Annotated in this window: 206 protein-coding genes, 9 tRNA genes, 1 other RNA gene, 1 pseudogene and 1 riboswitch (2 of these 218 only partly in view); of the genes and pseudogenes, 88 read left to right on the top strand and 129 right to left on the bottom strand. The window is 70.7% G+C overall.

Annotated features, from left to right (window positions below; translation table 11 throughout):
* On the bottom strand, window positions 1-1,045 hold the start of the coding sequence (pdxA, locus tag AC4D2C_RS07095; protein ID WP_490913705.1) for a 4-hydroxythreonine-4-phosphate dehydrogenase PdxA. It extends 1,346 nt beyond the left edge of the window; only the first 1,045 of its 2,391 coding nucleotides appear in the window; its start codon is at window positions 1,043-1,045; its stop codon lies beyond the left edge, outside the window.
* A gap of 181 nt (window positions 1,046-1,226) precedes the next feature.
* Between pdxA and AC4D2C_RS07100 the strand changes: the two genes are divergently transcribed.
* Genes AC4D2C_RS07100 through AC4D2C_RS07140 form a run of 9 tightly spaced genes read left to right on the top strand, consistent with a single transcriptional unit; the run spans window position 1,227 to window position 10,247 of the window.
* Window positions 1,227-2,801 carry an ABC transporter substrate-binding protein gene (locus AC4D2C_RS07100; RefSeq protein WP_490913707.1) on the top strand — a complete coding sequence of 525 codons (1,575 nt, stop codon included), beginning with the start codon at window positions 1,227-1,229 and terminating at the stop codon, window positions 2,799-2,801.
* Between the two features lie 3 nt (window positions 2,802-2,804).
* On the top strand, window positions 2,805-3,740 hold the full coding sequence (locus AC4D2C_RS07105; protein WP_490913708.1) for an ABC transporter permease: 936 nt from the start codon (window positions 2,805-2,807) through the stop codon (window positions 3,738-3,740).
* Window positions 3,737-4,666, top strand: coding sequence for an ABC transporter permease (locus AC4D2C_RS07110; RefSeq protein WP_490913710.1), 930 nt, complete (start codon window positions 3,737-3,739; stop codon window positions 4,664-4,666). The genes AC4D2C_RS07105 and AC4D2C_RS07110 overlap by 4 nt, the downstream gene beginning before the upstream one ends.
* Before the next feature lies 1 nt (window position 4,667).
* Window positions 4,668-5,600, top strand: a complete 933-nt coding sequence (locus AC4D2C_RS07115; protein WP_490913712.1) for an ABC transporter ATP-binding protein — start codon at window positions 4,668-4,670, stop codon at window positions 5,598-5,600.
* Window positions 5,593-6,417, top strand: coding sequence for an ATP-binding cassette domain-containing protein (locus tag AC4D2C_RS07120; protein ID WP_490913714.1), 825 nt, complete (start codon window positions 5,593-5,595; stop codon window positions 6,415-6,417). The genes AC4D2C_RS07115 and AC4D2C_RS07120 overlap by 8 nt, the downstream gene beginning before the upstream one ends.
* Before the next feature lie 52 nt (window positions 6,418-6,469).
* The gene (locus AC4D2C_RS07125; protein WP_490913716.1) at window positions 6,470-7,459 is read left to right on the top strand and encodes an aldo/keto reductase; all 990 of its coding nucleotides are present in this window, start codon (window positions 6,470-6,472) and stop codon (window positions 7,457-7,459) included.
* Between the two features lie 59 nt (window positions 7,460-7,518).
* Complete coding sequence (locus AC4D2C_RS07130; RefSeq protein ID WP_490913718.1) at window positions 7,519-8,307, top strand: HpcH/HpaI aldolase family protein; 789 nt, start codon at window positions 7,519-7,521, stop codon at window positions 8,305-8,307.
* A 13-nt stretch (window positions 8,308-8,320) separates the two neighbouring features.
* A complete protein-coding gene (locus AC4D2C_RS07135) occupies window positions 8,321-9,577 on the top strand; it encodes a sialidase family protein (RefSeq protein WP_490913719.1) in 1,257 nt (418 codons plus the stop codon).
* Entirely contained in the window at window positions 9,567-10,247 is a 681-nt protein-coding gene (locus AC4D2C_RS07140; RefSeq protein WP_490913721.1) for an SDR family NAD(P)-dependent oxidoreductase, read from the top strand. Before AC4D2C_RS07135 ends, AC4D2C_RS07140 begins: the two co-directional genes overlap by 11 nt.
* Window positions 10,248-10,418: 171 nt before the next feature.
* Here the strand turns inward: AC4D2C_RS07140 and mptB (AC4D2C_RS07145) are convergent, their stop codons facing one another.
* Window positions 10,419-10,718, bottom strand: coding sequence for a polyprenol phosphomannose-dependent alpha 1,6 mannosyltransferase MptB (gene mptB / locus AC4D2C_RS07145; protein ID WP_490913722.1), 300 nt, complete (start codon window positions 10,716-10,718; stop codon window positions 10,419-10,421).
* Window positions 10,719-11,003: 285 nt separating this feature from the next.
* Between mptB (AC4D2C_RS07145) and AC4D2C_RS07150 the strand changes: the two genes are divergently transcribed.
* The 4 genes from AC4D2C_RS07150 to AC4D2C_RS07165 all read left to right on the top strand — a co-directional run bounded on the left by AC4D2C_RS07150 (window position 11,004) and on the right by AC4D2C_RS07165 (window position 14,752).
* Complete coding sequence (locus AC4D2C_RS07150) at window positions 11,004-11,669, top strand: MBL fold metallo-hydrolase (RefSeq protein WP_490913724.1); 666 nt, start codon at window positions 11,004-11,006, stop codon at window positions 11,667-11,669.
* Window positions 11,670-12,125: 456 nt separating this feature from the next.
* Complete coding sequence (locus AC4D2C_RS07155; RefSeq protein WP_490913726.1) at window positions 12,126-13,370, top strand: saccharopine dehydrogenase family protein; 1,245 nt, start codon at window positions 12,126-12,128, stop codon at window positions 13,368-13,370.
* Between the two features lie 215 nt (window positions 13,371-13,585).
* On the top strand, window positions 13,586-13,831 hold the full coding sequence (locus AC4D2C_RS07160; protein ID WP_490913728.1) for a hypothetical protein: 246 nt from the start codon (window positions 13,586-13,588) through the stop codon (window positions 13,829-13,831).
* Between the two features lie 681 nt (window positions 13,832-14,512).
* Window positions 14,513-14,752 carry a YegP family protein gene (locus tag AC4D2C_RS07165; protein ID WP_490913730.1) on the top strand — a complete coding sequence of 80 codons (240 nt, stop codon included), beginning with the start codon at window positions 14,513-14,515 and terminating at the stop codon, window positions 14,750-14,752.
* Between the two features lie 298 nt (window positions 14,753-15,050).
* On the opposite strand, the gene AC4D2C_RS07170 is transcribed toward AC4D2C_RS07165, so the two are convergent.
* From AC4D2C_RS07170 to ileS, 5 genes are all read right to left on the bottom strand, one after another.
* A complete protein-coding gene (locus tag AC4D2C_RS07170; RefSeq protein ID WP_490913732.1) occupies window positions 15,051-16,016 on the bottom strand; it encodes an aldo/keto reductase in 966 nt (321 codons plus the stop codon).
* A 68-nt stretch (window positions 16,017-16,084) separates the two neighbouring features.
* Entirely contained in the window at window positions 16,085-16,501 is a 417-nt protein-coding gene (ndk, locus tag AC4D2C_RS07175) for a nucleoside-diphosphate kinase (RefSeq protein ID WP_490913734.1), read from the bottom strand.
* A gap of 75 nt (window positions 16,502-16,576) precedes the next feature.
* Window positions 16,577-17,011 (bottom strand): DUF4233 domain-containing protein, encoded by a 435-nt coding sequence (locus AC4D2C_RS07180; protein ID WP_490913736.1) that lies wholly within the window; start codon window positions 17,009-17,011, stop codon window positions 16,577-16,579.
* A gap of 7 nt (window positions 17,012-17,018) precedes the next feature.
* A complete protein-coding gene (locus AC4D2C_RS07185) occupies window positions 17,019-18,398 on the bottom strand; it encodes a bifunctional folylpolyglutamate synthase/dihydrofolate synthase (RefSeq protein WP_490913737.1) in 1,380 nt (459 codons plus the stop codon).
* Window positions 18,391-21,699 carry an isoleucine--tRNA ligase gene (ileS, locus tag AC4D2C_RS07190; protein WP_490913739.1) on the bottom strand — a complete coding sequence of 1,103 codons (3,309 nt, stop codon included), beginning with the start codon at window positions 21,697-21,699 and terminating at the stop codon, window positions 18,391-18,393. The genes AC4D2C_RS07185 and ileS overlap by 8 nt, the downstream gene beginning before the upstream one ends.
* A 418-nt stretch (window positions 21,700-22,117) precedes the next feature.
* On the opposite strand from ileS, the gene AC4D2C_RS07195 reads away from it, so the two are divergent.
* Entirely contained in the window at window positions 22,118-23,479 is a 1,362-nt protein-coding gene (locus AC4D2C_RS07195; protein WP_490913741.1) for a cytochrome P450, read from the top strand.
* A gap of 33 nt (window positions 23,480-23,512) precedes the next feature.
* Here the strand turns inward: AC4D2C_RS07195 and AC4D2C_RS07200 are convergent, their stop codons facing one another.
* A complete protein-coding gene (locus tag AC4D2C_RS07200; protein ID WP_490913743.1) occupies window positions 23,513-24,313 on the bottom strand; it encodes an SDR family oxidoreductase in 801 nt (266 codons plus the stop codon).
* A 150-nt stretch (window positions 24,314-24,463) separates the two neighbouring features.
* Here AC4D2C_RS07200 and valS point away from each other — a divergent pair, with 150 nt between their 5' ends.
* Complete coding sequence (gene valS / locus AC4D2C_RS07205; protein WP_490913744.1) at window positions 24,464-27,088, top strand: valine--tRNA ligase; 2,625 nt, start codon at window positions 24,464-24,466, stop codon at window positions 27,086-27,088.
* Window positions 27,089-27,159: 71 nt separating this feature from the next.
* Here the strand turns inward: valS and AC4D2C_RS07210 are convergent, their stop codons facing one another.
* Window positions 27,160-27,777: a mycothiol-dependent nitroreductase Rv2466c family protein gene (locus AC4D2C_RS07210; RefSeq protein WP_490913747.1), complete on the bottom strand. Its 618-nt coding sequence runs from the start codon at window positions 27,775-27,777 to the stop codon at window positions 27,160-27,162.
* Between the two features lie 249 nt (window positions 27,778-28,026).
* On the opposite strand from AC4D2C_RS07210, the gene AC4D2C_RS07215 reads away from it, so the two are divergent.
* The gene (locus AC4D2C_RS07215; protein WP_490914035.1) at window positions 28,027-29,520 is read left to right on the top strand and encodes a glyceraldehyde-3-phosphate dehydrogenase; all 1,494 of its coding nucleotides are present in this window, start codon (window positions 28,027-28,029) and stop codon (window positions 29,518-29,520) included.
* A gap of 70 nt (window positions 29,521-29,590) precedes the next feature.
* Here AC4D2C_RS07215 and clpX read toward each other — a convergent pair whose 3' ends face one another.
* From clpX to AC4D2C_RS07240, 5 genes are all read right to left on the bottom strand, one after another.
* Window positions 29,591-30,883, bottom strand: coding sequence for an ATP-dependent Clp protease ATP-binding subunit ClpX (gene clpX / locus AC4D2C_RS07220; RefSeq protein WP_334210191.1), 1,293 nt, complete (start codon window positions 30,881-30,883; stop codon window positions 29,591-29,593).
* A gap of 164 nt (window positions 30,884-31,047) precedes the next feature.
* A complete protein-coding gene (locus AC4D2C_RS07225; protein WP_490913748.1) occupies window positions 31,048-31,722 on the bottom strand; it encodes an ATP-dependent Clp protease proteolytic subunit in 675 nt (224 codons plus the stop codon).
* Between the two features lie 46 nt (window positions 31,723-31,768).
* Complete coding sequence (locus AC4D2C_RS07230) at window positions 31,769-32,404, bottom strand: ATP-dependent Clp protease proteolytic subunit (protein ID WP_490913750.1); 636 nt, start codon at window positions 32,402-32,404, stop codon at window positions 31,769-31,771.
* A gap of 247 nt (window positions 32,405-32,651) precedes the next feature.
* A complete protein-coding gene (gene tig, locus AC4D2C_RS07235) occupies window positions 32,652-34,190 on the bottom strand; it encodes a trigger factor (RefSeq protein ID WP_490913751.1) in 1,539 nt (512 codons plus the stop codon).
* A gap of 69 nt (window positions 34,191-34,259) precedes the next feature.
* Window positions 34,260-34,333 (bottom strand) — tRNA-Pro (locus tag AC4D2C_RS07240).
* A 113-nt stretch (window positions 34,334-34,446) separates the two neighbouring features.
* Here AC4D2C_RS07240 and AC4D2C_RS07245 point away from each other — a divergent pair.
* Window positions 34,447-34,517, top strand: a tRNA-Gly gene (locus tag AC4D2C_RS07245).
* A 102-nt stretch (window positions 34,518-34,619) separates the two neighbouring features.
* On the opposite strand, the gene AC4D2C_RS07250 is transcribed toward AC4D2C_RS07245, so the two are convergent.
* Together AC4D2C_RS07250 and AC4D2C_RS07255 are read right to left on the bottom strand one after the other, a co-directional pair.
* Window positions 34,620-35,510, bottom strand: a complete 891-nt coding sequence (locus AC4D2C_RS07250) for an Fpg/Nei family DNA glycosylase (protein WP_490913753.1) — start codon at window positions 35,508-35,510, stop codon at window positions 34,620-34,622.
* Window positions 35,503-35,973, bottom strand: a complete 471-nt coding sequence (locus AC4D2C_RS07255; RefSeq protein WP_490914037.1) for a ribose-5-phosphate isomerase — start codon at window positions 35,971-35,973, stop codon at window positions 35,503-35,505. Before AC4D2C_RS07255 ends, AC4D2C_RS07250 begins: the two co-directional genes overlap by 8 nt.
* A 226-nt stretch (window positions 35,974-36,199) precedes the next feature.
* On the opposite strand from AC4D2C_RS07255, the gene pepN reads away from it, so the two are divergent.
* From pepN to AC4D2C_RS07275, 4 genes are all read left to right on the top strand, one after another.
* Complete coding sequence (gene pepN / locus AC4D2C_RS07260; RefSeq protein ID WP_490914039.1) at window positions 36,200-38,755, top strand: aminopeptidase N; 2,556 nt, start codon at window positions 36,200-36,202, stop codon at window positions 38,753-38,755.
* 71 nt (window positions 38,756-38,826) lie between these two features.
* On the top strand, window positions 38,827-39,306 hold the full coding sequence (locus AC4D2C_RS07265) for an OsmC family protein (protein WP_490913756.1): 480 nt from the start codon (window positions 38,827-38,829) through the stop codon (window positions 39,304-39,306).
* 73 nt (window positions 39,307-39,379) lie between these two features.
* Window positions 39,380-40,006, top strand: coding sequence for a mechanosensitive ion channel family protein (locus tag AC4D2C_RS07270; RefSeq protein ID WP_490913757.1), 627 nt, complete (start codon window positions 39,380-39,382; stop codon window positions 40,004-40,006).
* 101 nt (window positions 40,007-40,107) lie between these two features.
* The gene (locus AC4D2C_RS07275) at window positions 40,108-40,536 is read left to right on the top strand and encodes a globin (RefSeq protein ID WP_490914041.1); all 429 of its coding nucleotides are present in this window, start codon (window positions 40,108-40,110) and stop codon (window positions 40,534-40,536) included.
* Between the two features lie 48 nt (window positions 40,537-40,584).
* Here AC4D2C_RS07275 and AC4D2C_RS07280 read toward each other — a convergent pair whose 3' ends face one another.
* Together AC4D2C_RS07280 and AC4D2C_RS07285 are read right to left on the bottom strand one after the other, a co-directional pair.
* Entirely contained in the window at window positions 40,585-41,241 is a 657-nt protein-coding gene (locus AC4D2C_RS07280; protein ID WP_490913759.1) for a DUF8185 domain-containing protein, read from the bottom strand.
* An 8-nt stretch (window positions 41,242-41,249) separates the two neighbouring features.
* Complete coding sequence (locus AC4D2C_RS07285; RefSeq protein ID WP_490913761.1) at window positions 41,250-41,714, bottom strand: acyl-CoA thioesterase; 465 nt, start codon at window positions 41,712-41,714, stop codon at window positions 41,250-41,252.
* Between the two features lie 220 nt (window positions 41,715-41,934).
* On the opposite strand from AC4D2C_RS07285, the gene AC4D2C_RS07290 reads away from it, so the two are divergent.
* Window positions 41,935-42,846, top strand: coding sequence for an acyl-CoA thioesterase (locus tag AC4D2C_RS07290; RefSeq protein ID WP_490913763.1), 912 nt, complete (start codon window positions 41,935-41,937; stop codon window positions 42,844-42,846).
* A gap of 103 nt (window positions 42,847-42,949) precedes the next feature.
* Here AC4D2C_RS07290 and ettA read toward each other — a convergent pair whose 3' ends face one another.
* The 3 genes from ettA to ssb all read right to left on the bottom strand — a co-directional run bounded on the left by ettA (window position 42,950) and on the right by ssb (window position 45,922).
* The gene (ettA, locus tag AC4D2C_RS07295; protein ID WP_490907915.1) at window positions 42,950-44,632 is read right to left on the bottom strand and encodes an energy-dependent translational throttle protein EttA; all 1,683 of its coding nucleotides are present in this window, start codon (window positions 44,630-44,632) and stop codon (window positions 42,950-42,952) included.
* Window positions 44,633-44,671: 39 nt separating this feature from the next.
* The gene (locus AC4D2C_RS07300; RefSeq protein WP_490913765.1) at window positions 44,672-45,211 is read right to left on the bottom strand and encodes a DUF6993 domain-containing protein; all 540 of its coding nucleotides are present in this window, start codon (window positions 45,209-45,211) and stop codon (window positions 44,672-44,674) included.
* A gap of 126 nt (window positions 45,212-45,337) precedes the next feature.
* On the bottom strand, window positions 45,338-45,922 hold the full coding sequence (gene ssb, locus AC4D2C_RS07305; protein ID WP_490913766.1) for a single-stranded DNA-binding protein: 585 nt from the start codon (window positions 45,920-45,922) through the stop codon (window positions 45,338-45,340).
* Between the two features lie 212 nt (window positions 45,923-46,134).
* Here ssb and AC4D2C_RS07310 point away from each other — a divergent pair, with 212 nt between their 5' ends.
* Window positions 46,135-46,665, top strand: coding sequence for a DUF6098 family protein (locus tag AC4D2C_RS07310; protein WP_490913768.1), 531 nt, complete (start codon window positions 46,135-46,137; stop codon window positions 46,663-46,665).
* A gap of 119 nt (window positions 46,666-46,784) precedes the next feature.
* Here AC4D2C_RS07310 and AC4D2C_RS07315 read toward each other — a convergent pair.
* From AC4D2C_RS07315 to mptB (AC4D2C_RS07325), 3 genes are all read right to left on the bottom strand, one after another.
* Window positions 46,785-46,857, bottom strand: a tRNA-Arg gene (locus tag AC4D2C_RS07315).
* Window positions 46,858-46,909: 52 nt separating this feature from the next.
* Window positions 46,910-47,326, bottom strand: coding sequence for a DUF3224 domain-containing protein (locus AC4D2C_RS07320; RefSeq protein ID WP_490907911.1), 417 nt, complete (start codon window positions 47,324-47,326; stop codon window positions 46,910-46,912).
* Window positions 47,327-47,408: 82 nt separating this feature from the next.
* Entirely contained in the window at window positions 47,409-48,929 is a 1,521-nt protein-coding gene (gene mptB, locus AC4D2C_RS07325; protein ID WP_490913770.1) for a polyprenol phosphomannose-dependent alpha 1,6 mannosyltransferase MptB, read from the bottom strand.
* A gap of 268 nt (window positions 48,930-49,197) precedes the next feature.
* Between mptB (AC4D2C_RS07325) and orn the strand changes: the two genes are divergently transcribed.
* The 4 genes from orn to def all read left to right on the top strand — a co-directional run bounded on the left by orn (window position 49,198) and on the right by def (window position 51,894).
* The gene (gene orn / locus AC4D2C_RS07330) at window positions 49,198-49,800 is read left to right on the top strand and encodes an oligoribonuclease (RefSeq protein WP_490913771.1); all 603 of its coding nucleotides are present in this window, start codon (window positions 49,198-49,200) and stop codon (window positions 49,798-49,800) included.
* A gap of 124 nt (window positions 49,801-49,924) precedes the next feature.
* Window positions 49,925-49,997: transfer RNA gene (locus tag AC4D2C_RS07335), tRNA-His, on the top strand.
* A gap of 146 nt (window positions 49,998-50,143) precedes the next feature.
* A complete protein-coding gene (locus AC4D2C_RS07340) occupies window positions 50,144-51,316 on the top strand; it encodes an acyl-CoA dehydrogenase family protein (RefSeq protein ID WP_490913773.1) in 1,173 nt (390 codons plus the stop codon).
* A gap of 5 nt (window positions 51,317-51,321) precedes the next feature.
* Window positions 51,322-51,894 (top strand): peptide deformylase, encoded by a 573-nt coding sequence (gene def, locus AC4D2C_RS07345; protein ID WP_490913774.1) that lies wholly within the window; start codon window positions 51,322-51,324, stop codon window positions 51,892-51,894.
* A 46-nt stretch (window positions 51,895-51,940) separates the two neighbouring features.
* Here the strand turns inward: def and AC4D2C_RS07350 are convergent, their stop codons facing one another.
* The 3 genes from AC4D2C_RS07350 to rnpB form a co-directional block, all read right to left on the bottom strand.
* Complete coding sequence (locus AC4D2C_RS07350) at window positions 51,941-53,233, bottom strand: MFS transporter (protein ID WP_490913776.1); 1,293 nt, start codon at window positions 53,231-53,233, stop codon at window positions 51,941-51,943.
* A gap of 664 nt (window positions 53,234-53,897) precedes the next feature.
* A complete protein-coding gene (locus AC4D2C_RS07355) occupies window positions 53,898-54,113 on the bottom strand; it encodes a hypothetical protein (RefSeq protein WP_490913778.1) in 216 nt (71 codons plus the stop codon).
* A gap of 30 nt (window positions 54,114-54,143) precedes the next feature.
* Window positions 54,144-54,543: RNase P RNA component class A (rnpB, locus tag AC4D2C_RS07360), an RNA gene on the bottom strand.
* Window positions 54,544-54,623: 80 nt separating this feature from the next.
* Between rnpB and AC4D2C_RS07365 the strand changes: the two genes are divergently transcribed.
* Window positions 54,624-55,385: a YaaA family protein gene (locus tag AC4D2C_RS07365; RefSeq protein WP_490913780.1), complete on the top strand. Its 762-nt coding sequence runs from the start codon at window positions 54,624-54,626 to the stop codon at window positions 55,383-55,385.
* 6 nt (window positions 55,386-55,391) lie between these two features.
* Here the strand turns inward: AC4D2C_RS07365 and AC4D2C_RS07370 are convergent, their stop codons facing one another.
* The 3 genes from AC4D2C_RS07370 to AC4D2C_RS07380 form a co-directional block, all read right to left on the bottom strand.
* Window positions 55,392-56,348 (bottom strand): reverse transcriptase-like protein, encoded by a 957-nt coding sequence (locus AC4D2C_RS07370; RefSeq protein ID WP_490913782.1) that lies wholly within the window; start codon window positions 56,346-56,348, stop codon window positions 55,392-55,394.
* Window positions 56,345-57,094, bottom strand: coding sequence for a zinc ribbon domain-containing protein (locus AC4D2C_RS07375; RefSeq protein WP_490913784.1), 750 nt, complete (start codon window positions 57,092-57,094; stop codon window positions 56,345-56,347). Before AC4D2C_RS07375 ends, AC4D2C_RS07370 begins: the two co-directional genes overlap by 4 nt.
* A gap of 142 nt (window positions 57,095-57,236) precedes the next feature.
* The gene (locus tag AC4D2C_RS07380; protein WP_490913786.1) at window positions 57,237-58,187 is read right to left on the bottom strand and encodes a Nif3-like dinuclear metal center hexameric protein; all 951 of its coding nucleotides are present in this window, start codon (window positions 58,185-58,187) and stop codon (window positions 57,237-57,239) included.
* A gap of 106 nt (window positions 58,188-58,293) precedes the next feature.
* Between AC4D2C_RS07380 and msrA the strand changes: the two genes are divergently transcribed.
* The 3 genes from msrA to epsC all read left to right on the top strand — a co-directional run bounded on the left by msrA (window position 58,294) and on the right by epsC (window position 60,501).
* Window positions 58,294-58,818, top strand: a complete 525-nt coding sequence (msrA, locus tag AC4D2C_RS07385; RefSeq protein ID WP_490907900.1) for a peptide-methionine (S)-S-oxide reductase MsrA — start codon at window positions 58,294-58,296, stop codon at window positions 58,816-58,818.
* Between the two features lie 107 nt (window positions 58,819-58,925).
* Complete coding sequence (cysK, locus tag AC4D2C_RS07390) at window positions 58,926-59,861, top strand: cysteine synthase A (protein WP_490907899.1); 936 nt, start codon at window positions 58,926-58,928, stop codon at window positions 59,859-59,861.
* Between the two features lie 52 nt (window positions 59,862-59,913).
* Window positions 59,914-60,501: a serine O-acetyltransferase EpsC gene (epsC, locus tag AC4D2C_RS07395; RefSeq protein ID WP_490913788.1), complete on the top strand. Its 588-nt coding sequence runs from the start codon at window positions 59,914-59,916 to the stop codon at window positions 60,499-60,501.
* An 82-nt stretch (window positions 60,502-60,583) separates the two neighbouring features.
* On the opposite strand, the gene gnd is transcribed toward epsC, so the two are convergent.
* A complete protein-coding gene (gene gnd / locus AC4D2C_RS07400) occupies window positions 60,584-62,020 on the bottom strand; it encodes an NADP-dependent phosphogluconate dehydrogenase (RefSeq protein WP_490913789.1) in 1,437 nt (478 codons plus the stop codon).
* Window positions 62,021-62,263: 243 nt separating this feature from the next.
* Here gnd and rlmN point away from each other — a divergent pair, with 243 nt between their 5' ends.
* Window positions 62,264-63,490, top strand: a complete 1,227-nt coding sequence (gene rlmN, locus AC4D2C_RS07405; protein ID WP_490913791.1) for a dual-specificity RNA methyltransferase RlmN — start codon at window positions 62,264-62,266, stop codon at window positions 63,488-63,490.
* A 98-nt stretch (window positions 63,491-63,588) separates the two neighbouring features.
* A tRNA-Val gene (locus AC4D2C_RS07410) sits at window positions 63,589-63,664 on the top strand.
* A gap of 82 nt (window positions 63,665-63,746) precedes the next feature.
* Here the strand turns inward: AC4D2C_RS07410 and AC4D2C_RS07415 are convergent.
* The 5 genes from AC4D2C_RS07415 to AC4D2C_RS07435 all read right to left on the bottom strand — a co-directional run bounded on the left by AC4D2C_RS07415 (window position 63,747) and on the right by AC4D2C_RS07435 (window position 67,484).
* Window positions 63,747-64,766 carry an acyltransferase family protein gene (locus tag AC4D2C_RS07415; protein WP_490913793.1) on the bottom strand — a complete coding sequence of 340 codons (1,020 nt, stop codon included), beginning with the start codon at window positions 64,764-64,766 and terminating at the stop codon, window positions 63,747-63,749.
* A gap of 153 nt (window positions 64,767-64,919) precedes the next feature.
* Window positions 64,920-65,528, bottom strand: a complete 609-nt coding sequence (locus AC4D2C_RS07420) for a hypothetical protein (RefSeq protein WP_490913795.1) — start codon at window positions 65,526-65,528, stop codon at window positions 64,920-64,922.
* Window positions 65,529-65,649: 121 nt separating this feature from the next.
* Window positions 65,650-66,522, bottom strand: a complete 873-nt coding sequence (locus AC4D2C_RS07425; protein ID WP_490913796.1) for an NAD-dependent protein deacetylase — start codon at window positions 66,520-66,522, stop codon at window positions 65,650-65,652.
* A gap of 74 nt (window positions 66,523-66,596) precedes the next feature.
* Entirely contained in the window at window positions 66,597-67,061 is a 465-nt protein-coding gene (locus tag AC4D2C_RS07430) for a redoxin domain-containing protein (protein ID WP_490907892.1), read from the bottom strand.
* A 3-nt stretch (window positions 67,062-67,064) separates the two neighbouring features.
* On the bottom strand, window positions 67,065-67,484 hold the full coding sequence (locus AC4D2C_RS07435) for a DUF3052 domain-containing protein (protein WP_334210221.1): 420 nt from the start codon (window positions 67,482-67,484) through the stop codon (window positions 67,065-67,067).
* Window positions 67,485-67,825: 341 nt separating this feature from the next.
* Between AC4D2C_RS07435 and aceE the strand changes: the two genes are divergently transcribed.
* From aceE to fabF, 6 genes are all read left to right on the top strand, one after another.
* Window positions 67,826-70,579: a pyruvate dehydrogenase (acetyl-transferring), homodimeric type gene (gene aceE, locus AC4D2C_RS07440; protein WP_490913798.1), complete on the top strand. Its 2,754-nt coding sequence runs from the start codon at window positions 67,826-67,828 to the stop codon at window positions 70,577-70,579.
* Window positions 70,580-70,748: 169 nt separating this feature from the next.
* Window positions 70,749-71,921 carry a PucR family transcriptional regulator gene (locus AC4D2C_RS07445; protein ID WP_490914043.1) on the top strand — a complete coding sequence of 391 codons (1,173 nt, stop codon included), beginning with the start codon at window positions 70,749-70,751 and terminating at the stop codon, window positions 71,919-71,921.
* A gap of 85 nt (window positions 71,922-72,006) precedes the next feature.
* Window positions 72,007-72,972, top strand: a complete 966-nt coding sequence (locus tag AC4D2C_RS07450) for an ACP S-malonyltransferase (protein WP_490913799.1) — start codon at window positions 72,007-72,009, stop codon at window positions 72,970-72,972.
* A gap of 2 nt (window positions 72,973-72,974) precedes the next feature.
* Entirely contained in the window at window positions 72,975-74,027 is a 1,053-nt protein-coding gene (locus AC4D2C_RS07455; protein ID WP_490914045.1) for a beta-ketoacyl-ACP synthase III, read from the top strand.
* Between the two features lie 76 nt (window positions 74,028-74,103).
* Entirely contained in the window at window positions 74,104-74,349 is a 246-nt protein-coding gene (locus AC4D2C_RS07460) for an acyl carrier protein (protein ID WP_026552001.1), read from the top strand.
* 112 nt (window positions 74,350-74,461) lie between these two features.
* Window positions 74,462-75,697 (top strand): beta-ketoacyl-ACP synthase II, encoded by a 1,236-nt coding sequence (gene fabF / locus AC4D2C_RS07465; protein ID WP_490907889.1) that lies wholly within the window; start codon window positions 74,462-74,464, stop codon window positions 75,695-75,697.
* Window positions 75,698-75,783: 86 nt separating this feature from the next.
* Here the strand turns inward: fabF and AC4D2C_RS07470 are convergent, their stop codons facing one another.
* From AC4D2C_RS07470 to AC4D2C_RS07495, 6 genes are all read right to left on the bottom strand, one after another.
* On the bottom strand, window positions 75,784-76,287 hold the full coding sequence (locus AC4D2C_RS07470; protein ID WP_490907888.1) for a DUF3145 domain-containing protein: 504 nt from the start codon (window positions 76,285-76,287) through the stop codon (window positions 75,784-75,786).
* A gap of 217 nt (window positions 76,288-76,504) precedes the next feature.
* Entirely contained in the window at window positions 76,505-77,437 is a 933-nt protein-coding gene (locus tag AC4D2C_RS07475) for a tyrosine recombinase XerC (protein WP_490913800.1), read from the bottom strand.
* Between the two features lie 76 nt (window positions 77,438-77,513).
* Window positions 77,514-78,197 (bottom strand): methylated-DNA--[protein]-cysteine S-methyltransferase, encoded by a 684-nt coding sequence (locus AC4D2C_RS07480; RefSeq protein WP_490913802.1) that lies wholly within the window; start codon window positions 78,195-78,197, stop codon window positions 77,514-77,516.
* 96 nt (window positions 78,198-78,293) lie between these two features.
* A complete protein-coding gene (gene dprA / locus AC4D2C_RS07485; protein ID WP_490913803.1) occupies window positions 78,294-79,490 on the bottom strand; it encodes a DNA-processing protein DprA in 1,197 nt (398 codons plus the stop codon).
* Complete coding sequence (locus AC4D2C_RS07490) at window positions 79,487-81,022, bottom strand: YifB family Mg chelatase-like AAA ATPase (RefSeq protein WP_490913804.1); 1,536 nt, start codon at window positions 81,020-81,022, stop codon at window positions 79,487-79,489. Before AC4D2C_RS07490 ends, dprA begins: the two co-directional genes overlap by 4 nt.
* Window positions 81,022-81,378 carry a YraN family protein gene (locus AC4D2C_RS07495; protein WP_490913806.1) on the bottom strand — a complete coding sequence of 119 codons (357 nt, stop codon included), beginning with the start codon at window positions 81,376-81,378 and terminating at the stop codon, window positions 81,022-81,024. The genes AC4D2C_RS07490 and AC4D2C_RS07495 overlap by 1 nt, the downstream gene beginning before the upstream one ends.
* A 197-nt stretch (window positions 81,379-81,575) precedes the next feature.
* Here AC4D2C_RS07495 and AC4D2C_RS07500 point away from each other — a divergent pair, with 197 nt between their 5' ends.
* Window positions 81,576-81,923 carry a hypothetical protein gene (locus AC4D2C_RS07500; protein ID WP_490913808.1) on the top strand — a complete coding sequence of 116 codons (348 nt, stop codon included), beginning with the start codon at window positions 81,576-81,578 and terminating at the stop codon, window positions 81,921-81,923.
* 22 nt (window positions 81,924-81,945) lie between these two features.
* Here AC4D2C_RS07500 and AC4D2C_RS07505 read toward each other — a convergent pair whose 3' ends face one another.
* The 9 genes from AC4D2C_RS07505 to rpsP form a co-directional block, all read right to left on the bottom strand.
* On the bottom strand, window positions 81,946-82,272 hold the full coding sequence (locus AC4D2C_RS07505) for a DUF2469 domain-containing protein (protein WP_490907881.1): 327 nt from the start codon (window positions 82,270-82,272) through the stop codon (window positions 81,946-81,948).
* A 7-nt stretch (window positions 82,273-82,279) separates the two neighbouring features.
* The gene (gene rnhB, locus AC4D2C_RS07510; protein WP_490913809.1) at window positions 82,280-83,023 is read right to left on the bottom strand and encodes a ribonuclease HII; all 744 of its coding nucleotides are present in this window, start codon (window positions 83,021-83,023) and stop codon (window positions 82,280-82,282) included.
* Window positions 83,020-83,826, bottom strand: a complete 807-nt coding sequence (gene lepB, locus AC4D2C_RS07515; protein WP_490913810.1) for a signal peptidase I — start codon at window positions 83,824-83,826, stop codon at window positions 83,020-83,022. The genes rnhB and lepB (AC4D2C_RS07515) overlap by 4 nt, the downstream gene beginning before the upstream one ends.
* A 78-nt stretch (window positions 83,827-83,904) precedes the next feature.
* Complete coding sequence (gene lepB, locus AC4D2C_RS07520; RefSeq protein ID WP_490913812.1) at window positions 83,905-84,594, bottom strand: signal peptidase I; 690 nt, start codon at window positions 84,592-84,594, stop codon at window positions 83,905-83,907.
* Window positions 84,595-84,601: 7 nt separating this feature from the next.
* On the bottom strand, window positions 84,602-84,961 hold the full coding sequence (gene rplS, locus AC4D2C_RS07525; protein WP_104166690.1) for a 50S ribosomal protein L19: 360 nt from the start codon (window positions 84,959-84,961) through the stop codon (window positions 84,602-84,604).
* Window positions 84,962-85,176: 215 nt separating this feature from the next.
* Window positions 85,177-85,968 carry a tRNA (guanosine(37)-N1)-methyltransferase TrmD gene (gene trmD / locus AC4D2C_RS07530; RefSeq protein ID WP_490913813.1) on the bottom strand — a complete coding sequence of 264 codons (792 nt, stop codon included), beginning with the start codon at window positions 85,966-85,968 and terminating at the stop codon, window positions 85,177-85,179.
* The gene (gene rimM, locus AC4D2C_RS07535; protein WP_490913814.1) at window positions 85,968-86,534 is read right to left on the bottom strand and encodes a ribosome maturation factor RimM; all 567 of its coding nucleotides are present in this window, start codon (window positions 86,532-86,534) and stop codon (window positions 85,968-85,970) included. The genes trmD and rimM overlap by 1 nt, the downstream gene beginning before the upstream one ends.
* A gap of 124 nt (window positions 86,535-86,658) precedes the next feature.
* Window positions 86,659-86,904 carry an RNA-binding protein gene (locus AC4D2C_RS07540; protein ID WP_104050540.1) on the bottom strand — a complete coding sequence of 82 codons (246 nt, stop codon included), beginning with the start codon at window positions 86,902-86,904 and terminating at the stop codon, window positions 86,659-86,661.
* A gap of 1 nt (window position 86,905) precedes the next feature.
* The gene (gene rpsP, locus AC4D2C_RS07545; protein WP_334210237.1) at window positions 86,906-87,310 is read right to left on the bottom strand and encodes a 30S ribosomal protein S16; all 405 of its coding nucleotides are present in this window, start codon (window positions 87,308-87,310) and stop codon (window positions 86,906-86,908) included.
* Window positions 87,311-87,578: 268 nt separating this feature from the next.
* Here rpsP and AC4D2C_RS07550 point away from each other — a divergent pair, with 268 nt between their 5' ends.
* Window positions 87,579-88,445: a phytanoyl-CoA dioxygenase family protein gene (locus AC4D2C_RS07550; protein WP_490913815.1), complete on the top strand. Its 867-nt coding sequence runs from the start codon at window positions 87,579-87,581 to the stop codon at window positions 88,443-88,445.
* A 4-nt stretch (window positions 88,446-88,449) separates the two neighbouring features.
* On the opposite strand, the gene AC4D2C_RS07555 is transcribed toward AC4D2C_RS07550, so the two are convergent.
* The 3 genes from AC4D2C_RS07555 to ffh all read right to left on the bottom strand — a co-directional run bounded on the left by AC4D2C_RS07555 (window position 88,450) and on the right by ffh (window position 91,786).
* Window positions 88,450-89,337, bottom strand: a complete 888-nt coding sequence (locus AC4D2C_RS07555; RefSeq protein WP_490913816.1) for a VOC family protein — start codon at window positions 89,335-89,337, stop codon at window positions 88,450-88,452.
* Window positions 89,338-89,450: 113 nt separating this feature from the next.
* On the bottom strand, window positions 89,451-90,158 hold the full coding sequence (locus AC4D2C_RS07560) for an alpha/beta fold hydrolase (protein WP_490913817.1): 708 nt from the start codon (window positions 90,156-90,158) through the stop codon (window positions 89,451-89,453).
* 47 nt (window positions 90,159-90,205) lie between these two features.
* Entirely contained in the window at window positions 90,206-91,786 is a 1,581-nt protein-coding gene (gene ffh / locus AC4D2C_RS07565; protein WP_490907870.1) for a signal recognition particle protein, read from the bottom strand.
* Window positions 91,787-91,955: 169 nt separating this feature from the next.
* On the opposite strand from ffh, the gene AC4D2C_RS07570 reads away from it, so the two are divergent.
* Window positions 91,956-93,395 (top strand): glucose-6-phosphate dehydrogenase, encoded by a 1,440-nt coding sequence (locus AC4D2C_RS07570; protein ID WP_490913818.1) that lies wholly within the window; start codon window positions 91,956-91,958, stop codon window positions 93,393-93,395.
* Window positions 93,396-93,487: 92 nt separating this feature from the next.
* Here AC4D2C_RS07570 and AC4D2C_RS07575 read toward each other — a convergent pair whose 3' ends face one another.
* The 3 genes from AC4D2C_RS07575 to ftsY all read right to left on the bottom strand — a co-directional run bounded on the left by AC4D2C_RS07575 (window position 93,488) and on the right by ftsY (window position 96,547).
* Window positions 93,488-93,826, bottom strand: coding sequence for a P-II family nitrogen regulator (locus tag AC4D2C_RS07575; RefSeq protein ID WP_043445797.1), 339 nt, complete (start codon window positions 93,824-93,826; stop codon window positions 93,488-93,490).
* Window positions 93,823-95,151, bottom strand: a complete 1,329-nt coding sequence (locus tag AC4D2C_RS07580) for an ammonium transporter (protein ID WP_490913819.1) — start codon at window positions 95,149-95,151, stop codon at window positions 93,823-93,825. Before AC4D2C_RS07580 ends, AC4D2C_RS07575 begins: the two co-directional genes overlap by 4 nt.
* Before the next feature lie 202 nt (window positions 95,152-95,353).
* A complete protein-coding gene (ftsY, locus tag AC4D2C_RS07585) occupies window positions 95,354-96,547 on the bottom strand; it encodes a signal recognition particle-docking protein FtsY (protein WP_490913820.1) in 1,194 nt (397 codons plus the stop codon).
* Between the two features lie 64 nt (window positions 96,548-96,611).
* Between ftsY and AC4D2C_RS07590 the strand changes: the two genes are divergently transcribed.
* Entirely contained in the window at window positions 96,612-97,880 is a 1,269-nt protein-coding gene (locus AC4D2C_RS07590) for an MFS transporter (protein WP_490913821.1), read from the top strand.
* On the opposite strand, the gene smc is transcribed toward AC4D2C_RS07590, so the two are convergent.
* Entirely contained in the window at window positions 97,873-101,496 is a 3,624-nt protein-coding gene (gene smc / locus AC4D2C_RS07595; RefSeq protein WP_490913823.1) for a chromosome segregation protein SMC, read from the bottom strand. The genes AC4D2C_RS07590 and smc overlap by 8 nt on opposite strands.
* A 274-nt stretch (window positions 101,497-101,770) precedes the next feature.
* Here smc and AC4D2C_RS07600 point away from each other — a divergent pair, with 274 nt between their 5' ends.
* Genes AC4D2C_RS07600 through AC4D2C_RS07610 form a run of 3 tightly spaced genes read left to right on the top strand, consistent with a single transcriptional unit; the run spans window position 101,771 to window position 106,424 of the window.
* On the top strand, window positions 101,771-102,796 hold the full coding sequence (locus AC4D2C_RS07600; protein WP_490913825.1) for a 3-oxoacyl-ACP synthase III: 1,026 nt from the start codon (window positions 101,771-101,773) through the stop codon (window positions 102,794-102,796).
* Entirely contained in the window at window positions 102,790-105,459 is a 2,670-nt protein-coding gene (locus AC4D2C_RS07605; RefSeq protein WP_490913826.1) for an alpha/beta fold hydrolase, read from the top strand. Before AC4D2C_RS07600 ends, AC4D2C_RS07605 begins: the two co-directional genes overlap by 7 nt.
* Entirely contained in the window at window positions 105,456-106,424 is a 969-nt protein-coding gene (locus AC4D2C_RS07610) for an NAD-dependent epimerase/dehydratase family protein (protein WP_490913828.1), read from the top strand. Before AC4D2C_RS07605 ends, AC4D2C_RS07610 begins: the two co-directional genes overlap by 4 nt.
* 19 nt (window positions 106,425-106,443) lie before the next feature.
* On the opposite strand, the gene AC4D2C_RS07615 is transcribed toward AC4D2C_RS07610, so the two are convergent.
* The 7 genes from AC4D2C_RS07615 to coaD all read right to left on the bottom strand — a co-directional run bounded on the left by AC4D2C_RS07615 (window position 106,444) and on the right by coaD (window position 111,274).
* The gene (locus AC4D2C_RS07615; RefSeq protein ID WP_490907862.1) at window positions 106,444-106,863 is read right to left on the bottom strand and encodes a VOC family protein; all 420 of its coding nucleotides are present in this window, start codon (window positions 106,861-106,863) and stop codon (window positions 106,444-106,446) included.
* Window positions 106,864-106,999: 136 nt separating this feature from the next.
* Complete coding sequence (locus AC4D2C_RS07620) at window positions 107,000-107,839, bottom strand: C40 family peptidase (RefSeq protein WP_490913830.1); 840 nt, start codon at window positions 107,837-107,839, stop codon at window positions 107,000-107,002.
* Between the two features lie 2 nt (window positions 107,840-107,841).
* Window positions 107,842-108,018, bottom strand: a riboswitch (cyclic di-AMP (ydaO/yuaA leader).
* Window positions 108,019-108,156: 138 nt separating this feature from the next.
* Window positions 108,157-109,119, bottom strand: a complete 963-nt coding sequence (gene mutM / locus AC4D2C_RS07625; protein ID WP_490913832.1) for a bifunctional DNA-formamidopyrimidine glycosylase/DNA-(apurinic or apyrimidinic site) lyase — start codon at window positions 109,117-109,119, stop codon at window positions 108,157-108,159.
* Complete coding sequence (rnc, locus tag AC4D2C_RS07630) at window positions 109,120-109,851, bottom strand: ribonuclease III (RefSeq protein ID WP_490913833.1); 732 nt, start codon at window positions 109,849-109,851, stop codon at window positions 109,120-109,122.
* Between the two features lie 68 nt (window positions 109,852-109,919).
* Window positions 109,920-110,123: a 50S ribosomal protein L32 gene (gene rpmF, locus AC4D2C_RS07635; RefSeq protein WP_043445822.1), complete on the bottom strand. Its 204-nt coding sequence runs from the start codon at window positions 110,121-110,123 to the stop codon at window positions 109,920-109,922.
* 2 nt (window positions 110,124-110,125) lie between these two features.
* Window positions 110,126-110,692, bottom strand: a complete 567-nt coding sequence (locus tag AC4D2C_RS07640) for a YceD family protein (RefSeq protein WP_490914047.1) — start codon at window positions 110,690-110,692, stop codon at window positions 110,126-110,128.
* 60 nt (window positions 110,693-110,752) lie between these two features.
* Complete coding sequence (coaD, locus tag AC4D2C_RS07645; protein ID WP_490913835.1) at window positions 110,753-111,274, bottom strand: pantetheine-phosphate adenylyltransferase; 522 nt, start codon at window positions 111,272-111,274, stop codon at window positions 110,753-110,755.
* Window positions 111,275-111,315: 41 nt separating this feature from the next.
* On the opposite strand from coaD, the gene AC4D2C_RS07650 reads away from it, so the two are divergent.
* The 6 genes and pseudogenes from AC4D2C_RS07650 to AC4D2C_RS07675 all read left to right on the top strand — a co-directional run bounded on the left by AC4D2C_RS07650 (window position 111,316) and on the right by AC4D2C_RS07675 (window position 116,845).
* On the top strand, window positions 111,316-112,545 hold the full coding sequence (locus tag AC4D2C_RS07650; protein ID WP_490913837.1) for an aminotransferase class I/II-fold pyridoxal phosphate-dependent enzyme: 1,230 nt from the start codon (window positions 111,316-111,318) through the stop codon (window positions 112,543-112,545).
* Window positions 112,542-113,390, top strand: a complete 849-nt coding sequence (locus AC4D2C_RS07655) for a spermidine synthase (RefSeq protein WP_490913838.1) — start codon at window positions 112,542-112,544, stop codon at window positions 113,388-113,390. The genes AC4D2C_RS07650 and AC4D2C_RS07655 overlap by 4 nt, the downstream gene beginning before the upstream one ends.
* Window positions 113,391-113,544: 154 nt before the next feature.
* Entirely contained in the window at window positions 113,545-113,967 is a 423-nt protein-coding gene (locus AC4D2C_RS07660; RefSeq protein ID WP_490913840.1) for a hypothetical protein, read from the top strand.
* Between the two features lie 163 nt (window positions 113,968-114,130).
* Window positions 114,131-115,198, top strand: a pseudogene (locus AC4D2C_RS07665) (cytochrome c oxidase subunit I); the annotation flags it as partial.
* 189 nt (window positions 115,199-115,387) lie between these two features.
* Window positions 115,388-115,984: a hypothetical protein gene (locus AC4D2C_RS07670; RefSeq protein ID WP_490913842.1), complete on the top strand. Its 597-nt coding sequence runs from the start codon at window positions 115,388-115,390 to the stop codon at window positions 115,982-115,984.
* A 111-nt stretch (window positions 115,985-116,095) separates the two neighbouring features.
* On the top strand, window positions 116,096-116,845 hold the full coding sequence (locus tag AC4D2C_RS07675) for a YcnI family copper-binding membrane protein (RefSeq protein WP_490913843.1): 750 nt from the start codon (window positions 116,096-116,098) through the stop codon (window positions 116,843-116,845).
* A 95-nt stretch (window positions 116,846-116,940) separates the two neighbouring features.
* Here AC4D2C_RS07675 and rsmD read toward each other — a convergent pair whose 3' ends face one another.
* From rsmD to AC4D2C_RS07720, 9 genes are all read right to left on the bottom strand, one after another.
* Window positions 116,941-117,513, bottom strand: a complete 573-nt coding sequence (gene rsmD, locus AC4D2C_RS07680) for a 16S rRNA (guanine(966)-N(2))-methyltransferase RsmD (protein ID WP_490913844.1) — start codon at window positions 117,511-117,513, stop codon at window positions 116,941-116,943.
* Window positions 117,514-117,557: 44 nt separating this feature from the next.
* On the bottom strand, window positions 117,558-118,601 hold the full coding sequence (locus AC4D2C_RS07685; protein ID WP_490913846.1) for a sulfate/molybdate ABC transporter ATP-binding protein: 1,044 nt from the start codon (window positions 118,599-118,601) through the stop codon (window positions 117,558-117,560).
* The gene (locus tag AC4D2C_RS07690; RefSeq protein WP_490913847.1) at window positions 118,601-119,446 is read right to left on the bottom strand and encodes an ABC transporter permease; all 846 of its coding nucleotides are present in this window, start codon (window positions 119,444-119,446) and stop codon (window positions 118,601-118,603) included. Before AC4D2C_RS07690 ends, AC4D2C_RS07685 begins: the two co-directional genes overlap by 1 nt.
* Complete coding sequence (modA, locus tag AC4D2C_RS07695; protein WP_490913848.1) at window positions 119,436-120,227, bottom strand: molybdate ABC transporter substrate-binding protein; 792 nt, start codon at window positions 120,225-120,227, stop codon at window positions 119,436-119,438. The genes AC4D2C_RS07690 and modA overlap by 11 nt, the downstream gene beginning before the upstream one ends.
* Window positions 120,228-120,229: 2 nt before the next feature.
* Window positions 120,230-120,634, bottom strand: coding sequence for a TOBE domain-containing protein (locus tag AC4D2C_RS07700; protein ID WP_490908714.1), 405 nt, complete (start codon window positions 120,632-120,634; stop codon window positions 120,230-120,232).
* Between the two features lie 37 nt (window positions 120,635-120,671).
* The gene (locus AC4D2C_RS07705; protein ID WP_490914048.1) at window positions 120,672-122,882 is read right to left on the bottom strand and encodes an ATP-dependent DNA helicase RecG; all 2,211 of its coding nucleotides are present in this window, start codon (window positions 122,880-122,882) and stop codon (window positions 120,672-120,674) included.
* A gap of 20 nt (window positions 122,883-122,902) precedes the next feature.
* Window positions 122,903-123,841 carry a DAK2 domain-containing protein gene (locus AC4D2C_RS07710; protein WP_490908710.1) on the bottom strand — a complete coding sequence of 313 codons (939 nt, stop codon included), beginning with the start codon at window positions 123,839-123,841 and terminating at the stop codon, window positions 122,903-122,905.
* 22 nt (window positions 123,842-123,863) lie between these two features.
* Window positions 123,864-124,886 carry a thiamine-phosphate kinase gene (gene thiL, locus AC4D2C_RS07715; protein WP_490913850.1) on the bottom strand — a complete coding sequence of 341 codons (1,023 nt, stop codon included), beginning with the start codon at window positions 124,884-124,886 and terminating at the stop codon, window positions 123,864-123,866.
* Between the two features lie 215 nt (window positions 124,887-125,101).
* Window positions 125,102-125,908, bottom strand: a complete 807-nt coding sequence (locus AC4D2C_RS07720) for a hypothetical protein (RefSeq protein ID WP_490913852.1) — start codon at window positions 125,906-125,908, stop codon at window positions 125,102-125,104.
* A 193-nt stretch (window positions 125,909-126,101) separates the two neighbouring features.
* Between AC4D2C_RS07720 and AC4D2C_RS07725 the strand changes: the two genes are divergently transcribed.
* Both AC4D2C_RS07725 and AC4D2C_RS07730 read left to right on the top strand, forming a co-directional pair.
* Window positions 126,102-126,587 (top strand): DUF3515 family protein, encoded by a 486-nt coding sequence (locus AC4D2C_RS07725; protein WP_490913854.1) that lies wholly within the window; start codon window positions 126,102-126,104, stop codon window positions 126,585-126,587.
* 69 nt (window positions 126,588-126,656) lie between these two features.
* Window positions 126,657-127,514 carry an SMP-30/gluconolactonase/LRE family protein gene (locus tag AC4D2C_RS07730; protein ID WP_490913856.1) on the top strand — a complete coding sequence of 286 codons (858 nt, stop codon included), beginning with the start codon at window positions 126,657-126,659 and terminating at the stop codon, window positions 127,512-127,514.
* Between the two features lie 121 nt (window positions 127,515-127,635).
* Here the strand turns inward: AC4D2C_RS07730 and AC4D2C_RS07735 are convergent, their stop codons facing one another.
* Complete coding sequence (locus AC4D2C_RS07735; RefSeq protein ID WP_490913858.1) at window positions 127,636-128,475, bottom strand: SDR family oxidoreductase; 840 nt, start codon at window positions 128,473-128,475, stop codon at window positions 127,636-127,638.
* A gap of 130 nt (window positions 128,476-128,605) precedes the next feature.
* On the opposite strand from AC4D2C_RS07735, the gene AC4D2C_RS07740 reads away from it, so the two are divergent.
* A complete protein-coding gene (locus AC4D2C_RS07740; RefSeq protein ID WP_490913859.1) occupies window positions 128,606-128,842 on the top strand; it encodes a hypothetical protein in 237 nt (78 codons plus the stop codon).
* Window positions 128,827-129,864 (top strand): DUF3072 domain-containing protein, encoded by a 1,038-nt coding sequence (locus AC4D2C_RS07745; protein ID WP_490913861.1) that lies wholly within the window; start codon window positions 128,827-128,829, stop codon window positions 129,862-129,864. The genes AC4D2C_RS07740 and AC4D2C_RS07745 overlap by 16 nt, the downstream gene beginning before the upstream one ends.
* Window positions 129,865-129,973: 109 nt before the next feature.
* On the opposite strand, the gene ribA is transcribed toward AC4D2C_RS07745, so the two are convergent.
* Window positions 129,974-131,356: a GTP cyclohydrolase II gene (gene ribA / locus AC4D2C_RS07750; RefSeq protein ID WP_490913862.1), complete on the bottom strand. Its 1,383-nt coding sequence runs from the start codon at window positions 131,354-131,356 to the stop codon at window positions 129,974-129,976.
* Window positions 131,357-131,470: 114 nt separating this feature from the next.
* Window positions 131,471-132,382 carry a LysR substrate-binding domain-containing protein gene (locus AC4D2C_RS07755; protein ID WP_490913864.1) on the bottom strand — a complete coding sequence of 304 codons (912 nt, stop codon included), beginning with the start codon at window positions 132,380-132,382 and terminating at the stop codon, window positions 131,471-131,473.
* A 141-nt stretch (window positions 132,383-132,523) separates the two neighbouring features.
* On the opposite strand from AC4D2C_RS07755, the gene AC4D2C_RS07760 reads away from it, so the two are divergent.
* Together AC4D2C_RS07760 and AC4D2C_RS07765 are read left to right on the top strand one after the other, a co-directional pair.
* Window positions 132,524-136,054: a proline dehydrogenase family protein gene (locus AC4D2C_RS07760; RefSeq protein WP_490913866.1), complete on the top strand. Its 3,531-nt coding sequence runs from the start codon at window positions 132,524-132,526 to the stop codon at window positions 136,052-136,054.
* Between the two features lie 192 nt (window positions 136,055-136,246).
* A complete protein-coding gene (locus tag AC4D2C_RS07765; RefSeq protein WP_490913867.1) occupies window positions 136,247-137,332 on the top strand; it encodes a YeiH family protein in 1,086 nt (361 codons plus the stop codon).
* Window positions 137,333-137,340: 8 nt separating this feature from the next.
* On the opposite strand, the gene AC4D2C_RS07770 is transcribed toward AC4D2C_RS07765, so the two are convergent.
* The 6 genes from AC4D2C_RS07770 to leuC all read right to left on the bottom strand — a co-directional run bounded on the left by AC4D2C_RS07770 (window position 137,341) and on the right by leuC (window position 143,965).
* A complete protein-coding gene (locus tag AC4D2C_RS07770) occupies window positions 137,341-138,483 on the bottom strand; it encodes a D-alanine--D-alanine ligase family protein (protein ID WP_490913868.1) in 1,143 nt (380 codons plus the stop codon).
* A complete protein-coding gene (locus tag AC4D2C_RS07775; RefSeq protein ID WP_490913870.1) occupies window positions 138,480-139,523 on the bottom strand; it encodes an NAD(P)H-dependent glycerol-3-phosphate dehydrogenase in 1,044 nt (347 codons plus the stop codon). The genes AC4D2C_RS07770 and AC4D2C_RS07775 overlap by 4 nt, the downstream gene beginning before the upstream one ends.
* Entirely contained in the window at window positions 139,520-140,302 is a 783-nt protein-coding gene (locus AC4D2C_RS07780) for a lysophospholipid acyltransferase family protein (protein WP_490913872.1), read from the bottom strand. Before AC4D2C_RS07780 ends, AC4D2C_RS07775 begins: the two co-directional genes overlap by 4 nt.
* Before the next feature lie 13 nt (window positions 140,303-140,315).
* Window positions 140,316-141,665, bottom strand: coding sequence for a UDP-N-acetylglucosamine 1-carboxyvinyltransferase (murA, locus tag AC4D2C_RS07785; protein WP_490908678.1), 1,350 nt, complete (start codon window positions 141,663-141,665; stop codon window positions 140,316-140,318).
* A gap of 221 nt (window positions 141,666-141,886) precedes the next feature.
* Window positions 141,887-142,486, bottom strand: coding sequence for a 3-isopropylmalate dehydratase small subunit (gene leuD / locus AC4D2C_RS07790; RefSeq protein ID WP_490913873.1), 600 nt, complete (start codon window positions 142,484-142,486; stop codon window positions 141,887-141,889).
* A gap of 9 nt (window positions 142,487-142,495) precedes the next feature.
* Entirely contained in the window at window positions 142,496-143,965 is a 1,470-nt protein-coding gene (gene leuC / locus AC4D2C_RS07795; protein ID WP_490913875.1) for a 3-isopropylmalate dehydratase large subunit, read from the bottom strand.
* A 139-nt stretch (window positions 143,966-144,104) separates the two neighbouring features.
* Here leuC and AC4D2C_RS07800 point away from each other — a divergent pair, with 139 nt between their 5' ends.
* From AC4D2C_RS07800 to AC4D2C_RS07810, 3 genes are all read left to right on the top strand, one after another.
* The gene (locus AC4D2C_RS07800; RefSeq protein WP_334210286.1) at window positions 144,105-144,824 is read left to right on the top strand and encodes an IclR family transcriptional regulator; all 720 of its coding nucleotides are present in this window, start codon (window positions 144,105-144,107) and stop codon (window positions 144,822-144,824) included.
* 1 nt (window position 144,825) lies between these two features.
* Window positions 144,826-145,386, top strand: coding sequence for a DUF1697 domain-containing protein (locus tag AC4D2C_RS07805; RefSeq protein ID WP_490913877.1), 561 nt, complete (start codon window positions 144,826-144,828; stop codon window positions 145,384-145,386).
* 80 nt (window positions 145,387-145,466) lie between these two features.
* On the top strand, window positions 145,467-146,114 hold the full coding sequence (locus tag AC4D2C_RS07810) for an MBL fold metallo-hydrolase (protein WP_490913879.1): 648 nt from the start codon (window positions 145,467-145,469) through the stop codon (window positions 146,112-146,114).
* An 87-nt stretch (window positions 146,115-146,201) separates the two neighbouring features.
* Here the strand turns inward: AC4D2C_RS07810 and AC4D2C_RS07815 are convergent, their stop codons facing one another.
* From AC4D2C_RS07815 to AC4D2C_RS07855, 9 genes are all read right to left on the bottom strand, one after another.
* Entirely contained in the window at window positions 146,202-148,079 is a 1,878-nt protein-coding gene (locus tag AC4D2C_RS07815; RefSeq protein WP_490913881.1) for a GTPase, read from the bottom strand.
* Window positions 148,076-149,881: a dynamin family protein gene (locus AC4D2C_RS07820; RefSeq protein ID WP_490913885.1), complete on the bottom strand. Its 1,806-nt coding sequence runs from the start codon at window positions 149,879-149,881 to the stop codon at window positions 148,076-148,078. Before AC4D2C_RS07820 ends, AC4D2C_RS07815 begins: the two co-directional genes overlap by 4 nt.
* Window positions 149,882-149,999: 118 nt before the next feature.
* A tRNA-Glu gene (locus tag AC4D2C_RS07825) sits at window positions 150,000-150,072 on the bottom strand.
* Between the two features lie 67 nt (window positions 150,073-150,139).
* Window positions 150,140-150,211 (bottom strand) — tRNA-Gln (locus AC4D2C_RS07830).
* Window positions 150,212-150,281: 70 nt separating this feature from the next.
* Window positions 150,282-151,121 carry an HAD family hydrolase gene (locus AC4D2C_RS07835; protein WP_490913887.1) on the bottom strand — a complete coding sequence of 280 codons (840 nt, stop codon included), beginning with the start codon at window positions 151,119-151,121 and terminating at the stop codon, window positions 150,282-150,284.
* 3 nt (window positions 151,122-151,124) lie between these two features.
* On the bottom strand, window positions 151,125-152,633 hold the full coding sequence (gene gltX / locus AC4D2C_RS07840) for a glutamate--tRNA ligase (RefSeq protein ID WP_490913890.1): 1,509 nt from the start codon (window positions 152,631-152,633) through the stop codon (window positions 151,125-151,127).
* Between the two features lie 80 nt (window positions 152,634-152,713).
* On the bottom strand, window positions 152,714-153,487 hold the full coding sequence (locus AC4D2C_RS07845; RefSeq protein ID WP_490913892.1) for a fumarylacetoacetate hydrolase family protein: 774 nt from the start codon (window positions 153,485-153,487) through the stop codon (window positions 152,714-152,716).
* A gap of 176 nt (window positions 153,488-153,663) precedes the next feature.
* A complete protein-coding gene (locus tag AC4D2C_RS07850) occupies window positions 153,664-153,804 on the bottom strand; it encodes a hypothetical protein (RefSeq protein WP_490908665.1) in 141 nt (46 codons plus the stop codon).
* Between the two features lie 209 nt (window positions 153,805-154,013).
* Window positions 154,014-154,163 (bottom strand): hypothetical protein, encoded by a 150-nt coding sequence (locus tag AC4D2C_RS07855; RefSeq protein WP_490913893.1) that lies wholly within the window; start codon window positions 154,161-154,163, stop codon window positions 154,014-154,016.
* Between the two features lie 42 nt (window positions 154,164-154,205).
* Here AC4D2C_RS07855 and AC4D2C_RS07860 point away from each other — a divergent pair, with 42 nt between their 5' ends.
* Entirely contained in the window at window positions 154,206-155,051 is an 846-nt protein-coding gene (locus tag AC4D2C_RS07860) for a hypothetical protein (RefSeq protein WP_490913895.1), read from the top strand.
* A gap of 456 nt (window positions 155,052-155,507) precedes the next feature.
* Window positions 155,508-157,082, top strand: coding sequence for a putative bifunctional diguanylate cyclase/phosphodiesterase (locus AC4D2C_RS07865; RefSeq protein WP_490908663.1), 1,575 nt, complete (start codon window positions 155,508-155,510; stop codon window positions 157,080-157,082).
* 67 nt (window positions 157,083-157,149) lie between these two features.
* Here the strand turns inward: AC4D2C_RS07865 and AC4D2C_RS07870 are convergent, their stop codons facing one another.
* Window positions 157,150-158,256 (bottom strand): branched-chain amino acid aminotransferase, encoded by a 1,107-nt coding sequence (locus AC4D2C_RS07870; RefSeq protein ID WP_490913896.1) that lies wholly within the window; start codon window positions 158,254-158,256, stop codon window positions 157,150-157,152.
* A gap of 97 nt (window positions 158,257-158,353) precedes the next feature.
* A complete protein-coding gene (locus AC4D2C_RS07875; RefSeq protein WP_490913898.1) occupies window positions 158,354-159,418 on the bottom strand; it encodes a 3-isopropylmalate dehydrogenase in 1,065 nt (354 codons plus the stop codon).
* Window positions 159,419-159,529: 111 nt separating this feature from the next.
* Between AC4D2C_RS07875 and AC4D2C_RS07880 the strand changes: the two genes are divergently transcribed.
* The 5 genes from AC4D2C_RS07880 (at window position 159,530) to AC4D2C_RS07900 (ending at window position 165,912) form a co-directional block, all read left to right on the top strand.
* Window positions 159,530-160,735: a sensor histidine kinase gene (locus AC4D2C_RS07880; RefSeq protein WP_490913899.1), complete on the top strand. Its 1,206-nt coding sequence runs from the start codon at window positions 159,530-159,532 to the stop codon at window positions 160,733-160,735.
* A gap of 251 nt (window positions 160,736-160,986) precedes the next feature.
* Window positions 160,987-161,616, top strand: a complete 630-nt coding sequence (locus tag AC4D2C_RS07885) for a LuxR C-terminal-related transcriptional regulator (RefSeq protein ID WP_490914050.1) — start codon at window positions 160,987-160,989, stop codon at window positions 161,614-161,616.
* 139 nt (window positions 161,617-161,755) lie between these two features.
* A complete protein-coding gene (locus AC4D2C_RS07890; protein ID WP_490913901.1) occupies window positions 161,756-162,544 on the top strand; it encodes an ABC transporter ATP-binding protein in 789 nt (262 codons plus the stop codon).
* A 1-nt stretch (window position 162,545) separates the two neighbouring features.
* On the top strand, window positions 162,546-165,107 hold the full coding sequence (locus AC4D2C_RS07895; RefSeq protein WP_490913903.1) for an ABC transporter permease: 2,562 nt from the start codon (window positions 162,546-162,548) through the stop codon (window positions 165,105-165,107).
* A gap of 265 nt (window positions 165,108-165,372) precedes the next feature.
* The gene (locus AC4D2C_RS07900) at window positions 165,373-165,912 is read left to right on the top strand and encodes a hypothetical protein (RefSeq protein ID WP_490913905.1); all 540 of its coding nucleotides are present in this window, start codon (window positions 165,373-165,375) and stop codon (window positions 165,910-165,912) included.
* A 22-nt stretch (window positions 165,913-165,934) separates the two neighbouring features.
* Here the strand turns inward: AC4D2C_RS07900 and metG are convergent, their stop codons facing one another.
* From metG to ilvD, 7 genes are all read right to left on the bottom strand, one after another.
* Window positions 165,935-167,506 carry a methionine--tRNA ligase gene (gene metG, locus AC4D2C_RS07905; protein WP_490913907.1) on the bottom strand — a complete coding sequence of 524 codons (1,572 nt, stop codon included), beginning with the start codon at window positions 167,504-167,506 and terminating at the stop codon, window positions 165,935-165,937.
* Between the two features lie 57 nt (window positions 167,507-167,563).
* A complete protein-coding gene (locus tag AC4D2C_RS07910) occupies window positions 167,564-168,493 on the bottom strand; it encodes an acetamidase/formamidase family protein (protein ID WP_490913908.1) in 930 nt (309 codons plus the stop codon).
* A gap of 26 nt (window positions 168,494-168,519) precedes the next feature.
* On the bottom strand, window positions 168,520-170,112 hold the full coding sequence (gene serA / locus AC4D2C_RS07915; RefSeq protein ID WP_490913910.1) for a phosphoglycerate dehydrogenase: 1,593 nt from the start codon (window positions 170,110-170,112) through the stop codon (window positions 168,520-168,522).
* Between the two features lie 126 nt (window positions 170,113-170,238).
* Complete coding sequence (gene ilvC / locus AC4D2C_RS07920) at window positions 170,239-171,264, bottom strand: ketol-acid reductoisomerase (protein WP_490908653.1); 1,026 nt, start codon at window positions 171,262-171,264, stop codon at window positions 170,239-170,241.
* A 48-nt stretch (window positions 171,265-171,312) separates the two neighbouring features.
* Window positions 171,313-171,831 carry an acetolactate synthase small subunit gene (gene ilvN, locus AC4D2C_RS07925; RefSeq protein WP_490908652.1) on the bottom strand — a complete coding sequence of 173 codons (519 nt, stop codon included), beginning with the start codon at window positions 171,829-171,831 and terminating at the stop codon, window positions 171,313-171,315.
* A gap of 2 nt (window positions 171,832-171,833) precedes the next feature.
* Window positions 171,834-173,720, bottom strand: coding sequence for an acetolactate synthase large subunit (locus AC4D2C_RS07930; RefSeq protein WP_490913912.1), 1,887 nt, complete (start codon window positions 173,718-173,720; stop codon window positions 171,834-171,836).
* A 356-nt stretch (window positions 173,721-174,076) separates the two neighbouring features.
* A complete protein-coding gene (ilvD, locus tag AC4D2C_RS07935; protein WP_490913914.1) occupies window positions 174,077-175,804 on the bottom strand; it encodes a dihydroxy-acid dehydratase in 1,728 nt (575 codons plus the stop codon).
* Window positions 175,805-176,062: 258 nt separating this feature from the next.
* Here ilvD and AC4D2C_RS07940 point away from each other — a divergent pair, with 258 nt between their 5' ends.
* Window positions 176,063-176,542: a hypothetical protein gene (locus AC4D2C_RS07940; RefSeq protein WP_490908649.1), complete on the top strand. Its 480-nt coding sequence runs from the start codon at window positions 176,063-176,065 to the stop codon at window positions 176,540-176,542.
* A gap of 29 nt (window positions 176,543-176,571) precedes the next feature.
* Here AC4D2C_RS07940 and AC4D2C_RS07945 read toward each other — a convergent pair whose 3' ends face one another.
* Window positions 176,572-177,534, bottom strand: a complete 963-nt coding sequence (locus AC4D2C_RS07945) for a 2-hydroxyacid dehydrogenase (protein WP_490913916.1) — start codon at window positions 177,532-177,534, stop codon at window positions 176,572-176,574.
* Between the two features lie 105 nt (window positions 177,535-177,639).
* On the opposite strand from AC4D2C_RS07945, the gene AC4D2C_RS07950 reads away from it, so the two are divergent.
* From AC4D2C_RS07950 to AC4D2C_RS07965, 4 genes are all read left to right on the top strand, one after another.
* Window positions 177,640-178,791, top strand: coding sequence for a PQQ-dependent sugar dehydrogenase (locus AC4D2C_RS07950; RefSeq protein ID WP_490913918.1), 1,152 nt, complete (start codon window positions 177,640-177,642; stop codon window positions 178,789-178,791).
* 160 nt (window positions 178,792-178,951) lie between these two features.
* A tRNA-Lys gene (locus AC4D2C_RS07955) sits at window positions 178,952-179,024 on the top strand.
* A 75-nt stretch (window positions 179,025-179,099) separates the two neighbouring features.
* Window positions 179,100-179,792 carry a hypothetical protein gene (locus AC4D2C_RS07960; protein ID WP_490913920.1) on the top strand — a complete coding sequence of 231 codons (693 nt, stop codon included), beginning with the start codon at window positions 179,100-179,102 and terminating at the stop codon, window positions 179,790-179,792.
* An 84-nt stretch (window positions 179,793-179,876) separates the two neighbouring features.
* Entirely contained in the window at window positions 179,877-180,332 is a 456-nt protein-coding gene (locus AC4D2C_RS07965; RefSeq protein WP_490914052.1) for a VOC family protein, read from the top strand.
* Window positions 180,333-180,334: 2 nt separating this feature from the next.
* Here the strand turns inward: AC4D2C_RS07965 and AC4D2C_RS07970 are convergent, their stop codons facing one another.
* The 5 genes from AC4D2C_RS07970 to AC4D2C_RS07990 all read right to left on the bottom strand — a co-directional run bounded on the left by AC4D2C_RS07970 (window position 180,335) and on the right by AC4D2C_RS07990 (window position 185,535).
* Window positions 180,335-181,345 (bottom strand): cation diffusion facilitator family transporter, encoded by a 1,011-nt coding sequence (locus AC4D2C_RS07970; RefSeq protein WP_490913922.1) that lies wholly within the window; start codon window positions 181,343-181,345, stop codon window positions 180,335-180,337.
* 103 nt (window positions 181,346-181,448) lie between these two features.
* Complete coding sequence (locus AC4D2C_RS07975; RefSeq protein WP_490913924.1) at window positions 181,449-181,637, bottom strand: DUF2795 domain-containing protein; 189 nt, start codon at window positions 181,635-181,637, stop codon at window positions 181,449-181,451.
* Window positions 181,638-181,694: 57 nt separating this feature from the next.
* A complete protein-coding gene (locus AC4D2C_RS07980; RefSeq protein WP_490913926.1) occupies window positions 181,695-182,558 on the bottom strand; it encodes a glycosyltransferase in 864 nt (287 codons plus the stop codon).
* A complete protein-coding gene (locus AC4D2C_RS07985) occupies window positions 182,555-184,123 on the bottom strand; it encodes a PfkB family carbohydrate kinase (protein WP_490913928.1) in 1,569 nt (522 codons plus the stop codon). Before AC4D2C_RS07985 ends, AC4D2C_RS07980 begins: the two co-directional genes overlap by 4 nt.
* On the bottom strand, window positions 184,123-185,535 hold the full coding sequence (locus tag AC4D2C_RS07990) for an aldehyde dehydrogenase family protein (RefSeq protein ID WP_490913930.1): 1,413 nt from the start codon (window positions 185,533-185,535) through the stop codon (window positions 184,123-184,125). The genes AC4D2C_RS07985 and AC4D2C_RS07990 overlap by 1 nt, the downstream gene beginning before the upstream one ends.
* 279 nt (window positions 185,536-185,814) lie before the next feature.
* On the opposite strand from AC4D2C_RS07990, the gene AC4D2C_RS07995 reads away from it, so the two are divergent.
* Window positions 185,815-186,972, top strand: coding sequence for a glycosyltransferase family 9 protein (locus AC4D2C_RS07995; RefSeq protein WP_490913932.1), 1,158 nt, complete (start codon window positions 185,815-185,817; stop codon window positions 186,970-186,972).
* Here AC4D2C_RS07995 and AC4D2C_RS08000 read toward each other — a convergent pair.
* From AC4D2C_RS08000 to AC4D2C_RS08030, 7 genes are all read right to left on the bottom strand, one after another.
* The gene (locus tag AC4D2C_RS08000; protein WP_490908860.1) at window positions 186,938-187,663 is read right to left on the bottom strand and encodes an SDR family oxidoreductase; all 726 of its coding nucleotides are present in this window, start codon (window positions 187,661-187,663) and stop codon (window positions 186,938-186,940) included. The genes AC4D2C_RS07995 and AC4D2C_RS08000 overlap by 35 nt on opposite strands.
* A 64-nt stretch (window positions 187,664-187,727) precedes the next feature.
* Complete coding sequence (locus tag AC4D2C_RS08005; protein ID WP_490913934.1) at window positions 187,728-189,092, bottom strand: PfkB family carbohydrate kinase; 1,365 nt, start codon at window positions 189,090-189,092, stop codon at window positions 187,728-187,730.
* Window positions 189,089-189,664: a D-sedoheptulose-7-phosphate isomerase gene (locus AC4D2C_RS08010; RefSeq protein ID WP_490914054.1), complete on the bottom strand. Its 576-nt coding sequence runs from the start codon at window positions 189,662-189,664 to the stop codon at window positions 189,089-189,091. Before AC4D2C_RS08010 ends, AC4D2C_RS08005 begins: the two co-directional genes overlap by 4 nt.
* A gap of 140 nt (window positions 189,665-189,804) precedes the next feature.
* Window positions 189,805-191,097, bottom strand: a complete 1,293-nt coding sequence (locus AC4D2C_RS08015; protein ID WP_490913936.1) for a glycosyltransferase — start codon at window positions 191,095-191,097, stop codon at window positions 189,805-189,807.
* Window positions 191,094-192,095: a glycosyltransferase gene (locus AC4D2C_RS08020; protein WP_490913938.1), complete on the bottom strand. Its 1,002-nt coding sequence runs from the start codon at window positions 192,093-192,095 to the stop codon at window positions 191,094-191,096. Before AC4D2C_RS08020 ends, AC4D2C_RS08015 begins: the two co-directional genes overlap by 4 nt.
* Window positions 192,092-193,195 carry a glycosyltransferase family 9 protein gene (locus AC4D2C_RS08025; RefSeq protein WP_490908855.1) on the bottom strand — a complete coding sequence of 368 codons (1,104 nt, stop codon included), beginning with the start codon at window positions 193,193-193,195 and terminating at the stop codon, window positions 192,092-192,094. The genes AC4D2C_RS08020 and AC4D2C_RS08025 overlap by 4 nt, the downstream gene beginning before the upstream one ends.
* A complete protein-coding gene (locus tag AC4D2C_RS08030; protein ID WP_490908854.1) occupies window positions 193,192-193,740 on the bottom strand; it encodes a D-glycero-alpha-D-manno-heptose-1,7-bisphosphate 7-phosphatase in 549 nt (182 codons plus the stop codon). The genes AC4D2C_RS08025 and AC4D2C_RS08030 overlap by 4 nt, the downstream gene beginning before the upstream one ends.
* 117 nt (window positions 193,741-193,857) lie before the next feature.
* On the opposite strand from AC4D2C_RS08030, the gene AC4D2C_RS08035 reads away from it, so the two are divergent.
* Complete coding sequence (locus AC4D2C_RS08035) at window positions 193,858-194,862, top strand: glycosyltransferase family 9 protein (protein ID WP_490913940.1); 1,005 nt, start codon at window positions 193,858-193,860, stop codon at window positions 194,860-194,862.
* Window positions 194,863-194,954: 92 nt separating this feature from the next.
* Here the strand turns inward: AC4D2C_RS08035 and AC4D2C_RS08040 are convergent, their stop codons facing one another.
* The gene (locus tag AC4D2C_RS08040) at window positions 194,955-195,746 is read right to left on the bottom strand and encodes a sigma-70 family RNA polymerase sigma factor (protein ID WP_490913942.1); all 792 of its coding nucleotides are present in this window, start codon (window positions 195,744-195,746) and stop codon (window positions 194,955-194,957) included.
* Window positions 195,747-195,964: 218 nt separating this feature from the next.
* Entirely contained in the window at window positions 195,965-196,474 is a 510-nt protein-coding gene (locus AC4D2C_RS08045) for a MarR family winged helix-turn-helix transcriptional regulator (RefSeq protein ID WP_490913943.1), read from the bottom strand.
* A gap of 180 nt (window positions 196,475-196,654) precedes the next feature.
* Here AC4D2C_RS08045 and bcp point away from each other — a divergent pair, with 180 nt between their 5' ends.
* From bcp to AC4D2C_RS08080, 7 genes are all read left to right on the top strand, one after another.
* Entirely contained in the window at window positions 196,655-197,128 is a 474-nt protein-coding gene (gene bcp, locus AC4D2C_RS08050; RefSeq protein WP_490913945.1) for a thioredoxin-dependent thiol peroxidase, read from the top strand.
* Window positions 197,129-197,214: 86 nt separating this feature from the next.
* Window positions 197,215-197,299 (top strand) — tRNA-Leu (locus AC4D2C_RS08055).
* 207 nt (window positions 197,300-197,506) lie between these two features.
* Entirely contained in the window at window positions 197,507-198,232 is a 726-nt protein-coding gene (locus AC4D2C_RS08060) for a fasciclin domain-containing protein (protein WP_490913947.1), read from the top strand.
* 199 nt (window positions 198,233-198,431) lie between these two features.
* Complete coding sequence (locus AC4D2C_RS08065) at window positions 198,432-200,156, top strand: ABC transporter substrate-binding protein (RefSeq protein WP_490913949.1); 1,725 nt, start codon at window positions 198,432-198,434, stop codon at window positions 200,154-200,156.
* A gap of 142 nt (window positions 200,157-200,298) precedes the next feature.
* Window positions 200,299-201,792, top strand: coding sequence for a malate:quinone oxidoreductase (locus tag AC4D2C_RS08070; protein WP_490913951.1), 1,494 nt, complete (start codon window positions 200,299-200,301; stop codon window positions 201,790-201,792).
* Between the two features lie 51 nt (window positions 201,793-201,843).
* A complete protein-coding gene (locus tag AC4D2C_RS08075; RefSeq protein WP_490913953.1) occupies window positions 201,844-205,053 on the top strand; it encodes an efflux RND transporter permease subunit in 3,210 nt (1,069 codons plus the stop codon).
* A 120-nt stretch (window positions 205,054-205,173) separates the two neighbouring features.
* On the top strand, window positions 205,174-205,680 hold the full coding sequence (locus AC4D2C_RS08080) for a MarR family winged helix-turn-helix transcriptional regulator (protein WP_490913954.1): 507 nt from the start codon (window positions 205,174-205,176) through the stop codon (window positions 205,678-205,680).
* A gap of 71 nt (window positions 205,681-205,751) precedes the next feature.
* Here AC4D2C_RS08080 and AC4D2C_RS08085 read toward each other — a convergent pair whose 3' ends face one another.
* The gene (locus AC4D2C_RS08085) at window positions 205,752-206,555 is read right to left on the bottom strand and encodes a transglutaminase-like domain-containing protein (RefSeq protein ID WP_490913956.1); all 804 of its coding nucleotides are present in this window, start codon (window positions 206,553-206,555) and stop codon (window positions 205,752-205,754) included.
* A gap of 123 nt (window positions 206,556-206,678) precedes the next feature.
* On the opposite strand from AC4D2C_RS08085, the gene AC4D2C_RS08090 reads away from it, so the two are divergent.
* Window positions 206,679-207,596, top strand: a complete 918-nt coding sequence (locus AC4D2C_RS08090; RefSeq protein WP_490913957.1) for an oxidoreductase — start codon at window positions 206,679-206,681, stop codon at window positions 207,594-207,596.
* Between the two features lie 13 nt (window positions 207,597-207,609).
* Here AC4D2C_RS08090 and AC4D2C_RS08095 read toward each other — a convergent pair whose 3' ends face one another.
* From AC4D2C_RS08095 to AC4D2C_RS08120, 6 genes are all read right to left on the bottom strand, one after another.
* On the bottom strand, window positions 207,610-208,398 hold the full coding sequence (locus AC4D2C_RS08095) for a hypothetical protein (protein WP_490913959.1): 789 nt from the start codon (window positions 208,396-208,398) through the stop codon (window positions 207,610-207,612).
* A 160-nt stretch (window positions 208,399-208,558) separates the two neighbouring features.
* Window positions 208,559-209,731, bottom strand: coding sequence for a cysteine desulfurase family protein (locus AC4D2C_RS08100; RefSeq protein ID WP_490913961.1), 1,173 nt, complete (start codon window positions 209,729-209,731; stop codon window positions 208,559-208,561).
* A complete protein-coding gene (nadC, locus tag AC4D2C_RS08105; RefSeq protein ID WP_490913963.1) occupies window positions 209,718-210,689 on the bottom strand; it encodes a carboxylating nicotinate-nucleotide diphosphorylase in 972 nt (323 codons plus the stop codon). The genes AC4D2C_RS08100 and nadC overlap by 14 nt, the downstream gene beginning before the upstream one ends.
* Window positions 210,686-212,458, bottom strand: coding sequence for an L-aspartate oxidase (locus tag AC4D2C_RS08110; protein ID WP_490913965.1), 1,773 nt, complete (start codon window positions 212,456-212,458; stop codon window positions 210,686-210,688). Before AC4D2C_RS08110 ends, nadC begins: the two co-directional genes overlap by 4 nt.
* Window positions 212,455-213,738, bottom strand: coding sequence for a quinolinate synthase NadA (gene nadA, locus AC4D2C_RS08115; RefSeq protein WP_490913967.1), 1,284 nt, complete (start codon window positions 213,736-213,738; stop codon window positions 212,455-212,457). Before nadA ends, AC4D2C_RS08110 begins: the two co-directional genes overlap by 4 nt.
* 68 nt (window positions 213,739-213,806) lie before the next feature.
* Window positions 213,807-214,529 carry an NUDIX hydrolase gene (locus AC4D2C_RS08120; protein WP_490913968.1) on the bottom strand — a complete coding sequence of 241 codons (723 nt, stop codon included), beginning with the start codon at window positions 214,527-214,529 and terminating at the stop codon, window positions 213,807-213,809.
* Window positions 214,530-214,755: 226 nt separating this feature from the next.
* Between AC4D2C_RS08120 and AC4D2C_RS08125 the strand changes: the two genes are divergently transcribed.
* Both AC4D2C_RS08125 and AC4D2C_RS08130 read left to right on the top strand, forming a co-directional pair.
* Window positions 214,756-215,562 carry an alpha/beta fold hydrolase gene (locus AC4D2C_RS08125; RefSeq protein WP_490913970.1) on the top strand — a complete coding sequence of 269 codons (807 nt, stop codon included), beginning with the start codon at window positions 214,756-214,758 and terminating at the stop codon, window positions 215,560-215,562.
* Window positions 215,563-215,687: 125 nt separating this feature from the next.
* The gene (locus AC4D2C_RS08130) at window positions 215,688-216,686 is read left to right on the top strand and encodes a serine/threonine-protein kinase (RefSeq protein WP_490913971.1); all 999 of its coding nucleotides are present in this window, start codon (window positions 215,688-215,690) and stop codon (window positions 216,684-216,686) included.
* Between the two features lie 136 nt (window positions 216,687-216,822).
* On the opposite strand, the gene AC4D2C_RS08135 is transcribed toward AC4D2C_RS08130, so the two are convergent.
* The 5 genes from AC4D2C_RS08135 to AC4D2C_RS08155 all read right to left on the bottom strand — a co-directional run bounded on the left by AC4D2C_RS08135 (window position 216,823) and on the right by AC4D2C_RS08155 (window position 223,796).
* Entirely contained in the window at window positions 216,823-216,993 is a 171-nt protein-coding gene (locus AC4D2C_RS08135; RefSeq protein WP_490908832.1) for a hypothetical protein, read from the bottom strand.
* A gap of 99 nt (window positions 216,994-217,092) precedes the next feature.
* A complete protein-coding gene (locus AC4D2C_RS08140) occupies window positions 217,093-218,433 on the bottom strand; it encodes an MFS transporter (protein ID WP_490913973.1) in 1,341 nt (446 codons plus the stop codon).
* Between the two features lie 71 nt (window positions 218,434-218,504).
* A complete protein-coding gene (locus AC4D2C_RS08145) occupies window positions 218,505-221,552 on the bottom strand; it encodes an AAA family ATPase (RefSeq protein WP_490913975.1) in 3,048 nt (1,015 codons plus the stop codon).
* Between the two features lie 9 nt (window positions 221,553-221,561).
* Complete coding sequence (locus AC4D2C_RS08150) at window positions 221,562-222,725, bottom strand: exonuclease SbcCD subunit D (RefSeq protein ID WP_490913977.1); 1,164 nt, start codon at window positions 222,723-222,725, stop codon at window positions 221,562-221,564.
* Between the two features lie 66 nt (window positions 222,726-222,791).
* Window positions 222,792-223,796 (bottom strand): aquaporin, encoded by a 1,005-nt coding sequence (locus tag AC4D2C_RS08155; RefSeq protein ID WP_490913979.1) that lies wholly within the window; start codon window positions 223,794-223,796, stop codon window positions 222,792-222,794.
* A gap of 160 nt (window positions 223,797-223,956) precedes the next feature.
* Between AC4D2C_RS08155 and AC4D2C_RS08160 the strand changes: the two genes are divergently transcribed.
* On the top strand, window positions 223,957-225,012 hold the full coding sequence (locus AC4D2C_RS08160) for an ADP-ribosylglycohydrolase family protein (RefSeq protein ID WP_490913981.1): 1,056 nt from the start codon (window positions 223,957-223,959) through the stop codon (window positions 225,010-225,012).
* A gap of 4 nt (window positions 225,013-225,016) precedes the next feature.
* A complete protein-coding gene (locus AC4D2C_RS08165; RefSeq protein WP_490913982.1) occupies window positions 225,017-225,976 on the top strand; it encodes an SDR family NAD(P)-dependent oxidoreductase in 960 nt (319 codons plus the stop codon).
* A 24-nt stretch (window positions 225,977-226,000) separates the two neighbouring features.
* Here the strand turns inward: AC4D2C_RS08165 and AC4D2C_RS08170 are convergent, their stop codons facing one another.
* Window positions 226,001-226,993: an exonuclease domain-containing protein gene (locus tag AC4D2C_RS08170; protein WP_490913983.1), complete on the bottom strand. Its 993-nt coding sequence runs from the start codon at window positions 226,991-226,993 to the stop codon at window positions 226,001-226,003.
* A gap of 92 nt (window positions 226,994-227,085) precedes the next feature.
* Between AC4D2C_RS08170 and AC4D2C_RS08175 the strand changes: the two genes are divergently transcribed.
* A protein-coding gene (locus AC4D2C_RS08175) for an HAD-IA family hydrolase (protein ID WP_490913985.1) crosses the window boundary here: on the top strand, window positions 227,086-227,569 show its 5' portion. Its footprint extends 194 nt past the window's final position; only the first 484 of its 678 coding nucleotides appear in the window; the start codon lies at window positions 227,086-227,088; the stop codon falls past the right edge of the window.

Below are 227,569 nucleotides of genomic sequence, written 5' to 3' on the forward strand. Positions count from 1 at the left end.
AATGTGCCAAGGTTCCAACGATGTGCCGGGCGCGGGTGGGATCGATCCGTGTTTCTGCCGTCGTGACGGCCACGTCCCGGCCCGCGGCGAGGGCAGCGCGGCATGCCGCTAACTCCACGGAAGCGGCGTCGAGATCTATTGGTTCCTGTGTGCGGATCCGCATCAGCAGGAAGCCACGGTCCTCGAGCCGGTGCAGCTGCTGGCGTGCCGGCCCGGAGGCGCTGCCTACGACGGCGAGGACCGGGCCGGCATTGCGGCCCTCATCGCGTTGCTGAGCGAGTTCCTCCCCGCGCTGCCTGGCGTCGTATGCGGAAGGAGGTGCGCAACTCTGTGCGAGGGCGGCGGCGGTTGCTCCTGTGCCGGCAAGTACGACCTGTCGCCCATGGGCGGTGAAGCCGAGGTCCACGAGCATCGTCACGATCAGGTGCAGGTCTTCTTCCGTTTCACTGTCGACGACGACGACGGCTGGGCCAGGCCCACTAAGAAGCTGAGAAAGCAGTGCGGGGCCCGAGCCTTCCCGCAGGACTGACAACCCGAGCTGATGCACCTGTCGAGGATCGTCGGGGTCGAGCAATGACCGCACGTCGGTCGGTGGCTGCGCAATCTCGGCCTGCCAGTGATCTGTTGAAGCAAGCGGCTGACCGTCGACGAGCGGCTGACTGTTGACCACGCTCCGGCCCAGGTGCGGCAGTGCACCAGCGACGACAGCATGATGGCCCGCGTGCGTGATGGCAGCGACCTCGGCCCGGATGTTTCCGCGCCATAGGGAGTCGAACTTTTTGAACGCCAGGACTCCACCACCGACGGGCATATTGCGGAAGACAGCTGCAACGCGTTCCCGGGCCTCCTCCCCCGAGAGGCCCCGCGAGTGGGAGTCGTGAACGACGACGTCGACATCGAACGCTGCAAGTCCAAGGTCTTCGGTGGTGGCGGTAGATCCGGCGCCGTCCAGGACGAGTCGTACCCGGTGGCCCTGCTGGACGAAGCCGAAGGCGGTCTCGGCGGCACCGGACAGATCATCGGCCTGCACCACGATGTGGGCCACGCCAGTCTCCCCTCAACTCTGATAGGTGCGCTCTGCTTACAAGCGATGTGGGCATCATCATGGCATGGTTGCGCGTTCTGCGCTAGGACACTTGCGCGAAACGCGCAGCAGTGGGAAAGTGATGGAGGTTACACGGCGCCTCGACCGCACGGCGCTTCTCCGCTCTAACGAGAGGTCAATGATGACCGGTCTTCCTGCCGACAGGGAATTATCCCGTCGCCATCTGCTGCAGTTCGGCGCCATCGCCGGGCTGCTGGCTGGTTCGGGGAGCCTTAGTGCCTGCGCCGGACCCACCGGCCTGCCGGGACGTGAAACGCTGACGCTTGCACTGAACAGATCCCTGGTGAGTCTGGACAACAAGCTCAACCAGTTCGATGCTGCTGTCACAGTGCAGCGCGCGGTACGGCAAGGGCTTACTGCGATCGGACCTGATACGAAGCCCGTGCTGGTCCTTGCGGAATCATTCGACCAGACCGGTCCGACGCAGTGGACGGTTCGGCTGCGCGAGGGTGTCCGCTACTCGGATGGCAGCCCCGTCACGGTGGAAGATGTCTCGACAGCACTGAGCATGTACCAGCGGGTGCAGGGATCCTTCGTCGCCGGGTTCTTCCCCGAGTTCCCGACGGTCGTCCCGGTTGATGAACGGACTTTCCGCATGGAGTCCGAGCAGCCCATCCCCATCCTTGATTCCCTGATGAGCATGATCCTGATTACCCCTGCCGCGCAGAACAAGCCCGAGGAGCTGCAGGAGGGGTTGGGGTCCGGCCCGTTCGTCGTGACCAAGTTCAATCGAGGCGCCGGCACCTACAGTCTGCAGCGGAACGAGAACTACTGGGGTCCGAAGTCCGAGGTCGAGAACGTCGAGGTCCGCTTCCTCCCGGAGGAGTCGAGCCGCGTTATCGCTCTGCGAAGTGGAGAGGTCGACGTCATCGATTCCATCACCCCGGATTCGCGTGAGCAGCTGGCGGGGCTTCCGGGCATACAGCTGCAGGAGGCCTCGAGCCTGCGCCTGAACCAGATGTTCTACAACTTCCGTAAGCCGGCGAATCACCCCCTGGCGGACGCCCGAGTACGCCAGGCATTGAGCATGGCGATCGATGGGGAATCTCTGGTTCGCGACGTACTGGTGAACGCTGTGACTCAGGCCGAGGGCGTCACACCGTCGAGCCTGACGGGCTATTTCAAGACCGGCGACTACATGTACGACCCGGAGAAGGCCAGGGCAACGTTGCAGAGCCTTGGAGCGACCGACCTGTCCCTGAAGATCATCTGGGAGACCGGCGAGTTCGCCGGCGACACCTCGGTCATGGAAGCACTGGTGGAGATGTTCGGCGCCATTGGTGTCCGGACCGAGCTCCAGCAGTTTGAGCCGGGAGGCAACATCCTCGCGTGGCGCCAAGGCAAAGAGGGCGACTGGGACCTGCTCGGCAACGGATATCCGAGCCCGACCGGTCTGGCCATCACCATGCTGCAGGGCATGTATGCGGGCACATCTGAAAAGGAACAGACCCGCGACACCTACCAGGGGTACGTCATCCCCGAGGTAACAGCTGCCATCCAGGCCGCATCGACAGAAGCAGACCCGCTCCGCCGGCAGGACCTGCTCGACGCCGCCCAGCAGGCGGTGTGGGATACCTGGCCCTGCGCGTGGGCTTTCGTTCCGAAATCCGTCCTCGCACATCGGAACCGTGTCTCCGGCATCGATCTCGCCTCCACGAACTCCTATCCCCTCGCCGCTGCCCGGCTGGAGGCCTGAGCCATGAAGACCTACATCCTGAAACGCCTCGGCCAGGGCCTCCTGACCGTCTTCCTGACAATTTCCACCGTCTTCATCCTCATTCGTCTGGCACCCGGCGACCCAGCGGTGTCCTACGCCGGCCCTCTCGCGACGACGGAGCAGCTCACCGCAGTCCGGGAACAGTTCGGCCTGGACCGGCCCGTCCTCGAGCAGTACTGGATCTTCTTGCAGCAACTGTTCACCGGCAACCTCGGCCAGTCGTACTCATTCCAGGCGCCCGCGCTGCAGGTGGTCGCCGAACGCATGCCCTACACACTCACACTGGCAACAGCCGCGATCCTGCTCACCGCGATCATCGCAATTCCACTGGGCGTGTGGATGTCACGCCGACCCGACACCGGGCGCGAGCTTGGTGTCAACGTCCTGACCATCGCCGGGCAGTCCATGCCGGACTTCTGGACAGGGATCATGCTCCTCACGGGCTTCGCCGTCCTCATCCCCCTCTTCCCTGCCTCGGGGTTTGCCACCTGGGGTGGCCTGGTCCTTCCCACCATCACCATCGCCATCTTGCAGATCGCGCTCATCTCGCGCATGGTGCGCAGGGAAATGACCGCGAACTTCGCCGCCCCGTACCTGACGGTCGCCCGCTCCCGAGGAGTCCGCAACTCCGCACTGACGTGGCGCTACGCCATGAGCAACTCGGCCATCCCCGTCTTCACGGCATTGGGCACCCGCTTCGCAGCGATGCTCAACGGCGTCGTCGTCGTCGAGGTCGTGTTCGCCTGGCCCGGAGTCGGTTCCCTGATCGTGCGCGCACTGGAAACCCGTGACTACCCACTCATCCAGGCGACGGTGCTCCTCACCGCCCTGCTGGCCGTGGCCGTCCAACTGGTCATCGACCTCGCCTACCCGCTCCTCGATCCCCGCGTTCGTCTTGGAAAGGCGGCAGCAGCATGAGCCTCAGCGACACCACAACCCACCCCGGAGGAGGCGTGCCGGACCGGGAGCCGAGCCCCAGTGCCGTCACCCAGGAATTGATCGCACGGGCCGGTGCCACCAGACGCAGAAATGCCGCGAAGTGGAAGGTCGTAGTCGGTGTGATCTGCACGCTGCTCGTGATGGTGCCAATCCTCCTGGCCCAGGTGCTTCCCCTGCCCGACGCGAACTTCCAGGACCTCTCCGCCAGGCGCCTACCGCCGCTGACAGACGGGCACCTCTTCGGGACCGACCAGCTGGGCCGCGACCTGCTGTCCCGCGTCCTGCACGGCGGGCAAGTCTCCCTCACCATCGGTATCCTCGCGGTCCTCGTCTCCGGCGCCATCGGTATTATCCTCGGATCAGCGGCCGGCTACTTCGGCGGATGGATCGACACCATCGTCTCCCGACTCCTCGAGGCGCAGATGTCCCTCCCCCTGCTCATGATGCTGCTCCTCGTGGTGGCACTATTCGGGCCATCCATCCCCGTCATCACCTTCGTCATCGCCATCGCGCAATGGCCGGAAGTTGCACGCCTTACCCGATCCATGGTGTTGGTGGAACGCGAAAAGCCCTACGTCTCCGCCGCCCGGATCCTCGGCCTGCACCGCATCCAGATCCTGATCCAGCACATCATCCCCAACGTCATCAAGCAGGCCACCCTGGTCGTCCTGCTGCTGCTCGCTCAGGCCGTGCTCCTGGAAAGCGCACTCAGCTTTCTCGGCGCCGGCCCCCAACGCCCCTTCGCAACGTGGGGACGCATCATCTCGGACGGACAGGATTACATCACCACCTCATGGTGGATGGTGACCATGCCCGGTCTGGTCATCGTGCTCATGGTGGTGGGCGTGAACCTCCTCGGTGACGGTCTGCGTGACCGCCCGCGACGCAAGAAGAAGGGGATCTGACATGGCGGTCGAAACCAGTGTGAGCAGCCGCAGCACCCACCAGGAAGAAGCACTCCTCGACGTCCGGGACTTCCAGGTCGAGCTGATCACCGACGCCGGCATCGTCCGGGCCGTCGATTCCGTAAGCTTCAGCATCCACCGCGGCGAAACGGTGACCATCATCGGCGAGTCGGGTTCCGGCAAGTCGACGACGGCGATGGGTGTCCTCGGGCTCCTGCCGAAGGATCTCGCGGTCCTCTCCGGCACGGTCCTGATTGATGGGGTGGACATCACAGCGAGCCCAAAGGCCATCGAGAAAGTTCGCGGGCGGACCGTGGCGCTGATCCCTCAGGACCCGATGACGGCGCTGAGCCCTGTGCACTCCATCGGCTCCCAGCTCATCGAGGCCATCCGCATCGCGGGCGCGGCATCCGCGCGAGACAGGGACGCCCTCAAGGCCCGGGCCGTACGCCTGCTGGAACAGGTGCACATCCCCACGCCCGAGAAGCAATTGAAGAAGTACCCCCATCAGCTCTCCGGCGGCATGCTGCAGCGCGTACTCATTGCCATCGCCCTTGCCAGCGAGCCTCAACTCCTGATCGCCGATGAACCCACCTCCGCCCTCGACGTCACCGTGCAGGCGGGGATCCTCGACCTTCTCCTGGAACTGCAGGAGCAACGCGGAATCGGCATCCTGATGATCACCCACGACCTCGGCGTGGCACGCCTCATCTCCGATCGAATCCATGTCATGAAAAACGGGGCCTTCGTGGAGTCCGGTGAAGTGCAGCAGATCGTCGACCATCCCGCGACCGACTACACGCGGTCCTTGCTCGCCGCCATCCCGACCCTCGGCCCGTGGGACGAGACAGTCTCACTGTCAGCGGGCCCGCAGTCGCCGCGACCAAGCGGTAGCACCATCCATCCCGACAAAACCGGAGCCCCCCATGGATAAGCCCTTCCTCTCGGTCGAGAACCTCGTCGTGGATTACCAGGTTCCCGGCGGGTCGTTCCGAGCGGTCGACGATGTCTCGTTTTCCGTCGACAAGGGCAGGACCATCGCCGTTGTCGGGGAATCAGGGTGCGGAAAATCCACCATAGCGAAGGCGCTCATGCGACTGATCACGCCGACCAGCGGAACCATCGACCTCGATGGCACCGACATCGCCTCCCTTCCCGAATCGAAGCTCAGAGGAATCAGGTCCAAATTCCAGATGGTCTTCCAGGACCCCTACGGTTCCCTCGACCCGCACATGACCGCCCAGGAAATCGTGGCCGAACCACTGAAACTGCAGAGAATGAAATCGAAGGCGGAACGTCACGCCGCCGCCGCGAAGCTCATCGACCAGGTCGGCTTGCCCATTGCGTCCCTGGACAAGCACCCCTCCGAGTTCTCCGGCGGGCAACGACAGCGCATCGGCATCGCCAGGGCATTGGCATCAAAGCCTGAGCTGCTGGTGTGTGACGAAGCAACGAGCGCACTTGATGTGTCCGTTCAGGCACAAGTGCTCCGCCTGCTGAAATCCATCCAGGAAGAAACGGGCATCACCTATGTCTTCATCACCCACAACCTCGGAGTCGTGCAGGAAATCAGCGACACCATCATGGTCATGCAGCGAGGCAAGGTCGTCGAAACCGGCAACACGTCAACCGTGCTCACGACACCAGCTGAGGACTACACCCGCAAGCTCCGCCGTGCAGCGCTCGATCCAGCCACCATGCAGGGACTGAAACCCCGGCACCTCGTTCGGACCCTCTCACTCGCAGGTTAAGAACACCGGAACGCCCCTCCCCCTCCCGTCGACACCCATCAGGAGCTGCACCATGAGCCCGACGCCGGCCACCGCCGACAACACACCACAGACCCCTCCGATCTCCAGACTCGTTCTGGGAACGATGACCTTTGGCGACACCGCCGATGAAGCCACGGCAGCGACCATGATCGACGAAGCACTCGACGCGGGCATCACGACCATCGACACCGCAAACGCCTACGCAGGAGGGGCGACCGAGGAGATACTCTCCCGTCTTCTGAAGGGACGGCGCGATCAGGTCATCCTCGCCACGAAGGCGGGCATGCCGCATCCCGACCATGCGGACAACAGCCCCCTGTCTCCCCGAGGGCTGCGCAACAGTGTTGACGGTAGCCTTCGTCGGCTTGGAATCGACCGAATAGACCTGTTCTACTTGCACCAGCCCGACCGGACCACCCCCCTGCAGGAGACACTGCAGACCGTCGCAGACCTCGTTGCGGAGGGCAAGATCGGGGCGCTTGGAGTCTCGAACTTCGCGGCCTGGCAGATCGCGGACACCATTTACGCCGCACGGGAAGTCGGAGCTCCCACGCCTGTCGTCGCCCAGCAGCTCTACAACCTGGTTGCGCGACGAGTCGAGGAGGAATACCTCGAGTTCGCAGCCACCCATTCGCTCCACACCATGGTCTACAACCCGCTCGGCGGAGGGCTCCTCACCGGCAAACACGCCTTCGACGCGAAGCCCACGGAAGGCCGCTACGGTGACTCGAAGCTCGCAGCTATGTACACGCAGCGTTACTGGGACCGCCAACTCTTCGACGCAATCGGGGAACTCGCGGCCATCGCCGAGGACGCCGGTATGCCACTGGCCGAACTGTCCCTGCGCTGGCTGTCCAACCGCGACGGAGTCGGATCGATGCTCCTCGGAGGCTCCAAAGTGGAACAGCTCCGAATGAACATCAAGGCGATCGCCAAAGGTCCCCTGCCCGAGGACGTGGTGAGCGCATGTGACGCGGTGGGCGCCCAACTCCGCGGGCCCATGCCTGCATACAACCGCTAACCCCCTCTCTACAGCCCCAGCCCCGCTGGGCCTAGTACCAATCGAAAGAAGAAAACCCTATGACTTCCGACCTCGCCATCGAGTTCGCCCGCAAGATCCGCGCACGCGAACAAGCCGTGGGGTACTGGGCGGTCCTTGACGCGCCCGTCGCCACCGAGCGCATCAGCCGCCTCGGCTACGACTACGTCGCGCTGGACGCACAGCACGGGCTGCTCGGCTACTCCGGAGTACTCAACGGCCTCATGGCCATCGACGCCGGACACAGCGCAGTCGGCATGGTTCGGGTGGAAGAGAACTCGCCCGTGGCCATCGGCAAGGCCCTCGATGCCGGCGCTATCGGCGTCATCGTCCCCCTCGTCAACACGGCGCAGGACGCTGCAGCGGCCGTCGCTTCCGCAAAGTATCCGCCCCTGGGCAATCGCTCCTACGGCCCTATGCGGGCAGCCCTGCGCGTCGGTCCCGTCCCCGCCGAAGCCAACGCCGCGACGCTCGTCTTCGCGATGATCGAGACCCCGGACGGCCTGGCGAACGTCGACGCCATTTGTGCCACCCCAGGGCTCGACGGGATCTACGTCGGCCCGTCCGATTTGACCATTGCCGTCGGCGGGAAATACCCGGGCGACCCGGACGTCGAGAAGGCGTTCACTAACGCGCTCGATACCGTTGCCGCCGCCGCAGCAGCGGCAGGAGTAGCCGCCGGGATCCACACAGCGGCCGGTGACGTCGCCGCCCAACGGCTGGGCCAGGGATACACCTTCGCTACCGTGGCTTCCGATCTCACCCACCTCGAACAGATCGCCAAAAGCCACCTCACAGCCGCAACCGCGACCGCGACCGCAGGGAAGTAGAGACGTGCCCACTATGAACGATGCCTACAGCACCATCACCCCCGACGGGACCATCAGGCAGGCCGACGGAGCCACTTACGCCTACCTGCCCGCCCCGACCGTGCAAAGCCACGCGGCCAACCTGCTGACCCTCCCTGATGGGCGGCTCGGTTGCGTATGGTTCGGTGGAACCCAGGAAGGAGTCCCAGACATCTCCATCTGGTTCTCCACCCTCGCCGAGGGCAGCGACAAATGGTCCGCACCACGGCAACTCTCCGACGACCCCGCCCGCTCCGAACAGAACCCGATCCTCTTCAACGCCCCGGACGGGACCCTTTGGCTGCTCTACACAGCCCAGAAAGCAGGCAACCAGGACACCGCCGAGGTACGACGCCGAATCTCGACCGACAGCGGCGAAACCTGGGGCGCCGTCGAGACTCTCTTCCCCGCTAATGAAACTGGCGGAGTCTTCGTCCGACAATTGCCCATCGTGCTGCCGTCCGGCCGACTGATCATCCCAGTCTTCCGCTGCATCACCACTCCAGGTGAGAAGTGGGTGGGCAACAACGACGACAGCGCCGTCATGATCTCCGACGACGACGGCGCGACATGGACCGAACAGGTCCTCGAGGGAAGTCGTGGGTGCGTGCACATGAACATCCAATCCCTCGCCGATGGGACATTGCTGTCACTTTTCCGCAGCCGCTGGGCAGATTGGATCTACGAATCACGCTCCACCGACAACGGCAGCACGTGGAGCGAATCGGTACCGACCGAGCTTCCGAACAACAACTCGTCCATCCAGTTCACAGCCCTCGATGACGGCCGTCTGGCTCTCGTCTACAACCACAGCCAAGCCCAGGAAGGCACCGAGCGCAGGCTCTCCCTGTACGACGAGATCGACGATGAAGGGCTTGCCGAGGAACAGGGACAGCTTCCTGCATTCGAGCCCGGCACTGCCACAACCGAGGACGGAGACTTCCGTCGCGCCTTTTGGGGCACCCCTCGCTCGCCCATGACTCTCGCCATCTCCGAGGATTCAGGACGCACTTGGCCTATCCGTCGCGACCTCGATGTCGGCGATGGATACTGTCTCTCCAACAATTCCCGCGATGGACTCAACCGCGAGTACTCCTACCCCTCCATCCACCAGGGGCCCAGCGGCTCGCTCGACATCGCGTACACGTACTTCCGCCAGGCAATCAAATGGGTGCGAGTCCAACCAGACTGGGCCTACGCAGGAACTGGAACTCCCGGCCAAGCCGACGGCGCAGCGGCCAATGCCAGCTGACCAGCACGCCGTCATCACGGGCTGCAGCTCCGGCATCGGCCACGCCATCACCGAGAAATTGCTGTTCGACGGTTGGTCGGTCACCGGGATCAGCCGGAGCCCGACAACCTTCCAGGGCGACTTCGAATGGCGACAAGCGGATCTCTCGAACACCGAGAACCTCCAAGAGATCGCAGGAAGCCTCGGCCCCGCCGACGCCCTCGTCCACGCTGCGGGCCACCAACGATCAGGCCCCCTAGGTGAGCTCGACCCGCACGACCTTGCAGGAATGTTCACCGTCCACGTCGCGGCAGCAAGCGTGCTCGCGAACGCGCTGACACCCGCCATGAAGGACGGGGGCCGGATCCTCCTCCTCGGAAGCCGCACCTCCACCGGCGTCGCAGGGAAAAGCCACTACGCCTCCACGAAAGCCGCACTCCTCGGGCTAGGGCGATCGTGGGCGCAGGAACTCGCACCACGTCGCATCACAGTGAACGTCCTCTCCCCCGGCCCAACCGATACTCCCATGCTCAACGACCCCGGCCGGGCCAGCACACCGGTCAGAGTCCCAGCCCTCGGATCACTCATCGACCCGCAGGACGTCGCAGCCCTGGCAGCGTTTCTCCTCGGCCCACACGGGAAATCGATCACCGGGCAGAACTACGTGATCTGCGGAGGAGCATCCCTGTAAGGAACCGACGAGGGCGAAACACTGACGATCAGTTGGTCAACCGCTCAGACTGGGCGTGATTGACAGAAGAAGGGTATCGGCGGTTGGTCAGGAGTCATTAGGGGGAGTTTGAGTAGGTGTCTACCTGTCCGTTCCTAGATACAGATCCCCGCAGTTCTTCGGTCGCTGCAGCTACCGGGTCATCCACCTGTGGGCGGCAAGTCCGATCATCAGGGCGTCGTGGTGAGTTGCGGCGACGAAGTTGATCAGGAGTAACGGCTTTGCCGCTGTCAGCCACAGAGCCTTTGCGGGATCAACGCCGGGCAGGGCGGCGAGCTTCGGCACAGCGCACACGCACAGGGCGACACCGGTGAGAGCGACAACCCGGAACAGAATGACCGAGGTGTCCGGGGGGCCGCCGGTGAACCGGACGACCGCCTCCTCAATCCATAGAAAAACCGGCCCGTAAGGTGTCGGATTCTGTGACCACAAGTCATCGGCGCCAATCAGGGGTAACCGCGAATCACACGGAGGCCAATACCAGCTCGCAACCACGGCCCGCCTGTCTGACCAGCGGCAGGTTGACGGTGATTACCGCGAGGAAGGTCACTTCGTGACCACGCCATCCTGCTTCGCCCACAACCACACCGGATCAGCGGTTCCCTCGCGGTCCTTGACTCCACGGAACACGCGCGCCTTGACCTCAACCCGGGTTCAGGTTCTAGCGTCGCCTACATCAGCGTGTTCGAGATCGTTACTCACCAGTGGGAGAAACACATGACGTCCGCACCGCACAGCACACTGGAAACACCTATTGAGGGATTGCATGCCACCCCGACATCACGGCTTCCCTACCAGCACGACGTACTGCTCCGCTCTTACGTACTCGAACGCCCCCACGGCAGCCTGATCATCTACAACTCCCCCGGCATCAACGACGCGGCACCCGACATACGAGCACTCGGCAGACCAACCCGCCTCCTGATCAATCACAGCCACGAATCGATGTACGGGCAGCCCGAGCTCGACGTACCCATCTGGGTCCACGAGAAGGACCATTCCGAGGTCAGCGACTCCCTGGACATCACGGGCACCTTCGACGAGCGGACCCTTATCGATGACGACCTCGAGATCATCCCCACCCCCGGCCACACCCCAGGAACGACCTCCTACCTCTGGGACAGCGGGAAGCACCGTTTCCTCTTCACCGGTGACTTCATCTGGATCGAGAACGGCGAGTGGAAGGCCGTGCTCCTCAGCCCCGAATCGCGCCGCGACTACCTCGACAGCCTCGCCCTCGTCCGAGACCTCGACTTCGACGTGCTCGTTCCCTGGGGCGCCACCGATGACGGCCCCGCCATCGGACTCGTGGAAGACCAATCGGAAAAACGCGACCGCATCGACGCAATCATCACCCGGATCGAAGCCGGCAGAAACCGCTAGGTACCGACCTCGCCGTGGCTGACCTTCGACTGTCCTGCAAGGGGTCACCTTCAGAAGGCAGACCACGGAAGTGAACCGGTCATGGGAAGAGTAAGCACCCCGAGGACCCGTACCGCTCGAGCGCAATTATCGGGACAGACGTAATCCTCCCAGGATTGGAGTGGCCTGAATTTGGTGATGGGCGTACGCGGTGAGGAGGATCAGACGGTCGCACTGTCTCCCCCGTTGTTCCTGCCTGCTGGCGGGCTCGCTCGCTGGTCCCCGACGGAGCAGTGCTCAACACTGTAGGTGCGAGGGCACGCCGAATCCTGGGAGGATCTAAGGGACGAAGGAGCGCCCGGGCCGTCATGGGGCCGAAGCGAAGCGAGGACCGCTCAGGGGTTGAGAACGCGCAGCGCCCTTCGGCCACGAGTCTCTTCGATGACGGTCCGGCCGATGTCGTGGAAGACTGCCGGCATGGAGACTCGAGCGCGCGACCACGACCTCGTTCTGCTAGGTGCCACCGGCTTCGTCGGTGAACTGATCGCCGGGTACCTCGCGGACCACGCACCGCCGGAGCTCCGCGTGGGACTCGCGGGCAGGTCGAGGAAGAAGCTCGAAGCGGTGCGGTCCAGGCTCCCCGTCGCCGCACGCGACTGGTCCCTCCTTGAAGCCGACACGGAGCTCCCCGACTCGCTCGCCGCGCTGGCCGCGGGCACGAGGGCGCTTTTCACCACGGTGGGCCCCTACGCGAAGTACGGATTGCCGGTCGTGGAGGCGTGCGCACGGGCCGGCACACACTACGGGGACCTGACGGGAGAGGTGTCCTTCGTACGCGACGCCATCGACCGCTACGACGCCCTGGCGAGGACCACCGGCGCACGGATCGTCCATGCGTGCGGCTACGACTCCATCCCCTCGGACCTCGGGGTGCTGCTGCTGCACCGGGCCGCGCAGGCCGACGGTGCCGGCGGGCTGACCGAGGTCGAGCTGGTGGCGACCGCCAAGGGCGGCTTCAGCGGGGGCACGATCGACTCGATGCGGGGGCAGCTCGACGGCGTGCGCACGGACCCGGTGCTGCGAAGGCTCGCGGCCGATCCCTACTCCCTCAGCCCCGATCGGGCGGAGGAACCTCCGACCCGGCAGCCCGCGGATCTGGGCTGGGTCGGCCGTTCGGAGGGCGGCCTGTGGACGGCTCCCTTCGTCATGGCGTCGGCGAACACGCGGATCGTCCGTCGCAGCAACGCGCTGCAGGGGTGGGCCTACGGCAGGTCCCTGCAGTACGGCGAGGTGATGGGCATGGGACGCGGGCCCGCAGGGGCTGTCGTCGCCGGCGCGACGGCGATCGGTCTGCGCGCCTTCGGAGCCGCGATGGTGTTCCCCCCGACGCGGAAGCTGCTGGACCGGGCCCTTCCGGCCCCGGGTACCGGCCCGAGTGAGGCCACGCAGCGTGCCGGCTGGTTCCGTTCCCAGGTGACGGCCTCGACGGAGGACGGCCGACGGTACCGGGCCGTCGCAGCCGGACCGGGCGATCCCGGGTACGCTGCGACCGCTGTGATGGCCGGGGAGACAGCGCTCTGTCTGGCCCTCGACGGCGATCACCTGCCGCCCGCCGCCGGTTCCCTCACCCCTGCGACCGCCCTCGGCGATGTCCTGGTGGAGCGGCTGCGCGCCGCAGGCCACACCTACGAGGTCACACACGGACCAGAACGTGTCCGGTAGAACTTCCGAGGAGAACAGCGCTCGGCGAGGTCGAAGGCAGACGCGGTGAGCGCGGTGCAATCGGGACTGGTGTCTCAGCTCTTCTTCGTCGCGCAGCCTGCTGATCCCTCGCCGTACTCATCGGCGGAGCTCCAGCACATGGGTCGGCGTACCGCTCACCGATGGTCGTCAGCATGCCTTGATGACATATGAGTGTCTCCAAGAAGACCAGATACATGGCGTTGGGGCTGCTGTCGACCATTTCTGGAGCAGTCGGTGGCGTCGTCTTCTTTCTTCAACCGTGGCGCAGTTGCCCCGAAATCGATGACAGTTCCGCAGGTTGCCCCGCCACATCGACCGATCAGGCTCTACTCGTCCTCGCTCTTTTCATTTTTGTGGTGGGAGTGATTCTTCTCGTGAACTCGATGAAACCAGAACGTTTGTCTTCCGACGCAGCAGGGCACTTCGGGAAGCTCAACTAGTCTGCTCAGGTCTTTGGAGGAGGAATTGGGATCAACGCCGGAGAAACGCGGTACGGGCGCCTCTAATCGGTCATCGCACGGCGTCATCACCTCTCTGCAGCGAGCCGATCAAATGCTGAGCGCGGGGTAGGCCGGGAGAGCTCAGGAGCTTTTCGACCGTGCAGCGCACCCAATAGGAGACACCTGGTCTTTCACCTCGGAGTTGGGTATTCATATGCTCGAATACGGACGGGTGCCGACGGAGAGATCATTTGAGCCGTAACGGCTCGAGCTCCTGTCGGCGACGACAGCCCGGTCGAACCGCAGCAGGGAGGATGGCTACGTGACGGTTCTCCGATGCATGAGAGCGACACCGTGGTCCTCAGGTATTGCTCGTGCGTCAGCAAAGGAGCGGTAAACAGGAACTCAAGGAAACGAAAGACCAAGCTGCTTAGCAAAAAGGGGAACAAAAAAATCTAGGCTGCTTAGTGACAAGCGCGTTGAAATCACTTGTGCGGAGGCGTCCCACAGGCGATTACTCGCCAGTACGAGAAAAGACCTTTACCCTAGGTGCATTGGGTGTGGCTGGGGTCACATAGGGCAAGCCCTATCCCATTTCCGGGCCATCCGGAACGCAGCGCTGGGTTCCGGATTCGATGACGAACCGGGCAGTTCCCCTGCCTCGGTGATGAGGGGCTAGTTGTGAGCGGAACGTTCGAGCTTTTCCATGACGAAGGAGCTTCCTTCAGGTTCAGGTTGAAAGCGGCCGGCGGGACGGTCGTCGCCGTATCCGGGCAGTTCCCGGACAAGGCATCAGCGGTCGAGGGCATTCGCGCGGTCCGTGAGTGCGCTGGGACGGGGCTGATTACGGACCTCTGCCCACCGATGTCGTGTGAAGCAGCAAAGGAGCAGAACCCCTTCCCGGCCGCTGGGGCCGGATAACACACCCCTCAGTCCAAGGAAGGCCGCCCGCGAGGCGCGGTACCCGATAGGCACCAGGTCGCCTGATACTCGAAGCGCTAACAGCGCCCGGCCAAGATACGCCGGAGCTGCGGAACGACAACCCGCTTCAAGAGCAGGCTTCCTGTCTCCTCACGGGTAGGGCACATCGCGGTTACCCATGACCTGTCCCGACAAGCGCACCAGCAAGCGGTGCAGTCGTGCAGGGCACGGGGGTTGCGACCGGCATTGGACGTGAGCCGCGCCGGCAAGCGACAGGCACGGAGAATGGCCGCTGGAGTCAGGCAGCGGGGCGAGGGAAGATCCGGTCCAGTTCCTTGAGGTCCTCGTCCGACGGCGACCATGCGGCAGCCGCCGCGTTCTGGCGCACCTGCTCGGGCGAGGTGGCGCCGGCGATCACGGATCCGACCGATGCCTGGGCCGCGAGCCAGGAGAAGGCGACCTGCACCTCGGTGAGGTCCCGCTCGGCTGTGAACGCCGAGAATGCCTCGAGCTGGTCCCAGTCCGCAGTCTCCAGCACGTTCCTGCGGGAGTGCGTGAGCCTGCTGCCGGCCGGGACCTCGTTGCGGCGGTACTTGCCGGTCAGGAGCCCGTTGGCGAGGGGAAAGTACGGCAGGATGCCGAGACCGTAGGCCTCCGCTGCCGGCACTACCTCGCGTTCCAGCCGCCGGTCCAGCAGGCTGTAGGGATTCTGCGCCGAGATGAAGGGCGTGTAGCCGCCGCTGCGCGCGGTGAACTCCGCCTCGGCGATCTGCCAGCCCGCGAAGTTGGAGTGCCCCAGATAGCGGACCTTGCCGCTGGTCACGAGGTCGTCGAGGGCCGCGAGGGTTTCCTCGACGGGTGTGAGGGCGTCCGGTGCGTGGTACTGGTACAGGTCGATCCAGTCGGTCCCGAGGCGCCGTAGGGACGCTTCGGCGGCCCGGACGATGTAGCGGCGCGAGCCGCGCGCACCCCAGTCGGGTCCGTTCGCACCAGCCATGTCCAGGCCGAACTTCGTGGCGAGCACGACGTCGTCGCGCCTGCTGCCCAGCGCCTTGCCCAGCTGGATCTCACTGACGCCGGGCGCCTTGCCGTACATGTCGGCGACATCGAAGAGCGTGATGCCGGCCTCGATCGCGGCGTGCACCACGGCGTCGGTGCCCTCCTGCGACTCGGAGGTCGTGCCGGTCCTGCCCAGGTTGTTGCAGCCGAGCCCGACGGTGGAAACGCTGAGCCCGGAGGTACCCAGTCTTTGGTAGGTCATCATGGCCCTAACCTACCAAGACGGTTGCCCCGGGCACATGACCCGGGGCAACCGTTCATCCGCTGGAATTCTCAGGCGAACCAGATACCGATCTCGCGTTCGGCGGACTCCGCGGAGTCGGACCCGTGCACGAGGTTCTGCTGCACCTTCACGCCCCAGTCACGGCCGAAGTCACCCCGGATGGTGCCGGGCGCCGCCGTCGTCGGCTCCGTGGCACCGGCGAGGGAGCGGAAACCCTCGATGACGCGCTGGCCCTCGAAGATCGCGGCGACGACGGGCCCGCTGAGCATGAACTCGACGAGCGGGTCGAAGAACGGCTTGCCGACGTGCTCGGCGTAGTGCTCCTCGAGCAGCTCGCGGGTGGCATGGACCTGCTTGAGTTCGGCGATGGTGTAGCCCTTCGCCTCGATGCGGGACAGGATGGTGCCGGTCAGGCCGCGGGCCACGCCGTCGGGCTTGACGAGGACAAGGGTTCGCTCAACGCTCATGGGATCTCCTTCAGGGGGCGCCGTTCTCGACGGCGCAGCGGATCAGTATCGGGTCCGACTCTACTAAAGGCGCCGCTACTCGGGGTTCGCCTTCTCCCACTCGGCCTGCAGGCGGTCCCGCTCCACGTTCTCGCGGTCCACCCGCCGACCCTGGCGGAGGCCGTAGAGCCAGGTGAGGGCGAACGCGAGCCCGACGACGAACATGGTCGGCTCCAGGAAGCCGCCCGCGATGATCACGAGCTGCAGTACCCAGCCCACCGCGATCCCCCACCGTTTCGTGAGGACGGCGCAGGTCAGGACCAGCACAACGCTGAGGGTCAGCCCTGAGGTCAGGATGAGCGCGGGCGAGATCTCGTCACGGCGCAGACCGAAGACCGTAAGCGTCGCGAAGAACACCACGAACGCCTCGAGCAGCAGCACGGTCGAGGCGAACATGATCTTCGTGGACCTGCGCTTCTTCGGCGTCCCGGGGCGCCACGCCCGCTGCGCCCTCGTCATGCGTCGAGCCATGCTCTGCCTACTTCCCTAGGAGCGTGCGGGCTTCCCCGACCACCGTGATGGAACCGGTCACGAGGACACCGCCCGCGAGGTCGTTGTCCTCCTCGGCCTTCATTACGGCCCACTCGAGGGCGTCGTCGAGGCCCGGCGCGATGTTGATGTTCTCCTCGGCGAAGCCCGCCGACAGGGCGGCCTGGAGGAGGTCCGCGGCGGGCACCGAGCGGGGCGAGGTGGACTGCGTCAGGCAGACGTCCTCCAGGATCCCGCCGAGCTCCTCGTGGAGTTCGGCGAGGATGCCCGCGGCATCCTTGTCCTCGAGGACCCCGATGACCAGCACGAGCCGGGAGAAGTCGAACGCCTCGTTGACACCCTTCGCCGCCGCTCGCGCACCGGCGGGGTTGTGGGCGGCGTCCACGATGATGCTCGGTGCGGTGCGCACCACCTCGAGGCGGCCCGGGGAGGTCACGGCGCGCAGGCCGTTCCGCACCAGGTCCGTCTGCAGCTCCCGCTCGCCGGCGCCGAGGAACGCCTCGACGGCGGCGACGGCCACGGCCGCGTTCTCGGCCTGGTGCTCGCCGTGCAGGGGGACGAGCAGCTCGCCGTAACGGCCGGCCAGCCCGGTGAGGGAGACCACCTGCCCGCCCACGGCGACCGTGCGGGACTCGACACCGAACTCGACACCCTCGAAGCGGAACTCGGCGCCCACCTCGCGGGCCCGGTCGAGGAGCACCTGGGCCGCGCCGCGGGGCTGGATGGCGCTCACGAGAAAGGAGCCGGGCTTGATGATGCCGGCCTTCTCGAGGGCGATGTCCTCCTCGGTGTCACCGAGGAGTTCGGTGTGGTCCAGGGAAATGGGCGTGATGACCGCTACCTGCCCGTCGCCGACGTTCGTGGCGTCGGTGACCCCTCCGAGTCCCACCTCGATCACGCCGACATCGATCGGCTCGTCGGCGAAGATCGCGAACGCGAGGATCGTGATGCACTCGAAGTACGTGAGCCGGGGCTCCCCGGCGACGAGGAGCTCGCCGTCGACGATGTCCAGGTAGGGCTTGATCTCGTCCCACACCCGCACGAAGGTCTCGTCCGCGACGGGCTCGCCGTCGATGCTGATGCGCTCCGTGACCCGTGACAGGTGCGGGCTCGTGAACCGGCCGGTCCGGAGGTCGTGCGCCAGCAGGATGCTCTCGATCATGCGCGCCGTCGATGTCTTGCCGTTGGTGCCGGTGATGTGGATGATCGGGAACGCCCTGTTGGGCTCCCCGAGGATCTCCATGGCCCGGTACAGCGGAGCCATGCGCGGCTCCATCCTGTCCTCCGGGGCGCGGCCCAGGAGTTCGGCGTACACGCTCTCGACCGAGAAGGCGTCGAGCCCCGCGCCGGTACCGTTCGTCTCATCCATGCTGCTGCTCCTGCTTCGCGACGGTGATGGTGAAGTCGTTCCCCGAGCCCTCGACGGCCTCCACGCGGAGGTCCACCGTGAGCGTCTCGGTCCGGATCAGGCCGGCATTGGCCTCGAGGGCGGCGACCTGCTCGGCGGCGACCCCGATGGTGGTGCTGACGCGGTCGCTGATGTCGAGATCGGCGTCGCGGCGAGCCTGCTGAATGGCCCGGATGGCATCCCGTGCCGTGCCCTCGGCCGCGAGTTCCGCGGTGACCTCGGTGTCGAGGACGAGGAATCCGCCGCCCGGCAGCACGGTGACGGCCTTCGACGCGGCGTCGTTGCCCTCGACTACGGTGTCGAGCGTGTACTCGTGCGGCTCGAGCGCGAGGCCGCCGGCGGTGACACCGCCGGCGTCGTCCACGGACCAGTCCCCGGACTTCGAGGCCTTGATGACGGTCTGCACGTTCTTTCCGAGGCGGGGCCCGGCGGCCCGGGCGTTCACCACGAGGCGCTGCGCGATGCCGAACTCGGCCGGCTCGGCGTCCGCGGAATCCACCAGGCGGACGCCCTTGAGGTTCAGTTCGTCGGCGATGATCGAGGCGTACTGCCCGGAGAGGCCCTCGGCGCCGGGCGCGACGACCGTCAGCTCCCGGAGCGGCAGGCGCACCCGGAGGTTGGCCGCCTTGCGGAGGCTCGATCCGACGGAGCAGACCTGGCGGGTCCGGTCCATCTGCTCCACGAGGTCGGGAGCGGCCGGGAACGACGCCGCCTCGGGCCAGTCGGTGAGGTGCACGGACCGGCCTCCGGTGAGGCCGCGCCAGATCTCCTCCGTGACGAGCGGCAGCAGCGGGGCCGCCACGCGGCAGACCGCCTCGAGGCAGGTGTAGAGCACGTCGAAGGCGTCGGTGTCCTCCTCGAAGAACCGCTGGCGGCTCCGGCGGACGTACCAGTTGGTCAGCGTGTCCAGGTAGCGGCGCAGCGACTCGCAGGCGTCGCTGATGGTGAACGCGTCGAGCGCCTCCGTGAGGTCCCGCACGAGGTTCCCCGTGTTCGCGAGGATGTACCGGTCGATCGGCTCCGCCAGCCGGGCGGCCGCCTCCGGGGTGACGGTCCTCGCCTCGTAGCCCTCGCCACCGTTCGCGGCATTGGTGTACAGGCTGAAGAAATGCCAGACGTTCCACAGCGGCAGGATCACCTGGCGGACGCCGTCGCGGATACCCTGCTCGGTGACCACGAGGTTGCCGCCCCGGAGGATCGGGGAGGCCATGAGGAACCAGCGCATGGCGTCGGAGCCGTCGCGGTCGAACACCTCGGAGACGTCGGGATAGTTCCGCAGGCTCTTGGACATCTTCTGCCCGTCGGAGCCGAGCACGATCCCGTGGCTGATGACGTTGCGGAACGCTGGTCGATCGAACAGCGCCGTGGACAGGATGTGCAGCATGTAGAACCAGCCGCGGGTCTGCCCGATGTACTCGACGATGAAGTCCGCCGGGTTGTGCGTGTCGAACCACTGCTCGTTCTCGAACGGGTAGTGCACCTGCCCGTAGGGCATGGAGCCGGAGTCGAACCAGACGTCGAGGACGTCCTCGACGCGCCGCATGGTGGAGCTGCCGGTCGGGTCGTCCGGGTTCGGGCGCGTGAGCTCGTCGATGAAGGGGCGGTGGAGGTCCACCTCGCCCTGCTTGTTCACCGGCAGGCGGCCGAAGTCGGCCTGCAGCTCGGCGAGCGAGCCGTACACGTCGGTGCGCGGGTACTCGGGATTGTCCGACTGCCACACGGGGATGGGGCTGCCCCAGAAGCGGTTGCGGCTGATGGACCAGTCGCGCGCGTTGGAGAGCCACTTGCCGAACTGGCCATCCTTGACGTTGCCGGGGATCCAGGTGATGTCCTGGTTCAGCTCGACCATCCGGTCGCGGATCTTGGTGACCTCCACGTACCAGGAGGACACTGCCCGGTAGATGAGCGGATTGCGGCACCGCCAGCAGTGCGGGTAGCTGTGGACGTAGCTGGACTGGCGCACGAGCCGTCCCTCGGACTTCAGCACGCGCGTGATGTGGCGGTTGGCCTCGAAGACCTGCAGGCCCACGATCTCCGCGAGCGGTCCCTTGCCGAACAGGGGGAGGAACTTGGCGCCCTCGTCGACGGAGAGGATCACCTGGATGCCGGCGTCCTCGCAGACCTTCTGGTCCTCCTCGCCGTAGGCGGGTGCCTGGTGGACGAGCCCGGTACCGTCCGTCGTCGTGACGTAGTCCGCCACGAGGATGCGGAACGCATTGCGGTATCCACCCTCCTCCGGGTCGGCGAGGTAGTCCCAGAGCGGCTCGTAGGTGAGGCCCTCCAGTTCGGTGCCGCGGTGGCGGGAGGTGACGGCGTCGCGTGCGGCGGCGGCGTCGGCGAATCCGAGGTCCTTGGCGTAGTTGCCGAGCAGGTCCTCCGCGAGGAGGTAGCGGCCCGCCTGGCCGTCGCGCTCGCCGTCGACGACGACGTAGGTGATGTCCGGTCCGACGGCGAGCGCCGCGTTGGTGGGCAGGGTCCAGGGCGTGGTGGTCCAGGCGAGGGCCTGGACGCCGGCGAGGTCCCGCGAGAGCTCGGTGGTGCCGGCGAGGATCGGGAAGGTCACGGTGACGGTCTGGTCCTGGCGGTCCTGGTAGACGTCCTCGTCCATGCGGAGCTCGTGGTTGGACAGCGGCGTCTCGTCGTTCCAGCAGTACGGGAGCACGCGGTACCCGTTGTAGGTCAGACCCTTCTCGTGCAGCGTCTTGAACGCCCAGAGGACGGACTCCATGTACTCGGGGTTGAGGGTCTTGTAGTCGTTGTCGAAGTCCACCCAGCGGGCCTGGCGCGTCACGTAGTCGCGCCACTCCCCCGCGTACTTCATGACGGAGGCGCGGGAGGCCTCGTTGAACTTGTCGATGCCCATGGCGAGGATCTGCTGCTTGTCGGTCATGCCGAGCTGCTTCATGGCCTCGAGCTCGGCCGGCAGGCCGTGGGTGTCCCAGCCGAAGCGCCGCTCCACGCGGTGCCCGCGCTGCGTCTGGTAGCGGCCCACGAGGTCCTTGGCATAGCCGGTGAGGAGATGTCCGTAGTGCGGCAGGCCGTTGGCGAACGGCGGGCCGTCGTAGAAGACGAACTCGTTGGAGCCGTCCGTCCCGGCGTCGCGGTTGTCGATGGAGGCCTGGAACGTGCCGTCCTTCTCCCAGTAGCTGAGCACGCGCTGCTCGAGCTCGGGGAAGCGCGGGGACGCGCTGGTCCCGGAGGTGGGCGTACCCGCGTCGTCGGGCGACACTGCTTTGGGGTAGATCTGCGGCATGGTTCTCATCCTGTGTACGGCGGCGTGGGGTGGGCAGTCCTGCCGTGAGGACGGGAGCCTGTTCGGTCCGCCGCCGGTTGCCTGACCGGCCGCAGGGAACTGGACCCGCGGTACCACCTCACTTGCCGCCGTCGTCCGCCGTGCCGCTCGTCGCGGGCACTGCGGGCGGGGCCGCCGCTCGTTGCCAGGCTGTGACGGGCCGCCCCGTCCGGTTCTACGGGCCGCCGCGCGGGCTGGCCTTTCTTCCGGAAGCTCACCGGTGATCGCCGGGTCGATGCTGATGCAGCAAGTCTAGCGCCGGGGCGAATTCCTTGTCGAAAGGGGCGCCCGCACAGCGGCGGGTGCGTGGGCGCCGGGAAATACGTTGTGGCGGCGGTGCATGCTTGGGAGGCTGGGAGGGTACCCGAAGCAACAGGATGGATGCCATATGCCGACCACCGCCCCCACCGCGACCACCGCCCCCACCGCGACCGGTCTTCCGACCGCGACCGCACTGGACACCGCACGGCTGCTGCTGGGGGTGTTCCTGCCCACCGTCGTCAAGGGACCCATCATCCGCAGGCCGTGGGCGGTCGGGCTGACCGCCCGCCTGGGCCTGGATACGAGGGCCGTGGGGATCGTCCGGAAGGTCCATGCGAGATACCCGTCGGGCCCGCTGATGCTGAGGCTGCCGGTCCGGAAGCAGGCGATGGTCCTGGACCCGGGCGACGTGAACACGGTCCTGGCGCACTCCCCGGAGCCGTTCTCCCCCGCGAGCAGCGAGAAGAAAGCAGCGCTCTCGCACTTCCAGCCCGCCAACGCACTGATCTCCCGCGGGTCCCTCCGCACCGTGCGCCGCGCGCTGCACGAGCAGGTCCTGGACACGGACCATCCGGTGCACCACCTCGCGGACACGTTCGTACCCGTGGTGGAGCAGGAGATGCAGGGCCTGCTCGCGGAAGCGCTGAGGACCGGATCGCTGCCCTGGGCCGACTTCCTCGACGCCTGGTACCGCGTGGTGCGGCGGGTTGTCTTCGGCGACCACGCACGGGACGACAAGGAGCTCACCGCGATGATCATCCGGCTGCGGAAGGACGGCAACTGGGCGTTCCTCAAGCCGGTGCGGAAGGACACCCGTCGCCGCTTCCTGCAGCGGATCAGCGACGAGCTGGCGAACGCCGAACCCGGCAGCCTGGCCGCCGTGATGGCGGCCGCCCCGAAGGCAGAGGGCGCCGAGCCCGCGCAGCAGGTTCCCCAGTGGCTGTTCGCCTTCGACCCGGCGGGCATGGCGGTCTTCCGCACCCTGACCGTGCTCGCCACCCACCCGGAGGCGATGGCGACGGCGCGCCGCGAGATCGACGGCGACACCTCGGGGCGCCGCGTGCTCCCCTACCTGCGGGCGAGCGTCCTCGAGACCCTGCGCCTCTGGCCCACCACCCCGATGATCCTCCGCCAGACCACAGGACCCGTGGAGTGGCCGGAGGGGACCATGCCGGCGGACTGCGGCGTGCTCGTCTACGCGCCGTACTTCCACCGTGACGAGCGCTCGCTGCGCAGCGCCCACAACTTCTCGCCCGAGCGCTGGTTGACCGACGAGGACGACGGCTGGCCGCTCGTGCCGTTCAGCGACGGTCCGGTGGTGTGTCCCGGGAAACAGCTGGTGCTGCTCCTGACGAGCGCGGCCCTCGCCTCGCTGGTGAGCGGGCACGACGTCCGCGTGGAGGAGGGCCAGGACCTCGACCCGGAGCGGCCCCTGCCCGGGACCATGGACAACTACTCGGTGCGTCTCGTCGTCTCGCCGCGGGCCTGACCCGTCGAGCTCACCGGTCGGCGCGAGGTTCTGCTACCACTCGGATCGCAGCACCTTGTGGTTGGCGGCCTGGGCGAGCGGGCGCAGGACGAGGTGGTCGATGTTCATGTGGTGCGGCGCGTTGAGGGTGAAGGCCACCGCCGAGGCGACGTCGTCGGCCGTCAGCGGGAAACTCACGCCCTCGTAGACCCTGTCCGCCGCGCCCCGGTCGCCGCCGAGACGGTTGAGGGAGAACTCCTCGGTGTGCACCATGCCGGGCGACACCTCGATCACGCGGATGTTGTGCTCGGCCTCCTCGAGCCGGAGCGAACGCGCCATCGACTCCTGGGCCGCCTTGACGCCGCAGTACCCGGCCCCGCCCTCGTAGGCGGCGAGCGCAGCGGTCGAGGTCAGGAACAGGACGCTGCCCTGGCCGCCGTCGCGCAGGGCCGGCAGCAGTGCGCGGGTCATGCGCATCGAACCGAGGACGTTCACGTTGTACATCCATTCCCAGTCCGCCGTCACCGCGTCCGCGACCCGGTCCGCACCGAACGCTCCGCCCGCGTTGTTGACGAGCGCGTGGACCGGTCCGGCGGCCGTGACCTCCGCGGCGAAGGCATCGACCGAGGCCTGATCGGTGACGTCGAGGGCCATCGGCGTGGCCCCCGTCTCCTCCGCGAGCGCCGTGAGGCGGTCCAGGCGCCGGGCCGCCGCGACGACGTCCCACCCGTCGCGGCGGAGCGCGCGCACGGTGGCCGCGCCGATCCCGGAACTGGCTCCGGTGACGATCACGCGCAGGGCGGAAGGGGCAGGATCTGCAGGGGCGCCGAGCGGCGCGGGCGATGACTGGCTCATGGGGCCACTGTAACGATCACCTCCGGGACAAGGAGTCCTGCCGGCTCATCCACGGTCAGCCCGCCGCCTGATGATCCGTGCCGGAGGACGTCCGGATCTCCTCGGGGCGGTCCGGAGAGCGGGTCCCCCGGGGTAGGGAACAATGGAGGGATGGCCGACACCACCCAGGGCACAGACACGCCCTCCCCCCAGCCCGTTTCCGTTCCCGACAAACCCGCCCTCGAGGGCCTCGAGGAGAGGCTGTCCCGCCAGTGGCGTGAGGACGGCACCTACACCTTCCGGCGCGACACCACGCGCGAGCAGGTGTACTCGATCGACACTCCCCCGCCCACGGCGTCGGGTTCCCTCCATGTCGGGCACATGTTCTCCTACACGCAGACCGACGTGATGGCCCGCTTCAAGCGCATGAACGGCGCCAACGTGTTCTATCCGATGGGCTGGGACGACAACGGCCTGCCCACCGAGCGCCGCGTGCAGAACTACTACGGCGTGCGCTGCGACCCCTCGGTGGCCTACGACGCCGGCTACCGCCCGCCCGCCGAGCCGGCGAAGAACCAGCGCGACTTCGACGCCGTCTCGCGCCGGAACTTCATCGAGCTCTGCGAGGAACTGGCCGTCGAGGACGAGAAGGTCTTCGAGAACCTCTTCAGCACCCTGGGCCTCTCGGTCGACTGGGACCTGACGTACCGGACCATCGACGACACCTCCCGGGCTGTCTCGCAGCGCGCCTTCCTCGAGAACCTGAAGGCCGGCGACGCGTACCTCGCCGAGGCCCCCACCCTGTGGGACGTCACCTTCCGCACCGCGGTGGCCCAGGCGGAGTTGGAGGACCGTGAGCAGCCCGGCGCGTACCACCGGATCGCCTTCCATCTGCCGGACGGCGGGCAGGTCCACATCGAGACGACCCGGCCCGAGCTGCTCCCGGCGTGCGTGGCACTCGTGGCCCACCCGGACGACGAGCGGTACAAGCCACTGTTCGGCACCACGGTGACCTCGCCCCTGTTCGACGTCGAGGTCGAGGTCAAGGCGCACCCCCTCGCCAAGCCCGACAAGGGCAGCGGCATCGCGATGATCTGCACCTTCGGCGACCTCACCGACGTCACGTGGTGGCGTGAGCTGCAGCTGCCCACGCGCGCCGTCGTCGGCAGGGACGGACGCCTCCGCTCGGAGACGCCGGAGTGGATCGCCACCGGACGGGCGCGTGAGCACTACGGGCAACTGGCCGGCAAGACGATCTTCAGCGCCAAGGAGGCCGTCGTCTCGATGCTCCGCGACAGCGGGGACCTCGAGGGCGAGCCGAAGAAGATCATGCACCCGGTCAACTTCTACGAGAAGGGCGACAAGCCGCTGGAAGTGGTGACGAGCCGCCAGTGGTACATCAGGAACGGAGGGCGCGACGCCGGCAAGCGCGAGGCGCTGATCGCGCGCGGTCGCGAGATCGACTTCCACCCGGCCTTCATGCGCTCGCGCTACGAGAACTGGATCGAAGGCCTGAACGGCGACTGGCTCGTCTCCCGTCAGCGGTTCTTCGGCGTGCCCGTCCCGGTCTGGTACCGCCTGGACGCCGACGGCGAACCCGAGTACGAGGACCCCATCCTCCCTGCGCTCGAGGCCCTGCCCGTGGACCCGGCCGCCGACCCGGCGCCGGGCTTCGACGAGTCCGCCCGGAACCAGCCCGGCGGCTTCATCGGTGACAGCGACGTCCTGGACACCTGGGCGACGTCGTCCCTCACCCCGCAGATCGTGGGCGGCTGGGCGCGCGACGAGGACCTGTTCGCCACGGTGTTCCCGTTCGACCTGCGTCCGCAGGGGCACGACATCATCAGGACCTGGCTGTTCTCCACCGCCGTCCGCGCCGACGCGCTGCAGGACTCGGTGCCGTGGAAACACGCCGCGCTCTCGGGCTGGATCCTCGACCCCGACCGCAAGAAGATGTCGAAGTCCAAGGGCAACGTGGTGGTCCCGACCGACGTCCTCGAGCAGTTCGGCGCCGACGCGGTCCGCTACTGGGCCGCCTCGGCGAAGCTCGGCGCGGACACCGCGTACGAGGTCAACCAGATGAAGATCGGGCGCCGCCTCGCCATCAAGCTCCTCAACGCGTCGAAGTTCGTGCTGAACCTCGGGGTCACGGATGCGTCCGTCGGCGAGGGGTCGCTCGGGCGGGTCACGGAGGCGCTGGACCTGGCGCTGCTCGCGCAGCTGCGCACCGTCACGGAGCAGGCGACGGCCGCGTTCGAGAAGTACGACTACGCCCGGGCACTCCAGCTCACGGAGTCCTTCTTCTGGACCTTCACGGACGACTACGTGGAGCTGGTCAAGGACCGCGCCTACGGCGATGCGGGCGACGCGGGGACGCAATCGGTCCAGACCGCTCTGGCCACCACGCTCGACGCCCTGCTGCGGCTCTTCGCGCCGTTCCTGCCGTTCGCGACCGAGGAGGTGTGGAGCTGGTGGCGCCAGGGTTCCGTGCACCGGGCGGCCTGGCCGAGCGCCGGGTCCCTCGCTGGGCTGCCCGGAACCGCCGATGCCGGCGTGCTGACGACCGTGTCCCTGGCCCTCGGAGGCATCCGCAAGGCGAAGTCCGAGGCGAAGGTCAAGCAGCGCACCGAGGTGGAGACCGCCGTCGTGACGGCGCCCGCCGCGCAGGTGGACCAGCTACGGGCAGGTCTCGCGGACCTGCTGGCGGCCGGCAACGCGAAGGACCTCCGGTTCGCGGAGGGCGACGGCCCGCTGGCCGTCTCCGAGGTGGAACTCGTCCCGCAGCCCGAGCAGTAGCCGGCCGGCGGCCGGTGGGACGCAGAAGGGACCCGCTCGGACGAGCGGGTCCCTTCTGCGTCCCAGGGTGCCTAGTCGAACGCGGGGCTCTCCGTGCGGGAGCGCTTGAGCTCGAAGAACCCGGGGAACTCGGACATCAGCACGGCGCCGTCGAAGATCCGGCCGGCCTGCTCGCCGCGCGGGATCCTCGTGAGCACGGGGCCGAAGAACGCGGTGCCGTTGAATGCCACGACGGGCGTCCCGACCTCGTCGCCGACGCGGTCGATGCCGTCCTTATGGGAGGCGCGGAGCTGCGCGTCGTACTCGTCCGAGCTCGCGTAGCGCGCGAGCTCGGCGGGCAGACCGACCTCGTCGAGCGACTCGCGGATGACCACGTCGAAGTCCCTGTTCTGCCCGATGTGGATGCGGGTGCCCATCGCGTCGTAGAGCTTCTTGATGTACTCGCCGCCGTGCAGCTCCGCCGCGGCGATGATGACGCGGACGGGGCCCCACCCCCGATCCATCAGGGTCCGGTAGTCCTCCGGCAGGTCGCGTCCCTCGTTCAGCACGGACAGGCTCATGACGTGCCAGTCCACCGAGATGTTCCGGACCTGCTCGACCTCACCCATCCAGCGCGACGTGATCCAGGCGAAGGGGCACAGGGGGTCGAACCAGAAATCGGCCTTCTCGACGGTGGTGGACTCGCTCATGCAGTACTCCTTCGAATAGTGGACAGGCCTCGGGCCTTTCCCGGTGCAACCCGCGCCGTACGCACCGTATTCCGGGCGTCCCGTCAGGACGGCTTGCTCGAAATTGGTGCGGAGCCGTGCGGGGCGGTCTAATGGGAGGACACGACCAGTCGACGGTGCCTGGCGCTATCCCTGCGCCGCCATCCGGCTGGAGGAGTCCGCACCGGTCATGCCGGTGCCCGAAGGGATGAACTCTTGCAGCACGACCGGATAGAGAACCACACCGAGAACCACGCCGAAACCCATGACATGTGGCTCGAGCGCGAGGCGCTCGCCGAGGCCATGATCCCGCTGATCGGACGTCTGTACCGCACCAACAACGTGGTCACGAGCATTCACGGGCGCAGCCTGATCAACAAGTCCACCATGAGCATCCTCAAGGCGCACCGCTTCGCACGGCGCATCACCACCGAGGCGCTCCTCCTCGAGGACACCGCTCCCCTGCTGCAGATCCTCACCGACCTCGACCTCGGGGCCGCGGCCATCGACATCGGGCGCCTGCGCAACGCCTACGACCGTGCCGTCGGCGCCGGGGACGGGCGCACGCTCGAGGAGTTCGTCCGGGCGGAACTGGCCGACATCGTAGGACAGGGCGGGCGGGACGAGCGCACCAGCACCGACGTCGTGCTCTACGGGTTCGGGCGGATCGGTCGCCTCGTGGCCCGCCTGCTCATCGAGAAGGCCGGCGGCGGCCACGGGCTGCGGCTACGCGCCGTCGTGGTCCGCCGCGGCTCCGACAACGACCTCGTCAAACGCGCCAGCCTGCTCCGCCGCGACTCCGTCCACGGGCCCTTCGAGGGGACCATCCAGGTCGACGAGGCGGCGAACACCATCACCGCCAACGGCATCCGGATCCAGGTCATCTACTCCGACGACCCCGCGTCCATCGACTACACCGCCTACGGCATCCGGGACGCCCTCGTGGTCGACAACACGGGCCGCTGGCGCGACGAGGCGGGCCTGTCGCAGCACCTGCGAAGCACGGGCGTGGCCAGGGTCCTGCTCACCGCGCCGGGCAAGGGGGCGCTGAAGAACATCGTGCACGGCATCAACCATGACGCCATCGAGGACAGCGACCGGATCATCACCGCGGCGTCCTGCACCACGAACGCGATCACGCCCGTCCTGAAGGCCATCAACGACCGCTACGGCGTGGTCCACGGGCACGTGGAGACCGTGCACTCCTTCACGAACGACCAGAACCTCATCGACAACTTCCATAAGGGCGACCGCCGCGGCCGCTCCGCGGCCCTGAACATGGTCCTCACCGAGACCGGAGCCGCGACCGCCGTGGCCAAGGCCCTCCCGGAGCTGGCCGGCAAGCTCACGGGCAGCTCCATCCGCGTCCCCACCCCGGATGTCTCCATCGCCATCCTGAACCTCACCCTCGAACACCCCACCTCCAAGGACGAGGTCAACGAATACCTGCGCGAGATGTCCCTGCACTCGACCATCCGCAAACAGATCGACTACATCGCCAGCCCCGAAGTCGTCTCCACCGACTTCGTCGGCTCACGCCGCGCGGGCATCGTCGACGGACTCGCGACCATCGCCGACGGCCACCACGCGGTGCTCTACGTCTGGTACGACAACGAGTTCGGCTACAGCTGCCAGGTCGTCCGCGTCATGGAGGAGATGGCCGCCGTCCACCCGCCCACCTACCCCGCCGTGAACACCGAGGCAGAGGTCCCAGCCGGCCTGTAGTCCCGCGTCCCGGAGGCTCAAGACAGGAAGGGCCCGGCCGAACGGCCGGGCCCTTCCTGTGGTGCGAGCGTCAGGCGGACTTGTTGCGCCGCTTGGCGACCACTTCGTGGGAGATCAGCGTGGGCTCTGCACGACGCCCGACGACATCGTCCGTGATGACCACGGTGGCGATGTCCTCGCGGCTCGGGAGGTCGAACATGACCGGGAGGAGCACCTCCTCCATGATGGCGCGAAGGCCGCGCGCACCCGTGCCGCGGTCGAGGGCGAGATCGGCGATCGCCTCGAGCGCCTTCGGTTCGAAGACGAGCTCGACACCGTCGAGCAGGAACATCTTCTGGTACTGCTTCATGAGGGCGTTCTTGGGCTCGGTCAGGATCTGCATGAGCGCCGGACGGTCGAGGTGCGTCACCGTGGTGATGACGGGGAGGCGCCCGATGAACTCGGGAATCAGCCCGAACTTCAGCAGGTCCTCCGGCATGACGTCGCCGTAGCTGACCTCCTCGTTCTTCAGCGAGCTCAGCGGCGCGCCGAAGCCGATGCCCTTGCGGCCGGCCCGCGACCCGATGATCTCCTCGAGCCCCGCGAAGGCGCCGGCGACGATGAACAGCACGTTGGTGGTGTCGATCTGGATGAACTCCTGGTGCGGGTGCTTCCGCCCGCCCTGCGGCGGCACCGAGGCGACAGTGCCCTCGAGGATCTTCAGCAGCGCCTGCTGGACGCCCTCGCCGGAGACGTCACGCGTGATCGACGGGTTCTCGCTCTTGCGCGAGATCTTGTCGATCTCGTCGATGTAGATGATGCCCTGCTCGGCCTTCTTGACGTCGTAGTCGGCGGCCTGGATGAGCTTCAGGAGGATGTTCTCCACGTCCTCGCCGACGTAGCCCGCCTCGGTGAGGGCCGTGGCATCGGCAACGGCGAACGGGACGTTCAGCCGGCGGGCGAGCGTCTGCGCGAGGTAGGTCTTGCCACAGCCCGTGGGGCCGATGAGAAGGATGTTCGACTTCGCGATCTCGACGTCCTCGGTCTCGGCCGCGTCGGCGAGTGTCCCGGCGGCGCGGGGGCCGTTGCCGGACTGGATGCGCTTGTAGTGGTTGTACACGGCGACCGCGAGGGACCGCTTGGCCGGCTCCTGGCCCACGACGTACTCCTGCAGGAAGTCGAAGATCTCGCGGGGCTTGGGCAGCTCGAACGTGCCGAGATCGGCCACCTCGGAGAGCTCCTCCTCGATGATCTCGTTGCACAGGTCGATGCACTCGTCGCAGATGTACACGCCGGGACCGGCAATCAGCTTCCGGACCTGCTTCTGGCTCTTCCCGCAGAAAGAGCACTTGAGCAAATCGGTGCTCTCACCAATGCGAGCCATGGTTCAATCCCCTTAGGTATTACACGATTGCTAAGACCACTGTAGGCCACATGGCCTCGGTGGCCAGTATCAAAATGCCCGTGGTGCCTTGGGGCGCCACGGGCGGTGAAGCGACCGGATGACGCGGCCGGCGATCACGTGGACCGCCGGTCGCGCCGTCCCGGCTACGGGGTGTTGATCTTCGGCGGGGTGATCTTGCGCGAGTTCAGGACCTCGTCCACCAGGCCGTATGCGACAGCATCGGCGGCGGTGAGGATCTTGTCGCGCTCGATGTCGATGTTGACCTGCTCGGGCGTGCGGCCCGAGTGCAGTGCGAGGGTGTCCTCGAGCCAGGTGCGCATGCGCATGACCTCGTTGGCCTGGATCTCCAGGTCGGAGGCCTGCCCGCCCTGTCCTCCGGAGAGGGCGGGCTGGTGGATCAGCACGCGTGCGTTCGGCAGGGCGAGGCGCTTGCCCGGCGCGCCGGCGGCGAGCAGGACGGCGGCGGCACTCGCGGCCTGGCCGAGGCACACGGTCTGGACCTCGGGCCGGATGAACTGCATGGTGTCGTAGATCGCCGTCATGGCGGTGAAGGAGCCACCGGGCGAGTTGATGTACAGCGTGATGTCGCGCTCGGGATCCGTTGACTCGAGCACGAGCAGCTGCGCCATGACGTCGTCGGCTGACGCGTCGTCGACCTGCGTGCCGAGGAAGATGATGCGGTCCTCGAACAGCTTCGTGTACGGGTCCTGGCGCTTGAAGCCGTAGGGCGTGCGCTCTTCGAACTGGGGGAGGATGTAGCGGCTCGTGGGGAGGTTGCGTGCGCTGGATCCCGCGGCTGCCTGGAAATCGTGGTTCATGGTGTCTCCTGTAGGACGACTGGTAGGAGTGGGGCTGCTGCGCGGACTACGCGGTCTGCTCCGTCTGGTCGGTGCCGCCGCCGCCCGCGACGGAGCCGGAGTGCGCGGAGATGTGGTCGAAGAACCCGTAGTCGAGGGCTTCCTGGGCCGTGAACCACTTGTCGCGGTCGTTGTCCTTGAGGATCGTCTCGACCGTCTGGCCCGTCTGCTCCGCGGTCAGCTCGGCCATGACCCGCTTCATGTGGAGGATGAGCTCCGCCTGGATGCGGATGTCGGTCGCCGTGCCGCCGATACCGCCGGAGGGCTGGTGCATCAGGATGCGTGCGTGGGGGGTCGCGTAGCGCTTGCCCTTCGTGCCCGAGGACAGCAGGAACTGGCCCATGGACGCGGCGAGGCCGGTGGCCACGGTGACGACGTCGTTCGGGATGAACTGCATGGTGTCGTAGATGGCCATACCGGCCGTCACGGACCCGCCGGGAGAGTTGATGTAGAGGTAGATGTCGCGCTCAGGATCCTCGGCGGACAGCAGCAGCAGCTGGGAGCAGATGACGTTCGCGTTGTCGTCGCGGACCTCGGAACCGAGCCAGATGATGCGCTCCTTGAGGAGCCGGTTGTAGATGTACTCATCACGACCGCCCATTTCGGGGCCTGCCATGCTCGGGGTGCGTGGTTCGGTTGTCATGGACGTTGACCTCTCACTCTGGCGGGTGGTGCCTCGTCGGCCTACCCGTCCTTTTGTCTCTTCTTGGACACTAACCCGCTGCCCGGCCGATTTGCTCCCGCGTGGGGAACTGTTCGCTGACGGCGCACGGTGGCTGGGTCCGGCCCCACCGACGTCCCGCGGGCGCACCGCGCAGCCGCTCCGGGGCCTTAACGCGGCAGCGGCGCCGCGCCCGAAGGCTGCGGCACCGCTGTCGGCATGGCTGGTCCTACTCGGCGGCCGGCTTCTTCCGCGGGGCGCGCTTCTTCTTGGGCGCCTCGGCGGCCTCCGGCTCCTCGGCCGACCCGGCGGGCTCGGCCGCGGCGTCAGTCGACTCCGAGCTCTCGGGCTCGGTCGTGGCTGACTCGGCGGTGGCTGCCTCGGTGGTGTCGGCTTCCGTCGCCTGGATGTCCTCGACGGCGTCCTGCTCGGTGTCGACGTCGTCGACCTGGACCGTCTCGGCCTCGTCGTCGCCCGCGGGGCGCACGAACTCGGTGAGGTCGACGGCCGCACCGTTGGTGTCGGTGACCGTGGCGTACTCGAGGACCTTGGCAAGGGCCTTGCGGCGGCGGACCTCTCCCACGATCATCGGGACCTGGCCGCTCTGGTCGAGCATCTGGGCGAACTGGTTCGGTTCCATGCCGTACTGGCCGGCGGTGGAGACGATGTAGTCGATCAGCTCGCTCTGGCTGACGCCCACCTCCTCCTTCTCGGCGACGGCGTCGAGGATGACCTCGTTCTGGAAGGCGCGCTCCGTGTTGGTACGGACCTCGGCGCGGTGCTCCTCGGTGTCGTGGTCCGCTGCGGCAGTGTGGGCGTTCTCGCCGTTGAAGTGCTGCTCCAGCTGCTCCTCGATGACGCTCTCGGGCACCGGCACGGCGACGAGCTCGACGAGCTTGTCCAGCACCTTGTCCCGCGCCTCGACGCCCTGGTCCATGAGCTTGGACTCGGAGGCCTGCTTCGTCAGGTCGGCGCGCAGTTCCTCGGCGGTGTCGAACTCGCTGGCGAGCTGGGCGAACTCGTCGTCGACCTCGGGCAGCTCGCGCTCCTTGACGGCCTTCACGGCGACGGTCACCTGTGCGTCGGCACCGGCGTGCTCACCGCCGGCCAGCTTGGTCTCGAAGGTCGCGCTCTCGTCCGTGGACAGCCCGGTGACGGCCTCGTCCATGCCCTCGAGCATGGTTCCGGAGCCGATCTGGTAGGACAGATCCTGTGCCGAGTCGACCTCGACGCCATCGACCGACGCGGTGAGGTCGATGGTGAGGAAGTCGCCGTCCTGCGAGGGGCGGTCGACCGTGGTGAGGGTGCCGAAGCGGCCGCGCAGCTCGTCCATGGCCTTCTGGATGTCCTCGTCCGAGGCCTCGACGGGCTCGACGGTGACGTCGATGCCCTTGTAGTCGGGCAGCTCGATCTCGGGGCGGATATCCAGCTCGACCGTGAAGGTCAGCTGGCCGTCCTTCTTCGCGGGGTCCGGGACCTCGGTGATCTCGACCTCGGGGCGGCTGAGCGGGCGGATGCCCGTCTCCTGCACGGCGCTCTGGTAGAAGCCGTTCAGGCCATCGTTGATCGCGGTCTCGATCACGTAGCCGCGGCCGACCCGCTGATCGATGAGCTGCTGGGGGACCTTGCCCTTGCGGAAGCCTGGAACCTGGACCTGGGTGGCGATGGTCTTGTAGGCCTCGTCGATGCTGGGCTCAAGTTCCTCGAAGGGGACCTCGACGTTCAGCTTCACCCGGGTGGGGGAAAGGGTTTCAACAGCGCTCTTCACAGCGTAGGACTCCTGGGATGATTGGGATTGGTTCTGCAGCGGAGGCACTTTCCTCATCACACGACAGAGTCGGGGTGACAGGAGTTGAACCTGCGACTTCCTGCTCCCAAAGCAGGCGCTCTACCAAGCTGAGCTACACCCCGTAAGTGCGAGTGTCAGTCTACGCACCTTTACGAGAACCACGCACATTTGGCGAACGCGCGGCGGCTGTGGTGTAGTTGTAGGCGTTCCACGAGGGTCCACGAGGCCTCGCTTCGGGGATGTAGCTTAATGGTAAAGCCTCAGTCTTCCAAACTGATTACGCGGGTTCGATTCCCGTCATCCCCTCTGATCCCGGCAGGCGCCGGACCCGCACCCGGACCCGCGCGTCCGGGTGTTCCGCTTTAACCGGCCGATTCCATACCGCCGGTCAGGCCACCCGGGTGCCCTTCAGTCCGCCTGGCACTGCGGGCACCAGTACACCGTCCGCGCCGCCATGTCGGCGGTCAGGATCGGCGTCGCGCAGCGGCGGCACGGGAGCCCCGTCCTCTTGTACACGTAGTTCGGCGCCGACCGCTTCGGCCTGCCGTTCCGGGCCTCCGCCGTCGTCGTGATGATGCGTCCCTCCCGCACGCCGTCCTTCATGAGCCGCACCGTGTCCGCCCAGAGGCCGGCGGCCTCGTCGTCGCGGAGCTGCTTCCCGGGGCGCCACGGGTTGATCCCCTGCAGGAACAGCACCTCGGCGCGGTAGATGTTGCCGATCCCTGCGATGACCGCCTGGTTCATGAGCTGGATGCCGACCGGCGTGATGCTCGACATGACCTTGCGGACGAAGACGGTGCCATCCGTTGCCGGCTGCAGCGGATCCGGGCCGAGCCGAGCGCGCGCGGCCTCCTCCTCGGCGCCGGTGATGACCTCGCAGGCCGTCGGTCCGCGCAGATCCGCCCAGCCGTGGGCGGACACGAGCCGCACCCGTACTGCTCCGACGGGGTCGGGCGGACCACCGTAGCCGGCGGCGGCGGGGTCGTCGCCCTCGGCGGAGGGTTGCTCCGACTCCCCCACCCGGCGGGGTGCGCCGATGCTCGACGCCCCCCGGAAGGTCTCATCGCCGCCGAAGCTCCACGCACCGTACAGCCCGAGGTGGATCCGCAGCACGCGGTCGCCGTCGAACCGCAGGAACATCTGCTTGCCGTGCGCGATGGCGCTCAGCAGCGTGCCGCCGTCGAGCAGTGCCGCGCCGGCGGCGAAGCGTCCCTGCGGGCTGGACACTGCGAGCTGCTCGCCGACGAAGACCGAGGTGAACTGCTTCGCCAGCCGATGGACCGAGTGGCCCTCAGGCAAGAGTCCCCGTCTCCTCGAATCGGGCGATCTGGGCGATCCGGCGGCTGTGCCGCTCGGCGCCGCTGAACGGCTCGGCGAGGAACGCCTCGATGATGGCCGTCGCCTCCTCCACGGAGTGCTGGCGGCCGCCGACGGCCACGACGTTCGCGTCGTTGTGCTGGCGGCCGAGGCGCGCGGTGTCGAGGTTCCAGGCGAGGGCCGCCCGTGCGCCCCGCACCTTGTTCGCGGCGATCTGCTCGCCGTTGCCGGAGCCGCCGAGGACGATCCCGAGGGCCTCGATACCGGCGGCCCGGTCCGCGACGACGGCCTGCGCGGCGTGGATACAGAAGGAGGGGTAGTCGTCCTCGGGGTCGTACGACGCCGGGCCGTGGTCGACGATGTCGTACCCGGCGGCGGTGAGGTGCGAGAGCAGGTGGGCGCTCAGCTCCATGCCGGCGTGGTCTGTGGCGAGGTGGACGCGCATGGACATCTGTTCCTTCGGGACGGCGCCGGGGGGTGACCGGCGGTGGCTGAGGGGGTCGCGTGCCCGGCAGGGCAGGACGCGTCCCAGCCTAGTCCGCCCGGGTGGCGCCCGGATGACCCCCGGTGCGAGCGGCGGCACCTGGCGGAATGAGAGAATCTAAGCGCCGCGTAATCCCCATCACACGTGCGGCCCCCGATTCCCACCCTGGAGGCGATCCTTGCCCGGTCTGAACCTGACGCGCGACGAAGCACGTACGCGCGCCGATCTGCTCACCGTCCACTCCTACGAGATCACCCTCGACCTGACACGCGGCGAGCGCCTCTTCCGGTCGACGACGGTCGTCTCCTTCGACGCCGAGCCGGGCACGGCGACGTTCATCGACGCCGTGACGGACACCGTGCACCGCGTCGAACTCAATGGTGTCCCGCTCGACGCCGCAGAGGTGTCCGACGGCGCCAGGATCCAGCTGCCGTCGCTGGCCGCGAGCAACCGGCTGGTGGTCGAGGCCGACATGCCGTACATGAACACGGGCGAGGGCCTGCACCGCTTCACCGACCCCGTGGACGGGGAGGTGTACCTGTACACCCAGTTCGAGGTGCCCGACTCCCGCCGCGTCTTCGCCGTCTTCGAGCAGCCGGACCTCAAGTCGACGTTCCGCTTCACCGTGACGGCGCCGTCCCACTGGGACGTCATCTCCAACAGTGCGACGCCGGAACCCGTCCAGGCCGGAGCGGACGGCACTGACGGTGCCGCGGCCTCCACCTGGGCCTTCGAGCCCACGCCCGTCATGTCCTCCTACGTGACCGCGCTGATCGCCGGGCCCTACCAGTCCGTGCACAGCGAGCTCACGAGCTCGGACGGGCGGACCATCCCGCTCGGCGTCTTCGCCCGGAAGTCGCTCATGCAGTACATGGACGCCGAGAACATCTTCGCGCTCACCCGCCAGGGCTTCGCCTTCTACGAGGAGCAGTTCGGCGCGCCCTACCCGTTCGAGAAGTACGACCAGCTGTTCGTGCCCGAGTTCAACGCCGGCGCGATGGAGAACGCGGGGGCCGTGACCTTCGTGGAGACCTACGTCTTCCGGGGCCGGGTGCCCGATGCCACCGTCGAACGGCGCGCCATCACGATCCTGCACGAGCTGGCCCACATGTGGTTCGGCGACCTCGTCACCATGCGCTGGTGGAACGACCTCTGGCTGAACGAGTCCTTCGCGGAGTTCATGTCCACCCTCGCCGCGGCCGAGGCGACCGAGTTCGAGCAGGCGTGGACGACCTTCGCGATCCTGGAGAAGGGCTGGGCCTACCGCCAGGACCAGCTGCCCTCCACGCACCCCATCGTGGCGCAGATCAACGACCTCGAGGACGTGCAGGTCAACTTCGACGGCATCACCTACGCCAAGGGCGCCTCGGTGCTCAAGCAGCTCGTGGCCTGGGTGGGTCACGAGGAGTTCATGGCGGGCGTCCGCCAGTACTTCGCCAAGCACTCCTGGAAGAACACCGAGCTCGTGGACCTCCTGTCCGAGCTCGAGGCCTCCAGCGGCCGCGACCTGAAGGCGTGGTCGGCCCTGTGGCTCGAAACCGCCGGCGTCAATACCCTCCGCCCCGAGATCACCACGGACGAGGACGGCACCATCACCGCCTTCACCATCGTGCAGACGGCGATCGAGGAGTTCCCCACCCTGCGGCCGCACCGCCTGGCGGTCGGCTTCTACGATCACGACGACGACGGCTCGCTGGTCCGGGTGCACCGGCTCGAACTCGACGTCGACGGCGAGCGCACCGACGTCCCCGAGCTCGTGGGACGCACGCGGCCCGTCCTGGTCCTGCTGAACGACGACGACCTCGCCTACGCGAAGATCCGGCTCGACGCGGCGTCGCTGCGGGCCTCTGTACGCCATGTCAGGGACTTCGAGGACTCCCTCCCCCGCACGCTCGTCCTCGCCTCCGCGTGGGACGCCGCGCGCGACGGTGAGACGCCCGCCCGTGACTACGTGGAGCTCGTGCTGCAGAACGTGGGCGCTGAGTCGGACTCCTCCGTGGTACTCGTGCTGCTCCGGCAGCTCGCCTCGACCCTCGCGTTCTACGTCGACCCCGCGGACCGCGAGGCCATGGGCGATGCCGCGGCGGACAGCCTGCTCGAGCTCGCCCTCGCCGCCGAGGCGGGGTCCGATGCCCAGCTGCAGTTCACGAAGGCGTTCTCCGCGCACGCCCGCACGGTGCCCCAGCTCGACACCGTCCACGCGATGCTCACCGGTGAGCGCGTGCCCGAGGGCCTCGCCGTCGACCAGGACCTGCGGTGGGAGCTGCTGACCAGCCTGGTGGCCGGCGGCCGTGCAGGTGCCGCCGACGTCGAGGCCGAGCTGGCCCGGGACTCGACGGCGACCGGTGAGCTGGCGGCGGCGGGGGCCCTCGCGGCGCTGCCGACGGCGGAGGGCAAGGAAGCCGCGTGGACGGCGCTCGTCGACGCCACCGACCTGCCCAACGCCACGCAGCGCGCTATGATCGTCGGCTTCACCCGCGTGCACGACCGCGCGCTCCTCGAACCGTACGTGGAGCGGTATTTCGCGTCGCTGCGGCAGGTGTGGGAGACGCGCACGCACGAGATCGCCCAGCAGATCGTCGTGGGCCTGTACCCCTCGCTGCAGACCACGCAGGAGACCCTGGACCGGACGGACGCCTTCCTCGCCGAGCTCGGCACCGAGGCGCCCTCGCTGCGCCGCCTGGTGCTCGAGAGCCGCGACGGCATCGTGCGGGCCCTCAAGGCGCAGGCCGCCGACCGGTAGGGGCACCCGGGGAGGGCCGCTCCGGTCCTCCCCCCGCGTGCACGGGTACTCACGGGTACTAGGGTCGAGTCATGAACCTGCAGGAACACTCCTACGCGGCGCGGATCCGCTGGACGGGCAACCTGGGCACCGGCACGGCGGGCTACCGCGCCTACAGCCGCGACCACGAGGTGGATGTGGAGGGCCCGGGGCGCCTCCTCGGGACCGCCGATCCCACCTTCCACGGGTCGAAGGACCGGTGGAATCCCGAGCAGCTGCTCCTGACCGCCGTCGCGCAGTGCCACATGCTGTCCTACCTGCACGTCGCGGTGAGGGCGGGCGTGGTGGTCACCGGGTACAGCGACGAGGCAACCGGGACGCTGCGCCTCAACCCGGACGGCAGCGGCGAGTTCACGGGCATCGTGCTGCGCCCCCGCGTCGAGCTGCAGGATCCAGGGCAGGCGGACCTCGCGGACTCCCTGCACGCGGAGGCGAACCGGCTGTGCTTCATCGCCCGGTCGCTGGCCTTCCCCGTCCACCACGAGCCCACGTCCGTGGGGGCGCCGCTGTAGCCTGTTAAGGCATCCCCGCGCCACTGTGCCCTCGTGGCGGACGTCCCGGATGCCTGCCTGAAAGTGACCCCTCATGACATTCCTCACCCCCCTCGGCTATGGCGGCCAGGTCATCACAGCTCTGATCATCATGATCGGCGCCCTCCTGATGTGGCTCGTGGTCCGCTACCTGATCGCGCGGTCCGTCACACGCGTCCAGAACGGCTACAGCGTGTTCAAGAAGCCCCACTTCAAATGGGCCCAGCCCGCACTGCGCCCGTTCGACAGTGCCCGTCGGGTGCAGCGCGCCGAGACCATCGGCGGCCTGCTCTCGAGCATCGCCGCCGTGACGATCGCCATCATCGCGTTCCTCATGGCCATCGAGACGCTCGGGTTCAACATCGGGCCGATCCTCGCGAGCGTCGGGATCGTCGGTATCGCCATCGGTTTCGGTGCCCGTGAGGTCATCCGCGACGCCTTCCTCGGCTTCTTCATCACCATCGAGGACCAGTACGGCATCGGCGACACCATCGAGGTCGGCGAGACCGTGGGCGTGGTGCAATCACTGGGCCTGCGCATCACGCGCATGGTCGACGAGCACGGCGCCATCTGGTACGTGCGCAACGGCGACATCACCAAGGTGGGCAACCGGTCGCAGGGCGATTACGTCGCTCCCCCGGCCGCACATGCAGCCACCGCCACCGCGGAGGACCGGGCATGACCGGCGAGCAGGCACCCGGCGGCTCCTCGCCCGACCCGACAGCCGCTCTCCCGTCCCCGGCGTCGCCCCCGGCCACACCCCCGGCCGGAGCGCGGGCCGCGCTGCCCGTCGAACGGCTCGTCGCGGCAGGTCAGGGCTTCAGCCAGCCCCAGTACACGGACAACTTCTACGAGACGGTGGGCGGACACGCGACGTTCGTGAAGCTCGTCGATGCCTTCTACGACGGCGTCGCCGATGACGAGGTGCTGCGGCCCATGTACCCGGAGCAGGACCTCGGACCGGCGAAGGAACGGCTCCTGCTGTTCCTCGAGCAGTACTGGGGCGGGCCGAGGACCTACGGCGAACAGCGCGGCCACCCGCGGCTGCGCATGCGGCACATGCCGTTCCGGGTGGGGCCCCAGGCACGGGACCACTGGCTGCAGCACATGCGCGCGGCCGTGGACTCCCTGGGACTCGCTCCCCTGCACGAGGCGACCCTGTGGGACTACCTCGAGCGCGCCGCGCACTCGATGGTCAATTCCGCCGACTAGCCCGACGGGGCCCGCGCATGCGCTCGTGTGCCGGCGTCTCCGTCCCGGTCAGAGGACGGCTGCGGCCCGTACGAGGATGTGCCCCCGGGCAGTACTCACCCGGGACCAGCGGCCGTTGACGTGGATCGTCGCGACGGCATCCGGGACGAGGAAGCCCAGGCTGAACGCACCGAAGGCCGCTCCCGCGGGCACCGGGCCGGCCGCGCCGCCGAGGGGCCGGCCCCAGACGGCGGCCCGTGCACTGCTCACGAGCGGCGCACCGGCGCGATCGGGCAGGCTCCGCGCCACCTCGGCGATGCCGTCCTTCGCCGCCCGGTCGAGGGCGGCGCACGGCACCTCGCCCGCGGGTGCCCAGCCGGACCGGGGCGGAAGGATCCCGGCCCAGGTCTCGGTGACCGGGACGGTCGGGACCGGGAACACGACATCGTCGACGGGCATGCGGGCTAGCCTGTCGAGGACCGACCCCAGGGAGACGGTCACGTCCACCTCCGCATCCTCCCCGAGCGCCATGGTGCGGAGCCCGAGCACGGTGGGCAGCGGCTCCCCCAGCACCGTGGGACCGAGGGTCCGCACGTACGCCGCCGCTACGCGGCCGACGCCCACCAGCCGCATGCCGCCGTCGTCGTTCGCCCGGGCCCGCGCGGTGAAGGTGCGGAAGTCCGCCACCGACTGCGCATCTGCGAACCGTAGCTCCGAGGACCCCACGCCCGCCCCTACTTCCCTCGTGCGCGGCGGAAGGGGACGGCCGGTCCCTGCCAGGACAGCAGCACGTCCTTCTGGTCGCCGGAGAGACGCACGGGCCGCCCGGTGGACCTGCTGACCAGCACCATGGTGGTCGCGGCGACGGCACTCGTGGTGCTGCCCTCGGCGTCCACGCGGTCCCGTACGGAGTAGCCCAGCTCGAAGCTCGACCCGCCCACGGCCGTGACCCAGAGGTCCACCGCAGCGGGGCGGGTGCTGAAGTTCAACGGCGCCCGGTACTCGATCTCCTGGCGCCCCACGAGCGTGTAGTGGTCCGGGTCGATCAGGTCCATGAACGAACCACCGGGCCGGGACCCGCTCATCAGGTGCACGCGTGCGTCCTCGAGGAACTGCAGGAACCGGACGTTGTTCACGTGGCCGTACGAGTCCTCGTCGCCGAAACGCAGCTGAAGGGGGAAGGTGTTCACGGGGGGCATGATGCAATCCTCTCAGGGAATCGCCGGGGCTCCGGCCGGTGGTCGCTCGGTGGTCGCTCGGTGGTCGCTCCTGTGGTCGCTCGTGCGGACATCGGGTGGTCGCTCGTGCGGTCGCTCCTGCGGACGGCGGGTGGTTTTGAGCAGGGCGGATGCGTCCGTCTAGTGTCGGACGTAGCCGTTCCCCGTTCCCGCTTCCGCCGACACCACCGCAAGGACCACGATGACCGATCTGCCGCACGAGGCCGGCGCCGCGGCGCCCCCGACCGATCCGACGCAGGCGCTCCTCGGCCTGCTGGACCTCAGCAGTGCCGAGGGGGCGCACACCGACGAGGAGATCTTCGTGGGCTCCTCCGCCCGCCAGCCGGGACGCCGTGTCTTCGGCGGCCAGGTGCTCGCCCAGTCCCTGATCGCGGCGATGCGGACCGTCGACTCGTCGCGCGAGGTCCACTCCATGCACGCCTACTTCCTGCGCGCAGGCGACTCGGACCAGCCGATCACATTCGGCGTGCAGCGGCTGCGGGACGGCCGGTCCTTCTCGGCGCGCCGTACGCACGCCTACCAGAACGGCGTCCCGATCCTGTCGATGATCGCGTCCTTCCAGACCCCCGATGAGGGGATCGTGCACCAGGACACCATGCCGGCCGGGATGCCCGATCCGGAGAGCCTGCCGACCACCGCCGACCTCCTCGGCCGGCTGGACCATCCCGTCGCCCGGGCGTGGGCCTTCGAACGGCCCTTCGACATACGGCACGTCGACGCCCCGCTGTACCTGAGCAACGAGGGCTCCCGGGAGCCCCGGAACGCCGTGTGGATGCGGAGCCTGGGAGCGCTGCCCGACGATCCGAACCTCCACCGCGCGGCCCTCGCCTACGCGAGCGACTACACCCTGCTCGAATCGATCCTCCGGCCCCACGGGCTCAGCTGGATCCGGCCGGGCATGAGCGTCGCCAGCCTCGACCACGCCATGTGGTGGCACCGCCCCGTGCGCGTCGACGAGTGGCTCCTGTACGTGCAGAGCTCGCCGAGCGCGTCCGGTGCGCGCGGCCTGGCCGCGGGACGCATCTACAACCGGGAGGGCGAACTGGTGGCGAGCGTGGCGCAGGAGGGCATGATCCGCGTCCCGCCGGCCTGACCGGTCTGCTTACGGGCTGATTACGGGCTGCTTACTGGACAACAGAAGAGGGACACGGCATCCGCCGTGTCCCTCTTCCTGCATCACGTCACGCGTCGGGGCACTAGTCGCGGGTGAGGCGGCGGTGCGTGACGCGGTGCGGCTTGGCGGCGTCGGGTCCGAGCCGCTCCACCTTGTTCTGCTCGTAGGCATCGAAGTTGCCCTCGAACCAGTACCAGGCGTCCGGGTCGTCCTCGGTGCCCTCGTAGGAGAGGATGTGCGTGGCGACCCGGTCGAGGAACCACCGGTCGTGCGAGACGACGACGGCGCAGCCGGGGAACTCGAGCAGCGCGTTCTCGAGGCTCGAGAGTGTCTCCACGTCGAGGTCGTTGGTCGGTTCGTCGAGGAGCAGCAGGTTGCCACCCTGCTTCAGCGTCATCGCGAGGTTCAGGCGGTTGCGCTCACCACCGGAAAGCACCCCGGCCTTCTTCTGCTGGTCCGGTCCCTTGAAGCCGAACGCCGACACGTAGGCGCGTGACGGCATCTCGACCTGACCCACCTGGATGAAGTCGAGGCCGTCCGACACGACCTCCCAGAGGCTCTTGTTGGGGTCGATCCCGGCGCGGGACTGGTCGACGTAGGAGATCTTCACGGAGTCACCGATGCGCAGTTCACCGCCGTCGAGGGGTTCGAGACCCACGATGGTCTTGAACAGCGTGGTCTTGCCGACGCCGTTGGGACCGATGACGCCGACGATGCCGTTCCGGGGCAGCGAGAAGGACAGCCCGTCGATGAGCATCCGGTCGTCGTAGCCCTTGCGCAGGTTGCGCGCCTCGATGACCTGGCTGCCGAGCCTCGGGCCCGGCGGGATCTGGATCTCCTCGAAGTCGAGCTTCCTGGTGCGCTCCGCCTCCGCGGCCATCTCCTCGTAGCGGTTCAGGCGCGCCTTGGACTTCGTCTGGCGGCCCTTGGCGTTGGATCGGACCCACTCCAGTTCCTCCGTGAGGCGCTTGGAGAGCTTCTGGTCCTTCTTGCCCTGGACCTCCAGGCGCGCCCGCTTCTTCTCGAGGTACGTCGAGTAGTTGCCCTCGTAGGGGTACAGGTTGCCGCGGTCCACCTCGGCGATCCATTCGGCCACGTGGTCGAGGAAGTAGCGGTCGTGGGTCACGGCCAGGACGGCACCGGCGTAGGACGAGAGGTGCTGCTCGAGCCAGAGCACGCTCTCGGCGTCCAGGTGGTTGGTGGGCTCGTCGAGGAGCAGCAGGTCCGGCTTCTGCAGCAGCAGCTTGCAGAGCGCCACCCGGCGTCGCTCACCACCGGACAGGACGGTGACGTCGGCGTCCGGCGGCGGGCAGCGCAGGGCGTCCATGGCCTGCTCGAGCTGGGAGTCGAGGTCCCAGGCGTCGGCGGCATCGATCGCTTCCTGCAGCTTGCCCATCTCGTCGAGCAGCGTGTCGAAGTCGGCGTCCGGGCTGGCCATCTCCTCGGAGATCTCGTTGAAGCGCTGGATTTTGCCGTAGATCTCGCCCACGCCCTCCTGGACGTTGCCGAGAACGGTCTTCTCCTCGTTCAGGGGCGGTTCCTGCAGGAGGATGCCGACACTGTAGCCGGCGCTCAGGCGGGCCTCACCGTTCGAGGGCGTATCCAGGCCGGCCATGATCTTGAGGATGGTGGACTTGCCGGACCCGTTCGGGCCGACGACGCCGATCTTCGCGCCCGGGAAGAACGACATGCTGACATCGTTGAGGATGACTTTGTCGCCGACGGCCTTGCGGGCCTTGGTCATTGTGTAGATAAATTCCGCCATGCCTCAAGGCTAGTGGGTGCTCAGGGTGTTCTCACACTCTCACCGCTGGCCACCGACGAAGCACCGGCCCGACGCCAGGGCCGGCAGCACGACGACCGACACGGCGCCCTCCCGCACCTCCCCGAACACGCAGCGCCCGCCCAGGAGGCCGGCGCCCTGGATCGCGTCGACGTCCAGACCGGTCGGGGTCGTGTCGACCGACACCTCGACCGTCTCCGGCGCGACGCCCGACGCGGTGAACCCCTGCTCGATCGCGCCCCGGACCTGATCGCTGGTGACCGCGTCCTGGTTCGCTGCCAACGCTCGCAGGGCGGAATCGACCGCGCCGGACACACCGGCGAGGTCGTCCTCGGGCGGCGCCGTACCGGCAGGCGGGTCCTGGTCCTCCTGTGCCGGCGCCGTCGTGGCGGGGTCGGCCGGTTCGCCCGCCGGCGCCGCGGAGACTTCCGGAGCCTCCATCGCGGGCGATGCCGCGCAGGAGCTGAGCGCGAGGAGGATCGCGGCCAGCGCCGCTGCACCCGCGATGCGCCGTCGGCCGATGGTCGGACGGACGAACTGGGCGGGGACGGCGGTGATCACGTGTTCATCCTGCCACGCACCCGCGGCGGGCCCCGGCCGTTCCGGCCCGCGCCGGCTGCCCTGCTCCCTGTCCGAGGGCGGCCCCCGCCGATCCGTGGGCAGCCCCCTCTCCTCACCGGCGGGCCGTCAGAAAGGAACGCTCGCCGTGTCCACGGCGTCCTCCCTGTGCGATCGGTCCAGGTCGCCGGCACGACCGGGCCCGCCCGGATCCGTGGTGCCACCGATCTCCCCGAAGGCCGCGGTCGCGTCGTACAGCTCGCCGGTGGCGACGTCCATGCCCTCGGGCAGGCCGTCGTCCGCAGCGCCTGGCTGGTCCTCCTGTTCGGCCGCGGACCGCGCGTCCGTGCGGTCCGCGGTCGTCCTCCGGAAGTTCGCCGTCCCCCACATCAGGTCGTGGCCCGCGGTGTCCGCGTCGATCTCCACCGATGTGCCCGTCCTGCCGTCCGCGCTGCTCCACGGCCGTACCCTCAACCGGCCCGTGACGATCACGCGGTCCCCCTTCTTGATGCTGGCACCGGCATGCGTGGCGAGCTGACGGAACATCGACACGGAGTACCAGTTGGTGTGGCCGTCCACCCACGCGTTCGTCTCCCGGTCGAAGCGGCGCTCCGTGGAGCACATGCGGAATCCGGCGATCGCCAGCCCGCTCTGGGCGGAGGTGAGGCGCACATCCGTGGCGACATAGCCGCGCACGGTGATGGTGTCAGTCATGGGTTTGTCCTTCCGTAGATCGGAGGAGCGGCGAGGTGCGCTCCCGATCAAGCGTCGGTCGGGCAGGTCTCCCCGCGAGAGCCGAGAGCTCCTATGTGGACAACCACGCGCCCGCGGCGCCGCGGTAGAGCACAGGAGGGGGCTAGCGGAAGTACTGGTGGTGTGCGAATCGATTCTTGGGGCGCATGGTGATCCGTTCCTAGCATGGAGACATGGACACGGCAGCACCTTCCCGCACGAGGGCGGAACCCGGCACCGACACCCGACCGGACACAGAACCGGACACCGAACCAGACACCGAAGCAGGCACAGAGGCAGCAACCGGTACCGACACCGGCGAGCGCGTCATCACCACGCTCGACGAACTCTGCGAACTCGTGCAGGGACCCTGCACGGTGTACCTCCGCTACTCCTCCGGCTTCGAGGCGGACCGCGGCGGGACGAGCAGGGACGGCGAGAGCGGGCTGGACCTGCCCGGTCTGTCCGTCAATCCGCTGACGCCGGAGCAGTGGTGGACGCGGCCGCTCACGGACTGGCTCGCCCGGCAGGTATGCCAGTACCGGCATCTGGCGGAGGAGGAGGAGCGCTTTCCATGGGTGCTGAGGGGCCGGTGCGTGGGCCGCGGCCCCGACTCCGAACCGCTCCTCACCAACGTGGTGCCGCTCGGGAGGCTGCACGACGATCTGCTCCAGGAGGCAGTGCGGGTCTACGACGAGAGATTCGACACCGGCAATCGCCCCTAGCCCGGACGCCGGCGGGGCTACGGGCGGGACGCGGGTCCACGGCGGGAAGGGCATGCGGCCGGGACGGGCGTACAGAAAAAAGCGGAGGGCCGGACGCGCGGCGTCCGGCCCTCGTGCTGTGCCCCCGGCAGGATTCGAACCTGCGACCAGAGGATTAGAAGGCCCCTGCTCTATCCCCTGAGCTACGGAGGCAGTGCGCCCAGTTTACTATGGGCGGTTCCGGGCGCCGGGCGTCGGCTCGGACTCATTCGTCCCCGGGGAAGCTCACCCTCAGCTCGAGGCGGTGCTGTCCGTCCGGGTCCTGCGAGTAGACCGCCTTGCCGGAGATGCCGTGCAGTCCCTCCGTACCGGAGCCGGGGACGATGTGCCCCGAGCTGGCCGCTTCGGCGCCCTCGGCGACGCCCCAGTGCTGCACCGTCATCGCCCCGGTGCGCTCGCCGACCGTCCCCACGAACTGTTCGGAGGCCACGTACCCGGCGCCGACGTCATTGCCCGCCATGAGCAGCTCGGCCGTGCTCGTTCCGCTGATCTCGCCCTCGAACACCTTCGCGGCGCGCACCCTCGACAGCTCGCCGGTGCTGCCGGGTTCGGTGTAGGGCTCGGCGTCCCATTCGGTGATCTCGAACTCTCCGTTGTACGTCGTCGTTCCTGTTTCAATCATCTGCTCAGTATCGCTGCTCCGCGCCCGTCCCGCATGCCCATTGTGCCTCGGGGGCCCGTGAACCACCCCGGCGGAGCGCACATCAGTGCAGCTGGCCGGGTTCCAGCGGGTGGTAGCGCTTGCGGAACAGGACCTTCGTGCTCCGGTCCACGAAGACGAGGTACAGCGCGAACGCGAGGGCGACGACGGCTGCCACCTGACGCGCCATCATCAGGCTGAAGTCGAAGTAGGGGAAGATGTCCAGCTGGTCCGTGATGGCGTAGACCATGAAGAAGGCCACCGTGAAGTAGAGGAACTTGACCTGCCAGTCGTCACGGATGCCGGTGACGGCGAACAGCGGGATCAGCCACACCACGTACCAGGACTGGATCATGGGCGAGAGCAGCACGATCGCGGCGAAGGCGAATGCGAGCCGGCGCACGAGACGGCTGTGGTCGCCGCGGAAGATCTGCAGCGCGATGATCACCAGCGAGGCCACGCGGGCGAGGGTGTTGAAGGCGTTGGTGACGTCCCAGCCGTTGAGCCCGACGGCGTCGCCCAGGGTCGCGATGACGAGGCCCATGAAGCCGATGGGCGCGTACCAGATCCACACGCTGCCCGGCGTGCTGAGGGCGCCCACCCAGCCGAAGCCGAAGGTGTTGACCATCCCCATCACCCACAGGATGCCGAGGGACAGCCCGGCTGTGAGGAACCAGTAGAGGAAGCGTCGCGGCCAGGAAGCTCCCCTGCCCGCCCACATCAGCCCGACGAACGGCAAAAAGATCAGGGTGATCGGCTTGATGCCTACGGAGAGGGTGATGAGCAGGATGCCGAGGAGCGGCCGCCGGGTCGCCGCGAAGTAGAGCCCGGCGAGCGCGAGGCCGATCATCAGGGAGTCGTTGTGGATCGCGGCCACGAAGTTGATGAGGAACAGCGGGTTGGCGACGGTCAGCCAGAGGGCGCGGTTCGCGTTGATGGAGTGCAGTTCCGCCAGCTTGGGGACGAAGTAGACGCACAGGGCGACACCGATGAGCGCGACGACCCGGAACAGGATGATCGAGGTGTCGGGGTGCCCGCCGGTGAGCCTGACGATGCCCTCCTCGATCCAGAGGAACACCGGGCCGTACGGGGTGGGGCTCTGAGCCCAGAGGTCGTCGGCGCCGATCTGCAGGTAGTTGGAGATCTGCGAGTAGCCGTCCACGTACGGGTTGAGCTTGGCCACCATGACCTGGCCCTGCGCGATGTAGGCGAAGACGTCGCGGCTGAACAGCGGCAACGCGGCGGCGAGCGGAATGGTCCACGCGACGATGGCTTTCAGCACGTAGGGGCGGGTCTCGTCCGACCAGCCGTTCAGCCGCTGGCCCAGCCGGAGCCAGGCCCGGATCAGGAGCATCCCGCCGAGTGCGAGCAGCAGCACGGACAGGACCGCGCCGGCGGGTTCGAAGCGCAGCCAGATGATGACGGAGTTCCGCCTCAACTCCGTGGAGGCCAGCGACAGCCAGCCGACGCCGAGGGATCCCATCCACATCAGCAGCGAACCGACGAAGCCCTGCACGACGGCGACGTTGGGGCGGTTCAGGCCCGGCTGCGTCTCGACCTTCGTGAGGGGGACCTGGGCGGGCATCTGGGGATTCCAATCGTCGTCAGGCAGGAGGTCGGCGTCGCATGCTCACGTTCTCGGGCCGCCGACGGGTCGCGATCGGACGGCGGACACCGCGGTGCCCCGTGCCGGAATCGGCGGGGGCACCCAGGTCTCCCCGCAGCCCCGAGCGGACTGTTCGAATATTAGCACCGGCCCCTGCGCGGTCCCCCGGGCACGGCCCTCGGCGCGGCCGGACACGCGCCTTCGACCGGCGGGTGGGGCCGTCGGTCCCGGACGGTACATTGGTCGAATGCCGATATCGAGTGAACACATCGTCTGGATCGACTGCGAGATGACGGGGCTGGACCTGACCCACGACGGGCTGATCGAGGTGGCCGTCCTCGTCACCGACTCGGAGCTCAACATCCTGGGCGAGGGTGTGGACGTCGTGATCAAACCGACCGCCGAGGCCCTCACGCACATGGGGGATTTCGTCCGGCAGATGCACACGACGTCGGGCCTGCTCGAGGAGCTGGACAACGGCATCAGCATGGGGGAGGCCGAGCAGCTGGTGCTCGAGTACATCCGGACGTGGGTGCCGGAGCCGCGCAAGGCGCAGCTGGCCGGCAACTCGGTCGGCACGGACCGGAATTTCCTCGCCCGGGACATGCCGCTCGTCATCGACCACCTGCACTACCGCGTCATCGACGTGTCCACGATCAAGGAGCTCGCGCGCCGCTGGTACACCCGCGCCTACTTCCAGGCGCCGCCCAAGACGGGCGGGCACCGCGCCCTCGGTGACATCGAGGATTCGATCAGGGAGTTGCGCTACTACCGCGCCGCGGTCTTCGTGCCCTCGCCGGGCCCGGACTCGGCCACGAGCAAGGCGATCGCCGGTACCGTCGCTCCCTGAGGCCCACCGGCGGGTGCCCGGACCGTGTGTCGGGAGCACACCGAAATGTGTGTAAACTTGTATCCGCTGCCTGTCGCTGACAGTCCGGACGGGGTTCCCACGGGCTGGCCGGTGACGACACATGGTGGGTATAGCTCAGTTGGCAGAGCGCCTGGTTGTGGTCCAGGAGGTCGCGGGTTCAACCCCCGTTACTCACCCTCAGGTGCCAGGGAAGGTCCTGGCCACGTATGCCGCCCCGGAGATGATCCGGGGCGGCATACGCATTTGCGGCCCACCCAGCCCAGCCCCGGACGGCAGCCCTCGGGACATGCCCGCGGCTGCCAGCACCGAAGGACCAGGAACCATGGAACGCACAGTGTTCGACGAGGATCACGAGCTCTTCCGCGACGTCGCCCGCGAATTCAACGAACGGGCCGTCGCCCCCCACTACGCGGGGTGGGATCAGCAGCACATGATGGACCGGTCCGTCTGGACCGCCGCGGGCGAGCAGGGCCTGCTCGGGCTCGCGGTCCCCGAGGAATTCGGCGGTGCGGGCATGTCCGACTACCGCTTCCGCTCGGTGCTCGACGAGGAGTTCGCCCGCAGCAACCACCTCGCCGTCGGACTCGCCTTCCACCTGCACGACGACCTCGTCCTCCCGCACCTGCTCGCGCACGCCTCCGACGACCTCAAGGAGCGGTGGCTTCCCGGGATGGTCTCCGGCGAGATCGTGACGTCCTGTGCATGGACCGAGCCTGGAGCCGGCAGCGACCTGCGGGGAATCCGCACCCGGGCCGTCCGCGACGGCGACGACTGGCTCATCACCGGCCAGAAGGTGTTCATCGGCAACGGCATCAGCGGTGATGCCTCCCTGGTGCTCGCCCGCACCGACGGCAGCACGGGCCGCGGGGCCAGTGACTCCTTCTCCCTGTTCATGGTGCGACGCGGCGAGGGGTACACGCCCGGGCGACAGCTGGACAAGATGGGGCTCCGCGCGTCGGACACGGCCGAGCTGTTCTTCGACAGCGTGCGCGTCCCCGGCGCGGACCTCGTGGGCGAGGTAGGCCAGGGCCTGCGCTACAGCCTCGAGCAGATCCCCCAGGGCCGCCTCGGCATCGCCGTCGCCGCTGCCGCCCTCGCCCGGGCGACCTACGAGCAGACCCTCCGGTACGTGACCGACCGCAGCGCCTTCGGGGAGCGCGTGCTCGACTTCCAGACCACCCGCCACGTGCTCGCGGACATCCTGACCGAGATCCGGGTGACGGAGACCTTCGTCGACCACGCGGTCCTCGCCTTCAACGCCGGCACCCTGACCCCGACGTCCGCCGCCCAGGCCAAGCTGTGGGCCAGCGAACGCGCCAAGTCCATCACCGACCGGTGCCTGCAGCTGCACGGCGGCTACGGGTACATCCTCGAGTACCCCGTGTCGCAGGCCTTCCTGGCCGCCCGGCTGCTGACGATCTTCGGAGGCACCAGCGAGATCATGCGTGAATCCATCGGACGGTCCATTGCGGACCGTCCCGCCCAGAACAGGTAGGTCCCATGACCGTCCATCCCATCGTCATCACGGGTGAGCCCGTCCTGCATCGGCGCGCGCAGCCGGTGGAGGCCTTCGACGACGGACTGCGCACGCTCATCGCCGACCTGTTCGAGACCATGGACACCGCGAACGGCGTCGGCCTCGCCGCACCGCAGATCGGTGTGGGGCTCCGCGTGTTCGTGTACGGGATGGAGAACGACGACGACGTGCCGCCGCGCGGGGTCCTCGTCAACCCGACCCTCGTCACCTCGAAGGTGCCCGGGTCAGACCCCGATCCCGACGACGAGGCCGAGGGCTGCCTGTCCGTGCCCGGCGAGGCGTTTCCGCTCAAGCGCGCCGAGTGGGCGCGGATCTCGGGCTTCGACGGTGACGGTACGCCCGTCGAGTTCGAGGCGACGGGGTGGTTCGCACGGTGCATGCAGCACGAGTTCGACCACCTGGACGGGAAGCTGTACGTCGACCGCCTCGACGCCCGGCAGACGAGGAAGGCCAGGAAGACCATGAAGAGCAACGGGTGGGGCGTGCCTGGCCTGACCTGGAGGCCCGGCGTCGACCCCGACCCGTTCGGTCACTGAGGCCTGCGGACGGTCACGCCCGACGCCGGCGCGTCCATGCGTCGGGTCAGGTATTCGTCGTCGCGGCCGAGCGGGCGTCGGGTGCGGGTGCCTCGACGAGGTCCTCCAGCCGCCGGACGCCCCGGAGCGGTCCGAGCAGGGCCACCAGCGGCGCCAGGGTCGCGATCACGACGCCGACCACCACGGCCCCGCGCACCCCGATGGTCTCGGCCAGGATGCCCGCCAGCAGGCTCGCGACCGCGAGCATGCCCCAGCTCACCGTGCGGGACGCCGCGCCGAGGCGTCCCATCATGCCGGGCGGGCACACGCGCTGGCGGAAGCTCGAGCCCACCACGATGTTCCACGCGACGCTCGCGCCCATGACGAACATGCCGACGACGCCCCACAGCATGCCCCAGCCGGGTGTGAGCACCAGGAGCGAGGCGTAGCCGAGCACCCCCGGCACCATGGACCAGCGCCAGAGCGGTCCGGAGCCGATGCGCTCGCCCAGCGCGTTCGCCGTCGTGCCACCCACTGCGCCGCCCACGGACGCGGCGGCCAGCAGCAGCCCGAGCCACACCTCCGACTCCCCCAGGGTCCGCAGGACCAGGACGACGAGGAGGGACGCGGCGATGTTGCCGCCCAGGTTCCACAGCGCCGCGTTGAGCAGGATGGCCCGCAGCGGGGCGGTGCTGAAGGTGTAGCGGAGCCCTTCGGACATCTCCTGCAGGATGCGACGGTCGCTCCGCGGCTGCACGACCTCCTGCACGTCGAGGCGCAGCAGGGCGAGCAGGGACACCACCGAGGTGGCCAGCTGCACGATGAGCGCATTGGACGCCCCCACCGTCCCGGCCAGCCACCCCGCCACCGACCGTCCCGCGGCGTCCGCCGCGGCGCCGGAGCCGGTGATCAGGCCGTTGCCCTCCATCAGTTCGTCGGGTGTCACCGCCTGCTGCACCAGGGCCGAATCCGCCAGCTGGAAGAACACGGACGCCACCCCTGCCACGAAGGCGGCGGCGAACAGCAGCGGCGTGGTGAGGAAACCCAGCCAGTACCCGAGCGGAAGGAGCGCGAGGACCATCACGCGCACCGCCAGCGCCGCCAGCATCACGGGCCGGCGGGGCAGACGATCCACCCACGCGCCGATGACGAGCCCGAGGAGGAGCCAGGGCAGGAACGTCATGCCGGCCAGGGCGGCGACCGCGAAGTCGCTGGCCCGGAGTTCCACGGCGGCAATGACGGGCAGCGCCACGGCGGCGACCGCGTTCCCGAACACGCCGAACGTGCTGGAGACCATGAGGGCACGGAAGTTGCGGTTGCGCGTCAGAAGCCATCGGCTCCCCCTACCCCCTGCGCTCATCCGATCACCCTAACCCAGGCATCGTGACGGCTCCGGGCGCGCCGGGGGTCCCGGTCAGGATGACTTCGCAGGGTCTTGACGGAGCGTGCGTCACCTCCGATAATCCGTTGCCTGTGGCATCTTCCGAGTTCCCGCGTTCTCCCATGGCTTAGAGGGCCCTCCCCGATTGCCGCACCACCGGCGGAAGCGGAGAATAAGGGGTGGGAGTGGGTTACGCGGTCGTTCCCCCAGCAGTACCGCGGTCGACCGGCTCCTGAGGCGGCTATAGACGCCGGGCGGTCCCCCTACCTCTTGAGACCGGGTACGGGGGGCCGCTTACTTCTTCATCCGCGAAGCGCCGACGGTCAGCTAGCGGTCCGCTCTCGGGGAAGGCGAACGGGTCAGCCCCGTAGCCCCAGCGGTAGGCCGACCCGTTCGTACCGCCGTGCTCATCGAGGAGACCCACGGCGGTGTTCACAGAGTATGTGGGCACGCGGCCTTCGCGGACGCGCGACGCGCCGAGAATCCTGCGGCAGCACGCAGACGGTGAAGGGTTTCGCGATGGCCTGGGCGAACAGCCACGTCCCCTGCCAGTAGGTGGAGTGCTCCATGGCGCGTCAGTGTGGGCAGACGGTGGTGTCGTCCGCCGGCCTCAGGTCGAGGAAAGGAAGCGGGACGGAGACGGCTAGTTGTCCCGTCGGAAGGCCGCTGCGATACCGTGCACCAGGACGATCAGTAGTAGTGTCGCCCCGCCGAGGAACAGGGCGCCGAGCCATAGGTCAGGAGGTTCGCCGCTGCCGTTGGTTCCCCACCCGAGGCGCCGCGCTGCGATCGTACAGGCGATCATGGAAGCACCGACGATGAAGCAGATCGCCACCCATTTGGGACGTCGTTCAATCATCTCATCAGCCTAGATCAGGTGAGCGGGCGAGGGATGGGTCGACCGATACGCCGGGTTCTGTCATCGCGCGTCGTCGCCGACGCGCGAGTAGCGGCCATCCATCTACGGACGCCGTTGCCGACGCCCTCCAGCGGCCTACCCGTGCCCTCGGGCGGGCAGCCCTCGAACGGACACTGTCTGGCCTTGCTCCGGGTGGGGTTTACCGAGCCACGCCGGTCACCCGGCGTGCTGGTGGTCTCTTACACCGCCTTTTCACCCTTACTGCCTGCGCCGGCCGGAGCCTGCAGCACGCAGCGGTCTCTTTTCTGTGGCACTGGCCTGCGGGTTACCCCGAGTGGGCGTTACCCACCACCCTGCCCTGCGGAGCCCGGACGTTCCTCGGTGGATCGGGCGCGTGCGCACCGTCCAACGCGGCCGCCTGGTCGACCCATCCGTCATCCATTCTAGACGGGTCGGCGGGCCCATCCCGACGGCGACAGGAGGGCCGCCGACGTCCGATAGGGTTGATCGGTGCTGATCCTGCTCCCCCCGTCCGAAGGCAAGTCCGCCGCCCGTACGGGCGGTCCCGTGCGGCTCGAGGACCTCCACTTCCCTGTGCTCAACGACGCCCGCCGCTCCGTGCTCGCGGCCCTGAAGTCCGTCAGTGCCGACCATGACGCGCACGCGGTCCTCGGCGTCGGCGCATCCCTCATCGAGGACGTACAGCGGAACCTGGTGCTCGACGTCGCCCCGGCCGCCCCCGCCCACGACGTCTACGCGGGGGTCCTGTACGAGGCCCTCGGGTACGCCCGGATGACGCCGGTGCAGAAACACAGGGCGCGAGAGCAGTGCGTCGTCGTGTCCGGTCTCTGGGGCGCCCTCGGCTTCGGCGACAGGATCCCCGCCTACCGCCTGTCCATGGCGGTGGACCTGCCCGGCACGGGCCGCCTGGCGTCCTTCTGGAAGAAGCAGCTGGCCCTGCCGCTGGCCGAGCACGCGGGCACGGGCCTGGTCGTCGACTGCCGGTCGAGCACCTACGCAGCGGCGTGGAGCCCGCCGCCCTCGCAGAGCGCCGCCGTGAACGTCTTCCAGCTGCGCGACGGCCGACGGACGGTGGTGTCCCACTTCGCCAAGCACACGCGCGGCGAGTTCGCCCGGCACCTGCTCACGCGACGCGGCACGGCCCCCGGGACGCCGGCGGCCCTCCTCGCCGCGGCCCGCGAGAAGTGGACAGCGGACCTCGAGCCCGCGACAGCGCGGAAGCCCGCCCAGCTGAACATCGTGCTCGACTGACGTCCGTCAGTCGGCGACCAGCTCCACCTCGAACCCCTCGGCGTTCTCGAGGTACGCGGCGTAGTGGCCCGGCCCTCCAGCGAAGGGGTGGCGGTCGGGGAACATCAACGACCAGCCGTGGCTCGCGGCACGGCGTGCCAGCAGGTCGACGGCCGCGCGCGGGCCGGCGCGGAAGGCGAGGTGGTTCACCCCGGGGCGACGCCGCTCGTGGGCGCCGGCGGTCACGTCCGGCCCGCTCTCGAGCACGATGTAGAAGTCGTCGGACCCGAAGCTGATCCCGTGCTCCCAGGACTCCCTGCGCGGGAACCCGAGGCGCTCCAGCAGCCAGCCCAGGCTCGCCTCCGCAGCGGCGAGGTCCCCGGTCCACACCTCGACGTGGTGCAGCCGGCCAGCGGGCCGCGGAGCCTCCTCCGCGGACGGAGCGGCCGGCGTGCCCGGCGTCGGGTCCGGCGCGGGCGCGGCGGCGCGCCGCTTCCACGGCACGCCGGCCATGCCGGCGTCCATGGCCTCGTTGGAGAGCCGGTCGGCGTCCTTGTTCCGCTCGCGCGGGATCCACTCGTAGGTCACGCGGCGCGGGTCGAGGACCTTGCGCGCCTTCGCCGCGAGCACCTTCATGTCGGCGTGCTTGATCTGCCACCGCCCGGACATCTGCTCCACGACGAGCTTCGAGTCCATCTTCACGTGGACCGCGGCCCGCGGGTTGATCTCCCGAGCGAGTTCGAGTCCCGAGACGAGGCCCGAGTACTCGGCGACGTTGTTGGAGGCCTTGCCGATGTACGCGGCCTTCTCCACGAGGATCCGCCCCGTGTCCGGATCGCGCACGAGGGCGCCGTAGCCGGCGTGCCCCGGGTTGCCGCGGGAGCCGCCGTCGGCCTCGACGACGAGGCGTGCGGGCCCGTCCGCGGCCGCCGGGGAGTCGGAGTCGTCTCGCTCGTAAGGGTCGAAGAGTTGCTGGTGCGTCACGGTTGCTGGGGTCCCCAGTCGCTCGAGCGGACGAGGATACAGCCAGAATCGGGGCACAGCACCACGTCGTCGGGCGCCGCCCCGGCGATGTCGCGGAGGTCGCCGGGGCTGAGCTGCATGCCCGATCCCTCGGACTTGCCGTGGAACAGCCGGGCGGCTCCGACGCCGCGCTTGACGAGGATCCGCTCGTACAGGGCGAGGAGCGCCGTGTCGAAGGTCGAGGCGAGGTCGTTGCGGCGCGCCTGCACGTCGACGCGCTGGACGTCGATGTCCGCGAGCTCAAGGTCGCGCGCCTCCTCGAGGTCGCGGAGTTCGGCACGGACGGCGTTGGTCCGTTCCTGGACGTCGGCCCGGGCGGCGCGCGCCGCCTCCACCCGTTCCATGACGTCGAGTTCGATGTCCTCGAGGTCGGAGCGCCGCTTCGTCAGCGAGGCGACCTCGTGCTGCAGCGCGGTGAGATCCTTCGACGTCCCGGTGCCGCTGTTGAGGCGCTTCTCGTCCCGCTCGAGGCGGTCCACCACGGACTGCACCTCGTCCTCGGCGCGCGTCAGTTCACGCTCGAGGTCCCCGACCTCCGTGCTGGCCCGCACCAGTTCCGCGTCCACCTCGGCCACGCGGGCGGCGACGGCGCCCAGCGCAGGGTTGCCGCGCGCCGCGACGGCCTGGCGGGAGAGCTTGTTGAGGGTCGAGTCGAGGGCCTGCAGGTCGAGCAGGCGGAGTTGTTCCTCGGGTGCAGCCTTGGCCACGGTTAACCTCCAGGGTCGGACGGACGGGGCTCGACGGCCGGGTCGGACGCGTCGTTCCAGCCTAGGCCACCGGGGCCGCGCGGCAGGTCAGTCGCCGGTCAGTCGCCGGTCAGTCGCCGGTCAGTGGCCGGTCAGTGGCCGGTCAGTGGCCGGGCGTCAGCACGAAGTCCCAGGGGTCGGTGTTGACCCCGCTGACACGGATGTCGGTGGTGAAGCCCTGGTCCGAGAGGACGTTACCGAGGGCATCCGCCGCCGGGGTGAGCCACAGCCACTCGCTGCCGAAGTGCGAGACGTCGATCAGGTACGGCGGGCCGTCGGCGGCGGCCTCCCTGACCTCCGACGCCGGGTGGTGACGGAGGTCCGCCGTCACGTACACGTCCGCGTGGCTCGAGCGGACGCGGTCGAAGAGGGAGTCGCCCGCCCCTCCGCACACGGCGACCCTGCGCACCTGCGCGTCCTTGTCACCGGCGACGCGCACGCCGCCGGCCACGGCGGGCAGGATCGAGAACACGGTCTCGGCGAAGACCCCGAGAGGAACAGGCTCGGCGAGGTCGCCCACGCGTCCGATGCCCTCCTCCGGCAGACCGTCCGCAGCCCGGGCGAGGGGCTCCACGTCCTGCAGCCCGAGGGCGTCGGCGAGCACGTCCGACACCCCGCCCACGGCACTGTCACCGTTGGTGTGCACCGTGACGAGGGCGCAGCCCGCCTCGATCAGCCGGTGGATGGCGTCGCCCTTGAACCCGGATGCCGCCACGGTGGAGACCGGCTTCAGCAGCAGGGGGTGATGGGACACGATCATCGTCGCACCCCAGTCGAGCGCCTCGTCGAGGACGGCGGCCGTCGGGTCCACCGTGAAGAGGATCTTCCCGGCCCTGTTCCCGGTCCGGCCCGCCACCAGCCCGACGGCGTCCCACCCCTCGGCGAGGCTCTCCGGCCACAGCTCCTCGATGGCCACGAGGACCTCGCCGACGGTCGGCACGCGGACGGCCGGTGCGGGCACTGCGCGCGCGGGGACGGCGGACGAACCCTCGCCCACCGTGGCGGTCCCCGCGGCTCCCGCCGGACCGACGCCGTCGTGCTCTTTCTGTTCCATGACTCCAGTAATACCTGCCGCCCTGCCGCCCCTCCAACCCTTACGGGTTCACCCACGGCAGATGACGGTCGGGAATCATCGGGGCGCACCGCGCATTGACACAGTCATGAAGACTTTCGTGCTCGGTGGGGGCTGTTTCTGGTGCCTCGATGCCCTCTACCAGAAGACCCGTGGCGTGACCGAGGTGGTGTCCGGCTACACGGGCGGCCACACGCGGCACCCTGACTACGACTCCGTCTGCTCCGGCATCACGGGCCACGCCGAGGTGGTGGCGGTGACGTTCGACGAGACCGTCATCCCCGAGGACGTCATCCTTGACATGTTCTTCGTGTCCCACGACCCCACCACGCTGAACCGGCAGGGCTACGACGTCGGCACCCAGTACCGCAGCGTCATGTACTACCAGGACGCCGAGCAGAAGACGCTGTTCGAGGACGCGATCCGACGCAACCAGGAGAACTGGAAGAACCCGATCGTCACCGAGGTCAGCCGGCTCCCGCAGTTCCATGTGGCGGAGGAGTGGCACCAGAACTACTACGCCAAGCACCCCGAGCAGGGCTACTGCCAGGTGATCATCAACCCCAAGCTGTCGAAGGCCCGCAAATATTACGCCCAGTGGCTCGCCGCCTAGGTGCTGTGTCGGTCACCCGTTAAGCTGACCGCCGTCGCTCGGGAGCAGGCGTCCCACCCGCCACGACCGACGTCGCCCCTCCCCTTTCCAGAACAGGCAGGCTCCACATGGCAAAGATCTACGACGACGTCACCCAGCTCGTGGGACGGACGCCCCTCGTCCGCCTGAACCGGCTCACCGAGGGCCTGGACGCCCAGGTCGCCGTGAAGCTCGAGTTCTACAACCCCGCCAACAGCGTGAAGGACCGCATCGGCGTGGCCATCATCGACGCCGCGGAGAAGGCCGGCGCCCTCCGGCCCGGCGGCACGATCGTCGAGGGGACCTCCGGCAACACCGGGATCGCCCTGGCGATGGTCGGTGCGGCACGCGGGTACCGGGTGCTGCTGACCATGCCGGAGACCATGTCCACGGAACGGCGGGTGATGCTGCGGGCCTACGGCGCCGAGATCATCCTGACGCCCGGTTCCGAGGGCATGCGGGGCGCCGTCGAGCGGGCGAAGGAGATCGTCGCGACGACGGAGAACGCCATCTGGGCACAGCAGTTCGCCAATGCGGCGAACCCTGCCATCCACCGCACCACCACGGCCGAGGAGGTCTGGGAGGACACCGACGGCGAGGTGGACATCTTCGTGGCCGGCGTCGGCACCGGCGGCACCATCACCGGCGTCGGCCAGGTCCTGAAGGAGCGCAAGCCAGGCGTGCAGATCGTCGTCGTCGAGCCCGCGGACTCCCCCATCCTCAACGGCGGCGCTCCCGGCCCGCACAAGATCCAGGGCCTCGGGGCGAACTTCGTCCCCGAGAACCTCGACCGCGAGATCTACGACGAGGTACTGGATGCCACGGTGGAGGACTCCGTACGCATCGCCCGGGCGCTGGGCACGCAGGAGGGGATCCTCGGCGGCATCTCCTCGGGAGCCATCGTCTGGGCGGCCCTCGAGCTCGCCAAGCGCCCCGAGAACGCCGGTAAGCTCATCGTGGCGGTCGTCTGCGATTTCGGCGAGCGCTACATCTCAACGGTGCTGTTCGACGACATCCGCGGCTGACGCCGCCCCGACTCGACACCCCGTTCCTATCGATCCCCTGAGAGGGTAGCCGGTGAGCTTCCTAGAACGACTGCGCGAGGACCTCGAGACCGCGCGCACGCATGATCCGGCTGCCCGTGGGTCCCTCGAGAACACCGTCGTGTACTCCGGGCTGCACGCCATCTGGGTGCACCGGCTCACCCACCGCATGTGGCGGGACGAGCGGCTGCGCTTCCCGGCGCGGGTACTGTCGCAGCTCGCGCGGGCCCTGACGGGGATCGAGATCCACCCGGCGGCGACCATCGGGCGCCGGTTCTTCATCGACCACGGCATGGGGATCGTGATCGGCAGCACCGCGGAGATCGGCGACGACGTCATGCTGTACCAGGGGGTGACGCTCGGGGGACGTTCGCTCGAGAAGGTGAAGCGCCACCCCACCATCGGCGACCGGGTGACCATCGGCGCGGGCGCCAAGGTGCTCGGCCCCATCACCATCGGCGCGGGGAGCGCTGTCGGCGCGAACGCCGTCGTGGTGAAGGACACGCCGCCCGACTCGATCGTCACCGGCATCCCGGCCACGTTCCGGCACCGCGACTCGCGCCGCGAGACGCAGCCCGCGGTCGATCCCGCGGAGTACGTGGATCCGGCCCTCTACATCTAGGCACGCCACCCATCAGGCCGCGTACGACGGAAGCCCCGGACCACGGTCCGGGGCTTCCGTCGTACGCCTTGGCGGAGGACCGTCAGTGCGTGTCGACGGCGCTGATCTCGGACCTGTCCTCGCCCCACAGGGTGTGGAACGTGCCCTCGGTGTCCACGCGGTTGTAGGTGTGGGCGCCGAACAGATCGCGGAGACCCTGGGTCAGGGCGGCGGGCAGGCGCTTGCGGCGCAGGCCGTCGTAGTAGGCCAGCGACGCCGAGAACACCGGCACGGGGATGCCCAGCTGGACGGCGGTCGCCACCACGCGGCGCCAGGCCGGGACCGCGCCGGCGATCGCCTCGGCGAACGCGGGTGCGAGCAGCAGGTTCGCCGGGCGGCCCTCGCCCGCGTACGCCTTCATGATGTCGTCGAGCAGCTCGGCGCGGATGATGCAGCCGGCACGCCACAGCGACGCGATCTCGTCCAGCTTCAGTTCCCAGCCGTACTCCTTCGCCGCGGCTGTGAGCATGTCGATGCCCTGCGCGTAGCTGACCAGCTTCGAGGCGTAGAGCGCGAGCCGCACGTCCTCCACGAAGGTGTCCGGGAGGTCGACGGTCCCCTCGTGTCCCTGCAGGATGTCCTGGGCCTGGAGGCGCTGCTCGAGCTGCGAGGACAGGGCGCGCGCGAACACGGATTCGGCGATGCCCGACGTCGGGCTGCCCAGTTCCAGCGCGGACACCACGGTCCAGCGGCCGGTCCCCTTCTGGCCGGCCGCGTCGACGACGACGTCGACGAAGGGCTTGCCCGTGCGTCCGTCGGTGTGCGCGAGGACCTCGGCGGTGATCTCGATCAGGAAGGAGGACAGCGTGCCGCTGTTCCAGTCCGTGAAGATCTTCGCCTGGTCCGCCGGTTCGATCCCGGCGCCCGAGCGGAGGAGGTCGAACGCCTCCCCGATGACCTGCATGTCCGCGTACTCGATGCCGTTGTGCACCATCTTCACGAAGTGCCCTGCGCCGTCCGTGCCGATCCAGCGGCAGCACGGCTCGCCGTTGTACTTCGCGGAGATCTTCTCGAGCATCGGCCCGAGGGAGTCGTAGGACTCCCGTGAGCCGCCGGGCATGATCGACGGGCCGAGGAGCGCGCCCTCCTCGCCGCCCGACACCCCGACGCCGACGAAGTGCAGGTCGTGCTGCGACAGCGCCGCCTCCCGGCGGCGCGTGTCCTCGTAGTGGGAGTTGCCGCCGTCGATCACGATGTCGCCGGGTTCGAGCAGCGGGGTGAGCTGGCCGATCACCGAGTCCACCGGCTTGCCGGCCTTGACCATGATGAGCACGCGGCGGGGCTTCTCGAGGGAGTCGACGAGCTCCTGCAGGGTCTCGGTGCGAATGAACTCGCCGTCCTCGCCATGCTTCTGCAGCAGCGCGTCCGTCTTCTCCACGGACCTGTTGTGCAGGGCCACGGTGTAGCCGTTGCGCGCGAGGTTCCGTGCGAGGTTCGCTCCCATGACTGCCAGGCCCGTGACGCCGATCTGTGCGCTCAATGTCTTCTCCGTCGTTAGTCAGCTGGATGCAGGACGCTGCATCGGCCGGTGCGTCAGCCGACATCCGGGGCGTTCCCCCGCCGGCCGCCCGGTCGCTTTCACACTATTACCGTGCCGGCACTGCCCGCCAGACGCGCCGCCTCACGCCGCGTTTTGTGTCATGGCCGGGCCCCACGGATAGCGTGTCCGACGCGACAGGTCCCCGGCTGGGACGCTGGCGCCATCCGTGAAAGAATGATAAGGATGTCCGACGTTACGGTAACCCCCGCCCTTGCCCCCACCGCTTCCGCGCGCCCCCAGGTGCGCCCCGAAGTGGAGGGCGCGCAGCCGATCGTCTCGAGCGACGGTCGGCCCCTGCTGCAGTTTAAGTCCCCGAGGGTCAGCCAGCCGCCCGTGCACCTCGCGGACCTCACGCTCGCCGAACGCCAGGAACGTCTGAAGGAGTTGGGCCACCAGGGCTTCCGCGCGAAGCAGCTGTCGACGCACTACTTCACGCACTTCACCACGGACCCTGCCGCGATGAGCGACCTCCCGAAGGCGGGGCGCGAGGAGTTGGTCTCGGCGATGTTCCCGCCGCTGCTCACCGAGGTGAAGCGCCTGACCACGGACAACGGCGACACCATCAAGTTCCTGTGGCGCCTGTTCGACGGCGCCCTCGTGGAGTCCGTCCTCATGCGCTACCCCGGGCGTGTGACCCTCTGCGTGTCCTCCCAGGCGGGCTGCGGCATGAACTGCCCGTTCTGCGCCACGGGCCAGGCCGGGCTGACCCGCAACATGTCGACGGCGGAGATCGTGGACCAGGTGGTCGCCGCGAACCGCGCTCTCGCCGAGGGTGCCCTCGGCGACCTGCGCACGGACGGCGGGCACGACGCCGACCGAGTGACGAACATCGTCTTCATGGGCATGGGTGAGCCGCTGGCCAATTACAAGCGCGTCATGGCCGCCCTGCACCGCTTCGTCGACGACTCCCCCGAAGGCCTCGGCATGTCGGCACGCAACATCACGGTCTCCACCGTGGGACTCGTGCCGGCCATCAACAAGCTCGCGGCCGAGTCGCTGCCGGTCACCTTCGCGCTCTCCCTCCACGCGCCCGACGACGAGCTCCGCGACGAGCTCATCCCCGTCAACACGCGGTGGAAGGTGGACGAGGCCCTCGACGCGGCCTACAACTACTACCGCACCACGGGCCGGCGCGTGAGCATCGAGTACGCGCTGATCAAGGACATGAACGACCACGCCTGGCGCGCCGACCTGCTGGCGAAGAAGCTCAACCAGCGCGGCCGCGGCTGGGTGCACGTCAACCCGATCCCGCTGAACCCCACGCCCGGCTCCATCTGGACTGCGTCCGAGAAGAGCGTGTCGACCGAGTTCATCAACCGCCTCCGCGCCGCCGGCATCCCGACCACGCTGCGGGACACCCGCGGCAAGGAGATCGACGGCGCCTGCGGACAGCTCGCCGCCGGAGAGTAGCAGGCGGCCGGATTGGCGGAACACCGCAGCCGGCCGGTATAGTCGTCCCTCGTGATGCAGCCGTCCGGCAGGCGCCGGAACGATGGATCGCAGGACGAGGGTCTTTAGCTCAGCTGGTAGAGCGCCACGTTTACACCGTGGATGTCATCGGTTCGATCCCGGTAGGACCCACCACCCAGAACCCCGCCATTCCCAGGACAGTCGTCCGGGAGGGCGGGGTTTCCTGCTGTCCGGGTACCACCTTGCACATGCACGCTCAGGTGGCTCGTGGCATCCCGAGGGTCAACCCGGAGAGCGGTGTCCGGTGGAGGACCAGCGCGGCAGCCCATGGCAGGACCAGTGCGGCGGCCAGCACCCAGGACGACCGCTCCGCGTCCGGCACGTCGAGCAGCCAGAGGACGTACGTGTGAGTCAGCACCACCATCAGGCAGCCGGCGGCGAGCCTCGTGGACACCGCGTGAACCCAGCCGGGCAGCAGAGGGAACAGGCCCTCGAGCATCAGCAGGAGGCCGACGTCGATCAGCACCGCGACGACGACCCCCAGGAGCGGTGTGCCGAGCTCGCCGTACTTGATGTCCAGCGGGGCCGACACCCCGGCGAGGACCGGTGCCGCGCCCGCGGCGAGGCACACCGTGCCGACCCGGATCGGCGCCCTGACCCGGCTGCGGAGGTGCTGCAGTCCCTGGCCCGCGAGCAGGAAGACGAGCGCGGCGCCCGCCACCCCGAGCGACATGGGCAGCGGGGCGAGGACCTCCTTGAAGGCGTCGGTCATGATCGCGAGGCCGACGACGACCGCTGCCCGGAGGGCCAGGGGAACACGCTCGAGGACCCGGAACAGGACGGCCGAGAGGAACAGTGCGGGCATGAACCAGTACGCGCCGAACGGCCCGGCGTTGAGTGACCCGCCCTGAAGGGGCAGGATCACCGCGTCGGGAGTCAACGTCCCGCGGTGACTATGGATGGCGACGTGCACGACCAGGGTGACGAGCAGCCAGGCGAAGAACGGCGTCATGATCGTCCGGAAGCGCTTCTTCGCCTCCTCCGCGACTGCCCTTCGGGTACCCGGTTCCCCGGTCTTCCAGAGGTACCCGGACAGCAGGAAGAACACGGGGACGTGCCAGGTGTAGAGGCCGGCGTCGACGAGGGGGCCCGACCAGACGTGCCCGGCCACCACGCCGACGACCGCAAGGACCCGCAGGGCGTCGATGGCCCCGGAGCGGATCGCTGGTGCGCCCGCTGTTGGTGCGCCCGCTGCCGGAGCGCGCGAGGTCGCCAAACTCTCCTCCATGGTGGGCTGAATCAGTGTCCATCCCAGCGTGGCCCGGCCGGCGATCGGATACCAACCCCGGCGACTGACGTCGGGAGGTGGCGCTTTCGCCGTCGGCATGGTTCACGGTGCCGTCCGCTCGGTGGATCCCGCAGGAGGCGCCTAGCCCGGCACCTCCAGGACGCCGACGGGCTTGCCGTCCGCGAAGGTCACGACGTAGTCCTGCCCCATGATTGTGACGGTGCACTGCAGCACGCCGGTGGTTCGGCAGTCGCCACCGGGACCGGGCTCCGTCCCTGGCTCCTCGAAGATCGGTTCCAGCAGCTCGGGGTCGATCCAGGGTGGCGTGGGCTCGTGGAAGGGGAGGGATCCGGGCGGGATGCAGGTGTAGGGGTCGGACGGATCCGTCCACCACGCGCCGGCCCCGGTGATCGGGCACTGCGGGTAGGGCGGTTCAGGGAGGTCCTCCCGCGGCAGGTCGCCTCCCCTCCCGCTGCCCGACGGACGGGGGGTTGGGGACGGCAGCGGGTCCGTGTGCGCAGCGGGCGCGACCGGCAGGGATGCGCCGGCGCCGTCCTGCACGCCGTCCTGCACGCCGTCCTGCACGCCGTCCTGCACTGCGGCCGGTATCGGCGCTTGCGCCGCAGGAGCCAGGGGGGCGGCGGGGACATCCTCCGCAGCCCGGCTCCCGGGATCGATCAGCAGGGGTTGGACGACGATGACCGCCGCCGTGCCGAGAGCGATGAGAAGAGACCGTGTCGAAGAACGCATTTTCCACCCCGTCTGAGAGACCGATGGGAGAAACCTACGATCCGAGGGAGGCGGCGGGACCAGTAGTCGCTACTCGGATTCCGGTCGCACTACTCGCACCGGGGTTGGGTCCCCCCTAGGCCTACTCGAGGTCCGGCAGCTGCCGCGCGAGGTAGTCCAGGGCCTCCGAGACGCCGGCCTCGATCTTCAGGGAGGCGAACTCGTCGCCCCGCGTGTGCCCACGGTTGATGATCACCACGGGCTTGCCGGCCTTGAAGGCGTGACGCACGAAGCGCAGCCCGCTCATGACGGTCAGGGAGGACCCGGCCACGAGGAGGGCGCCGGCGTCGTCCACCATCGCGTAGGCGTCCGCCACGCGCGCCTTGGGCACGTTCTCGCCGAAGTAGACGAAGTCGGGTTTTAGCATCCCGCCGCAGACCGGACAGGGCGCCATCACGAAGTCGCCCGTGTCGTCGACGTCGGCGTCCGCGTCGGGCGCGACGTCCCCGGCATCCGATTCGCGTTCGAGGTACCCCGGGTTGAGCTCCTCGAGGATCTCGGCGATCCGCGACCGAGGGAAGGTGGACGCGCACTGCAGGCACACCACGCGGTCGAAGGTGCCGTGCAGGTCGACGACGTTCACGCTGCCGGCGGAGGAATGGAGTTTGTCCACGTTCTGGGTGATGAGGCCGGAGAGCAGGTTGCGCTGCTCCAGCAGCGCCACGGCCGCGTGGCCCGCATTCGGGTCCGCCCGCCGGAGATGCCGCCAGCCCACGTGGTTGCGCGCCCAGTAGCGGCGTCGGAGCGCCTCGTCCCCGATGAACTGCTGGTACGTCATGGGACTGCGCGGTACCGATCCGGGTCCGCGATAGTCGGGGATCCCGGAGTCGGTGCTGAGGCCGGCGCCGGTCAGCACGGCGAGCCGGTGGCCGGCCAGCAGCACGACGGCCCGGTCGAGCAGCCGACGCTCCTCGGGCTCCAGCTCGGCGAGGCCGTGCGCGGGAGCGGTGCTCACGAATCCTGTCAGGCCGAGCCTCGGGTTGTCGGCGGGTCCGGCCGGATCCTCCGACCCCTGACCCGGCCGGTCGGTCACAGCGCGGCTTCGACCGAGCTCAGCGCACGGGCGTAGTCGGCGATGGGCCGTCCCTGCCCGTGGGAGGAGGACACGACGGCGCGGACCGTCCCGGAGCCGTCCAGGACGTAGCTGACGCGCTCGGCGTAGCCGCGGTCGTCGTCGAATGCGCCGTACGCGCGGGTGACGGCGCCGTGCGGCCAGAAGTCGGCCAGCAGGTCGAAGGAGATGTCGTTCGCGTCGGCGAAGGCGCGCAGCGTGTACTTGTGGTCCACCGAGACCGCCACCAGCGTGACGCCCGCGGCGTCGAAGAGGTCGAGGTTGTCCCGGAGCTGGCCGAGCTCGTCGGTGCACACCCGGGAGAACGCGAACGGGAAGAACACGACCACCGCCCCGCCGACCAGGGAGCTGCTCTCGACGGTCTCGCCGAACTGGTTCGCCAGCGAGAAGTCCGGGGCGACCGCCCCTACATCCAGTGCCAAGGCCTACTGCTTCCGGCGGCTGACGAGCCGCGTGGCAGACCATTCACGGGAGACGCCGGCCGATGACGTGGAGTGCAGGCCGGCGGTGGGAGCGGCTTCCTGCACATCGGCAGGAGAGACGTAGCCCGGCCGGCCGGACTTCGGGGTGAGCAGCCAGACGACGCCGGCGGCGCCGAGGGAGGTCAGGGCATCCACGAGGGCGTCGACGAGGTCGCCGTCACCGTTCCGCCACCACAGGATGACGCCGTCCACGACATCCTGGTCGTCCTCCGTGAGCAGTTCGGACCCGATGCCCTCCTCGAGCTGCTCGCGGAAGTCGAAGTCGACGTCGTCGTCGTAGCCGAGTTCCTGGACAAGGTCACCGTCTTTGAAACCCAACTTGCCTGCCACGTTGACCGCAGTGGCGGCTTCAGCCTCGCTCACTTAGCTCCTCCTGAAAAAACGGGACTGTCGGGTGAACGGCCCTCGTATGGATGTACATGGCTACCAGCCAACACCTTTATACGCCAAGCATCAAGCCAGCCGGCCGATTTGGACTCCCTGCGGCCCGTTGCCCGCGCGGTGGGACGGAGTGTGTGCAAGCCCTCGGCGTAATCTGCCCCGAGACCCTGATCCTGCTACGCACGGACCGCGTGGCGGCGATAGAGTGATGCGGTATATGGCCGCGGTGCTAGCGCCGGGCCAGCATCTCTGCGCGGGCCGAACGAGCCGTGCGCAGGCATTAAGCGACACGGACACGATCCGTGGAAGTGGAGAGATATCGCGTGGCTGCAGAACAAGGTACGGCGGATATTCTGAGCGGTCTGACCGTCGGCAAGCCCGACGGGGATCCCGAGGAGACCGCGGAGTGGATCGAATCCCTCGACCAGCTTATTCGCACCCAGGGCACCGAGCGCGCGCAGTACATCATGCGTTCGCTCCTGCAGCGTGCCGGTGCGCAGTCCGTGGGCGTGCCCATGGTCACGACGACGGACTACGTCAACACCATCCCGGCCGACCAGGAACCCGAGTTCCCCGGCGACGAGGAGATCGAACGCAAGTACCGCGCGTGGTTGCGCTGGAACGCGGCCGTCATGGTGCACCGCGCCCAGCGGCCCGAGATCGGCGTCGGTGGTCACATCTCGACCTACGCCGGTGCCGCCACCCTGTACGAGGTGGGCTTCAACCACTTCTTCAAGGGCAAGGACCACCCCAGCGGCGGTGACCAGGTGTTCTTCCAGGGTCACGCCTCCCCCGGCATGTACGCGCGGGCGTACCTCGAGGGCCGCCTCACCGAAGAGGACCTGGACGGATTCCGGCAGGAGAAGTCGAAGGAGGGGCACGCGCTGTCCTCCTACCCGCACCCCCGCCTGATGCCCGATTTCTGGGAGTTCCCCACCGTATCCATGGGCATCGGCCCCATGAACGCCATCTACCAGGCGCAGTCCAACCGCTACCTGCACAACCGCGGCTTCAAGGACACCTCCGACCAGCAGGTCTGGGCCTTCCTCGGCGACGGCGAGATGGACGAGCCCGAGTCGCGCGGCCTGCTCCAGCTCGCGGCGAACGAGAAGCTGGACAACCTCAACTTCGTGATCAACTGCAACCTGCAGCGGCTCGACGGGCCCGTGCGTGGCAACGGCAAGATCATGCAGGAGCTCGAGGCGTTCTTCCGTGGCGCGGGCTGGAACGTCATCAAGGTGGTCTGGGGGCGCGAGTGGGACTCGCTGCTCGCCAAGGACACCGACGGCGCGCTGGTCGACATCATGAACCAGACGCCCGACGGCGACTACCAGACGTACAAGGCCGAGTCGGGTGGATTCGTCCGCGACCACTTCTTCGGGAAGTCGCCGGAGACCAAGGCGATGGTCGAGGACCTCTCCGACGACGAGATCTGGAAGCTCAAGCGCGGCGGCCACGACTACCGCAAGGTCTACGCGGCCTACAAGGCGGCCACGGAGTTCAAGGGCAAGCCCACCGTCATCCTCGCGAAGACCGTCAAGGGCTACGGCCTCGGCCCGCACTTCGAGGGGCGCAACGCGACGCACCAGATGAAGAAGCTGACCAACGCCGACCTGAAGGCGTTCCGCGACCACCTGCGCATCCCCGTCACCGACGAGCAGATCGACGACGACCTCTACAACGCGCCGTACTACCACCCGGGCGCCGACGCGCCCGAGATCAAGTACCTCATGGAGCGTCGCCGCGAACTCGGCGGCTTCGTACCGGAGCGGCGTACCAAGCACGCCGACGTCGTGCTGCCGGGCGACAAGGCGTACGAGATGGCCAAGCGCGGGTCTGGGAAGCAGATGGCCGCCACCACCATGGCGTTCGTCCGCATCCTCAAGGACATCATGCGGGACAAGGAGTTCGGCAGGCGGATCGCGCCGATCATTCCCGACGAGGCGCGCACATTCGGCATGGACTCGTTCTTCCCCACGGCGAAGATCTACAACCCGAACGGCCAGAACTACCTGTCCGTGGACCGCGACCTGGTCCTCGCGTACAAGGAATCCATCGAGGGCCAGATCCTGCACGCGGGCATCAACGAGGCCGGATCCATGGCCGCCTTCACCGCCGCGGGCACGGCCTACGCCACCCAGGGTGAGCCGCTCATCCCGATCTACGTGTTCTACTCGATGTTCGGCTTCCAGCGCACCGGCGACTCCATCTGGGCCGCGGCCGATCAGATGGCCCGCGGGTTCATCATCGGCGCGACCGCCGGACGCACCACGCTGACCGGTGAGGGCCTGCAGCACGCGGACGGGCACTCGCCCATCCTCGCGTCGACGAACCCCGCCGTGATCACCTACGACCCCGCCTTCGGGTACGAGATCGGGCACATCATGCGCGACGGTCTCAACCGGATGTACGGGGACATCGGCGACAAGCCGGAGTCCTTCCGCAACGTCATGTACTACATCACCGTGTACAACGAGCCGTTCGTGCAGCCCGCGGAGCCTGAGGAACTGGACGTCGAAGGGCTGCTGAAGGGTATCTACCTGCTGAAGCCGGCCAAGGTCGACGGTCCCCGCACCCAGCTGCTCGCCTCCGGCGTGGCGGTCCCCTGGGCCCTCGAGGCGCAGAAGATCCTCGCGAAGGACTGGGGTGTCTCGGCCGACGTGTGGTCCGTGACGTCCTGGAACGAGCTGCGCCGCGACGGCCTCGCCGCCGAGGAGGAGGCCTTCCTCAGCCCCGGCGCCGACGCGCGGAAGCCGTTCGTCACGCAGCAGCTCGAGGGTGCGACGGGCCCGATCGTCGCGGTCTCGGACTTCATGAAGGCCGTGCCCGACCAGATCCGCCAGTTCCTGCCCAACGAGTTCGCGACGCTCGGGGCCGACGGCTTCGGCTTCTCGGACACGCGGGCGGCAGCGCGCCGGTTCTTCAAGATCGACAGCCACTCCGTCGTCGTCCGCGCGCTGGAGATGCTCGCCCGCCGCGGGGAGGTCGACGCGAACGCTCCCAAGGAAGCGATCGAGAAGTACCGCCTGCTCGACGTGAACGCCGGGACCACCGGCAATGCCGGCGGCGACTCCTAGCGTCCGCGCCTCGTCGCAGGGCGACGGCGGGAGCAGCCCAGTGCTGCTCCCGCCGTCGCCCTTTTTTGTAGCTCCTCCACAAATGGGAGCCGGGACGCGGAGACCGTATGCTCGGAGCATGCTGCAGCCCGAAGATGTCCCCGGTAGCACCCGGACTGCCCCGGGCGCCATGAACGCAGGGACCGCTCCCGCGGACCCCGCCACCGTCGAGAAGCTGCGGGCCACGATCGGCTCCCTCTCCACGGCGACCCTGAAGCAGCTCGACGCGGATCTGCCGTGGTACCGCGGCCTGCGCGCCGATGAGCGGTCCGCCCTCGGCATGGTGGCCCAGAAGGGCATCGCCTCCTTCGTCAACTGGTACCAGAAGCCCGTCTCCCCCGCCTGGGTGCTCAGCGACGTGTTCGGCACCGCGCCCACCGAGCTCACTCGCTCCATCAGCCTGCAGAAGGCCCTGCAGCTCATCCGCGTGGTGGTGCAGGTGGTCGAGGACCAGGTGCCGTTCCTCGCCCCTGCCGCCGATCAGGGGCCCCTCCGCGAGGCCGTGCTGCGGTACTCGCGCGAGGTGGCCTTCGCCGCCGCGGACGTCTACGCGCGCGCCGCCGAGACCCGTGGGTCGTGGGACACCCGCCTCGAGGCCCTCGTCGTCGACGCGATCCTGCGCGGCGAGAGCTCGGACGCGCTCCGCTCGCGCATCGCCGCGGTCGGCTGGACATCGCAGGCGCGCATCACGGTCATGGTGGGCAGCGCCCCGCAGGAGCCCGACGCCGGCTTCCTCAACGAGCTGCGGCGCGTCACGGGCCGGCTGGCGGAGGACGTCCTGGTCGGGATCCAGGGCGAGCGGCTCATCCTCGTGCTGGGCGGCGTGAAGGATCCGGCCAAGGCCTACCCGCGGATCACCGAGCTGTTCGGTGCCGGCGCCGTCGTCCTCGGTCCGGAGTCGGATTCGCTCGTCGAGGCGAGCACGTCGGCGCAGGCCGCCTTCGCAGGGCTCACCGTCGCCCGCGCCTGGCCCGGGGCGCCCCGGCCGGTCTCCTCGGAGGACCTGTGGCCCGAGCGCGTGATGTCCGGCGACGACACCGCACGGCGCGCCCTGGTCCGGACCATCTACCGGCCGCTGGTCGCGGCGTCGAACGGCCTGGAGCAGACGCTGTCCGCGTACCTCTCCCTCGGGCACTCCCTGGAGGCGACCTCGAGGGCCCTCTTCGTCCATGCCAACACCGTCCGGTACCGACTCCGCCGCGTCTGCGACGTGACCGGCTGGGACCCTTTGATCGCCCGCGAGGCCTTCGTGCTGCAGACCGCGCTGGTGGTCGGGCGCCTCTCGGCCGCGCCCCCCCGATGACTTGTAGACTTCCTACAACACGGCACAGCCAGCTTGGTTCAGCCGAACACCCGAAAATGCCTCACCGATTTGGAAAGCTGGAACAGTGCTTGCAATCGCCTGCCCCGGACAGGGCTCACAGACCCCGGGCTTCCTGAGTCCATGGCTCGAGCTACCCGGGGTGCGGGAGCATCTGGAAGAGCTCAGCGACCGCGCGGGCACCGACCTCGTGCGGCACGGCACGGTCTCCGACGAGGAGACCATCAAGGACACCGCCGTCGCCCAGCCGCTCATCGTCGCCGCCGGACTCGTGACGGCCCGGGTGCTCCTCGACTGGTCCGCGCTCACCGCGGCCACCGTCGTCGCCGGCCACTCGGTCGGCGAGCTCACGGCATCCGCGGTGGCCGGGGCACTCACCGAGGACGACGCGGTCACCTTCGTCCGCGTGCGCGCCACGGCGATGGCTGAAGCTGCCGCTGCCCGCCCCACCGGCATGAGCGCCGTCCTCGGCGGTGACGCCGACAAGGTGACGGAGCGGCTCGCCGAGCTGGGCCTCACCGCGGCGAACGCGAACGGCGGCGGCCAGGTGGTGGCTGCGGGAACGCTCGAGCAGCTGGCCGGGCTCGCGGCGCACCCCCCGGCCAAGGCGCGCGTCATCGCCCTGAAGGTGGCCGGGGCCTTCCACACGGACCACATGTCGCCGGCCGTCACCGCACTCGAGGCACTGCGGCCCTCGCTCTCCCCCTCGGATCCGGTGGCGACCCTCATGTCCAACTTCGACGGCCGTCCCGTCGCCACCGGCGGAGGCAACCTGGACAGCCTGATCGCGCAGGTCTCCCGCCCGGTCCGCTGGGACCTCTGCATGGAGTCGATGCAGGCCATGGGCGTCACGGGCATGCTCGAGCTGTCCCCCGCCGGGACCCTGACCGGGCTGGCGAAGCGCGGAATGCGCGGCACAGCGACCCTCGCCGTAAAATCGCCGGAGGACCTGGATGCCGCCCGCAGCTTCATCGAGGAGCACTCGCGGACCACGGACCTCGATCCGACCCTTACCTCCGAAGGACCCCAGTGAGCATCACCGCCATCAAGCAAGCCCCCCTCCGCGAGCACACGCGCATCCTCGGCGTCGGTGCGTACCGGCCCGAGGTGATCGTCACCAACGACGACGTCTGCCAGTGGATCGACTCCTCCGACGAGTGGATCCGCCAGCGCACCGGCATCGTCACGCGACACCGTGCACCCCGTGACGTGAGCGTCATCGACATGGCGGAGGCGGCCTCCCGGGAGGCGCTCGCCTCCTCCGGCATCGAAGCGTCCCAGATCGGCGCCGTCCTCGTCTCGACCGTGACCCACCCCTACGCCACCCCTTCGGCGGCCGCGCAGCTGGCCGACCGGCTCGGTGCCACCCCGGCGCCCGCCTACGACATCTCCGCCGCCTGTGCCGGGTACTGCTACGGCATCGCCCAGGGCGACGCCCTGGTGCACGCCGGCACGGCCGAGTACGTGCTCGTCGTCGGCGTGGAGAAGCTGTCGGACTTCATCGACAACTCCGACCGCACCATCTCCTTCCTCCTCGGTGACGGCGCCGGCGCCGTGGTGATCGGCCCCGGCGACGCCGCGGGTATCGGCCCGTCCGTCTGGGGCTCCGACGGGAGCAAGCACGAGGCGATCCGCATGACCCGGTCCCTGCTGGATGTGCGCGACTACGCGGCCGGCGTGGTGGCCACGGACGCCGAAGCCGCGGAGGACGGTGCCGAGGGCGAGAGCCTGTGGCCGACCATGCGCCAGGACGGTCCCTCGGTCTTCCGCTGGGCCGTGTGGGAGATGGCGAAGGTCGCCCAGCAAGCGCTCGACGCGGCCGGCGTCACCGCCGACGATCTGGCGGTGTTCCTCCCCCATCAGGCCAACATCCGTATCATCGATGAGATGGTGAAGCAGCTGAACCTGCCCGAGCACGTCCACGTCGCACGGGACATCGTGGACGCCGGCAACACCTCCGCCGCCTCGATCCCCCTGGCCATGCACCGGACCCTGAAGGAACAGCCGGAGCTCAGCGGCAAGCTGGCCCTGCAGATCGGATTCGGCGCGGGCCTCGTGTTCGGCGCGCAGGTCGTCGTCCTCCCCTAGTTTCCAAGCCCAGACCGTGACAGTGCGGTCTGACCAACCCCGCCGGTGCTCCGGCGACAATAGAAAAGGAGCCATCATGGCTAGCAACGAAGAAATCCTGGCCGGCCTCGCCGAGATCGTCAACGAGGAGACGGGCCTGGCCCCCGAGTCCGTCGAGATGGACAAGTCCTTCACCGACGACCTCGACATCGACTCCATCTCGATGATGACGATCGTCGTCAACGCCGAAGAGAAGTTCGGGGTACGCATCCCCGATGAAGAGGTCAAGAACCTGAAGACCGTCGGCGACGCCGTCACCTTCATCTCGGGCGCGCAGGCCTAGTCCCTGCGCTTCCCGGTGTTGCGGCCGCTCCCGGCGTTCCCGCCGTGGGCGGCCGCACCCATCCCTCCGCTCCGGTGCTGCCGGCGCAGGCCCTAGCTTCGAAAGAGTGACCATGCCACGCAAAGTCGTCATCACCGGACTCGGTGCAACCACCCCGATCGGCGGGGACGTGCCCACCATGTGGGCCAACTCCCTCAAAGGAGTCTCCGGCGCGCGGACCATCGAGGCCGACTGGGTCGCCCAGTACGAGTTGCCGGTGACCTTCGCAGCCCAGATCGCCACCCCCGCATCGGAGGTCCTCTCCCGGGTGGAGGCGAAGCGCATGGACCCCTCCACGCAGTTCGCCGTCGTCGCGGCCCGTGAGGCCTGGCGGGACTCCGGTATCGAGGAGGTCGACAAGGACCGCCTCGCAGTGGCCTTCGCCACCGGTATCGGCGGTGTGTGGACCCTGCTCGACGCCTGGGACACCCTGCGCGAGAAGGGCCCCCGCCGGGTGCTCCCCATGACCGTGCCGATGCTGATGCCCAACGGACCCGCCGCCGCCGTGAGCCTGGACCTCGGTGCCCGCGCGGGAGCGCACACGCCGGTGTCGGCCTGTGCGTCCGGCACGGAGGCCGTGCATCAGGGACTCGAGCTGATCCGCTCCGGCAAGGCGGACGTGGTGGTGTGCGGCGGCGCCGAAGCGGCGATCCACCCGATGCCCATCGCGGCCTTCGCGTCCATGCAGGCACTGTCGCGGCGGAACGACGAACCGGAACTCGCCTCGCGCCCCTACGACACGGGCCGCGACGGATTCGTCATGGGTGAGGGCGCCGGAGCACTCGTCATCGAGGCCGAGGAGCACGCCCTGGCGCGCGGTGCGCGGATCTACGCCGAGCTCGGCGGCACGTCGGTCACCGCCGACGCGTACCACATCACCGCGCCCGACCCGCAGGGCCTTGGCGCCACGCGTGCGCTCAAGGCGGCGCTGTTCGACGCGCGCGCGCAGGCGGAGGACGTGGTGCACGTCAACGCCCACGCCACCTCCACCCCGGTCGGCGACAAGCCCGAGTACACAGCCCTGAAGGCGGCGCTCGGCGCACACATCGACCAGGTGGCGGTGTCGGCGACGAAGTCCCAGACGGGTCACCTCCTCGGCGCCTCGGGCGCGGTCGAGGCCGTCATGACGGTGCTCGCGATCCACGAGCGGAAGGCGCCGGTGACGATCAACCTCGACAACCAGGACCCCGAGATCCCGCTCGACGTCGTCACGGCACCGCGCGACCTGCCCTCGGGCGACATCGTGGCGCTGAGCAACTCGTTCGGCTTCGGCGGCCACAACGCGGTCATCGTGCTCCGCAGCGTCTGACCGCCGTCCTCTGCACGCAAGAAGGGCGCCACCCGCGGTGGCGCCCTTCTTACGTGCTCTGACTTACGTGCACTGTGCGACGCGGGTCAGCCGACCTGGTGGAGCCAGCGCACGGGAGCCCCTTCCGCGGCGTACCGGAAGGGTTCGAGCTCCTCGTCCCAGGACTCGCCCAGCGCCAGGGACAGCTCGTGGTAGACCGCTGCCGGGTCACCGGCTCCCGCCTCGTAGGCGTAGCGGATCCGGTCCTCGGTCACCATGATGTTGCCGTGGACGTCCGTGGTTGCGTGGAAGATGCCGAGCTCCGGCGTGTGCGACCAGCGGCCGCCGTCGGCACCGGCGCTCTGCTCCTCGGTGACCTCGTAGCGGAGGTGGGCCCAGCCGCGGAGGGCGGAGGCGAGCTGCGCTCCGGTACCCTGCGGACCGACCCAGGACAGCTCTGCACGGAGCATCCCGGGCGCGGCAGGCTGCGCCGTCCACTCCATGTCGAGTCGCTTGTCCAGCACGGAGCCGACAGCCCACTCGACATGAGGGCACAACGCAGTAGGGGCCGAGTGCACGTACAAGACACCGCGCGCCATCACAACAGACATTCCATCCTCCATAGCTGTAGGTACGTCTTCCCCAACGACCTTCAACGGATGATGCAACGCGCAATGACCGGCAACTTCACGAGACCCACCCGCACACGGAGTGCGGGTTCGACCGAACTACTGCTCATTGTGCCGGACGGACGTGAATTTCGCCACTACGCGCGTAGGCCGCCCTGCGGACGTCCACAGGTTCCGCTCGCGGCAGGCAGCCGGTGCTTCAGGCGCGCGGGTGGGCCTGCTCGTAGCTACGCCGGAGGCGGTCCACGGACACGTGCGTGTAGAGCTGCGTCGTGGCGAGGCTCGAGTGCCCGAGCAGCTCCTGCACCGCCCTCAGGTCGGCGCCGCCGTCGAGCAGGTGCGTGGCCGCGGTGTGCCGGAGCGCGTGCGGGCCACGCGCTGCCGTGTCCCCGAGGGCGTCCAGTGCCTCCTTGACCTGGGTGCGGACGGCGCGCTGGTCGATGCGCCCGCCGCGGCGGCCCAGGAACAGCGCCGGCCCGCTCTTCTCCGTGACCCATCGTGGGCGGCCGCGCCGGACCCAGTCGTCGAGGGCGTGGGCGGCCGGCACACCGTAGGGGACGGTGCGCTCCTTCGAGCCCTTGCCCAGCACGAGGAGCGTGCGCCGCTCCGTGTCGACGTCGTCGAGGTCGAGGCCCACCAGCTCCCCGACCCGCACGCCCGTGGCGTACAGTACCTCCACCATGGCCCGCCGCTGGAGTTCGTGGGGGTCACCCTCGACGGACCGGTCGTCGAGGTCCTCGAACAGGGACCCGGTCTGCGGCCCGCTGAGAACCGCAGGGAGGGACCTGCTGCGCTTGGGTGAGCGCAGGCGCAGGGCCGGATTGGCTGGGATCAGCTCCTCGCGGACGGCCCAGTCCATGAAGGACCGGACCGAGGCGGCCCTGCGTGCGATGGTGGAGCGGGACATGCCGGCGCCGTCCAGAGCTCCGAGCCACGCCCGGAAGTGGCTGAGCTCTAGCTGGCCCAGCGCCGTGACCCCGGACTGCGCCGCATGGGCGAAGAAGAGTTCCAGGTCCGTGCGGTAGGCCCGGACCGTGTGCGCCGAGCGGTTCCGCTCCCGCGTCAGGTACAGCTCGAAGCCCTGGGCGGCCGCTGTCAGGGCATGCCCTCGTCCTGCGTTCTCGTGTGTCATCGTCCCTCCGGTACCAGTATCGCCGCCCGTGCCCGGCACGGAGCGTCGACAGGCCCGGAGCGTCGACAGGCCCGCCTCAGCCGGTGCCCTCGGATTGCGAGGCCCCCGGGCCGGCCTCCAGCTCGAGCAGGGCCGTCTTCGTTCCGGTGCCCGCCGCGTAGCCGATGACGGCCCCGCCGCTGCTCACGACGCGATGCCCGGGGACGATGATGGAGACGGGATTGGCCCGCACGGCCGCCCCGATCGCCCGCCCCATCCGGGGGTTGCCGAGGTCACCGGCGATGTCACGGTAGCTGCGGCGCTGCCCGTAGGGGATGCCCTGCACCTCGGCCCAGACGGATCGCTGGAAGTCGGTGCCGTGCAGCTCGACGCGAACCGCGAACCCGCGGCGGAGGCCGGCGAAGTACTCCCCCAGTTCCACCTCCACCTGATGCAGGAGGGCCAGCGTCGGTTCCGGTGTCGGAGGGCCCGACGTGCCGACGGCATCGGCAGCGACGTCCGCGCCATCAGCGCCATCGGCGCCATCGGCGACGGCACCGGCACCGGCGCCGGAGTGCACCGGGTCGCCGCGGCCCGGGGCCCCGGCGGGGCCGCCGGGTACGCGCCGGCCGAGGAGGCCCGGTGGAGGTTCCGGCACATGGTCGGCGTGATAGAGACCGACGATCGCTGTGGGGCCGACGACGATGCGCAGCACCCCGACGGGTGTGGACATCTCGACGTGCCATCGCTCGTCCTCGGCAGCGGAGTTACTACGGGTCACGACATCCTCCTGGTGTGATTCACGGGTCGGGCCTCGGGATCCGGGCTTCGGGCCTCGGGACCCGTGGCCCGTGGCCCGGCTCTGCTGGCTCTGCTGTCAGTCCCTCTGGCGGCGCCAGCCGCCCGCCGCCCTGACGGCGAGACCGGCCAGTTCGAGGCGGGCCAGTCCGCCGATGACGTGGCGTGGGGACAGACCGGCGACGGCCGACAGTTTGTCGACAGTCGTCGAGGCGTGCAGGGGCAGGCCGTCCAGTAACAGCAGGTCGGGGACCGTCAGCCCGTCCTGCGCGCGCAGCTCGACGGCGTCCGCCCTGCTCCGGTCGCCCGACGGTTCGCTGCCGAACGGTCCGGCGAGTTCCGCGACGTCCGCGGCGTCCGTGACGCACACCGCACTTCCGTCCCGGAGCAGCCGATGGCACCCTGCCGAGTTCGCCGAGCTGACGGAACCTGGCACGGCGCCGACGGGACGCCCCAGCCCGGCCGCGTGGTGCGCGGTGTTCAGGGCGCCGGATCGCCAGCGGGCCTCGACGACCACCGTGACGGCGCTCAAGGCGGCGATCAGCCGGTTCCGCTGGAGGAACCGGTATCGCGTGGGCGAGCTGCCGGGCGGCACCTCGGAGATCAGCAGTCCCCTGCCCGCGATGGTTCTCAGGAGCTCCTCGTTGCCGGCGGGGTAGTACCTGTCCACGCCACAGGCCAGCAGGGCGATGGTGGGAGGGACATCACTCTCCTGGGACGAGGCGAGAGCCGCCCGATGGGCCTGGGCGTCGATACCGTAGGCTCCTCCCGAGATCACCGAGTAGCCACGCAGGGCGAGACCGGCCACGAGTTCCGTGGTCACCGATGCCCCGTAGGCGGTGCTGTCCCTCGATCCGACGATCGCGGCGATGCGTGCCTGCGCCGGGATGGGCGTCCGGCCCCTCACCCACAGGCACAGGGGTCGGGCGAGTTGCAGGTCGTCCAGCGCGTCCGGCCACTCCCCTGTCTCGGGCGTGACGAGCCTGCCGCCGAGTCTTTCCAGGGTGGCGAGGTCCCGCTCGGGCGCGAGATCCTGCAGGCGCGGACCCCAGCGGGCCAAACCGTCCTTCAGCGGATCCCGAGGGCCGTCGGGCATGTCGAGGGCGTCCCTCAGGGAGCGCCGGTCGGCGGAACCCGCATCGACCTCACCGCGGATGATGCGCAGGGCATCGACCGGGCCCACGACCGCCACCAGTGCCATGCCGACCGTGTCCGACGGTTCGAACAGCCGCGAGAGCGCGGCCCGGGCCAGCCTGTCGCCTGCCGCCTGGCTCACGCCGCACGCTCCTGGATGCGGAAGGCCAGGGCTGTGACGACGTCGTCCCTGTCCGGCCGTGCCCTGCCGGCGAGATCGGCGATCGTCCACGCCACGCGGAGCACCCTGTCCCAGCCCCTCGCGCTGACGAGGTTCCTGTCCAGCGCCGTGTCGAGGGACGCCGTCACGGTCCGCGGGAGGGCGAGCTCACCCCTCAGGACACGCCCCTGGACCTCCGCGTTCGAGGCGTAGTCCCAGCGCCGGAGCCTGTCCCGCTGGGCGGCGCGTGCGTCGGCCACCCGGGTGGCGACGATGGCGGAGGTCTCCGCGCTCCGGGTATCCGTGTAATCCGCGAGGCTCACCCTCTGCACGGCCAGCTGCAGGTCGACGCGATCCAGCAGGGGTCCCGACAGGCGGTTGAAGTACCTCCGGCGCTGTTGTGCCGTGCACATGCAGTCGATCCCCTTGCCGCTGGCCAGCCCGCAGGGACAGGGGTTAAGCGCCAGGACGAGCTGGAACCGTGCGGGGTAGGACGCCGTCCCCGACGCGCGGTGGAGGACGAGGCGACCGCTTTCGAGCGGCTCCCGCAGCGCCTCGAGGACGCGGCGCTCGTACTCGGGTGCCTCGTCGAGGAAGAGGATGCCCCGATGGGCCCTCGACGCCGCGCCGGGCCTCGGGATACCGCTGCCCCCGCCGATGATCGACGCGGGCGTCGCCGTATGGTGAGGGCTCTCGAACGGGGGCTTCCGGACGAGTTCCGTGCAGTGCAGGTCACCGCTGAGGCTGTGGATCGCCGTCACCTCCATCGCCTGCTCGTCCTCGAGGTCGGGCAGGATGCCGGGCAGGCGCTCCGCGAGCATCGTCTTGCCTGCGCCGGGTGGTCCGACCATGAGCAGGTGATGGGAACCTGCAGCCGCGATCTCGAGGGCGAACCGGGCCTCCTGCTGCCCTGCGATGTCCGAGAGGTCCTTGAGGGGTTCGGACGGCACCACTGCGGGGCCGGGACCGCTGCGGCCCACCGGGTCCGGCAGGCGCACCTGCGCAGCGTCCGCGCCGAAGGCGAGGGCCACCTCGGCCAGTGTCCGGAAGGAACGGACCTCGGCCGACGGTACGAGCGCGGCCTCGGCGGCGTTCTCCACAGCCACCACGATGCCCCGGTGTCCGGCGTGCACGGCCGCCATCACTGCCGGCAGCACGCCGCGCACGGGCCGGAGTTGCCCGTCGAGGCCCAGCTCCGCGAGGAAGACCGTGGTGCCGCAGCCGCGCACATCCCCCGCTGCCGACAGCGCCGACATGACGATGGCGAGGTCGAAGGCGGATCCGCGCTTGGGCAGGGACGCCGGGATGAGATTCACCGTGATCTTGCGCCGGCTCAGCGGGACGCCTGCGTTGCGCGCCGCCGCCCGGATGCGGTCCTTGGCCTCGTTGAGCGACGCATCGGGCAGGCCGAGCAGCACGAAGGCCGGCAGGGTCTGCCCGATGTCCGCCTCGACCTCTATGACGTGCCCGTTCATGCCGACGAGGGACACCGCGTACGTGCGTCCGAGCGCCATCAGATCAGGGCCCGGACGTGCTCGATGCGTGGGGTCCCGGAGCCGTCGTCGAGCACCCCGACGGCGTCGATGCGGAACCCGCTGAACCTGAGATTGTGCGCCCGCGCCCACTTGGATGCCAGCAGGTACAGCCGCTCGAGCTTGGCCGCGGTGATGGATTCCAGCGGCTGCCCGAAATCGTCGGAGCTCCGGGTCTTCACCTCGACGATCACGAGCGTGGATCCGTCGACCGCCACGAGGTCGATCTCCCCCACCGGGCACCGCCAGTTGCGGTCCACGATCTTCAGTCCCGCCTGTTGCAGATAGGCGGCGGCCGTCGCTTCCCCGCGACGGCCCAATTGGTCCTTGGCCAGCATGGGCCTCACCTCCTCCACCAGACTCGGGGAACCGGCGAGGGCGCACGTCAGCGGGGACGGCTATGTGGACAACCCCGGGGGCCCGGCTGACGCGCGAGGACGATGACCGGAGAAACCTGTGGCATCCGACCGCTCCTACCTCGTACCGTGGTGGGGCGACGCCGTGGTGGCGCCGGTACGAGCCGAAGGAGGACACGATGGCGGCAGAGGATCTCACAGCCGGCGGGAGCGAGGCCGATCGGCAGGAGCAGGGTGTCCCCGATCAGGCGGCCGACACGGCGCCCGACGGGACGATCGCGGGGGCAGGGACGGGCGGATCCGAGGCCGACCTGCAGGAACAGGCCGCATCCGTCCAGGGGGAGACCCGGTCCGGCGGAGGGATCGCCGGCGAGGGAACGGGCGGATCCGAGGCCGACCGGCTCGAGCAGGCGGCGGACGTGCCGCTCGACGGCGACGACGCCTTCCCGCACGGCGCGACGGACGACAGCCCGTACGGCGACGACGCCTTCCCGCACGGCGGGACGGACGACAGCCCGACCGCCTGACGGCGGAGCCGGGACGCCGGCGTCAGTTGCCCAGCGTGCCGTCCTTCGGAAGCGCGATGTCGTCGGACTTCGACAGCTCCTCCACGTTGACGTCCTTGAACGTGATCACGCGGACGTTCTTCACGAACCGCGCCGAACGGTAGACGTCCCAGACCCAGGCGTCCTGCAGGGTCAGGTCGAAGTACACCTCGCCGTCCGCCGAACGGGCCTGCAGATCCACGCTGTTCGCCAGATAGAACCGGCGTTCCGTCTCGACGACGTAGCTGAAGAGCCCTACGACGTCCCGGTACTCGCGGTAGAGCTGGAGCTCCATGTCGGTTTCGTAGTTCTCAAGATCTTCGGCACTCATCCGTTCATCATCCTCCAATTTCCACGCGTGCTGCGCCGGGTCCGTCCGTACGGCCCAGGCGCCAGGTCTTCCGGTGATACTCGCTCGGCCCGACGGCGTCGATCGCCGCGCGGTGCGCCTCGGTGGCGTAGCCCTTGTTCCCGTCCCAGCCGAACGCGGGGTGACCGGCGGCGAGCGACACCATCCGGGCGTCGCGCTCCACCTTGGCCAGTACGCTCGCGGCCGCGACGCTCTGGCACTTCAGGTCCGCCTTGATCCGTGTGTGGACCGGGGCGGTGCAGCCGGCGGGCCCGACGGGCGCCGTCCCGCCGTCGCCGGTGTCGAAGAGCAGTCCCTGGGGTCGCGCCGAGAGCCAGTCGTGGTTGCCGTCGAGGATGACGGCGTCCGGGGTGACGGTGTCGAGGACCGACGTCCACGCCCGGGCACCGGCGGCCCGCAGGGCGGCCATGAGGCCGTGCTCGTCGATCTCGGCGGCGGAGGCGTGCCCCACGGCGCAGGCGACGGACCAGCGGCGGATGCGCGGTACCAGCGCCTCGCGGTGCGCCGGCAGGAGCAGCTTGCTGTCGCGCACGCCCGCCAGGCTCCTCGCGGCGTCGAGGTCGACGACGACGATCCCGACGGAGACCGGCCCGGCCAGCGCTCCCCGGCCCACCTCGTCGCACCCGGCGATGTACCGGTGCCCCGCGGCGGCGAAGGACCGTTCGACGCTCAGCGTGGGTGCCGCGACGCGCTTCGTCCGGGGTCGGGTCATGATCCTGCGGGAGCCGGGGCGGGCTCGGGGACGCCGTCGAACACGTCCGGGTGGTTCCCGAGGAACCCGATCCGGTTCAGGGGCCAGGCGATGACGGCGGCCTTGCCCTCGATGTCGTCGATGGTGACGAACCCCTCGCCGGGCTTGTCCTGGTTGGCGCGCGAGTCCGCCGACGCATTCCGGTGGTCGCCCATGACCCAGACCTTGCCGTCGGGGACCACGACGTCGAACGGGAAGTCCGACGGTGCGGCGCCGGGGTAGAGGTAGGGCTCTACGAGCGGTTCCCCGTTGACGGTGATCCGGCCCTCGGCGTCGCAGCAGATGACGTGGTCGCCCGGAAGCCCGATGACGCGCTTCACGAGGTGCTGCTGGGACTCGTCCGGGGCGAGGCCGATGAAGATCAGCGCCTCCTTCAGCCAGCTGACGGGCACCTCCTCCTGGGGCGGCAGCCACTCTTCCGTGTCGCGGAAGACGACGATGTCGCCGCGCTGGAGGTCGAAGGGCTGCGGGACGAGCTGGTTCACGAAGATGCGGTCGTCGATCTCGAGGGTCTCCTCCATGGAGCCCGACGGGATGAAGAACGCCCGGAACAGGAAGGTCTTGATGAGGAAGGACAGCACCAGCGCGATCACGACGATCGTGGCGATCTCCTTCAGCCACGCCCCGAAGCCGTGGTCGGCGTCCTTCCTGCCACGCGAGGAGCTCCTGGAGGCGTCGTCCGCGGCCCCGGTGCCCGGCTCGAACGCGTGTGCTGCGGGTGCCTCGGCTCCCGTGGGCGACTTCCTGCGGAAGCTGCGTGCCATGTGAAAGGTTTCCTCTGTGGTCGTGGCACCCGGCGCAACCCCGGGTGCGGTCCTGCTCGTGCGGCGTCGTCCGTGCCGCTACGACGTCGTCGCGGGCCGCTCGACCGGGGCGAACCGGTCAAGTGGCCAGACTAGCTGAAAGGCCCGACCGATGATCCGGTCCTCGGCGATGAGCCCTCCGCCCGGCGCGCCCAGCAGCGAGCGGGAGTCCATCGACGCCGAGCGGTGGTCGCCGAGGAGCCACAGACGCCCCTCCGGGACGACGACGTCGAACGCGTCCTCGCTCGGTGCGTCGCCCGGATACACGTACGGTTCGTCGATCGCCGTCCCGTTGACGGTCAGGCGCTGGTCGTCGGTGCAGCACGCCACGCGGTCCCCGCCGACACCGATCACGCGCTTGACGTAGACGGTGTCGCTGCCGGTGAGCCCCAGCCACTGGCCTGCACCCGCGACGACGCGCTCGGGCAGGCTGCGCGGATCGGCGATGGGGTCGAACGAGCCGCGGCCGTCGAACACGACGACATCGCCCCCGCGGACCTCCCCGGGCGTGTCCTCCAGCTTCGTGACGAGCACGCGGTCGCCCTCGGACAGCAGGGGTTCCATGGACGCGGACGGGATGAAGTAGACGTCGACGAGGAAACCACGTACGAGTCCGGTGACGAGGACCGCGACGACGACGGCGGAGAACACGAAACGCCAGCCCACGGGATGGGACCGGCGTTTCGGGTGCTCTCCGGCCGGTGACCGGGAAGCGGGGGTGGACTGCACCAGAGGGTTACTTGACCGTCTTGGGGTCGCGCTTTTCCTTGATCTTGGCTGCCTTGCCGCGCAGTTCGCGCATGTAGTACAGCTTCGCGCGGCGCACGTCGCCCTTGGAGACGACCTCGATCCTGTCGAGGACCGGGCTGTGGACGGGGAACGTACGCTCCACGCCGACACCGAAGCTCACCTTGCGGACCGTGAAGGTCTCGCGGATACCGTCGCCCTGGCGGCCGACGACGAAGCCCTTGAAGATCTGAACACGGGTGTTCTTGCCTTCGATGATGTTGACGTGGACGTTGACGGTGTCGCCGGCGCGGAAGTCGGGGACGTTGTCGCGGAAGGATCCGGCGTCGACGGAGTCGAGGATATGCATGCTGATTCTCCTGGTGAACGCCACAGGTCATTCACGTTGGTCACGGCGGGCAAGGACAGGACCCGAGGCCCTGACAGTGCCGCCGAAGCAGGTTTCCCGGCCGATCCGGAGAGTCGGCGGCCGGTGCGCGCTAACTGTTGGCCGGACACCCCCTGTGGCAGGGTCCGGCCCAGTGGGCACAATCTCCGATTATTCCACAGCAGCGCCGTCAACCGCTAATGCGCGGTCCGCGTGAGCCTGCCGTCGACGACGTCGAACCCCGCCTCGCGGAGCGCCTTGAGGTCCGCCCTGGTCAGTGCGGCCGTGTCGACGGCGGCGAGCAGGTCGGGCCGACGGTCGGCCGTCCGGTAGAACTGCTCCAGGCGCCGCCACTGGGCGATCCGCGCGTGGTTGCCGCTGAGCAGCACCTCGGGGATGTCCCGGCCACGCCAGGAGGACGGCTTGGTGTACACCGGGTACTCGAGCAGCCCGTCGGCGTGGGACTCCTCGACGAGCGACTCGGGGTTGCCGACGACACCGGGGATGAGCCTGCCCACGGCCTCGACCATGGCGAGCACGGCCACTTCCCCGCCGTTGAGGACGTAGTCGCCGAGGGAGACCGGCCGGACGTCGAACTCCGCGCGCGCCCAGTCGATCGCGCGTTCGTCGATCCCCTCGTACCGCCCGCATGCGAAGACGAGGTGGTCGAGGTCCGCGAACTCGTGGGCCATGGCCTGGTCGAACACCGCGCCGGCGGGCGAGGGGACCACGAGGGTGGGCCGCTGCGGGGCCGCGGGTGCCTCGGTCAGGACGGCCTCGAGGGCCAGGGCCCACGGCTCGGCCTTCATCACCATGCCGGCGCCGCCGCCGTAGGGGGTGTCGTCCACCGTCCGGTGCCGGTCGGTCGTGAAGGCCCGCAGGTCGTGGATGCGCACGTCGAGCACGCCGTCCTGCCGCGCCTTGCCGATCAGGGACAGGTCGAGGGCGGCGAGGTACTCCGGGAAGATGGAGACGACGTCGATGCGCACTAGTCGCGCGCCTCGCCGGAGCCGACGTCGTCGCCGTCGTCCGGCGCCTGGTTGGCCCCGGGGGTGTTGAGGTCGAACAGTCCGGCGGGCGGCACGATGGCCACGAATCCCGCCTCCGGATCGACCTCCGGCACGATCTCGCCCACGAACGGCACGAGGGCCTCGTGCCCGTCGGTGAGCTCGACCACCAGGAGGTCCTGCACGGCCATGGTCCGCAGCCCGGTCACCCTGCCCACGGACCGGCCGTCCACCCGTGCGTCGAGGCCCACGAGCTCGTGCTCGTACCAGGCGTCGTCCTCGTCGTCGGACTCGGTGGTGTCGATGAACAGCTGGGCTCCGCGCAGCGTCTCGGCCTGGTTGCGGTCGGCGACCTGCTCGAACCCGACGATCAGGATGTCCTTGTTCCAGCGCGCGCGGACCACCGTGAGCTCCGTGACGGCGGCGCCCTCCACGCGGAAGGTCTCGCCGGCGTCGAACCGGTCCTCGGGTGCGTCGGTGAACAGCTGGACGGTCACCTCGCCCCGGATACCGTGCGGCTTGCCGATCCTCGCTACGAGTACGTCCATGGTGGTGCTCCTGCTGTCGCGTCGGTGGGTGGGACCGGGGGTCGTCCGGGTGGTGCATGAGATCGGCCCCACCACCATGTCCTGGTGATGGGGCCGATTCGGTTCGTGCCTGGCTCTGGGAGGGTCAGCCCCGGCGGCGGTCGGTGTCGACGACGTCGACGCGCACCGGCTCACCGTTCGCGAGGGCGGCGACCACCGTGCGCAGTGCGCGGGCGGTCCGCCCCTGGCGGCCGATCACGCGGCCGAGGTCCTCCTGGTGCACGCGCACCTCGAGCGTCTCGCCGCGACGGTTGTTCTTCGCGGAGACCCGGACGTCGTCCGGGTTGTCGACGATGCCGCGGACGAGGTGCTCCAGAGCTTCGGCGAGCAACCTACTCCGCCTCGGTTGCTTCCGTGGCGGCGTCGTCGTTCTTCTTCGCCTTCGGCGTGATGGCCTCGGGGACGATGACGGAACCCTTCTCGGGAGCCACGAACGACTCCTTGGCCGCCTTGGTCCTCAGGGTGCCTTCCTGGCCCTTGAGTCCCTTGAACTTCTGCCAGTCACCCGTGATCTTCAGCAGGACGGAGACCTGCTCGGTCGGCTGGGCGCCGACTCCCAGCCAGTACTGGGCACGCTCGGAGTTGATCTCGATGAACGAGGGCTCCTCGGTCGGGTTGTACTTGCCGATCTCTTCGAGGGCACGGCCGTCACGCTTGGAGCGTGCATCCATGACGACGACACGGTAGAACGGTGCGCGGATCTTGCCCATGCGCTTGAGGCGAATCTTTACGGCCACTTGTGTGGTCACTCCTTGTAAATGAAAAGGGGCGAACCCGTCGTCCTGCTCCCGTGGGGCGGGCCATTCGGAGGGGTTCAGAGGACACAATTCACGCACAGAGAGAGGGGCTGCACGGATCGAGTACGAGTCCATTGTGCCAGACAGGCGTAAATTAGGCGATTCAGGCGCGCTGTGCGCTGCCTCCTGACGAGGAGCACCGCGAGCGCCTGGACCCGGGCGCACCGGGCGCCACCCATCCCCCATGAGCAGGAGAACAGGAAACACCATGACTGACGTGACACGGACGCTCCAGGGTATCGAGATCCCCGTTCCGGAGGGCGCGGACGAGGAAGTGGCCGCCGCGGTCACCGGTATCTATACGGAGGGCATCATCGCGAAGAAGCAGGCCTTCTCCCGCGAATGGGCCGAACAGCTGCGCGAGGACATCGACGCGGCGTTCGAGGAGGCGCTGTCGCGCCCGAACGGCGCCGTGGGGCGGGGCCCGAAGCGCTACTACGTCGAGATCCACCCCGAGCAGCTGAGGGGCTGGCTCGAACTGGTGGACCACCCGTGGGTCCGCCTGGTCTGCGGATCCGTGCTCGGCCCGGACTACCAGATCGTGGAACTGGGCTTCGACGTGCCGGGCGCCGGCGCAGTCAACCAGCCATGGCACAGGGACTTCCCGATGCCCGACGAGACCCGGACGAACCGTCGCCTGACGTCGCTGGCGTTCAACGTGACCGCGGTCGACACGGAGGAGGACATGGGCCCCTTCGAGGTCGCGCCGACCACGCAGTGGGACCTCCCGGAGGGCTTCGACCACGAGATGTTCCCGCCGAAGGCCGCGTACCCGCGCTACGAGACACTGGCGCAGCGGAAGTTCCCGCAGATGGGTGACATCTCGGCACGCTCGGCCCTCACGATCCACCGGGGCACCCGCAACGAGTCGCAGAAGTCGAGGCCGGTGCTGGTGCTCGGCGTCGACGCCCCGGGGGCGGGCAATGCCGAGCACCACGACATGGCGGTCACCCGCGGGTTCTACGACTCGCTGCCCCAGCGCGTCCGCGACCACCTCAGCTGCCCGGTGGTCGAGACCCTGACCCCGATCACCCAGAAGCACTCGATCGAGGGGCTCATGATGGGCGAGGCCTGAGGCTCTAGGCGCGGTCCGCGACCTCCACCCGCAGGCGGTTGCGCCACGGGTCCTCGAAGCGCAGTTCGGCACCCGTGTGATGGCTTCCGATCCCGGCGGAGGCGAGGCGGTCGGCGAGGGCCGCCACCTCGTCGGCTGCCGGAACGCGGATGAGGACCTCACCGAGTCCGAGGGTGTCCTTCCGGGGGCCGGCATTCCTGCTGTTCCAGACGTTCACGGCCATGTGGTGGTGGTACCCGCCGGCCGAGACGAAGAGCGCCTGGTCGTGCCAGCCCGCGGTGCGCTCGAATCCGAGCACGTCGACGTAGAAGCGGCGCGCGGTGTCCACGTCGCCCACCTGGAGGTGCACGTGCCCCACCGTGGCGCTGCCCGACTCCGGCGAGGACGCCGCGGCCTCGGTGCGGTGCGTGCGGATGTACTCCCGAGGCGGTAGGGGCAGGCTGCCCATCGTGACCTCGCGATTGCCCCGTCCGTCGTCCGTCCACTGCCAGCCCGCGCGTGGCCGGTCGACGTACAGTTCGATGCCGTTGCCCTCGGGGTCGCTGAAGTAGAACGCCTCACTGACGAGGTGGTCGGCGCTGCCCACGTAGGCGCTCAGCGGGTGGCGGGCCGCGGAGGCGACGGCGGCCGCGAGGTCCGCGCGATCGGCGAAGAGGAGGGCGGTGTGGAACAGGCCCGCCTCGCCGCGGCTCGGGAGCCGCAGGTGCCGGGCCTCCTCGAGGCGGAGCACAGCGCTCCCCCGGCGGCCGAGCACGACGGCGTCGGGGCCGTCGACGAGCACCTCGAGGCCGAGGGCGGTGGCGTAGTAGCCGGACATGGAGGCCAGGTCGCCGACCTTCAGCGTCAGCGGACCCATGGCGGTGGCGGCGGGCAGGAGATCCTGGGCGGACATGCGACTCCTCGGGGTGCGGTCGTTGGTGTCCGGTACAACTCGTTGAAGCTTCAAGTTATTCCCCGACCGCTGCATCAGGGGGCGCGGGGCCTCGCCTCCCCGGACGGGGCGGCTCAGGCCGCCGCGTCCAGCCTTGCTGCCGCCAGGAACGCGCGGATCAGCGCGGCACCCTCCGCGGTGTCGTGCGGACGGTGGCCGCCCGGCGTGATGCGGTGGACGGCACCGGTGCCCGCGAGGTACTCGGCCACCTCCTCGTACAGCGGCTCCCACCCGCCCGTGAGCACGAGCGTCGGCACGCCGGGGACGATCGACAGGGGCGCCTCCCACGGAGGGCTCTGGAGCCGCAGCCGGGCGGCGTCGCGCCGCGCGTCGGGTGTGGCGGGCATGCGGGCGTCCGCGTCGAACACGCGGCGGACGAACGCCCGCAGGAAGTCGTCGTCGGACATGGCGGCCCGGTCCGCGAACAGGGGCGCCATCCGCGCGATGTGCGCGGCGGTCGCCGGGAGGTCCGCCGTCAGGGACAGGCAGGCGGGCTCGACCAGCGTGAGCGTGCGCACGAGGTCCGGGCGCTCGACGGCGAGCATCATGGCGGAGACGGCGCCCTGCGAGTGGGCGACGAGGTGGCCCCCGCCCCCGAGGGCCTCGGCGATGATGGCCTGGTCGCGACCGTGGTCGGTCGGGAGCGGTTCCTCCGCCGCCGAGAAGCCGTGCCGCCGGACGTACAGGCAGTCGTAGTCGAGGGACAGCCCGTGCTGGCGCGGCCAGGCAGCGGCACCGAAGGAACCGCTGCCGTGGACGAACACCACGCGCTCGAGCGCCATCACCGTCCCCCGACCCCCGTCGGGGGCCCACCGTCCGTCACGGAGGGCTACTTGCCGAGGAACTTGTCGAAGCCCTTGGGGAGGTTCATGGCCGACGGGTCGAAATCCTGCTGGCCGCCGAACGCCGCCCCGGTGGGCGCGGCGGTGCGGGCAGCTGCACGTCGTGCCTCGGCTTCCTGCAGTTCCTGCGCGGCCTTCGCGGGGTTGCCCGAGCGGGGCTTCTTCTTGCCCTTCGCGGCTGCCGCCTTCTTGCGCGGACCACCGAAGCCGCCGGGTCCGGCCATGCCGGGCATCCCCGGGATGCCACCGCCGGAGGCCATCTTCCGCATCATCTTCTGCGCCTGGCCGAACCGTTCCAGCAGCCCGTTCACCTCGGACACGTGCACGCCGGAACCGCGCGCGATCCTCGCGCGGCGCGAGCCGTTGATGATCTTCGGCGCCAGGCGTTCGTGCGGGGTCATCGAGCGGACGATCGCCTCGACGCGGTCGATCTCCCGCTCGTCGAAGTTCTCCAGCTGCTCCCGCATGTTGGCCGCACCCGGCATCATCATGAGCATCTTCTTCATGGAGCCCATGTTGCGGATCTGCTGCATCTGGGCGAGGAAGTCGTCGAGGGTGAAGTCCTCCTGGTCGGCGAACTTCTTCGCCATCCGGGCGGCTTCGTCCTTGTCCCAGGACTGCTCGGCCTGCTCGATCAGGGTCAGGATGTCGCCCATGTCGAGGATGCGCGAGGCCATCCTGTCCGGGTGGAACAGTTCGAAGTCGCCCAGTCCCTCGCCCGTGGAGGCGAACATGACGGGCTTCCCCGTGACGGAGGCGACCGAGAGGGCGGCGCCGCCGCGGGCATCGCCGTCGAGCTTGGTCAGCACGACGCCGGTGAAGTCCACGCCCTCGTTGAAGGCGAGCGCGGTGTTGACGGCGTCCTGGCCGATCATCGCGTCGATGACGAACAGCACCTCGTCCGGGCTGATCGCGGCGCGGATGTCCGCGGCCTGCTGCATGAGCTCGGCGTCCACGCCGAGGCGTCCGGCGGTGTCCACGATGACGACGTCGTGGAGCCGGGCGCGGGCCTCGGCGACACCCTGGCGGGCGACGGCGACGGGGTCGCCGGTGGCGGCCTCGAACTCGGAGCTGACGCCGGGGTGCGGGGCGTACACGGGGACGCCGGCGCGCTCACCATTGACCTGGAGCTGCCGGACGGCGTTGGGGCGCTGGAGGTCACACGCGACGAGCAGCGGGCTGTGGCCCTGGCCCTTGAGCCACTTGGACAGCTTCCCGGCGAGGGTGGTCTTTCCCGCACCCTGCAGGCCGGCGAGCATGATGACGGTCGGCGGGTTCTTCGCGAGCCGGAGGCGGCGCGTCTCCCCGCCGAGGATCCCCACGAGTTCCTCGTTGACGATCTTGACGACCTGCTGGCCCGGATTCAGTGCCTGGGAGACCTCGAGGCCGAGGGCGCGCTCCTTGACCGCGGCCGTGAAGGCGCGGACCACGGGCACCGCGACGTCGGCGTCGAGCAGGGCGCGCCTGATCTCGCGGACCGTCGCGTCGATGTCCGCCTCGGTGAGGCGGCCTTTGCCGCGGAGGTTCTTGAAGGTCGCAGTCAGCCGGTCGGAGAGTGAATTGAACACGTGCCGTGCACTTCTTTCATCGGGAAGGATGGAGACTCAACTCCCTAGGGTATCAACTGGGACCCCCGGAAGGACGACCCCGCGGAGCCGCCTTCGAGCCGTCCGGCGCAATTGCGCCCGCATTGTCGGAGAGCAGGACACCTGCGGGGATAAGTGGCAAGGTGAAGAGGTGGACACTGAACTGCTCGCCGAACACAACACCATCCCCGCCGACGCCGAGACGCGCGTGCGGACGCTGCTGATCCTGGGTGCCTCCGGTGACCTGACGGGCCGGCTCCTGCTGCCGGGGCTCGCAAGGCTCATCCGCCTCGGGCGCGCCGACGGGCTGCGGCTCGTGGGCGCCGGGTCCGACGACTGGACGGACGAGCAGTGGCGTGAGCGCCTCGACGGCGCCTTCGCCGCCGCCATGGAGAAGGCGGACGAGCGCGGGCGCGCGGCGCTGCAGCAGGTCCGGGACGACAGCTCCTACCGCCTCATCGACGTCACCCAGGACGGCCTGGCCGCGCTCGTCGACACCCTCGAGGGGCCGGTGGCGATCTATTTCGCGCTCCCGCCCGCCGTCAGCCAGATGGCCTGCAGCGCCCTGGGCTCGAATTCCCTGCCGAAGAGCACACGCCTCGTGATGGAGAAGCCGTTCGGCACGGACCAGGCCAGCGCGCACCGCCTCAACGCCAAGCTCTCGAAGCTCGTCCCGGAGCAGAACATCCACCGCGTGGACCACTTCCTCGGCAAGGCGACCGTGTTCAACATCCTCGGCCTGCGGTTCGCCAACCGCATCCTGGAGCCGGTGTGGAACAACCTGCACATCGAGAAGGTCGAGATCATCTTCGACGAGGACCTCGCCCTCGAGAACCGCGCCCGCTACTACGACGGCGCAGGCGCGCTGCGCGACATGATCCAGAGCCACCTGCTCCACGTGATGGCGCTGCTGGCGCTCAACGCGCCGTCGACCCTGCACGAGCGCGACCTGCGCGACCACATCGGGTCGGTCCTCCGGGCGAGCTCCGTGCACCTCGACGCTCCGGGCAGCAGCCGCCGCGCGCGGTACACGGCGGGCACGATCGGCGATCGGCGGATCGTCGACTACACCGCCGAATCCGGCGTGGATGCCGCCAGGGGCACCGAGACACTCGCGGAGATCACGGTGTCCATCAACAACGAGCGGTGGTCGGGCGTCCCGTTCGTCCTGCGCTCCGGCAAGGCGCTCGGCGTCAAGCGCAAGGAGGCGGTCATCACGTTCCGGCCGGTCAGCCACCTGCCGGTCGGGTTCACGGGCCAGGACGCGCCGACGAAGCTGCGCATCGGGTTCGGGCCCGACACCCTGCAGCTGGAACTCGACGTGAACGGGCCCGGTGACATCTTCTCGCTGGACCGGGCCACCCTCAGCGCGGACCTCAACGAGTCGGACCTGCTCCCCTACGGCGAGGTGCTCGACGGCGTCCTGGCGGGCGACCCGACCCTCTCCGTCCGGGGCGACACGGCCGAGGACTGCTGGCGCATCGTGGAACCCGTCCTCACCGCGTGGGCACAGGACCGGGTGCCCCTCGAGGAGTACACCGCAGGATCGGCGGGCCCCGACACCTGGCCGTCGTCGCACGGCCGGGCCTGAGCCCTCCGGCATGCACACGAAAGAACGGAAGGGCCGCCGGGGTGGCGGCCCTTCCGTTCTGTGGTGCACGCGCCGGCCGGCGCTGTCCCGGCCTAGAGGGCTGCTTCCCCCCGCTCGCCGGTGCGGACGCGGACGGCCTCCTCGACCGGGATGACCCACACCTTGCCGTCGCCTGCGCGGCCCGTGTTGGCGGTGGAGACGAGGACATCGACGATGTCGGTGACCCAGGCGTCTGCAACGAGGACCTCGACGCGCGCTTTCTGCAGGAGATCCACGGTGTACTCGGCGCCCCGGTAGACCTCGGTGTGGCCGCGCTGGCGGCCGTAGCCGCTGGCCTGGCTGACCGTGAGGCCCTGGACGCCGTAGTTCTCGAGGGCCCCCCGGACGCCGTCGAGCTTGTCGGGACGGACGATCGCTGTGACCAGTTTCATGAATTTACGCCCTCCGTGACGTTCTGCTGGGTGGTCTGAGGTTCTGCTGACTTCCGCTGCCCGAACATCTGCTCGGCGAAGGGGTGGAAGGACCCACCCACGCCGAGCCCGCCGAACTCGTAGGCGGTCTCGGCGTGCTCCGAGAGGTCGACGCCGGACACCTCGCTGTCGGAGCTGATGCGGAAGCCGATGGTCTTGTGGATGGCCAGACCGATGATCGCGGTCATGACCGCGGACAGGGCGATGGCGATCGCCGCCGCCACGACCTGGGCGACGAGCTGGCCCGGGCCGGCGCCGTAGAACAGTCCACCGACCCCGTCGACGGGCATCATGATGAACCCGAGGGACAGCGTGCCGACGATCCCGGCGACGAGGTGGACGGCGACGACATCGAGCGAGTCGTCGAAGCCCAGGCGGTACTTGATGCCGACGGCGAGGGCGCACAGTGCACCCGAGACGATGCCCAGGCCCACGGCCCCCACCGGGCTGACGTTGGCGCAGGCGGGGGTGATGGCCACGAGGCCGGCGACGATGCCGGAGGCTGCGCCGAGGGATGTCGGCCTGCCGTCGCGGATGCGTTCCGTCACGAGCCAGCCCACCATCGCGGCGGCGGGGGCGGCCATGGTGTTGACCCAGATGAGGCCGGCCTCCTCGGCCGAGCCCGCCGCGCCACCGTTGAAGCCGAACCAGCCGAACCACAGCAGGGCCGCGCCGAGCATCACGAACGGGATGTTGTGGGGGCGCTGCGCGGGGTCCTTGCCGAAGCCCTGGCGCTTGCCGAGGATCAGGGCGAGGACGAGCGCCGCGACACCGGCGCTGATGTGCACCACGGTGCCGCCCGCGAAGTCGACGGCCTCTCCGACGGCGCCGCCCACGGCGCCGTCGGCGCTGAGGAGCCCGCCGCCCCACACCATGAACGCGAGGGGGCAGTACACGGCCGTGACCCAGATGGGCACGAAGAGCGTCCAGGCGCCGAACTTGGCGCGGTCGGCGATCGCACCGCTGATGAGCGCCACGGTGATGATGGCGAACGTGGCTCCGTAGCCGGCGCCGATCAGGTCCTCGGTGCCGATGAGATTCGTCAGGCCGAACGAGGCGAACGGGTTGCCGAAGAGCTGCGCGACGCCGTCCCCGCCCGTCATGGAGTAGCCCCAGAGGACCCAGACGATCCCCACGAGGCCGACCGCGATGAAGCTCATCATCATCATGTTGAGGGCGGCCTTGGCGCGGGTCATGCCGCCGTAGAAGAAGGCGAGGCCGGGGGTCATGAGTAGTACGAGGGCGGCTGAGATCATCACCCAGACATGGCCTGCTGTCAGATCCATCGAACGCTGTCCTTCCGAAGAGGGCGGGGACTTCCCGCCCTTCCAGAATGCGTTGCGCGTGTTTCCGGCTGCTGGGTGTCGTGTTGCGCGCAGGTTACGGAGATCGGGTCCGGGTAAAAGACGCGTGACACGCGTGTTTCGGACAGGTTTCGCGTCGGCCGGCGACGCCGTCGCAGCTCTCGGCGGGCCCCTCGGCGGTCCCCTAGGCGAGCAGTGCGTCGACGAAGCCCTCGGCGTCGAACGGGGCGAGGTCGTCCGCGCCCTCACCGAGACCGATCAGCTTGACCGGGACGCCGAGACTGCGCTGGATGGCCACCACGATGCCGCCCTTCGCCGTCCCGTCGAGCTTGGTCAGGACGATGCCGGTGATGTTCACGACCTCGGCGAACACGCGGGCCTGGCTGAGGCCGTTCTGCCCCGTCGTCGCGTCGAGGACCAGGAGTACCTCGTCGACGGTGCCCTGCTTCTCGACCACGCGCTTGACCTTGCCGAGCTCGTCCATGAGGCCCACCTTGTTCTGCAGGCGCCCGGCGGTGTCGATCAGGACGACGTCGACCTCCTGTTCGATGCCGGCCTTCACGGCCTCGAACGCGACCGACGCGGGGTCGGCGCCGTCGACGTCGGACTTGACGGTCGGTACGCCCACGCGCGCCCCCCAGGTGGCGAGCTGCTCGGCGGCGGCGGCGCGGAAGGTGTCCGCTGCCCCGAGGATGACGTCCTTGTCGTCGGCGACGAGGACCCGGGCCAGCTTGCCGACCGTGGTGGTCTTGCCGACGCCGTTGACGCCGACGACCATCACGATGGCGGGCCGGTCGGCGTGGCGCAGCGTCGCGAGGGAGCGGTCCATCGACGGGTCGACCAGTTTGATGAGCTCCTCCCGGAGCATGTCCTTGACCTCCGCGGCGTCGCGGCTGCCGGCCACCTTGACACGCTCGCGCAGGGCGTCGACGAGCTCCATGGTCGGCTCGGTGCCGAGGTCCGCCAGGAGGAGTGTCTCCTCGACCTCGTCCCAGACGTCCTCGTCGATCGTGTCGCGCGACAGCAGCGCGAGGAGGCCCTTGCCGAGGGCGTTGTTGGACCGCACGAGGCGGGCGCGCAGGCGGGCGAGCCTGCCCTGCACGGGGTCGACCGTGTCGAACTGCGGCCGGGCCGGCGCCTCGTCGAGACCGCTGAGGTCGTCGGGAACGAGCACATCGGTGGTCACGCCGTCCGGGCGGTCGAGGACATCGGTGGACGTCGCACCGTGGGCGCCGCCGGCCTCCAGGTCATCCGGATCGCGCGGTGACGGGTAGAGCCCCGGGGGCGTGCGGCGGCCGCGGACGAGGAGGGTCGCGACCGACCCGATCACGACGATCGCGAGGATGACGAAGATGACAGGCAGGAGGAGTTCGTTCACCGATCCACCTTCTCATACGGGCCGATTGAGCATCCCGGCGCGCGGGTGACAGAATTCAGGGACCATGGCCGGATTCCCTCGCGCGCGCGCCCCATTCCCGCAACGACCCGGGCAGGCGGACCGCGAGCGTATCCCCCGCGAGATCAGGGTGCTCATCGCGGCGGCCTTCGTCATCGCCATCGGGTTCGGCCTCGTGGCCCCGATCCTCCCTCAGTTCGCCCGGAGCTTCGACGTGGGGGTCACGGCGGCCTCGGTGATCGTCAGCGCGTTCGCCTTCACCCGGCTGGTGTTCGCGCCGGCGGGCGGGTGGCTCGTGGAGCGGCTCGGCGAGCGTCCCGTGTACATCGTCGGCCTGCTCATCGTCGCCCTGTCCACCGCGGCCTGCGCCTTCGCGGGCGACTACTGGCAGCTCCTCGTCTTCCGCGGCCTCGGCGGCATCGGGTCGACCATGTTCACCGTGTCGGCGATGGGCCTGATCGTCCGGCTCGCGCCGCCGTCCATCCGGGGTCGTGTCTCGGGCGCCTACGCGACCGCCTTCCTGCTCGGGAGCATCGGCGGTCCCATCCTCGGCGGGCTGCTCGCCGGGTTCGGGCTGCGCGTGCCGTTCCTCGTCTACGCGGGGGCTCTCCTCGTCGCCTCGGCCGTGGTCTTCTTCCAGCTCAAGGGCACCTCGCTCGCGGACCGCCAGGCGGCCCGGGACATCGCCCCCCTGACCGTCCGCGACGCCGTCAGGGACTCCGCCTACCGCGCGGCCCTCGTGTCCAGCTTCGCCAACGGGTGGTCCTCGTTCGGCATCCGCATGGCCCTCGTGCCGCTGTTCGCCGCCGCGGTGCTGGGCGCCGGGCCGCAGATCGCCGGCATCTCCCTCGCGTTCTTCGCCGCGGGCACGGCGCTCGCCCTGACCGTCTCCGGACGCCTCGCCGACACCGTCGGCCGGAAGCCCCTCGTGGTCACCGGGCTGCTGGTCAACGGCGCCGCCATGGCGGCGCTCGGGTACTCGGGGAACGTCGTCGTGTTCCTCGCCGTGTGCGTCGTGGGCGGCGTGGGGACGGGCCTGCTGAACCCGGCGCAGCAGGCCGCCGTCGCGGACGTCATCGGCAACGACCGCAGCGGCGGGAAGGTGCTCGCGGGCTTCCAGATGAGCTCCGACCTGGGCGCGATCTTCGGCCCCATCGTGGCGGGCATCATCATCGACCGGCTCTTCGTCGGCTCCTACGACCTCGCCTTCGTGGTGACCGGCGGCCTCGCCGTCGTCGCCGCGGCAGTGTGGCTCGCGGCGCGGGAGACGCTCCCCGCGGCGGCCCGCCCGGCCCCGGACGGTCCGGTCAGCTGAGCGCCGGTTCCACCGCGGCGTCCAGGCGCTGGCTGATCACGGTGGACACGCCGTCGCCGCGCATCGTGACGCCGTAGAGCGCGTCCGCCACCTCCATGGTGCGCTTCTGGTGGGTGATGATGATCAGCTGGCTGGACTCCCGCAGTTCCCGGAAGATCGTGAGGAGCCGGCCCAGGTTGGTGTCGTCGAGGGCCGCCTCCACCTCGTCCATGACGTAGAACGGCGAGGGCCGCGCCTTGAAGATCGCGACGAGGAGTGCCACGGCCGTCAGGGAGCGCTCCCCGCCCGAGAGGAGGGACAGCCGCTTGATCTTCTTGCCCGCAGGCCGGGCCTCGACCTCGATCCCCGTGGTGAGCATGTCCGAGGGGTCGGTGAGGACCAGCCGGCCCTCACCGCCCGGGAACAGCGTCGCGAAGACGCGCTCGAACTGCGCGGCGGTGTCCTGGAAGGCCGCCGTGAAGACCTGCTCCACACGCTCGTCGACATCCCGGATGATGTCCAGGAGGTCCTTCCGGGTGGCCTTGAGGTCGGCCAGCTGCTCGCTGAGGAACTGGTGCCGCTCCTCGAGCGCGGCGAACTCCTCGAGCGCCAGCGGGTTCACCTTCCCGAGGGCCGCCAGGTCCCTTTCGGCGCGCCTGAGCCTCTTCTCCTGCTGCTCGCGCACGAACGGCACGCCCACCGGCACGGGGTTGCCGTCGTCGTCGACCGGCGCCCGCAGGGCGGCCCACTTGTCCTCCGGCGCCGCGTCCGCAGGTACGGGCAGGTGCGGACCGAACTCGTCGACGAGGTGGTCCGGGGTCAGTCCCAGCTCCTCGATGGCCCGGTCCTCGAGGGCCTCGATCCTGAGCCTCTGCTGCGTGCGGGCGATCTCGTCGCGGTGCACGGAATCGGTCAACCGCGCGAGGTCGACGGCGAGGTCCGCGGTGGCCCTGCGCACCTGCCGGAGTTCGGCGTCCTGCTCCTCGCGCAGGCGCTCGGCGGCGTCGCGGTGGTCGGCGGCCGCGGCGACGGAGGCGGCGGCGGCGCGCTCGGCGCGGCGTGCGGCCGTGGCGACGGCAGCGGCCTTGCGGGCCTGCGCTGCGCGGATCCTCGCCTTCTCGGCGGCCTGCTCCCGTGCGCGGCGCTCGGACTGGGCGGCGCGTTCGAGCGATGCGGCGCGGTTGGTGAGCGCGGAGAGCTGCTCCTCCCGGCCACGGAGTGCCAGACGGGCGTCGAGTTCGGCCTGCCGGGCGTCGACGGCGGCGCGCTGCAGGGCGTCGCGCTGCTCGGTGGAGGGCTCGGCCTCGACGGGCTGCTCCTGCAGGTCCTGCAGGCGCCGGGCGGCCTCCTGCAGTTTCGCCTCCTCCTGGACGAGGTTCGCCTCGGCGGCGCGCACCAGGGAAGCGAGGCGTTCCGCCTCGCCGGCTGCCGAGCGGAGGGTCGCGTTCAGCTGGCCGAGCTTCTCGGCACCGGCCGCCATCCGGGCGTCGGATTCGTGGAGGCGTTCCAGGGCCGCGTCCACGCGCTGCTGGGCGGACTGCCGGCGTGCGGTGACGGCGGACAGCCGGAACCGCAGGCGCTCGGTCGCGGCGGCGGCCTCCGAGAGGTCAGCCTCCGTCCGATCGGCCGCTGCCCGCACTTCGAGGTAACCGGCGGCCCCTGGCGTCCCGCCGCGCGCGGTGTACCGGGACAGCAGGTCGCCGTCACGCGTGACGGCCACGGACGCCGTCCCGTCCTCCACCAGGCGGGCGGCCCGGGCGAGGTCCTCGACGATGACGACGCCGGCCAGGAGGTCGTCGACAGCGGGCCGGACAGCGGCCGGTACGGTCACGACGTCCAGGGCGGGCACCGGCGCGTCGTGCGCCGGGGATGCCGGGTATGGGGGGGATGCCGGGGGCCCGTCGTGCCCCGGCTCGCCGGGTGCGACGACGAGCGACACCTGCCCGGCGTCGTCGTGCTTGAGGAATTCCAGGGCGCGGACGGCTGCCGGGACGCTGTCGACGGTGACGGCGTCCGCGGCGTGGGCGAGTGCCGCGGCGACGGCCTTCTCGAAGCCCGGCACCACGTGGAGGAGCTGAGCGAGCGGCGAGCCCACGCCGTCGAGTGCTGCGGCGAGGAGTGCCGCCGAGCCGTCGCGCTGCTGCAGGCCCTCACGCTGCGCCTCGAGCCGGGCCGCGAGGGCGCCGCGCGCGCGGTCGGCCGCACGCTCCTCTTCGACGAGGGCCTCCCGCTCCTCGGTGGCGGCCGCCAGGACGGCGGCGGCGTCCTCGTACTCCGCGTCGAGCCCTTCCTCCCCCTGCTCGGCGCCGGCCACCTGGGTCTCGAGGGCCGCGAAATCGCGTTGGGCGGTCCGGCGCCGTTCGTCGGCGGCGGTGATGGATGCCCGGAGGCGGCCGAGTTCGGCGACGGCGGACTCGACGCGTGAGCGAGCCGCACCTACGGTTCCCGCGAGCCGCGCGTCGCCCTCGCGCCGGTCCGCCGCGGCCCGGAGGAGCCGCGCGAGCCGCGCGTCCTCGGCGGAGGAGGCCTCCTCGGCCGCCCGGCGCGCAGCGAGGGTGTGCTCGAGGGCGCGCGTGAGCGATGCGACCTCCTCCTGCAGGACCCCCACCTCGGTGCGGAGACGCTCGGCCTGCCGGTCCAGGTGGTCGGGGTCGCGGCCCTGGTCCGGTTCGGTGCCGCCCTGCCCGAGGAGGGAGCCCCGGTCCTCGGCGCGGTCCGCAAGTGCCGCGAGCTTCTCCCGGACGCTCGAGAGCGCGTACCACGTCTCCCGGGCTCGGTTGAGCGCCGGGACGGACGCGGCGGCGGCCTGCTCGAGGTGCGCCTGACGTTCCTGGGCGGCGCCGAGCTCCGCCTCGACCTCCTCGCGGCGCGCCTGCAGCGCCGCCTCGGCCGCGGTGTCGCGTGCAAGACCCGCTCGCAGGGTGACGAGGTCGTCGGCGAGCAGGCGCGACCGCGCGTCCCGGACGGCGAACTGCACCTGCTGGGCCCTACGGGCCACCTCGGCCTGCTTCCCGAGGGGTGTCAGCTGCCGCCGCAGCTCCGCTGTGAGATCGGACAGCCGCGCGAGGTTCGCCTGCATTGCATCGAGCTTCCGGACGGTCTTCTCGCGGCGGCGACGGTGCTTCAGGATCCCGGCGGCCTCCTCGATGAAGCCGCGCCGGTCCTCGGGTGTGGCGTGCAGCACCTTGTCGAGCTGGCCCTGGCCGACGATCACGTGCATCTCCCGGCCCAGCCCGGAGTCGGAGAGCAGCTCCTGGATGTCGAGCAGCCGGCAGCTCCTGCCGTTGATCGCGTACTCCGAGCCGCCCGCCCTGAAGAGCGTGCGGCTGATGGTGACCTCGGTGTACTCGATGGGGAGGGCGCCGTCGCTGTTGTCGATGGTGAGCGACACCTGCGCCCTGCCCAGCGGGGCCCGGCCGGCCGCGCCGGACGTCCCCGCGAAGATGACGTCCTCCATCTTGCCGCCGCGCAGCGTCTTGGCGCCCTGCTCCCCCATCACCCAGGCGAGCGCGTCCACCACGTTCGACTTGCCGGAGCCGTTGGGCCCCACGACGGCGGTGACGCCGGGTTCGAAGTCGAAGGTGGTCGCCGAGGCGAAAGACTTGAACCCTCGCACGGTTAGACTCTTCAGATGCACGGTGTCAGGATCTCCAGGTGGTGTAGGACCTCCCCAATCTACTGGAACCCACCGACGATGCCGGGCACCGGGCACGGAGCGGGGACCGCACGGAGCCGGTGGGAGGCGGCGTATCGGGAGACCCGGCCGCACGCCCGGCCGAATTTCGCGTGACCCGCCACCGCATTGCGAAGTAGGCTTACAAAAGTTTCAGCAGTATTCAGAGCGTCCAGGCCGATCCATCCGTGGGTCCTTCACGGCCACGCACCGGCGCTGACAAGACGAGGCAGGAAATTTGACCGGTAACGCGACGTTCCGACATGACAACACGGCCTTGCTCGCCGTCACGAGTGTGGAGGCGCCGGTAGTCGTCAGTTCCGCAGAGTTCGACGAGCGGCTCGCCCCCAGCCTCAAGAGGCTCCGCCTCTCCAAGCGGCTCCTCGAACGCGTGGCGGGCGTCACGGAGCGGCGCTGGTGGTCACCGGGGTCCGACTTCGACGACGCCGCCATCGAGGCCGGCGCGAAGGCGATGGCCGAGGCCGGCATCGAACCGGGCGACGTGGGCCTGCTCATCAACACCTCGGTGACCCGGCGGAACCTCGAACCGTCCGTGGCCGTGAAGATCCACCATTCGCTGGGGCTACCGTCCTCGGCCATGAACTTCGACCTCGCCAACGCGTGCCTCGGCTTCGTCAACGGCATGACCCTCGCGGCGAACATGATCGATTCGGGGCAGATCAAATACGCCCTGATCGTCGCGGGCGAGGACGCCCAGCGCACGCAGGAGGCGACGTTCCGCCGCCTCAACCGCGAGGATTCGACGCGCGCCGACTTCCTGGCCGAGTTCGCGACCCTCACCCTCGGGTCCGGCGCCGCGGCCGCCGTCATCGGCCCGGCCGACCTGCATCCGGGCTCGCACCGCATCCTGGGCGGCGTGTCCCGCGCCGGGACACAGCATCACGAGCTGTGCGTGGGCGGGATCGACGGCATGTACACCGACACCAAGGGCCTGCTCGACGGCGGCCTGGAGCTCGTGGTCACCGCGTGGCACGAGGCGCAGGCGGACGGCTGGGCGTGGGATTCCATGGACCGCTACGTCACCCACCAGGTCTCCAACTCGTACACCAACGCCATCATCAAGGCCGTGGACCTCGAGCGCGAGCGCGTGCCCATCACCTTCCCGCACTGGGGCAACGTGGGGCCGGCGTCGCTGCCGATGACCCTCGCCCAGGAGTCGCAGTCGCTGGCCCCCGGAGACCGCGTGCTGTGCCTCGGCGTAGGCTCGGGCCTGAACACCTCGATGATGGAGCTTGTGTGGTAGCACTCCCCGGCGTCGATCCCTCGTGGTCGGCGCGCATCGACGTGCCCTCGACCAGCGGCGCCGACGCCCCGGGTACGACGCACCGGTGGCACTACCTCGACAACGGCGCGGAGCTCGCAGGGCCCGTGCAGGGCACGCTGCTGTGTGTGCACGGCAACCCCACCTGGTCCTACCTGTGGCGTAGCTACCTCGCAGCAGGACGCGACGCCGGCTGGCGCGTGATCGCCGTCGACCAGCTCGACATGGGCTACTCGGACCGGACCGGCGTGTTCCGCAGACTCGCCCACCGCATCACGGATCTCGAGGACTTCGTCGCCGCCATCGGCCTCACCGGGCCCGTGGTCACGGTCGGCCACGACTGGGGCGGGGTCGTCAGCCTCGGCTACGCCGACCGCAACCGGGACTCCCTGGCCGGCGTGGTCCTCACCAACACGGCGGTCCACCAAGACGGGGACCGCCCGATCCCCGCGCCGCTGCGCCTCGCCCTGGCGCCCGGCGTCCACCGGCTCGGTACGCGGACCAGCACCGCCTTCCTCGACGTCACGCTCGGCCTCGCGCGGCCCGCGCTCGACCGCGAGGTCCGCCGCGCCTTCCGCGCCCCCTACCGGTCCGCGACGGACCGCCAGGGCATCGCGAACTTCGTCTCGGACATCCCCGCCGAGTCCTCGCACCCGAGCTACCCGGCGCTCACCGCGACGGCGGAGGGCATCCGCAGCCTCGACGTCCCCGTCCTGATGATGTGGGGCCCGCACGACCCGATCTTCTCGGACACCTACCTCGAGGACCTTGCCGGGCGGCTACCCCACGCGGACATCCACCGCTTCGAACACGCGGGCCACCTCGTGCAGGAGGACGCCGACACGGCGTCGACCGCCGTGGAGTGGCTCGCGGCCCGCTCCGTCGGCGCCGGCACCGTCGGGACAGCAGCAGGAGCAGCCACCGGACCAGCCGCCCCGGCCAGCGCCACCGCAGCCACCGCCGCGGATCCCGCCCGCTCCCGCGACGCCGTCCCCTACGTTCCGCTCGGCCGGCGCCTCGCCGACCTTGCGGGCAGCCCCGAGGGCTCGACGACGGCGGTCGCCGAGATGACGGCCACGGGTGCCCCGCGCATGCTGTCCTGGCGCCAGCTCGACGACGACGTCGCCGCCGTCGCCGCGGGACTCACCGCGCTCGGGTACGGCCCCGGCACCCGGGTCAGTCTCCTGGTACCGCCCGGCGTGGACCTCACCGTCCTGATCTACGCATGCCTGCGGATCGGCGCGGTCATCGTCGTCGCGGACGCCGGTCTCGGCGCCCGCGGCCTCAGCAGGGCGGTCAAGGGCGCAGCGCCCGACGTCGTGATCGGCATCGAACGGGCCCTCCTCGCCGCCCGCGCCTTCGGGTGGCCCGGCCGCCGCATCGGCGTGGGACCCCTCCCGGCGGCGAAGCGGAGGGCGCTGCACGTGGAGGCCTCCCTCGGCGACCTCCGCGCCGCCCATCCCGTCCCGGACGTCCCTGCGCCCGATGCCGACGCCGATGCAGCGATCCTGTTCACCTCGGGTTCCACCGGTCCCGCCAAGGGCGTGGTCTACACGCACCGGCAGCTCTCCGCGATGCGTGACGCCGTCGAGCGCACCCTCGGCCTGGGACCGGGAACGGCGCTCGTGGCCGGGTTCGCGCCCTTCGCCCTTCTCGGGCCCGCACTCGGCGCGACGTCCGTGACCCCGGCCATGGACGTGACGGCCCCGCGGACCCTGACGGCCCGGGCGCTGGCCGCTGCCGCCGGCGCCGTCGACGCGACCCTCGTGTTCGCCTCACCTGCGGCCCTGCGGAACGTCCTGGCGACGTCGTCGGACCTCGACGCCGACGGCCGGCGCGCCCTCGGCCGGATCTCCCTCCTGCTGTCGGCCGGTGCGCCGATCCCCGTCCCGCTGCTCGACGCCGTCCAGTCCCTCGTGCCCGCAGCCGCCCTCCACACGCCCTACGGGATGACGGAGTCCCTCCTCGTCGCGGACATCGACCTGGACGGCATCCGGGCCGCCGCGGCGTCTTCTGCGGAGGGCGCAGGGAACGGCGTCTGCGTGGGCGTGCCCGTCCACGGGGCCCGCGTGGCCGTCAGCCCGCTCGACGGCGCCGGTGCGGCGACCGGCGCACCCGCCGCGACGCCCGGTGTCACGGGTGAGATCCTCGTCGACGCCCCGCACGTCAAGGACCGGTACTTCCGGCTGTGGCGGACGCAGCAGGACGCGGCACGGACCGGACCGTGGCACCGCACAGGCGACGTGGGCCACTTCGACGCCGGGGGGCGCCTGTGGGTCGAGGGCCGGCTGGGCCACGTCATCACCTCCGCCGCCGGCGTCCTGACGCCAGTCGGGCTCGAGCAGGCGCTGGAGACACTGAACGGTGTCCGGTTGGCCGCCGTCGTCGGCGTCGGCCCCGCCGGCACACAGGCCGTCGTCGCGGTCCTCGAGACCGACACGGCGGGACGGCGTCCTCGCCTCGCGGACGCTCCGCTGGCCGCCGCGGCCCGCACGGCAGCGCGTGGGCTCGGCGTCGACCTCGCGGCCGTGATCGCGGTCCCCGCACTGCCCGTCGACGTCCGCCACAACGCGAAGATCGACCGCACCCGGATCGCCGCGTGGAGCGGCCGCTTCCTGTCCGGCGGGCGGGCGGGCTCCCTGTGACGGTCCTCGTGACCGGCGCGAGCGGCATGCTCGGACGCGCCGTCGCGCAGCACCTGATCGCCGACGGGCGCGACGTGCGGTGCTTCCAGCGCCGCCCCTCCGGCGTCCCGGGCGCACAGGACTCCCTCGGGTCCATCGAGGACCCGGGTGCCGTCATGGCCGCGGTGCGCGGGTGCACGGCGGTGATCCACCTGGCGGCGAAGGTCTCCTTCACGGGCGCCGCAGCGGAGTTCGACCGCGTCAACGTCGAGGGCACGAGGCGGCTGCTCGACGCGGCGCAGGACGCCGGTGCGACCGACGTCGTGCAGGTCTCCTCCCCCTCGGTCGCCCACGACGGGTCGTCCCTCGTCGGCGCTCCTGCCGGCCCCGCCGATCCTGCCTCTGCGCGCGGCGACTACGCGAGGACGAAGGCAGCCGCGGAGCTGCTGGCACTCGGCCGCTCCGGGCCGGGCTTCCGCGTCGCCGCGGTACGCCCGCACATCGTGTGGGGTCCGGGCGACACGCAGCTCGTCGAACGCGTCATCGACCGGGCGCGCCGCCGCCGCCTGCCCCTGCTCGATGGCGGCACCGCCCTCATCGACACGACCTACGTGGACAACGCGGCCTCGGCGATCGTCGCCTGCCTGCGACGCATGGACGCCGCCCAGGGTCGGGCCTTCGTGGTCACGAACGGCGAGCCGCGCCCCATCGCGGAGCTCGTGGCCGGGATCTGCCGCGCGGGCGGGGTGGCGCCACCGGCATGGTCGGTACCCGGAGCGCTCGCCCGAGGCGCGGGAGCGGTGATCGAGCGCGCCTGGCTCGCCGCGGGCCGCACCGAGGAGCCCCCCATGACCCGCTTCCTGGCCGAACAGCTCTCGACCGCGCACTGGTTCGACCAGCGGCGCACGCGCGAAGTCCTCGGCTGGGAGCCGGACGTCAGCATCGACGAGGGCTTCGAGCGGCTGGCCCGGCACTACTCGCGCTAGGGGCTCCGGCGCGTCACGCTCAGGCCCTCCGTGCAGCCAGGACCTCGAGGTAGTGGGGATTGTGCATGATGCCGAGCACGTTGCCGAACGGATCCACCACGGACGCCGTCGTGAACCCGCCGGTCCCCCGTTCCGTCACCGCCTCGTATTCGGTGGCGCCCAGCCGGAGCAGCCTGTCCAGCGTGCCGGTCAGGTCGTCGACGTGCCAGAACATGACGGCGCCACCCGGCCCGAGGGACGCACCGGACGGCCCGTACCTCCGGTCGATGAACCCGAGCTCGTCCTCGTCGTCACCCACCCGGAACTCGAGGTAGGCGGGAGGCTCGGGGGGCGGCGGGAAGGCGTAGTACGGCGCTGTCCCCAGCAGTTCCGTGTACCAGTCGCGGGCGGCGGCGAGATCGTCGGCGTAGAAGGTGACGGTGGCGAATCCTCGAAACATCGGTGCTCCTCCGGGTAGGCGTGACCCGCCGGAATGTACACCCGAAGCCAGGTACGGCAAAGGGCGGGGTGCATAGCACCCCGCCCTTTGCGTGTCGCTACCGGCGTTCGCCGCCGGTCTGCGCCGTCTGTCCGCTCTAGCGGGTGTAGTAACCGTCCACCGACATGACGTCGACCGAGTGCACCTGCGTGCCCTGCGACGGGTTCAGCGCGCTGACCATCTGGCCGTCGCCGAGGTAGATCCCCACGTGGCTGCCACCGTTCTGGCTCACCAGGTCACCCGGCTGGGGGCTGCTGGTGGGCGTCATGGCGGCGAACTGCGCCCACGTGGTGCGGGGCAGGTTGATGCCCTGCTGTGCATAGGCCCACTGGACGAAGCCGGAGCAGTCCCAGGCGCCGTAGGCGGTGCCGCCGTAGACGTAGCCCGAGCCGACACCCTGCATCGCCGTGCCGGCGATCCCGGCGAGCGAGGTCCTCGGCGCGATGGAGGCGGCGGACTGCGTGCTGAGTCCGGTGGAGTTGCCCGGGGTCGCCGTGGTGCTCGCGAGCACTGCCTGCGCGGGCGCTGCCTGTGCGGGCACCGACTGAGCGGAGTACTGCTGCGGGGCGGCGGAGCCGCCCAGCGAGATGGACTGCCCGGGGTGGATGACCGAGGCGTAGCCGAGGCCGTTCGCCGCGAACAGCGCCTCGAGGCTGACGCCGTGCGAGGAGGCGATGCTGCCGAGCGTGTCGCCCGCCTGCACGGTGTAGGTGCCGGCCGCGGTGGTGCTCGCGGTGGACTGCTGGGTGTCGATGCTGATCTCACCGGCTGCGCTGGCGGGAAGTGCCGCACCGAACAGGAGGCCTGACGCGGTGACGACGACGGCGGCGGGCTTGCCGGCGACGGACGCGGTCGCGGTGACGGCGCGTGAGGCCGTGACGAGGGGGTTGGTGCGCGTGGGGACGGCCCGGTGGCGCGCGATATGGCTCTTGGACATGCTGTTGCCTTTCCCAAAGCCTGCGAAGTTAGCTGTCGGGTTCGGATGGGACATCCGGACACGCACCTGTCGACCAACGCCCCCAGGCTGGTCAACGCGTGTCTTTACCCCTAGGACTCGTTGAAGAGTCCGCTACTGGTTCCCCCGCCCCTGTCGAATGGTTTGTGCGAACGGTTCATCCTCATCGACAGGGTTCGGCTGAAAGAGGATGAGCGCCCCGCCGTGGTGGCGCGGGCGCGGCTTCAACGGTACGCGAGGGGTCCCGGATTGTCACGTTTGGATCACGAGGGGAAGATCACGTCGCAGGCCCGGGGAGGCTACGTCCTCGCGTTGCGCGGTCTCGGCTGGCAGTGCGGGCAGAGGTAGGAAGACCGGTTCATGAAGGACTCCCGGCGGATCTGCGTGTGCCGGCCCTCGGCCGCGCAGCGGCGGCACGGCTGCCCGGCGCGGCCGTAGGCCTCGAGGTCCCGCGCGAAGTAGCCCGAGGCACCGTTGACATTCACGTAGAGGGCGTCGAAGCTCGTGCCCCCGGCCGCCAGGGCGCGGGTCATCACGCCGGTGGCCGCCTCGACGATGCGCCGGGTGTCCGGGCGCCGCAGGGTGTCGGTGGGCCGGGCGTAGTGGAACCGGGCAGCCCACAGGGCCTCGTCGGCGTAGATGTTGCCGATGCCGGAGACGAGCCCCTGATCGAGCAGCGCGCGCTTGAGTCCGGTCCTGCGGGCACGGAGGCGCCGGTGGAAGGCCTGGGGGTCGAAAGCGGGGTCGAGGAGGTCGCGTGCGATGTGCGCGGCCTGGTGCGGCACGAGGGGCAGGCTGCCCTCCCCCAGCCCTCCCGGGTGGCCGTCCCCGGTGGGCTGCAGGTCGGCGACGAACATGCCGCCGAAGATGCGCTGGTCCACGAAACGCAGCTCGGCGGGCAGCGGCACGCCCTCCTCGTCGAGCGCGGCGGAGAGGGTCAGGCGTACCTTTAGGTGCTTCTCGCGCGGCGCGGCGGGCTCCTCGATGAGGAGCTGCCCGCTCATGCCGAGGTGTGCCATCAGTGCGACGTGCGGCGGGGTGTCCGCGCCGGCGGCATCCTCCAGAACGAGCCAGAGGAACTTCCCGCGGCGCACCACGTCGGTGACGCGCGCCCCGGTGACGTTGCCGACGAAGTCCTCGACGCCGTCGACGTGCCGCCGGAGCGACCGGGCGTCGACCACGTCCACGTCCTCGATGGTGCGTCCGGTCACCCAGCGGGCCAGGCCACGGCGGACCACCTCGACCTCGGGCAGTTCAGGCACTCAGGAACCGTCGCGCGCGTCGGAGGGTTCCCCGGCCCCGTGCACGGAACCGGCCCCTTCGGTGAGCAGCTTCCACGACGCCGCTGCCGCCGCCTGCTCGGCTTCCTTCTTCGACGGTCCGTGCCCGGAACCGTATCCGACCCCACCGATCAGCAGGTGCGCCGTGAAGGTGCGGGCGTGGTCGGGGCCCGTGCCCTCGACCTGGTAGTCGATGAGACCGAGTCGCCGCCCGGCCGCGGTCTCCTGGATGCGGGTCTTCCAGTCCGTGCCCTCGCCGAGGACCGCGGAGTCGCGCAGCAGGGGCCCGATGAGGCGCATGACCATGGCACGGGCGGTCTCGATGCCGTGGCTGAGGTACGCGGCGCCGATCACGGCCTCCATGGTGTCCGCGAGGATCGACGCCTTGTCCCGCCCGTTCGTCAGCTTCTCGCCCTGCCCCAGCAGCACGTAGCTGCCGAGGTCGAGGGTGCGTGCGACGCCCGCGAGGGCTTTGGTACTCACGACGGCGGACCGCCGCTTGGCGAGCTCACCCTCGGACAGGCCCGGGTTGTCCCGGTACAGGGCATCGGTGACCGAGAGCCCGAGGACCGAGTCGCCGAGGAACTCGAGGCGCTCGTTGGTGGGGATCCCGCCCTTCTCGTAGGCGTAGGACCGGTGGGTCAGGGCAAGACGAAGCGTCTCGGCGTCGATATCGACACCGAGACGCTTCGTGAGCTCTTCTGTATTCTTCACAACCGCATCAGCCGGCGCATCGGTCGGGGGACCCGCCGGCGCGTGGACACGGCGGGACGGATCCGATGTCAGACGTCGGCGACCTTGCGTCCCTTGTACTCCAGGAACAGCGGCGTGCCGGCCGAGTCGGTGACAACCTTGGCCTGGTGGGCGAGGCTGTAGGTGACGCGACCGTTCTCGAGGGTCTTGACCAGTTTGGGGGCGGTTGCCTTCCACTGGGACCGGCGTGCACGGGTATTCGCGCGGGACATCTTCCGCTTCGGGACAGCCACGGCTAACTCTCTTCTCTCTCGTCTGACTCTGACTTTGGTGCCGCGTCGTTCTCTGCGGCGGTGCCGGTCAGCCCGGCGAGGGCCGACCAGCGAGGGTCCAATACTTCATGGTGGTGGTCCGGATCGTCATTGAGCCGGGCTCCGCATTCGGAGCACAGACCTTTGCAATCCTCCCGGCACACCGGCTGGAATGGCAGCGACGTGACCACTGCATCCCTCAGCACGGGTTCCAGATCGACCGAATCGTTATCCACCCTGTGCTGTTCCTCGTCCTCCTCCACCGACAGCGACTCGGAGTCGCTGTAGAAGAAGAGTTCCTGGACATCCACGTCCTGCTCGTACCGCAGTGGCTCCAGGCAACGGCCGCACTCGCCGGTTACCTCGACGTTCGCCGTTCCCGACACCAGGATTCCCTCGTGCACCGATTCGAACCGCAGATCGAGTTCCATGTCGGAACCCTCCTGCACGCCGATCAGGGCGACACCGAAATCCTTCGGTGCCGGCACATGTTCTTCGACTGTCCGCATGCTGCCCGGACTGCGTCCGAGATCCTTGACGCTGAACGTCAGGGGCGAACTGAGATCGCTTTTGATGGTGACTCCTGTAGAACATATGACCGACGTACCATCCTACCCTGACGAGCCGGGCTGACCCAAAACGCCGCCGCCGTCCGAGGCCCGGGCCTCCGCCTGCAGGCGGGCGAGGACGGTGTCCGGGACGAATGCGCCGATATCCCCGCCGAGCGCCGCGACCTCCTTCAGCAGTGTCGAGGACACGTGCGCGAAGTCCGTGGCCGTGGGCAGGAACACCGTCTCGATATCGGCCAGGTGCCGGTTCATGGTGGCCATGGGACGTTCGTAGTCGAAGTCGAGGCCCGACCGCAGCCCCTTCACGAGCGCTACGGCACCGTGCTCCCGGCAGAACTCGGCGACGAGACCGTCCCCCATGGGCCGCACGGTCACCCCGGGCAGGTGCGCGAGGCTCTCGCTGCAGAACGCCATGCGCTCCTCGGTCCCGAACCGGTACTTCTTGGCATAGTTCGTCGAGACCGCGACGATCACCTCGTCGAAGAGGCGGGCGGCTCGGCTGATGACATCGATGTGCCCGTTGTGGATGGGGTCGAAGGACCCGGGGCAGACGGCGCGGCTCATGCCCCCCACGGTACCCACTCGGGAGCGGCAATACTGGTGGTATGACGACACACGCGCGGCCCGCAGCCCCGATCAGCACCCCGCCATGGACGCGGGCGGCACTCGGGGCGAACCTGCTCGGCAGCGACGGCCGGCTCGGCATCACCATCTTCGAGGAGGTGACGGCCCTCGCACGCAAGCACGCGGCGATCAACCTCGGCCAGGGGTTCCCGGACGAGGACGGGCCGCGCGAGATCCTGGACGCCGCGCGGGCCGCCATCGCGGACGGCGCCAACCAGTACGCGCCCGGGCAGGGGCTGGCCGTCCTGCGGCACGCGATCGCGGCCCACCAGGAGCGCTTCTACGGGCTGACGGTCGATCCGCAGACCGAGGTGATCGTGAGCACGGGGGCCACCGAGGCGATCGCCGCCGCGATCCTCGCGTTCGCCGGGCCCGGCGACGAGGTGCTGACGTTCGAACCGTTCTACGACTCCTACGGCGCGGTGATCGGCCTGTCGGGCGCCACCCACACCACGGCGCCGCTCCGCGCGCCCGACTTCCAGCCGGATGTCGCGGCCCTGGAGGCGGCCTTCAGCGAGCGCACGAGGATCGTCGTCGTCAACAATCCGCACAACCCCACGGGCAGCGTGTTCAGCCGCTCCTCCCTCGAGCTCATCGTCAGGCTGGCGGAACGCCACGGGGCGATCATCGTCACGGACGAGGTGTACGAGCACCTCACCTTCGGCGTGCCGCACCTCCCCGTCGCCACCCTGCCGGGAGCCGCGGAGCGGACCCTCACGATCTCCTCCGCCGGCAAGACCTTCTCCGTGACGGGGTGGAAGGTCGGCTGGCTCAGCGGGCCTGCGGACCTGGTGGCCCAGGTGCGCACCGTCAAGACCTTCCTGACCTACACCTCCGGGACGCCCTTCCAGGCCGCCGTCGCCCTGGGCCTCGGACTGCCGGACGCGTTCTTCTCCTCCGCCGCAGCGACCCTCCGGAAGAAGCGGGACCTGCTGGGAGAGGGCCTCCGCGCGGCCGGCTTCGAGGTCTTCGAACCCGAGGGCACGTTCTTCACCATGGTCGACGCGGCTCCCCTCGGCATCGACGACGCGACCGACCTCGCGCGGCGCCTGCCGGAGCTCATCGGCGTCGCTGCGATCCCCGTGGCGATGTTCTGCCACGAGGACGGCGCCGAGCGCACCCGCTCGATGCTGCGCTTCGCGTTCTGCAAGAGGTTCGACGTCATCGAGGAGGGCGCACGGCGCCTCGGCACGCTGCGGGAGCACGTGTGACCAGGACGCCGGACCCGCGGCCCGCCGGTGGGCCCGACGGTGGGCCCGACGGGGCCGACGAGTTCGAGGTCCCGACGCGGTGGCTGCCGGACTCGGGCGCCTATGCGGAGATCGACGAGGACGCCTACATCGAGGGTGCCCTGATCCTCAGCGTCGGGGGCGCCCAGCAGTCCCACGTGGATCTGCTCCACCCCGAGCGGGTCTTCTACGAGTACCTGCAGCGCATCGGCAACGTGGTCGATCTCGTGGGTGTGCCGGGCGAACCCCTGCGGGTCCTGCATCTCGGCGCCGGCGCGCTGACCCTCGTGCGCTACGTCCAGGCCACGCGCCCCGCGTCCGCGCAGACCGCGGTCGACCTGGACGGTGCGCTGATGGACTTCGTGCTCGATGCCATGCCGCTGCCGGACGGTACCGTGTGCGACATCGTCATCGGGGACGCCGCGGACGCCGTCCTCGAGCAGCCGGACGGCGCGTTCGACGTCGTCGTGCTCGACATCTTCGCCGGGGCCGATGCTCCCGCCCACCTGACCTCGCCGGACTTCGCCGCGCACCTCCTGCGGGTCTGCGCCCGCAACGGAGTGGTGCTGGTGAACGTCGGTGACGATCCTCCGCTCGCCTTCGCGCGCGCGCAGTGCCGGCAGCTCGCAGCCCTGGCCCCCGCGACCGCCGCTCTCACGGAGGCGGGGATGGTGGACGGCTCACGGGCCGGCAACGTCGTCGTCGCCGCACGCAAGGGCCCCTGGCCGGACGCCTGGACGCAGGCACTCCTCGCAGCAGGTCCCCACCCTGCCGCTGTCCTCGTCGGGCCGGCCCGGGCGGCGTTCGAGCAGATCCCGCCCCGGTAGCGGCCCGGCCCGCGGGTCGGCGCCATCTCCCGGACCGAAATGGTTGCGCTTGTCAAGCAACATTGCGGCCTCCAGCGGCGCTGGGCTCCTCCTAGCCTTGAAAGTGCTTGAGCAGCCGGGCACCGACGATCTTCGTGCTGAGAGACCCCCGACCATGACCGTGAACCACAAGTTGCGTGTGGCGATCCGCCTCGACCTCGATCTGCGGTGGGCGCGCATGGAGATCCGTGGATGCCTCACGGAGGAGAACTGCCCGGCCCTCGTGGTCGTCGTCGAACGCAGTCGCCGCATCCTGCGGGTGCCGACGATCGTGATCGACGCGGGCAGGGCGCAGCACGTCGAACGCGAAGGGCTGGACGCGCTGAACCTCTCCGGGATCCTCGGACCGACCGCACCTCCTCCCCACGGGCCGACCGGCGAGTCTTCGACGTGCTCGCTGGTCGTGCCGAACGTCCTGCCCGACTGCCCCGCCCATGCCCCCGGTCGCACGGCACTCACCGGGTCCCGACATGACCCGCACCGTTCCTGCGTGAGCCCCGCCACCCCGATCCCGCCCGGAACGCGCCGTGACCACTGAATAGGCAGATCCGACCCTTGCGGCGACGCCCGCAGCCACCTCCGCCACCCGGTCCAGGGGACGGATCGTGGTGGAGTGGCTCACCACCACGGACCACAAGACCATCGGCTACCTGTACATCATCACGTCCTTCGTGTGGTTCTGTCTGAGCGGGGTGGAGGCCCTGATCTGGTTCTTCGGCCACCCCGAGGTCTAGATCATCGCGCTGCCGTTCTTCGGCATCGTCTCGGAGATCGTCCCCGTGTTCAGCCGCAAGCCGATCTTCGGCTACAAGGGGCTCATTTTTGCGACCTGGGCGATCGTCGCCTACTCGGTGACCGTGTGGGCGCACCACATGTACGTCACGGGCGCGGCGCTCCTGCCGTTCTTCGCCCTGCTCGCCATGTTCATCGCGGTGCCGACCGGCGTGAAGTTCTTCAACCGGATCGGCACTATGTGGCGTGGTTCGCTGACCTTCGAGACCCCGATGCTGTGGAGCCTCGGGTTCCTCGTCACCTTTTTGTTCGGTGGCCTGACGGGCGTGATCCTGGCCTCGCCGCCGCTCGACTTCCACGTCTCGGACACCTACTTCGTGGTGGCGCACTTCCACTACGTGGTCTTCGGGACCGTGGTGTTCGCGATGTTCGCCGGCTTCTACTTCTGGTGGCCCAAGTTCACCGGGACCATGCTGAACGAGCGCCTCGGCAAGATCCACTTCTGGATGCTGTTCCTCGGCTTCCACGCCACGTTCCTGATCCAGCACCGGCTCGGTCTCGAGGGCATGCCCCGCCGGTATGCGGACTACCTGCCCGAGGACGGCTTCACGGGAATGCACCAGTTCTCGACGTTCGGGTCCTTCCTCCTCGGCGCCTCCGTCATACCGTTCTTCTGGAACGTCTACATCACGTGGCGACAGGGCAAGAAGGTCGACGTCGACGATCCGTGGGGCTTCGGCGCCTCCCTCGAGTGGGTGACGTCGTGCCCGCCGCCGCGGCACAACTTCGTGTCGATCCCCCGCATCCGCTCGGAGCGCCCCGCCCTGGACCTGCACCACCCCGAGCTCATGGCCCGCTTCAACGAGACCAGCCACTCCCCTGCGGGCGCGGCCCTGGGCAGCGCGGACATGGGCGAGCAGGATCCGCGCCAGCCGGGTCCCGGGGACTGGGCCGGCCGTGCAACCGAGCGGCAGGCCCGCGGGCGTGGTGCTCGCCTGCGCCGAGGAGGACGTCACCCGATCCGCCGGCTGGACTGACGGACCCGGCCGGGGGACCCGCGAGACAGGGAACCGGCGCATCCTGCCGGCGGCCCATCCGGAAGCGCGCCGCACGCGAAGTACGTGGACGCAGCCGGTCCGGGCCGCGACGGTACCCTGTGAGGGAAGCATCTCGTCGGCCCGGCGAGGCTGCCGCGAGCGCGGGACACGACACGGAGGAGGCCTCGGATGGCTGCAGCCCTGCCCTATGTCCGGTCCGTCGCCCTCGTGGCGCTGACACTCTCCGTCTCCTCCGCGTCCCATGTCCTCGCGGCGGGGCACCTCCCCGCCCCGGGCGTCCTGCTCCTGATCGGCGTGCTGCTCCTCGTCCCCATGATGCGGCTCACCCGGGGTCCGCTCTCGTTCCGCTCCGGGCTCCTGACGATGGGCGCCGGACAGGTCCTGCTGCACACCGTGTTCGGGATGACGGCGGTCCCCGCCGTCTGCCGGAGCTCGTCGGCGATGCCCGGACACCATGCCGCCTTCGAGCTCGCCTGCTCACCGGCCAGCCAGGAGCAGATGGGCGATCCGTCCGCCGGCCCCGCCATGGTCCTGCTGCACGCCCTGGCCACCGTGGTCCTCGCCGTCGCGGTCTCCCGCAGCGAGCAGGCCCTGGCCCTGCTCCGCGCCTGGCTCCGGCCTCTGCTCGTGCGCCCCGTACCCGCACCCCTCGCCCCCGCGCGGCGCGGGCCCGTGCTGGACGGTCCGCCGCCCGTCGCACCGCTGTCCGTCCATGCCTCCGTGCCGAGCCTTCGGGGTCCGCCGGTGATGGCGCTGCCCGCCTGACCGGATCCGCCAGGAACCGGGCCGGACGGGCTTCCCCGATGACCCCGATTCCCCGCTGCTCCGTCATCTGCCGCCATCGCGGCCCGGAGCACACTCCCGAAAGGCACTTCCATGACGTCCTCCTCCAGGCGCACCCGCGCCGTCGCCCTGACCACCGCCGGATTCATGGCGCTCGGCCTCGGCGCCGCCAGCGCCCATGTCACCGTCTCCCCCGCCTCCACCACGGAGAACGGCTACTCGCAGCTCACGTTCAGTGTCCCCAACGAATCGGAGAGCGCGGCCACGAACAAGCTCGAGGTGCAGCTCCCCACCGAGCAGCCGTTCACCTCCGTCCGGGTCAAGCCGGTCGAGGGCTGGACGGCCGAGGTGGTCACCGGCGCCCTGCCGGCGCCCGTCACCACGGACGACGGCGCGACCCTCACGGAGGCGCCGCTGTCCGTCGTGTGGACGGCCGAGGCCGGCGCGGAGATCTCGCAGCAGGAGTACCAGACGTTCTCGATCTCGGTCGGGCGCCTGCCCGAGGCCGGGTCCACCGTGCTGCTTCCGGCCACGCAGTCCTACACCGACGGCGACGTCGTGGAGTGGAACCAGGAGGCCGAGGAGGGAGCGGAGGAGCCGGACAAGCCCGCGCCGTCCTTCGTGACCACCGTCGCGGCCGAGGGTGACGCCCACGGAGGCTCGCACACGGCCGCGGGGAGCACGGAGACGACGGAGACCCCCGAGGCGATCGACGCCGAGCAGACCGCGTCCAGCACGGACACGGGCTCCACCTCCGCCGTGGCGTGGATCGGCCTCGTGGCAGGGCTCCTCGGGCTCGCCGCAGGTGCGGTGGCTCTGGTCCGGACGCGCCGCACGGCGTAGTCCCCCGCAGGGCGCGGTGCCGGCTGCGCGTCGGCGCCGCGTCCTGCCACCGGCGACGGGTACGTCCTGCCGCCGGCGGCAGGACGCCCGCAGGGTCAGGGGACGGCAGGCTCCAGGAACCAGAGGCGCGTCTCCCCGTACTTTTTGTCGGAGAACCGCTCCAGCCATGCAGGCCACGCCGGTTCGGGCGAGCGGGCGGAGCGCTCGACGACGACGACGGCCCCTTCGGTGAGCCTCGTCTCGAGGGCCGCCAGGACGGAGAGCACGCCGTCCTCCCGTACCGTGTACGGCGGGTCCATGAGGACGAGGTCCCACATGACGTCGGGAGCGACGCGTTCCAGGTAGGTCTCCACCCTGGTGCGGTGCACGCGCACCGCCGTCCAGCCCAGAACGCGGTTCACGAGGTCGGCGTTGCGCTGGGCGACGGCGGCGGCCCGGTCGACCGATTCGACGAGGTCCACCGACGCGGCGCCTCGGCTCGCACTCTCGACGCCGAGCGACCCGGAGCCCGCGTAGAGGTCCAGCACGTGCGCGCCATGCACCACGTTGTAGGACTCCAGACTGGAGAACAGGGCTTCCTTCACGCGATCGGTCGTGGGACGCGTGCCGTTCCCGTCGACGCTGGTGAGGGTCGAGCCGCCCGCGGCCCCGGAGATGATGCGCGTCATGCTGTCGACTCTAGCGTCCGTGCGGTGTTGCGCCGACCGCCCGCCTACAGCGGGTAGATGCTTGCGTCCTCGTGCCGGAAGCCGACGAACAGCCGCATGCCCGGCGTGATGCCGAGGGCCACGACGTCGGCCGGAGGGATATCCGCCGCCAGGCCCGCGGCGTGGACGCGCACCAGGTCGCCGCGGTGCTCGACGTCGTCGACCTCCGCTCCGATACGGCTCGTGCCGGGCGGCGCGTCGGTGCTCCGCGACACGGTCACGCTGCCTGGACGTACCGTCAGCGCGAGCCGGCGGTCCGCCGGGAGCGGTGCGACCGAGGGCACCTCGAGTCCGTTGTCCGCCCTGAATCCCTGCGTCGTTGCGTGGCCGTGCACGAGGTTCAGGCCCGCCAGGCGAGCACCGAACGCCGTGACGGGCCGCGTGAGGACCTCCGCGGTGACACCGGACTCGACGATCCTGCCGCCGTCGAGGATGAGCACGCGGTCCGCGAGAAGGAAGGCGTCGAGTGGGTCGTGCGTGACGATGACGGCCGAGCGGCCGCCGAGCACCTCCCGGAGCAGGGTGCGGACGGCGGGCGCGACGGCGACGTCGAGGGCCGCGAGCGGCTCGTCGAGCAGCAGCAGTGCCGGATCGGCGGCGAGGGCGCGCGCGATCGCGACGCGCTGGGCCTGGCCTCCCGACAGCTCGGCGGGCCTGCGGCGGGCGAGGTCCCCCACGCCGACGCGTCCGAGCCAGTCCAGGGCCCTGGCCCGGGCCGCGGCCCGGTGCACACCGCGGCTCCGCGGGCCGAACGCGACGTTCTCGAGAGCCGTGAGGTGCGGGAACAGGAGCGCCTCCTGCGCCAGCAGCGCCACCCCGCGGTGTCGGGATTCCGTGACCAGGCGGCTCCCGGCACCGACGTCGAAGAGGACGGCGCCGTCCAGTGTCGCCCGGCCGGACGTCGGGGCGAGCAGACCCGCGAGCAGGCTCAGCAGCGTCGACTTCCCGGCTCCGTTGGGCCCGAGGACGGCGAGGGTCTCCCCCGGTGCGAGCTCGAACGAGACGTCGAAGCCCCGCGCGGCCAGGGTCGCCGCGAACGTGAGGCCCATCAGCGGACGTCCTGCAGGGGCCGGGGAGACGCGGGGGTGCCGCTCCCGAGGGGCCGCACTCGGTGCGCGACGCCGACGACGGCGACGGCCACCACCACGAGGATGAGCGAGAGGGCGACGGCGGCGTCCGGGTCGGTCTCGCGCTGCAGGTAGACCTCGAGCGGGAGGGTCCTCGTGGTGCCCTCGAGGCTGCCGGCGAAGGTCAGCGTGGCCCCGAACTCGCCCAGCGCCCGCGCGAAGGAGAGGACCGCGCCGGAGACGAGCGCCGGCAGGACCAGGGGCAGGGTGATGCGTCGCAGGACCGTCCAGCGTCCGGCGCCGAGGGTCGAGCCGACGGCCTCGTATCGTGTGCCGACCGACCGCAGGGCGCCCTCGAGGCTGAGCACGAGGAACGGCAGGGCGACGAAGGCCTGCGACATCACCACGGCCGCCGTCGAGAACGCGATGTCGATGCCCGCTGCGCTGAGGCTGCTGCCGAGCAGCCCGCGCCGCCCGAAGGTGTAGAGCAGGGCGATCCCGCCGACCACCGGCGGCAGGACCAGCGGCAGGAGGACGAGCGAGCGCACGAGCCGCTGGCCGCGGAACGCCGTGCGGGCGAGGACGAGCGCCATGGGGACGCCGACGAGGACGCACAGCGCCGTCGCGGCGAGCGAGGTCCGCAGGCTGAGCAGCAGCGCCGCCTGTGCGCTGTCCGAGGTGACGAGGGGGACGAAGCGCGGCCAGTCGACGCGCAGCGCCAGGGCGACGACGGGCAGCACCACGAACAGGCCGCCGACCGCCGCGAGGGCCACCACCCACCGTGGGAGCAGCCCGGCGTTCACGGCGGGAGCGGCGTCAGGGCGCACCGAAGCCCGCAGCCCCGAGGACGGCCTGCCCGAACGGGCCGGAGGCGAACGCCACGAACTCCCGCGCGGTGGCGGCTTCGGCGCTGTCGGAGAGCGCCGCGACGGGGTAGGTGTTCACGATGCCGCCCGCCTCCGGGACCTCGATGCCGCGGACCGCGTCTCCTGCCGCCCGTACGTCGGTGACGTAGACGAGGCCTGCGTCGGCCTCGCCCGAGGTGACCTTGCCCAGCACGTCGGTCACCGATGATTCCTCGCTGACGGGCGCCAGGTCCACGCCGGCAGCCCGCTCGAGTTCCGCCGCGGCCGCGCCGCACGGGACCTGCACCGCGCACAGGACGGTCTTCACGCCGGGCTTCGCGGCGTCCGCGAGCGAGGTGATGCCGGCGGGGTTGTCCGGCGGGACCGCCAGCTGGAGCGTGTTGCTGGCGATGTCGACCGGCTCCTCCGCGACCAGGCCCGCGTCCACCACCTTCGCCATGTTCCCGGCATCCGCGCTGGCGAACACGTCCGCCGGTGCGCCCTCGGTGATCTGCGTGACGAGGTCGGACGAGCCCCCCACGTTCAGGACGACGTCCGTGCCGGGGTACGCCTGTTCGAACTCGCCGGCCAGCTCGGTGAAGGCGTCCTTCAGCGAGGCGGCGGCGAAGACGGTGATGCTGCCGTCGATCGCGCCGGTGTCCGGGGCCCCGGCGGGATCGGGCGTCGTGGTCCCGCACGCGGTCGCGGTGGCCAGCAGTACGACGGCGGCGAGGGCGCGGCCGGACCGGTGGTTCGAGGGCATGGTCAGGCCTTCCCGGCGGGCGTCTCGATGATGACGGTGGTGGCCTTGACGACGGCGATCGCGACGGACCCCGGCTCCAAGCCGAGATCGCGTACCGCCTCGCTGCTCATGAGGGACACCACGCGGTGGGGTCCGCACTGCAGCTCCACCTGGGCCATGACGGTGTCCAGGACGATCTCGGTGACGATCCCCACGAACCGGTTGCGGGCGGACCGGCCGATGTCCGACGGATCACCGGGCAGCACGGCGTTGCGCTGCGCGAGCCGGGCGAGCTCCAGCGCCTCGACGACGGCCCTGCCCGAGGCGTCCCTGCTGCTGCCGAGGACACCCGCGTCGATCCACCGACGCACGGTGTCGTCGCTGACCGCGAGGAAGCGCGCGGCGTCGCCTATCCGTATCTGCGTCATGCAGGAGATGTTATCTCCTCACGCGCGGAAGAAGATGCTAGCCCTTCTCGAGGAAGGCTTCCTTCTCGGGGTTGAGGTACAGCTCGATGGCGAGCGCCAGTCCCGGGTAGTCGTGCAGGTCCGGGTCCGCCGCGACGATGTCCTGGGCGTCGGCACGGGCCTTCTCGATGACCTTGCCGTGCTGGGTGATCTTCAGGAAGCGCAGGGCCGATCGGCCGCCCGACTGCGAGGCGCCGAGGATGTTCCCCTCGCGGCGCAGTTCCAGGTCCTTCTGGGACAGCTCGAACCCGTCGGTAGTGGCGGCGACGGCGGACAGGCGCTCCCGGCTCGGGTGCTCGGGTTCGAGCTTCGTCACGAGGAGGCACGTTCCGGCGTGCCCGCCGCGGCCGATGCGGCCGCGCAGCTGGTGGAGCTGGGAGATGCCGAAGCGGTCGGCGTCCATGATGACCATGAGCGTGGCGTTCGGTACGTCGACGCCCACCTCGATGACGGTCGTCGCTATGAGCAGCTGCACGGTGCCGTCGCCGAAGCGCGCCATGACGTCGGCCTTGTCCTGCGGGTCCATGCGCCCGTGCAGCATGCCGCTCGCCACACCCTCGAGCTGCGGGACGGTGCCCAGGGACTCGAAGAGCCCGACCACGCTCGTCAGCTCCTGCTGCCCCCCTGGCTTCCGGTCGGCCGGCGGCTCGCCGTAGAGCACCTCCGGCGCGTCCTCGTCGGACCGGCCGTCGTCGCCGATCTTCGGGCACACCACGTAGACCTGCCGGCCGGCGGCGATCTCCTCGCGGGCCCGGGACCAGATGCGGTCGATCCACGCCGGGTGCTCGCTGAGGCCCACCTCGTGGGTGGCGATCGGTGAGCGTCCGGCGGGCAGCTCGGAGAGCGTGGAGGTCTCGAGGTCGCCGAACACCGTCATGGCGACGGTGCGCGGGATCGGCGTGGCCGTCATGACCAGCACGTGCGGGGAGGTCCGGGCCTTGGTGCGCAGGGAGTCGCGCTGCTCCACGCCGAAGCGGTGCTGCTCGTCCACCACGATCAGGCCGAGGTCGAAGAACTCCACGTTGTCCGACAGCAGGGCGTGCGTACCGATGACGATGCCCGCGTCGCCCGATGCGGCGTCGAGCAGCGACTTCTTCCGCTGCGCGGTGGACATGGAGCCGGTGAGCAGCACCACGCGCGTGCCGTCCAGCGCGCCGCCGAGCATGCCGCCCTCGGCCAGCGGCCCGAGGGTCCGGGTGATGGACTGCAGGTGCTGCGCGGCCAGCACCTCCGTGGGCGCGAGCAGGGCAGCCTGTCCCCCGGCGTCGATGACCTGCAGCATGGCGCGCAGCGCCACCAGGGTCTTGCCGGAACCGACCTCGCCCTGGAGCAGGCGGTTCATGGGGTGGTCCCGTGCGAGGTCTTCCGCGAGGGTTCGGCCGACGTCGAGCTGCCCCTGCGTGAGGCTGAAGGGCAGCCGCGCGTCGAACTGGTCGAGGAGCCCGCCCTCGCTGGGCGGCCTCGCGGTCGCCTCCTCCCGGGCGGCGAGGGCGCGGCGGCGGGCGAGGGCGGCCTGCAGCACGAAGGCCTCCTGGTACCGCAGGCGGTGCTGCGCCCGGTAGGTGTCCTCGATCTGCAGGGGACGGTGCACGAGTTCGTAGGCGGTGGCGAGGCTCATGAGCTTGTCGCGCCGGGCGATGGACGCCGGGACCGGGTCGTCGAGGTCCGAGAGCTGCAGCGTGTCGAGGACGGTCGCCACTGCCTTGGCGATCTTGTCACTGTCGAGCTTCTCGACCGCCGGGTAGACCGGGATGGGCCGGTTGACGTCCTCGGGGTCGTCGCCCTCGTCGAGCAGGGCGTAGCGCGGGTTGGTGAGCGACAGCCTGCCGCGGTAGACCGTCACCTTCCCCGAGAACATCGCCCGGACGCCGGGCCTGAGGTCGCGTGCCGCGCCGAACCCGTTGAAGTAGGTCAGGCTCATGCCGCCGAGTCCGCCGTCGGCGTCGGCGTCGTCGGTGATGGTGACCTCCAGCAGCATCCCCTTGCGGGTGTGCATCCTGCGGGAGTTGGCGGACTGCACGCGGGCGATCAGCGTGACCTCCTCGTCCACCGGGACCTCGGCGATGGGGGTCAGTTCCCCTCGCTTGAGGTAGGTGCGCGGGAAGTGGTTGAGCAGCTCGCCGACGGTGGTGATCCCGAAGTGCTTCGCGAGGAGCTTGGACACCGGCCCGAGGCGCTTCTCGAGCGGGGCGTCGAGCTCTGAGGCAATGGCCCGCGCTGTCCCGGGCGTCACCGGCTCGCTTCTCCCACCGGCGGGGTGGCGAGCTGCGTCACCGTGATGTTGACGGGCGTACCCGCCTCGTGGATGAGGGCCAGGGCGGGTGCCGGGTCGGGCACGTGCACGTGGACGCGCCAGCGGTAGCCCTCCTCGACCTCGGTGACGGCGCTCATGATCACCGAGTCACCGATCTCGTCGAGGTGGAGCCGGAGGGTGGCGGCGTCGAGCGGGCTGAGGTTGATGGTGCACATGACCTCGACGCCGTCCGCGTCACCGCCGTTGTGGAGGTGCGGTGCCTGGATGTCGTACCCGTGGAGGCCGTCGAGCAGTTCGTCCTGCAGTTCCTCGCCGAGCGCGGCGGCGCGGAGCGCGTCGAGGATCAGCAGGAAGCCCACGCCGCCGGCGTCGACGATCTTCGCGTCCGTGAGCGGGCCGAGCTGGCTCTCGGTGCGCACCACGGCCTGCAGGGCCTGCTGCACGGACGCCCTGAGGGTGAACGCGAGAGCGGAGTTGCTGTCGTCGCCCGCATGACCGGCGGCGGCCTCCGCGGCCCCGCGGGCGCTGGCTTCGAGGACGGAGAGCATGGTGCCGGGCACGGGGTCGCTGAGGGCGGACCAGCTGCGGATCTGCGCGCGGTGCAGCGCGGACGCCAGGAGGGTGCAGGTGAGCCGCGTGGCGCCGTGCAGCGGCTCGGCGAATGCCGCGAGGAAGACGGCGAAGAGGGTCCCGGAGTTGCCGCGGGCGTCCTCCATCGCGGCCCGGCCGGCGATGCTGAGCAGTTCCCCGAGGTCGGACGTCCCGGCGTCGTGTGCGGCCCGCGCGGCGGAGCGGGCCGTCTGGTACAGGTTGGTGCCGGTGTCGCCGTCGGCAACGGGGAAGATGTTGATGGCGTTGAGGCGGTCGCTGTGGTTGCCGAGGGATTCTTCGGCCCTGCTCAGCCAGCGCTTCATCGCAACAGCGTTGGCGGTGATCTTAGTGTGCAAAGTGATCCCATCCCCTGAGGACTGTCGCCCGTGACGCCAGTGTCACCTGCGGCGTGCCCGGCTCCACCGAGCCTACCGCAGTGAACCCGGGTGGGAGCAGGACGTCGCGGGGGAAACTCGCGAGCAGCCCGTGGTCCTCCCCGCCGCCGAGCACCCAGTCGAGGGGGTCGACGCCGAGCCGTGCTGCCGTCTCCTGCAGCGGGTCGGCGTACCGCTGGAGGGCGGCGGGATCGAGGTCGAGGCGGACGCCGCTGGCCGTCGCGATCCGGCCGGCGTCGCGGACCAGGCCGTCGGAGATGTCGAGCATCGCGCCCGCTCCGGCGAGGGCGGCCGCGGGTCCGGCGGCGAGCGGCGGGAGCGGGCGCAGCTGCGCGGCCACGAGTTCCGCGCCCGCGGGCCCGAAGTCCTCGAGGGGGCGGCCGTCCTCGAGGATGGCGAGACCCGCGGCTGCACGGCCGAGGGTACCGGCGACTGCCAGGACGTGCCCGGGGAGCGCACCGGAGCGGAGCACGGGCGCCCGCCCGGCCAGGGTCCCGGTGACGGCGGCCGTGACGACGATCTGCACCCCGGCACCGAGATCCCCGCCGACGACCGAGCAGCCGGTGGCGCCGAGCCCGCGGATCGCGGCGGCCAGGCCTCGCGCGCAGTCCTCCACCCACTCGACGGCCGTATGCGGAGGCAGCGTCAGGCTCACGACGAGCGAGGTGGCGGTGCCGCCCATGGCGTTGATGTCGCTGAGGTTCTGGGCGGCGGACTTCCAGCCCACGTCGTAGCCGGTGGTGCGGTGCCCGCCGGGGCGGACGAGCCGGAAGTCGTGGTCCTCCACGAGGGTGTCCACGGAGATCACGACGGAACCGCCCGCCGGGGAGAGCACGGCGGCGTCGTCACCCGGACCGACGAGCGCGTCCGCGGCATCACCGAGCAGGGGGAGGATCCTGGTGAGGATCGCCCCCTCCGTCATCCCGCCGACGGTGGGTCCGGCCGGCGCGGGGCGCGCGTTGTGTTCACTCATGGGCCTACCGTAGGGCGCGGCACCGACAGGCCATGGGTCGGCTCACGCCGTCAGTGCCGCGACGTATGCGGCGAGCCGCTCCGCCGCCGGTGACCAGGAGATTCTTCACGTCCTGCACTTTACCGGCAGGGCCCTGGATCACCCGCCTCCGCGCCCGGAGCGGCTTGTCGCCCTGCGCTCCGGGCACCCCGCCGTCCGGGCGCCGCCGTACGACATCAGGACTGGTGGCTGCCCCGTCGTCGTGCGGCGAGGACGGCGACGGCGACGATCGCCGCCGCCAGTATCCCACCACCGATCCAGGCGACCGGGGCGAGCGAGGACGTGCGCTCCTCCTCGGCGGCGACGGGGCTGCTCGTGGCCGACGGGGTCGCGGAGCGGCTCGGACGCGGCGTGGAGGTGGCGCTCGGGGAGGCCGACGGCACGACCGGCGCGGCGACGGGCACCTCCGCCGGAACGGTGGCACTGGGTTGCGGAGCGGGCGCGGTCGCAGGAGCCGTCACCGATGCGGTCGGTGACGCGGTCGGTGACGCGGTCGGTGACGCGGTCGCCGAGGGCGTCGGCGTCGGCGTCGGGCCTCCGGCACCGGGGGCGGGCGCCTCTCCGGCGATCTCGACGACGTCGCCGGAGACGGCGTCGTACCGCAGGTTGGTGTAGATGAGGGTGTCCGCGAACAGGAGGTTGCCGGTGCCCGGCTCGATCAGGTAGCCCGTGCCGGGGTGCACCAGGAAGCGGGTGCGTGCGTTGATCGCGAAGCCCGTCGCGGGGTCGGTGCCGTCGGTCGCGGTGGGATCGGTGATGCCCGGGGCGGGTTCGGCGAAGGTGGCTCCGGGCTGCGGCTGCACCACCGGCACCTGCCCGCCGACCATGGCCGGGGCGGGGACGGACTCCGCGCCGGTCCCCTCGACGGCGAGCGCGGGCAGCGGCGCGGCAAGGACCGCTCCTGCAAGGAGGGTGGCGGCCGCCCGGGAGAGGATCCTGGTACTGGTACTGGTGGTCGGGGTGCGGCGGTGTGGCGCGGTCATTCGTCCTCGGCTCGGGCTCTCGCACCGAACGGCAGGCCTGAGGCATCGCCGGGTGCGCGTGGGGCAACCTGCAGCGCGGGATGCGACTGCGGCTCCTGCAGTGTACGGTCGGCCTTCCACCGGGCCCGGCTCATCGCGGGTGGCGGCCGCCCCGTGTCGCACCGCCGCTGCCCTCGCCTACTAGGGTGGGAGCATGCCTGCCCTCCCCCGGTCCGCGACCCCCCTGGTGCTCGTCGGGCTCCTGATCGGACTCGCCGGCTGCGGGTCCGTCGTCGACGTCGATCCCGCGCAGGACGCGGCGAACGCGCGCTGCGCCGACGTGATGATCGCCCTGCCGCCGTCGGTCGCCGAGAACGAACAGCGCGACACGAACAGCCAGGCCACCTCCGCCTGGGGTGATCCCTCGAAGGTGGTGCTGCGCTGCGGCGTGGACGTGCCCGGACCCACCACCGATCCGTGCGTCACCGTCAACGACGTGGACTGGGTCGTCCGCGAGGGCGACCCCGCCTGGACCGCCACGACCTACGGCCGCGATCCCGCCGTCGAGGTCCTCTTCGATCCGGACGAGGTCGCCTCGAGCACCGTCCTGGTGGAACTGGGCAACGCCGTCTCGCGCGTGGAGCAGACCCGCGCCTGCGTGGGCCTCTCCGAAGCCACCCCCGCACCCACGGGCGGGTGACGCAACCGCTTCGCCCCCGTACGACCCCGATTCCTACCCCGACCCCGACCCCGACTGCCAGGAGGCACCGTGAAAGCCGAGCAAATCTCCGACGTCTGCACCTTCCACGGCGAGGGCCCCTACTGGGACCCGCGCCGCGGTGAGCTCCTGCTGGTCGACATGATGGAGGGTGACGTCCTGGTGCGCCACGACGACGGCACCTTCGACCGGCACGACGTCCACCCGCGGCTCGCCGGCGTGATCCGGGGCCGCGCCTCCGGCGGATACGTGCTCGGTGTGGAGCGCGGCTTCGTGTTCGCCGACGACTCCTTCTCGCTCCTCGAGCAGGGCCCGGAGGCCTTCAGCGACGGCAGCGTGCGCATGAACGACGGCGGCTGTGACACCGCCGGGCGCTTCCTGTGCGGGTCGATGGGCTGGGAGGGAGGCTTCGGGGCCGGGACCCTGTACGCCCTGGGCGAGAACCACGGCGTCTCCACCCTGCTGACCGGCATCACCGTCTCGAACGGCCTGCACTTCTCCCCCGCAGGCGATACGGCGTTCTTCGCCGACACGCCGACGGGCCGTATCGACGCCCTGGGCTACGACGTCGCCGCCGGCCGGTTCACGGACCGCCGGACGTTCGCCGTCGTCGAGCAGGCCCTCGGCATGCCCGACGGTCTGGCCATCGACGCGGAGGGCGGCATCTGGGCGGCGCTGTACGGGGGCGGAGCCGTGGCGCGCTTCGACGCGTCGGGCAGGCTCTCGGAGCACATCCCGCTCCCGGTGACGAACGTGACGGCGTGCGCGTTCGGCGGTCCCGACCTCGGCACGCTCTTCATCACGACCACGCAGGAGAACATCCCCGAGGGGGCGGAGCCGCAGGCCGGCGCGCTCTTCGCCGTCGAACCCGGGGTGGCCGGCGCCGCCCTGCCGATGTTCGCGGGGTAGTCCCGGCGGAGACCAGCCGACGGGCGCGTGCTGTCGGCCGACGCTGGAAGGGTTACCGGGGTGTGTCCGGCGGCGACGGACGGGAGCATCCGTCCGCCGCCGGAGCGTCCCGGCCGGGGCGTCAGAGGATCGGCTGCCCGCCGGTGACGGCGATGCGGGCACCCGAGACGTAGCTCGCCTCGTCGGAGGCGAGCAGCACGTACACCGGGGCGAGTTCGGCGGGCTGGCCGGCGCGCTGCAGCGGCACCTGCTGGCCGAAGGACTCGACCTGCTCCTCCGGCATGGTGGCGGGGATGAGGGGCGTCCAGATGGGCCCGGGAGCCACGGAGTTGACGCGGATCCCGCGCTCGGCGAGGAGCTGGGCCATGGACGCCGCCATGTTGGCGATGCCGGCCTTCGTCGCCGAATAGGGCATCAGGGTGGGCACGGGGTTGTCCGAGTTGACGGAACTCGATCCGATGATCGAACCGCCCGGGCCCATGTGGGGCAGGACCGCCTTCGTGAGGTGGAAGAAGGCACTGAGGTTGGTGGCGAGGGTGTAGTCCCACTCGTCGTCCGGGATCTCCTCGATGGTCTCGTGCGTCATCTGGAAGGCGGCGTTGCTGACCAGGATGTCCACCCTGCCGAACTCCTGCACGGCCTTGTCGATGACCGCCCGGCACGTGGCGGGATCGGCGAGGTCGCCCGGGAACAGGACGGCCTTCCGCCCCGCCTCCTCCACCCAGCGTGCCGTCTCCCGGGCGTCGTCGTCCTCGTTCAGGTAGCTGATGAGCACGTCCGCCCCCTCGCGGGCATAGGCGATCGCGACGGCCCGGCCGATGCCGCTGTCACCGCCCGTGACGACCGCCTTCTTGCCCGTCAGCCGGCCGCTCCCGCGATAGGACTGCTCGCCGTGGTCGGGGGTCGGATCCATGGCGTCGGTGGTGCCGGGGGTGTCCTGCTGCTGCGCTGGCTGGCTCACTGTTCCTCCTGATGTCTACGGACGGTCGGGTCCGTGGGTTCCTTGCCCCCTCACCGTAAGCACCCTTAGTAATTGAAGGGAAGCAGGGAACCGGTCCGGAAACCCTTTGCACGAGGAGGATGCGCCGCCCATGCGATACGCCGCCGAATACGTCCTGCTGCTGAAGCGGACCGAGGCGGGATCCGCCCAGGAGCTCGCCCGCTACCTGCGGGACCTCGCGCAATGGATCGACGTCACAGTGGTGGACGGCTCCGACGGTCCCGCCTTCGCGCACCACGCACGCGTGTTCCCTCCGGGGATCCGCCACCTCCGGCCCGACCCCGGGCTCGTCCGCCGCGGCGGCAACGGAAGGTGCACGGCGTCCTGACCGGCCTGGCCGCGGCGCGGCACGAGTGCGTGGTGATCGCCGACGACGACGTCCGGTACGGGCGCACCGACCTGGGCCGCGTGCTGGAGCTCCTCGAGGACGCCGACCTCGTGCGCCCCCAGAACTACTTCGCACACGCTCCGTGGCACGCCCGCTGGGACACCGGCCGGACCCTCCTCAACCGGGCCTTCGCCTCCGACTACCCCGGGACCCTGGGCCTCCGCCGGAGCACGCTCCTCGCGGCCGGCGGCTACTGCGCCGACGCCCTGTTCGAGAACCTCGAACTCATCCGCACCGTGCGCGCCGTCGGCGGCGTCGAGGTCCGCGCCGACGACCTGTTCGTAGCCCGCCTCCCCTGCTCGTCGCGGCACTTCCTCCGGCAGCGCGTGCGGCAGGCCTACGACAGCCTCGCCCAGCCCGGGCGGCTCGCCCTCGAGCTGGGCCTGCTCCCCGCGATCCTCCTGGCCCGGAGGTCGGCCGGGCGACTCGCGGTCGGCTGGCTCGCCGTCGTCGCCCTCGCCGAGACCGGCCGGCGACGACGGGGCGGGCGGCTCGTCTTCGGACCCACCGCGGCACTGTGGGCCCCGGCGTGGGTCCTCGAACGGTCGGTGTGCAGCTGGCTCGCCGTCGCCTGCCGCGCCCGGGGCGGCGTGCGCTACGCGGGCGGGAGGTTGCTCCTCGCGGCGCATTCCGAGCGGCACCTGCGGAGGCGGTGCACCCCCGCCCGCGGGGCTGTCGGTGACAGTAAGTACACTGATGGCTTCAGCTGGCCACGACGAAGGGGAACACACATGGCAGACACACTGGGAAGCCCGAACTCCGAGCCCGAGGGCGGTTTCGAGCGGGATCCTTCGGACTGGGTCACCGGCGACGAGCCCATGACCGCCGCACAGCGCAGCTACCTCGACACCCTCGCACGCGAGGCCGGCGAGGAGATCCCGGCGGACATCAACAAGGCCGAGGCATCGGAGCACATCGACCGCCTGCAGGGCAAGAGCAAGAGGCTCACCGAGGACTCCTGACCCCTCGCCTGCACCACGTCCGCATCCCACTGTCCGGCGCCGAAGCGCCCGGGCAGTGGGATTCCTGCGTCACGGCCACCCAGGCCGACGCTGCCGACGCTGGCGACGCCTAGCGCGTCGCGGCGAAGTTGAACTCCGTGCAGATGTCCTGGCCGAACACGAAGCGGCGCACGGGCGCGGTCCGCGCCTCGGCGAGGACGTCGGAGCCCGAGAAGCGGATCCCGGGGACGCCGTCGCCCACGAGCACCGGCGCCGTGGTGAGGTAGAGCCGGTCGAGTGCGCCGGCCTCGAGGAAACGCGAGACGGTGTTGCCGCCCCCTTCGACGAGCACCCTGCCCATCCCCCGCGCGTGCAGGACGTCCAGGACGCGGCGCGGCGCGAAGTCCTCCGCAGGCAGCCGGACCACCTCGACGGACGCGGGCAGCCCGTCGGGCACCATGGCGTCGCGGGAGACGATCCAGAGCGTCGGTACGCCGTCGTCGGCGAGGACGCGGGCGTCCGCACCCACCTTCGCGGCCGCGTCCAGCACCACGCGGACGGGACTGCGGCCGGGCACGTCCTCGACGGCGAGGGAGCAGTCCTCGGCCAGCACGGTGGACGCCCCCACGACGACGGCGTCCACGAGTGCGCGCAGCCGCTGGAGGTGCCCGTGGTCGCCGCGGTCCTCATGGAGGCCGGCATCGCCGGACCGTGACGCGATGAAGCCGTCCAGGCTCTGGCGCAGCTGCCCGACCACCTGGCCGCCCGGCTGCGCGAGGTAGCCGTACCGGTGGGTCAGTTCCTCCGCCTCCCCCGGGGCGGGTGCCGCCGGCACCACGCCGTCGAGCAGCGATTCCCACGCATCCGCGGCCGGTGCGGCGTCGTGCCGCATGCGGGCCCGCTTGGTCGCGAGGTAGTCGGCGTTCTCCGCGCGGTCGGGAACGGGCAGGTTGCGGCGCTCGACGACGGCGATCCCGAGCTCCTCGAGGGCCTCCTCCTTCGCCGGATTGCCGGAGAGCAGGCGGACGGCGCCGATGCCGAGGTCCTGCAGGATCTCGGCTGCCTGGTCGTACCGCCGGTCGTCCACCGGCAGGCCGAGCGCGGTGTTCGCGTCCACCGTGTCGACACCCCCGTCCTGCAGCGCGTAGGCCTTGAGCTTCGCCAGCAGGCCGATGCCGCGGCCCTCGTGCCCCCGAAGGTAGACCACGACGCCGTGTCCCTCGGCGGAGATGGCGGCGAGCGCGGCGTCGAGCTGCTCCCCGCAGTCGCAGCGCCAGGACCCGAAGGCATCACCGGTGAGGCACTCGCTGTGGACGCGGACCAGCGGAGCGGCGCCGGGGGAACCTGCCGTGTCGTCGACCCCCAGCACGAGCGCGACGTGTTCGGTACCCGCACCGTCGCGGTAGCCGACGAGGCGGAAGGTCCCGTGCCGCGTGGGCAGGATGGTCTCGGCGACTCGCTCGATCGTGGCCGGCACGGCTGCGGCGTCGGCCCGCGGGGACTGGATGGACATGCTTCAACCTTAGGAGTGGGCGAGGACGACGCGAAAAGCCACGTCATCAGGATCAACCGGGTACGGCACGCGTTTATTGCGCTCCGTGCGTCTCGTGCGCCTCATGGCGGCCGGCTACGGGGACGGGGGGCGCCGGACGTCGGCGGCCGCACGCCCGAGGACCTCGCGGACGGCCAGCACGGCGGGCCGCCGTGCACCGGCGCGGCGCGCGGAGGTGAAGATGGAGCGGCGCGCGCTCTCCCCGAGGTCCAGGAGCCGCACGGGGACGCTCCGGCCGGTCCACACGAGGTCGGGCATGAGGGCGACGGCGTTGCCCGATTCGATGAGCCGGATCTGCGCCTGGAGGTCGGCCGTCTCGTAGCGGACGTCGGGCTCGAATCCCGCGCGCCGGCACGCCTGCTCCGCCCAGTGGCGGGATGCCGCCCCCCTGGGTTCCATGACCCAGGCGGCGGTCGCCGCCCCGCCGACCGTGGTGATGTCGGCATACGGACCCGTGAGGGGGACGGCGAGGCGGATCGCGTCCTCCGTCAGGGGCACGTGGTCCAGTTCCGCGTGCCGCGGGGCGGCGTGGCCCGGGTACTGCTCGGCGATCACGAGGTCGAAGTCGCGGGCGAACGTCTCGTACAGGGCCGTCTCCGGCTCACGCTGCACCATCTCGACGCGCACGTCGGGATAGTCGCGGGTCATGGCCGTGAGGGCGCCGGGCATGAGCGCCAGCGCGGCCGACTGGAAGACCGCCACCCGGACCGTCCCGGACACCGTGGTCAGCGACGCCGCGAGGTCCGACTCGGCCCGCTCGAGGGTCTCGAGCAGTTCGGCGGTGTGCGCGACGAGCACCTCGGCCTGCGCCGTGAGGACCACACGACGGCCCGCCTTGCGGAGCAGTTCCACGCCCACCTCCTTCTCGAGCAGGGCGAGCTGCTGGGAGACGGAGGACGGGCTGTAGCTGAGGGCCTCCGCGACGTCGGCGAGGGTGCCGCGGATCTTCAGTTCGCGAAGCAGCCGCAGCCTGCGCAGGTCGAGCACGGTGCCTCCGGCCTCGGTGATGATTCGGTTCTACCGACGAGTACCGTTCGGCAATCATCGCTTCTCCTAATCGTACGGCGGCCCGATACTGGGGAGTAAATAGCTGCGCCGGCGTAAGCCGTCCGATCGAAAGCCTGTGCCATGACAACCCAGATCCCGCGCCTCGACGGCGTCGCCGCTCCGGCACCCCGGAACGCGCCGCCCGCCCGTACGCCGGAGCCCGGCGTGACCCGCCGGTTCTCCGCCGCTCCCGGCGGCACCACCGACATCCCGGCCCACCTTCCGGACGAAGCGGTCGCCCTCGTGCGCCGATGGCTCACCGAGGCGGCGAAGGTGCCGGTCGATGCGTCGGCGAAACAGCTCGCCGGAGTCCTCAAGGACCCGGACGGGCTCGCCTTCACGGTCGGCTTCGTCGACGGCGTCATCCGCCCCGAGGACCTGTCCGTGGCCGCCCGCAACCTCGCCGCGATCGCGCCGAAGGTGCCGAAGTTCCTCCCCTGGTACATGCGCTCCGCCGTCACGGTGGGCGCCGCCGTCGCGCCCGTCCTGCCGCAGGTCGTCATCCCCATCGCCCGCCGCGTGCTGCGCGAGATGGTGGGGCACCTCATCATCGATGCCTCCGACGCCCGCCTCGGCCGCTCCATCGGCAGGATCAGGCGCGAGGGGATCCGCCTCAACGTGAACCTCCTCGGCGAGGCGGTCCTCGGGGACCATGAGGCCGAACGCCGCCTGCAGGGCACCGTCCGCCTGCTCGAGCGCCCCGACGTCGACTACGTGTCCATCAAGGTGTCCTCCACCGTGGCCCCGCACCCCGCCTGGGCCTTCGAGGAGGCCGTGCAGCACGTCGCCGAGAAGCTCGCTCCCCTGTATGCGCTGGCCGCCCGCGCGGAGCAGCCGAAATTCATCAACCTCGACATGGAGGAGTACAAGGACCTCGACCTCACGATCGCGGTCTTCATGGAGATCCTCGACCGGCCCGAGTTCAGGCACCTCGAGGCGGGCATCGTCCTCCAGGCGTACCTGCCCGACTCCCTCGCCGCCATGATCCGCCTGCAGGAGTGGGCCGCGGCCCGCCGCGCCGCCGGGGGCGCCGGCATCAAGGTCCGCGTGGTCAAGGGCGCCAACCTGCCCATGGAGCAGGTCGAGGCATCCCTCCACGACTGGCCGCTGGCCACCTGGGGGTCCAAGCAGGACTCCGACACGCACTACAAGCGCGTGCTCAACTACGCGCTGCAGCCCGGCCGTGTCGACAACGTGCGCGTCGGCGTCGCCGGCCACAACCTGTTCGACCTCGCCTTCGCGTGGCTGCTCGCCGGCGAGCGCGGCGTCCGTGACGGCATCGAGTTCGAGATGCTCCTCGGCATGGCGCAGGGCCAGGCGGAAGCGGTCCGCCGCGACGTCGGCTCCCTCCTCCTCTACACGCCAGTGGTGCACCCGACCGAGTTCGACGTCGCCATCGCCTACCTGATCCGGCGCCTCGAGGAGGGGGCGAGCCAGGACAACTTCATGTCCGCCGTGTTCGAGCTCTCCGAGAACGAGGCGCTGTTCGACCGCGAGAAGGGCCGCTTCCTCGCCTCACTCGCGGAGCTGGACACCTCGGTCCCCGGACCCAACCGCCGGCAGGACCGCACCGTCCCCGCCGAGCCGCACCCGGGCACCGGCTTCACGAACACCCCGGACACCGATCCCTCCCTGCCCGTCAACCGCACCTGGGGGCGGGCGATCCTCGACCGCGCCGCCACCTCGGAGCTGGGCAACGCCCTCGTGGCCGACACCACGCTCACCCGCGCCGAGGAGCTCGAGGACACGATCGCCGGCGCCGTCCGCGCCTCCGCCTCCTGGGGCTCCCTCGGCGGTGCGGAACGCGCCGCGATCCTGCACCGCGCGGGCGACGCCCTCGAGGCCCGGCGCGCCGAGCTCATGGAGGTCATGGCTGCCGAGACCGGCAAGACCCTCGAGCAGGCGGATCCCGAGATCTCCGAGGCCGTCGATTTCGCCCACTACTACGCCGAACGCGCCCGCGAGCTCGACGACGTCGACGGCGCCGCGTTCTCCCCCGTCCGGCTCACCGTCGTGACGCCGCCGTGGAACTTCCCGGTCGCCATCCCCGCCGGCTCCACGCTGGCCGCGCTCGCCGCCGGATCCGCCGTCATCATCAAGCCCGCGTCCCAGGCGCGCCGATCCGGGTCCGTCATGATCGACGCGCTGTGGGCCGCGGGCGTGCCGCGCGAGGTGCTGCGCCTGTTGCAGGTCGAGGAGGGGGACCTCGGGCGCCAGCTCATCGCGGATCCCCGCGTGGACCGGGTCATCCTGACCGGCGGCTACGAGACGGCCGAACTGTTCCGCTCCTTCCGCACCGATCTCCCCCTGCTCGCCGAGACCTCCGGCAAGAACGCCATCATCGTCACCCCGAGCGCGGATCTCGACCTCGCGGCGCGGGACGTGGCGCAGTCGGCCTTCGGCCACGCGGGCCAGAAGTGCTCGGCAGCCTCCCTCGTGATCCTCGTGGGCAGTGCGGCCAGGTCGCAGCGCTTCCGCAACCAGCTGCTCGACGCCGTCGCCTCGCTGTCCGTCGGGTACCCGACGGACCCGGCCACGCAGATGGGTCCGGTGATCGAGCCTGCCACCGGGAAGCTGCTGGACGGCCTGACGACGCTCGGCGAGGGCGAGTCCTGGCTCCTCGAGCCCCGGCGCCTCGACGACTCGGGGCGCCTGTGGAGCCCGGGCATCCGGGTCGGTGTGAAGCGCGGGTCCACGTACCACCTCACCGAGTACTTCGGACCGATCCTCGGTGTGATGACCGCCGCGACCCTCGAGGAGGCCATCGCGCTGCAGAACGACATCGACTACGGCCTCACCTCCGGTATCCACTCGCTCGACAGCCGCGAGATCGCCGCCTGGATCGACGGGGTGCAGGCGGGCAACCTCTACATCAACCGCGGCATCACCGGGGCGATCGTGCAGCGCCAGCCCTTCGGCGGCTGGAAGAAGTCGGCGGTCGGCGCCGGCACCAAGGCCGGTGGACCCAACTACCTCGTGGGCCTCGGCACCTGGTCGCCGCGGGAGGCACGGGTCCAGGGCGGCGCCCTGCCCGTCGTCGCGCCCCTGCTGGCGGCCGCCCGGTCCGCCGGCCTGCCCGACGACGACGTGGCCCGCCTCGCCCGCGCCGCCGCCTCGGACGCTGCAGCATGGAACAGCGAGTTCGGCGAGGTGCGGGACGTCTCGGCCCTCGCCGCCGAGCGGAACCTCTTCCGCTACCTCCCCCACCCCGTGACCGTGCGCCTGGCGGAAGGGGCTCCCGTCGCCGACCTCGTCCGCGTGCTGCTCGCTGCAGGGGCCACCGGCGCTCCGGTGGCCGTCTCCTCCGCCGTCGATCTCCCTGCCGGGCTGCGTGCAGCCCTCACGGAGAACGTCGAGGGTGTCACCGTCGAGGACGACGCCGCCTGGCTGGCCCGTGCGGCGACCCTGCCCCTGCGTCGCGTGCGGCTCGTCGGCGGTGGGGCCTCTGCCCTCGCCGCCGTGACGGGCGGGCGGCCCGACCTCGCGGTGTACGCGCAGCCCGTCACGGAGTCGGGGAGGATCGAGCTGCTGCCGTTCCTGCAGGAGCAGGCGATCAGCATCACCGCCCACCGCTTCGGGACGCCCAACGCCCTGACCGACGCACTGATCTAGCGGCACGGCCCGCACGGCACCTCGCTCCCCCGGGGCGAGGTGCCGTCGTTGCTGGTTCCTGGCCCGGCTGCGGCCCGTCCGCACGACGTGCCGGGCTGCGGTCCACTGCTCCCGGGTGTACCCGGGGCGGCGTCGCCCCGTGGAACAATAATCGGAAGCACCCTCCGTCACCGAGCCCGGAAGCCATCGACCATGCACCCTGCCCCCTCCGGGCGCGCCGCCGCGCTGCGGGCACACGCCGGTGCGTTGGTGCCGGGGCTGGCGGTGGTCGCCGCGGGCGTCGCCGTCGCCGTCTGGCTGGGGTCGGTGCAGTCCGTCCTCGGCCCGCTGGTCCTCGCGCTCGTCCTCGGGGTCCTGCTCGGTAATTCCGGCCGGTACACCACAGCACTCCGGCCGGGCGTGACGACGGGCACCAAGAAGCTCCTGCGCGCCGGCGTCGTGCTGCTGGGTCTTCAGCTCGCACTGCCCGACATCGTGGAGCTCGGCCTCCCGGTCCTCGGCCTGATCGTCGCGTGCGTGACGCTGAGCTACATCGCAACGCTCCACCTCGGCCTGCGGCTTGGCCTCACGCGTGCCGGTGCCACGCTCATGGCTGCCGGCTTCTCCATCTGCGGCGCGTCCGCCATAGTCGGCCTCCAGGGCGTCGTGGACGCCGACGACGACGAGACCGCCGGCGCCGTCGCGATGGTCACGCTCTACGGCTCGCTCATGATCGTGGTGCTGCCCGTGCCCGGCGGTCTGCTGGGGCTGCCCGAGGACCGTTTCGGGCTGTGGGCCGGGCTGGCCGTCCACGAGGTCGCGCAGGTCGTCGCCGTGGCCGGTACCGCCGGGGTGACGGCGCTGGCCGTCGCCACCGTGGTCAAACTCGGTCGGGTGCTGATGCTCGCGCCGGTCGCCGCGGTGGCGTCCCTCGGGGAACGACGTCGCGCTGCCGCCCCGGCCGACGTCCATCGTCCGACCGCAGCACGGGACGCCGGCCCGCAGGGCCCGAAGGAGCCGGTTCGCCCGGAGGATTCCCGTCCACCCGTGGTGCCGCTCTTCGTGTTGGGGTTCCTGGCGATGGTGGCCGTCCGCTCGCTCGGGATCCTCCCCGATCCGGTGCTCGAGGGCAGCCGTACACTGACCACCGTCCTGCTGGCCGCGGGCATGTTCGGCCTCGGGGCCGGGATCGACGTCCGCCGCCTGGCGCGCACCGGACGGCGCTTCGCCGTCGTGGGTGCGCTCTCGACCGCCCTGCTCGCGGGAGGCTCGCTGCTCGGGGTGCTCCTGCTGACGTGACCTGCGGGTCAGCGCAGCCCGGTGGTGCGGCTGAGCGCGAGCCCGATCAGCTCGTCGATCAGCTCGGTGTAGCCGAGGCCGGACTTGGCCCACATCTGCGGGTACATGCTGATGGGCGTGAAGCCGGGCATGGTGTTGATCTCGTTGATGACCAGGCGGCCGTCGGGGGTGTAGAAGAAGTCGACCCGTGAGAGCCCCTCGCCGCCGATCGCCTCGAACGCCTCCCCGGCGAGCAGCTGCACGCGCTCGAGGACGTCGGGGGGCAGGTCGGCGGGGCAGGAGAGCTCGGCCGCGGCGCCGTCGACGTACTTGGCCTCGAAGTCGTACCAGGCGTGGTCGCCGGGCTGGATGGCGATCTCGCCCGGCAGCGACGTGCGCGGCGCCTCCAGGCCGCGTCCCTGCAGGACGGCCACCTCGATCTCGCGGCCCTCGATCCCCGCCTCGACGACCACCTTGGGGTCGAAGACCCGGGCGGCCTCGACGGCGGCACGGAGACCTGCCGCATCGTCGACCCGGCTGATGCCCATGGACGACCCCGCGCGGGACGGCTTGACGAACAGCGGGAAGCCGAGGCCCTCGGCGCGCCCGAGGCAGGCGTCGGGGTCGAGGCGCCACTGACGATCGGTGATCACCTCGTAGGGTCCCACCTCGAGCCCGGCGGCCGCGAAGACCACCTTCATGTAGTGCTTGTCCATGCCGACGGCGGACGCCAGCACACCGGCCCCGACGTACCGCATGTCGGCCATCTCCAGCATGCCCTGGAGGGTGCCGTCCTCACCGAACGGTCCGTGCAGCAGCGGCAGCACCACGTCGACGCCACCCAGGCTCTCGGGGACGGATCCGGGCGCCGCGAGGAGCAGCTCCTGGCCGGAACCATTGCCGGTCGCCGATCCCATGACCACGGCCTGGTCGGTCGCGGTGACCTCGGGCAGCACGTCGGAGCGCAGTGACCACGCGGACGGGTCCGCCGAGACGAGCGACCACTGGCCGGACTTCGTGATGCCCACGGGCACGACGTCGTAGCGGGACCGGTCGATCGCCTCGAGGACACCGGCGGCGGTGACGCAGCTGACGGCGTGCTCGCTCGAACGGCCCCCGAAGAGCACGAGGACGCGGGGCTTGCGGGAGGGGGCGGACGTCTCGGTGGTCACGTGGCGGGGTTGCCTTCCGGCTTGAGGTTGCGGGACAGCAGGCGCGGTCCGAGGTCGTTGACGGACAGGCGCCCCTGGAGGACGGCCACCACGCTCTCGGTGATGGGCATGTCCACGCCGAGTTTCGTGGCGGAGTCGAGGACGGCGTGGGCCGACTTGATGCCCTCCGCGGTCTGGTTCATGCGCACCGTGACCTGCTCGAGCGTGAGGCCCTGGCCCAGCAGGTGGCCTGCGGTGTGGTTGCGCGACAGGGCCGAGGAACAGGTGGCGATCAGGTCACCCATCCCTGCGAGCCCTGCCAGCGTCTCGGGCTTGCCGCCGAGTGCCACCGCGAGGCGTGTGGTCTCGGCGAGACCGCGGGTGATGACGGAGGCCTTCGTGTTGTCGCCCATGCGCCGGCCCTCGCAGATGCCGACGGCGAGGGCGATCACGTTCTTGACGATCCCGCCGATCTCCACGCCGATCACGTCGGTGGAGGTGTAGGGGCGGAAGTAGGAGGCCGTGCACGCTGCGGCGATCCACGTGGCGGTGTCGTGGTCCGGGCAGGCGACGACGGACGCCGTCGGCTCCTCGCGGGCGATCTCCATGGCGAGGTTGGGCCCGGACAGCACGGCGATGCGTTCCGCCGGCAGCCCGAGCTCCTCGGCGATGACCTCGCTCATGCGCGCGTCGGTGCCGACCTCGAGGCCCTTCATGAGGGAGACCACGACGGCGGTGGCCGGGATGAGCGGGCGCCAGGCCGGGAGCTGCGCCCGGAGGGTCTGGGCCGGCACGGCGATGACCACGAGGCTGCTCCCCGCCAGCACCGTTTCCACGTCCGTGGATGCGGAGACGTTCGACGGGAGCCGCGTGTCACCGAGGTACCGGGAGTTGCGGTGCTCCGCGGTGATCTCGTCGGCCACCTCGGCCCGGCGCGACCAGAGCATCACCGTCGTCTCGGCGGCGGCATCGGCGAGGACTTTCGCGAACGTCGTCCCCCAACTGCCGGAGCCGAGCACGGCGATCTTCGCGGGCGGTGCCGTCCTGGAGTCCCCGGTCATGACCGTCCTCCGTGGCGCGATGCATCCGGGTCGTCGTCCGCGCTCTCGCCGCGGCGGCCGAGACCCTTCTGCTGCTTCTGCGCCGGGTCCCAGCGCTCCGCGGGCGGCTGCTCGCCGCGCAGTTCGGCCAGCAGGGCCGTGATGGCATCGAGGATGCGCTCGGTGGCGGCGTCGAGCGTGGTCTTCGTCAGGGGCGCGCCGTGGAGGTCGGAGAGGTCGACTGGATCGCCGACGAGCACGCGCGAGCGCTTGCGCGGGAAGAGGTAGAAGCGCTTGGCATAGCGGGGGAAGACCTCGTGGGCACCCCAGTGCGCGACTGGCACCACAGGAGCTCCGGTCTGGAGCGCCAGGCGCGCCGCTCCCGTGTGGCCCTTCATGGGCCACATGTCGGGGTCCCTCGTGAGCGTTCCCTCGGGGTAGATGATGATGCCGCCGCCGTCGGCGAGTGCTTCGCGGGCCGCTTCGAGGGAGCGGTTGGCGCCCGCCGAGCTACGCTCCACCGGGATCTGCTGGATGGTGCGCAGGATGGACCCGATCACGGGCACCTTGAACAGCGACGCCTTCGCGAGGAAATGCGGCATGACGCCCTGGTTGTACAGGAAGTGCGCCACGACGACCGGATCGATCTCCGTGACGTGGTTCGGGCACACGATCATGCCCGTCCCGCGGGGCAGCTTCTCCTGCCCGTGCCATTCCTTGGCCATGAGCACGTTCATGGTCGGCCTCACCCAGGCGGCGAGGAACGTGAACATCGCGCGTGAGCCCCGTGACTCCCCCATCTGTCCGGGCCGCCTAGGAGAAGACCGCGGCGGGAACCGGGGCGTCCTCCGAGACGTCGAAGTCCGCACCCAGGCCCTCGAGCTTGTCCTGGAAGCGCTCGTAGCCGCGGTTGATGAGCTCGATACCGGTGACGCGCGAGACGCCGTCGGCCGCGAGGGCCGCGATGAGGTGGCTGAAGCCGCCGCGCAGGTCGGGGATGTCGATGTCCGCGCCGCGCAGCTGCGTGGGCCCGGAGATGACGGCGGAGTGGAGGAAGTTGCGCTGCCCGAAACGGCACGGGACGCTGCCCAGGCACTCGCGGTGCAGCTGGATGTTGGCGCCCATGCGGATCAGCGCCTCGGTGAAGCCGAAACGCTGCTCGTAGACCGTCTCGTGCACTATCGACACGCCGGACGCCTGCGTCAGGGCCACGACGAGGGGCTGCTGCCAGTCGGTCATGAAGCCGGGGTGCACGTCGGTCTCCAGCACCAGCGGCTTCAGCGCCCCTCCCGGGTGGTAGAAGCGGATGCCGTCGTCGTCCACGTCGAAGGCACCGCCGATCTTCCGGTAGGTGTTGAGGAACGCGGTGAGGTCGAGCTGGCGTGCGCCCTCCACGTAGATGTCGCCCTTCGTGACCAGCGCTGCGGATGCCCAGGATGCCGTCTCGTTGCGGTCGGAGATGGCCTTGTGGTTGTACCCGGTCAGCTCCGCGACGCCCTCGATCCGGATGACGCGGTCGGTCTGCACTGTGATGATCGCGCCCATCTTCTGCAGCACGGCGATGAGGTCCATGATCTCGGGCTCGACGGCGGCACCGGAGAGTTCGGTGATGCCCTCTGCGCGGATGGCCGTGAGCAGCACCTGCTCCGTCGCGCCGACGCTCGGGTACGGAAGGGTGAGCTTCGCCCCGTGGAGGCCCTTGGGCGCGGAGATGGAGATGCCGCCGGGGCGCTTGTCGACGACGGCGCCGAAGTTGCGGAGGACCTCGAGGTGGTAGTCGATCGGGCGGTCGCCGATCTTGCAGCCGCCGAGGTCGGGGATGAAGGCCTCGCCGATGCTGTGCATGAGGGGCCCGCAGAAGAGGATGGGGATACGCGAGTCGCCGGCGTGGGCGTCGATGTCCTTGGACATCGCCATCTTCGCGTTGACCGGGTCCATGGTGAGGTCGCCCGTCACCGGGTCCTTGGTCACCGTCACGCCGTGCAGCTGCAGGAGGCTCGTGACGACGTCGACGTCCTTGATCTCCGGGACATTGCGCAGGATGGACGGCGTGTTGCCCAGGAGGGAGGCGACCATCGCCTTCGGCACCAGGTTCTTCGCACCGCGGACGGAGACTTTGCCGGTCAGCGGGATGCCGCCGCGGATGGTCAGAACGCTACCCATGAATACCTATTTTCCTCATACGTTTAACCCCCGCGGACTCGAAAATGCTCGTTCCAAGCATAGGAGCACCGCGCGGCAGACAGAAATACAAGGGTACGACGTGCACTCCCTGTTGCTGAGGAAGAACCGGTGCGGGTGGGTCGTCATTCCTTCCGGGCCCGGATTGGGACGTGAGACGCGTTACACCCGCGCCGCGCCCGGATGCGCGGACCCGCGCAGGGTCAGGTGCGCGCGGGCAGCGTGGTGGGCTTCCAGGACGGCCTGCCGGCCTCGAACGCCGTGATGTGCTCCTCCTGGCGGAGGGTCAGGCCGATGTCGTCGAGGCCCTCCAGCAGGCGCCACCGCGTGTAGTCGTCGATCTGGAAGGGCGCGCTCACCGGCCCGCACTGGACGCTGCGGGACGCGAGGTCCACCGTCACCGTGGCGCCCGGCTCGTTCTCGAGGATCTTCCAGATGAGCTCGATGTCGTCCTGCGCCACCTGCGCCGCCACGAGTCCCTGCTTGCCCGAGTTGCCGCGGAAGATGTCCGCGAACCTCGAGGACAGCACGGCCCGGAAGCCGTAGTCCTTCAGTGCCCAGACGGCGTGTTCGCGGGACGACCCGGTGCCGAAATCGGGGCCTGCGACGAGCACGGTGCCGCGGGAGTAGGGCTCGCGGTTGAGGATGAAGTCCTCCTCCTTGCGCCAGCCGGCGAACAGCGCGTCCTCGAACCCGGTGCGCGTGATGCGCTTCAGGTACACGGCGGGGATGATCTGATCGGTGTCGATGTTGCTCTGGCGCAGCGGGACGCCGATGCCGGTGTGCGTGGTGATCTTCTCCATGGCGGGCTCCTAGGCGGCGGGGACGGTGGAGGCAGGGGCGGCGTGCGCGCCCGTGCCGGGCTGCGGGGCGAGGTCCGACGGCGAACTCAGGGTGCCGCGCACGGCGGTGGCGGCCGCGACGACGGGCGAGACCAGGTGTGTGCGCCCGCCCTTGCCCTGGCGTCCCTCGAAGTTCCGGTTCGACGTCGACGCGCACCGCTCCCCCGGAGCGAGCTGGTCGGGGTTCATGCCGAGGCACATGGAGCAGCCGGCGAACCGCCACTCGGCACCGAAGTCCTTGAACACGCGGTCCAGCCCCTCGGCCTCGGCCTGCAGGCGCACGCGCGCCGACCCCGGGACCACCATCATCCGCACGGCGGGATCCTTCTGGCGTCCCCGGATGATGTCGGCGGCGATGCGGAGGTCCTCGATGCGGCTGTTGGTGCAGGAGCCGAGGAAGACGGTGTCCACCCGGATGTCCTTCATGGGCGTGCCCGGCTCGAGGGCCATGTAGTCCAGCGCCCGGCTGCAGGCCGCCTTGTCGTTCTCGTCGGCGAAGTCGTCGGGCGAGGGCACGGCCTGGGAGAGCGAGACACCCTGGCCGGGGTTCGTGCCCCACGTGACGAACGGCTCGAGCTCGTTCGCGTCGAGGAACACCTCGGCGTCGAAGACCGCGTCGTCGTCGGTGCGCAGTTCCCGCCAGTCGGCGACGGCGGCGTCCCAGTCCGCGCCCTCGGGAGCGTGGGGGCGGCCCTTGAGGTACTCGAAGGTCGTCTCGTCCGGGGCCACCATGCCCGCGCGCGCCCCTGCCTCGATGGACATGTTGCAGATGGTCATGCGCGCTTCCATGGACAGGGCGCGGATGGCCGAGCCCCGGTACTCCAGAACGTAGCCCTGCCCGCCTCCGGTGCCGATCTTGGCGATGACCGCGAGGATGATGTCCTTGGACGTGACGCCGGGCTTCAGGGTCCCCTCGACGGTGATGCCCATGGTCCGGAACGGCTTCAGCGAGAGCGTCTGGGTGGCCATGACGTGCTCCACCTCGGAGGTCCCGATCCCCATCGCGAGCGCGCCGAAGGCCCCATGGGTCGAGGTGTGGGAGTCGCCGCAGACGACGGTCAGGCCGGGCTGCGTGAGCCCGAGCTGCGGTCCCACCACGTGGACGATGCCCTGCTCGGCGTCACCCAGCGAGTGCAGGCGGACGCCGAACTCGCGGCAGTTGGCGCGGAGGGTCTCGATCTGCGTGCGGCTGGTGAGGTCGGCGATCGGCTTGTCGATGTCCAGCGTGGGCGTGTTGTGGTCCTCGGTGGCGATCGTCAGGTCGGGCCGGCGGAGCGGTCGCCCGGCGAGGCGGAGACCCTCGAACGCCTGCGGCGAGGTCACCTCGTGGACCAGGTGCAGGTCGATGTAGAGGAGATCGGGCTGCGCCTCCGCGCCGACGACGTCGCCCTTGCGGACCACGTGCGCGTCCCAGACCTTCTCTGCCAGTGTCTTGCCCATGGCGACCGTCCTTCTCTGTTCCGGCGGACCGGGCCCGGTGGGGCTCGGCAGGACCAATGGCTGCTACTCAACCAGCGCCCGGCGACGAGAGCCAGCCCGACGGGTTGCGTCTCAGATAATGAGACGGCAGTATCAACCTATGGACAATTCTAGCGGCGTCGGCGTGATCGACAAGGCCGCACTCGTGCTCGACGCCCTCGAGGCCGGCCCCACCACGCTGGCCCAGCTCGTCGCATCGACCGGCCTGGCGCGGCCCACGGTCCACCGCCTCGCCCTGGCCCTCGCCCATCACCGCCTCGTGGGCCGGGACATCCAGGGGCGCTTCGTCCTCGGCAGCAGGCTCGTCGAGCTCGCGTCCGCGGCCGGTGAGGACCGCCTGATCGCCGCCGCGGGTCCCGTGCTCCTCGGTCTGCGTGATGCGACGGGCGAAAGCGCCCAGCTGTTCCGCCGGCAGGGCGACTGGCGCGTGTGCGTCGCCTCCGCCGAGCGGCCCGTGGGGCTGCGCGACACCATCCCCGTCGGTACCCAGCTGTCCATGAAGGCCGGTTCGGCAGCCCAGTGCCTGCTCGCGTGGGAGGACCACGACCGCCTCCTCATGGGACTGCAGAACGCGCGGTTCACCCCGACCGTCCTGGCCGGGGTGCGACGGCGCGGATGGGCGCAGAGCCTCGGTGAGCGCGAGGCCGGCGTGGCGTCGGTCTCCGCGCCGGTGCGGGGCCCGTCCGGGCGCGTCATCGCGGCCGTTTCGATCTCCGGCCCGATGGAACGCCTCACCCGGCAGCCGGGCCGCATCCACGCGGAGGTCGTCTCCGACGCGGCACGCCAGCTGACGCTCGCCGTCGGATCAGCGGCCGACTGACGTGCCGGAGGGCCCCTTCACCGACGCGCCGATGCGCCGGTACGCCGTCTTCCTGCGCGGGGTCAATGTCGGCGGGGTGACGGTCCGGACGGCCGGGCTGCGCGAGCTGCTCGCGGAGCTTCCCGTGAGCGACGTCGCGACGGCGCTCGCCAGCGGCAACGTCACGTGTTCCTCCGCCCTGGAACCCGCCGCGCTGAAGGTCCGCGTCGAGGAGGCGCTGAGCGCCCGCTTCGGCTACACCGCCTGGGTGATCGTCGTCGGAGACGCCGAGCTCGGTGCGATCAGCGACTCCGTCCCGCCACCGCCCGACGGCGCCAGCGTCCACACCTACGTCACGCTGTTCGCCGGGACCGCCGAACTCGCCGCATTCCTCGAGGACGCACGGAGCGTGGACCTGCACCCGGCCGTGCTCGCCGGCGGCACCGCCATCGGGTGGTTCTCCCCGAAGGGGCGGTCCACCGAGGTGCCCCTCGCCCGGCTCCTCGCCCGGGCCCGGTACGCGGCGACGTCCACCACCCGGAACATCAACACCCTGGCCAAGGTCCTGCGCCTGCTCGCCTGAAGCACGGCCGGCCGGAGACCGCTCCGGGTTGGTAGTGTTCGAGCACGCCCCCAGGACCAGCCGAAGGACCCGGAGACCCTATGCGCCTCATCGCCCAGGATTGCTACCAGCTCGAACAGCAGAGGGGTTCGCACGGTTTCGTGGTGGCCGGTGCCGGTCGCACGGCGGTCGTCGACCCAGGCATGTCCTCCGGGTTCGACGGCGTGGTCGCCGAGCTCCGCGCCTTCGAGGCGTCGACGGGCCCGGTCACCGACATCGTCCTCACGCACTACGACGTCGACCACGCCCAGGCGGCGCAGCGACTCCAGGAGACCCTCGGGGCGACCGTGTGGATCGGCGCCGCCGATGCCGACATCCTTCGCGGCCGCACGAGGCCGCGGACCCTGTTCCGCAGGGCGCTGCAGCGCATGGTCCGGGTGGCGCTTCCCGACGGCGCGCAGGAACTCACCGGTTCCGGCGAGATCTTCCCGGGCCTCGCATACTTCCCGACACCCGGACACACGCCCGGTCACTACGCCTACCAGTGGCGCGGTGTGCTCTTCACCGGAGATGCCGCCAGGGTCGCCGCGGACGGCAGCGTCGGCGACTTCCCGGCGATCTTCATCAACGACCGGCCGAGGGCGGCGGGCAGCGTCCGGCTGCTCGCCGAGCGCATCGGCGCGGGCTCCGTGGACTGGGTCTGCTCGGGCCACAGCGACGTCGCCAGGGTCACCCGAAGCGACGCCTGACGCCGCCGCAGGTCCGGCGCGACCGGGGCGGCCGGGGCGGCCGTCGTCGGGTTCCCGCGCCGGAGCAGCCTCCTGCCGGGACCGCGGTCAGGCGACGCGCCGCACGTCGAGGACGGCGGCACGGAACCGGTTGCACCGGTCCACCTCGTCCTCGACGGGAACGACGGCGACCTCCTCGGCGGCCTGCGCGCACGCGGCCAGGAGCCGCCGTCGTACCCGCGCGGCGCGCCGCGCAGCACCCCACCGGGCGAGCAGCGCCGCGAGGACACCGAGCAGCACGCCCGCCCCCACGCCGCCGAGGATGAGCAGGGTGGGCACGGGGAAGCCCTCCACGCGCGGGACGTCGATGGCGGGCAGCTGGAGGAAACCGAGCACGGCCAGGACGCCGAGCCAGACGAGCCCTGCGACGAGCGCGACGAGGGCGATCCACTGGAGCACACCGAAGATCCCCCACCACGCGCGCCGTCCGGTCTCGAGGTCCGCCGTGGTGACGGCGGAATCGAGCGCGTCCGTGAGGTCGTCGGCGGTGCCGCGCGAGGCGTCGCGGATGGAGGTGTGCCAGGGCTCGACGACGCCGCGCGCCACCTCGTCGCCGAAGACGCGCAGCACCTGATCCACCCGCGCGCGCTGAGCCGGCTGGCTGAGGGGAAGTGATGAACGCCGCACCTCGGGCACCACGTCCTGCCGTCGCAGGTTCAACCGCCGCAGCGGGTCGGCCCGGAATCTCCCCAGCCAGCGTGTGACGGGCCAGCCCGTGGCCGCGTGCGCATCGCGGCGATACGCCGATCGCACGGCGTCGACCACGACGGGTACGCCGGCTGCCGTGCCCAGCCCCTGCGCGAGCGTGGTCCTCGCCTCGTCCGACGGCGCGGCGACGGGCTGCTCCGCGATGAAGGGCAGGAGCTCGTCCGCGGCCTGCGCGGCGTCGGCCGCGATCCGCCGGGTGGCGGCGGCACGGCCTTCCGCGAGGTCCCTGACCGCCGAGGCGAGCTCGTCCACGCCTCGGCCCGTCAGCGCGGACACCGGGAACACGGCGACGCCCTGCAGGCCTTCGCCCGCGAGGATGCCGGCGAGTGACGCCGTGACGTCGTCGAGGTCCTGCTCCTCGAGCCGGTCCGCCTGGTTCAGTGCCACGAGAGTCACCGCGTCGTGGTTCGCGAGGTCGCGCAAGAACCCGTGGTGGAGCGCGGCGTCGGCGTACTTCTGCGGATCGACGACCCAGAGCAGCACGTCCACCTGCCCCGTGAGCCGCTCCACGATCTCGCGGTGCGCGCCGGCCGTCGAGTCGAAGTCCGGGAGGTCGAGGAGGATCAGTCCGGCCCCGGTGCCGGATGCGGCGACAGGTGCCTCGGGCGACGCCTCGGTCCCCGTGGACGCCGGCCTGCTCCGCCGCCGCCAGCTCAGCAGTCGCCTTCGGACCGCGGGAGCCTCGCCACCGGCCGCAGCGCCGAGCGCCGGGGTGTCCGTGTCCACCTCGGGCGCTACGTGGACCTGCGGATCCGGCGCGTCGCCGATCGGCTGTCCCACGAGGACCGGAGCCGCAGATGGTTCCTGGCCCGTCCCGGTCGGTCCGCCCACGAGCGGAGCGCCCTCGGGCAGCTCGACCCGCTGACGGACCCCGAGCCAGTCGAGCAGCTCGTGGCTCCCCTGCCGTCCCCACACCAGAGCGAGCGGCTCGGAGGTGGTGGGGCGCCGCGCCGCCACCCGCGCGGCTCCGGTGCCGCTCAGGGCGTTCACGAGGGAGGACTTGCCGCTGCCCGTGGGTCCGAAGATCCCGACGACGGTGTGGTCCGCCGACAGCGACCGACGCGTCCCTGCGCGATCCAGGGTCGCGTCCAGGCGCGCCACGGCGTCCTCGGGGAGCCGGTCGCGTCCCAGCTCGCAGGCCGTCTGCAGCCGGTCGAGCGCACCCGTGACGGCCTCGGCGAGCGGCGCCTCCGCCGTCGCTCCACGGTGTCGGCTCATGCGCCGTCCTCGACCGCGGTGCGCTGCCCGGGAGGCAGTGCCGTGCGGAGCCGGCGGGCGAGGACCCGCAGCGTCTCGGCCGGCGTCTGGCGGCTCACGGGCTCCAGGCGGCGGTCGAAGGGTTCCCGTTCCCGCCGGAAGAGGCCCTCCGCGCGGGTGGACAGGTTGTCCCGTGCCGTGGCGGTGAGGCGTCGGACGGCGTCGTCGCCGAAGACCGCCTCGAGGAGTTTCTGCCCCGCGATCGCGGAGGCGCCGGCGATGCCCACCTCGCCGCCGGTGAGTCCGCCCGTGGAGGCGAAGACCACGACCATCAGCGCCACGGCGATGCCGTTGACCCCGAAGGACAGCATGCGCGCCGTGAAGCGCTTGTCGGCGCCCTCGGCCTGGACGAGCTGCAGGAGGTCCTCCTGCCATGCGCGGATCTCGCGTGCCACCTCGTCCGACACCTCCTCGGCCCGCCATGGTGCCAGATCCTCGAGCAGCACCCGGCCCGCCGCGTCGGCTCTCCAGCGCCGGCGCGTGGACTCGTCGGCGCGGGCCGCCTGTTCGACGACGACGGTCTGCAGACCGCTGCCGATCGCGTCGGCCACGGTGGCCGCCGGAGCGGGCCGGCCGGTGAAGAACGCACTGACCCGGTCGCGCGCCCTGCCGATCCTCGACTCGAGCCCGCGCATGAACTCGCCCGTGCCGACGAAGTCCTGCCAGCGGGCGAGCACCTCGCCGCGCAGCAGCCTGCCGTCCTCGGTGGCGGCGAGCACGCTCTGCAGTGCATCACGGTAGGCGCCGTCGACGGCCGCGCGGAGTTCGTCGCCGGCGGCCTGCTCCTGGCCGGCGGCCTCGGCGATCCCGTCGATCCGGTCCGCCAGCGCGCGCATCGCTCCCTGGACGGTACGCCGGGCAATGTCCCGGCGTCCCTCCGCGTCGGCGGCCAGCGCCTGCAGCCAGCGGGTGATCGGCTCGACGACCGCGGCCGGCAGCATGCTTCCGGACCCGAGCGGGAGTTCCGGGATCACGAAGATGGGAGCGTGCCCGAGGTTCTCGGCGGTCAGGAGGGTCAGCAGATCACTCCTGATCTCCTCCTCCACGCCGGGAGGTACGCGATCGAGGACGATCGCGACCAGGACGTCGCGCCGCCCGGCCTCGGCCAGCAGCTTCCACGGCACCGCGTCGGCGTACCTGTTCGCCGTCGTCACGAAGAGCCAGAGGTCCGCCGCCGCGAGGAGCTGGCCGGCGAGCCGCCGGTTCTCGTCGGCGATGGAGTCGACGTCGGGTGCGTCCAGGAGTGCGAGTCCCGACGGCAGCGTGGCCGTGGGGCGCAGCAGCAGCGTGTCCGCGCCCTGCGCCGTCGCCGGGTGCGGGCTCCCGGGGGTCGCAGGGGGCGCCGCTCCGTCGGTCGCCCGCTCGGGCTCATCGCCTGCCAGACGGACACGACCGAGCGAGGGCAGCACCCGGGCGTCGTCGAACCACGCGGCGTCGTCTGGGTGGTGGAGCAGGAGGGGCCGGCGCGTCGTGGGCCGTACGGCGCCCGTGGCCGACACCGGTCGGCCCACGAGGGCGTTGACCAGGGTCGACTTGCCCGCTCCCGTCGAGCCGCCGACGACGGCCACGAGGGGCGCGTCGAGGCTGGCCAGCCGCGGCAGGATGTAGTCGTCGAGCTGTGCGCGGGCGGCGCGGGTCGCAGCGCGCGCGTCCGCCGAGGCAGGCAGGGCCAAGGGGAACGCGAGGTTCTCGAGGGCGCCGTTCACCTCCCGCAGCAGCGGCGGCAGCGCGCGGGCTTCACCGGCCGGGGAGGGTGCGCTCATGGTCCCATCATGCCAGCCGTCCCCCGCCGCCCGGGACGGCAGTGCCGGGCGAACCGACGACGGACCGTTAAAGCAGAACGTCCCGGACATCGTGATGATGTCCGAGACGTTCCAGCTGTGACCCCAGCGGGATTCGAACCCGCGTTACCGCCGTGAGAGGGCAGCGTACTAGGCCGCTATACGATGGGGCCAGTACTTTCCATCCTACTACTTCTTTTTTACTGCTCGTGCCACCCCGTCCGCAAGGACGGCACCGCGCTGGGGTACCAGGACTCGAACCTAGAATGTTGGTACCAGAAACCAGTGTGTTGCCAATTACACCATACCCCAATGGCACTTCCCGAAGGCCCGATCCTAGCTGGGCTCCGGCCGCGTAACCGCTCCGCGCCGAGAAATAACTTTACCGGACGGAGGGCAGGAACTGCAAAACGTCCGCCAGTCCGCCGATGCAGGGCACCTCCGGAGCGGCGGTCGGGACGCCCTCGCGGGCGGACTCCCCCGCATCCTCCGCCACGCCGCTCGAGGGCAGGCCGGCGCCGACCCCTGAGTCCGTCCCGTGCTCCCGGCCGGTCCCCGTGCGGTCGAGCCACACCCCGATCAGTCCGGCCTCCCGGGCGCCCACGGCGTCGATCAGCCGGTTGTCCCCGACGTACAGCGTGCGCGACGGCGTGGCGCCGATGAGGCGGGCGCCCTCGCGGTAGATACCCGGGTCCGGCTTCGCGACCCCCACCGTGTCGATGCCGACGAGCACCCGGATCCGCCGGAGACCGGCCCGGTCGAGCTTCGCCCGCTGGTAGTCGTGCACGTTGTTGCTCACCGCGCCGTAGGGGATCGCCCGCGCGTCGAGCGCATCCAGCAGCGGGACCACGTCGTCGTAGGCGCGGAAGTGCTGCGGCAGCATCTGCTCGTAGGCTCGCACCCACGCCTCCGCGACGCGCCCGAGGAACGGCTCGGGGGTGAAACCGGCCCGCGCGTGGCGGACGCGGTGCACCCGCTGTTCCTCGAAGGTGAGCTCTCCGGCGAGGAACCGGTCGTAGTGCCTCTGCGGGTCGGTGGTGTACAGCGCCTTGTAGCGCACCCAGTCGTCGTCCCCGAGATGGCTGAGGGCCGGGTCCGGGATGGCCTGCAGGGTGTGCCCCATGGCCTGTTCGAGGTCCACGAGGGTGTCGTCGATGTCGAACAGCACACCCTCGACGGCACCACCCCGCGGGGCCGGCGGTCTCGCGTCCGGCGCGGGCACGGTTCAGCCCGCCGTCGCGCGCAGGGCGCGCAGACGCGCCATCGAGGACTCGCGTCCGAGGATCACCATGGACTCGAAGAGCGGGGGCGAGATCCTGCGCCCGGAGATCGCGGTCCGGGCGGGCCCGAACGCGAGTCTCGGCTTCAGACCGATGGTGTCGACGAGCGCCGCCCGGAGTGCGGCCTGCAGCGACTCGGCGTCCCAGCTGTCCACCCCCTGCAGGGCCTCCAGCGTCGCGTCGAGCACCTCGCCGAGGTTCTCCGGCAGGCCCTTCCGGGCGTCGTCGGCGATATCGACCGCGTCGTCGGCCTTGAACAGGAACCCGAGCATCTCCGGGGCCTCGCCGAGCAGGGTGATGCGTTCCTGGATGAGCGGCGCGGCCTCGGCCACGATGCGCAGCTCGTCCTCGGTGGGGGCGTCGCCGATGACGCCGGCCGCGGCGAGGTACGGCAGCAGGCGACTGCGGAAATCCGCGGGATCGAGGAGCCGCACGTGCGTGCCGTTGATCGCCTCCGCCTTCTTCAGATCGAACCGGGCGGGGTTGGCGAGGACGTCGCGCACGTCGAACTTCTCGACGAGCTGCTCCACCGAGAAGATGTCCTCGTCCGCCGAGAGGCTCCACCCGAGCAGCGAGAGGTAGTTGAGCAGGCCCTCCCGGATGAAGCCGCGCTCCCGGTGGAGGAACAGGTTGGATTCGGGATCACGCTTGGACAGCTTCTTGTTGCCCTGGCCCATCACGTACGGCAGGTGTCCGAACAGCGGCATGTACTGAGCGACGCCGATGTCGATCAGCGCCCGGTACAGGGCCACCTGGCGCGGCGTCGAGGACAACAGGTCCTCCCCGCGCAGCACGTGCGTGATGCCCATGAGGGCGTCGTCGACAGGGTTCACGAGCGTGTAGAGCGGCGCCCCGTTGGCACGCACGACGGCGAAGTCCGGAACACTGCCGGCGCGGAAGGTGATGTCCCCGCGCACGAGGTCGGTGAACGTGATGTCCTCGTCCGGCATCCTCAGGCGCAGCACGGCGGGGCGGCCCGCGAACCGGAAGGCGTCCTTCTGCTCCTCGGTCAGGGTGCGGTCGTGATTGTCGTACCCGAGCTTGGGATCACGGCCCGCCGCGCGGTGCCGCTCCTCGACCTCCTCGGGCGTGGAGAACGACTCGTAGAGGTGTCCGGCGGCGACGAGACGGTCGATGACGTCGCGGTAGAGCTCGCCGCGCTGGGACTGGCGGTAGGGCGCATGCGGCCCTCCCACCTCCACGCCCTCGTCCCAGTCGATGCCCAGCCAGGTCATCGCCTCGAGGAGCTGCTGGTAGCTCTCCTCGCTGTCACGGGCGGCGTCGGTGTCCTCGATGCGGAAGACGAGCTTCCCGCCCGTGTGGCGCGCGTACGCCCAGTTGAACAGTGCGGTCCTGATGAGCCCTACGTGCGGGGTGCCGGTCGGGGACGGGCAGAAGCGGACCCGGACGGGCGTGGCATCGGTGACGGTGGGGAGATCTGCGGCAGTAGTCATGATGCTCCCAGTCTAGGTGGGAGCATGCCGGCCGGACGTGCGCCGTCGCGCCCGGTGCGGAGGGCACGACGGCGCGTGCCTCAGCGGCGCGCTGGGTTGGACAGGCGCCCGATGCCCTCGATGTCGACCTCGTAGCGCTGGCCGTCGGTGATCATGCCGACACCGGCCGGCGTCCCGGTGAGGATGATGTCCCCGGGCAGCAGGGTGAACGCCTGCGACACGTAGGCCACGAGTTCGCGGGCGCCCCAGATCATGTCACTCGTGGAGCCGTCCTGGCGGAGGTCGCCGTCGAGGGTCCCGCGGATGGTGAGGTTCTCGGGGTCCAGGTCCGTCTCGATCCACGGGCCGATCGGGCAGGACGTGTCGAAGCCCTTGGCGCGCGCCCACTGGTCGTCCGTCTTCTGTACGTCGCGCGCTGTCAGGTCGTTGGCGCAGGTGTAGCCGAACACCACGTCGTCGACGCGCTCGAGCGGGACGTCCTTGCAGATGCGGCCGATCACCACGGCCAGCTCGGCCTCGTAGGAGACCTGGTCCGAGAAGGACGGCAGCATGATCGGGTCACCCGGACCGATCACGGACGTGTTGGGCTTGAGGAACATCAGCGGTGCGGCCGGCGTCTCACTGCCCATCTCCTGGATGTGGTCGGCGTAGTTCCGGCCCACCCCCACCACCTTGCTGCGCGGGATGACGGGCGCCAGGAGCCGGACGTCCTCGAGCGCGTGGCGGACGCCGGTCAGCTGGACGCCGCCGTAGAACGGGTCGCCGTGGATGACGGCGACCTCCTCACTCCCGGGTGGGCCTTCCACTACGCCGAACTGTGGGTCATCATTTACGACAAAGCGTGCGATTCGCATGTCGCCCAGCCTAGCCTGAGCCGTTCCCCGGGCGTGGACAGGGTTGCCGACTGCAGCGGCGCTTAACGACCTACCGCGGGCACCCTCCCCAGAGGGTGCCCGCGGTGTCAGCCCTGCATCACTTGCTGAGACCCCGCGGCGATCCCTAACGGATCGCCGTGACCTGCCGAGTGTGCTTAACCGGGCCAGTTGTTGACGCGGTCGAGCGAGGAGACGGGCGCGACGACGCCGGCCTTCGCAGGGGCGGCGGTGGCTGCGGCAGCCCCGCCGGTGACCAGCAGGGTGGCGAGCAGGAATGCGGAGGTAAAACGCTTCATGGTGTTTGTCCTTTGGCTCAATCGACAGTCTATTGGAGTCCCGCCTGTACCACGAGCGGTTCAATAATCATCGTAAGCCACACCAGTCACTTTGGTAACACTTTTCCCAAATAATTTCAGACATTTTTCTGCGGGCATGGTCGCAGCTCGGCCGAGGCCGAATAATGGGGGGCGTAGCCCGACCACGCGGAAAGCCGAAGGTGCATATGTCAGACGAGGAAGCCGCCGGCCAGCGGCTGTTGCTCGAGCTTCGAGCGCGAGATGGCTGGAACCAGCGCGATTACGAGGGCGCGCAGCGTCTTGCGGAGGAATTGGCGGCTGCCGCGCTCCAGGCTCGTGACGAACTCGGCTGGTGGCACGCCACTTTTCTCGTCTCTGAGTGTCTGCGCAAGCAGGGCAAGATGCAGGAATCGTGGGTGACCGCCGAGATGCTCGGAAAACATCCCCTGACCGAGGGGTCGAAGGCCCTGCGCGCGAAGGTCTCCACCCTTGCCTCGCTCGCCCTGCAGGGTACCGGGAACCTTGCCCTCGCTGTCGCCGCCGCCCGGCAGGGGGTGGAGGACGCGACGGGCAGCAACGAGGACGTCAGCCTCGAGATCGACGCCCGCCATGCGCTGGTGGCGGCGCTCGCCGACAGCGACCAGCTGGAGGCCGCCTGGCAGGAATGCCTCGTCCTCGTCGACCTGCTCCCCCTTCAACCGGCGAGCAAGTACGTCGGCCAGTCCTACTGGATCATCGGCAACGTGGCATTCCTGCTCGGACGGGTCTCCGAGGGTGTGGAGTACCACCAGCTGGCGGCCGAGAACCTCTCGCCCACCAACGACCTCGACCTGTGGGCGCGTTTCAACCGTGCCTCGGCGTCGCTGCGGCTTGCCGCGGGTGCCGTCGGACCCGAGACCCTCGAGTGCATCGAACGGGCCGAGCTCGCGAGTTCGATCGTCGGCGGGACCGAAAGGGATCGTATGGAACTCAAGCTGACACGTGCTCAATGGCTGGTCCTTACGGGACAGCTCGACGCGGCCGTCGACCAGCTCACCGACATCATCCAGAAGAAGCACCTGCTCGCATCGCATATGGCCGCTCAGGCCCACCTCCTGCTCGGGCAGGCACTGTCAGCGCGCGGCAGTAGAACCGAGGCCCTCGGCAACTTCAGGGTGAGCGAAGACCTGTTCCTCCAGTCCGGCGCACGCGACAGCGCATCGGCCGCGCACGCGCTGATCCGCGGCATCCAGGAGGTACCGGGCTGACAGCCCCCGTGACGATGTCAAGCAAAATCCCCGACCGACGCGCGCGGGCGATGCACCCCAGGCCTCGTGTACGTTGATGAACAGGTCCCGATCGGGCTGGGCGTTTTCCCCCATTACTCCCACCCCGGTCGGGACTTCCTGCTGACCCGGGTCTCCGCTGCAGCGCCCCACCATGCGGCGCGCGCTCACGGTCCCGGCGGCGGCAGCGAGCGATGCTAATCTTTTCCCGTCACGCGGACCGTGGGCTGTGCACTCCGCGCCTGCCCGCCGCGCGACGGGCTCGCCGGCCCGGCCGGTACGCCCTCCACCACTTTCTTCGACGGCGGCAGCCTGGGGGCAGCGCATGACGACGGTTCTCGTCCGCACAGCGGACCTTATCCCGCACCGGTCCAGCCGCCCTGGACAGGCCGGCTCGGCGCGTCCGGGCCGCGGGGCCCGGAATGTACGCTGGACCCGATGAGCTCCGATGACAAGGACCCCCGGCTCGCGATGCTCGTCGAGAGCATCGTGCGCCTCTCGCGCGGGGAACTCAGCAGCCGGATCGAGCCCTCCAGCGCACGGGACGAGGTCGACGCCGTCATCACCGGCGTGAACCTGCTCGCCGAGGAGCTCGAACAGGTCTACGAGCAGTTCGAGAAGCGCGTGGAGAGCCGCACCGCCATGCTCCGCCAGGCACACCTGGACATGATGAAGATGGCGATGTCCGACGCCCTCACAGGCCTCGCCAACCGCGTCGCCCTCATGGACGCCATCGAGGAGGCGCTCAACCAGGCTGCCCGGGGGACCCCGCCTCCCGCCCTGCTGCTCCTGGATCTCGACAGCTTCAAGAACGTCAACGACCGCTTCGGCCACGACGCCGGCGACCGCGTGCTGCAGGAGGTGGCCTCCCGCCTCAACAGCGTGGTCCGGGAGAGCGACGTCGTGGCCCGGCTCGGCGGCGACGAGTTCGCGATCCTCCTGCCCGGCGCCACCATGGACACGGCGATGCACGTCGCGCGCAGGGCCCTCGAGGTCCTCGGTGAGCACATCCGCCTCGACTCCCTGTACGTCCACGCGCGCGCGAGCATCGGCGTCCGTCTCGGTACCGCCGACCAGACGGCGGAGGAGCTCCTGCTCGACGCCGACACGGCCATGTACGCGGCCAAGCGCGAGGGGCGCAGCATCATCAAGCTCTTCGAACCGGTGATGCTCTACTCCCGGCAGCTCCGGAGCCAGATGGCCACGGAACTCCGCGGCGCCATCAGCTCCGACGAGCTCGTGCTGCACTACCAGCCGGTGGTGGAGCTGGCCACCAACCGGATCCTCGGCGTCGAGGTCCTGGTGCGCTGGCAGCACCCGCTGCGGGGTCTGATCCCGCCGGACACCTTCATCCCGCTCGCCGAGGAGATCGGCGTCATCCACGACCTGGACCGCTGGGTGATGTCGACGTCCCTGCGTCAGCTCGCGCAGTGGCGCCGGGACCTCCCCCTCGACGACGACTTCCAGCTGAGGGTCAACCTGTCCGCCGTCGAGCTCAAGCAGCTCGACCTCGTGGACCACATCCGCGGCCTGCTCCGCGAGCTCGACCTCCCGGCACGCAGCCTCGTGGTGGAGATCACCGAGACGGCGATCGTGACGCGCGGCGAGGTGGAGATGTACTCGCTGCTGAGCCTGCAGCAACTGGGTGTCGGGATCGAGATCGACGACTTCGGGACGGGGTACTCGTCCATCAGCTACCTCCGCGAGCTGCCCGTCAGCATGGTGAAGGTGGACCGCTCCCTGCTCGTGGAGCTCAACACGCGGCCGGGTCAGCTCGACTTCGTCGCCGCCATCCTGCAGCTCATCCGCGCTGCGGGCCTCGAGGCCGTCTTCGAGGGCATCGAGACGCGTGAGCAGGCGGCCCAGCTGCGGGAGATGGGCTGTGCGAGCGGTCAGGGCTACTACTTCAGCCGACCCATGCCGGCGGAGGAGGCGGGGGCGCTCCTCGCCACGACACGCCACCTGCGGGTCGGCGAGGGGGTCGACGGCCCCGAGCGGGCTGCTTCCCGCTGACTCTCCCGGAGACCGGGACGGCGCCCGTCCGCCCTGGAAGGGGCGGGTGGGCGCCGTCGGGCCGTGCTCAGACCAGGCGCGTCAGCCAGCCGTGCATGTCCTCCACGGCGCCGGTCTGGATGCCCAGCAGCTGGCTCCGGATGGACATGGTGACCTCTCCCGCCGCGGAATCGGCGGCTCCGATGTACTCGTCGCCGTCACGCAGTCGGCCGATCGGCGTGATGACGGCGGCCGTGCCGCACGCGAACACCTCGGTGATGTCGCCGGCAGCGACACCGTCGCGCCACTCGTCGAGGGTGATCTTGCGCTCGACGACGTCCAGCCCGCGGTCGCGACCGAGCTGGATGATCGAGGACCGGGTGACGCCCTCGAGGATGGTGCCCGAGAGGGCCGGGGTCACGAGGGACCCGTCGCGGAAGACGAAGAACACGTTCATGCCGCCGAGTTCCTCCACGGCGTTGTCGTTGAACTGGTCGAGGAAGAGCACCTGCTTGCAGCCGTGCGCCTCGGCCTCCAGCTGGGCGGCGAGGGACGAGGCGTAGTTGCCGCCGGCCTTCGCCGCACCCGTCCCACCGCGCCCTGCCCGGGCGTAGTTCCGGGAGACCCAGATGTCGACCGGCCTGACCTCCCCGCCGAAGTAGTTGCCTGCGGGGGACGCGATGACGCGGTAGGACACCTCGCGCGCGGGCCGGACGCCGAGGAACGCCTCGGTGGCGATCATGAACGGCCGGAGATACAGGCTCTCGCCGTCCCCCGACGGGATCCAGTCCTGGTCGGCGGCGACGAGTTGGCGCAGTGATTCGAGGAACAGCTCCTCGGGCAGCTGGGGAAGCGCGAGGCGCGCCGCGGACCGGTTGAGGCGGGCCGCGTTGGCGTCGGCACGAAACGTCCATACGGAGCCGTCGGCGTGGCGGTAGGCCTTCATGCCCTCGAAGATCTCCTGCCCGTAGTGCAGGACGGCGGCCGCGGGGTCCAGGGCGATGGGACCGTAGGGCTCGAGGCGGGCGCTGTGCCAGCCACCGACACCGGACTCGTCGACGCGGAAGTCGACGATCGCGGTGTGGTCGGTGAAGAAGTTGCCGAAGCCCGGATTCGCGAGCACCGCCTCCCGCTCCTCGACCGGTGTGCGCCGGGTCGACAGGTGCTGGGCGAACGGGGTTTCGGTGGCAGTCATGGTTCCTCCGCGCTGGAACGGACTGCACGTGCGGCGCGGCCGCCGTCGTCCGTCGGTGGTCAGTGCTGCGGCACTGGGTTAACGATGTGTAACCACCTTAGGACACGGCAGCGGCGATGGCATCGCCGACGGCGGTCGTACTGCGCGCGCCCGAGCGGGAGGCGATATCCGCTTCGACCGCCTGCTCGATCCGGGCGGCGTGCGCGTCGAGGCCCAGATGCCGGAGGAGGAGGGCCGCCGAGAGGATCGCGGCCGTCGGGTCTGCGATCTGCCGTCCGGCGATGTCGGGCGCGGACCCGTGGACGGGTTCGAACATGGAGGGAGCGGTGCGGTCCATATTGAGGTTCGCCGATGCCGCCAGCCCGATTCCTCCCGAGATCGCCGCCGCCAGGTCGGTCACGATGTCGCCGAAGAGGTTGTCGGTGACGATCACGTCGAAGCGGGAGGGGTCTGTGACGAGGAAGATCATGGCGGCGTCGACGTGCAGGTAGTCGTGCTCCACCTCGGGGAACTCGACCGCGACGGCATCGACGATGCGCTTCCACAGGTGGCCCGCGTGGACGAGGACGTTGTGCTTGTGGACGAGGGTCACCTTGCGGCGGCGACCCTCGGCCCGTTGGAAGGCGTCGCGCACCACGCGCTCCACGCCGTGCGCCGTGTTGAGCGACACCTCGGTGGCCACCTCGTGCTGGGTGCCGCCCCGCAGGGTCCCGCCGTTGCCGGTGTAGGGGCCCTCCGTGCCCTCGCGAACGACGACGAAATCGACGTCGCCGGGGTCGGCGAGAGGGCTGGGGACCCCCGGGTAGAGCCGGGTGGGCCGCAGGTTCACGTAGTGGTCGAGCGAGAACCGGAGTTTCAGGAGGAACTCGCGTTCGATGAGTCCCGACGGTACGAGGGTGTCACCGGGCGCCGCGCCCACGGCCCCGAACAGGATGGCGTCGTGCGTGCGCAGCCGCTCGAGCGTCGCCTCCGACAGGGTCTCCCCCGTGGCGAGCCAGTGCTCGGCACCGAGCTCGTACTCGGTGAGCGCGACGTCCACGTCCGTGCCGACGGCCGCGAGGAGCACCTTGACGGCCTCGGTGGTCACCTCGGGGCCGATCCCGTCTCCGGGGATGACGGCGAGGTCGATACGGCGGGAAACGTCGGTCGGTGCGTCGGTCATCGTCCCAGCCTAGGAAGGCGTCCGGGCCGGGTGACAATCCGTCCGCTGGGTGAGACGGGTCCACCCAGGGTCGGATGTGCGGCGGCGGCGCCCGCCCTAGAGTTGGTTGCCATGGACATCCACCTCCGGCTCGCACACTGGGTGCGCACGCACCCCGGGACGCTGGACGTCTGCCTCGCCCTGGCGATCCTCGTCTTCCTGGTCCTCCCCTTCGCCGCCAGCGGCGTGCAGGGGTCCGCCGGCATCGTCGCGGTGTCCCTCGCCGTGGTGGTCCCGCTGGTGTGGCGCCGGTCCCGGGTGATGCTCTCGGCGGGGATCGTCGCCGGCGTCTCGGTGCTGCAGGTCCTCCTCGGGATCGAGCCGGTCCCCGCACAGTTCGTCATCCTGATCACCCTCTACACCCTGGCCGCCTACGGCCCGCGGTGGGCGAGCCTCGGCGGCCTCGCGCTCGCCCTCGTCGGCGCGGCCGTGGGCCTCCTGCGGTTCGGTGACCTGATCGGGCTGGACGTCAGCGCGTCCGCGCTCACCTCGGTGCCGCTGTACCTGATCGTGCTCTTCCTCGTGGAGGCGCTCGTCCTCCTGGCATGGACGACGGGTGACCTCGCGCGTGCCCGCCGCCGGACCTACCAGGCGCTCGAGGACAGGACGCGGCGGCTCGAGGTGGAGAGGCAGCAGGAGCGCGACCTCGCCGCCGCGGACGAACGCAGCCACATCGCCCGGGAGATGCACGATATCGTGGCGCACTCCCTGTCGGTGATCATCACGCAGGCCGACGGCGCCCGGTACGCGAGCGCGCAGGCACCGGAACTGGCCGTGCAGACGCTCGGCACCATCGCCGAGACCGGCCGGGGCTCCCTGCGCGAGATGCGGCGGCTGCTCGGGGTGCTGCGCGGCGACGAGACCGCCTCCACCCGTCCACTGCCCACCCTCGACGACGTCGACTCCCTCATCCAGTCGGTACGGCACTCGGGCGTACGGGTCGCGTGCCGCCGCATCGGCACGCCGCGCGGCCGGCTCCCCCTCGGCGCCGAGCTGACCGCCTACCGCGTGGTGCAGGAGTCCCTCACCAACGTGCTCAAGCACGCGGGTGCCCGCACGACCACCGAGGTGACCCTCGAGTACGGCGTGCGCGGGCTCGCCGTCACGGTCGACGACGACGGGCGCGGCGCGGCGCCCGACCCCGCGACGGCAGGCGCGCGCCAGGGGATCATTGGGATGACCGAGCGCGTCCGGCTCTATGACGGAACGGTGTCGGCGGCACCGCGCACGGGCGGCGGCTACCGCGTGGAGGCCTTCATCCCCTACACCCAGGCCTAGGCTGAGCCGGGCAGCCGGGCAGCCGGGCAGCCGGGCAGCCGGGCAGCACGGCAGCACGGCACGCGCGGCGAGCCGGGAGCAACACGATCCGACAGCATGCAGGACGAGACCAGGAGCGCAGGACCACCGTGGACAGCACCACCACTACCGCAGGCAACACCGACGACGACACCGACGACAGCACCAGCGACACCGCACCGATCCGCATCGCGATCGTCGACGACCAGCACCTGGTGCGCAGCGGATTCGCCATGCTCATCAACTCGCAGCCCGACCTCCACGTGGTCAGTGAGGCGGCCAACGGCGAGGAGGCGGTCAGGGCCCTCGCCGCCACGCGCGCCGACGTCGTCCTGATGGACGTGCGCATGCCCGGCATGGACGGCATCGAGGCGACGCGCCGCATCCTCGCCGGTGCGTCCGCCGCTGGGCAGGGGAAGGACGGACCGCGGATCGTGGTCCTGACGACGTTCGACCTCGACGAGTACGCGCTGTCGGCGATCAACGCCGGCGCGAGCGGGTTCCTACTGAAGGACGCCCCGCCCGAGGAACTGCTGGAGGCGATCCGGACGGTGCACCGGGGCGACGCCGTCATAGCGCCCTCGACCACCCGCCGACTGCTCGACCACGTGGCGCCGCTGCTGCGCAGACCCTCCCCCGCCCAGGACGCCCAGGCCGAGGCCGTGGCCCGCCTGACGCCGCGGGAGCGTGAGGTGTTCGAGCTCATCGCGCAGGGACTGTCCAACCCGGAGATCGCCGCGCACCTGTTCCTGTCCGAGGCGACCGTGAAGACGCACGTGGGCCACATCCTCGCCAAGCTCGAGGCGCGGGATCGCGTCCAGGCCGTCGTGCTGGCCTACGCGACGGGCGTCGTCCGGCCCTGACGGCTCGGGAGACCTCGCACCGGGTGCTTCCGGTCGCAGGCCGGGAGCCTCCTGCTCATCCCCCGGTATGAGAGGACCTGGCCGGAACCCCGGCCCGTGAACCGATCCCGGGACGGACCGCGATCCGTAGCGTGGGAGCATGACAACCTCCACGAATCCTTCCGCAGTGCCGCCGGGAGCCCCCGCCGTGTCCTCCTCCCCCGCGGACGGCGCCGTCGCCGCCCGCGGCGTGTCCAAGAGCTACGGCCGCGGCGAGACCGCCGTGCACGCCCTCCGCGACGTCTCCCTCGACTTCGCCCGGGAGCACTTCACCGCGATCATGGGGCCCTCCGGATCCGGCAAGTCCACCCTCATGCACTGCCTCGCCGGACTCGACAGCGTCGACACCGGACGTCTCTGGATCGGCGGCACCGACATCACAGGACTCCCCGACGCCGACCTCACGCGCCTGCGCCGCGAACGGGTCGGCTTCGTCTTCCAGGCCTTCAACCTCGTCCCCACGCTGACAGCGGAACAGAACATCACGCTGCCCGTCGCCCTGGCCGGCGGCACGGTGGACGGCGAATGGCTGCAGCAGATCTCCTCCACCCTGGGCCTCACCGACCGGCTGTCCCACCGCCCCCACGAACTCTCCGGCGGCCAGCAGCAGCGGGTCGCCGTCGCACGCGCCCTCCTCACCCGGCCCGACGTCATCTTCGGGGACGAACCCACCGGCAACCTCGACTCGGCGACGGGTGCCGAGGTGCTCTCCCTGCTGCGGCGCAGCTGCCGGGAGATGGGCCAGAGCATCATCATGGTCACGCACGACCCCGTGGCGGCCTCCTACGCCGACCGCATCGTGCTCATGAAGGACGGCGCGCTCGTCGGCGAACTCGAGCAGTCCGCGCCGGACGCCATCTCCAGCGCCCTCGCAACCCTGGGAGCCTGACGTGCTGCAGATAGCGCTCGCGCAGGTGCGGGTCCATGCCCGCCGCTTCCTCGCCGTCGGCCTCGCCGTGATGCTCGGTGTCGCCTTCCTCTCCGCCACCCTCATGGTCGGCGCCACCACGCAGGCCAGCCTCCAGCAGAGCGTCGGTGCCGCCTACGCCACGGCCGACCTCGTGGTCACGGGGCAGGACGGCGCGGACGTCCCCGCCGACGTCGTCGACCGGCTCGCAGTCCTCCCGGGCGTGGCCACCGCCTACGGCCTCGAACGCGCCTACGGCCAGCTCGCCTCCGGCTCGCAGACCTCCCTCGCCGCCTTCACCACCACCGCTCCGGCGGACCTGCGGAACGCGGAGGTGACGAGCGGCTCCTACCCGGGCTCCCCGAGCGAGGTGGCGCTGGACGAGACCTCCGCCGGACGCCTCGGCGTCTCGCCCGGGGACACCGTGGCCCTCGGTGACGGTGCCGATCAGGCCCCTGCCGCCCTGGGGGGCGCCCTGACGGTCACGGCCCTCACCGCGCCCAGCACCGACCCCGCCCTCTCGGGAGCGGTGCAGGTCATCGCGTCCGTCCCGGTGATCCGCGAACTGACCGGCGGGCCCGCCGTCCGCAACGTGCAGCTCGCCCTGACACCCGGGGCCGACGCCGCGGTGGTGCAGGACGCCGTCACGGCCGCCCGGGAGGAGCCCGGCCTCACCGTCCGCACGGCATCCGAGCAGACGCTCGCCGACGTCGCCCGGCTCTCGAACGGCAACGACATGCTCACCGGGATCCTGCTCGCCTTCGCCGCCGTGGCCGTCCTCGTCGCCGGGCTCGTCATCGCGAACACCTTCTCCGTCCTGGTCGCCCAGCGGACCCGGGAACTCGCCCTGCTGCGCTGCATCGGGGCCGAGCGGCGCCAGATCCGGACCTCGGTGCTCGTCGAGGCCGCGATCGTAGGGCTGACGGGCGCCGTCCTCGGCGTCCTGCTCGCCGTCGGCGTGATGGCCGCGCTCGTGGGCCTCGCCCGCGGGACCGACTTCGGCTCCTTCGCCGTCCTGGCCGTCCCGCCGTCGTCGATCCTCATCGGCGTCGCCGTGGGCGTGGTGATGACACTCCTCGCCGCCCTCGTCCCGGCGCGCGCTGCGACGCGCGTGGCACCGCTGGCCGCACTCCGTCCCGTCGAACCCGTGCACACCGCCGGCAGCGGCGGGAGGATCCGGCTCGCGGCAGGCCTCGCGGCCCTCCTCCTGGGCGCCGCACTCCTCATCCTCGGCGCCGTCACCGCGGCGCTCGGCCCGGCCGTCCTGGGCGGCGCGATCTCCTTCCTCGGCGTCGTGCTCCTCGCACCGTTCTTCATCCCGGCGAGCGTCGCGGCGGTCGGGCGGCTCGCCCGCCCGCTCGGCGTGCCGGGCAGGCTCGCGGCGGTCAACGCCGTCCGCAACCCCGCCCGCACCACGGCGTCCTCGGCCGCCCTGCTGATCGGCGTGACCCTCGTGACCATGATGATGGTCGGTGCGCAGACCGCGCGCACGTCCTTCGACCGCGAGCTCGACGACAACTACGCCGTGGACCTCGAAGTGAGGGTGACCGGTTCCTCCGGCGCTGCAGAGGGCCCGGCATCGCCCCGCGTGGACGTGCCCACGCTCCTGCAGGTCGACGGCGTACGGACCGCCGTCGAGCTCACCCCGGTGCTCCTCACCGGCGCGGACGACGGCGCCCAGCTCGTGTACACGGCGGACGCCGACGAGATCGCCGGGGTGCTGCGCTCCGAGGGGGCGGAGTTGCGGGACGGCATGGTCCTCGCGCCCCAGACCTGGGAGCAGGACGAGGTGACCCTCGAGGGCGGGAACGGCCCCGCCACCCTCCCCGTCACCGCGACGGACTCCGTGTTCTTCCAGCCCCTGATCACCCGGGCGACGGCGGAGCGGCTCGGCGGCACGCCCCCGGAGGCACTGCAGGCCTATCTCGGCGAACCGGCCGCTGCGGGTCCGGCAGCCCCTGTGGCGGACGCGGACGCCTTCGCCGCCGCGGTCGGCTCCACCTTCTGGCTCAAGCTAGCGGACGGACTGGACGCGGAGGGCGTCGCCGAGGTGCAGTCGCGGATCGTCGCCGCCACGGGTATCTCCGAGTACGACGTCACCGGGCCCGCCCTGGAACGGGTGGCGTACAACGAGATCATCGACGTGATGCTGCTGATCGTGACGGCCCTGCTCGCGGTGGCCGTGCTCATCGCGCTCATCGGGGTGGCCAACACGCTGTCGCTCTCCGTGCTGGAACGGCGCCGCGAGAACTCGCTGCTCCGCGCGCTCGGCCTCACCCGCGCACAGCTGCGCGGGATGCTCGCCGTGGAGGCGGTGCTCGTCGCCGGTGTGGCGGCCCTGCTGGGGTCCGCGCTGGGTATCCTCTACGGCTGGCTCGGTGCACAGTCCGCCCTGGGCGGCATCACCCCCGTCAGCCCCGCGGTGCCCGTGGGGCAGATCGGCGCCGTCCTCCTGGTGGCCGTCACGGCAGGGCTCCTGGCCTCCGTGCTCCCGGCCCGCCGGGCGGCACGGCTCTCCCCCGTGGCCGGGCTCGCAACCGACTGAGGCGCGATCCGCCGCCGGGCTGAAGGGCCGGCCCGCCGCCACGGGACAGCGCCACGGGACAGCGGCACGGGACAGCGGCACGGGCGCGCAGCGCCTGTCCGCGGGCCTCGATGGCGACGGACCCGTCCGAGCGGAGCCGGATCCCCGCGGACCAGCACGACCGCGCCGGCCGAGGGCATCGGCGAGATGACCGCCGCGCCGCTACCGCTGCCACGCCGCGCTACCGTAGGGTGATGTGCTGGACAATTCGACGGAAGGACAGGTCATGACGCGCGTCACGGACGGCATCCCCCTGCGCCGGCTGGACCTGGACACCCTGCTGCCGTACCTCGACCTGCATCTCGTGGGTGCGACGAACGGGGTCCGGCTGTTCAAGGCGGCTCGCGTCTCCTGGGCCGGGACCCCGCACGAGAAGGACTTCGAGCGCCTGCGGCAGGAGATCGGCGAGGAGCGCGCCTTCCTCAAGAGGATGATCAGATCGCTGGGTCACCGGCCAGGCGTCGTGAAGATGGCGACCGCACGCGCCCTGTCCGTGGTGGCCGAGCTCGATCCCCTGAATCCCCTGCGCCGGAAGGCGACCGCGGGAGCGCAACTGGAGCTCGAGGCCCTGCAGTCGCTGCTCAAGGGCAAGGAGGCGCTGTGGTCGACGCTCCTCGCCCTGTCGGCCGAGGCGCCGGCTGACGCGGGCGACGCCGTCCTCGACCGGTCGGCGCTCGAGCAGTTGCTGGACGCGTCCAGGCGCCAGCAGGACACCGTGGCACGGATCATGCGCCAGACCGCCCCGGCACGCTTCCTGCGCTACTGACGCTGTCGGACAGCATGCCCGCCTAGCCGGCCGTCGGCTCCTCGTACTTCGGGAACACCGGCGACGGCGCGGGCAGCACCGTGCCGGGCTCGATCCGCCCGTCCAGCGCGCTGAACAGGCGGCGCTCGTCGTCGTCCGCCGTGCCCTGGCCGAGCGCGGTGAGGATCTGCCCGGCGCCGGTCGGCATGACGGGCTGCGCGAGCACCGCCACCACCCGCAGCACCTCGAGCGTGACGTAGAGGACGGTGTTCATGCGCTCGGTGTCCGTCTTGCGGAGGACCCACGGCTGCTGGTCGGCGAAGTACGCGTTCGTGTCACCGAGCACCGCCCAGACGGCCTCGAGCGCACGGGAGAACTCCTGCCGGTCGAAGGCCGCCCGGGTCACGTCGAGCAGGGCGTGCGCCTGGTCGAGGATCCGGTGATCCGCCGGGGTGAACTCTCCCGGCTGCGGGACGGCGCCGCCGCAGTTCTTGGCGACCATCGACAGCGAGCGCTGGGCGAGGTTGCCGAAGTTGTTGGCGAGGTCCGCATTCATGCGTCCCACGACCGCCTCGTGACTGTAGGAGCCGTCCGCGCCGAACGGGACCTCCCGCAGGAGGAAGAAGCGCACCTGATCCAGGCCGTACTGCTCCACCCAGTCCGCCGGGGCCACGGTGTTGCCGAGCGACTTGGACATCTTCACGCCCTTGTTGTGCAGGAACCCGTGGATCATGATGCGCCTGGGCACCTCGAGTCCCGCGGACAGCAGGAAGGCGGGCCAGTAGATGGCGTGGAAGCGGGAGATGTCCTTGCCGATCACGTGCACGTCCGCGGGCCAGAACGTCCGGAACCGCTCGGACCCGGTATCGGGGAAGCCCACGCCCGTGAGGTAGTTGGTGAGCGCGTCCACCCACACGTACATCACATGCCGCGGGTTGCCGGGCACGGGGACGCCCCAGTCGAACGTGGTGCGGCTGATGGAGAGGTCCTCGAGCCCGCGCCGCACGAACGAGATGACCTCGTTGAACCGGGGCTGCGGCGCACCGAACTCCGGCTGCGCCTCGTAGAGATCCAGCAGCTTCTGCTGGTAGGCGGAGAGCCGGAAGAAGTAGCTCTCCTCCTCGGTCCACGTCACCTCGGTGTCGGTCTCCTTCGCGTAGCGCACGCCGTCCTGGCGGACCTCGGTCTCGTCCTCGCCCCAGAACGCCTCGTCCCGCACCGAGTACCAGCCGGCGTACTTGTCGAGGTAGATGTCGCCGTTGGCCTCCATGCGCTTCCAGATCTCGGTCGCGGCGGCGTAGTGGTCCTCGTCGGTGGTCCGGATGAACCGGTCGTAGGAGGTGCCCACGACGTCGTTCATCTCCCGGAAGGCCAGGGCGTTCCGGGTCGCGAGCTCGCGGACCGGGACGCCCTCCCTGTCCGCTGCCTGCTGCATCTTCAGGCCGTGCTCGTCCGTGCCCGTGAGGTACATGACGTCGAAACCGTCGAGGCGCTTGAAGCGCGCCATGGCGTCGACGGCGATCGTCTCGTAGGCGTGCCCGATGTGCGGCTCGCCGTTCGGGTAGGAGATGGCTGTGGTGATGTAGAACGAGGGCTTTGCGTCTGCGGAGGTCACCCTATGAAATTACCCCGGTCCATGCGGATTCGCCCAAGTGCGAAGACGCGGAGGCGCTCAGGCCCGCCCGAGGGCGTCCAGCCCCAGCACGGCGTGCACGCCCCAGGTCCGGTTCGCAATCTGCGTGACCCGGAGGTCGACGACGGCCCCGGCGAGGGCCAGCGCGGCCTTCCGCTCCAGCCCGTGCAGCTGCTGCATCCACGTGAGCATGGCCCCGAGGGCGTGCGCCGTGGCCCGGTTCAGGTCGGCGTCGAAGCCGAAGGTGATCCGCGCGGTCGGAGTGAGCGCATGGATGGTGTCCAGCGGGGCGTCCCGGAGGACGTCGACGGTGATCGTCGTCGTCATGCCGCACTCGATCGCAGTGCCACCCACCTCGCCGTCGCCCTGGGCGGCGTGGCCGTCGCCGAGGTGCAGCAGCGCGCCGGGCACGGTGACCGGCAGGAAGAGCGTGGAACCGGCCGTGAGTTCGCGGCAGTCGATGTTGCCGCCGCCGGCCGGGCGCGGCGGCGTCGTCGAATGCTCGCCCCGTGCGGCGGGAGGCAGACCGACCACGCCGAGGAACGGCGCGAGCCGCACCACGTGCCCGTACTGGTCGGTGCCCGTCCGCGCCTCGGCGTCCAGGTCCCACAGCAGCCAGGCGGGGTCCGTGCCCTCGAGGCCGAGCCGGCGGGCGAACGCGTCGTCGGGCCGCGCGGCCGCGGTCCATCCCCAGTCGGCCGGCTCCAGGGACTCGAAGCGGACCGCGAGCACGTCGCCGGGCCCGGCCCCGGCCACCTCGATCGGGCCCGTGAGCGCGTGGCCCTGCCGGTCCGGGAACCGGTAGGGCGTCACCGCTCCGGGTGTCGGCTGGCGTTCGAGGTGCCCGCGGGCGTCGAGGGACTCGACGATCACGCGGTCCCCGGGAACCACGCGCAGCACGGGCGCGGTGTCGCGGGAGAGGACCTGGGTCGCCGTCGCCTGCACGGCGGGCAGGTGGTGCGTGGTCATGGGAGCTCCGTGTCCGGTACCGGCCGTCAGTCCTGCAGATCCACTTCGCGGGCCACGGTCGCGCCGATCTCGGCGCGGATCGCGTCGAGGACGTCCTGCGGCACCGAACTGTCGACCGTCAGCAGGGACAGCGCCTGCCCGCCCTCCTTGTTCCGTGCGACCTGCATGCCGGCGATATTGATATCCCGCTCCCCGAGCAGGCGACCGAGCGCGCCGATCACGCCGGGCCGGTCCGCGTAGAGCAGCACCAGGAGGTGGTCGCTGATGGGGATCTCGAGGTCGTAGCCGTTCACCCCGACGAGCTTCTCCACCTGCTTGGGTCCGGTGAGCGTCCCGGCGACCGAGATCCGCGAGCCGTCGGACAGCGCTCCCCGCAGGCGGAGCACGTTGCGGTACTCGTCGGACTCGGACGTGGTCACGAGACGGGATGTGACACCGCGCTGCTCGGCCAGGAGCGGCGCGTTCACGTAGGACACCTGCTCGGAGACGACGTCCGTGAAGACGCCCTTGAGCGCCGCGAGTTCGAGGGCCTTGACGTCGAGGGCCGCGATCTCCCCGGCCACCTCGATGTCGATCTGCGTGAGCGAGGCGTGGGTGAGCGCCGTGAAGATCCGGCCCAGCTTCTCCATGAGCGGGATGCCCGGGCGGACGGCCGGATCGATGACGCCGCCGGCCACGTTGACCGCGTCGGGCACGAGCTCGCCGGCCAGCGCCAGCCGGACCGACTTCGCCACGGAGACGCCGGCCTTCTCCTGGGCCTCGACGGTGGACGCCCCGAGGTGCGGGGTCACCACCACGCTGTCGTGCGCGAAGAACGGCAGGTCGGTGCTCGGCTCCGCCACGAAGACGTCCACGCCGGCTCCGGCGATCTGCCCCTGCTCGAGGGCGGCCTGCAGGGCCTCCTCGTCCACGAGGCCGCCGCGCGCCACGTTGACCACGTAGGCGGTGTCCTTCATCAGGGCGAAGGCCTCGGCGCCGAGCATGCCCACGGTCTCGGGGGTCTTCGGCATGTGGATGGTCACGAAGTCCGACTCGCGCAGGAGCTCCTCGAGGGACACGAGCCGCACGTTGAGCTGGGCGGCCCGCGCGGAGGTCACGTACGGGTCGTACGCGAGGATCTGCGTGCCGAAGCCCTGCAGCCGCGCGGCGACGAGCGCACCGATGCGGCCGAGCCCGATGATGCCGATGTTCTTCTCGTAGAGCTCCGTGCCCGAGTACTTCGAGCGCTTCCACTCGCCCGCTTTCAGGGCCGCGCTGGCCTGCGGGATGTTGCGCGCCAGGCTCAGGATGTGCCCGACGGTGAGCTCGGCGGCGGAGATGATGTTCGACGTCGGCGCGTTCACGACCATCACCCCGGCCTGGGTGGCGGCCTTGATGTCGACGTTGTCGAGTCCCACACCGGCGCGCGCGATGACCTTCAGCTTCGGGGCGGCGCGGATGGCCTCCTCGTCCATGCGGGTGGCCGAGCGGACGAGGACGGCATCGACGTCGGCGAGGGCTCCGAGGAGCTGCGCGCGGTCGGCGCCGTCGGTGCTGCGGATCTCGAAGTCGGGTCCGAGGGCCTCGATGGTGGCGGGTGAGAGTTCCTCGGCGAGGAGCACGACGGGCTTGGTGGTCACGGGGATTCCTTCGGGGAGGGTGGGGCGGGATCGGGGCGCGGTCCGGGCGGACCGGCACCGGACACACGTCCGGCAGGGCACCCGCTCGTCGTCGAGCGTCGGGCGGGTACCCTGCCGGGAGGGAGGCTAGCGCGCGACGGAGCCCTCGGTGTAGTCGTCGCTCGTCTTGATCCACGAGAAGAGCTTGCGGAGCTCGCGGCCCGTGCTCTCGATCGGGTGGTCCTCGCCCTTCTTGCGCAGAGCGGCGAACTCGGGCGCTCCGGCGTCCTGGTCGTCGATGAAGCGCTGGGCGAAGGCACCGCTCTGGATGTCCGCGAGGACGGCCTTCATGTTCTCCTTCACCTCGGGGGTGATGACGCGGGGGCCGGAGACGTAGTCGCCGTACTCCGCGGTGTCGGAGACGCTCCAGCGCTGCTTGGCGATGCCGCCCTCGACCATGAGGTCGACGATGAGCTTGAGCTCGTGCAGCACCTCGAAGTACGCGACCTCGGGCTTGTAGCCCGCCTCGGTCAGCGTCTCGAAGCCGTACTGGACCAGCTGCGAGGCGCCGCCGCACAGCACGGCCTGCTCGCCGAAGAGGTCGGTCTCGGTCTCCTCGGTGAAGGTGGTCTCGATGACGCCCGCGCGCGTGCCGCCGATGGCCTTCGCGTAGGACAGGGCGAGGTCGCGCGCCTTGCCGGAGGCATCCTGCTCGACGGCGATGAGGTCGGGGACGCCGCGGCCGGCCTCGAACTCGCGGCGCACGATGTGCCCGGGGCCCTTCGGCGCCACGAGGGCGACGTCGACGTCGGACGGGGGCTGGATGTAGCCGAAGCGGATGTTGAAGCCGTGGCCGAAGAACAGGGCGTCGCCGGCCTGCAGGTTCGGTGCGATGTCGTCCTTGTACACGTGGCGCTGCACCTGGTCGGGGGTGAGCACCATGATGAGGTCGGCCTCGGCGGTGGCCTCGGCGACCGACAGGACCCGGAGCCCCTCGGCCTCTGCCTTGGCGCGTGACGCCGATCCCTCCTTCAGCCCGACGCGCACGTCGACGCCGGAGTCCCGCAGGCTGAGGGCGTGGGCGTGGCCCTGGCTGCCGTAGCCGATGACGGCCACGGTGCGGCCCTGGATGATGGACAGATCGGCGTCGTCGTCGTAGAACATCTCGGTCACGGGTGTTTCTCCTTGTGTGGGTGGTGCTGGAATGGGGGGCGGGTGCGCTCAGGCGCTGCGCAGGGCCTGACTCGAGCCGCTCATCGACTTCGCACCGCGGCCGATCGCGAGCGTGCCCGACTGCACGATCTCGCGGATGCCGAACGGCTCGAGGACGGACAGGAGCGCCGAGAGCTTCTCGGGGGTGCCCGTGGCCTCGATGATCAGCGAGTCGATCGCCACGTCGACCACGGACGCGCGGAACAGGTCGGCCGCCTGGGTCACCTGCAGGCGCGTGGCGGCGTCGGCCCGCACCTTGATCAGCATGTGGTCGCGCTGCACCGACTGCTCCGTGGTCAGTTCCACGATCTTGAGCACGTTGATGAGCTTGTTGAGCTGCTTGGTGACCTGCTCGAGGAGGTCGCCCTCGGCTTCGACCACGACCGTGATGCGGGACATGCCGGCGATCTCGGTGGGGCCGACGGCGAGGGAGTTGATGTTGAACGCGCGCCGGGCGAAGAGGCTGGCCACGCGGGTCAGGACGCCGGGTACGTCCTCGACGAGCACGGAGAGTGTGTGTCGTGCCATGGTCAGTCCTCCTGCTCCCACGTCGGGGTCATGTTCCGGGCGATCTGGATGAGGTCGTTGCTGACGCCCGAGGGCACCATCGGCCACACCATGGAGTCCCGGCTCACCACGAAGTCGATGACCACGGGGCGGTCGTTGATGGCCAGTGCCTGCTCGATGGTCGCGTCGATGTCCTCGTCGCGCTCGCAGCGCAGACCCACGCAGCCGTACGCGTCGGCGAGCTTCACGAAGTCAGGCACACGGACGGTGTCGTGCCCCGTGTTGAGGTCGGTGTTGGAGTAGCGGCCCTCGTAGAACAGGGTCTGCCACTGCCGCACCATGCCCAGGGAGGAGTTGTTGATGACCGCGACCTTGATGGGGATGTTGTTGATCACGCAGGTCGCGAGTTCCTGGTTGGTCATCTGGAAGCAGCCGTCGCCGTCGATCGCCCAGACCACGCGGTCCGGGCTGCCGACCTTGGCGCCCATCGCGGCGGGCACCGAGTAGCCCATGGTGCCGAGCCCGCCGGAGTTCAGCCAGGCATGCGGGCGCTCGTACTGGATGAACTGGGCCGCCCACATCTGGTGCTGCCCCACACCGGAGACGAAGACGCCCTCGGGACCGGTCAGCTCGCCGATGCGCTTGATGACCTGCTGGGGGGCGGAGAGGCCGTCCTCCGGCTGGGTGAAGCCCACCGGGTAGGTCTCGCGCAGGTGGTCGATGGTCCTCCACCAGGTGGAGATGTCGGGGCGTTCCTGCGCCTCGAAGCTCTCGCGCACGGCTGCGGTCAGCTCCGGGATGATCTCCTTCACCGATCCGACGATGGGCACGTCCGCGGTGCGGTTCTTGGAGATCTCCGCAGGGTCGATGTCCGCGTGGATGACCTTCGCGTTCGGCGCGAAGCTGGACAGCACGCCGGTGACGCGGTCGTCGAAGCGGGCGCCGAGCGTGATCAGGAGGTCCGCCTGCTGCAGCGCGGTCACGGCGGAGACGGAGCCGTGCATGCCGGGCATGCCCACGTGCTGCCGGTGCGAGTCGGGGAAGACGCCGCGGGCCATGAGGGTGGTCACCACGGGGGCGCCGACGAGCTCGGCGAGCTCCTTCAGCTCTGCCGAGGCGTGGCCCTTCACGACGCCGCCGCCCACGTAGAAGACGGGGCGCTGCGAGCCGCTGATGAGGCGGGCGGCCTCGCGGACCTGCTTCGCGTGGCCGCGCACCACGGGCCGGTAGCCGGGGATGTCGACCTTCGGCGGCCAGGAGAACGTCATGGTGGACTGCTGGGCGTCCTTGGCGACGTCGACCAGCACGGGGCCGGGACGGCCCGTGGTGGCGATGTGGAACGCCTCCGCGAGGACGCGCGGGATGTCCTGGGCGTCGGTGACGAGGTAGGAGTGCTTGGTGATGGGCATGGTGATGCCGACGATGTCCGCCTCCTGGAAGGCGTCCGAGCCGATGAAGGCGCTGGACACCTGGCCCGTGATGGCGACCATGGGCACCGAGTCCATGTGCGCGTCCGCGATGGCAGTCACGAGGTTGGTGGCACCGGGGCCGGACGTCACGATGCAGACGCCGGGTCGGCCCGTCACCATCGCGTACCCCTGGGCCGCGTGGCCGGCGCCCTGCTCGTGCCGCACGAGGATGTGGCGGAGCCGGGTCGAGGCGAGGAGCGGATCGTACGTGGGCAGGATCGCCCCGCCGGGGAGCCCGAAGACGTCGTCGACGCCGAGTTCCTCGAGAGAGCGCACGATGGCCGCGGAACCGAGCATCTGGACGGGTGCGACGACGTTGTTGGGTCCACGGACGGCGCTCGCCGGGATGTCCCGAGCGGGTGCGGTCTCACGGGCAGGTGCTGCAGGAGGTGCTGGCCTTGCTGCCAACAGCGCCGGGCTGATGGGCGATCCCTTGGACATCTGACAACTTCCTTTGGAACGTACGCTGCACTGCTGCAGGCTGAACTTCGGATTTCCGTGGCGCTGGTTCCCTGCCGACAGGTCATGTCAACAAAAAAACCCCTCGGCCTGGTCGGGCTCTGCGAGGGGTTGCGCGTGACTGCAGTCGTCTACCGGACGGGCTTCAGGCCACGCGCTGTATAAGGACGACGACCACGGGTTCGAGCTGCATATCTGTAGTTTCCACGCCCTCGCGAAAGAGTGTCAACCGACCCCCGCCCGATCTCACATCGTGGACACCCCGTCCGGTGAGTGGACATTAACCCGATGCCGCCGGGCCGGGACGGGAGGGTGCCCGCCCCGGCTCGGAAGGACCCCTAGCCCGTGTACGCCCCCTGGGAGGCGGAGTGCACGAGCTTCGCGTATTTCGCCAGGACGCCCTTGGTGTAGCGGGCGGGCAGCGGCTCCCAGCCGACCTTCCGCTGCTCGACCTCGGCCTCGTCGACGAGGAGGTCGAAGCTCTTCGCCGCGATGTCGACGCGGATGCGGTCGCCGTTGCGCACGAAGGCGATCGGACCGCCGTCGACCGCTTCCGGCGCCACATGGCCGATACACAGGCCCGTGGTTCCTCCGGAGAAGCGGCCGTCGGTGAGCAGGAGGACGTCCTTGCCGAGGCCGGCACCCTTGATGGCGCCGGTGATCGCGAGCATCTCGCGCATGCCGGGGCCGCCCTTGGGTCCCTCGTAGCGGATGACGATGACGTCGCCGGCCTGGATCTCTCCCGCGTCGAGCGCGTCGAGCGCACCCTGCTCGCGCTCGAACACGCGGGCGGTGCCCTCGAAGACGTCGGCATCGAAGCCGGCGCTCTTCACGACGGCGCCCTCGGGGGCGAGGGAGCCGTGCAGGATGGTGATGCCGCCGGTTCTGTGCATGGGGTTGTCGAGCGCACGGAGGATCTTGCCGTCCAGGTCCGGCGGGTCGATCTCAGCGAGGTTCTCCGCGAGGGTCTTGCCGGTCACCGTCAGGCAGTCGCCGTGCAGCAGGCCGGCGTCGAGCAGCGCCTTCATGATGACGGGCACGCCGCCCACCTTGTCGACGTCGAACATGACGTAGCGGCCGAAGGGCTTCAGGTCCCCCAGGTGCGGGATGCGGTCACCGATGCGCGTGAAGTCGTCGAGCGTGAGCTCCACCTCGGCCTCACGGGCGATCGCCAGCAGGTGCAGGACGGCGTTGGTCGAGCCGCCGAAGGCCATGGTGACCGCGATGGCGTTCTCGAACGCCTTCTTCGTCATGATGTCGCGGGCCGTGATGCCGAGGCGCAGCAGGTTGACGACGGCCTCGCCGGACTTCCGGGCGTACAGGTCGCGGCGGCGGTCGGCCGACGGCGGAGCCGCGGAGCCGGGGAGCGACATGCCGAGGGCCTCCCCGATGCAGGCCATGGTGTTCGCCGTGTACATGCCGCCGCAGGCACCCTCACCGGGGCAGACGGCGCGTTCGATGCTGTCGAGGTCCTTCAGGCTCATCTTCCCGGCGGCACAGGCGCCGACGGCCTCGAAGGCGTCGATGAGCGTGACCTCCTTCTCGGTGCCGTCCTCGAGCTTCGCGAACCCCGGCATGATAGTTCCGGCGTACAGGAACACGGAGGCGAGATCGAGACGGGCGGCTGCCATGAGCATGCCCGGCAGGGACTTGTCGCAGCCGGCGAGGAGCACGGAGCCGTCGATGCGTTCGGCCTGCATCACGGTCTCGACGGAGTCGGCGATCACCTCACGGGAGACGAGCGAGAAGTGCATGCCCTCGTGGCCCATCGAGATGCCGTCCGACACCGAGATCGTGCCGAACTGCATGGGGAACCCTCCCCCGTCGCGCACGCCCTCCTTGGCTCCCTCCGCCAGGCGGTTGAGGGACAGGTTGCAGGGGGTGATCTCGTTCCAGGAGCTGGCCACGCCGACCTGCGGCTTGGCGAAGTCGTCGTCACCCATACCCACGGCACGCAGCATCCCGCGGGACGGCGCCGCGTGGATGCCGTCCGTGACGACGCGGCTTCTCGGCTTGATGTCTGGCGTTGTTCCCGACGTTTTCTCCGGCGTTGTTTCCACGGTCATGCCTGAAGTCTAGGCCCGGGCAACAGGACGGTTTCGCCATGTGACCGCCCTGTTACAGGCCGGCGCATGCCTGCTGAACCCCGACCGGCCGGGCCGGCAGGCCCTTCGTGCGGAGGTGGACCCTCCGGTACAGTGTGGGTCTCACGTGCCGATCTCCCGTCCCGCCGCCCGGGCTCACCGCAGGCGGAGCGCACCCCGGGCACCCGGACCGACAGTTTCCTGCCCCGCCTCCTACCTCTACTACCGCAACGGCGTGATATGTCTCCCGATGAGCCGCACGACTCCAGCAGGCCGCTCGACGGCGGGCAGGGGCTGAAGAACGCCCTGCGCCGCGTCTTCGACGGGCAGATCCCGAACTACGGCGACTACAACCTCGTGTTCGCGGACGGCCACGCCAAGGAGGCCAAGGAAGCCCGGGCTGCGCGCCGTACCGCCACGGCCTACGTGGTCGGCTATCGCTGGAAGCCGGCCGAACTCATGATCGCGCCCGTGGATCTCGCGGCGATCACGGGAGCCGGGGTACCCGTGGAGGTCAACATGACCAATCTCGCCCATGCCCTGCAGTGGGACGACGACGGCAGCTACGAGGTGGGTACGAGCACAGGGCGGGTCTTCCGCTTCGCCGTCGCCCCGGCTCCCGTCCTCGACATCGGGCCGGGGACGCCGCTGCGGCTCGCGCAGGACGTGGACGTCGTGGACTTCACGTCCTTCATGGACGCCTTCATCGCGATGTCCTGACCGGCACCCGGTCCTCCCCCGGCCGCCGGCTACGCCCAGGGGCCGCGCCGCACGAGGTTGTCGGGCTCCTCGCCGTCGCCGAGCCGCTCGATCTGCCGCCGGAGCAGCGCGAGGATGCGCGGCGGGAACGCCTCCGTGTTGCCTCCCACGTGGGGCGTGATGATGACGCCGGGAGCCCGCCACAGCGGGTGGTCCGCGGGAAGCGGCTCGGGATCCACGACGTCGAGCGCCGCCTTCAGCCGTCCGGCGGTGACCTCCCGCGTGAGCGCGTCGGTGTCGACGACGGCGCCGCGGGCGACGTTCACCACCAGGGCGCCGTCGGGCAGCGCGGCGAGCACCTCGCTGCCGATGAGCCCCCGGGTGGCGTCGGTGAGCGGGGTGATCACGACGACGACGTCGTGGTGCGGGGCCAGCTCCACGAGCTCGTCGCTGCCATGGACGTGCCCCAGCTCGTCGTCGCGCGCGGAGCTGCCCACCCGGGTCACGTCCGCCTCGAAGGTGGCAAGGCGCCGGCGGATCTCCTCCCCGATCCCGCCCACGCCGACGAGCAGCACCCGCCGGTCCGCGAGGCCCGGGTAGCGGGCGCTGTGCCAGCGGACCTCCGCCTGCTGGCGCACGGCGTCGTCGATGCCCCGCAGCGAGGCCAGGGCGAGCCCCACGGCGAGTTCGGCCGTGGCAGCAGCGTGGACGCCCGCCGCAGTGGCGATGGCGACATCGGGTCCCACGAGGTCCGCGACGCCGTCGTAGCCCGTGGACTGCGTCTGGACCAGCCGGAGGTTGGGGGCGGCGTCGAGTGCGCCGTCGAGGTGGGCGCGGCCCGTGTAGGGAAGGACGGCGGCGTCGAGCGTGGCCGGGTCGACGCCTTCGGGCGGGGCGGTGAAGTCCCAGAGCACGACGTCGACGGCCGGGGACGCATCCGCGAGCGCCTCCTGCAGGTCGGCGGAGGGGACGCTCACGGTCCGGACGATCGGGGCGGTGGCAGGGTTCGTCATGGCGCCAGCCTAGAGGGAACCGCGCGGCGCCGCCCTCCCCCTGTCCCCCGGCCCTCGGGAGCCGGAGGGGTGGACACGTCCCGCGCCCCGTCCTAGGGTCGGACCATGGCAGCCGCCCGACGGCGACCCGCCCGACTCCTCGCCCGGGCCCTCGCCCCGGCAGCCGCGATCCTGATCGCCGTTCCCGGGTGCTCCCGGGCGGCGCCCGAACCGGACCCGCTGTACGCCGGGGCATCCGCGACCCCTGCCCCACCCCCCGCAGCCTCCGCCTCCCCTGCCGGCGCCGCCGCACTCCCTGGCCTCGTGCACCGCGGGGACGCGGCGACCGGGCTCGGCCTGCCGTGGTCGGTGGTGGTACTGGACGACGGCTCCCTCCTCGTGTCCGATCGCGAGACGGGTGAGATCGAGCGCGTCGACGACGGGACCACCGACGTCATCGGCAGTGTCCCGGACGCGGCGTCCGCGTCGGGAGAGGGCGGCCTGCTCGGACTGGCCGTCAGCCGGACGGGGCCGGGGGCCGGTGAGCCCGACGCCGTGTACGCCTACTACACCTCGGCTGAGGACAACCGCGTGGTGCGCCTGCCGTGGACCGACGGACGGCTCGGCATGCCGGAGCCGGTCCTGACCGGCATCCCGAAGGCGGAGATCCACAACGGCGGCCGGATCGCCGTCGGACCGGACGGCCACCTGTATATCGGCACCGGGGACGCCGGGGTCCGGGACCGTGCGCAGGACCCGGCGGACCTCGGCGGGAAGATCCTGCGGATCACGGCCGACGGCGGGATCCCCGGGGACAACCCGACGCCCGGGTCGCCGGTCTACAGCCTGGGCCACCGCAACGTGCAGGGGCTCGCCTGGGACTCCGCCGGTCGGCTGTGGGCCTCCGAGTTCGGGCCGGAGGTCGACGACGAGCTGAACCTCGTGGTGCCCGGCGGGAACTACGGGTGGCCGGAGGTCACGGGAGCGCCCGGCGACCCCCGGTACACCGACGCCCAGGTGGTGTGGCCGTCCACGGCGGCATCCTCCCCCAGCGGCATGGCGATCCTCGGCGACGTCGCCTACATCGGCGGACTGCGGGGCCAGCGGCTCTGGCAGGTCCCGCTCGACGACGGCACGGCGGGCGAACCCGCCGGCCACTTCGACGGGCAGTTCGGGCGACTGCGCGACGTGGCGGCCGGCCCGGACGGGTCGCTGCTCGTGGCGACCAACGAGCCCGGCGGCGCGAGGATCCTGCGGATCGACAGGGACACCGGCTGACAGCGGGTGAGGACGGCCGTGGACCGGGTGAGGACCGGGCGGAAGGGAGGGGTCGGGAAAGGGGCTGAGCCGCCGGTTTCATGTTTCGGCCGAACTGCTGGTAGAGTCTCATGCTGTTGCGGATGACCGGAGCGAGTGAAATCGTGAAGGAAAACGCCAGGCACCTCTAGCTCAATTGGCAGAGCAATTGACTCTTAATCAATGGGTTCCGGGTTCAAGTCCCGGGGGGTGCACCTCGAATCCCCGTTCTCCAGGTCTCGCCGCCTGCAGGACGGGGATTCGTTCATGTCCGGGCCTACGATGGACGCGTGAACGAAATCCTGTCCTTCGCCGGCAGCTACTGGTGGCTCGTCTTCCCGCTCTCCGGCGTGTTCGCGATCTGGGGCAGGTCGTGGTCCGAGGCGACCGAGCGACGCCACCGCCGCAAGGTCGAGCTCTACCGCCTGAAGCATCCAGGAGCCCTGCACGGCGCTCACGCCCAGCCGGAACCGCCGCAGTCCCACGGGCGCGAGCGGGACGTCCAGCACGTCGCGCGCATGCATGACGAGGTGGACCGCAAGTGGCTGTCCTACGAGCTCGACGCGGCGAAGCTGATCGACTACCCCACCATGACGGACGTGCGGGAGCCGCTGACGGTCGCCTTCCTGCGTGCCAAGCGCGTCGCCGACTCCCTCCGGCCCGAGGATCCCGCCGGCGTGTCCGCGGCGGACCTCGCGGAGTACCGGTCGGCCGTCACCTCCTACGACGTCGCGTTCCAGGTCGCCGAGACGGAGGCCCGGCGCGTGCGGGTGAGCGGCTTCACCCCGCAGGAGCGGCAGCGGCTGGAGACGGCCCGGAAGCTCGTCACGGTCGCGGTCGACGACGCCGCGACCGCCGCCGAACGCCAGACGGCGTACCGGCGGGCGCGCCGCGAACTCGACGGGCTGATCGTCCTGCCGGATGCCACGATCACCGACCTCGAGGAGAGGATCGTGGGCGCCATCGACCAGCGCCGGCCCTGACCTTCCCAGCACGCCCTCCCTGGACGATAATCGCTCCTGTCATCGACAGGCGTGGCGCAGGTCACCCGGCAGGAAGCGGACATCATGGCAGCGACGATCAACACCTACCTCAGTTTCAAGGACACCGCGGCGCAGGCGATGGAGTTCTACCGCTCCGTGTTCGGCGGGGAGCTGCAGAGCAGCACCTTCGGGGAGTTCCAGATGAGCGAGGACCCGGCCGAGCAGGACAAGATCATGCATTCGATGCTGACCACGCCGTCGGGTCAGGTGATCATGGCGGCCGATACACCGAACAGCATGGAGTACACGCCGCCGGCCGGGCACTCGATCTCGATCAGCGGTGACGACGACACCGAGCTCCGCGGGTACTGGGACGCCCTCGCCGGCAGTGGCAGCGAGATCCTCCCCCTGTCGGAGTCGCCCTGGGGCGACAGCTTCGGCATGTGCGTGGACCGCTTCGGCGTCACCTGGATGGTGAACATCGCGGGGACGGGGGCTCGCGGGCAGGAGGCCGAGGAGGGCGCGTCGAGCATCGCCTGAGGTCAGTCCCGGGAGCGGGCGCCGAGCTCCAGCGTCGGCTCGTCGGGCGTGGAGAGGGTGAGCACGGCCTCCTCGATGCGCTCGTGGTCCTCGATGTCGCGCTCGACGGCGCGGAGGGCCACGGCGACGTCGCGCTCCACCCGGTCTCCCACCAGGTCGACCGCAGCCACGAGGTACAGGCGCTCCGGTCCGACGTATTCCAGGTGCAGGTAGGTCACGCGGTCGATGCTCGCGTGCGCGCCCAGGCGCTGGGCGACCGATGCGAGCAGGGCGGGTGACACCGCCTGGCCCACGAGGAACTGACGGTTGCGGTTGATCAGGATCACGGCGATCACCCCGAGGAGCACGCCCACGAGGATGGACCCGATGGCGTCCGGTGCGGGCGAGCCCGTGAGCTGGTGCAGCAGGATGCCGAGGAAGGCGATGAGCAGGCCGAGGAGTGCTGCCGCGTCCTCCGCGAAGACCGCGCGCAAGGTGGGGTTGGAGGTCGTCGACACGCTCTGCAGCGTGCTGGTGCCCCGCTCCTGCCCGGCCTTCCGCGCCTGCCGGAAGGCCTGCGTGAACGAGATGCCCTCGAGGACGAGGGCGATGGCGAGGACGGCGTAGGCGATGCCGTAGTCGCCTGCCGGCTCGGGCTCGAGCAGTTGCTGTATCCCGTGCGTGATGGAGACGACCGCACCCGCGGTGAAGAGCCCGAAGGCGGCGAACATGGACCAGACGTACGCCTCGCGCCCGTACCCCATGGGGTGCGAGCGGTCGCGGTGCCGCCGTGACTTGCGTTCGGCGACGAGCAGGAAGATCTGGTTGCCGGTGTCCGCCCACGAGTGGGCGGCCTCGGCCGTCATCGAGGCGGAGCCGGTGATCATCGCCGCGACCGTCTTGGCGCCGGCGACGAGGAAGTTCGCGATGAACGCGATGATGACGGTCACGGGTTTGTCGCCGCCCGACGACCCCTGCCGCTCATCCTCCCCGGGGCGGGTGCCGTCACCCGCCTGCAGTGCCGTGTTCTTCATTGCCGTCCTTCTTGCCGTCCTCATTGCCCACCTTCCGGGAGGGCGGGCGACGGGAGGGTGCGCTGTCGGCCGCACCCTCCCGTCGCCCTCGTACTGCTTCGACCTACTTCGACGCTTCCTTGTTCACGTCGGTCGGCGAGTCGAACTCCCGGTCGGGGAGGTTCTCGAGCGTCCCGAGGACGGCGTCGTCGGCGCCCTTGTCCTTCGCGTGCTTCACGAGGTCCTCCCTGGAGGCCGGGTACTCCATGCCGCCCAGTGCCTTCTGGATATCGATCGGACTCGGATCTGCCATGTGGTGCTCCTTCGTGTCGGTTCGTTCTCCTGAAGTGCTCCCGCGGCGGGAGCACCGTCACTGGCCCAGGATCACCCGGGCAGCGTCTGTGTCACGGTCCGTCACCGTGGTGGGCGCCTCGAGGTGCACGGCGCCGGACGGGATGATGCCCGCCCCGCCGTACCGCTCCATGACACGCCACTGGGCCGCGACGTCCTCCCCGGCGTGCCCGGGCGGCAGGCGGTCCCAGAAGTCGAAGCCCCCGCACTCCACGAGGGCCTCCCGGTCGAACAGGACGCAGCCGCCCACCCAGGCAACGCGGTAGAGCCTCCATCCGCCGGGCGGGATGGTGAGCTCGGCGGCGGCGTGCGCCAGGTTGGCGGCGTTGTGCAGCGGCCAGCGCGCGAAGCCCTCGGTGTCCGGGCGGATCCGTTCCGGGACCACCTCGTTCCCGGGCCACAGCGCCAGTTCGGTCCGCTCGTGTGGTCTGCGGTCGCCGAGGTAGGACAGTCCCTGGACGGCCGAGCCCACGAACCCGCACCGCGCCTCCCGCAGTGCCCGGCACAGGCGGTCCAGCGAGCCGGGCTCCAGCCAGACGTCGTTGTCGAGGAACAGGACGAAGGGCGCCCGCGCCAGTCCCAGCAGGTAGTGCCGGTGCTCGGCGAGGCCGCGGCGTGGCAGGTGGCGTTCGAGCTGCACCGGCCGGCCCTGGGCTTCGAGGACCCGCACCATGGCGCGGACCGCGGGCTGTACCCACGACGCCGTTTCCCCCTCCGTCTGGTCGCTCACGATCACGCGGAAGGCCACACCCTCCTGCGCCGCGAGGCCCGCGAGCGTCACGGCGAGTTCCGCAGGACGCCCGAAGGACGGGATGAGCACGTCGACGGCCGGCTCGTCCGCCATCGCGTCCAGCGCCCACTCGCCCGACCAGCGCGGGGTCACGGTGCGCCCTCCCCTCCGGATGCGGACCGGATCCTGCGGACGACGGCCGCGGTGGAGCGCTCCGGCACGTAGTCGAGAATGCTGACGCGCCCGCCGCAGGCCTCGACGGCCGGTGCTTCCTCGAGCATCTGCGCGGTGTAGTCGCCGCCCTTCGCATACACGTCGGGCCTCAGCAACTCGATGAGCGGCACGAGGGTGTCCGTGGCGAACACGGTCACGTAGTCCACGCAGCTCAGGGACGCGATGATGCCCGCTCGGTCCGCGATCGGGTTGATGGGCCGGTCGGGGCCCTTGAGCCTGCGCACCCCGGCGTCGTCGTTGAGCGCGACCACCAGCACGTCGCCGAGCTGCTTGGCCTGGTTGAGGGAGCGGGTATGCCCGCGGTGCAGCACGTCGAAGCACCCGTTGGTCAGGACGATGCGCTTGCCGGCGGCGCGGTCCTCCTCGACCCTCCGCAGGAGCTCCTGCGTGGTCAGCGCGGTGTCGGCGACCTGCTGCAGGTGACCCGTGAGGTCCGCCGTCGTGCACACGGAGGTGCCCGGCCGGTGCACCACGACGTCCGCGGCGGCCTGCGCGAGGTCGAGGCTCGTGGTGAGCGGCAGGCCCGCGGCGCGCGCGGCGGTCAGGGTCGCGACGAAGGTGTCCCCCGCCCCGGAGGCCTGCCGCTCGGTCGCCGGCCGCGCCCAGGTGCGGTGTTCCTCGCCGTCCTGCCCGAGCAGCACGGTGCCGTCCCGGTCCAGGGTCACCACGACGGCGGCGGCGTTCGTCGCCGCGAGCAGTTCGTCCCTGCGGGCGGTGACGGTCGCGGCCCTGTCGGAGCGCGGGTCGAGGCGGACGGTGAGGACCTGCGCTGCCTCCTGCGCGTTCGGCGTGACGATGTCCGGGCCGAGCTCCGACCACGCAGCGGTGTCGTGGGCGTCGACGACGACGAGCGGTCCCGGTTCCGCGCCGAGGGCCCGCCCGAGTGCCGCACGGACCTCGTCGCCGAGCGCCCCGGAGCCGTAGTCGCAGACGACGACGGCGTCGGCACCGGCGACGGACCCCTGGACCGTGGCGGCCAGCGCGGCGAGGGCCGAGGCGGGGAGCCCGTCGTGCGTGTCGTCGAGACGGAGCATGACCTGGTCGCCGCCGAGGATCCGGTACTTCGTGGTGGTGCCGACCCGGGGGTCCTGCAGGAGGTGGGTGGTGTCGACACCCGCATCCTCGAGGATGCCGCGCAGCCGTCGCCCGGCGTCGTCGGCGCCGATCAGGCCGCACATGCGCACGTGCGCGCCGAGCGCCGCGAGGTTCATCGCCGTGTTCGCCGCGCCACCGGCGGCGTAGTCGCGCCGCGTGATGTCCACGACCGGCGCGGGCGCCTCCCGGCAGAAGCGCTCGATGGTGCCGCTCCACCAGCCGTCCAGCATCGCGTCGCCGATCACCGTGACGGCCGGCGCGCGGTCGGCGATGGCCGCGGGGACCCAGGCGGCGAGGCCGCGGACCTCCGCGAGGTCGTCCGCGGCGTGGTCGGCCCGGGGCGCGGTGCCTCCCGTCCGGTCGGGGTGGTCGTGCAGCGCGTCGTCCATCACAGGCCCTGCTGCGGAGGGGAGCTGATGTGGACCACCTTCACGAGGGCGAACTCGTCGAGCAGCTCGGGACCGTAGCCGAAGCCCGCTCCGCTGATGCCGCGGGGCTGTGCCGATCCGCCGGGCGCTCCGCCGAAGACGGCGTTGACCTTGACCGTGCCGACCGAGAGCCCGGCGATGGCCTGCTGCGCATGGGCGATGCCACCGGTCAGCACGGAGGCCGCGAGACCGTACGGGCCGGCTGCGGCGAGGCGCAGGCCCGCCTCGAAGCTGTCGACGACGGTCACGGGTGCCACCGGGCCGAAGGTCTCCTCGGTCATGACGGTCATGGCGTCGGTGCAGCCGGTGAGCACGGTGGCCGGGTAATGGGCGCCCGGGCCGTCCGGCACGTGCCCGCCCTCGAGGCACTGCGCGCCGAGGCCGAGTGCCTCCGACACCTGCCCGTCCACGAGATCCCGCATGCGGCGGTCCACGAGCGGGGCGAAGTCGCCGCTCGTGTTGCGGTGCCGTGCCTCCTCGGTGAGGGCGGCGAGAAAGGGCTCGGCGATGGCCCGGTGCACGTAGATGCGTTCCACGGACGTGCAGATCTGCCCGCTGTTGGCGAAGGCACCGAGCGCAGCCTGGCCCGCGGCCCACACCGGGTCGACGTCGGCGTCGACGATCAGGGGGTCGTTACCGCCGTTCTCCCGGATGACGTGCGCCCCGGTGAGCGAGGCCGCCCGGGCGATGCGCTCCCCGGTGGCGCTCGAGCCGACGTGCGCGAAGACGTCCACGCCCGTCTCCATGGTGATCATCTGGCCCACGCCGGCACCGCCGGTCAGGGTGGTGAGGACACCGTCGGGGAAGGCCGGCTGCAGCAGGCGCCCGAGCAGCTCCCCCACGTGGGGACACCGCTCGCTGGGCTTGTGGAGAACGGTATTGCCCGTGACGAGAGCGGCGCCGATGAGCCCGGCAGCCACGGCCACGGGGTCGTTCCACGGCGTCAGGAGTGCGGCGACCCCGCGCGGCTCGGCGACGGTGTAGTCGGTGGCGGTGACGGCTCCGCGCAGGCTGAGCCCGCGATGCACGGGGCCGAGCTCCGCGTACTGCTCGAGCGTGGCGACCCCTGCCTCGACGCCGCCGAGGGCATCGCCGAACGGCTTGCCGGTCTCCCGCGTGTTGAGTTCGGCGAGATCGCGGGCGCCGGCGCGCAGTGCCGCGGCAGCGGTCCTGAGGGCCGCCCCGCGGTCGGCGGGGCTCGTGGCCGCCCACTCGGGCTGCACGGTCCGCGCCAGGGAGACGGCGAGCGCCACCTGGTCCCGGTTCGCGGAGGGCAGCGTGCCCACCTCGGTCCCGTCGCGCGGGTCGAGGATGGTGAGGGAGCCTTCGTCCTGCACGTCGAGCAGGGGGTGTGCCTCGGAGTTGATGGACATTGCGCTCCTTGGTGTCGTGTCGTGTACCGCCGCGGCGTTCTCCGGCGGCACGCCTACTGGTCCCGTACCCGCCTCCGGTGCTTTCACACAGGGCCCCCGCCGATTTCTGCACCGCCTCCGTGCGGTCATCAGCACGCTTAGCATATGGTGGCACGAGGATGAGCAGCGGGTCTCCTGTTCCCGGCGGCGGCATTGACAGCGCGGATCACGCCTGCCGGTGACGTGCCGCGGGACGGCCCGCCGCGCAGGGACCGCGATCAGCGACGGGACGGGGAGAACGTGACAGGGCAAGGGAACACGACGGCGGATTTCGGCGGGCGGCAGGATGCGGCGAGGGCGGTGGGTCCGGTGCTCGCGCCGTTCGAGGGCGTCCGGAGGATCGCCGTCCTGCGCGGCGGCGGCCTCGGCGATCTCATGTTCGCCCTGCCCGCCATCGCGGCGTTGAAGAGGCGCTACCCGGAGGCCGCGATCACCCTCCTCGGCATGCCCGGCCACGCAGCGCTGCTCGAGGGCAGGCCCGGCCCGGTGTCGACGGTCCTGGAGCTGCCCGTCTCCCCCGGTGTCCGCCCCGGCGACGAGGATCCGCAGGCCGTCGAGGCGTTCTTCGCCGCGATCCGCGGGACCTTCGATCTCGCCGTGCAGCTCCACGGCGGCGGCCGCAACTCCAATCCGTTCCTCCTGCGGCTCGGGGCCCGGCACACCATCGGCACGCGCACGCCCGACGCCGTGGCGCTGGAGCGGACCATCCCCTACGTCTACTACCAGCACGAGGTGTTCCGCGCCCTGGAGGTGGTCGGGCTGGCCGGTGCGGTGCCGGTGGACCTCGAACCGCGGGTGGAGGTCACTCCGGCGGAGATCGCCCGGGCCGCGGACCTCACGGGCGGGGGCGCCGTCGTCGCCCTGCATCCCGGGGCCACGGATCCGCGCAGGAGGTGGCCGTCGTCGTCGTTCGCGGAGGTCGCGGTGCACGCCGCGGCGGACGGCGGCGAGGTGGTGGTGGTCGGGGACTCCACGGATGTCCCGGCCGCCGAGGAAATCGTGCGCCTGGCGCTCGAGCAGGATCCGACGGCGGACGTCCGCTCGCTCGCCGGCCGGCTGAGCCTCGGCGAGCTGGCGGGGGTGCTGGCACGCAGCGCGGTGATGGTCGGCAACGACAGCGGGCCCCGGCACCTGGCACAGGCCGTCGGCACCCCGACTGTCGGCGTCTACTGGATCGGCAACGTGATCAACGCCGGGGCGATGGGGCGCAGCCTCCACCGGGTGCATTTCTCCTGGGTCACGCAGTGCCCCGTGTGCGGGGTGGACGTCACACAGGTGGGCTGGACGGCCGAACGCTGCGAGCACGACGACTCGTTCGTTGCGACCGTCCAGCCCGACGCCGTCTACGCGGACGTGGCCGAACTCAGGGCCACGAGCCTTCTTCTGCGTGGGCGATGACCATCTCGCGGATCTCGCAGCTCTTGGGCTGCGAGAGCGCGAAGAGGATCGCCTCGGCCACGCGCTCGGGGTCGTTGAGGCGTGAGTCGTCCTGCGGCTTGTACTGCTCGTCGCGATCGTCGAAGAACCGGGTCTTCATGCCGCCGGGGATGATCGTGGTGACGCCGATCTGTCCCGCGGTCTCGGCGGCCAGTGCCTGCGAGAAGCCCATGACACCGAACTTCGAGGCGCAGTAGGCCGTCGCGTCGCCCACGGCCTTGATGCCGAGCGTGGAGGCGATCGTGACCACCCGCCCGTGCGTCTGCTTCAGGTACGGCAGGGCTGCGCGCGCGGTCGACGCGGTGCCCATCAGGTTCACGCCGATCACCTTCTCCCACTGGTCCGCGGGCACGGTGTCGAGCGCCCCGCAGCGGTCGATGCCGGCGGCGGTGACGACGGCGTCGAGCCCGTCCATCGTCTCCGCGGCCTCCCGGACGGCCGCCTCGACGGCCTCGCGGTCGGCTACGTCGACCTCGAACGCCTTGACGCCGGTCACGCGGCTGATGTCGCGGTCGAGCACCACGGGGGTGCCGCCCGCAGCGAGGACGCCCTGCACGATGGCCGCGCCGAGGCCGGAGCCCCCGCCGGTCACCAGGACGCGTCCCGGGTTGAAGCCGCTGCCTGCCGGGCTTGCTGTCGTGTTCTCGGTCATGTTGTTCCTTTCGTTGCGTTGCTCCCGGCCGGCTGGATCGGGCCGAGTGCGTCTCTGCAGCGCGTCAGCCGACTCGGGCGAGCGCGGCTGCAAGTTTCGTGGTGGAGCGGGCCGGGATGTAGGGGACGGTGACCGTCCTGCCGCCCCAGCTGCTCACGAGGGCGGCCTCGGGCAGGTCCTCGGCCGCGTAGTCCCCGCCCTTGACCCAGATGTCGGGCTGGAGGCGGGAGATCGCGTTCTCCGGCGTCGATTCGCCGAAGACGAGCACGGCGTCCACGCATTCGAGGGCGGAGAGCAGTTCGGCCCGGTCCTCCTGCTTGATGATGGGCCGGCTCTCGCCCTTCAGGCCCCGGACGGACTCGTCGGAGTTGAGGAGGACGATCAGGCAGTCACCGAGCTGCCGGGCGGCCGCGAGGGTGCGGGCATGCCCCGCGTGGAGGAGGTCGAAGCAGCCGCCCGTCGCGACGACCGTCCCGCCGGCTTCCCGCGTGCGGCGCGCGACGTCCAGGGCGTCGATCCCGTCGACGGGCAACTGCTGCGGCGCTTCCAGCCGACGGCCCATCGCGCTCACGCCCCCGGAGCCGAGGAACCGCGCGGCGGCCTCCGTGGCCTGCTGGGCCGCGGCGTCGATGGGTTCGCCTGCGGCGAGGCCGACGGCGAGCGCCGAGGCGAACCGGTCACCCGCGCCGCAGGGGTCCGTGGCGTTGATCTTCGGAGCGGGGACCACCTGCGGCAGGAGGCCCGCCGCGGCGACGAGCGCCCCGTGCTCCCCCATGGTGACGAGTACGGCACGGCTGCGCCATGAGGCGAGGAGGACGTCGGCGGCGGCCGCGGCGGCGCGCGTGCCCGACCCCTGCAGGTCCGCGAACCGGAGCGCCTCGCCGATGTTGGGGGTCACCGCGGCGACACCTGGGACGGGCTGGGCACCCGCCGGGTGCGGGTCCCAGACCACGGGGGTGGTCCCGGCAAGTGCTTCGAGCCGCGTACGCAGTGCCTCGTTGGCGAGGAGCCCGCGCCCGTAGTCCGCGACGACGACGGCGTCGGCGCCGTCGAGCGCCGCCAGCATGTCCTCCGTGCAGTCCGGGGCAGGGGGCGTCGCGCAGCCCTCGTCGAACCGCACGACGGGCTGTCCGGACGCCCGCACGCGGGTCTTGACGGGGGTCGGGGCGCCGGAGGGGCCCGCCACCACGGTGATGCCCTCGAGTTCGGCGCGCAGCAGTCCCGCGGCGTCGTCCTCCCCGAGCACCGTGACGAGGACCGCCTCGTGGCCGTCGGCCTCGAGCATGCGCGCCACGAGCCCCGCACCGCCGGCGCGGCGCCGTACGGCGTCGACGTCCACGACCGGCACGGGCGCGTCCGGTGACAGGCGCCCTGCATCGCCCGAGAGGTCCGTGTCGAGCAGGACGTCCCCGACCACCACGATCCTCATCGCTGCTCCTCCTGGCGGCGGCGGCGCACCTCGGCGTCGAAGGCCCGGCAGATGGCGTGGAGCGCGATCAGGTGGCCCTCCTGTGCGTTGGCGGATTTCGCGTCGATGGCCACGAAGTCGTCCACCCGCTCGGTCAGCGGGTTCGGGCCTGCAGCCGTGAGCGCCCACGTGGTGACACCGGCCGCCCGGGCCGCGTCCACCGCATGGAGCAGGTTGGGGCTCTTGCCGCTCGTGCTCAGCAGCAGGAGGATGTCGCCCCGGCGCCCGTGCGCGGTCACCTGGCGGGCGAACATGTGGTCGAACCCGTAGTCGTTGGCGATCGCCGTGACGGCGGAGCTCTCCGCGTGGAGGGCGATCGCGGAGAACGGCTCGCGTTCGCCGTCGAACCGGCCCACGAGTTCGGCGGTGAGGTGCTGGGCCTCGGCTGCGGATCCACCGTTACCGGCGGCGAGCAGGCGTCGGCCCGCCATCAGCCGGTCCGCCATCTCGACACCCCAGCCGGCGAGGGTGCCGACGTTCTGCAGGAGGGACTCGATGGCGGGGGCGACGGACCGCAGGTGGTCGGTCACGATGCGGCGGGACTCCGCATCGGGGTGCGCCGGACCCCCCTGCGCGCCTGCGGTGTGCGGACTGCGGACGGGCACCGCGGGATCCGCGGTGCTGACGGTGCTGTCGTTGCTGACGGTGCTGACGTCGGTGATATGAGTGGTGGTCACAGTGCCCTGCCTCCCGTGCTTTCGAGTCGACGCGCGGCATTCCGCCGCGCTGTGGCCGGCTGTGCGGGCGCTGCCGCGCCCAGGGCCGTCTGGTATGCCTTCTCCGTGTCGGCGGCGATCCGGCTCCAGGAGTAGCGGGCCTTCACGCGGCGGTAGCCGTTGGCGCCGAGTTCACGGGCCCACTCGGGGTCCGACACCACGTCGTCGACGGCCGCCGCGATGGCCGCCGGGTCCTGCGGCGGGACGTGGAGGCCGGTCTTGCCGTCCACCACGGTGTCGACGAGGCCACCCACGGCGGCGGCGATCACGGGGACGCCGCATGCCATCGCCTCGAGCGGCACGATCCCGAACGGTTCGTACCATGGCGCGCAGACCACGGCGTCGGCGCTCCGCAGGACCGCCGGCATCTCCGCCCGCGAGACCTGCCCCCGCAGCACCACGCGGTCGCCGACGCCCAGTTCGGCCGCGAGCGCGGTGAGCCGCTGCGCCTCGGGATCCTCCTCGAGGCTCGCCGAGTTGCCGGAGCCGCCCACGATGACGAGCTCGACGTCGTCGCGTCCCCGGGTGGAGAGGTCGGCCATCGCGCGGATGACGAGGTCCATGCCCTTGCGCGGCACGAGCCGTCCCACGCTGACGATCCGGTGGGCGCGCCCGCGCTCCTCGACCGGGCCCTGCGGGCTGAACAGCTCGAGGTCCACGCCGCAGGGGGCGATCGAGACGCGGCTGCCGGGCACCCCCATGGCCTTGAGCTCGAAGACCTCGTCGGAGCAGGTAGCGACGATCCGGTCGGCGCTGCGGCCCACCATCGCCTCGAGCATGAGCCGCTCGGACGGACTGGTGTCGTCACCGCCCTGGTGGCGGCGCTTGACCGTTCCGAGCGCATGGAACGTCTGGACCACCTGCACGGGGCGGCCGGCGCTGCGGGACTGGCGGGCGGCGTCGAGCGCAGCGATGCCGGACATCCAGAAATGCCCGTGGACGATGTCCGGTGCGTCCTCGCCCCAGTCCTCGACGATGCCCTCGGCGAGTTCGCTCATGTAGGGCAGCAGCATGTCCTTGGGGACGCTCCGGACCGGGCCGGCCGTGATGTGGACGACCTCCAGCCGGGGGTGCGTCCGCACCCGGTCGGGCAGGGCGGCGTCGTCCCGGCGCGTGTACACCGTGACGTCGTGGCCGCGCCGCGCCAGTGCGAGGGACAGCTCGGCCACGTGGACGTTCTGCCCTCCTGCATCGACGCCGCCCAGTGCTGCGAGCGGGCTGGCGTGCTCGGACACCATCGAGATCCTCACAGCGCTTTCCTTTCTGTTGCGGCCAGGACCCGGTGCTGCTGGGGCACCCGCGCCAGGACGTCGTCCCAGTCCGCGAGGAACCGGGCGAGTCCGTACCGTGCGAGTGCCGCTTCCCGTGCGACGAGTCCCCTGGCCCGGGCCTCGTCCGGGTCCTCGATGAGACGCGCGGCCATCCGGACGAGGTCGTCGATGCTCGTCGAGATCGCCCCGGCCTCGGGTGGCACGGCGCGGGCGGCCTCGGTCGTCGCGAGCGCCAGCACGGGGAGTCCCACGTGCATCGCCTCGAGGAGGGAGAGTCCGAGGGAGGTCCACCGGAGTGGGTGCACGTAGGCGCGCGAGCGCCCGAGCCGGGCGTGCAGGCGTGCCGTGGGGAGGTCGCCGCCGATCCGCAGCTCCCCCGGGCCGAGGTCCAGGGCGTCGGCGAGCCGGTCCGTGCCCATGCCGAAGACCTCGAGCGGGGCCACTCCCGCGAAGCGCGGGAGCAGGTCCGTGCCGGTGACCCGGCCGCGCCGGACCGGTTCGTTGATGACGGCGGCGAGCTGCTCGAGTTCCCCCGTGTAGAGGTAGCCGGGGTCGACGATGCCGTGCTCGATCACCGTGGTCCTCGCGACGCCGTTGTCCCAGAAGAGCTCGTTGAAGTGCGTCACGTGCACCACCGGGATGTCCGTCCGCTCGGCCAGGGGGTGCACCGTGCCGACGATGTCGCGGCGCGGGGTGTTGTGCTCGAGGAAGACGGCCGGCAGGTCCCGTCCCGGCGTGCGGCCGAGGAGGCGCTCGCACTCCGCGATCTCCTCGATGCGCTGCAGCACGACCACGTCGATGCCGGCGTCGGCGAGGTCGTGGGGTGCCACCTCGATGACGGACGCGGGCCAGTCGCGGCCCGCCCGGCCCAGTCCCCAGGCCCCGCCGTCGGGCGTGGTGGGCAGCACATACGTGTGCTCACCCCTGACGAAGGCGTCGGTCCACCCTCCGTGGACGTGCCATAACAGGATCCTCATCGGTTTCCCCTCGTTGTTCTGCGGCCGTCGGTGCGGCCGATGCTGCGGCGTGAGCCGAGTGACGACACTCCGGAGCTGAGCCGGAGCACGGCGTCGACGACGTCCTCGGGCGAGACGGTGGACAGGCAGGGGTGCCCCTGGACGGGGCAGATCCGGGCCCTGCTGAGCGCACAGGCGGCGTCCTGGTCGCCGAGCAGTTCGACGGGGACGCGGTACGGCGCCCACCGGATCGCCGGCACGACCGGCGAGAACAGGCAGACCACCGGGGTCCCCACCGCCGCGGCGAGGTGCGCCGGGCCGGTGTTCCCCGTGATCACCACCGAGGCTCCCGCGAGGACCGAACCCAGGGCCGCGAGGTCGGTCCGGCCGCCGAGGTCGAGGGCCTCCGGTCCGGCGACGGTGGAGGTCAGGTCGGTCTCTCCCGGCCCGCCCGTGACGACGACGCGGAACCCGGCGGCCGTGAGGAGTTCGACGGCGGCGGCGTGGTGGAGCGGCGGCCAGGCGCGTGCGGGCACTGACGCACCGGGATGGACGACGACGTACGGCCCCTTGCCCACGAGGCCGGACGCGTCGGTGAGACCGGTGACCTGGAGCCGTCCGTCGTCGTCGGCCGGCAGGGCGTAGCCCGCGGCCTCCGCGATGCCGAGCGCGCGCTCGGCCTCGGGCTGGTCCTCGGGGAAGTCCTCGCCGGGCTTGAGCCGGACGTCGAGGAGCGAGCCGGCGTAGTCCACGGAGGCACCCGCGATCCGGCGGACGCCCGCGAGCCGGAGCAGCAGCGCGAGGGGCAGGGGCGACTGGTGGAACGAGGTCAGCAGCACCGCCTCGTCGACGCCGAGGGCCACCACGGCGTCGTGCAGCTCACGCACGAGTTCCGGGGTGGGCTCCGGCGCGGGGTCGATGATCCAGGGCGCGGACCACGTGAGCACCTCGACGACGCCCGGCAGGAGGCGGGCCGCGGCGGCGCCCTGCGGGCCGCACAGCATGACGACGTCGTTCGGGGAGTCGCCGTGGTCCCCGGCGGCGACGGCGCGGACGGCCGGCCCGGCGAGCAGGACATCGCCGGCGCTGTCGAGGCGGGCGACGAGGACGCGCCGCCTCACGGGGTGCCCGCCCAGAGGGTCTCGACGGCCTCCGCGAGGTCCCGGGCGACGGCGGGGGCGTCCCGGATCTCCTCCTCGAGCGTGATGTCGGTCGGCACCAGCACGCCGCGGGCACCGGCGGCCGCGGCGGCGCCCATGTCCGCCCCGATGTCGCCGATCACGGCGACGTCGGTGGGGTCGAGGCCCAGCCGTGCACTGGCGGAGAGGACCATGCCCGGGCCGGGCTTGCGGCACGCGCAGCCGTCGTCGGCACCGTGCGGGCAGACCTCCCACACCGCGAAGGGACCGAGCAGGTCCTCGACGCGGGCGTTGACAGCGTCGACCTGCTCCCGCGTGACGTAGCCGCGGGCGATGCCCGACTGGTTGGTGACCACGCCCAGCGGGATGCCGCGGGAGCGGAGACCGTCGAGCACCTCGCGGGCACCCGGCATCGGTTGCACGAGGGAGGGGTCGCCGTTGTACGGGACGTCCACGACGATGGTCCCGTCGCGGTCGAACAGGACCGCCTGGGGGGCTGTCCGCGGGAGTCCGGCCGAAGTATGCATACAGGCTTAGTGCCCGAGAAGAAGCAGTACTAAACACTTCATGCCGAACTTCTTCTCCTCGGCCCCCCGCGATGCCGGCCCCGGGGTGACGCCTGAACCTCTGGCAGGATGATTTGCATGACTTCCGAGGGCACCACCGCCACGGGCACCCGGCCCGCCGCATCCATCGCGATCCCCGCCTCGACGCCGGCACCGGACGGGCGTCCCGAGATCCTGGCCCTCCGCGCCCTGAAGCTCGGCGACCTCCTCGTCGCGGTGCCCGCCCTCAAGGGACTGCGCCGCGCGTTCCCGGAGCACCGCATCCTCTACGCCGCGCAGGAATGGCTCCGGCCCGTCGTCGGCCTCACCGACGCCATCGACGACCTGCTGCCCACGCACGGGCTCGACGATCCCCTGCCCATCGAGCACGGGCGGATCGACCTGGCCGTGAACCTGCACGGCAGCGGGGGTGAGAGCCGGGGACGCCTCGAGGAGATCGGCGCGAAACGGCGGATGGGCCACCGCTCCCCCGGCTGGGACGGGCCCGAGTGGCGGGACGGCATCCTCGAACGCGAACGCTGGGCGTCGCTCGTCTCCTGGCACGGCATCCCCGCGGACCCCCTCGACTGTCGCCTCCGCGTACCCGACGGCGGGAGCCCGGCACCCGACGCCGTGGTCATCCACGTCGGGGCTGCCTATGGAAGCCGTCTCTGGCCCGTGGAGCGTTTCGCCGAGGTGGCGCGCACGCTGGCCGCGGCCGGGCACCAGGTGCTGTTCACGGGCAGCGCGAAGGAGCGTCCGCGGGCGCTCGCCGTCGCCGACGCGGCGGGCCTGCCCGAGGATGCCGTGGCGGCGGGACACCTGCCGCTGGATCGGTTCGCGGGCCTGATCTCCGGTGCGTCCCTCGTCATCTCCGCCGATACGGGCGCAGCCCACCTCGCCTCGGCCTACGCGCGGCCGTCCGTGGTGCTGTTCGGGCCGGCCCCCGCGTCCGAGTGGGGTCCGCCACCCGGTCCGCACACCGTGCTCACGGACGAGTCGCTCCGGGTCGGCGAGACGTTCTCACCCACCCCGGACCCTGCCCTGATGGCCGTGACGGTGGAGCAGGTGCTCGCGGCGGCCGCCGACCACGGGATCTCCTAGCCGGGACCTCCTGGCCGGGACCTCCTGGCCGGGATCTCCTGGTTCCGGCCGGAGCGCGACGCCGGACGGCGCTCGCGCTCCGAGGCGAGGGCTCAGGCGATGCCGGTACGCGGGGCGCGCCGCTCCGGCCCGGCGGGCGCGCCGAGGAGCCGCTTCTGCAGTTTGACCAGGATGCGCGCGAGGGTCCTCGAGACCTGCATCTGCGACATCCCGAGCTCATCGCCGATGCCCTGCTGGGTCTGCTCCATGAAGTAGCGGCGGTAGAGGAGTTCCTTCTCGCCGGCGTCGAGTTCGTTGACCGCGCCGCGCAGGGAGATCATGTCGTCGCTGCGCTCCATGCCGTTCGAGTCGGTCGCGAGCGTGTCGGCCCAGCTGCGTCCCTCGAAAGGGGCGTCGAGCGAGTCCGGGCGCAGGCTCGAGGAGGAGGCCTGCGCCTCGAGGATCTTGCTCTCCGGCCAGCCGAGCTCCAGTCCCAGCTCGCGCGCGGTCGCATCGCGCCCGAGGCGCTGCGCCATGGCCGGAGCCGCCCGGGCGATCTCGGTGCGGAGGTCCTGGACGTCGCGGGGAGGGCGGACCACCCAGCAGGAGTCCCTGAGGTAGCGCTTGATCTCGCCGGTGATGGTCGGCACGGCGAAGGAGGCGAACGGAACCCCCCGTCCGGGGTTGAAGCGCTGGACGGCCTTGATGAGCCCGAGGTACGCGACCTGCCGGATGTCCGAGGCCTCCGGCCCCGAGGACGCGAAGGAGCGTGCGACCGATTCGGCGATGTCCATGTGCCGCAGGGCGATGTCGTCCTGCAGTGCCGCCTTGAGCGGACGCCCGGGGTACGCATGGCCCGGCTCGTCGCCGTCGGTCGCGGGCTGCGGGGCGGCGGTAGTGGGCATGCTGTTCTCCGTCAGGCGTTGGACACTCACGCCTCTCAACAAAACATCAGTCTGCTTAGTACGCAAGCCCTTTTTTCCGCCCGGTCGCTTTCGCGGGGGTCTTCCCATCCCCGGACGGGACAGGTACAAGAACGCCTCGGTACCGGTGGCGGACAGGAACGGAAAGAGCCCCTTGCCGGACGGCAAGGGGCTCGGAGAACAGCTCCGGCTCGGAGGGGTCAGGTCAGCAGGGTCGCTGCCGGGCCCCCGGCGCCCGGGCCCTCGAGTGCCACGCTCCCCTGGGCGCCGGCACCTCCCGCGGTCCAGTTCAAGCGGGGCGCACCGAGTTCCCGGATGACCCTCTGCAGGTGGTTGCGCAGCTCTTCCGACACGAGCCCGCCGCCGGCCACGAGGGTGCGCTCGATGTCCGCCGCCGCGTCGAGGACCTGGCGTCCCGCGGGGGAGATGGAGACGGTGTGCGAGCGCCTGTCGAGGTCGTTCCGCACGCGCGTCACGTGCCCCCGGGCCTCGAGGCGTGAGAGTGTCTTGCCCATGGTCTGCGCCTGCACCCTGACGATCTGGGCGAGACTCGCCTGCGTCATGGCCCCCTGGTCCGAGAGGACCCCGAGGGCGATCACGCCCGCGTGCGTCACGCCGATACCGACGAGCCGCTCGTTCCAGGCATGCTCGACGAGACGCGCCGCCGTGGTCAGCAGGCGGCCCGTGGGCCATTGCTCCAGATCGGGCATGGACGGTGCACTTCCTCTCGCTCGCAGATCCGGTGCCATCTTCGGCGCCGGATCTCACCCTATGATAGCTAGGCCGGCTACCCGTATTAACCGGGTCGGCGCCGACGGTCCTTGCAGGAGGCTGGTCCGCCCCTCCTGCCGTCCGTCGGCACGCCACCCCGTCGAACCTCAGGAGTATGCATGACGCAACGACTCGCCACCGGTGATCGTGCCCCCGACTTCACGCTTTCGGATGCCGATGGCAACCAGGTGACGCTCTCCTCGTTCAGGGGCGGGGACGTCGTCGTGTACTTCTATCCGGCGGCGGCCACGCCCGGGTGCACCACCGAGGCGTGCGACTTCCGGGACAACCTGGCCTCGCTGGGTGCGGCCGGATACCGGGTACTCGGCATCTCCCCGGACCCGGTGGGGAAGCTGGCCGCGTTCTCCGAGCAGGAGTCGCTGACCTTCCCCCTGCTGTCGGACGAGGACCACGCCGTCGCGGAGGCGTACGGCGCCTGGGGCGAGAAGAAGAACTACGGCAAGACCTACGAGGGCCTCATCCGGTCGACGGTCGTGGTCGACGGCGAGGGCAGGGTCGCGCTCGCGCAGTACAACGTCCGGGCGACCGGTCATGTCGCGAAGCTGCGGCGGGATCTCGGCATCGACGGCTAGGCGCCCGCGACCGCCGATGGAGGGCAGCGATCCAGCCCTCCATCGGCGATACAGTGGAGGAGACGAAACGGCCCTCGGGCCGCCGCGCGCGAGTGGCGGAATTGGCAGACGCGCTGGATTTAGGTTCCAGTGTCTTCGGACGTAGGGGTTCAAGTCCCCTCTTGCGCACCATCGGTAGTAGCAGCACCATCCCAGGAGCCCCGCCGGGCGCCCGACCCGGCGGGGCTCTTGCGTGCCCGGGCAGGCTTCCCGCCAAGATCGCACCCATCCGTCCCTCCGGGGCATCCGAAGTACCTCCGAGACATCGACACGATGTGTTTCACCGAAAACCACAGACCACAGGCGCCCTTCCAGGGTGCCCCGTACGGAGGACATCTCATGGAAATCACCAAGCGCAGGAACCTCTCGATCCTCGGCATCGCAGCAATCTCGATGATGAGCCTGGCGGCCTGCGGCGGCGGCGACGAGGCAGCGTCCGAGTCCCCGGCGAGCAGCTCCGCCAGCGAGAGCAGCATGGCCGGCGAGAGCAGCATGGCCAGCGAGTCCGCGACGCCGGAGGCCAGCATGAGCCCGTCCGCCTCGGCCGACGCGGCCATGGACCCGGCAGCAAACCTCGTCGGTCCCGGCTGCGCCGGCTACGCCGAGACGGTGCCCTCCGGTGCCGGTTCGGTCGAGGGCATGGCCCTCGATCCGGTGACCACGGCTGCGTCGAACAACCCCATCCTCACGCAGCTGACCGCTGCCGTGACGGGCGGACTGAACCCCGACGTCGACCTGGTGGACACCCTCAACAGCGGTGACTTCACGGTCTTCGCGCCGGTCGACGACGCCTTCAAGGCCCTGGACCCCGCAACGGTCGAGACCCTGAAGACCGACTCGGCGATGCTCTCGAGCATCCTCACCTACCACGTCGTGCCCGGCAAGATCCAGCCGGCCGAACTCGAGGGCACCACCCAGACCACCGCTCAGGGCGCCACCCTCGAGGTCACCGGCTCCGGCGATGCGCTCAAGGTCAACGACGCCAACGTCATCTGCGGCGGCGTCCAGACCGCCAACGCCGTCGTCTACCTGGTCGACGGTGTCCTCACGCCTCCCGCAGGCTAAGGACCGAACACGTCCCTGACGCACACCTCTGACGTGCTCAGGGCAACGGACGGACCCCCTCACCTCGTGAGGGGGTCCGTTCGTGTCTCCGGCCCGCTCCGGGTCCCGGGCCGGGCGGGCAGCACCATCGCCTAGACTTGAGGCTCAGAAACCCGGACCGTGTGGGACCGGGATCCACCGCCCTTCGGAGACCCTGACTGTGAAGACCCCTGCCCCGCGTCGCATCCGCCACGGACGCGTCCGCCGCGGCGCTCTGCCCCTGGCGGCCGGCCTCGCGGCGGCGGTCTCCCTGGTCTCCTGCACGGCGGGCGAGGTCTCCCCTCCCCAGCCCTCCGCGACCGCGACGACGGCCCCTGCCGAGGACGCGTCGACGTTCACGTTCGGCACGGCGGCCGACCCCCGCACCCTCGATCCGGCGCTCGCCAACGACACGGAGTCCTACCGCGTGTCGCAGCAGATCCTCGAGGGCCTCGTGGGCGTCGACCCACTGACGTCCGAACCGACGCCGCTCCTGGCCGAGGCGTGGGAGGAACAGGACGACGGCCGGGCGTACGAGTTCACGCTCCGGAAGGACGTCGTCTTCCACGACGGCCGGCCCTTCGACGCCGAGGCCGTGTGCGCCAACTTCGACCGCTGGTACGACCTGCCCGCCGCGACCCGCGCCGGCACCTCCCGCCTGCCGTTCGAGAACGTGTTCAAGGCGTTCTCGGACCGGCCGGACGTCAGCCTCTACGAGGGCTGCACCGCGACGTCCCGGTACACGGTGGATCTGCGGCTGCAGGGGAGGATCACCGACCTCATCCCGGCCCTCGCCGCCCCGGCGTTCGCGATGTCCTCCCCCGCAGCGCTCCAGGCGGGGGCGGCGGACGAGCTCGGCGAGAACCGGGACGGGACGGCCATCTCCCGGTACGGCCTGGCCCCGGTGGGCACCGGGCCCTTCCGCCTGGTCTCCTGGCTGCCCGGCGCGGTCGACCTCGACGCCTTCGGCGAGTACTGGGGGGAACGCGGCGAGGTCCGGAAGGTGGCCTTCACCACCATTCCGAACCCCGACTCCCGGGCACGCGCCCTCACGTCGGGGCGGATCGACGGCTACGACTTCGTCAGCGTGGACAGCGCCGTCGACCTGGCCCGCAACGGACTCCAGTTCCTCCAGCGCGACCCGTACTCCGTGCTGTACCTCGGCATGAACCAGGCGTTCCCGGGGGTCGACGACGCCCTCTTCCGCCGGGCGGTGGCGCACGCCGTGGACAAGGACGCCCTCATCGACGGCCGCTTCCTCAACGGGACCAAGCCGGCGCGACAGTTCATCCCCGAGAAGCTCGGCGTGAGCAACGACTCCGTGCAGAACTACGGGCACGACCTGGACCGCGCCAAGGAGCTGCTGGAGGAGTCCGGGTACGACGGGCGTGAGCTCCCCTTCTACTACCCCCGGAACGTCTCGCGGGCCTACCTGCCCTCCCCAGAGAAGGCGTACGCCGAACTCAGCCGCCAGCTGACGGAGGCGGGCTTCAACATCAAGCCCATGCCCGTCGAGTGGAGCGACGGCTACGTGGAGACGGTGCAGGCGCCCGGCGACCGGGCCTTCCACCTCCTCGGCTGGAGCGGGAGCTACGAGGACCCCGACAACTTCGTCGGCGCGCTCTTCGGCAACCGCACCGACGAATTCGGCTACGACGACCCGCAGCTGTTCAGCAAGATCAACCGGGCCCGCGGACTGCCGGACGGCGAGGACCGGTCGGAGGCCTACGCGAGCATCAGCTCCCAGATCGCAGGCCGGATCCCCGCCGTGCCCCTGGCCTTCCCCATCTCGGCCCTGGCCATGAGCGCCCGCGTGACGTCCTACCCCGTCAGCCCGGTGATGCGGGAGGTCTTCAACCGGATCGACCTCGCGGACGCCGAGCCCCTGCCCGAGCCCTCGGACTGAGTGGCCGGGCCGGGCGGACCCGTTGGACGGACGGGCGGCCGAAGGCGTGGCGCTTCCCGCTCCCCCGACCCCTGCGGATTTAGGGAGTGTCACTGTCAGCGGCTAGGATTTCCCTGCTACGACCTCGTGACTGGAGACAACGTTGACCACTAGTAATCTGGGCGCCCCCGCCAGGACCACCGACGTCGTGCTGATCGGCGGTGGGATCATGAGCGCAACGCTCGGCGCGTTCCTCCGGCAGCTCCAGCCCGAGTGGGACATCTCCCTCTTCGAGCGGCTCGACGTCGCCGGACTCGAGAGTTCCGACCCCTGGAACAACGCCGGCACCGGCCACTCCGCCCTGTGCGAACTGAACTACTCCCCCGCGGGCAAGGACGGCTCCGTGGACCCGGCCAAGGCCGTCGCGATCAACGAGCAGTTCCAGGTGTCGCGGCAGTTCTGGTCGCACATGGTGTCCGAGGGTCACATCGGCGATCCCCGCACCTTCATCAACCCCGTGCCGCACATGAGCTTCGTCTGGGGGCAGGCGAACGCCGGGTACCTGCGCCGGCGCTACGAGGCGCTCAGCGCGCAGCCGCTGTTCCAGACGATGCAGCACAGCGAGGACCACGACACGATCGCCGGCTGGACCCCGCTCGTGATGAAGGGCCGCAACCCCTCGCAGCCCGTCGCCGCGTCCAGGGTCGAGGGCGGCACCGACGTCGACTTCGGCGCCCTGACGCGCCAGCTCACCGAGTACCTGGAGGGCACGGGGGTCGACCTCCACTACGGCTTCGACGTGCTCGACGTCGCCCGCGCCACCGATGGCCGCTGGGACGTCAAGGTCAGGAACAGGGCAACCGGCCAGACCAGCACCGTCACCACGAAGTTCGTCTTCATCGGTGCCGGAGGCGGAGCCCTGCACCTGCTGCAGCGCAGCGGCATCCCGGAGGGCAAGGGCTTCGCCGGCTTCCCCGTCTCGGGCCAGTTCCTCCGCTGCACCGATCCCGACGTCGTCGGCCAGCACAACGCCAAGGTCTACGGCCAGGCGTCGGTGGGCGCACCGCCCATGTCCGTGCCGCACCTCGACACGCGCTTCGTCAAGGGCGAGCGCTCGCTCCTCTTCGGCCCGTACGCCGGGTTCTCCACCAAGTTCCTCAAGCGCGGCTCCTACCTGGACCTCCCCACCTCCATCCGCACCTCGAACCTCGTGCCGATGCTGGCGGTCGCCAAGGACAACATGTCCCTGACCAAGTACCTCGTCACCGAGGTGCTGAAGAACCGCGACGCCAAGAATGAGGCGCTCACCGATTTCCTCCCCTCCGCCGACGGCGGCAGCTGGGAACTGATCTCGGCGGGCCAGCGTGTACAGGTCATCAAGAAGGCCCCCAAGAAGGGCGGCGTGCTGCAGTTCGGCACCGAGGTCATCACCTCGGCGGACGGCACCGTCGGCGCCCTGCTCGGCGCCTCCCCCGGTGCGTCCACGGCCGCTCCGATCATGGTGGAACTGCTCAAGCGGTGCTTCCCCGACCGCATGACCGGCTGGGAGCCGAAGCTCAAGGAGATGCTGCCCGGGTACGGGGTCCGTCTCAACGAGACCCCCGCCCTGGCCGGCGAGGTGCAGACGCTCACCGATCGGGTGCTCAAGCTCAAATAACGACGGCGGTGCCGGACGACCGGACGCCCGCCAGCAGCGAAGGCAGGTTCCTTGTTCCGTCTGGCCCACCTCTCCCTCGGTAACCGTGCGCTCATCGCGCTCATCACCATCCTCGCGTCGGTGTTCGGGGTCATCACCCTCGGTTCCCTCAAGCAGGAACTCATCCCGTCCCTCGAGTTCCCCCAGATCACGGTGTTGTCCACCGTGCCCGGCGCGTCCCCGGCGTACCTCGACCAGCAGGTGAGCGAACCCCTCGAGGCCGCGCTCAGCGGCGTCGAGGGCCTCGAGTCGTCGTCCTCCACCTCACGCACGGGCGTCTCGACCGTGAGCCTCGTGTTCGTGTACGGGACCGATCTCGACCGCGCGAGGGCACAGGTGGACCGGGCCATCTCCACGGTGCGCCCCACCCTCCCGGAGGATGTGGAGCCGCAGGCCCTCGCGGGCAGCATCAGCGACCTGCCCATCGTCTTCATGGCGGTGTCCTCGGACCAGTCCCTCAGCGAACTCAACGGCGACCTCGCCCGCCTCACCGTCCCGAGGCTCCAGAAGATCGACGGCGTGCGGACCGCGGACGTCTCCGGTGGAGCCACGCAGCACGTCGCGATCCTGCCGCGGGCCGGCGCCCTCGAAGCCGCAGGGCTGACCGTCGGTGACCTCACCAGCACGCTCGAGGACAACGGCGCGCTGCTGCCGGTCGGGACCCTCGAGGAGGACCCCCGGTCGCTGACCATCCAGGCGGGCAGCCAGATCGGGTCGCTGGAGGACATCGAGGCTCTTCCGGTCCTCCCCTCGTCCTCGTCCTCGTCCTCGTCGCCCGCTCCGCGCGAGGTCGTCACCATCGGTGGTGTCGCCGACGTCACCCTGGCCGACGACGAGGCCACCTCTATCACGCGCACCAACGGGGTGGAGACCCTCGCCCTCGCCGTGACCAAGGTGCCCGACGGCGACACCGTGGAGATCTCCCAGCAGATCGTCGCCCTCGAGCCCGAGCTCGAGGCCGAGCTCGGCAACGCCGCCGACATCACCGTCGTGTTCGACCAGGCACCCTTCATCGAGAGCAGCATCGACGACCTCACCACCGAGGGCATCCTCGGTCTCGGCTTCGCCGTCCTCATCATCCTCGTCTTCCTGCTCTCGGTCCGCTCCACGCTGGTCACGGCCATCTCCATCCCCCTGTCGCTGCTCATCACGTTCATCGGGCTCTACGCCGCGGGCTACTCGCTGAACCTGCTGACCCTCGGCGCGCTGACCATCGCCATCGGACGCGTGGTGGACGATTCGATCGTCGTGATCGAGAACATCAAGCGGCACCTCGGCTACGGGGAGGAGAAGCGCGAGGCCATCCTGACGGCCGTCCGGGAGGTCGCAGGCGCCATCACGGCCTCGACCCTGACCACGGTCGCCGTCTTCGCGCCGATCGGGTTCGTCGGCGGTCTGGCGGGCGAACTGTTCCGTCCCTTCGCCGTCACGACGGGTATCGCGCTCCTGGCGTCCCTCGCCGTGTCGCTGACCATCATCCCGGTGCTGGCCTACTGGTTCCTCCCCGCGACCACGTCCTCGCGCCGCGCGGCCCGCCACACTGCCGCAGCATCGTCCGACACCGAGGACGCTCCGACACCCGAGCGGCCGTCCCTGCTGCAGCGCGGCTACCTGCCGATCCTGAGCGGCACGCAGCGGCACCCCGTGGTCACGCTCGTCGGCGGGCTCATCGTGCTCGGCGCGACGGCGGCCATGGTCCCGTTCCTGCCGACCAACCTCCTCGGCGGCTCGGGCCAGAACAGTTTCTCGCTGACGCAGACGCTGGCGCCCGGGTCCAGTCTCGCGACGACGGCGGAGGCCGCCGGCCGTACCGAGGACCTCCTCGCCGAGAACCCGGGGATCCGGGACGTACAGCTCACCGTGGGCAATGCGGAGGGCGGATTCGCCGCCCAGTTCTCCGGCGGGGCCTCGGTCGCGACCTTCACCGTCATCACCGACGAGGAGGCGGACCAGGAGGCGCTCCAGGAGTCGGTCCGCCAGGACCTCGAGGGCATGCAGGACGCAGGGACCTTCTCGTTGTCGAGCCAGCAGGGCGGCTTCGGGACGTCGAGCACCATCGACGTCGACATCACCGCCCCCGTTCCCGAGGACCTCGAGGCCGCCAACGCCGCGGTCCTCGACGGCATGCGGGGCCTCGAGGGCGCAGGGGAGGTCACGAGCAACCTGTCGGCCGCGCAGCCCCAGGTGCAGATCGACGTGGACCGTGCGGCGGCCGTCAGGGCCGGGCTCAGCGAGGGGCAGATCGCAGGCCTCCTCGGCGGCAGCATCAGCCCCGTGCCGGCCGGGTCCGTGCGCTTCGACGCGGACGACTTCCCGGTCCTGATCGGCGAGGGCACCCCGATCACGAGCCTCGATCAGCTCCGCACCCTCCGGATCCCGACGGCCCGGGGGCCGATCCCCCTCACCGACGTCGCGTCCGTCGAGGAGGTGCAGGTGCCGCTCACGGTCACGAGTTCCAACGGCGAGCGGACGGCACGCGTGTCCATCACGCCTTCCGGCGACGACCTCGGAAGCCTGACGACCGCCGTGAACGAGCGACTGGCCGGCATCGACCTGCCCGCGGGCGCGACCGCGACCGTCGGCGGCGCGTCGAGCCAGCAGGCGGAGTCCTTCGACCAGCTTTTCCTGGCGCTCTGGGCGGCCGTCGCCATCGTGTACGTGATCATGGTCGCGACGTTCAAGAGCCTCGTGCAGCCCCTGATCCTGCTCGTCTCCATCCCCTTCGCGGCCACGGGCGCCATCGCGCTGCTCCTGATCACGGGGATCCCGCTCGGACTGCCCTCGCTCATCGGCATGCTGATGCTCGTGGGCATCGTCGTCACCAATGCGATCGTGCTGATCGACCTCATCAACCAGTACCGGCTCCCGCGGAACGGAGTGCCGGGCCTGCCCGTGGCGGACGCGATCCGCGAGGGGGCCGGGCAGCGCCTCCGGCCGATCCTCATGACGGCGCTGGCCACGATCTTCGCGCTCACGCCGATGGCCCTCGGCCTCACGGGCGAAGGGGGTTTCATCTCGCAGCCGCTGGCCGTCGTCGTGATCGGCGGGCTCGTCTCGTCGACGGCATTGACGCTCGTCCTCGTCCCGGTCCTGTACCGGCTCGTCGAGGGGCGCCGTGAGGAGCGCGCCCGGCGCCGGGCCGCGACCGCGACTGCCGCCGCCACCGCCGCCACCGTCGACCATTCCCGGACGTCGCTGCACCCGGCTGCCGCCACCGACTGACGCCGCCGGGCGGCGCCTGTCCAGCGTCGGTGACGTCGGCCGCGGGCGATCCGGCGCGCGTATGATGGATGCAAACGTATCCAACAGCCGGTGGACCCGGCGGGAAGCCGGGGAGCAGCCATGGGCCAGTCGAGCACCGCCGCGGGGCACCCCGAGCCGGTCCGCGAGAACGGCGAGGGCGTTGCCGGCGCCTCAGTCCGCCAGGCGTCCGAGACCTGGGAATCCCTCTTCCGCGCACAGGTGGGCGTCATGCGCCGGATCCGCCAGGACCCCGTGTTCCGGGAGCTACCCATCGGCGAGTACGACGTCCTCTTCAACCTGAGCCGCTGCCCCGGCGGCTGGACCCGGCTGAACGAGCTCAACCACCATCTCCTGATCAGTCAGCCCAGCCTCAGCCGCATGGTGGACCGCCTCGAGGCGAGGAACCTCGTGCGGAGGCGCCCCGCCGAGGCCGACCAGCGAGGCGTCGAACTCGCGTTGACGGACGAGGGACGGGCCCTTCAGCGACGGATCGGGTCGGCCCACGTGCACCGCATCCAGGACGTCCTCGCTCCCGTGCTGGACGCGACCGAGATGGAACAGCTCAAGGCCCTGACGGACAAGATCAACGCGGGGCTCGGTCAGTAGGGGCCGCGCGGCCCGTCGGAGCTCACCCCATCCCCCCCGTGTCGCCGGATCAGCGCCGGATCAGCGCCGGATCAACGGAGGGACAGCCGTTCGTGCGGCCGGTCGACGGGCAGTTCGTCGACCGTCGCGGTCACCATCAGGCGGGTGAGCTGCAGCGCACCCCCCACCGTCGAGACGAACGCCGTGTCCGTGGCGTCCCTGCCCGTCGCGATGCGCAGCATCGCGGCCCGCGGGGCGAGGCCCGTAGCATCCAGCAGGTGCCAGGCGCCGTCGACCCATGCCTCCACGACGGCGTGGAAGTCCATCGGGCTGAGCCCCGGCGCGTACACGGACGCCAGGCGCGAGGGGACGTCCCGCGCGCGCAGGAGCGCGATCAGGAGGTGGGCGTAGTCGCGGCACACACCCCTGCGGGCGAGGAGCGTGTCCACCGCGCCGTCGGTGAAGCGGGAGGAGCCCGAGACATAGGACAGCTCCGCCTCCACCCAGTCCCGCAGGCCCTGCACGAGGTCCATCCCCCGGCCATCGGGCATCAGGGTGTAGGCGGTCGGCAGGATGCGGTCGGACTCGCAGTAGCGGCTCGGGCGCACGTACCGCACGAGGTCGACGTCGTCCCGCGGTGCGGGGTCCGCCTGCCCGGTGACGGTGGCCCGGTAGTGCACGTCGACCGTGGCGGCCCGCGGTGTGGTGAGAAGGTGCAGGCGGCTGCCGTCCCTGTCCTGCCGCGTGCGGACCTCGGCCGGCTCCCCGTCCACCAGCACGGTCAGCTGCTCGTCGACCGATGCGTAGCCCTCCGGGGCCGCTACCGCGACGGACAGCACCACCTCCGTCCCGGCGGTCGTCGTGGCACCGAGGTCGGCGGAGACAGTACGCTGCATGGTTCGTTGCTCCCGGTAGGCGATTCGTTCGTCCCCAACTCTATGCTGGGGCGGAAGCGGCACCCTCGACGCCGGACGGGCACCCCCGGGCCGGGCAGGCACCCACGCAGGAGAGGCACCACCATGAGCGACTTCACAGCGGATGCGATCGGCGACCAGACGGGCAGGCGCGCGGTCATCACCGGCGCCAACAGCGGGCTGGGGCTGCAGACCGCCGTCGCGCTCGCGCGGAAGGGCGCCGACGTCGTCCTTGCATGCCGCGACGAACAGCGCGGACGCGAGGCCGAAGGACGCGTCCGCTCCCTCACCGGCAGTGAGGGCGTCGAGACGCGCGTGCTGGACCTCGCGGACCTCGCCTCCGTGCGCGAGTTCGCGGCGGACCTCGACGGCCCCGTGCACCTCCTCGTCAACAACGCCGGCGTCATGGCGACGCCGAAGGCCACGACGGCGGACGGTTTCGAACTGCAGTTCGGCACCAACCACCTCGGACACTTCGCCCTCACCGGCCTGCTGCTGCCGAACCTCCGGGAGGCGGCCTCCCCCCGCGTCGTCACCCTCTCGAGCCTCGCCCACAAGCGGGGACGCATCGACTTCGCGGACCTGCAGTCGGAGCGCCGCTACCGCCGCTGGAGCGCCTACGGCCAGAGCAAGATCGCGAACCTCTACTTCATGGTGGAACTCGACCGGCGGGCACGCGCGGCGGGCTGGGACCTCACCTCCGTCGCGGCCCACCCCGGGCTGGCCAACACCAACCTGACCGCAGGCATGCAGGCTCCCGTGCTCGACGCCCTCGGCGGCTTCCTCAGGCTCATGGGCCAGTCCGACGCCGCGGGTGCCTTGCCCACGCTGTACGCGGCGACCGCACCGGAGGTGCGCGGCGGCGACTACTACGGCCCGTCCGGTCCCGGCGAGACCCGCGGCGCACCCCGCCTCGTCGCCCCCGTGCCCCGGGTACTCGACCGGGACATCGCGGTGCGGCTCTGGAACCGCAGCGTCGAGCTGACCGGCGTCGACTACGGTGCCCTCCAGCCCGCTGCGTGATGCGGTCCGGTGCCTAGCCGGCCGGGCCGGCCCCGAACCGCAGGGAGAGGACCATCTCGCGGATCGTGGCGAACTCCGGGGCGGCGTAATAGGCCTCCGCCTCACCGATCGTGCCGAACGAAACCGTCGAGGGCCCCGTCTCCGCCGGCACCTTCGGCACGAGCACCTCGAGGTCGCCGAAGCTGAACCGGCCGAGGGCCTCGCTCCCCTGGACCGTATTGGGCAGCGAGCACGCGAGCCCGTCCGCTCCGCCGACCTGGTCGGTGATGCCGTAGGAGCCGAAGAAGCGGAAACCCGTGATGAGCCGGACCACGAAGCGGGGTTCCATGTCGGTGACCGCCGGGGCTCCTCCCGTCAGGTCCAGCGGCTCGCTGCCGATGACGTGGTACGGCGTGCGCTCCGCCTCCGGGCAGGGGGTCTCGGGTGTCAGGATGCCCGTGTGCAGCTCGGCGGTCGTGACGCCCTCCGGCGTGCGGACCGCGTAGTGCAGCGAACCCGGCGCATAGGTGCCCGCGGCCGGTTCGAGCGGCTGCACCAGCCACGCCTCGGGCAGCTCGAAGCTCACGAGCCGCCCGGGGTCCGTGAACACCTTCCACCCCTCCCGGGCCTCCCGCAGGGGCGCCGCCGTCGGCTGGGCCGCACTGGAGGCGGTCCCCGAGGGGGACGGCGAGGCCGAGCCGGCGCCGCCCTGCAGCGCGGAGCACGACGTGAGCAGGAGCCCGGCGAGCACCGCACCGAGGGCCGCGCGGCGCAGCCGTGGTGTCGGTCGGGCCTCCCGCCCGATGGTCCCGGTGTGCATCATGACGTCTCCCCCTCCGGTGTCGCTCCGGTGCTGCTCAGGTGTTGCTTCGGTATCGCTCTCGTAGTGCCCTGTGTGCTCTCGTGTCGCTGGTGCCGCCCGGTGCCGCCCGGTGCCGCCCGGTGCCGCCCGGTGCCGCCCGGTGCCGCCCGGTGCCGCCAGTCTAGGCTTCGGCGGGCGCGACGTCGGGGTGTGCCGCGCCGAGCGCCCGGACGGTGAGCACGGACGCGACGACGGCGCGGGCGGCGGCCTCGAGGTCGCCGGACGGTGTGCCCTGCGTCCACGAGAGCCGCACCGCCGTGGAGGCGGTCTCCTCGTCGAGGCCGAGTGCCAGCAGGACGGCCGAGGGCTCGGCGGACCCCGCCGCGCAGGCCGATCCGCTGGAGCAGACGACGCCGCGGCGCTCGAGTTCGAGGAGGACCGTCTCGCCGTTCACGCCCGGGAAGCAGAACGAGGCGAGCCCGGGCAGCCGCTGCTCCGCGTCACCGGTCAGGATCGCCCCGGGTACTCCCTCGAGGACCGAGCAGATGAAGGCGTCCCGCGCCGTCGCCGCCGTGACCGCCGCCGCCGGCAACGAGCCCTGCGCGAGTTCGAGGGCCCGCGCGAGGCCCACGGCGCCGGCCACGTTCTCCGTCCCGGACCTGCGCCCGCGCTCCTGCCCGCCGCCGTGCAGAACCGGCTCGCAGGGCGTCCCGGCGCGGAGGTACATCAGTCCGGTGCCCTTCGGGGTGCCGAGCTTGTGGCCCGACAGGGTGAGGGCGGTCACGCCCAGGCCGCCGACGTCCAGGGGGAGCCAGCCCGCAGCCTGCACGGCGTCGGTGTGGAACGGCACCCCGGCACGACGGCACACGCCGGCGAGCCCTTCGATGTCCTGCACGGTGCCCACCTCGTTGTTCGCATACATCACCGTGCAGAGCGTCGTCGCGTCGTCGACCACCGAAGCGAGCGCGTCCGGCGAGACGAGACCCGTACCTGAGACGGGCAGGGTCGTGATGCGGAAGCCGTGGAAGCGGCGGAGGTAGCCGAGCACCTCGAGCACCGCCGGGTGCTCGATCGCGCTCGTCACGATGTGGCGTCCCCGCGGGGCCGCGAGGGCCATCCCCTTGAGCGCGAGGTTGTTCCCCTCGGTGCCGCCCGAGGTGAAGACGATCTCCGCCGGACGGCAGCCGAGCAGCGCCGCGATCCGTGCGCGGGCCCGCGAGAACCCGGCCGCGGCCGCCTCGCCGTAGGTGTGGTGGCTCGAGGGGTTGCCGAAGGTCGTGGTCAGGAAGGGCCACATCTCTTCGAGGACCTCACGCCGTGCGGGCGCGGTCGCGGCGGCGTCAAGATACATCATGGCGTCCACCGGACCGGCCGCCCCGTACCTCCGAGTACACCCCGGGCCCGACGCCCGGGCCGAAGTCCAGCCCGAGATCCAGGGATCGGACGCTGTGGGTCAGGGCCCCCGCGGAGATGATGTCCACGCCGGTCGCGGCGATGCCGGCCACCGTGTCGAGGCGGACGTTGCCGCTCGCCTCGACCAGCGCGCGGCCGCCGATCAGGCGCACACCCGCAGCGAGGTCGTCGAGGTCGAAGTTGTCGAGCATGATGGTGTCCACGCCCGCGGCGAGGACCGGGTCGAGCTGGTCCAGCCGGTCCACCTCCACCTCGACGTGCACGGTGTGCGGCACCCTGGACCGCACGGTGAGCAGCGCTTCGGTGAGCGCCTCGGGGCCGTCCACCGCGAGCAGCGCCAGGTGGTTGTCCTTGACCATGACCGCGTCGGACAGCCCGGACCGGTGGTTGGAGCCCCCGCCGCAGCGGACCGCCCACCGCTCCATGACACGGAGGCCGGGCGTCGTCTTCCGGGTGTCGGTGATGCGTGCCCGGGTGCCGCCCGCAGCGTCCACGAACGCACGCGTCAGCGTGGCGATCCCGCTCAGGCGCTGAGCGATGTTCAGCGCGGTCCGTTCGGCTGTGAGGATGCCCGCTGCCGGCCCGCTGATCTCGGCGAGGACGGTGCCTGCGTCGAACCGCGCGCCGTCCGCCTGCGGGAAGTCGACGCGGATGCGTGCGTCGGTGAGGCGCATCGCCGCCTCGATGGCGGCGGTCCCGCAGAGGATGCCGGGCTCGCGGGCGGTGATGGACGCCGTCGCGCGCAGCTCGGGGTGGATCAGTGCCTGGCAGGTGATGTCACCCCAGGGCGCGTCCTCCGCGAGTGCGGCGGCGACGACGGCGTCGATGAGGTGCTGCGGCGGCTGGGCGGTCCACGCAGTCGAAGAGGTGGCGGGCAGGGTGGCGGCTGTGTTCGTCATGGTGTTGTTCCTTCGGTGGCTCGTACGGCCCGGACGTAGGACCGGCTCGGGGAGGGAGGCCCGGGCAGGGTGTCGGGCTGGTCGGCGCGGAAGTGGGCTCCGCACGAGTCGGCCCTGGAGGCGGCCGCGTGGACGAGGAGCCGTGCGCACAGCAGGAGGTTGGCGTCCTCGGGCGCGTTATCGGAGCGGTAGGAGGCCAGGTGCTTCCGGGCGAGATCGAGTCCGTCCTGCGTGCGCAGGATCCCGGCGTGGTCGGACATCAGCGCCTGCAGGTCGCACCGCGTGAAGGACTGCGTGGGGGTCCCGTCGGCCTCGAGGTCCAGCGGCTCGGCGTCGAACCGGGGCACCTCTCCCCCTCCCGCGGAGATCGCGGCCGCGCAGCGCGCTCCGAACACCACCCCTTCGAGCAGGCTGTTCGAGGCGAGCCTGTTGGCACCATGCACCCCGGTGCACGCCACCTCCCCGACGGCGAAGAGGCCCGGCACCGTGGTCCGCCCGTCGGTGTCCGTCCGGACGCCGCCCATCCAGTAGTGGGCGGCGGGGACGACGGGCACCGGTTCCGCCGCCCAGTCGAATCCGTGCCGTGCGGTGAGCGCGGTGAGGGACGGGAACCGGCGGGCGAGGAACGCCGCTCCGAGCGCTGTCGCATCGAGCCGGACCCCCGGCCGCGGGCCGGCCGGGCGGGGCTGCCGGGCGGGGTCCGGGACGTGGTCCGGAGCAGGACGTCGGGCGATCTGCCTGGCGATCTGCCGGGCGATACCGCGGGCTACGACATCGCGCGGCGCGAGGTCGCCGGCGGGGTGGACATCGGTCATGAAGGCGCGCCCGTCGGCGTCGACGAGCCGGGCCCCCTCGCCGCGCACGGCCTCCGAGATGAGCGGGTTCCCGGGGACGTCGAGCGACGTGGGATGGAACTGGAAGAACTCGAGGTCCGCGACCGCGGCGCCTGCGCGCCAGGCCAGGGCCACGCCGTCGCCCGTGCTGATGCCCGGGTTGGTGGTGTGCTCGAAGAGCTGGCCGGCGCCTCCTGTCGCCAGGACGACGGCGTCGGCCCGGACCTGCTGCGGGCCCCGCTCCGTGAGCACCTCGACGCCCTCGGCCCGCCGCACGCCGCCGGGTGCGCCGTCGAGCAGCACCCGCGTGACGAAGGCGTTCTCGAGCACGCGGATGCCGCCGTCGGCCCGGACGGCGGCGGTCAGCGCCTCCACCAGCCCGGCTCCGGTAGCGTCACCGCCGATATGCAGGACCCGCGGCGCGGAATGGGCGGCTTCGCGGCCGCGGGCCAGCGACGCCGCGGTGCCGGTGTCCGCTGAGTCTGCACGGTCTGCGGTGTCCGCTGAGACTGCACGGTCTGCGGTGTCCGCTGAGTCTGCTCTCTCCGCCCTGTCGAAGACGACCCCTGCCTGCTCGAGGGCTTCGATGCCGGCCTCGGATCCGCGGCAGAGGACGGCGACGGCATTCGGGTCGGCCAGCCCGGCACCCGCAGCGAGCGTGTCGGCGATGTGCGCCGCCACCGAATCCGGGGCGCTCGCCTTCGTGGTGGCCGCCCGCTCGTCGGGGCGGGCCGGCACGACGGCGGCGATCCCGCCCTGCGCGTACCGGGTGTTGCTCTCGGCGAGCGCCGCCTTGGCGAGCAGGACGACCTCGCGGCGCGGATCGAGGCGGCGCAGCACCAGCGCGGTCTGCAGGCCCGCGACGCCGGCACCCACGACGACCGCCCGGGTGCGCCCGCCATCGGTCGACGGCGCGGCGCCGGCGGGCGGCGTCACGGCTGGACCGCGAGCATGCGGTTCAGGGCCACCCGCGCCGGGACGGCGACGCTGTCGGGCACCGTGATCCGGTTGACCACCCGCCCCTGCACGAGCCCTTCGAGCACCCAGGCGAGGTACCCCGGATGGATCCGGTACATCGTGGAGCAGGGGCAGATGACGGGGTCGAGGCAGAAGATGGTGTGCTCGGGGTACTGCGCGGCGAGCCGGTTCACCATGTTGATCTCCGTGCCGATCGCGAAGGTGCTGCCGGGCGCAGCCGCAGCGACGGCCTTGCGGATGTAGTCGGTGGAGCCCGATTCGTCCGCGGCATCCACCACGGGCATGGGGCACTCCGGGTGCACGATCACCCGGACACCGGGGTGCTCAGCCCGCGCCTTCTCGATCTGCGCGACGGTGAAGCGCCGGTGTACGGAGCAGAAACCGTGCCAGAGGATCACGCGGGCGTCGCGCAGCGTCTGCTCGTCCGTCCCTCCCCAGGGCCTGCGCGGGTTCCACATCGGCATCTGCTCGAGGGGCACTCCCATGGCCTTGGCGGTATTGCGGCCGAGGTGCTGGTCAGGGAAGAACAGGACGCGCCGACCGCGTTCGAAGGCCCACTGGAGCACTGCCGCGGCGTTCGACGACGTGCAGACGATCCCCCCGTTCTCGCCGCAGAACCCCTTCAGCGCGGCCGAGGAGTTCATGTACGTCACGGGGACGACGGGCTGGCGGCCATCGGCGTCCCGCTCGCTCCGGAAGAGCGCTGTCAGCTGCTCCCAGCATTCGGTGACGGAGTCGATGTCCGCCATGTCGGCCATCGAACAGCCCGCTGCGAGGTTGGGCAGGATGACGGACTGCTCGGGCGTCGACAGCATGTCCGCCGTCTCCGCCATGAAGTGCACGCCGCAGAAGATGATGGATCGCGCGGCCGAGCGTTCCCTGGCGGCACGGGCGAGTTGGTAGCTGTCGCCCACGAAATCGGCGTACCGGACCACCTCGTCGCGCTGGTAGAAGTGTCCGAGGATGACCGCCGATTCCCCGAGCGCGTCCTTGGCGGCGAGGATGCGGCGGTCGAGGTCCTCGGGAGATGCGGTCCTGTAGTCCTCCGGGAGTTCGCCCTGCCGGGGCGTGGCGGGTGGGGCCTGGTCGTGCACGGAGGCGCCGGGGCCGTAGCTCGGCATGGGGAGGGCATCGAACGCCCAGGGGTCGCGGACGAGGTCGGGCGAGCAGGTCCCGGCTCCTGCGGCGGCCGCTGCCTCTCCTCGGCTGACGAGCTGGATGGCGGTGGTGACGGACATGGGCTTCTCCCTGCAGTGGGGCCGACCGGCGGACGGGCGGCGGCGGAATCGGGACGGATCGGGACGGGTCAGGGCCGGACGGCTGCCCGCCCGGGGTCGGTCGGGGCTGCGGGAGCGGGCTGTCCGGTGTAGCGGTAGAGCCTGGGCGGGCGGTTGCGCACGCCCTGCAGCACGTCGTCGGTGGCGGCGATGTCCTTGGCCGACCGGAACTGTCGCCGGAAGTTCGCCGGGTCGAGCTGCCGGCCGAGGACGGCCTCGTAGACCCGGCGCAGCTGCGCGAGCGTGAACCGGTCGCCCAGGAAGTGATAGGCGACGGAGCCGTACTCGATCTTGCCGCGCAGCCGTTCGAGGGCGTATGCGACGATCTCGTCGTGGTCGAAGGCGAGGCCGGCCGCCTCGGATGCGCGGAACCACCGGACGTTCTCCGACTCCCGGGCGAGATCGGCCTGGTCCGGACGGACGAGCGCCCAGTACACGATGGACACCAGGCGCTGCGCGGCCGCACGATCGAGCCCTCCGAACGCGTAGAGCTGCTCGAGGTACGTGGGCTCGAGATCCGTCGTCTCCCGCAGGTTCCTCGCCGCGGCGTCCTGCAGGGATTCGCTCCCGCCGAGCGGTCCGCCGGGAAGCGCCCACCGGCCGAGATGCGGCTGTCGGATCCTGCGGACGAGTGGAAGCCAGATCTCCGAGCGGCCGGACAGGGGATCGGAGCGCAGGGCGAAGATCACCGTCGAGATGGCGAGCGCCGGTGCCTGGGCCTGGCGCTCCGAGACGTTGGCCGAGCCGTACATACCCGGTCCTTCCGTCCGATGAAGTGCGACACCACTTAGGGTCTACATGACTATAACTCATCCATGGGGGTCGCGGAAGGCTCCGTCGTCCCGCCGGCCGGACGCCTTCCGGCGCCTGGTTGAACCCCGGCAGGAAGTGTCTAAAGTCTCAGGCGTCGGTCTCCGGGCCGCCGGCGGGGATGTGTTCGACGGAGCACACGTCCCTGCCGCCCTTACGATGGGGTACATGGACCACCACGCCGTACACGACGTCGAGGGCATCGACCCCCACCTGTCCATCACGCGCAGCGCTGCGGCATCCCCGCTCCCCCTGCCGCCGATCCTCCTGCTGCACGGCTTCGGCTCCTCGTCCCGGCAGAACTGGACGGACACGGGCTGGGTCCGATTCCTCAACGACGCCGGCCGCAGCGTCATCATGGTGGACCTCCCTGCGCACGGCGACAGCGCGGCGCCGGACGACGGCGGCGCCTACACGCCGAGCCGCATACGCGCGGACATCCTGCAGGCCCTGTTCGACGAGCGCGTGATGCCGCTTCGCGAGGGCGACCCGGCATCCGGCGTGGACATCGTCGGCTACTCCCTGGGATCCCGCCTCGCCTGGGAGTTCGGTGCCACACAGCCCGAGATCGTCCGGCGCATGGTCCTGGGCGGGCCGGGGACGGCCGACCCCCTCGCCTCCTTCGACCTCGAGGGCGCGGAGCGCTTCCTCGCCGGGGGCGCGCCCCCGCAGGACCCGACCACCGCCGACCTCCTGCGCATGGCCCAGGCAGGGGACCAGGCCGACCTCCCCGCGCTCCTGGCGATGGTCACGGCCATCAAGACGGAGCCGTTCGACCCGCAGGGCGCCGTGCCCCGCATGCCGCTGCTCCTGGTCGCCGGCGACCAGGACGACTACGCCGGCGGCATCGAGGACCTCAGGGAGTGGGCACCGGACGCCGCCGTGGCGGTGCTTCCGGGACGGAACCACTCGAACGCCATCACCTCGCGACTCTTCAAGGACGCGGCCCTCGGATTCCTCGACGGAGGACGCTGATCAAGATTCGGTAACGCCTCATCGGGCGCGCAGGGGCGGAATCCACGGACGTTATACTGACATTTGATCAGCACCCTTACGGCCGTGCGGGATCGATCATCACGAACTGTCGCGGGAGGACACGCATGCGGGTCCTTGCCGACCGGTACGAGACCACGGAACTGCTCGGAGTCGGAGGAGCCGCCTCGGTGTACCGTGCGGTCGACCGCACCCTCGGCCGGACGGTCGCGATCAAGATCTTCAATCCCGCGACGTCCGACGACGACGACTACCGCCGCCAGCACACCGAGACGATGCTGCTCTCCACACTCAACCATCCCGGTCTCGTGACCCTTCATGACGCAGGGATGGAGGTGGACGAGGACGGCCGGACCACCGGCTTCCTGGTCATGGAACTCGTGGACGGTGAGGACCTTCGCCACCGCCTCAAGCGCGGCGCGCTCAGCGCGGAGGACGTGGCTCAGCTCGGTGCGGACCTGGCCGATGCCCTGGCCTACGTCCACTCCGAGGGCGTGGTCCACCGTGACGTGAAGCCTGCCAACATCCTGCTCTTCCAGAGCGCGGACAACAGTACGCGCCTGTACGCCAAGCTCACGGATTTCGGGATAGCCCGCATGGTGGACGCCACCATGGCCACGGCCGTCGGGGCGACGATCGGCACGGCGAACTACCTGAGTCCGGAGCAGGCCAAGGGCGATCCCGTCGACGATCGGAGCGATGTCTACTCGCTGGGCCTCGTCCTCCTCGAATGCCTGACCGGTGAGAAGGCGTTCCCGGGGCCGGTGGTCGAGGCGGCCCTGGCGCGACTCCTCCGCGACCCCGAGGTGCCCGATTCGCTCGGACCGGACTGGGCGGACCTGCTGCGCCGTATGACGTCGAGGGACCCGGCCCGCCGACCCCACGCGCACGACGTCGCCCTCGATCTGCGCAGCCGGACCGGCGACCACCCTCGGGTGCCGGCTCCGGCAGTGCCGGGGCAGCGGACCGCGCAGGGCGCTCTCGCCGCGGACGACGCCGGCCCGGCCACCGGGGGCGTGATCACGGGCGGATCCGTCACGGGCGGTGTCCTCGCCGGCAACGTCCGCCTGCCGGATCCGCCCCGGCGCGCTCCCAGCATCGCCTGAGTACTGCATCCGGCGCCTGACCCGGACGTCCGCTCCCTGCTCCCTGCTCCCTGCCCCAACGACCGGTGCATCGACGCGGAAGGGCCCGGGTCACCGGCACTGCCGATGACCCGGGCCCTTCCGTGTCGGGTCCGGGTCAGGACCCGTCGCCGTCGTCCTCTTCCGGCTCGAAGTTGCTCGGCTCGTCGGTCGATCCCGCCGCCACGCCATCCTCGCTCGCGGGGATGGTCCCCTCGGGGCCGACGCCCTGTGCGTCCTCGGCGCCGTCGTGTCCGGTACCTTCGTGTTCGGTGCCTTCGGTACTCATGTCAGTCCTCCTGCAGCTCGGATGTCCTACGATCCTATGCGCGGCGAGGGGGAAGCGACAGCGCGCCGACCGGTCACAGCCGGCATGCTATGGGGCGCGTCAGGAGGCGCTCGGCGACGTGCCCCGTCCACTCCTCGCGCGCCGCAGGGCGACGGCCGAGAGGACACCGAGGAGCAGCAGGACGGCTGCCGACGACGCCGGGACCGCCGCAGCGCCTGCGGCTCCGGCCGATTCGGCGAGCGTCCCCGCGAGCGCCGAACCGATCGCCGTCCCTGCGACGATCCCGCTGGCGAGCAGCGTCATGACCGTGCCGAGCCTGTTCGCCGGAGCGACATCCGAGCCGATGGAGAAGATGGTCACCATGGTGGGTCCCACGAAGAGGCCGAGGACGAGCAGCACCAGGACCATGACGCCGATCGTGTCCGGGAGGGCCAGCGCCACGGCGGCGGCCGCCATCGCCGCGGCCGACGCGATCCAGCGGGCCGTGTGGCCGAAACGCCGGGGCCAGTAGGCCACCGACAGGGCGGCGAGCGCGGAGCTGAGCCCCATCACGGCGTACAGCAGCCCCGAGGACTCGGGCGAGCCGAAGTGTCCGGTGAAGGCCGTGAGGAACGTCTGCGTGGACCCGAAGAACGCCCCCATGGCGATCATGCCCGCCACGGGGAACAGGACGAGCCACGTCCGGTACCCGGGCGCGTCCCCGCCGGTGGTGCCGTCGTCGCCCGCGGGGACGGGGGGCGCATCGCTGAACGCCACCGTCCGGTGCACGGCGAAGGCGCTGACGAGGGTGAGGGTGAGGGCGGCGGCCAGAGCCAGCGGGAGCCATGGCGCGATCAGGCCGGCAAGCAGACCCACGAGGGCGGGGCCGAGGACGAAGGTCAGTTCGTCGGCCGTCCCCTCGTAGGACAGCGCAGTGTCGAGGTCCGCGCCGCGACCCCGGGTCATCGCCATCCAGCGGACCCTGGCGAGCGGCCCGATCTGCGGGCACGTGAAGCCCATCGCGAAGGCCGCGACGAGTACGAGGGCGAGGGCTCCTCCCGTGAAGCGTTCGCTCGTGAGGGTCACGACCAGCAGGGCCGCGATGGCCAGGGTGTTGAGGACCGCCGAGACGAGCAGCACGATCCGCTGGCCGAGCCTGTCCGCGAGGACGCCGAGGAGGGGCGCGCCGAGAGCCGAGCCGACGCCGACGGCGCCGGCCGCGAATCCGCCGGCGGCGTAGGAGCCGCTGGCTGTGGTCACGAGCGTCAGGGCTCCGACGGTGAGCATCGCGAGGGGAAGCCGGGCGAAGAGACCGAGGACGAGGAAGGAGGTACCCGCGAGTCGCGGCAGCACGCCGAACCTGCCGAGGCGGGACCGCTCAGGGCTGTCGGGGCGTGGTGCGGGGGACGATGTCGGGGACGGGAGGGAGTCCGCCGAGGCGGGCGTCGGGTTCTTGTACATGCGCTTTCCGGGTGCGTCGAACGCGCATCGTCCCCCCTCCCGATGCGCCCGACCCGTGAACGCCACCAAGTTTACACGCTGGCGGGCTGCTCCACGAGGCGCAGGATCGAGCCCTGCCGCCCTTTGACGACCTGCAGCTGCGCGCTCACCCGCTGCTTGAGTTCGGGCACATGGCTCACCAGCCCCACCACACGCCCCCCGCTCCTCAGCCCCTCGAGCGCGTCCATGACCTGCTCGAGGGCCTGGTCGTCGAGGGAGCCGAATCCCTCGTCCACGAAGAGGGTCTCGATGTCGAGTCCGCCCGCCTCCTGCTGCACCACGTCCGCCAGCCCGAGCGCCAGCGCCAGGGACGCCATGAAGGACTCGCCACCCGAGAGCGTGGAGGTGTCGCGTCGGTTGCCGGTCCAGCCGTCGATCACGTTGAGGCCCAGTCCCGACCGTTTGTTGCCGGCGGTGGCGTCGCTGTGCACCAGCTGGTACCTGCCGTCGGACATCTGGAGCAGCCGCTCGGTGGCCGCGGCGGCCACCTGCTCGAGCCGAGACGCCAGCACGTAGGTGGCGAGGGACATCTTGTAGAGGTTCTCCCCTCCCCCGCGGGCGGTGTCGGCGACGGCTGCCACCAGGTGGGCGCGCTCACGCAGGGGTGCGACGTCCCGCTCGAGGTCCTCGAGCTGCCGCGCGTACGTCTCCAGCTGGGCCACGGACTGACCGAGCACCTCCGCCCGGATTCCTGCCCGGTGCGCCCGGATCCTGAGGTCCTCGGCGGCGGCGCCCGCGCGCTGCTCGTCCTCCTCGGAGGGCGGCTCGATGCCGTCCCGCTCCTCACGGAGGGCCTCCTGGACCACGGGGTCGTCCCATGCCGCGTCCAGGCGGTGGCCACGGACCTCGTGGTTCCTGACCTCCCGCGACACCTGCGCGTGGCGGTCGACGGGCATGAGCGCGGCCCGTGCCTCCTCGGCCGAGGCGAACGACGTGGCGAGCAGGGCCTCGTCGAGGCGCTTCCGGTTGTCCGCCTGGCGCGCGACGGCGCGCACCACGTCGTCGAACGTGTCACGGACGGCTTCGAGGCGGTCCTGGGCACGCTGCACCATGTCGATGCGCTCCGCCAGCGACGGCGCCCCCGCCTGGAGACCGGCGAGCCGCTGCACGAGGAGGTCCTCCTGGTCCAGCAGCGAGGCCCTCCGTGACTCCGCGGCGGCCCGTTCCTCCCGGAGCGCGTCCCGCAGCCTGCCGGCCCGGTCCTCCTCCTCGACGGAGGCCCGCATCCGTTCCTCGACGGCCGAGCATTCCCTGTGCGCCGCCTCGGCGGCATCGAGCGTCGTGCGTGCTGCGCGCGTCGCAGCGGCCGCGTCCTCGGGCGGGATGTCACCGCCCCTGGCCGCGAGGTCGGCAACCTCGAGCCGCACCCTGTCCCGCACCTCCCGGGCGTCGTCCTGGGCGCCTTCGGCCTCGGTCTGCAGGCGGCGCGCGGACTGCTCCTCCTCGAGGGTGATCCGGCTCCCGCCGGGTGACGTGACGGGAGCCGGGTGCTCGGGGCTGCCGCAGACCGGGCACGGCTGCCCGTCCTCCAGCCGCTCGGCGAGTTCCTCGGCGGACTGCTCGAGCCGGAGCTCGAGCATGTGGAGCCACTCCTCCTTCAGCCGGAGGAAGCGCTCGGCCGCCGCCGCATGCGCGGTGTCCGCCGCGGTGCGACGCTCCGCGGCCGCACGGTACTGCCGGACGACGTCCTCGGCCGCGACGGCCGCGGCGAGATCGGTGCGGAGGTGCTCCAGCCCGTCGGCCGCGAGGCGCAGCGGGACGAGGCGTTCGGTGTCCTCCGTGCGGGTGCGCTGCAGCCGGGCCACGGCCTCGACCGCCTCCTCGATGCGCCGGTCGAGGTCGCCGACCGCCGACATCCCGGACTGCAGCGCGGTCCGGACGTCCAGCAGCCGCCGCTCGTCGGGCAGGGCGGCGCGCAGGATGCCCAGCGCGGACGACGACGCCGCGCAGGCGTCCGCCAGTGCGTCGCGGGGCACGGCGTCGTCGGAGAGTCGCTCGAGATCGAAGTACTCGGCGGCGGTCGTGTCGTCCCGCACGCCGTCAAGGGCTTTCCCGTGCAGGGAACGGGCGCGCTCGACCGCGGCGACTCCGTCGTCGTCCAGTCCGAGGAGGCCCGCCAGCCCCTGCGCCTGATCGTGCTGCCGCAGGACGCCGACCAGATCCGCAATCGTCCCGGCGCGGCCCTCGTGCTCCTCCCGCTGGGCTCGGAGCTGCGCGAGGGACGCGAAGCTGCCGCGCCGTCGCCGGATGTCCGCGAGCGCACCGTCGGCGAGGGCGCTCTGTTCGGCGAGGTCGAGGCTCTCCAGCGCTGCCGCGTCCCGCTGCTTCGAGAGGGCCTCGGTCATCTCCTGCATCGACGCCGACCCGGCCGTCCCCCCGTCGAGGGCATCCCCGGTACCGCCGACGTCATGGCGCTGGGCCTCGTCGATGGCACGGAGGAGGAGATGCCGCTGCAGGTCCTCCTGCTCGGCGAGGTCGCGCCCGACCCGCTGGCTCTCCTCGCCGAACAGTCTCTCGAGATCCTCGAAGCGCGTGGTCGAGAAGAGTTTCTGGAGCAGTTCCCGCCGCGGCTTGGCGTCCGCGCGGAGGAAGGCCGCGAACTCGCCCTGGGGCAGCATCACCACCTTGGTGAACTGCTCCTTGTCCATACCGAGCAGCGCCTGCAGCTCGAGCCCGGCCTCGTCGTTGCGGGCCGATTTCTGCACCCAGTCGGCGCCGACGCGTTCGCTGAGGAGAGTCCGGGCCTGTTCGGTCGTCGTGCCGCTGCCCCGCCGTGCGGGCCGCTCCCAGGCCGGTGACCGCACCACGCGGAAGCGGCGGTCGGCGACGGAGAACTCGAGGGAGACCTCCGGGGCCACGGACTCGGCAGCGTGGTCGCTGCGCAGCCGCTTGGCGGCCTGGCGTGCGCCCGGGACCGAGCCGTAGAGCACGAAGCACACGGCATCGAGCACGCTCGACTTGCCCGCGCCGGTGGGTCCGTTGAGGAGGAACAGGCCCTGCGCGGACAGGGCGTCGAAGTCGACGCTCTGGCGGTCGGCGAAGGGCCCGAACGCCTGGATCTCGAGGTGGTGCAGTCTCACGGGTGCTTCCTACCGTTCGTGGGCGAGGCTCAGGGCGGCGTCGACGGTCCGGCGGACCAGCGCCTGCTCCTCCGGCGAGGCCTTCCGGCCGCGCACGTGCTCGAGGAAACCGCAGCAGATGTCGGCGTCGTCCCTGGCCCCCGCGATGCGTTCGCTGTAGGTCCGGGTGTCGGCGCCGGCTCCGCCCTCGGGGGCGAAGGCGAGCACCAGGGTGTCGGGGAAGCGTGTCCGGAGGCGCTCCATGGCGCGCGCCGGCCGCTCGGGATCGGTGAGGGTGACATGGCAGTAGGCGGTCTCCGCCCAGTCGAGGTCGGCCCGGCCGAGCAGGTCGTCCAGCCGGCCCTCGAGCACGGCGAGGTCCCGGGGTGCGGGCCAGTCGACGGCGCGGATGTCATGCACGCCGGTGTCGTCCACGTCCAGGAGCCACGCTCCCTTGGTGTGGTCGACCTCCGAGAAGGAGTAGGCGAGGGGCGAGCCCGAGTACCGTACGGTCTCGGAGAGCTTCTGTCGGCCGTGGAGATGGCCGAGCGCGCTGTAGTCGAAGCCGTCGAAGAGGGAGAGCGGCACGGCGCCGAGTCCGCCGATGGCGAGGTCGCGTTCGCTGTCGGTGGGGGCGCCGCCCGCGGCGAAGGTGTGGGCCATGACGATCGACACGACACGCCGGCCCTCCGCCCTCCGTCCGAGGTCCTCCCGGATGCGGTCGAGGGCCGCGCCGGTCACGGCCGTGTGGGTCCCGGCATCCGCAGCCAGTCCGTCCGCGACGACGCGCGGTTCGAGGTAGGGGACGCCGTAGACGGCGAGCTCGGCGTCCTGCCCGAGCGGCCAGGTGACCGGGACGGCGATGTCCTCGATGCGCGTGCGGAGGTGGACTCCCCCGCGGGAGAGGAGTCGACCGCCGAATCCCAGCCGGGTGGCGGAGTCGTGGTTCCCACTGCTGATGACCACCTGCGCGCCGGCGACGGTCAGGCGGTCCAGTGCCTCGTCGAGGAGTGCGACGACGTCGACGGCGGGCAGGGCGCGGTCGTAGACGTCGCCGGCGACGAGGACGACGTCGACGCCTTCCTCGCGCACGGTCTTCTCGAGGCTGTCGAGGAAGATCCGCTGGGCGTCGAGGGTCCCGGTGCCGTGGAAGGAACGGCCCAGGTGCCAGTCGGAAGTGTGCAGGATCCTCATGATTTTCACGCTACCGCCACACGCCGACATTGTCCGGATCGGCATGCGGCGGGCTGCAGGACGGTGCTAGCGACCCGGTCCGGAGGTCCCGGGGGTCCCGGGGGTCCCGCCGGGAGCCTGCGGCCCATCGGATGCGTGCGCGTCGAAGAAGGACGCCGCGTCGCCGGACGGACGGCGCGCGTCCTCGGCCGCGCCCTCGCCGTCGGGGCTGCCGCCCGCGGAACCGGCGTCGTCGGCCTGGTCCTGGCGTCCGGTCGCCGCGGCGACGGCCGGGGCCCCGCCCTCCGGTGCGTCCTTGCGGCCGGGCATGGAGGAGTCGATGCTGCGGAAGATGAGTCCTGCGATCAGGCCGCCCACGATCGGCGCGGCCCAGAACAGCCACAGTTGCTGGAGGGCCCAGGGCTCGGCGAAGACGGCCGATGCGACCGAGCGGACGGGATTGATGCCGCCGTTCGTCACGGGCAGGAGGAACGAGAGCAGTCCCGCGTAGGTCAGGCCGACCGCGAACGGGGCGAGGTCGCGCCGGGCGCGTTGTGAACCCGCTCCGAGGAAGACCGCCACGAGCAGTGCGGTGGCGACCATCTCGAGCAGGAAGGCGCTGGTCAGGGGGAACTGTGCCGCGGAGTGCTCGTCGAAGCCGTTCGAGGCCGAACTGAAGAAGCCCCGGATGTCGGTGAGCTGCGCATTGGCACTGAGGACGAGCCAGATCAGCCCGGACGCGGCGACGGCGCCCACCACCTGCGCCACGACGTACGGGGCCACGGACCTCCAGTCGGTCCGGCCGGCAACGGCGGAACCGATGGTGACGGCCGGGTTGAAGTGCCCGCCGGACACGTACCCGAACGCGATCATCGCGGCCACGACGGCGAAGCCGAACACGAGCACTGGTTGCAGTGCGGTCTCCGTGGCGAGCATCGTCGCGCCGAGGCCGGCGAGGACGACGAGGAAGGAACCGGCGCCCTCGGCGATGGAGCGGGCCACGAGGCCGGGAGCCTGCACCGCGTCGTCGGACGTGCGGCCGGCGGAGGATGCGCCTGACGTCGCTGCGGCCGGTGTCGTGGGATGGGTCATGGAAGCGGATTCCTTCGGTCGTGCCTGCGGGGGGACTGTCCGGTGCTGCACCGGACCGCGGACGAGCCTTGCATCCTAGTCTGCGTGGTGGCTGGGAGCCCTGCCGGTCGGCCGGGAGCGGGAGCGCGTCAGGATCGGGCGGGCTCCCTAGACTGGACCGGTGACGACCGACAGCACCGCGGACCGCAGTACCGCCACTCCGACCACCCCCGACGACGGAGCGCCCGGTTACGGGGACCGCGTGCTCGGCTGCCTCCTCGGGACGATGGCGGGTGACGCGTACGGCGTCCTCTCCGTGGCAGGCGATGATCCGGCCACCGCCCTCGACGACCCCGCGGCGCTGACGGTCTCGGAGGCGACCCAGCTGACCCTGTACACCGTGGACGGCCTGGTCGACGCCCTGGAATGGGCCAACGACGGCGTGGCCGCGGACGAGACGGCCTGCCTGTGGCTCGCCTATCTCCGCTGGCTGCGCCGGCAGGGCGAACACCTCCCGGCCGGCGCGCCGGCGCCGCCCGCACGGTGGCTCGACCGCCAGGACGATCTGCTGCCCGTCCACGACGCCGACACCGACACCGTCCGCGCACTCCTCAGCGGCGAGATGGGCACGCGGGCGCGGCCGCTCAATCCGCTGGCCGAAGGCCCGGGTGCGCTGATGCGCTCCGCGCCCTTCGGACTGGTGCCCCGCATCCCCGCGAGCATGGTGGAGCGGCTGACGGTCGACGGCGCGGCGCTCACGCACGGCTCGGCCGCCGCGAGGGGCACCGCAGCCCTCTTCAGCACCATCGTCCGGGCCCTGGCCATCGAGGGCCTCGGCCTCCCGGAGGCGGTCCGTGCGGTCCGCGACGAGGAGCGCAGGCTCGCCCCCGACGCCGCCCAGCCCGAGGAGTCCGCCGAGCGCCATGCCGCAGGACAGGGCAGTCCGACCGGCGGGCCGACGGCGGCGGGGACCTTCGAGGCTGCCCTGCAGGCCAGCCTCGAGGGTGCGGCGGTGACGGGCTCGCCCCGGGAACAGCTGGCGGCCGCACTGGCCCATGCGGCGGCATCGGGCAGGCCCGATGCCTCCCCGACGGTCGCGGCGTCCGTGGCGGGGGCGATCCTCGGCGCCCTCCACGGGACGGGCGCCCTGCCTCCCACCTACCTCGACGCCCCCGGCATGCCCGCCGTCGTCCGGACGATAGCCGGCACCCTGCTCGCCGCGACCACGGGGTCCTGACGGGATGGGCCTGCTGGACCGCGCACCGGGCGCCGGGCGGGGCGGGGCCGACTGGGACCCGACGGCCCTTCCCTCACTGACGGGCCGGCGGGTCCTCGTCACCGGCGGCAATGCGGGCCTCGGGTACTTCGCGTGCGAGCAGCTCGCGGCCGCCGGCGCGAGCGTGGTCCTCGCGTCCCGCAGCAGGGACAGGGCCGGCCGCGCCATCGGCGCCATCCGCGGCCTGCATCCCGGCGCCGACGTCTCCTTCCAGCCCCTGGACCTGGCCGATCTGTCCTCGGTGCGGGCTGCCGCGGCGGCCATCGCGGCGGGTCCTCCGCTGGCCGGTCTGCTCGCGAACGCAGGCGTGGTCGGCTCACCGGAGCGGCGCACCACGGCGGACGGTTTCGAGTTGCAGTTCGGCACCAACCACCTCGGGCACTACGCCCTGATCGCCTTGCTGCTGCCGGCGCTCTCCGCCGCCGGTACCCGGATCGTCCACCTCGGCAGCATCAGCCACCGGTGGGCGCGGCTCACGCCGTCGTCCCTGCAGCCGTCGTCGTACCGCAACGCGAGCGCCTATGCGACGTCGAAGCTGGCCGTCATGGCGTTCGGCTTCGAACTGGCGCGCCGCCTCGAGCTGACCGGCAGTACTGCGACGAGCGTCGTGGCCCATCCGGGCCTGGCCCTCGGCATGCTCACCCCCGCCCGGCCCGGCGTCGAGGTCCACAAGCCTGCCGCCGCCTGGCGGAAACGCGTCATGGGGCCCGTCGCGCAGGGCAAGGACGACGGCGCGTGGCCGCTCGTGCGGGCCACGGTCGACGCCGGCATCCCGAACGGCGCCTACTGCGGACCCGACGGCTGGTTCCAGCTCAAGGGCCGGCCGGCCCTGGTACCCGCGAAGCCGCGGGCTCGCGAGAGCAATGCCGCGTCGAGGCTCATCGACCTCTCCGCCGCACTCACGGGGATCGGCCTGCACTTCTGATCGGCCCTCGCGCCCAGCGGCGGATCACTGGCTCTGCGCCGGCCACCGTCCGCCGGTCATCTGCAGGAACTCGGCCTCCGACAGCACTTCGATGGCCTGGCCCCGCTCGTGCAGTTCGAGCACGCGCCGCGCCTTGCCGGTCACGCGCCCGTTGCGCAGGTCCGAGGCGACGAACCCGTCACCGACCACCAGCACGGTGGTCCTGCGTGTGACGGAACTGGCCGGCTGCGCCCCGAGGCGGGCCGCACGCTCCTTCGCCTGCGGGCGCGGGATGCCGAGGTTCCCGGTGAACACGACGGTCTGCCCGTAGAGCGGGTGCCGCGGATCGGCCTGCGCGTTGGCGTGCGGGTTCTCCCCCTCCTCCGGCCAGCCCGACCACCCGGCGGGCGACGTCCCCCGCTCGAGGGCGGTCCGGGTGGCCTTCGACAGCTCGTCCACGCCCGGCGCGTACGGCTCGGCGCGCGACAGCGGGAGGTTGTGGTGGCCGAGCACCTCCTCGACCGTCGGTGCGCCGAACCGGCGCGCGATGTCGATCATGATGCCGGCGCAGGCACGCGCGTCCTCGACGGCGTCGTGATGGTTGACCAGCGGGACGCCGGCGGCCTCGGCGACGAAGGGCAGGGAGTAGGAGGGCAGCGAGTAGCTCTTCCGCGAGAGGACGACGGTGCAGGCGTAGTCCCAGGCCGGCCCCGGAAGGGCGGACACCTCGAGGGCGGAACGGATCACGCCGAGGTCGAAGGCCGCGTTATGGGCCACGAGGACGTCGGAGCCGATGAAGCCGCCGATCTCCGGGAACAGGTCGCCGAACCGGGGGGCGTCGGCGACCATGGCCGCGGTGATCCCGTGGATCGCGATGTTCCGGGAATCGAACGAGTCGTGCCCGACGGGCGGGCGCATCAGCCAGGACGCCTCCTCGACGATCCGGCCGTCCCTGACCTTGGTCAGTCCGACGGCGCAGGGAGACCCGCGGAAGCCATTCGCCGTCTCGAAGTCGATGGCCGTGAATGCGATTCCCACGCAACGAGTTTACCGCCGTCACCGGCCGCACGTTCACGTAACGTTCACCGCAGGTCCGACACGTCCGCAGGGTTACGGCCCTACCCTGAACCATGGCCCGCACCGACACCCCCCGCAGGTGGTACCTGATCGACTACGGAAACGTGATCTCCACCGCACCCACCCCTCAGGACTGGGAGCTGCTCGCCGAGGCGACCGGCACACAGGACCTGCAGGACTCCACCTCGGCGTACTGGCGGCACCGGTACGCCTACGACGCCGGCGCCCTCACGTCGGAGGAGTACTGGTCGCTGGTGTGCGGCGAGGGCGTGGAGCAGGTCAGGTCCGCGTGGCTCGACGTCCTGGACGGCAACCAGTGGTCACACCCGAACCTCGACACCCTCGACGTCCTCGAGGACCTGGAAGCCCGGGGCGAGCAGCTGGCATTGCTCTCGAACATGCCGGCCGCCATGGTGTCGCAGCTCTCCCAGGCACCATGGACCCGGCTGTTCCGGCACCTCTTCTTCAGTTCCCCGCTCAGGCTCGTGAAGCCCTCCCCCGCGATCTTCGAGCACGTCCTCGCCGAGCTCGCCGCCG

The organism is Arthrobacter sp. TJ-240 (assembly GCF_058269195.1).

Excerpts from the sequence above, each read along its gene's own strand:
- AC4D2C_RS07100 (WP_490913707.1), top strand. The coding sequence starts at position 1,227 with ATGACCGGTCTTCCTGCCGACAGGGAATTATCCCGTCGCCATCTGCTG.
- AC4D2C_RS07105 (WP_490913708.1), top strand. The coding sequence starts at position 2,805 with ATGAAGACCTACATCCTGAAACGCCTCGGCCAGGGCCTCCTGACCGTC.
- AC4D2C_RS07110 (WP_490913710.1), top strand. The coding sequence starts at position 3,737 with ATGAGCCTCAGCGACACCACAACCCACCCCGGAGGAGGCGTGCCGGAC.
- AC4D2C_RS07115 (WP_490913712.1), top strand. The coding sequence starts at position 4,668 with ATGGCGGTCGAAACCAGTGTGAGCAGCCGCAGCACCCACCAGGAAGAA.
- AC4D2C_RS07120 (WP_490913714.1), top strand. The coding sequence starts at position 5,593 with ATGGATAAGCCCTTCCTCTCGGTCGAGAACCTCGTCGTGGATTACCAG.
- AC4D2C_RS07125 (WP_490913716.1), top strand. The coding sequence starts at position 6,470 with ATGAGCCCGACGCCGGCCACCGCCGACAACACACCACAGACCCCTCCG.
- AC4D2C_RS07130 (WP_490913718.1), top strand. The coding sequence starts at position 7,519 with ATGACTTCCGACCTCGCCATCGAGTTCGCCCGCAAGATCCGCGCACGC.
- AC4D2C_RS07135 (WP_490913719.1), top strand. The coding sequence starts at position 8,321 with ATGAACGATGCCTACAGCACCATCACCCCCGACGGGACCATCAGGCAG.
- AC4D2C_RS07140 (WP_490913721.1), top strand. The coding sequence starts at position 9,567 with ATGCCAGCTGACCAGCACGCCGTCATCACGGGCTGCAGCTCCGGCATC.
- AC4D2C_RS07150 (WP_490913724.1), top strand. The coding sequence starts at position 11,004 with ATGACGTCCGCACCGCACAGCACACTGGAAACACCTATTGAGGGATTG.
- AC4D2C_RS07155 (WP_490913726.1), top strand. The coding sequence starts at position 12,126 with ATGGAGACTCGAGCGCGCGACCACGACCTCGTTCTGCTAGGTGCCACC.
- AC4D2C_RS07160 (WP_490913728.1), top strand. The coding sequence starts at position 13,586 with ATGGCGTTGGGGCTGCTGTCGACCATTTCTGGAGCAGTCGGTGGCGTC.
- AC4D2C_RS07170 (WP_490913732.1), bottom strand. The coding sequence starts at position 16,016 with ATGATGACCTACCAAAGACTGGGTACCTCCGGGCTCAGCGTTTCCACC.
- ndk (WP_490913734.1), bottom strand. The coding sequence starts at position 16,501 with ATGAGCGTTGAGCGAACCCTTGTCCTCGTCAAGCCCGACGGCGTGGCC.
- AC4D2C_RS07180 (WP_490913736.1), bottom strand. The coding sequence starts at position 17,011 with ATGGCTCGACGCATGACGAGGGCGCAGCGGGCGTGGCGCCCCGGGACG.
- AC4D2C_RS07185 (WP_490913737.1), bottom strand. The coding sequence starts at position 18,398 with ATGGATGAGACGAACGGTACCGGCGCGGGGCTCGACGCCTTCTCGGTC.
- ileS (WP_490913739.1), bottom strand. The coding sequence starts at position 21,699 with ATGAGAACCATGCCGCAGATCTACCCCAAAGCAGTGTCGCCCGACGAC.
- AC4D2C_RS07195 (WP_490913741.1), top strand. The coding sequence starts at position 22,118 with ATGCCGACCACCGCCCCCACCGCGACCACCGCCCCCACCGCGACCGGT.
- AC4D2C_RS07200 (WP_490913743.1), bottom strand. The coding sequence starts at position 24,313 with ATGAGCCAGTCATCGCCCGCGCCGCTCGGCGCCCCTGCAGATCCTGCC.
- valS (WP_490913744.1), top strand. The coding sequence starts at position 24,464 with ATGGCCGACACCACCCAGGGCACAGACACGCCCTCCCCCCAGCCCGTT.
- AC4D2C_RS07210 (WP_490913747.1), bottom strand. The coding sequence starts at position 27,777 with ATGAGCGAGTCCACCACCGTCGAGAAGGCCGATTTCTGGTTCGACCCC.
- clpX (WP_334210191.1), bottom strand. The coding sequence starts at position 30,883 with ATGGCTCGCATTGGTGAGAGCACCGATTTGCTCAAGTGCTCTTTCTGC.
- AC4D2C_RS07225 (WP_490913748.1), bottom strand. The coding sequence starts at position 31,722 with ATGAACCACGATTTCCAGGCAGCCGCGGGATCCAGCGCACGCAACCTC.
- AC4D2C_RS07230 (WP_490913750.1), bottom strand. The coding sequence starts at position 32,404 with ATGACAACCGAACCACGCACCCCGAGCATGGCAGGCCCCGAAATGGGC.
- AC4D2C_RS07255 (WP_490914037.1), bottom strand. The coding sequence starts at position 35,973 with ATGCGCGTCCACCTCGCCACAGACCACGCCGGCATGGAGCTGAGCGCC.
- AC4D2C_RS07265 (WP_490913756.1), top strand. The coding sequence starts at position 38,827 with ATGAACCTGCAGGAACACTCCTACGCGGCGCGGATCCGCTGGACGGGC.
- AC4D2C_RS07270 (WP_490913757.1), top strand. The coding sequence starts at position 39,380 with ATGACATTCCTCACCCCCCTCGGCTATGGCGGCCAGGTCATCACAGCT.
- AC4D2C_RS07285 (WP_490913761.1), bottom strand. The coding sequence starts at position 41,714 with ATGCCCCCCGTGAACACCTTCCCCCTTCAGCTGCGTTTCGGCGACGAG.
- AC4D2C_RS07290 (WP_490913763.1), top strand. The coding sequence starts at position 41,935 with ATGACCGATCTGCCGCACGAGGCCGGCGCCGCGGCGCCCCCGACCGAT.
- ettA (WP_490907915.1), bottom strand. The coding sequence starts at position 44,632 with ATGGCGGAATTTATCTACACAATGACCAAGGCCCGCAAGGCCGTCGGC.
- ssb (WP_490913766.1), bottom strand. The coding sequence starts at position 45,922 with ATGACTGACACCATCACCGTGCGCGGCTATGTCGCCACGGATGTGCGC.
- AC4D2C_RS07310 (WP_490913768.1), top strand. The coding sequence starts at position 46,135 with ATGGACACGGCAGCACCTTCCCGCACGAGGGCGGAACCCGGCACCGAC.
- AC4D2C_RS07320 (WP_490907911.1), bottom strand. The coding sequence starts at position 47,326 with ATGATTGAAACAGGAACGACGACGTACAACGGAGAGTTCGAGATCACC.
- mptB (WP_490913770.1), bottom strand. The coding sequence starts at position 48,929 with ATGCCCGCCCAGGTCCCCCTCACGAAGGTCGAGACGCAGCCGGGCCTG.
- orn (WP_490913771.1), top strand. The coding sequence starts at position 49,198 with ATGCCGATATCGAGTGAACACATCGTCTGGATCGACTGCGAGATGACG.
- AC4D2C_RS07340 (WP_490913773.1), top strand. The coding sequence starts at position 50,144 with ATGGAACGCACAGTGTTCGACGAGGATCACGAGCTCTTCCGCGACGTC.
- def (WP_490913774.1), top strand. The coding sequence starts at position 51,322 with ATGACCGTCCATCCCATCGTCATCACGGGTGAGCCCGTCCTGCATCGG.
- AC4D2C_RS07350 (WP_490913776.1), bottom strand. The coding sequence starts at position 53,233 with ATGAGCGCAGGGGGTAGGGGGAGCCGATGGCTTCTGACGCGCAACCGC.
- AC4D2C_RS07355 (WP_490913778.1), bottom strand. The coding sequence starts at position 54,113 with ATGATTGAACGACGTCCCAAATGGGTGGCGATCTGCTTCATCGTCGGT.
- AC4D2C_RS07380 (WP_490913786.1), bottom strand. The coding sequence starts at position 58,187 with ATGGAACAGAAAGAGCACGACGGCGTCGGTCCGGCGGGAGCCGCGGGG.
- msrA (WP_490907900.1), top strand. The coding sequence starts at position 58,294 with ATGAAGACTTTCGTGCTCGGTGGGGGCTGTTTCTGGTGCCTCGATGCC.
- cysK (WP_490907899.1), top strand. The coding sequence starts at position 58,926 with ATGGCAAAGATCTACGACGACGTCACCCAGCTCGTGGGACGGACGCCC.
- rlmN (WP_490913791.1), top strand. The coding sequence starts at position 62,264 with ATGTCCGACGTTACGGTAACCCCCGCCCTTGCCCCCACCGCTTCCGCG.
- AC4D2C_RS07420 (WP_490913795.1), bottom strand. The coding sequence starts at position 65,528 with ATGCGTTCTTCGACACGGTCTCTTCTCATCGCTCTCGGCACGGCGGCG.
- AC4D2C_RS07445 (WP_490914043.1), top strand. The coding sequence starts at position 70,749 with ATGAACGCAGGGACCGCTCCCGCGGACCCCGCCACCGTCGAGAAGCTG.
- AC4D2C_RS07460 (WP_026552001.1), top strand. The coding sequence starts at position 74,104 with ATGGCTAGCAACGAAGAAATCCTGGCCGGCCTCGCCGAGATCGTCAAC.
- fabF (WP_490907889.1), top strand. The coding sequence starts at position 74,462 with ATGCCACGCAAAGTCGTCATCACCGGACTCGGTGCAACCACCCCGATC.
- AC4D2C_RS07470 (WP_490907888.1), bottom strand. The coding sequence starts at position 76,287 with ATGTCTGTTGTGATGGCGCGCGGTGTCTTGTACGTGCACTCGGCCCCT.
- AC4D2C_RS07475 (WP_490913800.1), bottom strand. The coding sequence starts at position 77,437 with ATGACACACGAGAACGCAGGACGAGGGCATGCCCTGACAGCGGCCGCC.
- AC4D2C_RS07490 (WP_490913804.1), bottom strand. The coding sequence starts at position 81,022 with ATGGCGCTCGGACGCACGTACGCGGTGTCCCTCGTCGGCATGAACGGG.
- AC4D2C_RS07495 (WP_490913806.1), bottom strand. The coding sequence starts at position 81,378 with ATGCTGGCCAAGGACCAATTGGGCCGTCGCGGGGAAGCGACGGCCGCC.
- AC4D2C_RS07500 (WP_490913808.1), top strand. The coding sequence starts at position 81,576 with ATGGCGGCAGAGGATCTCACAGCCGGCGGGAGCGAGGCCGATCGGCAG.
- AC4D2C_RS07505 (WP_490907881.1), bottom strand. The coding sequence starts at position 82,272 with ATGAGTGCCGAAGATCTTGAGAACTACGAAACCGACATGGAGCTCCAG.
- rnhB (WP_490913809.1), bottom strand. The coding sequence starts at position 83,023 with ATGACCCGACCCCGGACGAAGCGCGTCGCGGCACCCACGCTGAGCGTC.
- lepB (WP_490913810.1), bottom strand. The coding sequence starts at position 83,826 with ATGGCACGCAGCTTCCGCAGGAAGTCGCCCACGGGAGCCGAGGCACCC.
- rplS (WP_104166690.1), bottom strand. The coding sequence starts at position 84,961 with ATGCATATCCTCGACTCCGTCGACGCCGGATCCTTCCGCGACAACGTC.
- rimM (WP_490913814.1), bottom strand. The coding sequence starts at position 86,534 with ATGGACGTACTCGTAGCGAGGATCGGCAAGCCGCACGGTATCCGGGGC.
- AC4D2C_RS07550 (WP_490913815.1), top strand. The coding sequence starts at position 87,579 with ATGACTGACGTGACACGGACGCTCCAGGGTATCGAGATCCCCGTTCCG.
- AC4D2C_RS07555 (WP_490913816.1), bottom strand. The coding sequence starts at position 89,337 with ATGTCCGCCCAGGATCTCCTGCCCGCCGCCACCGCCATGGGTCCGCTG.
- AC4D2C_RS07560 (WP_490913817.1), bottom strand. The coding sequence starts at position 90,158 with ATGGCGCTCGAGCGCGTGGTGTTCGTCCACGGCAGCGGTTCCTTCGGT.
- AC4D2C_RS07575 (WP_043445797.1), bottom strand. The coding sequence starts at position 93,826 with ATGAAACTGGTCACAGCGATCGTCCGTCCCGACAAGCTCGACGGCGTC.
- AC4D2C_RS07580 (WP_490913819.1), bottom strand. The coding sequence starts at position 95,151 with ATGGATCTGACAGCAGGCCATGTCTGGGTGATGATCTCAGCCGCCCTC.
- AC4D2C_RS07590 (WP_490913821.1), top strand. The coding sequence starts at position 96,612 with ATGGCCGGATTCCCTCGCGCGCGCGCCCCATTCCCGCAACGACCCGGG.
- AC4D2C_RS07615 (WP_490907862.1), bottom strand. The coding sequence starts at position 106,863 with ATGTTTCGAGGATTCGCCACCGTCACCTTCTACGCCGACGATCTCGCC.
- AC4D2C_RS07620 (WP_490913830.1), bottom strand. The coding sequence starts at position 107,839 with ATGTCCAAGAGCCATATCGCGCGCCACCGGGCCGTCCCCACGCGCACC.
- coaD (WP_490913835.1), bottom strand. The coding sequence starts at position 111,274 with ATGAGCCGCGCCGTCTGCCCCGGGTCCTTCGACCCCATCCACAACGGG.
- AC4D2C_RS07650 (WP_490913837.1), top strand. The coding sequence starts at position 111,316 with ATGACGACACACGCGCGGCCCGCAGCCCCGATCAGCACCCCGCCATGG.
- AC4D2C_RS07660 (WP_490913840.1), top strand. The coding sequence starts at position 113,545 with ATGACCGTGAACCACAAGTTGCGTGTGGCGATCCGCCTCGACCTCGAT.
- AC4D2C_RS07670 (WP_490913842.1), top strand. The coding sequence starts at position 115,388 with ATGGCTGCAGCCCTGCCCTATGTCCGGTCCGTCGCCCTCGTGGCGCTG.
- AC4D2C_RS07675 (WP_490913843.1), top strand. The coding sequence starts at position 116,096 with ATGACGTCCTCCTCCAGGCGCACCCGCGCCGTCGCCCTGACCACCGCC.
- rsmD (WP_490913844.1), bottom strand. The coding sequence starts at position 117,513 with ATGACGCGCATCATCTCCGGGGCCGCGGGCGGCTCGACCCTCACCAGC.
- AC4D2C_RS07685 (WP_490913846.1), bottom strand. The coding sequence starts at position 118,601 with ATGGGCCTCACGTTCGCGGCGACCCTGGCCGCGCGGGGCTTCGACGTC.
- modA (WP_490913848.1), bottom strand. The coding sequence starts at position 120,227 with ATGCCCTCGAACCACCGGTCCGGCCGCGCCCTCGCCGCCGTCGTACTG.
- AC4D2C_RS07700 (WP_490908714.1), bottom strand. The coding sequence starts at position 120,634 with ATGACGCAGATACGGATAGGCGACGCCGCGCGCTTCCTCGCGGTCAGC.
- AC4D2C_RS07710 (WP_490908710.1), bottom strand. The coding sequence starts at position 123,841 with ATGAAGCGCTGGCTGAGCAGGGCCGAAGAATCCCTCGGCAACCACAGC.
- thiL (WP_490913850.1), bottom strand. The coding sequence starts at position 124,886 with ATGAGTGAACACAACGCGCGCCCCGCGCCGGCCGGACCCACCGTCGGC.
- AC4D2C_RS07720 (WP_490913852.1), bottom strand. The coding sequence starts at position 125,908 with ATGACCGCGCCACACCGCCGCACCCCGACCACCAGTACCAGTACCAGG.
- AC4D2C_RS07725 (WP_490913854.1), top strand. The coding sequence starts at position 126,102 with ATGCCTGCCCTCCCCCGGTCCGCGACCCCCCTGGTGCTCGTCGGGCTC.
- AC4D2C_RS07740 (WP_490913859.1), top strand. The coding sequence starts at position 128,606 with ATGCGATACGCCGCCGAATACGTCCTGCTGCTGAAGCGGACCGAGGCG.
- ribA (WP_490913862.1), bottom strand. The coding sequence starts at position 131,356 with ATGTCCATCCAGTCCCCGCGGGCCGACGCCGCAGCCGTGCCGGCCACG.
- AC4D2C_RS07760 (WP_490913866.1), top strand. The coding sequence starts at position 132,524 with ATGACAACCCAGATCCCGCGCCTCGACGGCGTCGCCGCTCCGGCACCC.
- AC4D2C_RS07765 (WP_490913867.1), top strand. The coding sequence starts at position 136,247 with ATGCACCCTGCCCCCTCCGGGCGCGCCGCCGCGCTGCGGGCACACGCC.
- AC4D2C_RS07775 (WP_490913870.1), bottom strand. The coding sequence starts at position 139,523 with ATGACCGGGGACTCCAGGACGGCACCGCCCGCGAAGATCGCCGTGCTC.
- AC4D2C_RS07780 (WP_490913872.1), bottom strand. The coding sequence starts at position 140,302 with ATGGGGGAGTCACGGGGCTCACGCGCGATGTTCACGTTCCTCGCCGCC.
- murA (WP_490908678.1), bottom strand. The coding sequence starts at position 141,665 with ATGGGTAGCGTTCTGACCATCCGCGGCGGCATCCCGCTGACCGGCAAA.
- leuD (WP_490913873.1), bottom strand. The coding sequence starts at position 142,486 with ATGGAGAAGATCACCACGCACACCGGCATCGGCGTCCCGCTGCGCCAG.
- leuC (WP_490913875.1), bottom strand. The coding sequence starts at position 143,965 with ATGGGCAAGACACTGGCAGAGAAGGTCTGGGACGCGCACGTGGTCCGC.
- AC4D2C_RS07800 (WP_334210286.1), top strand. The coding sequence starts at position 144,105 with ATGGACAATTCTAGCGGCGTCGGCGTGATCGACAAGGCCGCACTCGTG.
- AC4D2C_RS07810 (WP_490913879.1), top strand. The coding sequence starts at position 145,467 with ATGCGCCTCATCGCCCAGGATTGCTACCAGCTCGAACAGCAGAGGGGT.
- AC4D2C_RS07815 (WP_490913881.1), bottom strand. The coding sequence starts at position 148,079 with ATGAGCCGACACCGTGGAGCGACGGCGGAGGCGCCGCTCGCCGAGGCC.
- AC4D2C_RS07820 (WP_490913885.1), bottom strand. The coding sequence starts at position 149,881 with ATGAGCGCACCCTCCCCGGCCGGTGAAGCCCGCGCGCTGCCGCCGCTG.
- gltX (WP_490913890.1), bottom strand. The coding sequence starts at position 152,633 with ATGACTACTGCCGCAGATCTCCCCACCGTCACCGATGCCACGCCCGTC.
- AC4D2C_RS07845 (WP_490913892.1), bottom strand. The coding sequence starts at position 153,487 with ATGCGAATCGCACGCTTTGTCGTAAATGATGACCCACAGTTCGGCGTA.
- AC4D2C_RS07850 (WP_490908665.1), bottom strand. The coding sequence starts at position 153,804 with ATGAAGCGTTTTACCTCCGCATTCCTGCTCGCCACCCTGCTGGTCACC.
- AC4D2C_RS07860 (WP_490913895.1), top strand. The coding sequence starts at position 154,206 with ATGCAGGAATCGTGGGTGACCGCCGAGATGCTCGGAAAACATCCCCTG.
- AC4D2C_RS07865 (WP_490908663.1), top strand. The coding sequence starts at position 155,508 with ATGAGCTCCGATGACAAGGACCCCCGGCTCGCGATGCTCGTCGAGAGC.
- AC4D2C_RS07870 (WP_490913896.1), bottom strand. The coding sequence starts at position 158,256 with ATGACTGCCACCGAAACCCCGTTCGCCCAGCACCTGTCGACCCGGCGC.
- AC4D2C_RS07875 (WP_490913898.1), bottom strand. The coding sequence starts at position 159,418 with ATGACCGACGCACCGACCGACGTTTCCCGCCGTATCGACCTCGCCGTC.
- AC4D2C_RS07880 (WP_490913899.1), top strand. The coding sequence starts at position 159,530 with ATGGACATCCACCTCCGGCTCGCACACTGGGTGCGCACGCACCCCGGG.
- AC4D2C_RS07885 (WP_490914050.1), top strand. The coding sequence starts at position 160,987 with ATGCTCATCAACTCGCAGCCCGACCTCCACGTGGTCAGTGAGGCGGCC.
- AC4D2C_RS07890 (WP_490913901.1), top strand. The coding sequence starts at position 161,756 with ATGACAACCTCCACGAATCCTTCCGCAGTGCCGCCGGGAGCCCCCGCC.
- AC4D2C_RS07900 (WP_490913905.1), top strand. The coding sequence starts at position 165,373 with ATGACGCGCGTCACGGACGGCATCCCCCTGCGCCGGCTGGACCTGGAC.
- AC4D2C_RS07910 (WP_490913908.1), bottom strand. The coding sequence starts at position 168,493 with ATGACCACGCACCACCTGCCCGCCGTGCAGGCGACGGCGACCCAGGTC.
- ilvN (WP_490908652.1), bottom strand. The coding sequence starts at position 171,831 with ATGGCACGACACACACTCTCCGTGCTCGTCGAGGACGTACCCGGCGTC.
- AC4D2C_RS07930 (WP_490913912.1), bottom strand. The coding sequence starts at position 173,720 with ATGTCCAAGGGATCGCCCATCAGCCCGGCGCTGTTGGCAGCAAGGCCA.
- ilvD (WP_490913914.1), bottom strand. The coding sequence starts at position 175,804 with ATGACCGTGGAAACAACGCCGGAGAAAACGTCGGGAACAACGCCAGAC.
- AC4D2C_RS07940 (WP_490908649.1), top strand. The coding sequence starts at position 176,063 with ATGTCTCCCGATGAGCCGCACGACTCCAGCAGGCCGCTCGACGGCGGG.
- AC4D2C_RS07945 (WP_490913916.1), bottom strand. The coding sequence starts at position 177,534 with ATGACGAACCCTGCCACCGCCCCGATCGTCCGGACCGTGAGCGTCCCC.
- AC4D2C_RS07950 (WP_490913918.1), top strand. The coding sequence starts at position 177,640 with ATGGCAGCCGCCCGACGGCGACCCGCCCGACTCCTCGCCCGGGCCCTC.
- AC4D2C_RS07965 (WP_490914052.1), top strand. The coding sequence starts at position 179,877 with ATGGCAGCGACGATCAACACCTACCTCAGTTTCAAGGACACCGCGGCG.
- AC4D2C_RS07970 (WP_490913922.1), bottom strand. The coding sequence starts at position 181,345 with ATGAAGAACACGGCACTGCAGGCGGGTGACGGCACCCGCCCCGGGGAG.
- AC4D2C_RS07975 (WP_490913924.1), bottom strand. The coding sequence starts at position 181,637 with ATGGCAGATCCGAGTCCGATCGATATCCAGAAGGCACTGGGCGGCATG.
- AC4D2C_RS07985 (WP_490913928.1), bottom strand. The coding sequence starts at position 184,123 with ATGGACGACGCGCTGCACGACCACCCCGACCGGACGGGAGGCACCGCG.
- AC4D2C_RS07990 (WP_490913930.1), bottom strand. The coding sequence starts at position 185,535 with ATGTCCATCAACTCCGAGGCACACCCCCTGCTCGACGTGCAGGACGAA.
- AC4D2C_RS08000 (WP_490908860.1), bottom strand. The coding sequence starts at position 187,663 with ATGACCGAGAACACGACAGCAAGCCCGGCAGGCAGCGGCTTCAACCCG.
- AC4D2C_RS08005 (WP_490913934.1), bottom strand. The coding sequence starts at position 189,092 with ATGAGGATCGTGGTGGTCGGGGACGTCCTGCTCGACACGGACCTCTCG.
- AC4D2C_RS08020 (WP_490913938.1), bottom strand. The coding sequence starts at position 192,095 with ATGAGGATCCTGTTATGGCACGTCCACGGAGGGTGGACCGACGCCTTC.
- AC4D2C_RS08030 (WP_490908854.1), bottom strand. The coding sequence starts at position 193,740 with ATGCATACTTCGGCCGGACTCCCGCGGACAGCCCCCCAGGCGGTCCTG.
- AC4D2C_RS08035 (WP_490913940.1), top strand. The coding sequence starts at position 193,858 with ATGACTTCCGAGGGCACCACCGCCACGGGCACCCGGCCCGCCGCATCC.
- AC4D2C_RS08040 (WP_490913942.1), bottom strand. The coding sequence starts at position 195,746 with ATGCCCACTACCGCCGCCCCGCAGCCCGCGACCGACGGCGACGAGCCG.
- AC4D2C_RS08045 (WP_490913943.1), bottom strand. The coding sequence starts at position 196,474 with ATGCCCGATCTGGAGCAATGGCCCACGGGCCGCCTGCTGACCACGGCG.
- bcp (WP_490913945.1), top strand. The coding sequence starts at position 196,655 with ATGACGCAACGACTCGCCACCGGTGATCGTGCCCCCGACTTCACGCTT.
- AC4D2C_RS08060 (WP_490913947.1), top strand. The coding sequence starts at position 197,507 with ATGGAAATCACCAAGCGCAGGAACCTCTCGATCCTCGGCATCGCAGCA.
- AC4D2C_RS08080 (WP_490913954.1), top strand. The coding sequence starts at position 205,174 with ATGGGCCAGTCGAGCACCGCCGCGGGGCACCCCGAGCCGGTCCGCGAG.
- AC4D2C_RS08085 (WP_490913956.1), bottom strand. The coding sequence starts at position 206,555 with ATGCAGCGTACTGTCTCCGCCGACCTCGGTGCCACGACGACCGCCGGG.
- AC4D2C_RS08090 (WP_490913957.1), top strand. The coding sequence starts at position 206,679 with ATGAGCGACTTCACAGCGGATGCGATCGGCGACCAGACGGGCAGGCGC.
- AC4D2C_RS08095 (WP_490913959.1), bottom strand. The coding sequence starts at position 208,398 with ATGATGCACACCGGGACCATCGGGCGGGAGGCCCGACCGACACCACGG.
- AC4D2C_RS08100 (WP_490913961.1), bottom strand. The coding sequence starts at position 209,731 with ATGATGTATCTTGACGCCGCCGCGACCGCGCCCGCACGGCGTGAGGTC.
- nadC (WP_490913963.1), bottom strand. The coding sequence starts at position 210,689 with ATGACGAACACAGCCGCCACCCTGCCCGCCACCTCTTCGACTGCGTGG.
- nadA (WP_490913967.1), bottom strand. The coding sequence starts at position 213,738 with ATGTCCGTCACCACCGCCATCCAGCTCGTCAGCCGAGGAGAGGCAGCG.
- AC4D2C_RS08120 (WP_490913968.1), bottom strand. The coding sequence starts at position 214,529 with ATGTACGGCTCGGCCAACGTCTCGGAGCGCCAGGCCCAGGCACCGGCG.
- AC4D2C_RS08125 (WP_490913970.1), top strand. The coding sequence starts at position 214,756 with ATGGACCACCACGCCGTACACGACGTCGAGGGCATCGACCCCCACCTG.
- AC4D2C_RS08130 (WP_490913971.1), top strand. The coding sequence starts at position 215,688 with ATGCGGGTCCTTGCCGACCGGTACGAGACCACGGAACTGCTCGGAGTC.
- AC4D2C_RS08135 (WP_490908832.1), bottom strand. The coding sequence starts at position 216,993 with ATGAGTACCGAAGGCACCGAACACGAAGGTACCGGACACGACGGCGCC.
- AC4D2C_RS08140 (WP_490913973.1), bottom strand. The coding sequence starts at position 218,433 with ATGTACAAGAACCCGACGCCCGCCTCGGCGGACTCCCTCCCGTCCCCG.
- AC4D2C_RS08150 (WP_490913977.1), bottom strand. The coding sequence starts at position 222,725 with ATGAGGATCCTGCACACTTCCGACTGGCACCTGGGCCGTTCCTTCCAC.
- AC4D2C_RS08155 (WP_490913979.1), bottom strand. The coding sequence starts at position 223,796 with ATGACCCATCCCACGACACCGGCCGCAGCGACGTCAGGCGCATCCTCC.
- AC4D2C_RS08165 (WP_490913982.1), top strand. The coding sequence starts at position 225,017 with ATGGGCCTGCTGGACCGCGCACCGGGCGCCGGGCGGGGCGGGGCCGAC.